The organism is Pseudomonas palleroniana, from assembly GCF_022836895.1.
Taxonomy (GTDB): domain Bacteria; phylum Pseudomonadota; class Gammaproteobacteria; order Pseudomonadales; family Pseudomonadaceae; genus Aquipseudomonas; species Aquipseudomonas palleroniana.
The window spans coordinates 5,003,650-5,228,186 of sequence record NZ_CP092411.1 but is presented as its reverse complement, the minus strand read 5'-3'; the positions used below and the strand labels follow the sequence as shown (position 1 = coordinate 5,228,186).

General features: G+C 60.9%; 215 protein-coding genes, 2 tRNA genes and 6 pseudogenes (2 of these 223 only partly in view). 113 read left to right on the top strand and 110 right to left on the bottom strand.

Annotated features, from left to right (window positions below; genetic code table 11):
- The 3 genes from MJP36_RS23475 to MJP36_RS23465 form a co-directional block, all read left to right on the top strand.
- A protein-coding gene (locus tag MJP36_RS23475) for an OmpA family protein (RefSeq protein ID WP_244384098.1) crosses the window boundary here: on the top strand, positions 1-813 show its 3' portion. It extends 342 nt beyond the left edge of the window; 813 of the gene's 1,155 nt are visible here — the last part of the coding sequence; its start codon lies beyond the left edge, outside the window; its stop codon occupies positions 811-813.
- 27 nt (positions 814-840) lie between these two features.
- Positions 841-1,488: a pyridoxamine 5'-phosphate oxidase gene (pdxH, locus tag MJP36_RS23470; RefSeq protein ID WP_060753815.1), complete on the top strand. Its 648-nt coding sequence runs from the start codon at positions 841-843 to the stop codon at positions 1,486-1,488.
- Positions 1,489-1,744: 256 nt separating this feature from the next.
- Positions 1,745-2,209: an outer membrane lipoprotein gene (locus MJP36_RS23465; protein WP_060753814.1), complete on the top strand. Its 465-nt coding sequence runs from the start codon at positions 1,745-1,747 to the stop codon at positions 2,207-2,209.
- A gap of 70 nt (positions 2,210-2,279) precedes the next feature.
- Here MJP36_RS23465 and MJP36_RS28230 read toward each other — a convergent pair.
- From MJP36_RS28230 to nhaA, 3 genes and pseudogenes are all read right to left on the bottom strand, one after another.
- Positions 2,280-2,879: pseudogene (locus MJP36_RS28230) on the bottom strand (methyl-accepting chemotaxis protein); the annotation flags it as partial.
- 306 nt (positions 2,880-3,185) lie between these two features.
- Positions 3,186-3,902, bottom strand: a pseudogene (locus tag MJP36_RS28225) (MCP four helix bundle domain-containing protein); the annotation flags it as partial.
- Between the two features lie 231 nt (positions 3,903-4,133).
- Positions 4,134-5,309, bottom strand: a complete 1,176-nt coding sequence (gene nhaA / locus MJP36_RS23455; RefSeq protein WP_060753831.1) for a Na+/H+ antiporter NhaA — start codon at positions 5,307-5,309, stop codon at positions 4,134-4,136.
- Positions 5,310-5,526: 217 nt separating this feature from the next.
- Between nhaA and MJP36_RS23450 the strand changes: the two genes are divergently transcribed.
- Positions 5,527-6,621, top strand: coding sequence for a PLP-dependent cysteine synthase family protein (locus MJP36_RS23450; RefSeq protein WP_244384097.1), 1,095 nt, complete (start codon positions 5,527-5,529; stop codon positions 6,619-6,621).
- A gap of 104 nt (positions 6,622-6,725) precedes the next feature.
- Here the strand turns inward: MJP36_RS23450 and MJP36_RS23445 are convergent, their stop codons facing one another.
- The 3 genes from MJP36_RS23445 to MJP36_RS23435 all read right to left on the bottom strand — a co-directional run bounded on the left by MJP36_RS23445 (position 6,726) and on the right by MJP36_RS23435 (position 9,813).
- Positions 6,726-8,339 carry an NAD(P)/FAD-dependent oxidoreductase gene (locus MJP36_RS23445; RefSeq protein WP_244384096.1) on the bottom strand — a complete coding sequence of 538 codons (1,614 nt, stop codon included), beginning with the start codon at positions 8,337-8,339 and terminating at the stop codon, positions 6,726-6,728.
- 106 nt (positions 8,340-8,445) lie between these two features.
- A complete protein-coding gene (locus tag MJP36_RS23440) occupies positions 8,446-9,117 on the bottom strand; it encodes a COG3650 family protein (RefSeq protein ID WP_244384095.1) in 672 nt (223 codons plus the stop codon).
- A 96-nt stretch (positions 9,118-9,213) separates the two neighbouring features.
- Complete coding sequence (locus MJP36_RS23435; protein ID WP_060753809.1) at positions 9,214-9,813, bottom strand: short chain dehydrogenase; 600 nt, start codon at positions 9,811-9,813, stop codon at positions 9,214-9,216.
- A 105-nt stretch (positions 9,814-9,918) separates the two neighbouring features.
- Between MJP36_RS23435 and MJP36_RS23430 the strand changes: the two genes are divergently transcribed.
- Positions 9,919-10,833 (top strand): LysR family transcriptional regulator, encoded by a 915-nt coding sequence (locus tag MJP36_RS23430; protein ID WP_244384094.1) that lies wholly within the window; start codon positions 9,919-9,921, stop codon positions 10,831-10,833.
- Here MJP36_RS23430 and MJP36_RS23425 read toward each other — a convergent pair.
- From MJP36_RS23425 to MJP36_RS23385, 9 genes are all read right to left on the bottom strand, one after another.
- Positions 10,824-11,309: a DoxX family protein gene (locus tag MJP36_RS23425; protein ID WP_060753807.1), complete on the bottom strand. Its 486-nt coding sequence runs from the start codon at positions 11,307-11,309 to the stop codon at positions 10,824-10,826. The genes MJP36_RS23430 and MJP36_RS23425 overlap by 10 nt on opposite strands.
- Positions 11,306-12,082 (bottom strand): HvfC/BufC N-terminal domain-containing protein, encoded by a 777-nt coding sequence (locus MJP36_RS23420; RefSeq protein WP_244384093.1) that lies wholly within the window; start codon positions 12,080-12,082, stop codon positions 11,306-11,308. The genes MJP36_RS23425 and MJP36_RS23420 overlap by 4 nt, the downstream gene beginning before the upstream one ends.
- Positions 12,079-12,957, bottom strand: coding sequence for an MNIO family bufferin maturase (bufB, locus tag MJP36_RS23415; RefSeq protein WP_244385660.1), 879 nt, complete (start codon positions 12,955-12,957; stop codon positions 12,079-12,081). Before bufB ends, MJP36_RS23420 begins: the two co-directional genes overlap by 4 nt.
- Positions 12,958-12,980: 23 nt before the next feature.
- Complete coding sequence (locus MJP36_RS23410; RefSeq protein ID WP_060753804.1) at positions 12,981-13,286, bottom strand: BufA1 family periplasmic bufferin-type metallophore; 306 nt, start codon at positions 13,284-13,286, stop codon at positions 12,981-12,983.
- Between the two features lie 221 nt (positions 13,287-13,507).
- On the bottom strand, positions 13,508-14,209 hold the full coding sequence (locus MJP36_RS23405) for an ABC transporter ATP-binding protein (RefSeq protein ID WP_161549746.1): 702 nt from the start codon (positions 14,207-14,209) through the stop codon (positions 13,508-13,510).
- A 1-nt stretch (position 14,210) separates the two neighbouring features.
- Positions 14,211-14,978 carry a high-affinity branched-chain amino acid ABC transporter ATP-binding protein LivG gene (livG, locus tag MJP36_RS23400; protein WP_060753802.1) on the bottom strand — a complete coding sequence of 256 codons (768 nt, stop codon included), beginning with the start codon at positions 14,976-14,978 and terminating at the stop codon, positions 14,211-14,213.
- Entirely contained in the window at positions 14,975-16,228 is a 1,254-nt protein-coding gene (locus tag MJP36_RS23395; protein WP_198762047.1) for a high-affinity branched-chain amino acid ABC transporter permease LivM, read from the bottom strand. The genes livG and MJP36_RS23395 overlap by 4 nt, the downstream gene beginning before the upstream one ends.
- The gene (gene livH, locus MJP36_RS23390) at positions 16,225-17,148 is read right to left on the bottom strand and encodes a high-affinity branched-chain amino acid ABC transporter permease LivH (protein ID WP_060753800.1); all 924 of its coding nucleotides are present in this window, start codon (positions 17,146-17,148) and stop codon (positions 16,225-16,227) included. Before livH ends, MJP36_RS23395 begins: the two co-directional genes overlap by 4 nt.
- A 228-nt stretch (positions 17,149-17,376) precedes the next feature.
- Positions 17,377-18,504, bottom strand: a complete 1,128-nt coding sequence (locus MJP36_RS23385) for a branched-chain amino acid ABC transporter substrate-binding protein (RefSeq protein ID WP_104995734.1) — start codon at positions 18,502-18,504, stop codon at positions 17,377-17,379.
- A gap of 355 nt (positions 18,505-18,859) precedes the next feature.
- Between MJP36_RS23385 and MJP36_RS23380 the strand changes: the two genes are divergently transcribed.
- Entirely contained in the window at positions 18,860-19,162 is a 303-nt protein-coding gene (locus MJP36_RS23380) for a DUF2288 domain-containing protein (RefSeq protein WP_060753798.1), read from the top strand.
- Positions 19,163-19,384: 222 nt separating this feature from the next.
- On the opposite strand, the gene MJP36_RS23375 is transcribed toward MJP36_RS23380, so the two are convergent.
- The 3 genes from MJP36_RS23375 to MJP36_RS23365 all read right to left on the bottom strand — a co-directional run bounded on the left by MJP36_RS23375 (position 19,385) and on the right by MJP36_RS23365 (position 24,552).
- Positions 19,385-21,580, bottom strand: coding sequence for a hypothetical protein (locus MJP36_RS23375; RefSeq protein ID WP_205344783.1), 2,196 nt, complete (start codon positions 21,578-21,580; stop codon positions 19,385-19,387).
- A 203-nt stretch (positions 21,581-21,783) separates the two neighbouring features.
- Positions 21,784-24,048, bottom strand: a complete 2,265-nt coding sequence (locus MJP36_RS23370) for a putative bifunctional diguanylate cyclase/phosphodiesterase (RefSeq protein WP_090366327.1) — start codon at positions 24,046-24,048, stop codon at positions 21,784-21,786.
- A gap of 138 nt (positions 24,049-24,186) precedes the next feature.
- On the bottom strand, positions 24,187-24,552 hold the full coding sequence (locus tag MJP36_RS23365; RefSeq protein ID WP_060753795.1) for a YkgJ family cysteine cluster protein: 366 nt from the start codon (positions 24,550-24,552) through the stop codon (positions 24,187-24,189).
- A 253-nt stretch (positions 24,553-24,805) separates the two neighbouring features.
- On the opposite strand from MJP36_RS23365, the gene MJP36_RS23360 reads away from it, so the two are divergent.
- A complete protein-coding gene (locus tag MJP36_RS23360) occupies positions 24,806-26,152 on the top strand; it encodes a spinster family MFS transporter (RefSeq protein ID WP_161549744.1) in 1,347 nt (448 codons plus the stop codon).
- Between the two features lie 107 nt (positions 26,153-26,259).
- Here MJP36_RS23360 and rapA read toward each other — a convergent pair whose 3' ends face one another.
- Positions 26,260-29,106 carry an RNA polymerase-associated protein RapA gene (rapA, locus tag MJP36_RS23355; RefSeq protein ID WP_244384092.1) on the bottom strand — a complete coding sequence of 949 codons (2,847 nt, stop codon included), beginning with the start codon at positions 29,104-29,106 and terminating at the stop codon, positions 26,260-26,262.
- A gap of 219 nt (positions 29,107-29,325) precedes the next feature.
- Between rapA and MJP36_RS23350 the strand changes: the two genes are divergently transcribed.
- Positions 29,326-29,667, top strand: coding sequence for a hypothetical protein (locus MJP36_RS23350; protein WP_060753792.1), 342 nt, complete (start codon positions 29,326-29,328; stop codon positions 29,665-29,667).
- Here the strand turns inward: MJP36_RS23350 and MJP36_RS23345 are convergent.
- The 3 genes from MJP36_RS23345 to MJP36_RS23335 all read right to left on the bottom strand — a co-directional run bounded on the left by MJP36_RS23345 (position 29,664) and on the right by MJP36_RS23335 (position 32,275).
- On the bottom strand, positions 29,664-30,845 hold the full coding sequence (locus tag MJP36_RS23345) for an aminotransferase class V-fold PLP-dependent enzyme (protein ID WP_244384091.1): 1,182 nt from the start codon (positions 30,843-30,845) through the stop codon (positions 29,664-29,666). The genes MJP36_RS23350 and MJP36_RS23345 overlap by 4 nt on opposite strands.
- A complete protein-coding gene (locus MJP36_RS23340) occupies positions 30,842-31,312 on the bottom strand; it encodes a RidA family protein (RefSeq protein WP_205344788.1) in 471 nt (156 codons plus the stop codon). The genes MJP36_RS23345 and MJP36_RS23340 overlap by 4 nt, the downstream gene beginning before the upstream one ends.
- Before the next feature lie 90 nt (positions 31,313-31,402).
- Entirely contained in the window at positions 31,403-32,275 is an 873-nt protein-coding gene (locus MJP36_RS23335; protein ID WP_060753789.1) for a LysR substrate-binding domain-containing protein, read from the bottom strand.
- Positions 32,276-32,373: 98 nt separating this feature from the next.
- Here MJP36_RS23335 and MJP36_RS23330 point away from each other — a divergent pair, with 98 nt between their 5' ends.
- Positions 32,374-32,580, top strand: coding sequence for a hypothetical protein (locus tag MJP36_RS23330; protein WP_143038184.1), 207 nt, complete (start codon positions 32,374-32,376; stop codon positions 32,578-32,580).
- A gap of 143 nt (positions 32,581-32,723) precedes the next feature.
- On the top strand, positions 32,724-32,840 hold the full coding sequence (gene ccoM, locus MJP36_RS27965; protein ID WP_017137226.1) for a cytochrome c oxidase subunit CcoM: 117 nt from the start codon (positions 32,724-32,726) through the stop codon (positions 32,838-32,840).
- Positions 32,841-33,017: 177 nt separating this feature from the next.
- On the opposite strand, the gene MJP36_RS23325 is transcribed toward ccoM, so the two are convergent.
- Positions 33,018-34,493: an inorganic phosphate transporter gene (locus tag MJP36_RS23325; RefSeq protein WP_060753788.1), complete on the bottom strand. Its 1,476-nt coding sequence runs from the start codon at positions 34,491-34,493 to the stop codon at positions 33,018-33,020.
- Between the two features lie 329 nt (positions 34,494-34,822).
- Positions 34,823-35,023, bottom strand: a complete 201-nt coding sequence (locus MJP36_RS23320) for a hypothetical protein (RefSeq protein WP_003172389.1) — start codon at positions 35,021-35,023, stop codon at positions 34,823-34,825.
- A 559-nt stretch (positions 35,024-35,582) separates the two neighbouring features.
- Between MJP36_RS23320 and pcaR the strand changes: the two genes are divergently transcribed.
- The 11 genes from pcaR to pcaC all read left to right on the top strand — a co-directional run bounded on the left by pcaR (position 35,583) and on the right by pcaC (position 46,482).
- Complete coding sequence (gene pcaR / locus MJP36_RS23315; RefSeq protein ID WP_060753787.1) at positions 35,583-36,425, top strand: pca regulon transcriptional regulator PcaR; 843 nt, start codon at positions 35,583-35,585, stop codon at positions 36,423-36,425.
- Between the two features lie 144 nt (positions 36,426-36,569).
- Complete coding sequence (gene pcaK / locus MJP36_RS23310) at positions 36,570-37,910, top strand: 4-hydroxybenzoate transporter PcaK (protein WP_060753786.1); 1,341 nt, start codon at positions 36,570-36,572, stop codon at positions 37,908-37,910.
- A 172-nt stretch (positions 37,911-38,082) separates the two neighbouring features.
- Positions 38,083-38,940, top strand: a complete 858-nt coding sequence (locus MJP36_RS23305) for a CoA transferase subunit A (protein ID WP_244384090.1) — start codon at positions 38,083-38,085, stop codon at positions 38,938-38,940.
- Positions 38,940-39,719 (top strand): CoA-transferase subunit beta, encoded by a 780-nt coding sequence (locus MJP36_RS23300; RefSeq protein WP_060753784.1) that lies wholly within the window; start codon positions 38,940-38,942, stop codon positions 39,717-39,719. The genes MJP36_RS23305 and MJP36_RS23300 overlap by 1 nt, the downstream gene beginning before the upstream one ends.
- Positions 39,716-40,921, top strand: coding sequence for a 3-oxoadipyl-CoA thiolase (gene pcaF / locus MJP36_RS23295; RefSeq protein ID WP_178126901.1), 1,206 nt, complete (start codon positions 39,716-39,718; stop codon positions 40,919-40,921). Before MJP36_RS23300 ends, pcaF begins: the two co-directional genes overlap by 4 nt.
- A gap of 18 nt (positions 40,922-40,939) precedes the next feature.
- The gene (pcaH, locus tag MJP36_RS23290) at positions 40,940-41,644 is read left to right on the top strand and encodes a protocatechuate 3,4-dioxygenase subunit beta (RefSeq protein ID WP_060753782.1); all 705 of its coding nucleotides are present in this window, start codon (positions 40,940-40,942) and stop codon (positions 41,642-41,644) included.
- 1 nt (position 41,645) lies between these two features.
- A complete protein-coding gene (gene pcaG, locus MJP36_RS23285) occupies positions 41,646-42,212 on the top strand; it encodes a protocatechuate 3,4-dioxygenase subunit alpha (protein WP_060753781.1) in 567 nt (188 codons plus the stop codon).
- 186 nt (positions 42,213-42,398) lie between these two features.
- On the top strand, positions 42,399-43,694 hold the full coding sequence (locus MJP36_RS23280) for an MFS family transporter (RefSeq protein WP_060753780.1): 1,296 nt from the start codon (positions 42,399-42,401) through the stop codon (positions 43,692-43,694).
- 9 nt (positions 43,695-43,703) lie between these two features.
- The gene (locus MJP36_RS23275; RefSeq protein WP_161549739.1) at positions 43,704-45,068 is read left to right on the top strand and encodes a 3-carboxy-cis,cis-muconate cycloisomerase; all 1,365 of its coding nucleotides are present in this window, start codon (positions 43,704-43,706) and stop codon (positions 45,066-45,068) included.
- A gap of 10 nt (positions 45,069-45,078) precedes the next feature.
- On the top strand, positions 45,079-45,870 hold the full coding sequence (gene pcaD, locus MJP36_RS23270) for a 3-oxoadipate enol-lactonase (protein WP_244384089.1): 792 nt from the start codon (positions 45,079-45,081) through the stop codon (positions 45,868-45,870).
- Between the two features lie 219 nt (positions 45,871-46,089).
- Positions 46,090-46,482: a 4-carboxymuconolactone decarboxylase gene (gene pcaC / locus MJP36_RS23265; protein ID WP_060753777.1), complete on the top strand. Its 393-nt coding sequence runs from the start codon at positions 46,090-46,092 to the stop codon at positions 46,480-46,482.
- Here the strand turns inward: pcaC and MJP36_RS23260 are convergent, their stop codons facing one another.
- The 5 genes from MJP36_RS23260 to MJP36_RS23240 form a co-directional block, all read right to left on the bottom strand.
- The gene (locus MJP36_RS23260) at positions 46,483-47,382 is read right to left on the bottom strand and encodes a polysaccharide deacetylase family protein (protein WP_104995744.1); all 900 of its coding nucleotides are present in this window, start codon (positions 47,380-47,382) and stop codon (positions 46,483-46,485) included.
- 82 nt (positions 47,383-47,464) lie between these two features.
- Positions 47,465-48,715: an OprD family porin gene (locus MJP36_RS23255; protein ID WP_244384088.1), complete on the bottom strand. Its 1,251-nt coding sequence runs from the start codon at positions 48,713-48,715 to the stop codon at positions 47,465-47,467.
- A gap of 173 nt (positions 48,716-48,888) precedes the next feature.
- Entirely contained in the window at positions 48,889-50,346 is a 1,458-nt protein-coding gene (adeC, locus tag MJP36_RS23250; protein ID WP_244384087.1) for an AdeC/AdeK/OprM family multidrug efflux complex outer membrane factor, read from the bottom strand.
- The gene (locus tag MJP36_RS23245; RefSeq protein WP_244384086.1) at positions 50,346-53,504 is read right to left on the bottom strand and encodes an efflux RND transporter permease subunit; all 3,159 of its coding nucleotides are present in this window, start codon (positions 53,502-53,504) and stop codon (positions 50,346-50,348) included. Before MJP36_RS23245 ends, adeC begins: the two co-directional genes overlap by 1 nt.
- A gap of 3 nt (positions 53,505-53,507) precedes the next feature.
- A complete protein-coding gene (locus MJP36_RS23240; protein ID WP_244384085.1) occupies positions 53,508-54,656 on the bottom strand; it encodes an efflux RND transporter periplasmic adaptor subunit in 1,149 nt (382 codons plus the stop codon).
- Between the two features lie 265 nt (positions 54,657-54,921).
- Between MJP36_RS23240 and MJP36_RS23235 the strand changes: the two genes are divergently transcribed.
- On the top strand, positions 54,922-55,554 hold the full coding sequence (locus MJP36_RS23235; protein WP_060753771.1) for a TetR family transcriptional regulator: 633 nt from the start codon (positions 54,922-54,924) through the stop codon (positions 55,552-55,554).
- 256 nt (positions 55,555-55,810) lie between these two features.
- Here the strand turns inward: MJP36_RS23235 and MJP36_RS23230 are convergent, their stop codons facing one another.
- The 3 genes from MJP36_RS23230 to MJP36_RS23220 are packed head-to-tail and all read right to left on the bottom strand — an operon-like array spanning position 55,811 to position 58,400.
- Entirely contained in the window at positions 55,811-56,866 is a 1,056-nt protein-coding gene (locus MJP36_RS23230) for an alkene reductase (protein WP_244384084.1), read from the bottom strand.
- A 27-nt stretch (positions 56,867-56,893) separates the two neighbouring features.
- Entirely contained in the window at positions 56,894-58,060 is a 1,167-nt protein-coding gene (locus MJP36_RS23225; RefSeq protein WP_161549734.1) for an MFS transporter, read from the bottom strand.
- A gap of 13 nt (positions 58,061-58,073) precedes the next feature.
- Complete coding sequence (locus MJP36_RS23220) at positions 58,074-58,400, bottom strand: ArsR/SmtB family transcription factor (protein WP_060753768.1); 327 nt, start codon at positions 58,398-58,400, stop codon at positions 58,074-58,076.
- Between the two features lie 153 nt (positions 58,401-58,553).
- Here MJP36_RS23220 and MJP36_RS23215 point away from each other — a divergent pair, with 153 nt between their 5' ends.
- Positions 58,554-59,171 (top strand): acyl carrier protein phosphodiesterase, encoded by a 618-nt coding sequence (locus MJP36_RS23215; protein WP_244384083.1) that lies wholly within the window; start codon positions 58,554-58,556, stop codon positions 59,169-59,171.
- A gap of 5 nt (positions 59,172-59,176) precedes the next feature.
- On the opposite strand, the gene MJP36_RS23210 is transcribed toward MJP36_RS23215, so the two are convergent.
- Together MJP36_RS23210 and olsB are read right to left on the bottom strand one after the other, a co-directional pair.
- Positions 59,177-59,968, bottom strand: coding sequence for a lysophospholipid acyltransferase family protein (locus MJP36_RS23210; protein ID WP_060753766.1), 792 nt, complete (start codon positions 59,966-59,968; stop codon positions 59,177-59,179).
- Positions 59,968-60,723 carry an L-ornithine N(alpha)-acyltransferase gene (olsB, locus tag MJP36_RS23205; RefSeq protein WP_060753765.1) on the bottom strand — a complete coding sequence of 252 codons (756 nt, stop codon included), beginning with the start codon at positions 60,721-60,723 and terminating at the stop codon, positions 59,968-59,970. The genes MJP36_RS23210 and olsB overlap by 1 nt, the downstream gene beginning before the upstream one ends.
- A 188-nt stretch (positions 60,724-60,911) precedes the next feature.
- Between olsB and MJP36_RS23200 the strand changes: the two genes are divergently transcribed.
- The 5 genes from MJP36_RS23200 to MJP36_RS23180 all read left to right on the top strand — a co-directional run bounded on the left by MJP36_RS23200 (position 60,912) and on the right by MJP36_RS23180 (position 65,714).
- Positions 60,912-61,985 (top strand): serine hydrolase domain-containing protein, encoded by a 1,074-nt coding sequence (locus tag MJP36_RS23200; RefSeq protein WP_244384082.1) that lies wholly within the window; start codon positions 60,912-60,914, stop codon positions 61,983-61,985.
- The gene (locus MJP36_RS23195) at positions 61,982-62,296 is read left to right on the top strand and encodes an amidase (protein ID WP_104995753.1); all 315 of its coding nucleotides are present in this window, start codon (positions 61,982-61,984) and stop codon (positions 62,294-62,296) included. Before MJP36_RS23200 ends, MJP36_RS23195 begins: the two co-directional genes overlap by 4 nt.
- Positions 62,297-62,422: 126 nt before the next feature.
- A complete protein-coding gene (locus MJP36_RS23190) occupies positions 62,423-63,859 on the top strand; it encodes an amidase (RefSeq protein WP_244384081.1) in 1,437 nt (478 codons plus the stop codon).
- Between the two features lie 117 nt (positions 63,860-63,976).
- Entirely contained in the window at positions 63,977-64,555 is a 579-nt protein-coding gene (locus MJP36_RS23185; RefSeq protein ID WP_161549730.1) for a YceI family protein, read from the top strand.
- Position 64,556: 1 nt separating this feature from the next.
- Positions 64,557-65,714 (top strand): phospholipase D-like domain-containing protein, encoded by a 1,158-nt coding sequence (locus MJP36_RS23180; protein ID WP_244384080.1) that lies wholly within the window; start codon positions 64,557-64,559, stop codon positions 65,712-65,714.
- A gap of 127 nt (positions 65,715-65,841) precedes the next feature.
- Here the strand turns inward: MJP36_RS23180 and bglX are convergent, their stop codons facing one another.
- The gene (gene bglX / locus MJP36_RS23175) at positions 65,842-68,133 is read right to left on the bottom strand and encodes a beta-glucosidase BglX (protein ID WP_104995755.1); all 2,292 of its coding nucleotides are present in this window, start codon (positions 68,131-68,133) and stop codon (positions 65,842-65,844) included.
- Positions 68,134-68,375: 242 nt separating this feature from the next.
- On the opposite strand from bglX, the gene MJP36_RS23170 reads away from it, so the two are divergent.
- The 4 genes from MJP36_RS23170 to MJP36_RS23155 all read left to right on the top strand — a co-directional run bounded on the left by MJP36_RS23170 (position 68,376) and on the right by MJP36_RS23155 (position 71,685).
- On the top strand, positions 68,376-68,987 hold the full coding sequence (locus MJP36_RS23170; protein WP_244384079.1) for a LemA family protein: 612 nt from the start codon (positions 68,376-68,378) through the stop codon (positions 68,985-68,987).
- Positions 68,988-69,005: 18 nt separating this feature from the next.
- Entirely contained in the window at positions 69,006-69,734 is a 729-nt protein-coding gene (locus MJP36_RS23165) for a TPM domain-containing protein (protein WP_060753757.1), read from the top strand.
- A 28-nt stretch (positions 69,735-69,762) separates the two neighbouring features.
- Entirely contained in the window at positions 69,763-70,380 is a 618-nt protein-coding gene (locus tag MJP36_RS23160; protein WP_060753756.1) for a TPM domain-containing protein, read from the top strand.
- Positions 70,381-70,467: 87 nt separating this feature from the next.
- Positions 70,468-71,685, top strand: a complete 1,218-nt coding sequence (locus MJP36_RS23155; protein ID WP_244384078.1) for a class I SAM-dependent methyltransferase — start codon at positions 70,468-70,470, stop codon at positions 71,683-71,685.
- 45 nt (positions 71,686-71,730) lie between these two features.
- Here MJP36_RS23155 and MJP36_RS23150 read toward each other — a convergent pair whose 3' ends face one another.
- From MJP36_RS23150 to MJP36_RS23125, 6 genes are all read right to left on the bottom strand, one after another.
- A complete protein-coding gene (locus MJP36_RS23150) occupies positions 71,731-72,669 on the bottom strand; it encodes a DMT family transporter (RefSeq protein ID WP_244384077.1) in 939 nt (312 codons plus the stop codon).
- A 116-nt stretch (positions 72,670-72,785) separates the two neighbouring features.
- Complete coding sequence (locus MJP36_RS23145; RefSeq protein WP_244384076.1) at positions 72,786-75,344, bottom strand: TonB-dependent receptor; 2,559 nt, start codon at positions 75,342-75,344, stop codon at positions 72,786-72,788.
- Positions 75,345-75,471: 127 nt separating this feature from the next.
- Positions 75,472-76,440, bottom strand: a complete 969-nt coding sequence (locus MJP36_RS23140; RefSeq protein ID WP_244384075.1) for a FecR family protein — start codon at positions 76,438-76,440, stop codon at positions 75,472-75,474.
- Positions 76,437-76,976 (bottom strand): RNA polymerase sigma factor, encoded by a 540-nt coding sequence (locus tag MJP36_RS23135; protein WP_060753751.1) that lies wholly within the window; start codon positions 76,974-76,976, stop codon positions 76,437-76,439. The genes MJP36_RS23140 and MJP36_RS23135 overlap by 4 nt, the downstream gene beginning before the upstream one ends.
- 131 nt (positions 76,977-77,107) lie before the next feature.
- Positions 77,108-77,980, bottom strand: a complete 873-nt coding sequence (locus tag MJP36_RS23130; RefSeq protein ID WP_104995762.1) for a dihydrodipicolinate synthase family protein — start codon at positions 77,978-77,980, stop codon at positions 77,108-77,110.
- 28 nt (positions 77,981-78,008) lie between these two features.
- Complete coding sequence (locus MJP36_RS23125) at positions 78,009-78,791, bottom strand: aldolase (RefSeq protein ID WP_060753749.1); 783 nt, start codon at positions 78,789-78,791, stop codon at positions 78,009-78,011.
- A gap of 106 nt (positions 78,792-78,897) precedes the next feature.
- Here MJP36_RS23125 and MJP36_RS23120 point away from each other — a divergent pair, with 106 nt between their 5' ends.
- Positions 78,898-79,425, top strand: a complete 528-nt coding sequence (locus MJP36_RS23120) for a helix-turn-helix domain-containing protein (protein ID WP_161549723.1) — start codon at positions 78,898-78,900, stop codon at positions 79,423-79,425.
- A gap of 141 nt (positions 79,426-79,566) precedes the next feature.
- On the opposite strand, the gene MJP36_RS23115 is transcribed toward MJP36_RS23120, so the two are convergent.
- Positions 79,567-80,583 carry a DUF4917 family protein gene (locus MJP36_RS23115; RefSeq protein ID WP_090366268.1) on the bottom strand — a complete coding sequence of 339 codons (1,017 nt, stop codon included), beginning with the start codon at positions 80,581-80,583 and terminating at the stop codon, positions 79,567-79,569.
- 122 nt (positions 80,584-80,705) lie between these two features.
- On the opposite strand from MJP36_RS23115, the gene yiaY reads away from it, so the two are divergent.
- The 9 genes from yiaY (at position 80,706) to MJP36_RS23070 (ending at position 88,994) form a co-directional block, all read left to right on the top strand.
- Positions 80,706-81,854 (top strand): L-threonine dehydrogenase, encoded by a 1,149-nt coding sequence (gene yiaY / locus MJP36_RS23110; RefSeq protein WP_060753746.1) that lies wholly within the window; start codon positions 80,706-80,708, stop codon positions 81,852-81,854.
- A 92-nt stretch (positions 81,855-81,946) separates the two neighbouring features.
- Complete coding sequence (locus tag MJP36_RS23105; protein WP_244384074.1) at positions 81,947-82,621, top strand: NAD(P)H-binding protein; 675 nt, start codon at positions 81,947-81,949, stop codon at positions 82,619-82,621.
- Positions 82,621-83,541, top strand: a complete 921-nt coding sequence (locus MJP36_RS23100) for a LysR family transcriptional regulator (protein WP_161549721.1) — start codon at positions 82,621-82,623, stop codon at positions 83,539-83,541. Before MJP36_RS23105 ends, MJP36_RS23100 begins: the two co-directional genes overlap by 1 nt.
- Before the next feature lie 110 nt (positions 83,542-83,651).
- Entirely contained in the window at positions 83,652-84,845 is a 1,194-nt protein-coding gene (locus MJP36_RS23095; RefSeq protein ID WP_244384073.1) for a CaiB/BaiF CoA transferase family protein, read from the top strand.
- On the top strand, positions 84,842-85,783 hold the full coding sequence (locus MJP36_RS23090) for a hydroxymethylglutaryl-CoA lyase (protein ID WP_244384072.1): 942 nt from the start codon (positions 84,842-84,844) through the stop codon (positions 85,781-85,783). Before MJP36_RS23095 ends, MJP36_RS23090 begins: the two co-directional genes overlap by 4 nt.
- Before the next feature lie 59 nt (positions 85,784-85,842).
- The gene (locus MJP36_RS23085; protein WP_244384071.1) at positions 85,843-87,171 is read left to right on the top strand and encodes an MFS transporter; all 1,329 of its coding nucleotides are present in this window, start codon (positions 85,843-85,845) and stop codon (positions 87,169-87,171) included.
- A gap of 70 nt (positions 87,172-87,241) precedes the next feature.
- The gene (gene fos, locus MJP36_RS23080; RefSeq protein ID WP_205344809.1) at positions 87,242-87,652 is read left to right on the top strand and encodes a fosfomycin resistance glutathione transferase; all 411 of its coding nucleotides are present in this window, start codon (positions 87,242-87,244) and stop codon (positions 87,650-87,652) included.
- Between the two features lie 52 nt (positions 87,653-87,704).
- Positions 87,705-88,346, top strand: a complete 642-nt coding sequence (locus MJP36_RS23075) for a LysE family translocator (RefSeq protein WP_244384070.1) — start codon at positions 87,705-87,707, stop codon at positions 88,344-88,346.
- Between the two features lie 120 nt (positions 88,347-88,466).
- Positions 88,467-88,994 carry a DUF4142 domain-containing protein gene (locus tag MJP36_RS23070; RefSeq protein WP_244384069.1) on the top strand — a complete coding sequence of 176 codons (528 nt, stop codon included), beginning with the start codon at positions 88,467-88,469 and terminating at the stop codon, positions 88,992-88,994.
- Between the two features lie 55 nt (positions 88,995-89,049).
- On the opposite strand, the gene MJP36_RS23065 is transcribed toward MJP36_RS23070, so the two are convergent.
- The 4 genes from MJP36_RS23065 to MJP36_RS23050 all read right to left on the bottom strand — a co-directional run bounded on the left by MJP36_RS23065 (position 89,050) and on the right by MJP36_RS23050 (position 91,542).
- On the bottom strand, positions 89,050-89,475 hold the full coding sequence (locus MJP36_RS23065) for a low affinity iron permease family protein (protein WP_198762008.1): 426 nt from the start codon (positions 89,473-89,475) through the stop codon (positions 89,050-89,052).
- A 111-nt stretch (positions 89,476-89,586) separates the two neighbouring features.
- Positions 89,587-90,087, bottom strand: coding sequence for a methylated-DNA--[protein]-cysteine S-methyltransferase (locus MJP36_RS23060; RefSeq protein ID WP_244384068.1), 501 nt, complete (start codon positions 90,085-90,087; stop codon positions 89,587-89,589).
- 93 nt (positions 90,088-90,180) lie between these two features.
- A complete protein-coding gene (locus tag MJP36_RS23055) occupies positions 90,181-90,513 on the bottom strand; it encodes a hypothetical protein (RefSeq protein WP_244384067.1) in 333 nt (110 codons plus the stop codon).
- A gap of 117 nt (positions 90,514-90,630) precedes the next feature.
- Positions 90,631-91,542, bottom strand: a complete 912-nt coding sequence (locus tag MJP36_RS23050) for a LysR family transcriptional regulator (protein ID WP_244384066.1) — start codon at positions 91,540-91,542, stop codon at positions 90,631-90,633.
- Positions 91,543-91,637: 95 nt separating this feature from the next.
- Here MJP36_RS23050 and MJP36_RS23045 point away from each other — a divergent pair, with 95 nt between their 5' ends.
- Together MJP36_RS23045 and MJP36_RS23040 are read left to right on the top strand one after the other, a co-directional pair.
- On the top strand, positions 91,638-92,801 hold the full coding sequence (locus MJP36_RS23045) for an MFS transporter (protein WP_244384065.1): 1,164 nt from the start codon (positions 91,638-91,640) through the stop codon (positions 92,799-92,801).
- Positions 92,798-93,994, top strand: a complete 1,197-nt coding sequence (locus MJP36_RS23040) for an MFS transporter (protein WP_244384064.1) — start codon at positions 92,798-92,800, stop codon at positions 93,992-93,994. The genes MJP36_RS23045 and MJP36_RS23040 overlap by 4 nt, the downstream gene beginning before the upstream one ends.
- On the opposite strand, the pseudogene MJP36_RS23035 reads toward MJP36_RS23040, so the two are convergent.
- From MJP36_RS23035 to MJP36_RS23010, 6 genes and pseudogenes are all read right to left on the bottom strand, one after another.
- A pseudogene (locus tag MJP36_RS23035) lies at positions 93,979-94,214 on the bottom strand (addiction module antidote protein); the annotation flags it as partial. The gene MJP36_RS23040 and the pseudogene MJP36_RS23035 sit on opposite strands and share 16 nt — an antisense overlap.
- Before the next feature lie 76 nt (positions 94,215-94,290).
- A tRNA-Gly gene (locus MJP36_RS23030) sits at positions 94,291-94,364 on the bottom strand.
- A gap of 221 nt (positions 94,365-94,585) precedes the next feature.
- Positions 94,586-95,470 carry an alpha/beta fold hydrolase gene (locus MJP36_RS23025; RefSeq protein WP_060753731.1) on the bottom strand — a complete coding sequence of 295 codons (885 nt, stop codon included), beginning with the start codon at positions 95,468-95,470 and terminating at the stop codon, positions 94,586-94,588.
- Positions 95,471-95,773: 303 nt separating this feature from the next.
- On the bottom strand, positions 95,774-96,466 hold the full coding sequence (locus MJP36_RS23020) for a pseudouridine synthase (protein WP_161549712.1): 693 nt from the start codon (positions 96,464-96,466) through the stop codon (positions 95,774-95,776).
- Positions 96,466-96,678, bottom strand: coding sequence for a cysteine-rich CWC family protein (locus MJP36_RS23015; RefSeq protein ID WP_104995778.1), 213 nt, complete (start codon positions 96,676-96,678; stop codon positions 96,466-96,468). The genes MJP36_RS23020 and MJP36_RS23015 overlap by 1 nt, the downstream gene beginning before the upstream one ends.
- Positions 96,679-96,763: 85 nt before the next feature.
- On the bottom strand, positions 96,764-98,386 hold the full coding sequence (locus MJP36_RS23010; RefSeq protein WP_205344815.1) for a methyl-accepting chemotaxis protein: 1,623 nt from the start codon (positions 98,384-98,386) through the stop codon (positions 96,764-96,766).
- Between the two features lie 261 nt (positions 98,387-98,647).
- Here MJP36_RS23010 and MJP36_RS23005 point away from each other — a divergent pair, with 261 nt between their 5' ends.
- Positions 98,648-99,001, top strand: coding sequence for a hypothetical protein (locus MJP36_RS23005; protein WP_090366242.1), 354 nt, complete (start codon positions 98,648-98,650; stop codon positions 98,999-99,001).
- A 145-nt stretch (positions 99,002-99,146) separates the two neighbouring features.
- Complete coding sequence (locus MJP36_RS23000; protein ID WP_060753727.1) at positions 99,147-99,587, top strand: DUF3757 domain-containing protein; 441 nt, start codon at positions 99,147-99,149, stop codon at positions 99,585-99,587.
- A gap of 10 nt (positions 99,588-99,597) precedes the next feature.
- Here the strand turns inward: MJP36_RS23000 and MJP36_RS22995 are convergent, their stop codons facing one another.
- Positions 99,598-100,710, bottom strand: coding sequence for an enoyl-CoA hydratase/isomerase family protein (locus tag MJP36_RS22995; RefSeq protein WP_244384063.1), 1,113 nt, complete (start codon positions 100,708-100,710; stop codon positions 99,598-99,600).
- A 135-nt stretch (positions 100,711-100,845) separates the two neighbouring features.
- On the opposite strand from MJP36_RS22995, the gene ung reads away from it, so the two are divergent.
- A complete protein-coding gene (gene ung / locus MJP36_RS22990; protein WP_060753725.1) occupies positions 100,846-101,538 on the top strand; it encodes a uracil-DNA glycosylase in 693 nt (230 codons plus the stop codon).
- Between the two features lie 18 nt (positions 101,539-101,556).
- Here the strand turns inward: ung and MJP36_RS22985 are convergent, their stop codons facing one another.
- From MJP36_RS22985 to MJP36_RS22960, 6 genes are all read right to left on the bottom strand, one after another.
- The gene (locus MJP36_RS22985) at positions 101,557-102,495 is read right to left on the bottom strand and encodes a YncE family protein (RefSeq protein WP_244384062.1); all 939 of its coding nucleotides are present in this window, start codon (positions 102,493-102,495) and stop codon (positions 101,557-101,559) included.
- A gap of 103 nt (positions 102,496-102,598) precedes the next feature.
- Positions 102,599-103,627, bottom strand: coding sequence for an AbrB family transcriptional regulator (locus MJP36_RS22980; protein ID WP_244384061.1), 1,029 nt, complete (start codon positions 103,625-103,627; stop codon positions 102,599-102,601).
- Positions 103,620-105,134 carry a tripartite tricarboxylate transporter permease gene (locus tag MJP36_RS22975; RefSeq protein ID WP_205344824.1) on the bottom strand — a complete coding sequence of 505 codons (1,515 nt, stop codon included), beginning with the start codon at positions 105,132-105,134 and terminating at the stop codon, positions 103,620-103,622. The genes MJP36_RS22980 and MJP36_RS22975 overlap by 8 nt, the downstream gene beginning before the upstream one ends.
- 1 nt (position 105,135) lies before the next feature.
- A complete protein-coding gene (locus MJP36_RS22970; RefSeq protein WP_060753721.1) occupies positions 105,136-105,594 on the bottom strand; it encodes a tripartite tricarboxylate transporter TctB family protein in 459 nt (152 codons plus the stop codon).
- 146 nt (positions 105,595-105,740) lie between these two features.
- Positions 105,741-106,721 (bottom strand): Bug family tripartite tricarboxylate transporter substrate binding protein, encoded by a 981-nt coding sequence (locus tag MJP36_RS22965; RefSeq protein ID WP_104995783.1) that lies wholly within the window; start codon positions 106,719-106,721, stop codon positions 105,741-105,743.
- 36 nt (positions 106,722-106,757) lie between these two features.
- Positions 106,758-108,047, bottom strand: a complete 1,290-nt coding sequence (locus tag MJP36_RS22960) for an OprD family porin (RefSeq protein WP_244384060.1) — start codon at positions 108,045-108,047, stop codon at positions 106,758-106,760.
- A gap of 234 nt (positions 108,048-108,281) precedes the next feature.
- Here MJP36_RS22960 and MJP36_RS22955 point away from each other — a divergent pair, with 234 nt between their 5' ends.
- Complete coding sequence (locus MJP36_RS22955; protein WP_104995785.1) at positions 108,282-108,953, top strand: response regulator; 672 nt, start codon at positions 108,282-108,284, stop codon at positions 108,951-108,953.
- A complete protein-coding gene (locus tag MJP36_RS22950) occupies positions 108,946-110,331 on the top strand; it encodes a sensor histidine kinase (protein WP_244384059.1) in 1,386 nt (461 codons plus the stop codon). Before MJP36_RS22955 ends, MJP36_RS22950 begins: the two co-directional genes overlap by 8 nt.
- Here MJP36_RS22950 and MJP36_RS22945 read toward each other — a convergent pair whose 3' ends face one another.
- Positions 110,332-111,153, bottom strand: coding sequence for an HDOD domain-containing protein (locus tag MJP36_RS22945; RefSeq protein WP_090366225.1), 822 nt, complete (start codon positions 111,151-111,153; stop codon positions 110,332-110,334).
- A 36-nt stretch (positions 111,154-111,189) separates the two neighbouring features.
- Positions 111,190-112,131, bottom strand: coding sequence for a CAF17-like 4Fe-4S cluster assembly/insertion protein YgfZ (ygfZ, locus tag MJP36_RS22940; RefSeq protein ID WP_244384058.1), 942 nt, complete (start codon positions 112,129-112,131; stop codon positions 111,190-111,192).
- 140 nt (positions 112,132-112,271) lie between these two features.
- On the opposite strand from ygfZ, the gene MJP36_RS22935 reads away from it, so the two are divergent.
- Positions 112,272-112,526, top strand: coding sequence for an FAD assembly factor SdhE (locus MJP36_RS22935; RefSeq protein WP_017255216.1), 255 nt, complete (start codon positions 112,272-112,274; stop codon positions 112,524-112,526).
- Positions 112,510-112,956, top strand: a complete 447-nt coding sequence (locus MJP36_RS22930) for a protein YgfX (RefSeq protein WP_060753714.1) — start codon at positions 112,510-112,512, stop codon at positions 112,954-112,956. Before MJP36_RS22935 ends, MJP36_RS22930 begins: the two co-directional genes overlap by 17 nt.
- Here the strand turns inward: MJP36_RS22930 and nadB are convergent.
- On the bottom strand, positions 112,925-114,541 hold the full coding sequence (gene nadB / locus MJP36_RS22925) for an L-aspartate oxidase (RefSeq protein ID WP_244384057.1): 1,617 nt from the start codon (positions 114,539-114,541) through the stop codon (positions 112,925-112,927). The genes MJP36_RS22930 and nadB overlap by 32 nt on opposite strands.
- Before the next feature lie 464 nt (positions 114,542-115,005).
- Between nadB and rpoE the strand changes: the two genes are divergently transcribed.
- From rpoE to MJP36_RS22905, 4 genes are all read left to right on the top strand, one after another.
- Positions 115,006-115,587, top strand: a complete 582-nt coding sequence (gene rpoE / locus MJP36_RS22920) for an RNA polymerase sigma factor RpoE/AlgU (RefSeq protein ID WP_060753712.1) — start codon at positions 115,006-115,008, stop codon at positions 115,585-115,587.
- Between the two features lie 32 nt (positions 115,588-115,619).
- Positions 115,620-116,207 (top strand): sigma-E factor negative regulatory protein, encoded by a 588-nt coding sequence (locus tag MJP36_RS22915; RefSeq protein ID WP_060753711.1) that lies wholly within the window; start codon positions 115,620-115,622, stop codon positions 116,205-116,207.
- A gap of 16 nt (positions 116,208-116,223) precedes the next feature.
- Positions 116,224-117,186, top strand: coding sequence for a MucB/RseB C-terminal domain-containing protein (locus tag MJP36_RS22910; protein ID WP_060753710.1), 963 nt, complete (start codon positions 116,224-116,226; stop codon positions 117,184-117,186).
- 234 nt (positions 117,187-117,420) lie between these two features.
- Positions 117,421-118,860, top strand: a complete 1,440-nt coding sequence (locus tag MJP36_RS22905; protein WP_244384056.1) for a DegQ family serine endoprotease — start codon at positions 117,421-117,423, stop codon at positions 118,858-118,860.
- A gap of 67 nt (positions 118,861-118,927) precedes the next feature.
- On the opposite strand, the gene MJP36_RS22900 is transcribed toward MJP36_RS22905, so the two are convergent.
- Positions 118,928-120,361: a M48 family metalloprotease gene (locus MJP36_RS22900; RefSeq protein WP_060753708.1), complete on the bottom strand. Its 1,434-nt coding sequence runs from the start codon at positions 120,359-120,361 to the stop codon at positions 118,928-118,930.
- Positions 120,362-120,455: 94 nt separating this feature from the next.
- Here MJP36_RS22900 and MJP36_RS22895 point away from each other — a divergent pair, with 94 nt between their 5' ends.
- Positions 120,456-120,695, top strand: coding sequence for a sulfurtransferase TusA family protein (locus MJP36_RS22895; RefSeq protein ID WP_010212198.1), 240 nt, complete (start codon positions 120,456-120,458; stop codon positions 120,693-120,695).
- Between the two features lie 30 nt (positions 120,696-120,725).
- Positions 120,726-121,796, top strand: coding sequence for an AI-2E family transporter (locus tag MJP36_RS22890; RefSeq protein ID WP_060753706.1), 1,071 nt, complete (start codon positions 120,726-120,728; stop codon positions 121,794-121,796).
- 129 nt (positions 121,797-121,925) lie between these two features.
- Here the strand turns inward: MJP36_RS22890 and MJP36_RS22885 are convergent, their stop codons facing one another.
- Positions 121,926-122,399, bottom strand: a complete 474-nt coding sequence (locus tag MJP36_RS22885) for a peroxiredoxin (protein WP_060753705.1) — start codon at positions 122,397-122,399, stop codon at positions 121,926-121,928.
- Positions 122,400-122,409: 10 nt separating this feature from the next.
- Entirely contained in the window at positions 122,410-122,970 is a 561-nt protein-coding gene (locus tag MJP36_RS22880; RefSeq protein ID WP_003172487.1) for a glycine cleavage system transcriptional repressor, read from the bottom strand.
- Positions 122,971-123,243: 273 nt separating this feature from the next.
- Between MJP36_RS22880 and dapA the strand changes: the two genes are divergently transcribed.
- The 5 genes from dapA to MJP36_RS22855 all read left to right on the top strand — a co-directional run bounded on the left by dapA (position 123,244) and on the right by MJP36_RS22855 (position 126,932).
- Positions 123,244-124,122 (top strand): 4-hydroxy-tetrahydrodipicolinate synthase, encoded by an 879-nt coding sequence (dapA, locus tag MJP36_RS22875; RefSeq protein WP_090366213.1) that lies wholly within the window; start codon positions 123,244-123,246, stop codon positions 124,120-124,122.
- A 17-nt stretch (positions 124,123-124,139) separates the two neighbouring features.
- Positions 124,140-125,255: an outer membrane protein assembly factor BamC gene (bamC, locus tag MJP36_RS22870; protein ID WP_161549701.1), complete on the top strand. Its 1,116-nt coding sequence runs from the start codon at positions 124,140-124,142 to the stop codon at positions 125,253-125,255.
- A gap of 4 nt (positions 125,256-125,259) precedes the next feature.
- Positions 125,260-126,018 carry an MBL fold metallo-hydrolase gene (locus MJP36_RS22865; RefSeq protein WP_104995791.1) on the top strand — a complete coding sequence of 253 codons (759 nt, stop codon included), beginning with the start codon at positions 125,260-125,262 and terminating at the stop codon, positions 126,016-126,018.
- Positions 126,019-126,045: 27 nt separating this feature from the next.
- Positions 126,046-126,759, top strand: coding sequence for a phosphoribosylaminoimidazolesuccinocarboxamide synthase (gene purC, locus MJP36_RS22860; RefSeq protein ID WP_010212191.1), 714 nt, complete (start codon positions 126,046-126,048; stop codon positions 126,757-126,759).
- Between the two features lie 83 nt (positions 126,760-126,842).
- Positions 126,843-126,932 (top strand) — tRNA-Ser (locus MJP36_RS22855).
- Between the two features lie 87 nt (positions 126,933-127,019).
- On the opposite strand, the gene MJP36_RS22850 is transcribed toward MJP36_RS22855, so the two are convergent.
- From MJP36_RS22850 to MJP36_RS22835, 4 genes are all read right to left on the bottom strand, one after another.
- Positions 127,020-127,307: a type II toxin-antitoxin system RelE family toxin gene (locus MJP36_RS22850; protein WP_244384055.1), complete on the bottom strand. Its 288-nt coding sequence runs from the start codon at positions 127,305-127,307 to the stop codon at positions 127,020-127,022.
- On the bottom strand, positions 127,297-127,536 hold the full coding sequence (locus MJP36_RS22845) for a type II toxin-antitoxin system RelB/DinJ family antitoxin (protein ID WP_060753830.1): 240 nt from the start codon (positions 127,534-127,536) through the stop codon (positions 127,297-127,299). The genes MJP36_RS22850 and MJP36_RS22845 overlap by 11 nt, the downstream gene beginning before the upstream one ends.
- Positions 127,537-127,960: 424 nt before the next feature.
- Positions 127,961-129,187 (bottom strand): MFS transporter, encoded by a 1,227-nt coding sequence (locus MJP36_RS22840; RefSeq protein ID WP_244384054.1) that lies wholly within the window; start codon positions 129,185-129,187, stop codon positions 127,961-127,963.
- Positions 129,144-129,434 carry a hypothetical protein gene (locus tag MJP36_RS22835; protein WP_244384053.1) on the bottom strand — a complete coding sequence of 97 codons (291 nt, stop codon included), beginning with the start codon at positions 129,432-129,434 and terminating at the stop codon, positions 129,144-129,146. Before MJP36_RS22835 ends, MJP36_RS22840 begins: the two co-directional genes overlap by 44 nt.
- On the opposite strand from MJP36_RS22835, the gene MJP36_RS22830 reads away from it, so the two are divergent.
- Complete coding sequence (locus MJP36_RS22830; RefSeq protein ID WP_244384052.1) at positions 129,433-129,972, top strand: tetratricopeptide repeat protein; 540 nt, start codon at positions 129,433-129,435, stop codon at positions 129,970-129,972. The two genes, MJP36_RS22835 and MJP36_RS22830, sit on opposite strands and share 2 nt — an antisense overlap.
- 68 nt (positions 129,973-130,040) lie before the next feature.
- Here the strand turns inward: MJP36_RS22830 and MJP36_RS22825 are convergent, their stop codons facing one another.
- Positions 130,041-130,919, bottom strand: a complete 879-nt coding sequence (locus MJP36_RS22825; RefSeq protein WP_244384051.1) for an SMP-30/gluconolactonase/LRE family protein — start codon at positions 130,917-130,919, stop codon at positions 130,041-130,043.
- 196 nt (positions 130,920-131,115) lie between these two features.
- Between MJP36_RS22825 and MJP36_RS22820 the strand changes: the two genes are divergently transcribed.
- Complete coding sequence (locus MJP36_RS22820; RefSeq protein ID WP_060753829.1) at positions 131,116-132,018, top strand: LysR family transcriptional regulator; 903 nt, start codon at positions 131,116-131,118, stop codon at positions 132,016-132,018.
- On the opposite strand, the gene MJP36_RS22815 is transcribed toward MJP36_RS22820, so the two are convergent.
- The gene (locus MJP36_RS22815; protein WP_060753696.1) at positions 132,010-132,768 is read right to left on the bottom strand and encodes a substrate-binding domain-containing protein; all 759 of its coding nucleotides are present in this window, start codon (positions 132,766-132,768) and stop codon (positions 132,010-132,012) included. The genes MJP36_RS22820 and MJP36_RS22815 overlap by 9 nt on opposite strands.
- Positions 132,768-134,072, bottom strand: coding sequence for an MFS transporter (gene tcuC / locus MJP36_RS22810; protein ID WP_060753695.1), 1,305 nt, complete (start codon positions 134,070-134,072; stop codon positions 132,768-132,770). Before tcuC (MJP36_RS22810) ends, MJP36_RS22815 begins: the two co-directional genes overlap by 1 nt.
- A 191-nt stretch (positions 134,073-134,263) precedes the next feature.
- On the opposite strand from tcuC (MJP36_RS22810), the gene MJP36_RS22805 reads away from it, so the two are divergent.
- Positions 134,264-134,413 (top strand): hypothetical protein, encoded by a 150-nt coding sequence (locus tag MJP36_RS22805; RefSeq protein ID WP_178126898.1) that lies wholly within the window; start codon positions 134,264-134,266, stop codon positions 134,411-134,413.
- A 15-nt stretch (positions 134,414-134,428) separates the two neighbouring features.
- Here MJP36_RS22805 and MJP36_RS22800 read toward each other — a convergent pair whose 3' ends face one another.
- Together MJP36_RS22800 and MJP36_RS22795 are read right to left on the bottom strand one after the other, a co-directional pair.
- Positions 134,429-134,818, bottom strand: coding sequence for a VOC family protein (locus tag MJP36_RS22800; RefSeq protein ID WP_244384050.1), 390 nt, complete (start codon positions 134,816-134,818; stop codon positions 134,429-134,431).
- 43 nt (positions 134,819-134,861) lie between these two features.
- Complete coding sequence (locus tag MJP36_RS22795; protein WP_162843513.1) at positions 134,862-135,038, bottom strand: hypothetical protein; 177 nt, start codon at positions 135,036-135,038, stop codon at positions 134,862-134,864.
- Positions 135,039-135,167: 129 nt separating this feature from the next.
- On the opposite strand from MJP36_RS22795, the gene MJP36_RS22790 reads away from it, so the two are divergent.
- The gene (locus MJP36_RS22790) at positions 135,168-136,103 is read left to right on the top strand and encodes a LysR substrate-binding domain-containing protein (RefSeq protein ID WP_060753693.1); all 936 of its coding nucleotides are present in this window, start codon (positions 135,168-135,170) and stop codon (positions 136,101-136,103) included.
- 93 nt (positions 136,104-136,196) lie between these two features.
- Positions 136,197-136,559 (top strand): 5-carboxymethyl-2-hydroxymuconate Delta-isomerase, encoded by a 363-nt coding sequence (locus MJP36_RS22785; protein ID WP_060753692.1) that lies wholly within the window; start codon positions 136,197-136,199, stop codon positions 136,557-136,559.
- Positions 136,560-136,586: 27 nt separating this feature from the next.
- Here MJP36_RS22785 and MJP36_RS22780 read toward each other — a convergent pair.
- Positions 136,587-136,892: pseudogene (locus MJP36_RS22780) on the bottom strand (LysR family transcriptional regulator); the annotation flags it as partial.
- A 174-nt stretch (positions 136,893-137,066) separates the two neighbouring features.
- Positions 137,067-138,704 carry a 5-guanidino-2-oxopentanoate decarboxylase gene (locus MJP36_RS22775; RefSeq protein ID WP_244384049.1) on the bottom strand — a complete coding sequence of 546 codons (1,638 nt, stop codon included), beginning with the start codon at positions 138,702-138,704 and terminating at the stop codon, positions 137,067-137,069.
- Between the two features lie 111 nt (positions 138,705-138,815).
- Here MJP36_RS22775 and MJP36_RS22770 point away from each other — a divergent pair, with 111 nt between their 5' ends.
- The gene (locus MJP36_RS22770; RefSeq protein ID WP_244384048.1) at positions 138,816-139,694 is read left to right on the top strand and encodes a LysR substrate-binding domain-containing protein; all 879 of its coding nucleotides are present in this window, start codon (positions 138,816-138,818) and stop codon (positions 139,692-139,694) included.
- Positions 139,695-139,948: 254 nt separating this feature from the next.
- Here MJP36_RS22770 and MJP36_RS22765 read toward each other — a convergent pair whose 3' ends face one another.
- Together MJP36_RS22765 and MJP36_RS22760 are read right to left on the bottom strand one after the other, a co-directional pair.
- Positions 139,949-140,563: an NAD(P)-dependent oxidoreductase gene (locus MJP36_RS22765; protein ID WP_244384047.1), complete on the bottom strand. Its 615-nt coding sequence runs from the start codon at positions 140,561-140,563 to the stop codon at positions 139,949-139,951.
- Positions 140,564-140,597: 34 nt separating this feature from the next.
- Positions 140,598-141,464 carry an MBL fold metallo-hydrolase gene (locus tag MJP36_RS22760; protein ID WP_060753687.1) on the bottom strand — a complete coding sequence of 289 codons (867 nt, stop codon included), beginning with the start codon at positions 141,462-141,464 and terminating at the stop codon, positions 140,598-140,600.
- Positions 141,465-141,569: 105 nt separating this feature from the next.
- On the opposite strand from MJP36_RS22760, the gene MJP36_RS22755 reads away from it, so the two are divergent.
- Both MJP36_RS22755 and MJP36_RS22750 read left to right on the top strand, forming a co-directional pair.
- Positions 141,570-142,475 carry a LysR family transcriptional regulator gene (locus MJP36_RS22755; RefSeq protein WP_244384046.1) on the top strand — a complete coding sequence of 302 codons (906 nt, stop codon included), beginning with the start codon at positions 141,570-141,572 and terminating at the stop codon, positions 142,473-142,475.
- Between the two features lie 100 nt (positions 142,476-142,575).
- Positions 142,576-142,755 (top strand): hypothetical protein, encoded by a 180-nt coding sequence (locus MJP36_RS22750; RefSeq protein ID WP_060753685.1) that lies wholly within the window; start codon positions 142,576-142,578, stop codon positions 142,753-142,755.
- Here the strand turns inward: MJP36_RS22750 and MJP36_RS22745 are convergent.
- A complete protein-coding gene (locus tag MJP36_RS22745) occupies positions 142,748-143,623 on the bottom strand; it encodes a helix-turn-helix domain-containing protein (protein WP_060753684.1) in 876 nt (291 codons plus the stop codon). The genes MJP36_RS22750 and MJP36_RS22745 overlap by 8 nt on opposite strands.
- 189 nt (positions 143,624-143,812) lie before the next feature.
- Between MJP36_RS22745 and pobA the strand changes: the two genes are divergently transcribed.
- Complete coding sequence (gene pobA / locus MJP36_RS22740; protein ID WP_244385659.1) at positions 143,813-144,997, top strand: 4-hydroxybenzoate 3-monooxygenase; 1,185 nt, start codon at positions 143,813-143,815, stop codon at positions 144,995-144,997.
- Between the two features lie 67 nt (positions 144,998-145,064).
- Positions 145,065-146,582 carry an MDR family MFS transporter gene (locus MJP36_RS22735; protein ID WP_244384045.1) on the top strand — a complete coding sequence of 506 codons (1,518 nt, stop codon included), beginning with the start codon at positions 145,065-145,067 and terminating at the stop codon, positions 146,580-146,582.
- Between the two features lie 130 nt (positions 146,583-146,712).
- Here the strand turns inward: MJP36_RS22735 and MJP36_RS22730 are convergent, their stop codons facing one another.
- Positions 146,713-147,549: a cache domain-containing protein gene (locus MJP36_RS22730; RefSeq protein ID WP_090366194.1), complete on the bottom strand. Its 837-nt coding sequence runs from the start codon at positions 147,547-147,549 to the stop codon at positions 146,713-146,715.
- A 48-nt stretch (positions 147,550-147,597) separates the two neighbouring features.
- A complete protein-coding gene (locus MJP36_RS22725; protein ID WP_244384044.1) occupies positions 147,598-148,362 on the bottom strand; it encodes a transporter substrate-binding domain-containing protein in 765 nt (254 codons plus the stop codon).
- 402 nt (positions 148,363-148,764) lie between these two features.
- On the opposite strand from MJP36_RS22725, the gene MJP36_RS22720 reads away from it, so the two are divergent.
- The 5 genes from MJP36_RS22720 to MJP36_RS22700 all read left to right on the top strand — a co-directional run bounded on the left by MJP36_RS22720 (position 148,765) and on the right by MJP36_RS22700 (position 153,422).
- Entirely contained in the window at positions 148,765-150,135 is a 1,371-nt protein-coding gene (locus tag MJP36_RS22720; protein WP_244384043.1) for a glutamine synthetase family protein, read from the top strand.
- Positions 150,136-150,236: 101 nt separating this feature from the next.
- Positions 150,237-150,836 carry a class I SAM-dependent methyltransferase gene (locus tag MJP36_RS22715; protein ID WP_244384042.1) on the top strand — a complete coding sequence of 200 codons (600 nt, stop codon included), beginning with the start codon at positions 150,237-150,239 and terminating at the stop codon, positions 150,834-150,836.
- A gap of 122 nt (positions 150,837-150,958) precedes the next feature.
- Positions 150,959-152,092: a ribonuclease D gene (gene rnd, locus MJP36_RS22710; protein ID WP_090366191.1), complete on the top strand. Its 1,134-nt coding sequence runs from the start codon at positions 150,959-150,961 to the stop codon at positions 152,090-152,092.
- Complete coding sequence (locus MJP36_RS22705) at positions 152,089-152,382, top strand: YcgL domain-containing protein (RefSeq protein WP_060753109.1); 294 nt, start codon at positions 152,089-152,091, stop codon at positions 152,380-152,382. Before rnd ends, MJP36_RS22705 begins: the two co-directional genes overlap by 4 nt.
- Before the next feature lie 107 nt (positions 152,383-152,489).
- Positions 152,490-153,422 carry a D-2-hydroxyacid dehydrogenase gene (locus tag MJP36_RS22700; protein WP_104995809.1) on the top strand — a complete coding sequence of 311 codons (933 nt, stop codon included), beginning with the start codon at positions 152,490-152,492 and terminating at the stop codon, positions 153,420-153,422.
- Between the two features lie 163 nt (positions 153,423-153,585).
- Here MJP36_RS22700 and MJP36_RS22695 read toward each other — a convergent pair whose 3' ends face one another.
- Complete coding sequence (locus MJP36_RS22695) at positions 153,586-154,170, bottom strand: nitroreductase family protein (RefSeq protein WP_060753111.1); 585 nt, start codon at positions 154,168-154,170, stop codon at positions 153,586-153,588.
- Positions 154,171-154,323: 153 nt separating this feature from the next.
- Here MJP36_RS22695 and MJP36_RS22690 point away from each other — a divergent pair, with 153 nt between their 5' ends.
- Together MJP36_RS22690 and MJP36_RS22685 are read left to right on the top strand one after the other, a co-directional pair.
- On the top strand, positions 154,324-154,773 hold the full coding sequence (locus MJP36_RS22690) for a YcgN family cysteine cluster protein (RefSeq protein ID WP_060753112.1): 450 nt from the start codon (positions 154,324-154,326) through the stop codon (positions 154,771-154,773).
- Positions 154,774-154,786: 13 nt separating this feature from the next.
- On the top strand, positions 154,787-156,007 hold the full coding sequence (locus MJP36_RS22685) for a hypothetical protein (RefSeq protein ID WP_161549691.1): 1,221 nt from the start codon (positions 154,787-154,789) through the stop codon (positions 156,005-156,007).
- Positions 156,008-156,049: 42 nt separating this feature from the next.
- Here MJP36_RS22685 and MJP36_RS22680 read toward each other — a convergent pair whose 3' ends face one another.
- The 3 genes from MJP36_RS22680 to MJP36_RS22670 form a co-directional block, all read right to left on the bottom strand.
- Positions 156,050-156,400: a YgaP family membrane protein gene (locus tag MJP36_RS22680; RefSeq protein ID WP_244384041.1), complete on the bottom strand. Its 351-nt coding sequence runs from the start codon at positions 156,398-156,400 to the stop codon at positions 156,050-156,052.
- 67 nt (positions 156,401-156,467) lie between these two features.
- Entirely contained in the window at positions 156,468-156,935 is a 468-nt protein-coding gene (locus MJP36_RS22675) for an RNA methyltransferase (RefSeq protein ID WP_003189607.1), read from the bottom strand.
- Between the two features lie 184 nt (positions 156,936-157,119).
- Positions 157,120-157,494, bottom strand: a complete 375-nt coding sequence (locus MJP36_RS22670) for a YajD family HNH nuclease (RefSeq protein ID WP_010212122.1) — start codon at positions 157,492-157,494, stop codon at positions 157,120-157,122.
- Positions 157,495-157,592: 98 nt separating this feature from the next.
- Between MJP36_RS22670 and MJP36_RS22665 the strand changes: the two genes are divergently transcribed.
- Positions 157,593-158,513 (top strand): ParB/Srx family N-terminal domain-containing protein, encoded by a 921-nt coding sequence (locus MJP36_RS22665; protein WP_060753116.1) that lies wholly within the window; start codon positions 157,593-157,595, stop codon positions 158,511-158,513.
- Positions 158,514-158,523: 10 nt separating this feature from the next.
- On the opposite strand, the gene MJP36_RS22660 is transcribed toward MJP36_RS22665, so the two are convergent.
- Positions 158,524-159,210, bottom strand: coding sequence for a spermine/spermidine synthase domain-containing protein (locus tag MJP36_RS22660; RefSeq protein ID WP_060753117.1), 687 nt, complete (start codon positions 159,208-159,210; stop codon positions 158,524-158,526).
- A gap of 78 nt (positions 159,211-159,288) precedes the next feature.
- On the opposite strand from MJP36_RS22660, the gene MJP36_RS22655 reads away from it, so the two are divergent.
- Positions 159,289-159,573 carry a hypothetical protein gene (locus MJP36_RS22655; RefSeq protein ID WP_060753118.1) on the top strand — a complete coding sequence of 95 codons (285 nt, stop codon included), beginning with the start codon at positions 159,289-159,291 and terminating at the stop codon, positions 159,571-159,573.
- On the opposite strand, the gene MJP36_RS22650 is transcribed toward MJP36_RS22655, so the two are convergent.
- Complete coding sequence (locus tag MJP36_RS22650; RefSeq protein WP_244384040.1) at positions 159,570-161,612, bottom strand: S9 family peptidase; 2,043 nt, start codon at positions 161,610-161,612, stop codon at positions 159,570-159,572. The genes MJP36_RS22655 and MJP36_RS22650 overlap by 4 nt on opposite strands.
- A 90-nt stretch (positions 161,613-161,702) precedes the next feature.
- Between MJP36_RS22650 and MJP36_RS22645 the strand changes: the two genes are divergently transcribed.
- From MJP36_RS22645 to MJP36_RS22635, 3 genes are read left to right on the top strand one after another with little or no spacing between them, the layout of a single operon-like run.
- The gene (locus tag MJP36_RS22645; RefSeq protein WP_060753120.1) at positions 161,703-162,164 is read left to right on the top strand and encodes a hypothetical protein; all 462 of its coding nucleotides are present in this window, start codon (positions 161,703-161,705) and stop codon (positions 162,162-162,164) included.
- Between the two features lie 30 nt (positions 162,165-162,194).
- Positions 162,195-162,971: a class II glutamine amidotransferase gene (locus MJP36_RS22640; protein WP_090366180.1), complete on the top strand. Its 777-nt coding sequence runs from the start codon at positions 162,195-162,197 to the stop codon at positions 162,969-162,971.
- A gap of 11 nt (positions 162,972-162,982) precedes the next feature.
- Entirely contained in the window at positions 162,983-163,525 is a 543-nt protein-coding gene (locus MJP36_RS22635) for a DUF2937 family protein (protein WP_060753122.1), read from the top strand.
- A gap of 250 nt (positions 163,526-163,775) precedes the next feature.
- Here the strand turns inward: MJP36_RS22635 and MJP36_RS22630 are convergent, their stop codons facing one another.
- The gene (locus MJP36_RS22630) at positions 163,776-164,687 is read right to left on the bottom strand and encodes a LysR family transcriptional regulator (RefSeq protein ID WP_244384039.1); all 912 of its coding nucleotides are present in this window, start codon (positions 164,685-164,687) and stop codon (positions 163,776-163,778) included.
- Positions 164,688-164,861: 174 nt separating this feature from the next.
- Here MJP36_RS22630 and MJP36_RS22625 point away from each other — a divergent pair, with 174 nt between their 5' ends.
- From MJP36_RS22625 to MJP36_RS22615, 3 genes are read left to right on the top strand one after another with little or no spacing between them, the layout of a single operon-like run.
- Positions 164,862-165,602, top strand: coding sequence for a 5-oxoprolinase subunit PxpA (locus MJP36_RS22625; RefSeq protein WP_244384038.1), 741 nt, complete (start codon positions 164,862-164,864; stop codon positions 165,600-165,602).
- Positions 165,599-166,303: a 5-oxoprolinase subunit B family protein gene (locus tag MJP36_RS22620; protein WP_244384037.1), complete on the top strand. Its 705-nt coding sequence runs from the start codon at positions 165,599-165,601 to the stop codon at positions 166,301-166,303. Before MJP36_RS22625 ends, MJP36_RS22620 begins: the two co-directional genes overlap by 4 nt.
- Entirely contained in the window at positions 166,300-167,259 is a 960-nt protein-coding gene (locus MJP36_RS22615; RefSeq protein ID WP_244384036.1) for a 5-oxoprolinase subunit C family protein, read from the top strand. The genes MJP36_RS22620 and MJP36_RS22615 overlap by 4 nt, the downstream gene beginning before the upstream one ends.
- Positions 167,260-167,343: 84 nt before the next feature.
- Here the strand turns inward: MJP36_RS22615 and MJP36_RS22610 are convergent, their stop codons facing one another.
- From MJP36_RS22610 to MJP36_RS22600, 3 genes are all read right to left on the bottom strand, one after another.
- Complete coding sequence (locus tag MJP36_RS22610; protein ID WP_244384035.1) at positions 167,344-168,522, bottom strand: vWA domain-containing protein; 1,179 nt, start codon at positions 168,520-168,522, stop codon at positions 167,344-167,346.
- Positions 168,522-169,367 carry an AAA family ATPase gene (locus tag MJP36_RS22605; RefSeq protein WP_060753128.1) on the bottom strand — a complete coding sequence of 282 codons (846 nt, stop codon included), beginning with the start codon at positions 169,365-169,367 and terminating at the stop codon, positions 168,522-168,524. Before MJP36_RS22605 ends, MJP36_RS22610 begins: the two co-directional genes overlap by 1 nt.
- Before the next feature lie 99 nt (positions 169,368-169,466).
- Entirely contained in the window at positions 169,467-170,540 is a 1,074-nt protein-coding gene (locus tag MJP36_RS22600) for a DUF748 domain-containing protein (RefSeq protein WP_198761401.1), read from the bottom strand.
- Positions 170,541-170,665: 125 nt separating this feature from the next.
- On the opposite strand from MJP36_RS22600, the gene cysK reads away from it, so the two are divergent.
- Both cysK and MJP36_RS22590 read left to right on the top strand, forming a co-directional pair.
- A complete protein-coding gene (gene cysK / locus MJP36_RS22595) occupies positions 170,666-171,640 on the top strand; it encodes a cysteine synthase A (protein ID WP_161548740.1) in 975 nt (324 codons plus the stop codon).
- A gap of 269 nt (positions 171,641-171,909) precedes the next feature.
- On the top strand, positions 171,910-172,845 hold the full coding sequence (locus MJP36_RS22590; protein WP_104995817.1) for an aspartyl/asparaginyl beta-hydroxylase domain-containing protein: 936 nt from the start codon (positions 171,910-171,912) through the stop codon (positions 172,843-172,845).
- A 126-nt stretch (positions 172,846-172,971) separates the two neighbouring features.
- On the opposite strand, the gene acnA is transcribed toward MJP36_RS22590, so the two are convergent.
- Positions 172,972-175,713, bottom strand: coding sequence for an aconitate hydratase AcnA (gene acnA / locus MJP36_RS22585; RefSeq protein ID WP_244384034.1), 2,742 nt, complete (start codon positions 175,711-175,713; stop codon positions 172,972-172,974).
- Positions 175,714-175,909: 196 nt separating this feature from the next.
- Here acnA and rlmM point away from each other — a divergent pair, with 196 nt between their 5' ends.
- Together rlmM and tusA are read left to right on the top strand one after the other, a co-directional pair.
- Positions 175,910-176,986: a 23S rRNA (cytidine(2498)-2'-O)-methyltransferase RlmM gene (gene rlmM / locus MJP36_RS22580; RefSeq protein ID WP_060753133.1), complete on the top strand. Its 1,077-nt coding sequence runs from the start codon at positions 175,910-175,912 to the stop codon at positions 176,984-176,986.
- Between the two features lie 145 nt (positions 176,987-177,131).
- The gene (gene tusA / locus MJP36_RS22575; RefSeq protein WP_060753134.1) at positions 177,132-177,383 is read left to right on the top strand and encodes a sulfurtransferase TusA; all 252 of its coding nucleotides are present in this window, start codon (positions 177,132-177,134) and stop codon (positions 177,381-177,383) included.
- Between the two features lie 10 nt (positions 177,384-177,393).
- On the opposite strand, the pseudogene MJP36_RS22570 reads toward tusA, so the two are convergent.
- Positions 177,394-178,789: pseudogene (locus tag MJP36_RS22570) on the bottom strand (MATE family efflux transporter).
- 257 nt (positions 178,790-179,046) lie between these two features.
- Between MJP36_RS22570 and pdxB the strand changes: the two are divergent.
- The gene (pdxB, locus tag MJP36_RS22565; RefSeq protein WP_104995821.1) at positions 179,047-180,189 is read left to right on the top strand and encodes a 4-phosphoerythronate dehydrogenase PdxB; all 1,143 of its coding nucleotides are present in this window, start codon (positions 179,047-179,049) and stop codon (positions 180,187-180,189) included.
- A 68-nt stretch (positions 180,190-180,257) separates the two neighbouring features.
- On the opposite strand, the gene MJP36_RS22560 is transcribed toward pdxB, so the two are convergent.
- Positions 180,258-180,431, bottom strand: a complete 174-nt coding sequence (locus MJP36_RS22560; protein ID WP_060753137.1) for a PA1571 family protein — start codon at positions 180,429-180,431, stop codon at positions 180,258-180,260.
- A 207-nt stretch (positions 180,432-180,638) separates the two neighbouring features.
- Here MJP36_RS22560 and MJP36_RS22555 point away from each other — a divergent pair, with 207 nt between their 5' ends.
- Positions 180,639-182,456 (top strand): ABC transporter transmembrane domain-containing protein, encoded by a 1,818-nt coding sequence (locus MJP36_RS22555; protein ID WP_199777900.1) that lies wholly within the window; start codon positions 180,639-180,641, stop codon positions 182,454-182,456.
- Positions 182,457-182,590: 134 nt separating this feature from the next.
- Here the strand turns inward: MJP36_RS22555 and MJP36_RS22550 are convergent, their stop codons facing one another.
- On the bottom strand, positions 182,591-184,519 hold the full coding sequence (locus MJP36_RS22550; RefSeq protein ID WP_060753139.1) for a transglycosylase SLT domain-containing protein: 1,929 nt from the start codon (positions 184,517-184,519) through the stop codon (positions 182,591-182,593).
- Positions 184,520-184,732: 213 nt separating this feature from the next.
- Between MJP36_RS22550 and MJP36_RS22545 the strand changes: the two genes are divergently transcribed.
- Complete coding sequence (locus MJP36_RS22545; RefSeq protein ID WP_104995824.1) at positions 184,733-186,652, top strand: ATP-binding cassette domain-containing protein; 1,920 nt, start codon at positions 184,733-184,735, stop codon at positions 186,650-186,652.
- 182 nt (positions 186,653-186,834) lie between these two features.
- Here the strand turns inward: MJP36_RS22545 and MJP36_RS22540 are convergent, their stop codons facing one another.
- Positions 186,835-187,278, bottom strand: a complete 444-nt coding sequence (locus MJP36_RS22540) for a universal stress protein (RefSeq protein ID WP_060753141.1) — start codon at positions 187,276-187,278, stop codon at positions 186,835-186,837.
- A 105-nt stretch (positions 187,279-187,383) separates the two neighbouring features.
- Here MJP36_RS22540 and MJP36_RS22535 point away from each other — a divergent pair, with 105 nt between their 5' ends.
- From MJP36_RS22535 to MJP36_RS22505, 7 genes are all read left to right on the top strand, one after another.
- Positions 187,384-187,821, top strand: a complete 438-nt coding sequence (locus MJP36_RS22535; RefSeq protein WP_060753142.1) for a hypothetical protein — start codon at positions 187,384-187,386, stop codon at positions 187,819-187,821.
- A 484-nt stretch (positions 187,822-188,305) separates the two neighbouring features.
- Positions 188,306-190,453, top strand: coding sequence for a fatty acid oxidation complex subunit alpha FadB (gene fadB, locus MJP36_RS22530; protein ID WP_060753143.1), 2,148 nt, complete (start codon positions 188,306-188,308; stop codon positions 190,451-190,453).
- A gap of 29 nt (positions 190,454-190,482) precedes the next feature.
- Entirely contained in the window at positions 190,483-191,658 is a 1,176-nt protein-coding gene (gene fadA / locus MJP36_RS22525; RefSeq protein ID WP_016975260.1) for an acetyl-CoA C-acyltransferase FadA, read from the top strand.
- Between the two features lie 98 nt (positions 191,659-191,756).
- A complete protein-coding gene (locus MJP36_RS22520) occupies positions 191,757-191,993 on the top strand; it encodes a DUF1653 domain-containing protein (protein ID WP_021490990.1) in 237 nt (78 codons plus the stop codon).
- Between the two features lie 114 nt (positions 191,994-192,107).
- The gene (topA, locus tag MJP36_RS22515; protein WP_060753144.1) at positions 192,108-194,729 is read left to right on the top strand and encodes a type I DNA topoisomerase; all 2,622 of its coding nucleotides are present in this window, start codon (positions 192,108-192,110) and stop codon (positions 194,727-194,729) included.
- 181 nt (positions 194,730-194,910) lie between these two features.
- Positions 194,911-195,432 (top strand): DUF6586 family protein, encoded by a 522-nt coding sequence (locus MJP36_RS22510; RefSeq protein ID WP_060753145.1) that lies wholly within the window; start codon positions 194,911-194,913, stop codon positions 195,430-195,432.
- A 130-nt stretch (positions 195,433-195,562) separates the two neighbouring features.
- Positions 195,563-195,796, top strand: coding sequence for a hypothetical protein (locus tag MJP36_RS22505; protein WP_017254451.1), 234 nt, complete (start codon positions 195,563-195,565; stop codon positions 195,794-195,796).
- Positions 195,797-196,021: 225 nt separating this feature from the next.
- Here the strand turns inward: MJP36_RS22505 and sulA are convergent, their stop codons facing one another.
- Positions 196,022-196,495, bottom strand: a complete 474-nt coding sequence (gene sulA / locus MJP36_RS22500) for an SOS-induced cell division inhibitor SulA (RefSeq protein WP_090366160.1) — start codon at positions 196,493-196,495, stop codon at positions 196,022-196,024.
- Between the two features lie 10 nt (positions 196,496-196,505).
- Entirely contained in the window at positions 196,506-197,114 is a 609-nt protein-coding gene (gene lexA / locus MJP36_RS22495) for a transcriptional repressor LexA (RefSeq protein ID WP_060753147.1), read from the bottom strand.
- A 262-nt stretch (positions 197,115-197,376) separates the two neighbouring features.
- On the opposite strand from lexA, the gene MJP36_RS22490 reads away from it, so the two are divergent.
- Both MJP36_RS22490 and nagZ read left to right on the top strand, forming a co-directional pair.
- Complete coding sequence (locus MJP36_RS22490) at positions 197,377-198,084, top strand: TetR/AcrR family transcriptional regulator (RefSeq protein ID WP_053255043.1); 708 nt, start codon at positions 197,377-197,379, stop codon at positions 198,082-198,084.
- Between the two features lie 153 nt (positions 198,085-198,237).
- Entirely contained in the window at positions 198,238-199,248 is a 1,011-nt protein-coding gene (gene nagZ / locus MJP36_RS22485) for a beta-N-acetylhexosaminidase (protein ID WP_060753148.1), read from the top strand.
- A 113-nt stretch (positions 199,249-199,361) separates the two neighbouring features.
- Here the strand turns inward: nagZ and MJP36_RS22480 are convergent, their stop codons facing one another.
- Genes MJP36_RS22480 through mfd form a run of 3 tightly spaced genes read right to left on the bottom strand, consistent with a single transcriptional unit; the run spans position 199,362 to position 206,092 of the window.
- Complete coding sequence (locus tag MJP36_RS22480; protein ID WP_161548745.1) at positions 199,362-202,052, bottom strand: DEAD/DEAH box helicase; 2,691 nt, start codon at positions 202,050-202,052, stop codon at positions 199,362-199,364.
- Between the two features lie 9 nt (positions 202,053-202,061).
- Entirely contained in the window at positions 202,062-202,631 is a 570-nt protein-coding gene (locus tag MJP36_RS22475) for a CsiV family protein (RefSeq protein ID WP_060753150.1), read from the bottom strand.
- Between the two features lie 11 nt (positions 202,632-202,642).
- Complete coding sequence (gene mfd / locus MJP36_RS22470) at positions 202,643-206,092, bottom strand: transcription-repair coupling factor (RefSeq protein ID WP_244384033.1); 3,450 nt, start codon at positions 206,090-206,092, stop codon at positions 202,643-202,645.
- Between the two features lie 340 nt (positions 206,093-206,432).
- On the opposite strand from mfd, the gene MJP36_RS22465 reads away from it, so the two are divergent.
- The gene (locus MJP36_RS22465; RefSeq protein WP_060753152.1) at positions 206,433-207,896 is read left to right on the top strand and encodes a glyceraldehyde-3-phosphate dehydrogenase; all 1,464 of its coding nucleotides are present in this window, start codon (positions 206,433-206,435) and stop codon (positions 207,894-207,896) included.
- Positions 207,897-207,958: 62 nt separating this feature from the next.
- On the opposite strand, the gene tcuC (MJP36_RS22460) is transcribed toward MJP36_RS22465, so the two are convergent.
- The gene (tcuC, locus tag MJP36_RS22460; protein ID WP_060753153.1) at positions 207,959-209,251 is read right to left on the bottom strand and encodes an MFS transporter; all 1,293 of its coding nucleotides are present in this window, start codon (positions 209,249-209,251) and stop codon (positions 207,959-207,961) included.
- 359 nt (positions 209,252-209,610) lie between these two features.
- Here tcuC (MJP36_RS22460) and sthA point away from each other — a divergent pair, with 359 nt between their 5' ends.
- On the top strand, positions 209,611-211,005 hold the full coding sequence (sthA, locus tag MJP36_RS22455; RefSeq protein ID WP_060753154.1) for a Si-specific NAD(P)(+) transhydrogenase: 1,395 nt from the start codon (positions 209,611-209,613) through the stop codon (positions 211,003-211,005).
- A 42-nt stretch (positions 211,006-211,047) separates the two neighbouring features.
- Here sthA and MJP36_RS22450 read toward each other — a convergent pair whose 3' ends face one another.
- Both MJP36_RS22450 and MJP36_RS22445 read right to left on the bottom strand, forming a co-directional pair.
- A complete protein-coding gene (locus tag MJP36_RS22450) occupies positions 211,048-211,770 on the bottom strand; it encodes a glycerophosphodiester phosphodiesterase (protein ID WP_060753155.1) in 723 nt (240 codons plus the stop codon).
- 43 nt (positions 211,771-211,813) lie between these two features.
- Positions 211,814-212,398, bottom strand: a complete 585-nt coding sequence (locus MJP36_RS22445) for a PilZ domain-containing protein (protein ID WP_244384032.1) — start codon at positions 212,396-212,398, stop codon at positions 211,814-211,816.
- A 94-nt stretch (positions 212,399-212,492) separates the two neighbouring features.
- Between MJP36_RS22445 and MJP36_RS22440 the strand changes: the two genes are divergently transcribed.
- Genes MJP36_RS22440 through MJP36_RS22430 form a run of 3 tightly spaced genes read left to right on the top strand, consistent with a single transcriptional unit; the run spans position 212,493 to position 215,737 of the window.
- Complete coding sequence (locus MJP36_RS22440; protein ID WP_244384031.1) at positions 212,493-213,743, top strand: lipoprotein-releasing ABC transporter permease subunit; 1,251 nt, start codon at positions 212,493-212,495, stop codon at positions 213,741-213,743.
- 7 nt (positions 213,744-213,750) lie between these two features.
- Positions 213,751-214,434 carry a lipoprotein-releasing ABC transporter ATP-binding protein LolD gene (gene lolD, locus MJP36_RS22435; protein WP_162843511.1) on the top strand — a complete coding sequence of 228 codons (684 nt, stop codon included), beginning with the start codon at positions 213,751-213,753 and terminating at the stop codon, positions 214,432-214,434.
- Between the two features lie 58 nt (positions 214,435-214,492).
- Positions 214,493-215,737 (top strand): lipoprotein-releasing ABC transporter permease subunit, encoded by a 1,245-nt coding sequence (locus tag MJP36_RS22430; protein ID WP_090366151.1) that lies wholly within the window; start codon positions 214,493-214,495, stop codon positions 215,735-215,737.
- Between the two features lie 107 nt (positions 215,738-215,844).
- On the opposite strand, the pseudogene MJP36_RS22425 reads toward MJP36_RS22430, so the two are convergent.
- Positions 215,845-217,192: pseudogene (locus MJP36_RS22425) on the bottom strand (heavy metal sensor histidine kinase).
- The gene (locus MJP36_RS22420; protein ID WP_090366148.1) at positions 217,189-217,869 is read right to left on the bottom strand and encodes a heavy metal response regulator transcription factor; all 681 of its coding nucleotides are present in this window, start codon (positions 217,867-217,869) and stop codon (positions 217,189-217,191) included. Before MJP36_RS22420 ends, MJP36_RS22425 begins: the two are co-directional and overlap by 4 nt.
- A 156-nt stretch (positions 217,870-218,025) precedes the next feature.
- Here MJP36_RS22420 and copI point away from each other — a divergent pair, with 156 nt between their 5' ends.
- On the top strand, positions 218,026-218,547 hold the full coding sequence (gene copI, locus MJP36_RS22415; RefSeq protein WP_244384030.1) for a copper-resistant cuproprotein CopI: 522 nt from the start codon (positions 218,026-218,028) through the stop codon (positions 218,545-218,547).
- Between the two features lie 69 nt (positions 218,548-218,616).
- Complete coding sequence (gene queF / locus MJP36_RS22410) at positions 218,617-219,447, top strand: NADPH-dependent 7-cyano-7-deazaguanine reductase QueF (RefSeq protein ID WP_244384029.1); 831 nt, start codon at positions 218,617-218,619, stop codon at positions 219,445-219,447.
- A 75-nt stretch (positions 219,448-219,522) separates the two neighbouring features.
- Here the strand turns inward: queF and MJP36_RS22405 are convergent, their stop codons facing one another.
- On the bottom strand, positions 219,523-219,789 hold the full coding sequence (locus MJP36_RS22405) for a DUF4404 family protein (RefSeq protein WP_060753164.1): 267 nt from the start codon (positions 219,787-219,789) through the stop codon (positions 219,523-219,525).
- 110 nt (positions 219,790-219,899) lie between these two features.
- A complete protein-coding gene (gene pcrP, locus MJP36_RS22400) occupies positions 219,900-220,508 on the bottom strand; it encodes an HAD superfamily inactivated hydrolase PcrP (RefSeq protein ID WP_244384028.1) in 609 nt (202 codons plus the stop codon).
- A 247-nt stretch (positions 220,509-220,755) separates the two neighbouring features.
- Here pcrP and MJP36_RS22395 point away from each other — a divergent pair, with 247 nt between their 5' ends.
- Positions 220,756-221,394 carry an MlaA family lipoprotein gene (locus MJP36_RS22395; RefSeq protein WP_372241670.1) on the top strand — a complete coding sequence of 213 codons (639 nt, stop codon included), beginning with the start codon at positions 220,756-220,758 and terminating at the stop codon, positions 221,392-221,394.
- A gap of 62 nt (positions 221,395-221,456) precedes the next feature.
- On the opposite strand, the gene MJP36_RS22390 is transcribed toward MJP36_RS22395, so the two are convergent.
- Positions 221,457-221,753: a PilZ domain-containing protein gene (locus MJP36_RS22390; RefSeq protein ID WP_060753167.1), complete on the bottom strand. Its 297-nt coding sequence runs from the start codon at positions 221,751-221,753 to the stop codon at positions 221,457-221,459.
- A gap of 276 nt (positions 221,754-222,029) precedes the next feature.
- Between MJP36_RS22390 and rssB the strand changes: the two genes are divergently transcribed.
- Both rssB and rssC read left to right on the top strand, forming a co-directional pair.
- On the top strand, positions 222,030-223,211 hold the full coding sequence (rssB, locus tag MJP36_RS22385) for a two-component system response regulator RssB (protein ID WP_060753168.1): 1,182 nt from the start codon (positions 222,030-222,032) through the stop codon (positions 223,209-223,211).
- Entirely contained in the window at positions 223,211-223,693 is a 483-nt protein-coding gene (rssC, locus tag MJP36_RS22380) for an anti-sigma factor antagonist RssC (protein WP_010212025.1), read from the top strand. The genes rssB and rssC overlap by 1 nt, the downstream gene beginning before the upstream one ends.
- Positions 223,694-223,891: 198 nt before the next feature.
- Here rssC and tal read toward each other — a convergent pair whose 3' ends face one another.
- Positions 223,892-224,537, bottom strand: the 3' portion of a protein-coding gene (gene tal / locus MJP36_RS22375) for a transaldolase (RefSeq protein WP_244384027.1). Its footprint extends 281 nt past the window's final position; the window shows 646 of its 927 coding nt (coding positions 282-927); its start codon lies beyond the right edge, outside the window; it ends in the stop codon at positions 223,892-223,894.

Genomic DNA, 224,537 nt, shown 5'->3' with positions numbered 1-224,537 from the left:
CCGGCAACAACCCCGGCTGCAGCGCCTGCCGTTGCCAAGACCGACGAAGCTCACTGGTGGTGGCCGTTCGAAAGCAAGCCAAAACCACTGGCCAAGGTCGATGTAACCAACGTGCCGATGCCTGACCCGAAAATCACCCAAGCCTGGCTCGACGACTACGAGCCGCGCCTGCGCACCGCGATCAAGGACAGCAACCTGCAACTTGAGCGCCGTGACAACGTGTTGGTGATCATTGCGCCGGTGGACGGGTCCTATAACCCGAAACGCCCGGCGATGCTGCTGCCGGTGACCCTGGGCCCCTTCACCCGTGTTGCCAAGGCCGTAGAGGGCGACCCGAAGACCGCCGTGCTGGTACTGGGTCACGTCGACGCCAACGGTGCTGAACCGCAAAGCCAGGCTCTGACCAAGGAACGCGCACAATCCATCGCTTCGATTTTCAGCCTCAGCGGCTTGAAGCAAGACCGCCTGATGCTGCGTGGCATGGGTGACCTGATGCCGCGTGCCGCCAACGACAGCAACCAGGGCCGCGCCCTGAACCGCCGCATGGAAATCATGTTCACCCAGCGCACCACCATGCTGGCCTTGCTGAGCAAGTACAACTCGGCTAACCCGCCGAAGGCTGAAATGATCGCTGTGCAGGACGTTCCGGCACCCGTGGCACCGGCCGCTAAAAAAGCAGCGCCGGCGAAAAAGGCTTCGACCAAGAAAGCGGCCGCCAAACCTGCTGCCAAGAAAGCTGCGGCCAAGCCTGCAGCCAAAAAGCCTGCAGCCAAAGCCGCAGCACCGGCTTCGAACGACCAGGCAAAAAACTGATTCGCTGAACCAGAAGGATAAAGCCGCATGACCCAGGCACTGGCCGATATGCGCCGTGACTACACACGGGACGGTTTGAGTGAGGCCCAGGCCCCGGACGAGCCGTTTGCCCTGTTCCACCAATGGTTTGGCGATGCGGTGAAAACCGAGCAGCCACCGGTGGAGGCCAATGCCATGACCTTGGCCACGGTTGACCAGGAAGGTCGCCCGCACTGTCGCATCCTGTTGCTCAAGGGCCTGGATGCGCAGGGCTTTACCTTCTTCACCAATTATCAGAGCGCCAAGGGTGAACAACTTGCGGCGCGGCCCTTTGCCGCCATGACGTTCTTCTGGCCGACCCTGGAGCGCCAGGTGCGTATCGAAGGGCGGGTGGTGAAGGTCACGCCGCAAGAGTCCGATGCCTATTACCAGGTTCGCCCATTGGGCAGCCGCCTGGGGGCATGGGCGTCCCCGCAGAGCAAGGTCATTCGTGACCGCGAAGAACTGCAGGACTTGCTCAAGGCCACCGAGCAACGCTTCAGCGATACCCAGCCCGATTGCCCGGAGCATTGGGGTGGTTACCGGCTTTTGCCGGAACGCATCGAGTTCTGGCAGGGCCGCGCCAGCCGCCTGCATGACCGCCTGAACTACCGCCTGCAAGGCGCCGACTGGGTGCGCGAGCGCCTGGCTCCCTGAGCTTTTCCTTCCTGACGCTCGATCCTCCACGCCGAAGCCTCGAATCAAGAGGCTTCAGGTGTTTTCGAGCGTGCGGCAACACGGATGAGCGTGTCCATAACGCTCTCTTGGAACAGTGTAAATGCTACCATTCGTCGGTTTCTATGGTGCTGGCAGTCTGTACTCAGGCTGAATGAAAGCAATTTTCTGCCCGGCTTGCCGTGACAGGCGTCGAGTCGCAGCGTTTAATGAAACCCTGTCCTTTGGAGTTGATGCTATGCGTAAGTCCGTTTTACTAGTTGCCTGCTTTACCACCCTGTCGTTGCTGTTGGGTGGCTGCGCCTCGAGTCTGACCGGCGACTCGTACTCCCGTGATGACGCGCGTCGTGTACAGACCGTTCGCATGGGTACCATCGAATCCCTGCGTCCAGTGAAAATCGAAGGCACCAAGACCCCAATCGGCAGCGTGGCCGGTGCCGTGGTGGGTGGCGTCGGCGGCAGTGCTATCGGTGGTGGCCGTGGCAGTATCGTCACGGGCGTCATCGGTGCCGTTGCCGGCGGCCTGCTGGGTTCCGCCGCCGAAGAAGGCCTGACCCGCACCCAAGGCGTCGAAATCACCGTTCGCGAAGACGACGGCAGCATGCGCGCCTACGTCCAGGCCGTTGACCCGAATGAAATCTTCCGCATCGGCCAACGCGTGCGCATCATGAGCGTTAACGGTCAAAGCCGCGTTTCTCAGTAAGCGTCGGTTGTAGAAACACAAACCCCAACCGGGTGACCGGTTGGGGTTTTTGGTTTTCTGCGTCCCGGTTTCAAACTTGAAAGTGCTTCACCATCGTATTCAATTCATGCGCCAGGCTGGCGAGGGACTGGGAAGCACTGGTGGTTTGGGTCGAGCCCTCCGCGGATTGAATCGACAGCTGCTGGATATTCAGCAAGTTGCGATCAACCGCCCGAGCAACGTCGGCTTGCTCGGCCGCAGCGGTGGTGATGACCAGGTTTCGATCGTTGATCTCATTATTGGCCATCAGGATATCCGCCAGTGCCTGTTGTGCCAGCTCGGCCAGTGACAGGGTTTGCTGGGTCATGCTGCTGCTGTCGAGCATGGTCTTGACGGTGCTGGCAGTGTTGGATTGGATACTGCCGATCATCTGTTCGATTTCCTGGGTCGATTGAGCGGTGCGGTGGGCCAGGGCGCGGACTTCGTCGGCAACCACGGCAAAACCGCGACCGGCCTCACCGGCACGGGCGGCTTCGATGGCCGCGTTCAACGCCAGCAGGTTGGTTTGTTCGGCGATGGTGCGGATGACATCCAGCACCTTGCCGATATCCTTGGCTTGTTCGGCCAGGCTGCCCACTTGTTCGGAGCTGACTTCAACGCCACGGGTCAGGGCCTGGATGGCATCCAGGGCTTCGACCATGCGCTGCTGGCCTTTCAAGGCAATGCTGCGCGACTCTTGGGAGAGGTCGGAGGTTGAAGCCGCGTTCCTGGCGACGTCCTCAATCGCGGTAGTCATCTCGGTGACGGCAGTGGCGGCCTGTTCGATTTCGCCATGTTGCTGCTGCAAGTCGCGGCTGCCTTCGGCGGTCACGGCATTCAGTTCTTCGGCGGCTGCGGCGAGTTGGCTGGATGAGCCGGTAATCTGCCGCAAAGTCTGCACCAGATTGTTACGCATGGTCTCCTGCGCCCTGAGCAGGCGAGTGGCCTCGTCATTGCCCGTCGGATTGATGGGCTGGGTCAGGTCGCCCTTGGCGATGGTTTCGGCGACCTGCACCGCTTCATTGATGGGGCGGGTAATGCTTCGGGTCAGCAGCCAGGCAACCAGTACGGTGCCACCACTCACCAGCAGGATGACGAGCGCGATGCCTTTCATGGCGTGTTGATAAGCGTCCACGGAGGTCAGGCCGGCTTGTTCCGCGCCTTTGTTGGCGAGGTCGATCAGTTGGTCAAAGTTCTTGGTCATGTGCTCGTAGCTTTCTCGAATGCTGTTGAGAAAGTCGCGGGCGCCGGCCTTGTCGCCTGAACGTGAGCGCTTGAGCATCTCGGTGTGGTTCTGCGCATACGCGTCCAGGCTCTGGTTGAACACATCGAGACGAGATTTTTCCTCGGCGGTGTTCAGGAGGGCTGCGTATTGCGCCAACTGCTCTTTGACCGCCTTCAGGCGGCCGGCGGATTTTTCTTCGTAGGTCTGCATGTCTGCATCGCTAGAGGAAAGGATGTGCGCCATTTCCCCCAGGCGAAAACGGTCGAGCGAAGCATTGGCCAGGGCCAGCAGCCGGACCCGCTGCAGCCAGTTGTTCTGTATGTCGGCAGCCTGGGACTGCACTTCGCCGATCTGCTTGAGGGCGAACAGACCGAGAAACACACTCAGTGACGCAATAGCAGCGAAGCCGATGAAGGCCCTGGCTGCGATTCTTATATTTCTCAGGAACATGGGATTGTCGCTCGGGCTGGAAACGCGTTAGAGAGCAAGGTGGAGCGGGTGTCCCTAGGAGGGACAGCGAGATCGCCACAACAGATAATCGGCGGCAGGGGGGAAGTCTTTAGGGGATTGGAGGAAGGGGATGGGGAGATAGCGCTGTGGTTGCGCAGCGCCACTGGTAAACACTGTCCAATCGGATAGCGGGTTGGGAACAGGAGCCGATTACCGGCTCCCGCAAAGGGCTCAGGCTTTCTTGCGACTTGCCATGGCCGTTACCGCATAGCCGATACACGCCGCCAGGATCGACCCGGTCAGGATCCCCATTCGGTCTTCACCCGCGAATTCGCTGGCGCCCGGCACAAAGGCCAGGGAACCGACGAACAGGCTCATGGTGAAGCCGATGCCGCACAGGATCGCTACACCGAACACCTGGCCCCAGTTGGCGCCACTGGGCAGGGCGGCGAGGCCGGTCTTGATGGCTAGCCAGGTGAGGCCGAATACGCCGATGGTCTTGCCGATCAGCAAGCCTGCGGCGATACCCATGGGCACGTGATGGGTGAAGCTGTCCAGGCTGACGCCCGCCAGGGAAACGCCGGCATTGGCAAACGCGAACAATGGCAGGATGCCGTAGGCCACCCATGGATGCAGTGCATGCTCCAGGGTAAGCAGCGGCGAGGGTTCGGCATTCTTGGTGCGCATCGGGATGCAGAATGCCAGGGTCACGCCGGCCAGCGTGGCATGTACGCCACTCTTGAGCACGCAGACCCACAGGATCAGGCCGATGATCAGGTAGGGCCCAAGCTTGATCACACCCAGGCGGTTCATGGCGATCAAGGCAATCAGGCAAGCGCCCGCACCTGCCAGGGAGGCACCGGACAGATCGGCGGAGTAGAACAGCGCGATGACGATAATGGCGCCCAGGTCATCAATGATGGCCAAGGTCATCAGGAACAGTTTCAGCGACACCGGCACGCGCTTGCCCAGCAGCGCCAGGACGCCCAGGGCAAAGGCGATATCGGTGGCCATGGGGATCGCCCAGCCGGACATCGCGGCGGGGTAATCCTTGTTGATCGCCCAATAGATCAGCGCCGGTACGACCATGCCGCCGATGGCGGCGGCACCGGGCAATACCACTTGCGATGGCTTGGACAGGTGACCGTCGAGGAGTTCTCGCTTCACTTCCAGGCCGATCAGCAGGAAGAACAGGGCCATCAGGCCATCGTTGATCCACAGCAGGGCGGGTTTGGCGATTTTCAGCGCGCCGACCTGTGCCACCACTGGCACGTCAAGAAAAGCGTTATACAGGTGCGACAACGGTGAGTTGTTAATGATCAGCGCCAGGGCGGCAGCGGCGATCAACAACAGGCCGCTGGCGGCTTCCAGCTGGAAGAAACGGGTGAAAGTGCTACGCAGAGGCAAGGGATGCTCTCCCATTCAAGGTTCAATAGATGGGTACCCTAACCCGTACCGTTAGTTGTTAAAACAAAAGTTATATTCTTATTTGTTATAAGCGGCGCTCAGGATCGGCAGGCCGCCAAAGCCTGGCAATTGTGTGTCTAATTGAGTCGTCACTGTATCTGTGTGCAGTGTAGGAAACCCCTTAAGATTCGGGCTGAAATCCTTAGAGACCCATCTTATGAGTGACCACCGTACCTGGGCCCGTGAAGCCATTCGCATCATTGAAGCGGACTTCCAGCGTAGCGCCGACACGCACCTGATCCCTTTGCCATTGCCGGGGCTGCCGGGTATCGAGTTGTACTTCAAGGATGAGTCAAGCCACCCCACGGGCAGCTTGAAACATCGGCTGGCCCGTTCGCTGTTCCTGTATGCGCTGTGTAATGGCTGGCTCAAGCCGGGCGCGCCGGTGATTGAAGCTTCCAGCGGTTCGACGGCGATCTCGGAAGCCTACTTCGCCCGCCTGCTCGGCCTGCCGTTCATTGCGGTCATGCCGGCGACCACGTCCCAGGAAAAGATCGCCCAGATCGCCTTCTATGGTGGCAAGAGCCATCTGGTGCAGGACCCGACGCAGATCTACGCCGAGTCCGAACGCCTGGCGAAGGAAAGCGGTGGCCACTTCATGGACCAATTCACCTACGCCGAGCGGGCCACGGACTGGCGGGCGAATAACAACATCGCCGAATCGATCTTCCAGCAGATGCGCTTCGAGCATTACCCCGAGCCGAGCTGGTTGATTTCCAGCCCCGGCACCGGCGGCACCACCGCAACTCTGGGGCGCTATGTGCGTTATCGCCAGCATTGCACCCGCGTGCTGTGTGCAGATGCCGAACGCTCGGTATTTTTCGATTTTTATCAAAGCGGCGATGCCAGTTTGCGCCTGGATTGTGGCTCTCGGATCGAAGGGATTGGTCGGCCACGGGTCGAGGCGTCGTTTTTGCCCAAGGTGATTGATGCGATGGTCAAGGTGCCGGATGCCCTGTCGCTGGCGGCCATGCATTACCTGGCCGAGCGTTTGGGGCGGCGGGTCGGCGGCTCCAGCGGGACCAATCTGGTTGGCGCCCTGATGGCGGCGCAGCAGATGAAAGCGGCAGGCGAGTCGGGGTCGATCGTGGCGATCTTGTGCGATGGGGGTGAGCGCTATGCCACTACCTATTACGATCAGGCTTGGCTTGAGGCTCAGGGCTATGAATTGAAGGGTTTGATGGCGGCCGTTGCGGCCAGTGTCGAGCGCGGCGAGCCATTACCTGAAACGATCTTGCGCGCCAATATCTGACAGGCGAGGGGGCTTGTTCGCGATAGCAGTCTGTATGTCAGCTTATCTGTAGCTGATACACCGCTATCGAGAGCAAGTCGCCTCTCACATTGAATTACGTTGGGTCAGGCTTGGATACCCAACATATCCCGCGCCAACGCCTCGGCAATCCGAATTCCGTCAACACCCGCCGACAGAATCCCTCCGGCGTAACCGGCGCCTTCGCCGGCCGGATACAGGCCCTTTACGTTCAAGCTCTGCATCGACTCGTTACGGGTAATCCGCAACGGCGATGAGGTGCGGGTCTCAATACCCGTCAGCACCGCATCGTGCAGCGAATAGCCTTTGATCTGCTTCTCGAAGGCGGGCAAGGCTTCGCGGATCGCCTCGATGGCGAAGTCCGGCAACGCCAAGGCCAGGTCGCCCAGCGATACGCCGGGCTTGTAGGACGGCTCGACGCTGCCCAGGGCCGTGGAGGGTTTGCCGGCGATGAAGTCGCCCACCAGCTGCGCCGGCGCCTCATAGTTGCTGCCGCCGAGAATATACGCGTGGGACTCCAGGCGCTCCTGCAACTCGATCCCGGCCAGCGGGCCACCTGGGTAGTCCACTTCAGGCGTGATGCCCACCACGATGCCGGAGTTGGCGTTGCGTTCGTTGCGCGAGTACTGGCTCATGCCGTTGGTGACCACGCGGTGTGGCTCGGACGTCGCGGCGACCACCGTGCCGCCCGGGCACATGCAGAAGCTGTAGACCGAGCGGCCGTTCTTGGCATGGTGCACCAGCTTGTAGTCGGCGGCGCCGAGTTTCGGGTGCCCGGCGTACTTGCCCAGGCGCGCGGCATCGATCAGCGATTGCGGGTGTTCGATACGGAACCCGACGGAGAACGGCTTGGCCTCCATGTAAACGCCACGTTCGTGGAGCATGCGGAAGGTATCGCGGGCACTATGGCCGAGGGCGAGGATCACGTGCTTGGACAGGATCTGCTCGCCGCCATCGATCACCACACCGTTCAACTGACCCTCTTCGATCAGCACGTCGGTCACGCGTTGTTCGAAACGCACTTCACCGCCCAGGGCGATGATCTGCTGGCGCATGTTTTCCACCACGCCGGTCAGGCGGAAGGTCCCGATGTGCGGCTTGCTGACGTAGAGGATTTCTTCCGGCGCGCCGGCCTTGACGAACTCGTGCAGCACTTTGCGGCCGTGGAATTTCGGATCCTTGATCTGGCTGTACAGTTTGCCGTCGGAAAAGGTGCCGGCGCCGCCTTCACCGAACTGCACGTTGGATTCAGGGTTGAGCACGCTTTTGCGCCACAGGCCCCAGGTGTCCTTGGTGCGCTGGCGGACTTCCTTGCCACGTTCGAGGATGATCGGCTTGAAGCCCATTTGCGCCAACAGCAGGCCGGCGAAGATGCCGCAAGGGCCAAAGCCCACCACGATCGGTCGTTCGATCAGGTCTTGCGGCGCCTGGCCGACCACCTTGTAGCTGACATCCGGCGCCGGGTTGACGTTGCGGTCGTCGGCGAACTTGAGCAGCAGGGCGGCTTCGCCTTTCACGTTCAGGTCGATGGTGTAGATGAAGCACAGCTCCGACGATTTTTTACGGGCGTCGTAGCTGCGCTTGAACAGGGTGAAATCGAGCAGGTCATCACTGGCGATCCCCAGGCGTTGCACGATGGCTGGCCGCAGGTCTTCTTCGGGATGGTCGATGGGCAGCTTGAGTTCGGTGATTCGTAACATGACAGGGTCCGGTAGGCGGCGGGCAAGGAGGCCGGCTGTTTTGCAAACCGGCGATTATAAGCCCCAATGGCAGGTTTCCGTCAGGTTAAAACAGCGCAGGGCCGAATCAGTCGTCCCGTGAGCCACCAAACGCCGCGCAACCACGCTGTACCTGACCGTTGACCCGCAGTTCGGCGGTCATGTGCTGCAGGCTGGCGCTGGCGCTGTCGACGCAACGCTGCGGGGCTACCCACAGTTCGACGTGCTGGTTGTTGGCTTCGGTCATCAGGTTGAAGCGGCCATCACCGATCTGTTCTTCGACGTAAGGCACGGCCAAAGGCGGCTGGCCTTCGCGTTCAAGCACCATGCCCTTGGCGGTGACGTTCATCGTCCAGGCGGGTTTATGGCCACTCGCGCGCAGGATCGTGCGCTTGAAGTCCGGATCGTTGCAGGCCGAGGTAGAACGCTCGACGCGATAGAGTTGTTGCAGTTCCACCGAACCCTGGGTGCCGCTGGCAACCCCGGAGAACTTGCCACGCAAGTCGGCAAACAGCTCGCCTTGCTGGCCGGCCAGTGAAGCGGCTTCCTGCAGGACGCTGGTGCCACCGGTGTCGTTGACCACATAGTTGCGTTGATCGTTGCACGGCTGGAACAACAGCTTGCCGCCCACTGCCGTCAACTCCCCCTGCATGCGGGTCAGGCCGGCGATAGACGGCTTGGCCGGTTCGCTTTCGAACATCTGGCAAGCGGCGAACAAGGGAAGCAAGGCAAACAGAACGAGGGTACGGGCGGCGCGCATTATCGGGTCTCCAGACAAGTGCCGTCACGTTACGCAGGCTGGCGCTGCATCACAAGTCCAGCGCCCAGCTTCAGGCGATTCTTACAGACTTGAAAATCAGCCGACGATAAACGTCTGCCCCGTCTGCAGTCCCTCGACGCTTTTTGCGTAGGCCAGTGCCACATCTGCGCCGGGAGCCGGTTTGTAACCACGGAAGTAAGGCGCATAGCTGCCCATGGCTTCCAGCAGGACGGTGGGGCTGACGGAGTTGATGCGCAAACCGCGTGGCAACTCGATCGCAGCGGCCTTGACGAAGGCATCCAGTGCGCCGTTGACCAGCGCCGCCGAGGCCCCGGTGCGGATCGGGTCGCGGTTGAGGATGCCGCTGGTGAACGTGAACGAGGCACCGTCGTTGGCGTATTCACGGCCGATCAGCAGCAGGTTGACCTGGCCCATCAGCTTGTCACGCAGGCCCAATTCAAAGTCGGTTTCGCTCATCTCACCCAGCGCTACAAAGTTCACACTGCCTGCGGTACAGACCAGCGCATCGAATTTGCCGGTCTGCTCGAACAGCTTGCGGATCGACGCACTGTCGCTGATATCCACCTGGAAGTCGCCGCTGCTGCGACCGATGCTGATCACTTCGTGACGCTGCGCCAGTTCCGCCTTGACCGCCGAGCCGACCGTGCCGCTGGCACCAATCAATAGGATTTTCATCGTGCAGGTTTCCTTGAATGTAGGGTTCGCATCCAGTCTAAGATGGCTTTTCGAGTGGATAAACGCGCTAATAGGCAACCTTTGGTTTTCAAATGGAAACAATCCATGAGTGAGATGGATGACCTGGCAGCTTTTGCCGTGCTGATCGAAGCCGGCAGCTTTACGGTGGCGGCCGAGCAACTGGGGTGCAGCAAGGGGCAGTTGTCCAAGCGTATCAGCCAGTTGGAAGCGCAGTTTTGCGTGGTGTTACTGCATCGCACCACCCGCAAGCTCAGCCTCACCGCGGCCGGCGCGGCATTGTTGCCTCAGGCTCAGGCGCTGGTGGTGCAAGTGGAACGCGCCCGTCAGGCATTGGCGAGGCTCAAGGACGATCTCGCCGGGCCAGTACGTATGACGGTTCCGGTGTCGTTGGGTGAAACCTTCTTTGATGGCTTGCTGCTGGAGTTTTCCCAGCAATATCCGCAGGTGCAGATCGAGCTGGAGCTGAACAACAGCTACCGGGACCTGGCCCGGGACGGCTTTGATCTGGGGGTACGGATGGGCGCCATCGAGAATGAACGCCTGGTTGCCAAGCCATTGCTGGCCTGGCACGAGATGACCTGCGCGAGCCCAGCCTATCTGAAACAGCATGGTGAGCCACTGACCCCGGCGGATCTGGCGGCGCATACCTGCCTGCTCAACAGCCACTACAGCGGGCGTGAGGAATGGTTATATCACCAGCAGCATGAGCTGTTGCGGGTGCGGGTCAGCGGCACCTTTGCCTCCAACCACTACAACCTGCTGAAAAAGGCTGCCCTGGTGGGGGCGGGCATCGCGCGGCTACCGTCCTACGTGTTACCCGCTGAATTGGCTGACGGCCGTTTACGTTGGCTACTGCGTGACTATTCCACACGCAGTATGCCCATGTACCTGGTTCATCCTTACCAGGGTGGGCTGCCGCGTCGTACCCAGGTGCTGGCCGATTACCTGGTGGAGTGGTTCAAGCGCAGCGGCGAAGCCCTCGACCGAATTCAGCGGTAGCGGCGGGCGATCCAGTGGTCGATGGACAGGCGACCTGGGCCTTGGGCGACCAGCAGCAGCAATATCGCGATCCAGGTGCCGTGCGTCGGGTATGCCTCCGGGTAGACGAACAGTTGAATGACCAGTGTCATGCCAATCAGCGCCAACGCCGAGAAGCGCGTGGCAACGCCCACCAGAATCAGGACCGGGAAAAAGTGCTCGGCAAACGCAGCCATGTGTGCGGCCACTTCCGGCGACAGCAAGGGGACGTGGTATTCACTGCGAAACAGCGGCAGGGTGGACGCGGCAAGACGCGGCTCGCCCAGTTGGAAGGTGCCGCTGACCAGGTCGATGGCAAAGCCTTCGACCTTGGTCTGTCCGGACTTCCAGAACACCGCGGCGATGGAGAAACGTGCGAGAAAGGCGATCACGCTGTAGGGGATCTTCTCGAAAATCGCGATGAGCCGTTTAATCAGGCAAGAGGAGGATGTGTTCATGGTGAAACCTTTTGTTTGGTGTGCAAGTGAGTGATGACGTCGTGGTTGATCAGCAGGTTCAGGCAGGGGAGCGGGTCGAATTCGGCCGACACCTGGAGGGCGTGTTCCACCGCCGTTTCAAGCGCCACGCCCTGGTTCAGGTGGTCGATGAACGCGGCCGTGCCCGGGTCGATCGCGAAGACTTTGACTGACAGTCCTTGGCGTAAAACCAACGCACTTTGAGCGTGCCAGGGGTTGAAGTCGGCAATGGCCTCTTCGCACTGATGCGCCGACCAGATGCCGACGATGGCGTAGGCAGAATCCAGCGTGGCGAGGGATGGATGCAGTTGCAGGCGCAGGCTGCCCAATTCGGTTTCAGCTTGCAGTGCGAGCAAAATGGCTTGTCGATCCATCGGCGTGGCATCGGCGGCGTGATAGGCGCGAACCCGCAGCCGTTCCAGCCGCGCAACATCGGCCAGATAAGGCACGCTGGCTGCCGGCTCGAAGTCCTCGATAAACGCCGCAAATGCACTGCCGTATTCGCTGATCAGCGGGCTGGTGGGCGGGCACTCCTGTACGAAGAGGCCCGCCATGGCACGGAAGAACGCCTCGCCGACCAATTGCAAGGTCACCGGGTAAGCCGCTACCAGTGCATTGATCAACGAGCTATGGACGTTGTTGCGGTAGACCACAAAGCGGCTCGCCGGGTCGGCGCCGTTGCTGCTGAACAGGCCATCGGGGCAGGCCCGGTCAGGTGAGAGCAGGGCCTGGGTAAACGCATTGTGCTGGCTCATGGGGTGACCTGTGAAAGATGCCAGTCGGCCTGTTGCGCTTCGGCTTGCAGCACGCGCAAGGCCGGTACCTGGTTATCCCGCTCGATCAGCGTGGCAACCGGGCCGGTCCGCGTTAGCACCTGCTCGTACAACTGCCATACCGCGTTGTCGATGGGCGCGCCGTGATCGTCTATCAGCAGGCGATCGCCCAGGCTGTCGGTGTCTTCGGCAAAACCGGCAAGGTGGATCTCACCCACCGCATGTAACGGCAGTGCGTTGAGGTAGGCCAGCGGGTCGCGTTGGTGGTTGATGCACGATACGTAGACGTTGTTGACGTCCAGTAACAGGCCGCAGCCCGTGCGCCGGATGATTTCGCTGATGAAATCCGCCTCGTCCAGGGTCGAGCGCCGGAACTGTAGATAGGTCGACGGGTTCTCCAACAGCATGGGGCGCTTGAGGGCGTTCTGGACCTGATCGACGTGTTCGCACACCCGGTCCAGGGTCGCGGTGTCGTAGGCCAGGGGCAGCAAGTCATTCAGAAACACCGGGCCATGGCTGGACCAGGCCAGGTGTTCGGAAAAGGACTGGGGTTGATAGCGTTCGATCAGCGCAGCCAACCGTGCCAGGTGCTCACGGTTCAGCGGGCCTTCGCCACCGATGGACAGGCCCACGCCATGCAATGACAGTGGGTACTGCTCGCGGATCAAGCCCAGGTAGTGATGAAACGGGCCGCCGGCCACCATATAGTTTTCGGCATGTACTTCAAAAAAACCGATGTCGGGCGAGGTCTCGAGCACTTCGATGAAATGCTCGTTCTTCAGCCCCAGCCCGGCCCTGTGGGGGAGGCCGGGCACCTGAGCGGACAAGACCGTGTGTGGGTGTGAGAGCGTCATGATCCTGACTCAGGTTGTGCCGGGTTTCAGGACTTGGCGGTGAAGGCAGCTTCCTGGCCGAAACCCGTCGGCGAGGTGGAGCTTGGGGTTTTAGCGCAGCTGCCGGCAGGCACCAGTTTCCAGGCATTGGCCTGATCCTTGACTTTGGAGGTCCCGGCGCAGGTAGTGCCGGCGCCGGCGGCGCAATCGTTCTTGCCGGCTTCGGCAACACCGAAGCATTTCTGCATGTCGTCGGCGGCATGGGCGGTGGTGGCCAGGGTGGACAGACTCAGGGCTGAACCCAGGGCCAGGACGAGGGTAGCGGCGGACAGCGAACGGGTTTTAGTGGTCATGGTGTATCTCCAGCAGTGGATGGTTGTGGCGGGCTTGATTGCCCGCTTACCCCACTAGAGGTAGCACGATGAATTTCGTTACACGCCAGCCGGAAATAATTTCAGGCAGGGCAAAAAAAGTGGGAGGGGGCTTGCTCCCGATAGCGGTGGTTCAGCTAAGTACTTCTTGGCTGACACACTGCAATCGGGAGCAAGTCCCCTCCCACATTCAGAGGCGTTTCTTAACCGCCCAGGTACGCCTCACGCACTTTCGGGTCGGTCAGCAACTGCTCGCCCGTACCCTGCATCACCACCCGGCCGTTTTCCAGCACATAGGCACGGTCGGCGATTTTCAGCGCCTGGTTGGCGTTCTGTTCCACCAGGAACACCGTCACACCGTCCTTGCGCAGTTGTTCGATGATGTCGAAAATCTGCTGGATGATGATCGGAGCCAGGCCCAGGGACGGTTCGTCCAGCAGCAACAGCTTGGGTTTGCTCATCAGCGCCCGGCCGATGGCGAGCATCTGCTGCTCGCCGCCGGACATGGTGCCGCCGCGCTGGTTGAAGCGTTCCTTGAGCCTTGGAAACAGGTGCAACACCTTGTCCATCTGCTCCTGGTAGTCGCCCTTGTCGGTGAAGAATCCGCCCATGGCCAGGTTCTCCTCCACGGTCAGGCGGGAGAACACGCGACGGCCTTCCGGCACCACCGCAATGCTCTTGCGCATGATGTGTGACGACGACTGGCCCACCAGTTCTTCACCCATATAGCGGATGCTGCCGCTGTGGGCCTGGGGTGAACCGCACAAGGTCATCAGCAGGGTCGACTTGCCGGCACCGTTGGCCCCGATCAGCGTGACGATTTCACCCTGGCGCACTTCCACGTTGACGCTGTGCAGGGCCTGGATCTTGCCGTAAAAAGTGGAAACGTTTTCGAATTGCAGCATTTTACGCTTCCCCCAAATAGGCTTTGATCACTTCAGGATTGTCACGGATCTGTTCCGGCGTTCCGTTGGCCAGCGGCGTGCCCTGGTTGATCACCACAATGTGGTCGGAAATGCTCATCACCAGTTTCATGTCGTGTTCGATCAACAACACCGTGGCGTTGTTTTCCTCACGCAACACGCTGATCAGCGCCTTGAGGTCTTCGGTCTCCTTGGGGTTCAGGCCGGCGGCCGGTTCGTCGAGCATGAGGATCCGCGGGCGGGTCATCATGCAGCGGGCGATCTCCAGGCGGCGTTGCTGCCCATAGGCCAATGTGCCGGCAGGGCGGTTGGCGAACTCGGTGAGGTTGACCTTGTCCAGCCAGTACGCGGCGTACTCCATGGCCTCGCGCTCGCTCTTGCGGAACGCAGGGGTCTTGAACAGGCCCGCCAGGAAGTTGGTGTTCAGGTGGCGATGCTGGGCGATGAGCAGGTTCTCGACCGCCGTCATGTCCTTGAACAAGCGTACGTTCTGGAAGGTGCGCACCACGCCCTTGCGGGCGATCTCGTGGCCGGCCAGGCCCTGGATCGGCTGGCCATCCAACAGGATGCTGCCGCCGCTGGGCTTGTAGAAACCGGTGAGGCAGTTGAACACCGTTGTCTTGCCGGCGCCGTTCGGGCCGATCAGCGCGACCACTTGTTTCTCTTTGACGGTCAGGGCCACGCCGTTGACCGCGAGCAAGCCACCAAAGCGCATGCTCAAATTTTCGACTTTCAGGATCTCGCGGCTCATTTGCGCAGCTCCATATGTGGACGTTGCATGGGCAGCAGGCCTTGAGGACGCCAGATCATCATCAGCACCATCAGGGCGCCGAACATCAACATGCGGTATTCACTGAACTCACGCATCATTTCCGGCAACAGGATCATCACGATCGCGGCCAGGATCACGCCCAGTTGCGAGCCCATGCCGCCCAGCACCACGATGGCGAGGATGATCGCCGACTCGATGAAGGTGAACGATTCCGGCGTCACCAGCCCTTGGCGCGCGGCAAAGAAGCTGCCGGCAAAACCGGCGAATGCGGCGCCCAGGGTGAATGCGGAGAGCTTGATGATGGTCGGGTTCAGGCCCAGGGCCCGGCAGGCGATTTCATCTTCGCGCAGCGCTTCCCAGGCGCGGCCGATCGGCATGCGCAGCAGACGGTTGATCACGAACAGGGCCGCCAGCGCCAGCAACAGTGCGACCAGGTACAGGAACACCACTTTGCTCACCGGGTTGTAGTCGATCCCGAAGTATTCGTGGAAGGTCTGCATGCCTTCGGCAGCGGTGCGATCGAACGACAGGCCGAAGAACGTCGGCTTGGGAATGTTGCTGATACCGTTCGGGCCGCCGGTGATGTCGGTGAGGTTACGCAGGAACAACCGGATGATTTCACCGAAGCCGAGGGTCACGATTGCCAGGTAGTCACCGCGCAAACGCAACACCGGGAAGCCCAGCAGGAAACCGAACGTCGCCGCCGCCATACCCGCCAATGGCAGGCAGATCCAGAAGCTCCAGCCCAGGTAATGCGAGAGCAGCGCATAGGTGTAGGCACCCACGGCGTAGAAGCCCACATAACCCAGGTCGAGCAAGCCGGCCAGGCCCACCACGATGTTCAGGCCCAGGCCCAGCAACACGTAGATCAGGATCAGGGTGGCGATGTCGACCGCGCCGCGCGAGCCGAAGAACGGCCAGATCAACGCGGCGATGATCAAACCGATGATGATGTAGCGCTGGGTGCGCGGCAGGGTCAGGAATTGGCTGACCTTGGGCGATACCAGTGGGCCACGGTTACCCTTGAACAGCGCACCGACCTGCTGGGTGAACAGCACGCGCAGGAACATCAGCACCGAGCACAGGGCGATGATGCTCAGTGTCACGGGACCGGTGCCATGCACTTCCAGGTTGATGCCGACAATGCTCAGTTTGAGGCCGAGTACCGGGAAGGCAACGGCCCACACCAGCAAGGCGCTGAAAAACGCCGATTTAAGATATCTGCTCATACTTTCTCAACCTCCGGACGGCCCAAAATGCCGGTCGGACGGAACAACAGCACCAGAACCAACAGGCCGAACGCCACGACGTCCTTGTACTGGTCACCGAAGATGTCGGCGCCAAAGGCTTCAGCCACACCCAGCACCAGCCCACCGAGCATGGCGCCCGGGATACTGCCGATGCCGCCCAATACCGCCGCAGTAAAGGCTTTGAGCCCCACCAGGAACCCGGCGTTGGGGTTGATCACGCCGTACTGCATGCTCAGCAGTACCGCCGCGACAGCCGCCAGTGCGGCGCCGATCACGAAGGTCAGGGCGATGATGTTGTTGGTGTTGATGCCCAGCAGGTTGGCCATCTTGATGTCTTCGGCACAGGCGCGGCAGGCGCGGCCCAGACGAGAGCGGGAGATGAACAGGGTCAGGCCCAGCATGGCCACCAGGGTGACGACGAAGACCAGGATCTGCATGTAGGAAATCAGCACTTCTTCCGCACCGCCTGGGCCGAAGGAGAAGCTCCCCGGGATCAGGTTGGGGATGGATTTGTCCTTGGAATCCTGGGACAGCAATACAGTGTTCTGCAGGAAAATCGACATGCCGATGGCGGAAATCAGCGGGATCAGACGGTTGCTGCCACGCAAGGGACGGTAGGCAACCCGCTCGATACTGTAGCCATAGGCACTGGTTACAACGATTGACGCGATAAACGCGGCGGTCATCAACAGCGGCAGGGAGTGGATACCCATCATGGCCAACCCGGCAAGGGCGATAAAGGCCACGTAGGAACCAATCATGTACACCTCGCCATGGGCGAAGTTAATCATTCCAATGATGCCGTAAACCATTGTGTAGCCAATGGCTATCAAGGCATAGGTGCTGCCAATGGTCAGGCCATTAACCAGCTGTTGGAAAAAATGATAGATCTCAGGCATTACAGCGCTCCTAAAAACCCGATACGCATTTCACTGGTGGAGTCATGTTCCGGCCCCGTGCTGTGTTCTGTGAGCACATTCGCACAAAGCGTTTGCCAGCGAACCGCTGGTGACGGTTTTAAGATTTTCAGGTGAGCCAGCGCCCGGATCGCGGGTGTCAGGCCCATAAACCTCGTAAAACAAAGCCCACTGCTTGCACAGTGGGCTTGTTGACCAGTAACGCCTGGCTTACTGAGGGGAAACTTCGGTTTTTGGTTTGCCGAAGTGCCATTCGTAGACCACGAACTTGAAGTCCTTCAGGTCGCCCTTGGCGTCGAAGCTCAGGTCGCCGGTCGGGGTCTTGAAGGTGCCTGCGTGGATGGCGGCAGCGACTTTGGCGGTGTCTTCGCTTTTCGCCGCGGTGATGCCGCCGGCGATCACTTCAACAGCCGAGTAGGCCGGGAACACGAACGGACCGCTTGGGTCCTGCTTGTTCTTGGTGAATTCTTCAACGATGGCTTTGTTGGCCGGGTCAGCGTCGAAGGATTTCGGCAGGGTCACCAGCAGGCCTTCGGAAGCATCCTGGGCGATTTGCGAGATGGAGTCGTTGCCGACGCCTTCTGGCCCCATGAACTTGGCGTTCAGGCCTTTTTCCTTGGACTGGCGCAGGATCAAGCCCAGCTCAGGGTGGTAGCCGCCGTAGTAAACGAAGTCGACGTTGGCTTGCTTGAGTTTCTGGATGATCGAGGAGAAGTCCTTGTCACCGGCGTTCAAGCCCTCGAAGACCGCGACTTTTACGCCTTTCTTCTCAAGGGTCTGTTTAACGGCGGTGGCGATGCCTTCACCGTATTGCTGTTTGTCGTGCAGCACGGCAACGACCTTCGGCTTGACGTGATCGGCGATGTAGTTGCCGGCCGCCGGGCCCTGGGCGCTGTCCAGGCCGATGGTGCGGAAGATCAGCTTATAGCCACGGGCGGTGATTTCCGGGCTGGTGGCCGCCGGAGTGATCATGATCACGCCTTCATCTTCGTAGATGTCCGAGGCTGGCTGAGTGGAGCTGGAGCAGAGGTGACCCACCACGAACTTGACGCCGTCGTTGACCACTTTGTTGGCAACGGCAACCGCTTGTTTAGGATCGCAAGCGTCGTCGTATTCCTTGGCTTCAAGCATCTTGCCGTCTACGCCGCCCTTGGCGTTGATGTCGGCGATTGCCTGTTTGGCACCCATGAATTGCATGTCGCCGTATTGCGTGACAGGACCGGTTTTAGGACCTGCGATACCGATCTTGATGGTATCGGCTGCGAACGAATGGCCGGCAACCCCAGCCAGGACCATAGCGGCAAACAGTTTGGAAATCTGCTTAGTAGCCTTATTCATAGTGCTCCACTCTTGCTGTTGTATTTTTTATAGTTCTAGCGGCCTTGTGGGCAGCAGAACCGGATCGGATATCTCGAATATCCTCCGGCAGCGGCCTGGCAACTGTACCGGTACAGTGTAGAGCGCCGGTTGATCGCTTGAAAAGCTGGCTGCTGGGGGCAAAACTCGAGCGTGTCGCTTAAATGAAAGAAAAAGACAGAATTGCGGCGTGGTTATGCCAGAGTTCCGGGCAATCCTTGGCTTTCCTGACACTTTCTATCGATGCCTCATTTGCAACTGGGTTTTTCCACCTGGCTTTGTGATGCGAAAGGGACGACGTTATGATTGCGCCGATTTTTTCTTCAGGTGGATTCCCATGACGCAAGAACCTAGCACCCTCTATGCCAAGCTGCTCGGTGAAACCGCCGAAATTTCCTGGAAGGAGCTTGAACCGTTCTTTGCCAAGGGTGCCCTATTGTGGGTCGATGCCGGCCTGGATTTGATCGAGGCCGCCGAGGCGATGGCCGAGGATAACCGCGAAAAAGTCGCCGCGTGGCTGGCTGCGGGGAGTCTGGGCGAGGTGTCTGCGACGCGGGCGTTGGACTTGGTTACACGTGATCCGAGCCTGTGGGCGGTCGTGGTTTCGCCATGGATTCTGATCCAGGAAAGGGCGGCTTAAGAAAGTTGCGCACAAAAAAGGTGCATGTTTTTTCGCGGGTGGAGTGTGTATCCGGGTAACCGCTGACACGGTGATGGCATCTTGCCGTAGAGAAAGGTCACAGGTGAGGGTGACGTAAACGTCACGGGAACAGTTTTGTCGGTGGCTGAGTGCCTGATGAATTGTTTCAGAAGATGAGCAAATCGTATGGGGAAGGGAGCAAGCTCCCCTCCCCATAAAAGCCTACCCCGTCTTGCCGGTATGGTTGTTCAGCGAAATAACCTTGGTCTTGCCAATCCGGTGGCGGTAAATCTCACGCAGGTACTTGATCGCCTTCTTCACGCAGTCGCGTGACAGGCGAATGTCGTTGATCGAGACGAACTTCTCCTTGTCGTTGATCAGCTCGCGGTACTTCTTCTCATACATCGGCTTGATCGCATACCAGTTGGTATCGAGGATCTTCGCCGGGTTCTCAAACTCGTTGAGCAGTTCGTCTATGCGGTCTTCGTCGAAGTCTTCATGAATGATGAAGTCCAGGATCGAGTTGTCCAACGTGTCATCGAAGCGGTACGGATTGCGCGCGAAGCAGCGCTTGATAAACGCGACGATCAACGTCAGGAAATCATCCGACAGGCACGGGCTCTTGGCGATCAGCGTGGTCAGCGACAGGTTGGCTGACGCGCCGATCACCAATGCATAGCGCTTGAGCGTGGTGTTGGGAAACAGGCTGTTGAGGTGGGTCTTGAGCCGGTTCAGGTCCATGTAGGACAGCTTGTAATCCTTGGGCAGCGAGACGATGGAGACCACCGACGAGCAGTTCTTGAAGAAGTGCAGGTCATGCAGCGCCGCCGCGTCATAACCGGAGTTCTTGTATTGTTCCAGCGACGCCTTGTAGCGCTTGGACTCGATGGGCAGCAGGCTGATGCCTTCGATAGCCTGGGTGACCTTGTTGAAGTGCGGTAGGTCAATGGAGCGGAAGAACAGGTCGTCGATGTTCAGGCGCTGGGGCTCTTTGTCGAACACCTTGAACTTGTCGTTCGACGGCGCCGGGGTTTCCGGTACTACGGATTCGGCATAGGCAATCGCCACCGGGCCGGCCAGGCTCATGAACAGGTCGTTGGCATCCAGGCGAATGGTTTCGCCGATGTCGATGCCGGCGCGCCGGAAGTAATTCTGGTCATAGTCCGTGGTCACCGCCTGGGCGGTGAGAATGTTGAAGATCTGTTGGGAAATGTACTGGTTGGCGTGTTTTTCCATGGCATTGACATCAATATTCTGGATATTGCCGTCGTCGCTCTCTTCGGCGTAACGCATGATGTCGTTGGAGATCAGCATCATCGCGTTCCAGGGGCGGATGCGACCTTTCACACTGGCTTCGCTGCTGTCTTCATTGGCGAAGTTGTACGAGAAATCCCATTCCTCTGACAGATACTTGCACAACAGCCGACCGGCGTTGATGTGCAGAGCTTCGGACATTTCGCTGCGGTGGTCGGAGATATTCGGCAGCACGCAGATGCCACTGGTGAAGATCGGCTCGAACACAAACGCATGGCCACTCTTGCTGTCGTGTTCGTCGGCGGGCTTGGTGTCGAACGTCTTGTTCATGTACGAGTGCTGCTGGGCCAGGCCGAACTCTGAAGCCATGCCTGAGCCGGTACCGCCGCCGGCGCTGAAGATCGAGAAATACAGGCGCGACTGGTTGGCCTTGATGCCGCAGGAGTCGATCAAGTACGAGTGAATCATCTTCCAGTCGGGGCTGGAGAAACGCTGGGTGTCTTTGTTGAGGATGATCTTGGCCAGGTACTGGCCCAAGATGGGCGCGTTACCGGCGCCACCGGCATGGACTTCCGACAGGTCCATGATTTTCATCTTGCTGTAGTCGCGCAGGAAGCCGCTTTTTTCACCCTTGCGCGAGAAGCGGATGCGCCCGGCGATGTCCTTGTCCAGATCGCCCAGCATCACCAGGGGTTCCACCAGGAACACCGGCTTGGTGGTTTTGCCGCCGCCCAGGCGCAGGTTGTTGCGAATCCATTGGGTCGGGCTGTAGCCCTTGTCCAGAGGGCTCTTTTTGAACTGAGGCTTATCCTCGGTACTGAACTCGTTCAGGTAGAACTTGCGCGCGTTGTACACCAGCTCCGCCACGTCCAAGGCAATATTGGAGCCGCAGCGGCCCAGGCCGATCAGGCACACCGACGGGAATTCCTGCTCATGGCCCGAGGCACCGTCACCTTCCAGCTGGGGCGGGCGCGGGAACACCATGTCGCGCAGGCCGTCGAGGTTGTCGAGGATGCGGTCGGTATTGGTCTCGGTGAAGTACAAGTATTGCTGGGTGGCCAGCGGGCGGGCAGTGTTCAATGGTTTATAACCGGCGGCTTTTTGCGCAGGCGTTGTCGGCAACTCGTCGGGGACCACGGTGGCGGAGCTGTTTTTGGAAGTCATTGGGCGCCATGTACCTGGACGGATGGCCAAAAAAATCGGGGAGCCATCACTGAATGAAAGTTCGCGACTTTACAGTGCGTCTGAGTCCGGGGCGGCTGGGTTTAACCCAAGTGTTTACAGGGGAATTCCGGCCGGACTCTGATGAATCGGCCGTTTGTCGGCGTTCTTTAACCAAATGATGGCGAAATGCCAAAGAATCGGCGTCAGCGAATTGGCCTTACGACAGAGGGGGAGCCATTACGCTCCGGAGTGGGTTCCTTCGGCAGCGGGGCCTCCTTATGGCCTTCCCCGTTGATCAGATTGAGCGGGTTGCGCATCTGGATGCCCTGCATCACACCGATGATGTCACTGGCGGGCACTGCCGGGCTGAGCAAGTAGCCTTGAATGAAATCACAGCCATGCTTGAGCAGCAGCTCGAATTGCGCCTGGGTTTCCACGCCTTCGGTCACCACCTGCAGGTGCAGGGTATGGGCCATGCCGATAATCACCTGGACGATCTCGATATCGGCGGTGGATTTGGGAATGTCCTGGATAAACGAGCGGTCGATCTTCAAGGTGTTCAATGGCAGGCGCTTGAGGTAGGCCAGGGATGAGTAGCCGGTGCCGAAGTCATCGATGGCCAGGGAGACACCCAATGCCCGAATCTGCCGCAACAGCGCCAGGGTACTACTGATATTGCCCATCAGCGCGTTTTCGGTGACCTCCAGTTCCAGGCGGTTGGCGGCAACCCCGGCGAAGCGCAGGGCGGCTTCGATTTCATCGGCCAATTCATCACGGGCCAGGTTCAAGGCCGAGCAGTTCACGGCCATGGTCAGCCCGGAGTAGCCGCGATCGGACAACAAGCTCAGGTCGTGACAGGCTTGGCGCAGCACCCAGTGATCCAGTTCGGCAATCAGCCCGTTGCTTTCGGCGATTTCGATAAAACGGTCCGGCGCCAGCAGCCCATGTTGCGGATGCTGCCAGCGTACCAGGGCTTCCAGGCGGGTGACCTTGCCGAGCTTCATGTCGAAGATCGGCTGGTAAAACAGTACCAATTCGTTGCGCGCACGCAGCGCCGTACGTAGCTCTTCTTCCAGTTGCAGCTCGAGGAAAGCACGGGTTTTCAGGTTGGAGCTGAAGAAGCTCAGGTTATTGCGCCCGTTGTCCTTGGATTGGTACAGCGCCAGGTCGGCGGTTTTCAGCAGCTCTTCGCAGGTCAGGCCGTCATCGGGAAACACACTGATGCCGATGCTGGTGGTCATCACCATGCGTCGACCGGCCAGCTCGATCGGATCTTTCATCCTCTGCATGATGCGTTGGGCCATGTGGCGCGCTTCATCGCGGTGGTGGATGCTGATCAGGATGCAGAACTCATCGCCACCAAAGCGCGCGACCACATCTTCGTGGCTGCGCACGGAACTCTTGATGTGCCCGGCCAGTACTCTGAGCAACTGGTCGCCGGCGTCATGTCCCAGGCTGTCGTTGATTCGCTTGAAGTGGTCGATATCGAGAAAGATCATCGCCATCATGCCTTTGTTGGCGGTTTTTTCTGCGACTTTCTCCGCAAAGATCTGGTTGAACCCACGGCGGTTGAGCAGGCTGGTCAGTGCGTCGAAATGTGCGACTTGTTGCAGCGACGCACGTGCCTGGTCCAGTTCACTGAGCAGTGCGTTGACCCGGCGCAGGTCGCGCTCCTTTTGCTGCAGTTTCTTGTCGGCCAAGGCCGCGCTGATGCTGCTGCCGATCACCAGTAGCGTAATCACCGCTACCGACAGGCCCAGTTGAATCGGGTTGTGGTCCAGCGCTAACGACAGGTCGGCCCCCGTGGGCACGACCATCTGCATGGCGGCCATGCCGGTGAAGTGCATGCTCAGAATGCCGGCGCCCAGCACCAGGCTGGCGGCGTACTTGAGCAGTTGATGAAATACCCCGGTGCCGGTGCGCAGGTAGCTGGACAGTAACAGCGCAGCGAGGCTGGCGCCGATGGCGATCGCCACCGACGTAATGAGCAAGCCCGATTCGAAGTACATCACGGCTTGGGAACGCATGGCCGACATGCCGACATAATGCATCAGCGCGATGCCGAGCCCCATCCAGGCCGACGCCAGGAGGTATTGATGGAACCGCAGGTGCGGATGACTGAGGGTTTGCATGGCGAACAGCGAAGCGATCAGGGCGATCACCAGCGAAACGAACGTGAGGATCAATTCGTAATGAATAGCGATTGGGGCCTGGAAAGCCAGCATGCTGATGAAGTGAGTCGACCAGATGCCGCCCGCCAGGCACCCGGCACCCAGCCAGCGCCAGTGTTTACGGGCGGTGGGGTCTTCCACATGGCCGACTCGCTCGGCCATATCCAGCGTGCCGAACCCGGCCGCGCAAGCGACCAGGTAAGCCAGCAGCACCAGAAAGGGGTTATGACTGCAATTGAGTAATAAATGCCCTTTTTCTGGAAGCTCGGTGAAAAAGTGCATCCCAAGCCATTCCATAGCATGCCCCGTCATAGAGTCACGTCACAGCCTGAGGCGATGACCTATGAAGGCGAGTATAGAAGCTTCGCGGGATTCATCATGGATAATGGCACTTTGCTTTGAACTTTTTTCGCATGGTGCCCATAGCGTTTGATGCTAAGCGCTGATCGGCAATTCCCGCGCGACAGGTGCTTCCAGTGGAGCCAGGCCGAATGCGGCACGTGCGGCGTCGCAGTCGACATTGTGTTCACCCTGGCTCCACGATGCGTCGAACTCACGGCACGGGCTCGAGCGCTGCTCGTAAATCGTGCAGCGGGTCTCTTTGCCCACTTCGCCCTCGAGGCTGCAGCAGCGTGCGGGTTTCTGGTCTGTACCGATCATCGCCACGCGGGTGGGGTTGATCTGTACCACCAGGTCATCGGGTACCGTACCGCCGGAGGAAGCGCACTCACCCCAGAAGAAAGACACACGAAAGTATGAACAGCAGGCACCGCAATTCAGACACGGACTGGCTTCGGACATGGGCGTCATCGATAAGAAAAGTAGAAGTAGGGTGTTTCGGAAGGCTCGCCATTCTATCCGGGCCGTAGCCGTTGGGAAGAGGGGGGCGCACTTATATTTTGTGTAGGCAAAGTCCCATTGCGACGGGCGAAATCATGCCCTATCAGCTTTACGAATCATTACAGACAACCACCGCCAGCCTGACTATGTTGCAGGTACCTGAGCAGGATGCACCGGACATCGCAGCTCTTATAACAATAAAAGAGACGGACCCATGCAGAACTCGACCCAAGCGGCGAATGCCTGGCGCATTCTGTTCCTGCTGTTCCTGGCCAACCTGTTCAACTTCTTTGACCGTACCATTCCCGCGATCATCATCGAGCCGATCCGCATGGAGTGGCATCTGAGCGACTTCCAGCTCGGTATCATCGGCACGGCCTTCACTATCGTCTATGCGATTGCCGGCTTGCCGCTGGGGCGTATGGCCGATACCGGTTCACGCAGCAAACTGATGGGCTGGGGCCTGTTTGCCTGGAGCGGGCTCACCGCGATCAATGGCATGGTTGGCAGTTTCTGGAGCTTCCTGCTGGTGCGCATGGGGATCGGCATCGGCGAAGCCAGCTACGCGCCGGCGGCCAACTCGCTGATTGGCGATCTGTTTCCAGCGCACCGCCGGGCACGGGCCATGGGCATTTTCATGCTGGGCCTGCCATTGGGCCTGGTGCTGGCGTTTTTCACCATTGGCGCGATGGTCAAGGCTTTTGACAGCTGGCGCGCACCGTTCTTCATAGCCGCCGTGCCGGGGCTGATCCTGGCGATATTCATGTTCTATATCAAGGAACCTGAACGCGGCGCGGCGGAAACCGTAAAGGTCTCTCAAGAGCGAGTCGACCGCCCGATCCGTCGCGTGCTGGCGGTGCCGACTTTCCTGTGGCTGGTGCTGGCCGGGCTGTGTTTCAACTTTGCCACCTATGCCTGCAATTCGTTCCTGGTGCCCATGCTGCAGCGCTACTTCCTCATGCCATTGCAGGAGGCGGCCGTGGCTACCGGGGTGATCGTCGGCCTGACCGGCCTGGTGGGCTTGACCTTGGGCGGCTGGATTGCCGACAAGATCCATCAGCGGGTCGCCAATGGTCGTCTGTTGTTTGCCGCGTGCAGCCTGATCATTTCCACGGTGACCACCGCCTGGGCCTTGCATGCCGGGCGAATCGAGATCGGTGTGTTTATAGCCCTGTTCAGTGTCGGCTGGCTGTTCGCCTATAACTTCTACACCTGCGTGTACACCGCGATCCAGGATGTGGTCGAGCCGCGTCTGCGGGCGACGGCGATGGCGTTGTTCTTTGCCGGCTTGTACCTGCTGGGAGGGGGCATGGGGCCGATCGTGGTGGGCGGCCTGTCGGACCATTTCGCCCATTCGGCCATGTACGCGGCGGGAGCTGAGCAAATGACCGAAGCTTATAAAGCGGTGGGGTTGCATGACGCCATGTACCTGATCCCGGTGGCGCTGTTCTTGACCATGCTGTTTCTGTTCCAGGCGTCACGCAGTTTTGTGCGGGATGCCAAGCGGATGAAGGAAGGCTTGAGTGCGGTGGAGGTGCCGGCTTCGGCGGCGACTGTCTAATACTGCACCGTCACGTTGAAACAGGGCGCTGGCTCCCGATGAGGCGCGCAAGATGAATGAAAAAAGGCCCGCATTGCGCGGGCCTTGTTTTTTGCTTCAAGCCGCGATTAACCGGCGACCAGCACCCGGATCGCTTCCAACCGCAGTGCCGCCTTGTCGAGCATGGCCAGGCCTTGTTCGCGTTGGTTGCGCAGGGCAACCAGTTCGCTGTCACGCACCGTCGGGTTGACGGCTTGCAACGCGGTCAGGCGTGCCAGTTCTTCTTCGGTATCCGCCGCCAGGCGACGCTTGGCCTCGGCCACGCGCTCGGCATGTTGCGGGGTGATCTTCTCTTCACCTGCGTTGATGCGTGGCGTCAACTGGTCGCGCTGGGCCTGGATGAACTTGTTGGCGCTGGCCCGCGGCACGCTTTCCAACTGGTCGTTGAGGGTCACGAAGGACACTCGGCTCGACAGGTCGTTGCCATTGGCGTCCAGCAGGCAGCGCAGGGCGGCCGGCGGCAGGTAACGGCCCAGTTGCAGCGCACGTGGCGCAACCACTTCGCTGACATAGAGCAGTTCCAGCAATACGGTGCCGGGCTTGAGCGCCTTGTTCTTGATCAGCGCCACGGCGGTGTTGCCCATGGAACCGGACAGCACCAGGTCCATGCCGCCTTGCACCATCGGGTGCTCCCAGGTGATGAACTGCATATCTTCGCGCGACAGCGCCTGGTTACGGTCGTAGGTGATGGTCACGCCTTCGTCGTCGCCCAGGGGGAAGCTGGCGTCGAGCATTTTTTCGCTGGGCTTGAGGATCAGCGCGTTTTCCGAATGGTCTTCGCTGTCGATGCCGAACGCGTCGAACAGGGTTTCCATGTAGATCGGCAGGGCGAACTGGTCGTCTTGCTCAAGGATAGCCTCCACCAGCGCCTCGCCTTCACCCGCGCCACCGGAGTTGAGCTCCAGCAGACGGTCGCGACCGGTGTGCAACTCTTCTTCCAGGCGCTCGCGCTCGGCGCGGGCCTCGTCTATCAGCGCTTGCCACTCGCCGTCATCGGCGTTTTCCAGCAGCGGCAGCAGGCGCGGGCCGAACTGATGCTGCAAGGCGTTGCCGGTCGGGCAGGTGTTGAGGAACGCGTTCAGCGCTTCGTGGTACCACTGGAACAGGCGCTCTTGCGGGCTGGTTTCCAGGTACGGCACGTGCAGTTCGATCACGTGTTTCTGGCCGATCCGGTCCAGACGGCCGATCCGCTGCTCCAGCAGGTCGGGGTGGGACGGCAGGTCGAACAGCACCAGGTGGTGGGAGAACTGGAAGTTGCGGCCTTCACTGCCGATTTCCGAGCAGATCAGCACTTGGGCGCCGAACTCTTCATCGGCGAAGTAAGCGGCGGCGCGGTCACGTTCGAGGATGTTCATGCCCTCGTGGAATACCGTGGCCGGGATACCGGAACGCACGCGCAGGGCGTCTTCCAGGTCCATGGCGGTTTCGGCGTGGGCGCAGATCACCAGGACCTTGGTGCGCTTGAGCATTTTCAGCTGGTCGATCAGCCACTCGACCCGTGGGTCGAAGCGCCACCAGCGATTGTCTTCCTCGATATCCGGCTGCGACTGGAAGCTGACTTCCGGGTACAGCTCGGCGTGTTCGCCCAGCGGCAGCTCCAGGTACTCGTCCGGGTTCGGCAGCGGGTAGGCGTGCAACTTGCGCTCGGGGAAGCCTTGTACGGCGGCGCGGGTGTTGCGAAACAGCACGCGGCCGGTGCCGTGGCGGTCGAGCAGCTCACGCACCAGGCGCGCACTGGCTTCGGTGTCGCCATCGTTGACGGCGGTGAGCAGGGCTTCGCCTTCGTTGCCGAGGAAACCCTGGATGGTCTTGTGCGCGCCAGGGGAAAGGCGGCCCTTGTCCAGCAGCTCCTGCACGGCTTCGGCTACCGGGCGATAGTTGTCGCTTTCTGCGCGGAAGGCTTGCAAGTCGTGGAAGCGGTTCGGGTCCAGCAGGCGCAGGCGTGCGAAATGGCTGTCCTGGCCCAGTTGTTCCGGGGTGGCGGTGAGCAGCAGCACGCCGGGGATAACCTCGGCCAACTGTTCGACCAGCGCGTACTCCGGGCTGACCTTGTCTTCATGCCACACCAGGTGGTGGGCTTCGTCGACCACCAGCAGGTCCCAGCCGGCGGCGAACAGCGCGTCCTGGGCCTTTTCGTCGTCCACCAGCCATTCCAGTGCGACCAGCGCAAGCTGGGTGTCTTCGAACGGGTTGGCGGCATCGCTTTCGATAAAACGTTCTTCGTCGAACAACGCCACTTGCAGGTTGAAGCGGCGGCGCATCTCTACCAGCCACTGGTGCTGCAGGTTTTCCGGCACCAGGATCAGCACACGGTTGGCGCGGCCCGACAACAGCTGGCGATGGATCACCAGGCCGGCTTCGATGGTCTTGCCCAGGCCCACTTCATCCGCGAGCAATACCCGTGGCGCGATACGGTCAGCGACTTCACGGGCGATATGCAGTTGGTGAGCAATAGGTTGCGCACGCACGCCACCCAGGCCCCACAGCGAGGACTGCAATTGACGGCTGGTGTGTTCCAGGGTGTGGTAACGCAGCGAGAACCAGGCCAACGGGTCGATCTGCCCGGCGAACAGACGGTCGCTGGCCAGGCGGAACTGGATAAAGTTGGAGAGTTGGGTTTCCGGCAGGGTGACCTGCTCGTTCTGCCCATTGAGGCCGTGGTACACCAACAGGCCGTCGGCATCGTCGACTTCCTGCACGGTCATTTTCCAGCCTTCGAAATGGGTGATGGTGTCACCCGGCGAGAACCTCACGCGAGTGAGGGGCGCATTCCGTAGCGCATACTGACGAGTGTCGCCAGTGGCCGGATAGAGCACGGTCAACAAGCGCCCGTCCTGTGCCAGAACGGTGCCTAACCCCAGCTCTGCTTCGCTGTCACTAATCCAGCGTTGCCCCGGTTGATACTGCTGCGCCATGCTGCCTGACTCCCGCCGTGAAAAAGCCGACTATCTTAACGGAACACGGCCCTCAGCCAAAGGATTCTGACAAAAACTACTCTGTTTGAGCGGCGCTTCAACAGTTGAATCGACAGATGGCGGGCACTCACGAGTGTCGACTGGGTCACAGCTTGGCGACTGGCCGTTCAAGTCGCCCGGCGGTCCGCCGACAGCCTGTTGATCAGGAGAATAAAGCCTATGTTGCCACCCATGCTGCCCGTCAGCGTTGTGCCGGTCACGTCGCAGCTCGACCCGGCGCGCCAGAAGCCGGATATCCCGCCGGTGGTGCCCGTACAAGCAGGCTCCAACGAGAGCACGATCGACCTGAAAAAGGGTGATGCGGAGCAATCGGGCTTTCTGCTGCGCGAAGAACAGCGCCGCCAGCAAGAGCAACAAAAACGTCGGCGCGAAGCCGACGAGGATCCTGAACAACACTTGGCGATTCCAGGTGATGTGCTCAATGCCGACAACACGGTGCCAGTCGTCCCGTTGATCGAAGATGCGCCGCGCCAGGGGTTGTGGGTGGACGTCGAGGTCTAATCGCTCAAGGCCCGCAGTGCCGCTATCAGCAATTCGATGTCGTGATCGTTGTTGAGCGGGCTGACCGAGATTCGCGCAATGCTGTTCAAGCCGCGAGCCTGCATGTCCAAGGGCGTATAGGCCACGCCGTTGGCGCCGATATTGATGCGTTTGAGTCCCAGGCATTGCTTGAGCTCGAAGGCGTCCCAGCCGGCGAGGTTGAAGGCGATCAGACCTGAGTGGGTGGTGCCTGAGTCGTGCAGGGAAAGGCCGGGGATCTCACGCAACTCTTCACGAATTCGCTTGCTGAGCTGTAAGACTCTTTCCCAGGTTCGCTCCACGCCGAGTCGGTTGACCTCTTGCAGCGCATTGCCCAACCCTGCCAACAAGGCATAGGACGCCTCACTGGTTTCAAAGCGTCGGGCGTCGTTGCGCAAGTCGAAGCCTTTGGCGGTCCAGGGGGCTGAAAACACGTCGCGTTGAACCGGGTTCAAACGTTGAAGGAAGTCGGGTCGAATATAGAGCAGCGCCGTGCCGCGTGGCCCGCGCAGGTGTTTGCGGCCCGCCGATTTGAGCACGTCGCAGCGCAGCGCCTGTACGTCCACCGGTAGCTGGCCGACCGCCTGGCCTGCGTCGATGAAGTATGGGATGCCATGGCGCCTGGCCACAGCGCCTATCGCCTGGGCCGGGTTGATAAGACCGCCATTGGCGGGAAGCCAGGTCAGGTCGATCAACTTCACGTTTGCATCGATCATCGACTCCAGGGCGATTGGGCAGACTGCGCCGCTTTCATCACAGGGGATAACCTCCACCCGCGCACCCGCTTGCACGGCCAGGTCCATGCTGGCGAGGTTGCCCCCCCATTCCTGCCGGCCGACCAGAATGCGATCGCCAGGCTGCCAAGCGCCCAAGGCTTGAAATGCCATGCTCCATGCGGTCGAGCCGCTGCTGGCAAAGGCTATTGAAGAAGCCGGTGCATTCAGCAATTGCCCGGCCGCTTGGCGAGCTTTTTCCACCAGCAGCGTGCCATGCTCGCCGGCTTCCATGGGGCCGTCGCGGGCTTCGCGTTGCAACTGGTCGATGATCGCGTCGAGGGTCGCCTGGCTCGGCAAGGAGGCACCAGCATGATTGAAATGCACGATGCCCGACCGGCAGCCCGGTGTTGCGTCCCGCAGGTGTTGGACTTCGAGCGGGCTCATGGTTGCAACTCGAAAAGCGCATCCACCTCCACGGCGACGCCGGCCGGCAAGCTCGATACGCCCACGGCGGTGCGCACGTGCCGGCCCTTGTCGCCGAGGGCGTTGACCAACAGGTTCGAGGCGCCATTGGCGACCGCGCTCTGCTGCTGGAAGTCGCCGCTGCTGGCGATAAAGACCCCGACGCGCAGGGTGCGTGCCAGGCGCGACAGATCATCGTCGAGGGCGCTGCTCAGTTGTGCCAGCAGCCCCAAGGCCGCCAACTGCGCCGCCTGGGTGCCTTCTTCGGCGCTGAGGGATTCGCCGAGGCGGCCGAGGTAGGCGGGTTTGCCCTCGAGCATTGGAATCTGCCCGGAGATCCACAGTTGGTTGCCGCTGATAACGTAGCTGAGGTAGTTGGCCGCAGGTTGGCTGGCCGCCGGTAGCGTCAGGCCAAGGGCGTGCACGTGTTGGCGGATCGAGTCGCTCATGGTGAATCCTCCTGGTTCAAGAGGCTTCAGCATGTCGGGCGTGGCAGTGGGCGACAAACGCGTAGATCTCACTCGACGTATCGAAAAAGCTCATGCGTGGCGGCAGGCTTCCTGCAACCATTGGCTGAAGCACTTGACCGCTTCGTGGGTGGAGCCGTGGGGGGTGATCAGCCAGTAGCCTATTTCGCTGCGATAGGGCGGCCAGTCGAAGGCTTCGACCAGGCTACCGTCCTGGAGCCTGCGCTCGATCAAGCGGTGGCGGCCCATTGCGATGCCTTGGCCGGCCACGGCGGCTTCGACCACGATATTGTAGTCATGCAGCACGACACGCGGGTGATCGGCCAGGTCCAATTGATAGTGCGCGGACCAATCCGTCCATTCGAACGGTCGATGGGAGGTGGCCATCAACAACGGCCCTTTCTGCAGTTGGCTGGCCTTGAAGGCGGGGCTGCACACGGGTGAGATCGCCTCATCCATCAGGCGCACGGCCTGCACATCGGGCCAGTCGCCCTTACCATAGCGGATGGCCAGGTCGACCTCGGCGGCGGCGACGTTGGCCAGTTGAATCGACGGCAGCAATTCCACCTGAATGTGCGGGTAGCGGGTGAGAAAGTCGGCCAGCCGTGGGGCCAGCCACAGGGTGGCGAAAGAAGCCAGCAGGCCGATGCGTAGCACGGTGTGGCGCGGGGCGACCCGTTGTACGCGGGTCGCCGCAGCGATGGCATCCAGGGCAGGGCGTATTTCGTTGTAGTAATGCTCGCCATCGGTAGTCAGGTCGATCGCACGGGTACGACGGATAAACAGAGGTTTGCCCAGATGCTGTTCAAGTTTTTGTACCTGATGACTCAGGGCACTCTGGGTCACCGACAACTCGTTGGCCGCCTTGATAAAGCTCAAGTGGCGCGCCACCGCCTCGAACGCGCGCAGGGCCAGCAATGGCGGAAGATCCTTGTGCAGTGCCACTTGAATACGTCTCCGGGGCAGGGGGAAATGCCGATTTTGGGCGATGACCTGCCATTTGTCGCTCGTTGATTTGCCGTGGCGCGAGGGAGGCCGCATTATTGAGCGATTCCCGCCACGACGTAAGCCAAGCCATGAGTGAAGACCCCAAGCTGATCGACCTGAATGCCGAACGTGCCAAACGTATCCATGACCTGAATGACAAGCGCCTCAATGAAGTGCGTCAGGCATTCGAACAGGCAATGCCGTTGCTTGGGAAAAAGCCGAAAGTTAAGAAAAAACCGAAGAATAATCCGAAAAAGCGTTGAAACTGCCGGCATCCATTGATGCAGGTCAGTTATTGCCCTCCTTTACGCCCAGTTGCGTGGGACATTGATCCCCGTCAATTTTCCATTCCGCCTTCTCCTTTAACTTAGCCCTATCGCAACAGGGCACGAGCAGGAGGCCGGTCATGTTTTTCGATAATGTGGTGTTCGCCGGAGTGCTGACTGTAAGCCTCATGGTGTTGTTCTTTGTAGGGTTTGGGATTTTTATCTGGAAAGACGCTAACAAGCGTAAAGAACCGTAAGTCTTTCTGGATTACATGGGCACGCAAGGCATTTTGGGCGACTTCGGTCGCCCTTTTTTTTGCGTGTTGGTTTGTGTACATATTCACTTGGTAAAGAGATATGTCGCCAATCGAACGCGCATAAAAAAAGGCGCGATCCTCAGCGAGGTCGCACCTTCTTTTTCTACCGCTGGGTTATCAGCTGCCCAGCGCCTTGGACGCCAGCCAGAACAACCCGGCCGACAAGGCCACGGTCGCCGGCAGGGTCAATACCCAAGCCATCAGAATCGTTTTCACCGTGCCACCTTGCAGCCCACTCTTGTTGGCCACCATGGTCCCGGCTACGCCCGACGACAATACGTGGGTCGTCGAAACCGGCAGGCTGAAGATGTTGGCCAGGCCGATCATACTCGCCGTGGTGATTTGCGCCGACATGCCCTGGGCATAGGTCATGCCCTGTTTGCCGATCTTCTCGCCGATGGTCAACACCACGCGCTTCCAACCGACCATGGTGCCCAGGCCCAAGGCCAGTGCAACGGCCAGGATCACCCAGAACGGGGCATATTCGGTGGTGGCGGTCAGGTCTTTGCGCAGTTTGTCCAGGTCGGACTTCTCACGCGCATCCAGGCCCGGCAGCTTGCCGACTTTCTTCGCGGTATCGTCCAGGCACAGCAGGTAACGGCGTACTTCGATACGGTGCTCGGCGGTCAGCGAATGGTAGTCGGAGACGCCTTTGAGGGTTTCCATCAGGGCGTTGATGGTCGGCTCGGTCTGTTGCGGATTGCATTGGAACTTGCCCGGCAGATCGTCCTTCACGCCTTTGCCCAGTGCGAGGAACTCGCCGAGCGTGGCGTTGTTGCGCTGGTAGAACTGGCTCAGATGCACGGTCGCGTCGCGAGTGCGTTCGATCTGGTAGGTGGTGCTGCCCAGGTCGAGTACGAACTGGGCCGGCACGATACCGATCAGCACCAGCATGATCAGGCCGATACCTTTCTGACCGTCGTTGGAGCCGTGCACGAAGCTTACGGCCATGGCCGAAATCACCAGGACCAGGCGGTTCCAGAACGGCGGATGCTTCTTGTCATCGAGTTTGCGGCGCTGGTCCGGGGTCTTGTGCATCTTCGACAGCGGGCGCCACCATTTCAGGCCGATCAGCACCAGGGCTGCGACCAGGAAACCGGCCATCGGCGAGAACACCAGCGAGGCACCGATATCCACTGCCTTCTGCCAGTTCACACCGTCAGCCAGGGGGATGTCGTTGATCAGGGCATTGGCCAGGCCGACGCCGAGGATCGAGCCGATCAGGGTGTGGGAGCTGGAGGCGGGGATACCGAAGTACCAGGTGCCCAGGTTCCAGGTGATTGCCGCGGCCAATAGCGAGAAGACCATTGCCAAACCATGGCCGGTATTCACATTGATCAGCAATTCCACCGGCAGCAAATGCACGATGGCGTAGGCGACGCCGACACCGCCGAGCAACACGCCGAGGAAATTGAATACCCCGGAGAAGAACACGGCCAGGTGTGGCGGCATGGCTTTGGTATAGATGACTGTGGCCACCGCGTTAGCGGTGTCATGAAAGCCATTGATGAACTCGAAGGCGAGGACAAAGGCCAGGGCGAGCAACAGGCTCACTAGAACCCAAGCATCCAGTCCGCTGAATAAATCGATCATGAAGGTTTTCTGACCCGGTCGTAAGGGGGCGCGATTATGCCAGAAAACCTCAGTAATCGATGCATTAGCTGCTCATCGGTAACAATCTTCTCTGAAAAAAAACGCGGGCAGGGCGCTCATCCCAGGGTTTTCGGGGGCTTGGCAAGTCTTTGATTTATAAAGTTCGGGGCGATCGAGACGGGTTTTTACCGGCAAACATCCTGTTTGAAACATTTGTATGAAATTTCGTTGGCAGCAGCAGGAAGCTGACCGTTTGGAACAGGGAGGTGCTCTCCGCCGTTGGTGGACCGGCGGAGACAGCAAAAACCGCAATGCTCATATCGAAGTGCTTATGGCTCTTCGGCTTTGAGCTCCTGTTCGATCTTTTGAATTTCCTGGGCGAATGCCTGGTCCAGCAGGCTGGCTCGTTTGCGCCATGGCTTGCGTTCCGGCTCAGGTTGGGCGGCGTAGGTGGTGACTTCCCCGCCGTAAACGTCCTTGTAACGTTGTTCCTGGCGCTCAAGTTCCGCGCGCAGTTCGTCTTTCGTCACAGTGTTACCTAATTGAGTTGAGTGTATGTGTTGTGCAACGCGGTGCGTGAGAGTCGTCCCGGGGCTATGCCAAGTATGAACAGTGCAACCGTTCAAGTTTGAAGCAAAGGCCAGGGAACGTTATCTCTAAACCGACTATTTGTTTTTATTACCGGCGCGGCCTACAACCCGCTGCGCCTGATGAGCTCCAATCCCGACAGCGTTACCGGGCTGACCTCTGTACACGCTGCATTATAGCGGCGCACACGAATAACACTATCATCATGAAGTTAAAAAAACTCAACGCCGTGTGAGGGGGTTGTTACAAGTTTTGCGTCTCAATTTTCGATATCCCGCGTCATAAAGTCTGCCCTCATCTCAATATCGACGCAGTACGCTTCTTTCATGTTCATTGTGCAGTGTTAAGACTTGATGTACCCGGCAAATTGCGATTATCGGATGGTTGTCCGATAATCGCCCAATGTTGCCTTGGCGACCTTGTGCATCGGTCTGTGCGACTGGTAATAGCTAATCGCTGCCAACCCTCCCGGCGATTGAAAATAAGATAAAGGGCCCCGAAATGAACGATCAATTGCGCAATTCCTTCGCATCCGTCGCGCCGCCGATCGTGGCTTCACCGGCCAAGCGTATCCAGGCGTTTACGGGGGATCCGGATTTCATGACATCCCTGGCGCGAGGCTTGGCCGTGGTGCAGGCGTTCCAGGAGCGCAAGCGCCACCTGACGATCGCCCAGATCAGTCACCGTACCGAAATCCCCCGCGCCGCCGTGCGCCGTTGCCTGCATACCTTGATCAAACTCGGCTACGCCACCACGGATGGGCGTACCTATTCGCTGCTGCCCAAAGTCTTGACCCTGGGCCATGCCTATTTGTCCTCCACGCCTCTGGCGGTGTCGGCCCAGCCCTATCTGGACCGTATGAGCGAGCAGCTCCACGAAGCGTGCAACATGGCGACGCTGGAGGGCGACGACATTCTTTATATCGCCCGTTCGGCCACCACCCAGCGCCTGATTTCCGTGGACCTGTCGGTGGGGGGGCGCCTGCCGGCGTATTGCACTTCCATGGGCCGCATTCTGCTGGCGGCGCTGGATGATTCCTCGCTCAAGGACTACCTTGACCACGCCGACCTGCAAACCAAGACCAGCCGCACCCTGACCACGCCGCAAGCCTTGCTCGAATGCCTGCAACAAGTACGTCAGCAGGGCTGGTGCATCGTCGATCAGGAGCTGGAACAGGGGCTGCGTTCGATTGCCGTGCCGGTGTATGACGCCTCGGGCCAGGTGCTGGCCGCGCTGAATGTGAGCACCCACGCCGGGCGGGTCAGTCGCAACGAGTTGGAGCAGCGCTTCTTGCCGAGCATGCTCAGCGCCAGCCGCGAGCTGAGCACGCAGTTGTTTGCCTAAGTGTTCGGTGACCGCACAGATCCCGGCCTGATCAATTGACGGTGTTTCCCCAGGCTTATTAATGTGCGGCAGCGCTATCGCTGCCCCCAATAATAATCACGGCCTCAGGTCGTCGGCCCGCCCATCGGTGTGGAAATAACAATAATGAATCAGCCTTCTGTCGGCACCAACCTGGACGTACAGTCCTTTATCAATGCCCAGCCATTGTCTCGCTATCAGTGGCGCGTGGTGATCCTGTGTTTTCTGATTGTCTTCCTCGATGGCCTCGACACCGCCGCCATGGGCTTTATCGCGCCTGCGCTGTCCCAGGACTGGGGCATCGACCGCGCCAGCCTTGGCCCGGTGATGAGTGCCGCGTTGATCGGCATGGTCTTCGGCGCGCTGGGCTCCGGTCCGTTGGCCGACCGCTTCGGGCGCAAAGTGGTGCTGGTGGGCGCGGTGCTGGTGTTTGGCGCATTCAGCCTGGCCTCGGCCTACAGCACCAGCGTCGATCAGTTGCTGGTGTTGCGCTTCCTCACCGGGCTGGGCCTGGGGGCGGGCATGCCGAATGCCACCACGCTGCTGTCCGAATACACCCCGGAGCGTCACAAATCGTTGCTGGTCACCAGTATGTTCTGTGGCTTCAACCTGGGCATGGCAGGGGGCGGGTTTATTTCGGCCAAGCTGATTCCGGCCTTCGGCTGGCACAGCCTGCTGCTGATTGGCGGTATCCTGCCGTTGATCCTGGCGCTGGTGCTGTGGGTATGGCTGCCGGAATCGGCGCGCTATCTGGTGGTGCGCAATCGCGGTAGCGACAAGGTGCGCAAAACCTTGTCACCCATCGCGCCCGACCTGGTTGCCCAAGCCACCAGCTTCAGTGTGCCCGAGCAGAAAACCGTCAAGGCGCGCAACGTGTTCGCGGTGATTTTCTCCGGCACCTACAGCGCCGGCACGTTGCTGCTGTGGCTGACTTACTTCATGGGGCTGGTGATTGTTTACCTGCTGACCAGTTGGCTGCCGACCCTGATGCGTGACAGCGGCGCCAGCATGGAGCAAGCCGCGTTTATCGGCGCGTTGTTCCAGTTTGGCGGCGTACTGAGCGCGGTCGGTGTGGGCTGGGCGATGGACCGGTTCAATCCGCACAAGGTCATCGGTACGTTCTATCTGTTGGCCGGGGTGTTTGCCTACGCAGTGGGGCAGAGTCTGGGCAATATCACCCTGCTGGCGACCTTGGTGCTGATCGCCGGGATGTGCGTCAACGGTGCGCAATCGGCGATGCCGTCACTGGCCGCACGTTTCTACCCGACCCAGGGCCGCGCCACCGGCGTGTCGTGGATGCTCGGCATCGGCCGCTTCGGCGCCATCCTTGGCGCATGGATGGGCGCCACCTTGCTCGGCCTGGGCTGGAACTTCGAGCAGGTACTGACCGCCCTGGTGATTCCGGCGGCGTTGGCCACCACGGCTGTCGTGATCAAAGGCATGGTCAGCCACGCCGACGCGACTTGAGCCCCTGCCACTTTGCCTGCGATTGGCAAACGATTAGCTAGGCAACAATCGGTTCGATAATCGAACGCTGAGTCGATTATCGGATTGTTTGGGCGATTTTCCCGGCTTAATCTTCAAGCACTTCGGCGCCACCTCAGCGCCTTTTTCGATCCATATCGGGAGCTCCAACCCCATGGCTGAAATTCTCGCGCTGCGTGACGCGGTGAAGCAATTTGTGAACGACGGCGACACCGTCGCTCTGGAAGGCTTCACCCATCTGATCCCTACGGCAGCGGGTCATGAAATCATTCGTCAGGGCAAGAAAGACCTGACGCTGGTGCGTATGACGCCTGACCTGATCTACGACCAGTTGATCGGTGCCGGTTGCGCCCGCAAGCTGATTTTCTCCTGGGGCGGCAACCCGGGCGTGGGCTCCCTGCACCGGCTGCGCGACGCTGTCGAGAAGCAATGGCCACAACCGTTGGAAATTGAAGAACACAGTCACGCCGACCTGGCCAATGCCTACGTCGCCGGCGCATCCGGCCTGCCGTTCGCGGTGCTGCGCGCCTACGCAGGTTCCGACCTGCCCAAGGTCAACCCGCTGATCAAGTCCGTGACTTGCCCGTTCACCGGCGAAGTGCTGGCGGCGGTGCCGTCGGTGCGTCCGGACGTCACCGTGATCCATGCGCAAAAGGCCGACCGCAAGGGCAACGTGCTGCTGTGGGGGATTTTGGGGGTGCAGAAGGAAGCGGCACTGGCAGCCAAGCGCTGCATCGTCACCGTCGAAGAAATCGTCGATGACCTGAGTGCGCCGATGAACAGCTGCGTCCTGCCGACCTGGGCCCTGACTGCGGTGTGCCATGTACCCGGTGGTGCGCACCCGTCCTACGCTCATGGCTACAACGAGCGTGATAACCGCTTCTACCAAGCGTGGGACCCAATCGCCCGTGACCGTGGGACCTTTACCGCATGGATTGATGAATACATCCGCGGTACCGCCGACTTCACTGAATTCCAGGCCAAGCTGGCCACCGCGCAGGAGGCCAAGTAATGGCTTACTCGACCAATGAAATGATGACCGTCGCCGCTGCGCGCCGCCTCAAGAACGGCTCCGTATGCTTCGTTGGCATCGGCCTGCCGTCCAAGGCCGCCAACCTGGCGCGACTGACCTCGTCGCCGGATGTGGTGCTGATCTACGAATCCGGCCCGATTGGCGCCAAGCCATCGGTATTGCCGCTGTCCATCGGTGACGGCGAGCTGGCGGAAACCGCCGACACCGTGGTCCCGACCGGTGAGATCTTCCGTTACTGGCTGCAAGGCGGGCGCATTGACGTCGGCTTTCTCGGCGCCGCCCAGGTCGACCGCTTCGGCAACATCAACACGACCGTGGTCGGTGACTACCACCAGCCTAAAGTGCGCCTGCCCGGTGCCGGCGGTGCGCCGGAGATCGCCGGTTCCGCCAAGAGCGTGTTGATCATCCTCAAGCAGTCGGCGCGTTCGTTTGTCGACAAGTTGGACTTCATCACTTCGGTCGGTCATGGCGAAGGCGGTGACTCGCGTAAACGCCTGGGCCTGCCGGGCGCGGGGCCGGTAGGCATTATTACTGACCTGTGCATCATGGAGCCGGAAGAGGGCACCCATGAGTTCGTGGTCACCGCGCTGCACCCTGGGGTGACCCGTGAGCAAGTCATCGCCGCTACCGGTTGGGCCGTCCGTTTTGCCGAGCAGGTCGACACCACGGCCGAACCGACCGATCTGGAGCTGACCGCTCTGCGTGACCTTGAAGCCCGTACTGCCGCCGCCCATGGCCAAGCCCCCGGAGAAGCCTGATGCGCGATGTGTTTATCTGTGACGCTATTCGTACGCCCATTGGCCGTTTTGGCGGTGGCCTGTCCACCGTGCGTGCCGATGACTTGGCGGCGCTGCCGATCAAGGCCTTGATCGAGCGCAACCCATCGGTGGACTGGAATGCTGTGGATGAAGTGTTCCTCGGCTGCGCCAACCAGGCCGGTGAAGACAACCGCAACGTCGCCCGTATGGCGCTGTTGCTGGCGGGCCTGCCTGCAAGCGTTCCCGGTGTGACCCTCAATCGCCTGTGCGCCTCGGGCATGGATGCAATCGGCACCGCTTTCCGCGCCATCGCCAGTGGCGAAATGGAGTTGGCAATCGCCGGTGGCGTTGAGTCGATGTCCCGTGCACCGTTCGTGATGGGGAAGGCTGACGCGGCGTTTTCGCGCAACATGAAACTGGAAGACACCACCATCGGCTGGCGCTTTATCAACCCGTTGATGAAAGCGCAGTACGGTGTGGATGCCATGCCGCAGACCGCCGATAACGTCGCCGACGACTACAAGGTGTCCCGCGCCGACCAGGATGCCTTCGCCCTGCGCAGCCAGCAACGGACTGCTGCCGCACAAGCCGCCGGGTTCTTCGCCGAGGAAATCGTGCCGGTACGCGTTGCCCATAAGAAAGGCGAGACCGTCGTCGAGCAAGATGAACATCCACGGGCTGACACCACCCTGGAAGCCCTGAGCAAACTCAAGCCGGTCAACGGCCCCGACAAGACTGTCACCGCCGGCAATGCCTCGGGTGTGAACGATGGTGCGGCAGCGCTGATCCTCGCTTGCGCCGAAGCCGTAAAGAAACACGGTTTGACCGCCCGTGCACGGGTACTGGGCATGGCCAGCGCCGGTGTCGCACCGCGTGTGATGGGGATTGGACCGGTGCCGGCAGTACGCAAACTGGTGGAGCGGCTGGGCCTGGCGGTCACCGATTTTGATGTGATCGAGCTCAATGAAGCCTTCGCCAGCCAGGGTTTGGCGGTGCTGCGCGAGTTGGGTCTGGCCGACGACGCGCCGCAGGTCAACCCGAACGGCGGCGCCATTGCCCTGGGCCACCCGCTGGGCATGAGTGGTGCGCGTTTGGTGCTGACCGCACTGCATCAGCTTGAAAAGACCGGTAGGCGCAAAGGCCTGGCGACCATGTGTGTGGGCGTCGGCCAGGGCTTGGCCCTGGCGATTGAACGCATCTAAATAAGAGAGGATTGCTCCATGAGTGACAAGCCCGGATACCGGCGCCCGCAAGCGGGTACTCAACCGGATTACCTGCACCCGGCCTACCAGTCGACGAACCTGCGTTCGCCGTCCAAGCCGTTGGTGTTCCTGCCCCATTCGTTGTCGGAAATTACCGGCCCGACCATCGGTGCCGAGCGGGTCAACCCGAAGGACAACGACCTCACCGCACAGCATGAAGGCGACCCCCAGGGCGAACGCATCATCATTCATGGCCGTGTGCTGGACGAAAACGGCTCGCCGGTGCCCGGTATTCTTGTGGAGATCTGGCAGGCCAACGCCGCCGGGCGCTACAACCACAAGAACGACCTGCACGACGCGCCGCTGGACCCGAATTTCACCGGAACCGGCCGCACCGTCACCGACGCCGACGGCTGGTATCAGTTCCAGACCATCAAGCCCGGCGCCTACCCGTGGGGCAACCACCACAACGCGTGGCGGCCGGCGCATATCCACTTCTCGCTGTTCGGCCCGAGCGTGCTGACGCGGCTGGTCACGCAGATGTATTTCCCCGGCGACCCATTGCTCGAATATGACCCGATCTACAACTGCGTACCGGACACCTCGGCCAAGCAGCGCCTGATCGCCCGTTTCGACCTGGAAAAAACCATTCCTTCCTATGCCCTCGGCTATCGCTGGGACATCGTCTTGCGCGGCCGCGACGCCACGCCGATGGAGAAATGAGATGACACTCAACGCGACTACGTCCCACACCGTCGGGCCGTATTACCACATTGGCCTGACCTGGCTGAACCGTGAAGACCTGACCGTGCCGGCCACCCTCGGCGAACGTGTGGCGATCAGTGGGCAGGTGGTGGATGGCAAGGGTAATGTCGTCAACGACGCCATGCTTGAAGTGTGGCAAGCCAATGCTGCCGGTAAATATGACCACCCGGAAGATGAGCAGGACAAGGCCGTCGACCCGAACTTCGAAGGTTTCGGCCGGGTGCCGGTGGATGCCGAAGGGCGTTTCCGCTTTACCACCATCAAGCCGGGTGCAGTGCCGGGGCTGAACGGCACGACCCAGGCGCCGCACCTGGTGGTCCTGGTGTTTGCCCGTGGGTTGGTGAAGCACTTGCTCACGCGGATTTATTTTGATGGCGAGGCGCTGAACGGGGACGACCCGTTGCTGGCCTGTGTGCCGGCTGAGCGTCGTAGCACCTTGATTGCCCGGCAGGATGCCGGTGGTGTCTATCAGTGGAATGTGATTTTGCAGGGCACAGACAAGGAAACGGTGTTCTTCGATTATTGAGTTGGCTTGAGGCCATTCGCGAGCAAGCCCGCTCCCACATTTTGATGTGTGAATACCTGCAAATGTGGGAGGAGGCTTGCTCCGGATGAAGCCGGTTCGGGCATTACTTCTCCAAAAGTCTGCTTGCGGAACATGGTTGTTGCAAAGTATGTCTAGGCTATAACCGTTCCCACTGAGTAAAAAAACATGACAACAACAACGAGTCACTACACCGGAGAAGAACGCAGCAAACGGATTTTTGCGATTGTCGGTGCTTCCTCCGGCAACCTTGTCGAATGGTTCGACTTCTATGTCTATGCCTTCTGCGCCATTTACTTTGCGCCGGCGTTTTTTCCGTCGGACAACCCCACGGTTCAACTGGTCAACACCGCCGGTGTGTTCGCCGCCGGGTTCCTGATGCGGCCCATTGGTGGCTGGCTGTTCGGTCGGGTAGCCGATAAGCACGGCCGTAAAAACTCGATGATGATCTCGGTGTTGATGATGTGCGCCGGCTCCCTGGTCATCGCCTTTTTGCCGACCTATAACGCCATTGGCGTCTGGGCGCCGATCCTGCTGCTGGTGGCGCGCTTGTTCCAGGGGCTGTCCGTGGGCGGCGAGTACGGCACCACCGCGACCTACATGAGTGAAGTGGCGCTCAAGGGCCAACGGGGTTTCTTTGCCTCTTTCCAGTATGTGACGCTGATCGGCGGGCAACTGCTGGCCGTGCTGGTGGTGGTGATCCTGCAACAGATCCTCACTGAAGAAGAACTGCGGGCCTGGGGTTGGCGGATTCCATTCGTGATCGGCGCCGTCGCGGCGGTGATTTCGCTGCTGCTGCGCCGCTCGTTGAAAGAAACCACCAGCAAGGAAATGCGCGAAGACAAAGACGCCGGCAGCATTGCCGCGTTGTTCCGCGACCACAAAGCCGCGTTTATCACGGTGCTGGGCTACACCGCCGGCGGCTCACTGATTTTCTATACCTTCACCACTTACATGCAGAAGTACCTGGTAAACACCGTCGGCATGCATGCCAAGACGTCGAGCTACATCATGACCGGTGCGCTGTTTTTGTATATGTGCATGCAGCCGGTATTCGGCATGTTGGCGGACAAGATCGGCCGACGTAACTCGATGCTCTGGTTCGCCGGCCTTGGCACCCTGTTTACCGTGCCGATCCTGCTCACTTTGAAAACCGTCAGCAGCCCGTTCCTGGCATTCGTGCTGATCACCCTGGCCTTGGCGATCGTGAGCTTCTACACCTCCATCAGCGGCCTGGTCAAAGCGGAGATGTTCCCGCCCCAGGTGCGTGCCTTGGGCGTGGGCCTGGCCTACGCGGTGGCCAACGCGATCTTTGGCGGCTCTGCGGAGTTCGTCGCGCTGAGCCTCAAATCCATCGGCCTGGAAAACAGCTTCTATTGGTACGTCACGGCGATGATGGCAATCGCTTTCCTGTTCAGCTTGCGCCTGCCGAAACAGGCGGCGTATCTGCACCACGATCTCTAGGGATGAGTTATGACACTGCGCACGAGCAATCAACTGTTCGACGCTTACTTCACTGCTGACAGCATGGCCGAGGTGTTCTGCGACCAGGGACGCCTGCAGGGCATGCTGGATTTCGAAGCGGCGCTGGCCCGGGCCGAGGCCCGGGTCGGGCTGATTCCACAGGCCGCCGTGGCGCCGATTGCCCAGGCCTGCCTGGCATCGCTGTACGACGTCGATGCGCTCGGCGCGGCGATTGCCACGGCGGGCAATTCGGCGATTCCATTGGTCAAGGCGCTGGGCAAGTTGATTGCCGCTGAAGACGCCGGCGCCGAACGCTATGTGCACCTGGGCGCCACCAGCCAGGATGTGATGGACACCGGCCTGGTGCTGCAACTGCGGCGCGCTGTGGCGTTGATCGAAACGGACTTGGCGCAGTTGGGTGGCGTTCTGGCTGCTCAAGCGCAGCGTTATGCGAGCACCCCTCTGGCCGGGCGCACTTGGTTGCAGCACGCGACGCCGGTGACGCTGGGTATGAAAATCGCCGGATGGCTGGGGGCGGTGACACGCTGCCGCCAGCGTCTTGCCGAACTGAAGCCGCGCCTGCTGGTGCTGCAGTTTGGCGGTGCTTCCGGCACGCTCGCGGCGCTGGGCGAACAGGCCATGCCGGTGGCCGAGGCGCTGGCGGACGAGTTGCAGTTGAGCTTGCCCGAGCAACCCTGGCATACCCAGCGTGATCGCTTGGTGGAGTTCGCCGCCAGCCTTGGCCTGATCGCCGGCAGCCTCGGCAAACTGGGACGCGATGTCAGCCTGCTGATGCAGACCGAAGCGGCGGAAGTATTCGAGCCCTCGGCGCCAGGCAAGGGCGGTTCATCGACCATGCCCCACAAGCGCAACCCCGTGGGCGCCGCCGTATTGATCAGCGCCGCCACGCGCGTGCCCGGCCTGGTCGCAACGATGTTCAGTGCCATGCCCCAGGAGCATGAGCGCAGCCTGGGCCTATGGCACGCCGAATGGGAAACCTTGCCGGAGATCTGTCGCCTGGTGTCCGGCGCCTTGAAGCAGGCGTTGCAGGTGAGCGAGGGGCTTGAGGTCGATGCGCAGCGCATGGCGCACAACCTCGACCTGACCCAAGGCCTGGTGTTGGCCGAAGCGGTCAGCATCGTGCTGGCCCAGCGCCTGGGCCGTGAGACCGCGCATCATTTGCTTGAACACTGCTGCAAACGGGCCGTTGCCGAAGGGCGCCATCTGCGCGCCGTGCTGGCGGACGAGCCGCGCATCACGGCCGAGTTGTCGGCAACTGAGCTGGACCGGCTGCTTGACCCGGCCCACTACCTGGGCCAGGCGCAAACCTGGGTGACCCGCGCAGTGGCCGACCATTTTGCATTGACCGCCTGAGGAGAACGCTGTGGCTTTCGTACAACTCGCCGAGGGCGAACTGCATTACCAACTGGACGGACCGGCCGCCGCGCCGGTGTTGGTGCTGTCCAACTCCCTGGGCACCGACCTGCATATGTGGGACCTCCAGATCCCGGCCTTTGCCCGGCATTTTCGCGTGTTGCGTTTCGACACCCGCGGCCACGGCCAGTCCCTGGTGACGCCGGGGCCGTACAGCATCGAGCAACTCGGCCATGATGTGATCGCGTTGCTTGATGCGCTGGATATCCAGCGTGCGCATTTTTGTGGCCTGTCCATGGGCGGGTTGATTGGCCAATGGCTGGGCATTCACGCCGGTGAACGCCTGCGCCGCCTGGTGGTGTGCAACACCGCCGCCAAGATCGGCACGCCCGAGGTCTGGAACCCACGCATAGAAATGGTCCTGCGCGACGGCGCGGCGGCGATGGTGGCCTTGCGCGATGCGTCCATTGCGCGCTGGTTCACGGCGGATTTCGCCGCGGCCAACCCGCATCAGGCCAAGCTGATCACCGATATGCTCGCGGCGACTTCGCCCGAGGGTTATGCGGCGAACTGCGCGGCGGTGCGCGATGCCGATTTTCGTGAGCAATTGGCCTCGATCAACGTCCCGACCCTGGTGATTGCCGGCACTGAAGATGCCGTGACGCCACCGGCCGGCGGGCACTTTATTCAGAACCATGTGAAGGGCGCCGAGTACGCCGAGTTTTACGCGGCGCACCTGTCCAACGTTCAAGCCGGCACGGCGTTCAGCGACCGCGTCCTGGACTTTCTACTGGCCCATTAATGTAGTGAGCGGGCTTGTCCTAATGCTAGTCAGTTAAGCGATAGAACGGACGATGAATAACTTGTGGGAGGGGGCTTGCTCCCGATGAGGGTATGCCAGTCAGCAGTTTATCGACTGACCCACCGCTATCGGGAGCAAGCCCCCTCCCACAGTGACAGCGTTAAACCTTAACTGACTGGCATTAGGGCAAGCCCGCTCACTACAAGTGAGGAATTTTTTGTGGACGAGAAACAACGTTACGCCGATGGCCTGCAGGTACGCCGTGAGGTACTGGGCGATGCCCACGTCGATCGCAGCCTCAATGCCCTGACCGAGTTCAACAGCGAGTTCCAGGAGATGATCACCCGTCATGCCTGGGGCGATATCTGGACCCGACCCGGGTTGCCACGGCACACCCGCAGCCTGATCACCATCGCCATGTTGATCGGCATGAACCGCAGCGAAGAGCTGAAACTGCACTTGCGCGCCGCCGCCAGCAACGGCGTGACCCGTGCCGAGATCAAGGAGGTGCTGATGCAGAGCGCGATCTACTGCGGCATTCCGGCGGCGAACGCGACGTTCCACCTGGCGGAGTCGGTGTGGGATGAGTTGGGGGTTGAGTCTCGGCAGTGATCAGTGGGAGTCGGCATCCCACACCCAATTCCATACCCCAGGCAGATGCACCGGCTCATTCACATCCTTGACCGTGCGTGCCAGCGCGGCGCGCTCCAGGGTGGCATGGTCGGTGTAGAAGGGTTCGGCGGCGGTTTTCATGCCGTTGATCCTGGCACTGTCCAGCAGGATCTGCAGATACTCCTGCATATGCCGTGCGGTGTAGCGGTTGATGTCGTGGAAGGTCACCACTACGGGGATCACCCCGTCCACCGTGGGCAGTTCGCCCAAGGCAATACGTTCGCGTACCACTGACAGTTGCCGGTACAGGTTGGCGCGGCGACGCGGGCTGCCATTGAACCCCCAGATCTTGCCGTCGTTGGCACTCAAGTCGGTCAGCAACACCTGCAGGTGGTGGCGCTGGTAGGCCGCGAAGGTGCGTTTGTCGTAGTTCCAGAAGGGCGGGCGAACCAGCCGGGGCGGGGTTCCCGTGATGGCGGCGATATCTGCCGAACCCTGGGTGAGGGTGCTTTCCAATTCGGCATCATTGAGCCAGCGATGGTTGGTATGAAACGCGGTAGCCGTGTGGAATGCCAGGATATGCCCGGCGGCATACTCACGCTCCATGGTCTTGTGACCACGCGGGTTGCCCCCCGAGCGCGAGGCTTCGGTCTGCAGGAAGAACACCGCCTTGATGTCCGGCAACACCGGGTTTTTCGCCAGGTCCGCGATTACCGAACGGCTCGGGTTGTTATAGCCCGAGGCGCTGGGGCCGTCATCGAAGGTCAGCAGAAATCGGATCGGCGCCTGGGCCTGCAAACGCTGCGCGGTCTGCGGCGTCAGGGCAATAGGTGCGCTGATGCAGCCGTTGAGGCTCAAGGCCAGGGCTAGCAGGGCAGTCGCTAAGGCGAAGGCTTTCATGGTGGACGCGGGCTCGAATAAGGCCGCTGCTGGGTGGTTCAGCAGCGGCAGGCGCGCACCATACAGTAAGTGTGACGCCGGTTTACAGCAGGCTGATCGGGTAACTGACGATCAACCGGTTTTCATCGAACTCGTTGTTGCTGTAGTCCCTGCGCATCGTGGAATTGCGCCAGCGCACGTTGAGGTTTTTCAGGCTTCCACTCTGCACGGTGTAGCCCACTTCGCTTTCACGCCCCCACTCCTTGCCGTCGGTGATCGTGCCGGTGTGCACGTTGCTGCCGCTGATGTAGCGGTTCATCAAGGTCAGGCCCGGGATGCCGAGGGCGGCGAAATTGTAGTCGTGGCGCACTTGCCAGGATTTCTCCTGGGCGTTGTCGTAGCTGGAATTGTAGCTGTCGTTGGCCAGGGTGCCGCCGCTGGTGCCGTTGACGCGCATCCAGGCATTGTTGCCGGTGAGTTTTTGCAGGCCGACGTAGAAAGTGTTGCCGCCGTAGCGCGCGGAAAACAGGCCGGACCAGGTCTTGTTGTCCAGGCTGCCGGCGCGGGCGCTGCCATCGTCCTTGCCATAGAAAAAGCCAAGGTTGGCGCCCAGGGTCCAGTCGCCCACGGGTTGGCTGTGGATCAGGTTGACGAATTGCTGGCGGTAGATGTCCTTGAGCTGGGCGTTCCACAGGCCGACCTGGGTGCGTTTGTCATTGAACGCGTATTCCGCGCCTTGGAAGTTGAAACGGTCGGAGGTGAACGCCGCTTTGCCGGTCATGGACATGTCGCTCATGCTGCTGTCGTCACGCGGGCTGTTGGCGCGGAACTGGCCGCCATACAGCGTCAGGCCGTCGATCTCTTTGGAAGTGATCTGCCCGCCGCGCAGGGTCTGCGGCAGCGAGCGGCCGTCGTCGGCCCGCAGGATCGGCAGTACCGGCATCCATTCGCCGACCTTCACTTCGGTCTTCGAAATGCGCGTCTTGAACGCTACGCCGAGGCGTCCGAAGTTATCGGCCGGGCGGCCATCGTGATCCAGCGGCAACAGTTGGGTGCCGCCGGTGCCGCGTCCACCGTCGAGCTTTTGTGAGTACAAGCCCAGCACGTCCAGGCCGAAACCCACGGTGCCCTGGGTAAAGCCGGACTTGGCGTCGAGGATGAAACTCTGCGTCCACTCCTGCGCGCCGCCCTGGCTTTTGGTCGGGTTGGTGTAATTGCGGTTGAAGAAGAAATTGCGCAGGTTGAGGTTGGCGCTGGCGTCTTCGAGAAAGCCGTGTTCTTCGGCGACCACGGGGAGGGCAAGGCTGGCGACAGCGGTGGCCAGCAACAGCTGGCGCGGGTGGAAAATGCTCATGGCGTTGGACCTGTTGTTATTGGGGTTGTGCAGGTGGCGGCCATGGTGCTTGGCGCTATGGGAGCGTTGAAAGTGGGGGAGAGCGGGTTGTGTGCGATGATCGAACGAAAGCTGTTGAAGGCATGCAAAATAAAAAGCCCACCAAAAGGTGGGCTTCGTTTACGTCGCGCAGATCAGAACAGCTTCATCTTCGGCGCTTCTTCTTTCAACGGCTCGTTCTTCGCCGTCTGCTCGTTCCAGCCACCGCCGAGGGCCTTGTACAGGTTGACCTCGCTGGTCAGCTGCGCCAGGCGGTCGGTGATCAGCGATTGCTGGGCACTGAACAGTTGGCGCTGTGCATCGAGGAACGTCAGGTTGCTGTCGACACCAATGCGGTAGCGACGCTCGGCCAGGCGGTAGTAATCCTGGTTGGCCGCGACGAAACCACGTTGGGCGTCCAGTTGCTGCTTGTAGGTCGCACGTGCGGCGAGGCCGTCGGAGACTTCCTGGAAGCCGGTCTGGATGGCTTTCTCGTAGTTGGCCACGTTGATCTCTTTCTGGATCTTCGAGTAGTCCAGGCTTGCGCGCAGGCTACCGGCGTTGAAGATCGGGATGTTGATCTGCGGGGCAAACGACCAGGTGCCCGAACCGCCTTTGAACAGGCCGCCCAGGTTGGGGCTGGCGGTACCGGCGCTGGCGGTCAGGCTGATGCTCGGGAAGAACGCTGCCCGGGCTGCGCCGATATTGGCGTTGGCGGCCTTGAGGTTGTACTCGGCCTGCACGATATCGGGACGCCGTTGCAGCAGGTCCGACGGCAAGCCGGCCGGCACTTCGCTGAGCAGGTCATCCGACAGCGGCTTGCTGGCCAGATTGGCCGGCAGGCCGGTACCCAGCAGCAAGGTCAGGCTGTTTTCGTCCTGGGCTACCTGGCGCGTATAGCGGGCAAGCTGCACGCGCGCGTTTTCCACCGAGGTACGCGACTGGCTGAGGTCGAGGGCCGAGGCCACGCCGACTTCGTTGCTGCGCGAGGTCAACCGGTAGCTCTCCTCGAAGGCGCCCAAGGTGTCCTGGGTCAGCTTGAGCAGTTCCTTGTCGGCCTGCCAGGTCAGGTAGGCGTTGGCCACGCTGGCCACCAGGCTGATCTGGGTACTGCGCCGTGCTTCTTCAGTGGCGAAGTACTTTTGCAGGGCTTCTTCGCTCAGGCTGCGTACGCGACCGAACAGGTCCAGCTCATACGAACTGATCCCGAGGCCGGCCGAGTATTGGCTGTTGATGCTCGCTTCGCCGGTCTGCGACAGGCGGGCCGGAGTGCGCGAGCGGGTGCCGCTGCCCGTGGCCGAAACGGCCGGGAACAGGTCGGCACGCTGGATCTGGTACTGCGCCGCATATGCGTCGATGTTCAGGGCCGCGACGCGCAGGTCACGGTTGTTCACCAGCGCGGTCTGGATCAGCTGTTGCAGGGCCGGGTCATGGAAAAACTGCTTCCAGCCTTGCTCTGCAGCGGCCTGGCCCGGCGCCTGGGCCGACGAATACGCCGGCCCCTGCGGGAACTGGGCAGCTACCGGCGCCTCGGGGCGCTGGTAGTCAGGTATCAAGGAGCAGCCACTGAGCACGAATGCGGTGACGGCCAGGGAAAGTAGCGACTTGCTCATTAGCCAGCCTCTTTAGGAGTTTCAGTGGCCACCGGCTTCTTGCGTTCGCCGGCGGAGGACACGGTAGCGTAGAACAGTGGCACCCAGAAGATCGCCAGGACAGTTGCCGTGATCATACCGCCGATCACGCCGGTACCGATTGCATGCTGGCTGCCTGAACCTGCGCCGGTGGAAATCGCCAGCGGCAGTACGCCGAGCATGAACGCCATGGACGTCATGATGATCGGGCGCAGACGCATGCGGGAGGCTTCGATGGCGGCCTCGACGATGCCCTTGCCCTGTTCGTGGAGCTCTTTGGCGAACTCCACGATCAGGATGGCGTTTTTCGCCGCCAGACCGACGGTTACCAGCAGGCCCACCTGGAAGAACACGTCGTTGGACAGGCCGCGCAGGCTGGTGGCGATCAAGGCACCGATCACACCCAGCGGCACCACCAGAATCACCGCAATCGGGATCGACCAGCTTTCGTACAGGGCCGCGAGGCACAGGAACACCACCAGCAGCGACAGGGCGTACAACGCAGGCGCCTGGGAGCCGGAGAGGCGTTCTTCATACGACAGCCCGGTCCACGAGTAGCCGACACCGGCCGGCAGACTCTTGGCAATGCGCTCGACTTCCGCCATCGCGTCACCGGTACTGTAACCAGGTGCCGGAGTACCGAGGATTTCCATCGCCGCTACACCGTTGTAACGCGAGAGCTTGGGCGAGCCATAGATCCACTTGCCCGACGAGATGGCCGACAGGGGCACCATCTTCCCGGAGGTGCTGCGTACGTACCATTTGTCCAGGTCTTCCGGCGACATGCGGCTGGCCGCGTCACCCTGCACGTACACCTTCTTCACACGACCACGGTCGATGAAGTCGTTGACGTAGCTGCCACCCAGGGCAATCGCCAGGGTCTGCTGGATTTCCGACAGGCTGATGCCCTGGGCACTGGCCTTCTCGTCGTCAACGGTCAGCTCGTACTGCGGCTCATCGTTCACGCCGTTGGGGCGCACACCCGCCAGGATCTTGCTTTGCGCCGCGGCACCGAGGAACTGGTTACGCGCATCCATCAACTTCTGGTGGCCGACGCCGCCCTGGTCTTGCAGGAAAACGTCGAAACCGGTGGCGTTACCCAGTTCCAGAACCGAAGGCGGCACGATGGCAAAGACCATGGCGTCCTTGAAGGCCCCGAAGAAGTAACCCTGGGCCCGTTTCGCGACCTCGAACACCGATTGCGAAGCATCCCGCTCGCCCCATGGCTTGAGCATCACGAACGCAAGGCCCGAGCTCTGGCCACGGCCGGCGAAGTTGAAGCCGTTCACAGTAAACACCGACTTCACGGCCTTGCCTTCGCCCGGCTCGCCTTCCTTGTCGTTCAGCAGGAAGGCACGCATGTCGTCGATGACTTTTTGCGTACGTTCAGCCGACGAACCAACCGGCGTCTGCACCTGGGCAAAGATCACACCCTGGTCTTCCTCTGGCAGGAACGCGCTTGGAATACGGGTGAACATCCAGATCATGCCGGCCAGGATCAGCGCATACACCAGGAACGCTGGGATCTTGTGCTTGATCATGCCGCCCACGCCGCGCTCGTACTTCTGAACGCCGCTGTCGAAGGTGCGGTTGAACCAGCCGAAGAAGCCGCGCTTGGGTTGGCCGTGTTTTTCCGGGTCGATCGGCTTGAGCATGGTGGCGCACAAGGCCGGGGTAAAGATCAGGGCAACCAGTACCGACAACGCCATCGCCGAAACAATGGTGATGGAGAACTGCCGGTAGATCACACCGGTGGAACCACCGAAGAAGGCCATCGGCAAGAGTACCGCCGACAGTACCAGGGCAATACCCACCAGGGCGCCCTGGATCTGGCCCATGGACTTGACCGTCGCCTCCTTGGGCGAGAGGTGTTCCTCGGCCATGACCCGCTCGACGTTTTCCACCACGACGATGGCATCGTCCACCAGCAAGCCGATGGCCAGGATCATGCCGAACATGGTCAGGGTGTTGATGGTGAAGCCGGCTGCCGCGAGGATGCCGAAGGTACCCAGCAATACCACCGGTACCGTCATGGTAGTGATGATGGTGGCGCGGAAGTTCTGCAGGAACAGGAACATCACCAGGAACACCAGCACGATCGCTTCGACCAGGGTGTCGACTACCCCGGAGATCGACTCGGTCACCACCGGGGTGGTGTCATACGGCACCACCGCCTTCATGCCTGGCGGGAAGAACGGTTCCAGGGAGGCCACGGTGGCACGGATCGCCTTGCCGGTGTCCAGGGCGTTGGCACCGGCTGCCAGCTTGATGGCCATACCCGAGGCCGGCTTGCCGTTGAACTGTGCACTGATGCTGTAGTTCTGGCCACCCAGCTCGATACGAGCCACGTCGCCCAGGCGAACCTGCGAGCCGTCGGCGTTCACCTTCATCAGGATCTTGGCGAACTCTTCGGCGCTTTGCAGACGGGTCTTGCCGATGATGGTGGCGTTCAGCTGGGTACCGGGCAGGGCAGGCAGGCCGCCCAACTGGCCGGTCGCGACCTGGACGTTCTGGGCCGAGATGGCGTTGCTGACGTCTACCGGCGTGAGCTGGTAGTTGTTCAGCTTGGCCGGGTCGAGCCAGATACGCATGGCGTATTGCGAACCGAACACCTGGAAGTCACCCACACCGGCGGTCCGGGAAATCGGGTCCTGGATGTTGGAAACGATGTAGTTGGACAGGTCGTCCTTGGTCATGCTGCCGTCTTCCGACACCAGACCGATCACCATCAGGAAGTTCTTCACCGACTTGGTCACGCGGATACCCTGCTGCTGCACTTCTTGCGGCAGCAATGGGGTCGCCAGGTTCAGCTTGTTCTGCACCTGAACCTGGGCGATGTCCGGGTTGGTACCCTGGTTGAACGTCGCGGTGATGGTCATGCTGCCGTCGGAGTTACTGTCCGAGGCGACATAACGCAGGTTGTCGATACCGTTGAGCTGTTGCTCGATGACCTGCACCACGGTGTCCTGCACGGTTTGTGCGGACGCGCCTGGGTAGGTCACCTGGATGTCGATGGCGGTTGGCGCGATGGCCGGGTATTGGTTGATGGGCAACTTCAGGATCGACAGTGCCCCGACCAGCATGATCACCAGGGCGATTACCCAGGCAAAAATGGGACGGTCGATAAAAAATTTCGACATGAATTACTCCCCTTTACCAGCAGCGGCAGCAGGTGCTGCAGCCGTACCGGCGGGTTTAGCGTTATCAGCGTCCTTGACCTTGACTTCGATGCCCGGCTTGATGAACTGCAGCCCCTCGGTGATCACGCGGTCACCGGCCTTGAGGCCTTTTTCAACCAGCCAGTAGGCCCCGGCAGTGCGGTTCGCGACCAGGACGCGCTGTTCGACCTTGTTGTCCTGATTCACGACCAGTGCCGTCGGGATGCCCTTGAGGTCACGGGTCACGCCTTGCTGCGGTGCCAGGATAGCCTCGCTGTTCACACCGGCTTGCAGTTGGGCGTGGACGAACATGCCTGGCAGCAGGGTGTGGTCAGGGTTGGGGAACACGGCGCGCAGGGTCACGGAACCGGTGGTCTGGTCGACCGACACTTCCGAGAACTCCAGCTTGCCGTCCAGGCCGTAGGCGGTGCCGTCTTCCAGGGTCAGCTTGACCTTGGCGGCGTTGTCGCCAGCTTTTTGCAGCTGGCCGCTTTCCAGGTCGCGGCGCAGTTTCAGCATTTCAGCCGAGGACTGCGTGACGTCGACGTAGATCGGGTCCAACTGCTGGATCACCGCCAGTGCATCGGTCTGGCCATTGCTGACCAGCGCGCCTTCGGTCACCGAAGAACGGCCGATACGCCCGGAGATCGGCGCGAACACTTTAGTGTAGCGCACGTTGATCTGGGCGGTTTGCACATTGGCTTCGGCGGTCATGCGGTTGGCCACGGCGGTGTCGTATTCCTGGCGACTGACGGCCTGTTCATTGACCAACTGCTTGTAGCGGTCGCTGATGGACTTGGTCTGGGTCAGGCTGGCTTGGGCGCTTTTCAGGGTGGCTTCATACACCGACGGGTCGATCTGGTAGAGCTGCTGCCCTTCCTTCACGTCGCCGCCTTCCTTGAACAGGCGCTTGAGAATGATGCCATTGACCTGGGGGCGGACTTCCGCAATGCGGTAAGCCGTGGTGCGGCCCGGCAGTTCAGTGGTCAGGGTAAAGGCTTGCGGTTGAATGGTGACCACGCCGACCTGAGGGGTTTGAGCGGGCGGAGCCGCTTCTTCCTTTTTACATCCGCTGAGCAGCGATGCCAGGGCGACGGCAGTGACCAGAGCGGTAACAGCTGGCTTAAGTTGCATGAAGATCCTCGGGTCAGGCGCGCAGAGTGCGCACAAGCAGTGTGGAAGGGTAAAAAACAAGCTGTGAGTAGATAAGTAGCTTGCTACGCAATATACTTACGTTCATGGTTGTTTGTAAACTCTTGACAGGCTTCGCGCAATGTTGACAAAGCACCGCTGAAAGCCTCGATTCTAGTACGTTCGGCGCCCCTGACGGCGTCGTCCCACAATTATTCAGATGCTCGTTACCGATCATCCCAAGTGTTCTGATTGAGGTTTTACTGCCATGGTTCGTCGCACTAAAGAGGAAGCTCAGGAAACGCGCAGCCAGATTCTCGAGGCCGCCGAGCACGCCTTTTATCAGCGCGGCGTCGCGCGGACCACGCTGGCGGACATCGCCACGCTGGCCGGCGTGACACGCGGTGCCATTTACTGGCATTTCAGTAACAAGTCCGACTTGTTCCAGGCACTGCTGGACACACTGCACGAACCCCTGGACGAATTGGCCAGGGCGAGTGAAAGCGAGGATGAAGTCGACCCGCTGGGCTGTATGCGCAAGCTGTTGATCCATCTTTATCATCAAGTGGCCCTGGACCCGAAAACCCGGCGCATCAACGAAATCCTGTTTCATAAGTGCGAGTTCACCGATGAAATGTGTGACATGCGGCGCCAACGCCAGACCCACAGTCTTGAATGCAACCTGCGCATCGGCCTGACGTTGCGTAACGCGGTCAATCGGGGACAACTGCCGGAAAACCTGGACACTACCCGTGGTGCCGTGTGCATCCACGCCTACATCCACGGCTTGATTGGCCAATGGCTACTGGTGCCTGACAGCTTCCAACTGCACCAGGACGCCGAGCGTTGGGTGGATGCAGGGCTGGACATGCTGCGCCTGAGCCCCAGCCTGCGCAATTAAGACAAAATGCGTAATTGCTTCCAGTTGTGTCAACGGCAAATTCCAGAAACAGTCAATCGCCCCTTCGCCTGATGGGCAGGATGACTTTATATACGGGCTGACCGGCGGTTGATAGGTAGCCGCCTAAGTATTTTGTAGCGATTTTGTTGCAAGCCTGTGAAGGAATGTTTCCTCATAGGCTATACAAAGCAAAAATGTGGGAGGGGGCAAGCCCCCTCCCACATTTTATTGTCGTACTACTACTTCAGAGTGGCAATCAAAGCGCCATCGTCGGGTAGTCGATGTAACCCACCGGGCCTTTGCCGTAGAAGGTTTCCGGGTGCGCTTCGTTCAGCGGTGCATCGGCCTTCAGGCGGGCCGGCAGGTCCGGGTTGGCAATGAACGGTACGCCGAAGGCCACCGCATCCGCTTTGCCGGCAGCCAGCCAGGCGTTGGCGCTGTCCTTGGTGAAGCGCTCGTTGGCGATGTACGGGCCGCCGAAGGCTTTTTTCAGCTGTGGGCCGAGGCTGTCGGCGCCTTCTTTTTCGCGGGAGCAGATGAAGGCGATACCACGCTTGCCCAGTTCGCTCGCGACGTAGGTGAAGGTTTCCGCCAGGTTCTCGTCGCCCATGTCATGGGAGTCGGCGCGCGGAGCCAGGTGTACACCCACACGGCCGGCACCCCAGACTTCAATCGCAGCGTCGGTCACTTCCAGCAGCAGGCGCGCACGGTTTTCCAGGGAGCCGCCATAGTTGTCGGTACGCTGGTTGGTGCTGCTTTGCAGGAATTGGTCGAGCAGGTAGCCGTTGGCGCCGTGGATTTCCACACCGTCAAAACCTGCGGCCTTGGCGTTTTCCGCACCCACGCGGTAGGCGTCGACGATGTCGGCGATTTCAGCGGTTTCCAGGGCGCGCGGGGTAGGGTAGTCGGCCAGTGGGCGCACCAGGCTGACGTGGCCTTTAGGCTGGATGGCGCTCGGGGCCACTGGCGTTTCGCCGTTCAGGTAGGACTCATGCGAGATGCGCCCTACGTGCCACAGTTGCAGGAAAATCTTGCCGCCCGCGCCGTGCACGGCCTTGGTGACATTCGCCCAGCCGCGCACTTGGTCGTTGGACCAGATGCCCGGAGTGTCAGGGTAACCCACGCCCATCGGCGTGACCGAAGTGGCTTCGCTGAGGATCAGCCCGGCGGAAGCACGTTGCACGTAGTACTCGGCCATCAGTGCATTGGGAACGCGACCGGCATCGGCGCGGCAGCGGGTCAGCGGCGCCATGATGATGCGGTTGGACAGTTCCAGGTCACCCAGTTTGATCGGATCGAAAATAGTCGTCATGGGAAAACACTCTCTCTATTAAGTTGATCAGTTGGTCGCAGGGGCCAGGTCGGCATCGCCGCCCTGACGGAAAGTCATCAAGGTCACCAGCAGCGCGAGCACCGCCAGGGCACCGGCGGCCAGGGGCACGCTGGTCAGGCCGAGGCCGTGGGCAATCACACTGCCGCCCACCCAGGCGCCGAGGGCGTTGCCGACATTGAAAGCGCCGATGTTCAGGGTGGACACCAAGTTCGGTGCAGCCTTGCCGAAGGTCACCACGTTGATTTGCAGCGCAGGGACGGCGGCGAACGCAGCGGTGGCCCACAGGAATAGGGTGATTTCAGTCGGGATCAGAGCGGTGCTGGTCCAGCTCAGTACGGTAGAAACCACCGCCATGCTGATGAACACGCCGATCAAAGTGGCGCCCAGGCGTTTGTCCGCCAGCTTGCCGCCGATGATGTTGCCCAGGGTGAGGCCCAGGCCGATCAGCAACAGTGTCCAGGTCACGCCCTTGGGCGACACGCCGGTGACATCGCCCAGCAACGGCGCGACGTAGGTAAAGAGCGTGAACATGGACGCTGAAAACAGCGCGGTCATGCTCAGCGACAGCCAGATACCGGCGCCCTGCAGCGCTTTGAGTTCGGCGCGCATGTCGAGTTTTTCTTCATCACGCTTGGCGGGCAGGAAGCGGATCAGACCGATCAACGCCACTACGCCAATCACGGTGACGGCCCAGAAGGTCGAGCGCCAGCCGGCTGCCTGCCCCAGCGCCGTGCCCAATGGCACGCCAAGCACGTTGGCCAGGGTCAAGCCGGTGAACATCAAGGCCACGGCCGAGGCACGCTTGTTGGCGGGCACCAGGTTGGCGGCTACCACCGAACCGATACCGAAGAAGGCACCGTGGCACAGCGCGGTCACCACGCGGGCAAACATCAGCACGTTGTAGTCGCTGGCCAGGGCGCAGAGCAGATTGCCGATAATGAAGATGCCCATCAGCACTACCAGGGCGGCCTTGCGTGGCAGCTTGGCGGTCGCCAATGCCATGAAGGGCGCGCCGATGGCCACGCCCAGGGCGTAGCCGGTCACCAGCCAGCCGGCACCTGGAATCGACACACCCAAGTCTGCCGCCACATCGGGCAACAAGCCCATGATGACGAACTCGGTGGTGCCGATGGCAAAGGCGCTCAGGGCCAGTATGAGTAGCGAGAGAGGCATTATCCTGTCCTTGTTACAGCGCTGCCTTATCGTCAGCGCTGAGTTCGGTAATGAGCGCAGCGAGGAAGGCTTGGATGGTTTCCTCGTTGCGTTTGAAAAAGTGCCACTGCCCAGCCTTCTGGCTGCTGATCAGACCGGCCCGTTGCAAGGTGGCCAGGTGGGCCGACACCGTCGACTGGGACAAGCCGCAGCGCTGGTCGATCTGCCCGGCGCAAATGCCGTATTCGTGGTTATGCAGTTGCTCGGGAAACTGCACCTTGGGGTCTTTAAGCCAGGTGAGGATGTCTCGTCGTACTGGGTGTGCCAGGGCTTTTATTATTTCGTCGAGGTCGATGGACATGGCGGTTGCTCGTTGCTTGCAGCGTTATATCGCGATGAGGCGAACTTTAAATCGTTGAATTCCGATATACCAATATGATTTTGGTCTTAATGCCGATCAATTCGGTATATCGGGTTATAACGATACGTTGGCGGCAGTGTTAGACTGCACGGCATGAATTATCTCGCACATCTGCACCTGGGCGGCCAACTTCCTGCGCAACTGTTGGGCAGCCTCTATGGCGACTTCGTCAAAGGCCGCCTGCAGGGCCAGTTCAGCCCGCAAATCGAATCGGCCATTGCGCTGCACCGCTCAATCGACCGCTACACCGACAGCCACCCACGGGTGGGGCAGGCGTTGTCGCGCTTCAGCCTGACCCGCCGGCGTTATGCCGGGATCGTCCTCGATGTGTTTTTCGACCACTGCCTGGCGCGGGACTGGCTGGTGTATGCCGACCAACCGCTGGAGCGCTTCACCTCGCAGGTGTATCGCGTACTGGCGGCCGAACCGCAGTTGCCAGGGCGCCTGGCGCAGATCGCCCCCTATATGGCGGCGGATGACTGGTTGGGTTCCTACCGCGAGTTTGCGGTGATGGAGCAGGTGTTGCGGGGGATATCACGGCGCCTGACACAGCCCGCAGAACTGGGCCATGCGATGCAGGAATTGCGGGTGCTCTATGAGCCGTTGAGTGAGGACTTCCGGGTGTTCTATCCGCAACTGCAGGCGTTTGCCAGCACCCAACTGGCAGCATCAGGCCAAGTGTGGGAGGGAGCAGGCCCCTCCCGCATTTGAACGATTCAGGCAGCGAATGCAGGCCGTGCATCCACCTGCTCGATCTCCGGCAGCGGCCCGAACAAGGCTTTCTGCACCGCTTGCTGCGCCTGGTACGCCAATGCCGCGCGTTCCTGGCCGGCACAGGCAATCGGCTTGAGCACATGAATCTCGACATCGCCCTGGTCATTGGCAAACAGGCGCATCAGGTGCGAGAGCAAATCATCATCGCCAATGAACGGTGCCAGCGGATCCACCTGGCCGCCGCGCAGATAACGGATGGCCACCGGTTGCAGTGACACCTCGGCATCAATGGCACTGGCCAGCAAGCGTCCGTGGAAGGTGCGCAGGCTGCGCCCGTCGGTGGTGGTGCCCTCCGGGAACATCAGCAGTGGGTGCTGCTGCTCCAGATGGCGGGTCATCTGCTTGCGGATCAACTGGCTGTCGCCCGAGCCCCGGCGGATAAACAGGCTGCCGGCCTTGGCCGCCAACCAGCCGGCGACCGGCCAGGTGCGCACTTCGGCCTTGGACAGGAACGACATCGGCGTGACCATGCCCAGCAGCGGAATGTCGGTCCAGGATACGTGATTACTCACCCACAGCATCGGCGTTTGCGGCAGCTCGCCGTGTACCGTCACGCGAAAGGGCAGGGCGTTAGTCAACCGCGCCATGAAGAATCGCGACCAGCGCTGGCGTCGCACCATTGAGTTGGCGACACCCAGGCGTTCGAACACCCCAAAGACACTGGCCATGCTCAAGCCCAGCGCCACCACCAGCAACACCCGTGCAATGCGCCCATAGACGCGCAGACGGCTCATCACATCGCCGCCTTGAAGTGGCGGGCGTAACGCGGGCATAACTCATCGCGCTTGAGCAGGATAAATACGTCGGCCACCTGGAAGTCTTCATCCCAGCACGGCTCACCGCAGATCTTCGCACCCAGGCGCATATACGCCTTGAGCAAGGGCGGCATCTCGGCGATGACGTTGGACGGCAGGTCCAGCGCCGGCAGCGGCTTTTTCGGTTCGGCGCGCAAGTGTTCGTTGCACAGGTAGCGTTCGCGCAGGCGCTGCATGATCGCGTGGGCCTGGATGCCGCCATCGTGCATCGGAATGCTCGCGCAGCCCATCAGGTAGCTGTAGCCGCCCTCGTTGAGCACCTCGGCCAACTCGCCCCACAGTACCGCGATGGTGCCGCCGTTGCGGTAAGCGGGGTCGACGCACGTGCGGCCGATTTCCAGGATCGGGCCTTGCAGATGCAACAAACCGTGCAGGCTGAATTCTTCTTCACTGTAGAACCGGCCCAGAGTGCCGGCTGCCTGGTGGTCCAGCAAACGGGTGGTCGCCACCAGTCGACCGCTGTTCAAATCACGCACGCCGATGTGGCTGCAGTGAACATCATAATCATCCATGTCCAGGCCCAGTTCCGCACCTTTCAGCTTGGCGTTGAATTCGCCGCTGAACACGTTGAACCGCAGGGCCTGGGCTTCCTGCAACGCCTGTGCGCCAACCAGGCGTTCGGCTTGCAGGCGGCGTTCATTGCCGGTGTCGCTGATGCGGGCGATCTGAGTCATGGCGAATCTCCGAGTGCCGGCCACTTACCGGCCGGTCGACTTGTTTGTCCAAACTCAGGCTATGTAGCCTCGGTGTCATCTCCATGAAGTTACGGTGACGGTTGGATGACAGGCTGTTTGTCGCAAATCTGTCATCGGCCTCGGCTAGGCTCGCGGGCTTGAATGCCCCCCTCGTTGAGTCTGCGTTTATGGTCAGAGGCTTGCTGTGTGTCGCCCTGCTGTTCGTCACCGTTACCGCCCACGCCGAAACCTGGCCCGACAAGGAATGGGCCAAGGGCACAGCGCTTTCCGGCCCTGCTGTCGATGCATTGGACGCCTACGCATTCCCAGCCCGCGATGACGTCACCCGCAAAGGCATCCGCACCGATGCCTTGCTGGTGATCCGCGATGGCCAGATCATTTATGAGCGCTACGGCGCGCCCACCACGGCCAGCACGCCGCACCTGACGTGGTCCGTCAGTAAAAGCCTGATGGCCACTGTGCTCGGCGTGGCCTACGGCGAAAACCGCTTCAAGCTGAGCGACCCCGTGGCGCGCTTTTACCCGCCGATGAAACAACACCCCACGGTGACGATGGCCGACTTGCTGCACTGGGCCTCGGGCCTGGACTGGCAGGAGGACTATGAATACGCCCCGCTGAATTCCTCGGTGGTGGCAATGCTCTACACCCGCGGCCGTGGCGATATGGCCGACTTCGCCGCAGACACCGCGTCCGTCAACCCGCCAGGCCAGGCGTTCCGTTACTCCAGCGGCGACAGCAATATCCTCTCCGCCGCCCTCAAAGGCATGCTCGGTCACAAGGCCTATATGAGTTACCCGTGGGACGCGCTCTTCAAACCGCTGGGCATTCACAACGCCACGTGGGAAACCGATGCCAATGAAACCTTTGTCGCCTCGTCCTACGCCTACCTCACCGCCCGCGATCTGGCGCGGGTCGGCCTGCTGATGGCGCGCGACGGGCGCTGGGGTGATCAGCAGTTGCTGCCCAAAGACTGGGTCACCTTCAACCGCCAGCCGTTCGACCGCTACAAAGCCGGCCAGGACGACGCGGTGCCGGGTGGGCATTGGTGGCTTAACAAAGGCGTGCCGCAACCCTGGCCCGACGCCCCTGCCGACACCTTTGCCGCCCTCGGCCACTGGGGCCAGGCGCTGTTTGTGATGCCCGACGAACACTTGGTGATCGTGCGTTACGGCGACGACCGCGATGGTAGCTACCGCCATAACGAATTGCTCAAACGCGTGCTTGCGGCGGTGCAACTATGATCCGCCGTCGACCGTTTACCAGTCTGTTTCTACTGTTGTTGCTCGCCTTGCTGGGTTGGATCTGGCACGAGCGCGTCAACCTGCAAGCCTTCCCCGACATCATCGCGGCGTACACGGCCAAGGAATATTGTTCGTGCCGGTATGTGGAGAACAACCCGGCCGATTATTGCCGCGGGTATGTGAAGCAGTACGTGCCGATCAATGCGTTGAGCGATAACCCGCAGCGCAGTGAAGTCACCGCCAGCGGCTTGGGGCGCACCCATACTGCGCGGTGGATGGGGGACCGCCAGGGCTGCCGCTTGTTGCCTTGAAGTTTCACCCAGGTATGCACAACGCCGTTGTTGTCAGCTTGCAGGCTGCCCCTGCCGGTGTGCTTACTGTACGCATGAGGTAGCGTTTGCCAGGTAGCCGCTATCGTTTGCGAGTGAGGTGAGGCCTTGAGTATTGTTGATTGGGATGCCGCGCAACTGTCACGGGCGATCCACGCCCGGCAGGTCTCCTGCGAAGAAGTGATGCTGGCATTTCTGGCGCAGATCCAGCGTTTCAACCCGAGCGTGAATGCGCTGGTGTCGCTGCGCGAAGCCGATGAGGTGCTGGCCGAGGCGCGGGCCTGTGATCGCGAATTGGCCCAGGGCCGGTCCCGTGGCTGGATGCACGGCATGCCCCAGGCGATCAAGGACCTGGCGGCCACCCAGGGGTTACGCACGACCCTGGGTTCGCCATTGTTCGCCGACCATGTGCCGACAGAAGACGCGATCAGCGTGGCACGCGTGCGTGCCAGCGGCTCGATCATCATCGGCAAGAGCAACGTGCCGGAGTTCGGCCTCGGCTCACAGACCTACAACACGCTGTTCGGCACCACCGGAAACGCGTACGACCCCAGCCGTGTCGCAGGCGGCAGCAGCGGCGGGGCGGCCGTGGCCCTGGCGCTGCGCATGCTGCCGGTGGCCGATGGCAGCGACATGATGGGTTCGTTGCGCAACCCGGCGGCATTCAACAATGTGTTCGGCTTGCGCCCGTCCCAGGGCCGGGTGCCCCACGGGCCGGTGCCGGAACTGTTCGTGCAGCAATTGAGCACCGAAGGCCCGATGGGCCGCAGCGTGACGGATGTGGCGCAACTGCTGAGCATCCAGGCGGGTTATGACCCACGGGTACCGTTGTCATCCAAGGACGATCCGCGCGTCCTGGGCCAACCCTTGGCGCGTGACTTCAAGGGCACGCGCCTGGGCTGGCTGGGCGACTATAACGGTTACCTGCCGATGGAAGACGGGATCATGAGCCTGTGCGAATCGGCCTTCGGGGATTTCGCCACGCTGGGTTGCAACGTCGAGAGCTGCCTGCCGGACTTTTCCATGGCGCGCCTGTGGCGTAGTTGGTTGGTACATCGCCACTGGTTGGTGCATGGCAACCTGGCTGGGGCCTACGCCAACCCGAAAAAACGCGCCTTGCTCAAGCCCGAGGCGCAATGGGAAGTGGAGGGTGGCCTGGGCTTGAGTGCCCAGCAGGTGTATCAGGCCTCGGCGGATCGCAGCGAGTGGTATCGCGCGTTGGCCAAGCTGTTCGAACGTTACGATTTCCTGTTGTTGCCCACGGCCCAAGTATTCCCTTTCGATGCCCGACAGCCCTGGCCGCGCCAGGTGGCAGGGCGTGACATGGACACCTACCATCGCTGGATGGAAGTGGTGATCGGCCCCACCCTGGCCGGCCTGCCAAGCATGAGCATCCCGGTGGGCTTCAACCCCCAGGGCCTGCCCATGGGCCTGCAGATCATCGGCCCGGCGCAGGCCGACCATGCGGTCCTGCAATTGGCGTATGCCCATGAGCAACTGACGCAATGGGTGCAGAGGCGGCCGCCTGCGTGTCTAGGGGGATAGGTTGATTGGTTGACGTAGGACCTGGCGTTGGCCTGGCGCGCCTCCCCCCACAATGGATTTGCACCGTTCATGACATTGCGCTTAAGGTTCGCTCAGGTTTTCCCCCGCGAGTCGTTAATGTCAATCAAACCCTTGGCCTTCGCCCTCCTGGCCGCCACCGCCTTACCTGCCCATGCCGATTGGTACCTGGATAACGAGTCCTCGCGCCTGTCGTTCGTGACCACCAAAAACACTGAAATTGCCGAAGTGCATCGCTTCCTGGTGTTGCATGGCAAGGTGGATGGCAACGGCGCGGCGCAGTTGGAGGTGGAGCTGGAGTCGATCAACAGTGGCATCCCCCTGCGCGATGAGCGCATGCGCAATGACCTGTTTGAAATCAAGACTTTCCCTGAAGCCCGGATCAACGCGCAGATCAACCTGCAACCGATCAACGATCTGGCGCCGGGCGCACAGTTGGAGTTGCGTCTGCCGCTGGCGGTCACGCTGCATGGCAAGACCCAGACTTACAGTGCCGAGCTGCTCGCCACGCGCCTGGATGATCGCCGGTTCCAGGTCGTGACCCTGCAACCTGTGGTGGTGCACGCCGAGGATTTCGAGCTGATGCCGGGTGTTGCGGCCTTGCGTAAGGCGGCCGGGCTCACGTCTATCAGCTTGTCGGTGCCGGTGGGTGCGGTACTGATCTTTTCGGCGCGCTGACATGGGCGGCGCAGTGTTCCCCTGGCGCAGCGCCAACCGTTTCGAGTTGCTGATCGACGGGCCGAGTTTTTTCCCGCAGATGCTGGTGGGCATTGCCCGAGCTGAGCAGCAGGTGGACCTTGAACTCTATCTGGTGGAAGCCGGGGCTTGTGCCGAAGCCATGGTGCAGGCGCTGGTCGTGGCCGCCGAACGTGGCGTGCAGGTGCGTTGTCTGTTCGATGATTACGGCAGCCTGGCATTTACCCTGGGGCTGCGTAAGCGTTTGATCGACGCCGGTGTCGAGCTGCGGTTTTACAATCGCCTCAACTGGCGCCGGTGGATGGGCAACTTGTACCGCGATCATCGCAAGCTCTTGTTGATCGACCGGCATAACGCATTTGTGGGCGGCACCGGGGCCACGGATGAGTTCTGGACGCCGGGCAACGACACCGCCGATTGGCACGAGGTGATGGTGCAAATACACGGCCCACTGGTGCAGGACTGGCAGGCATTGTTCGACCGCCAATGGCAGGCCAATGCGGCGCGTCGCGAGTGGAAAGCCTCCCGCCATTTCGGTTTGCCGCGCTTGCCCAAGGTGCCGGCGACAGGCCCGGGCCTTGGCCGGGTGGCGTATGCCGATGCCCGTCAGCACCGCGATATCTTGCAATCACTGCTGCGCTCACTGAACCGCAGCCAGCAACGCATCTGGCTTGCCACCCCGTACTTTTTGCCGACCTGGGGCGTGCGTCGTGCCCTGCGTCGGGCGGCGGCGCGGGGCGTGGATGTGCGCTTGTTGCTCACCGGCCCGCGCACCGATCACCCGTCCGTGCGTTACGCCGGGCACCGCTATTACCCGCGCCTGCTGCGCTCGGGTGTGCAGATCTTCGAATACCAGCCGTGCTTCCTGCACCTGAAAATGGTGCTGGTGGATGACTGGGTGAGTGTGGGCTCGTGCAATTTCGATCACTGGAATCTGCGCTTCAACCTGGAAGCCAACCTCGAAGCGCTGGACCCGGCATTGACGCAGGCGGTGGCGGGCAGTTTCGAGCGTGACTTTGCACTGAGCCAGGCGGTGAGCCTGGAGGCCTGGAAGGCTCGGCCGTTGTGGCGACGGGTGAAACAGCGGGTGTGGGGGTGGATTGATCGGTTGGTGGTGAACTTGCTGGATAGACGCGGCTAACCAGGTCAATGAAATCAAATATGGGAGGGGCGGTGCGAGGATTCGGCTTGCTCCCGATTGCAGGGTGTCAGCCTCTGAAAATATTGACTGATCCACCGCTATCGGGAGCAAGCCCCCTCCCACATTTTTAGAGCAGTTCGAACGTCTGCTGTTGCACATCCTGGGAGTCGAGCCCGATCTGCACGTTGAATTCACCCGGTTCCGCTGCGTATTTGAGCTGGGTGTTGTAGAACTTCAAGTCGTCCTCGGTGATGGTGAAGTGCAAGGTGCGTTCTTCACCCGCCTTGAGCATGACTTTCTGGAAATTCTTCAACTCCTTGATCGGGCGGATCATCGAACCGGCCACATCCTGGATATACAGCTGCACCACGGTTTCGCCATCCACCTTGCCGGTGTTTTTCAGCGTGACGCTGGCGTCGAGCTTGCCGGTCTTGTTCAGGGTCGTGGACGACAATGCCATGTCCGACAGGCTGAACGTGGTGTAGCTCAGGCCGTAGCCGAACGGGAACAGCGGCCCGGTGGTGTCATCGAAGTATTGCGAGGTGTAGTTGCCCGGTTTGCCTGGGGTGAATGGCCGTCCAATGGTCAGGTGGTTGTAGTAGGTCGGAATCTGGCCCACCGAACGAGGGAAGGTGATCGGCAGCTTGCCCGATGGGTTGTAGTCACCGAACAGCACGTCAGCGATAGCGTTGCCGCCTTCAGTGCCGGCGAACCAGGTTTCCAGGATCGCATCGGCCTGCTGGTTCTCATCGAGAATCGACAGTGGGCGGCCGTTCATCAGCACCAGCACCAGGGGTTTGCCGGTGGCTTTGAGCGCCTTGATCAAGTCGCGCTGGCTTTGCGGGATGTTCAGGTCGGTGCGGCTGGAGGACTCGTGGGACATGCCCCGCGATTCACCCACGGCCGCCACGACCACGTCGGCGTCCTTGGCGGCTTTCACGGCCTCGTCGATCATCACCTGGGCTGGGCGGGTGTCATCCACCACTTCCGGTGCATCGAAATTGAGGAAGTTGAGGTAGTCGACCACCGCCTTGTCGTTGGTGATGTTGGCGCCACGGGCGTAGATGATCTTGCCTTTTTCGCCGATCACCGCGTTCATGCCGTCGAGCAGGGTCACCGATTGTTCCGGCTTACCGGCCGCGGCCCAACTGCCCATCATGTCGATCGGTGCCTTGGCCAGCGGGCCAACCAGGGCGATGGTCGCGGATTTTTTCAGCGGCAGGGTGTCATGCTGGTTTTTCAGCAGCACCAGGCTGCGGCGCGCAATGTCGCGGGCGTCGCTGCGGTGCAGGCGGCTGTCGGCGTAGGTGTCGGCCGGATCGTCCTCGGCCTTGCCGATGCGCAGGTACGGGTCTTTGAACAGGCCCATGTCGTACTTGGCGCCGAGCACTTCACGCACGGCGTTGTCGATGTCGCTCTGCTGGATTTCGCCGGACTTGAGCAACCCCGGCAGTTCCTTGCCGTACAGCGAGTCGTTCATGCTCATGTCGATACCGGCCTTGATCGCCAGCTTGGCGGCTTCACGCCCGTCCTTGGCCACGCCGTGCTTGATCAGCTCGACGATCGCGCCGTGGTCGCTGACGGCCAGGCCCTTGAAGCCCCAGTCCTTGCGCAGCAGGTCGTTCATCAGCCAGGTGTTGGCGGTGGCGGGCACGCCGTTGATGGAGTTGAGCGCCACCATCACGCCGCCGGAACCGGCCTTGATCGCCGCATGGTAGGGCGGCAGGTAGTCCTGGTACATCTTGATTGGGCTCATGTCGACGACGTTGTAGTCGCGGCCGCCTTCCACCGCGCCATACAGGGCGAAGTGCTTGACGCTGGCCATGAGGCTGTCGGCGTTGGCGGGGCTGGCGCCCTGGAACGCCTTGACCATCACTTCGGCAATGCGCGAGACCAGATAGGTGTCTTCGCCGAAACCTTCGGACGTACGGCCCCAGCGGGGGTCGCGGGAGATGTCGACCATCGGCGCAAAGGTGATGTCGAGGCTGTCGGCGGCGGCTTCCTGGGCGGCGATGCGCCCGGAGCGACCGATGGCGTCCATGTCCCAGCTGGAGGCGAGGGCCAGGCTGATCGGGAAAATGGTCCGGTGGCCGTGGATCACGTCATAGGCGAAGAACATCGGGATCTTCAACCGGCTGCGCATGGCCGCGTCCTGCATCGGACGGTTTTCCGGGCGGGTGATGGAGTTGAACGTGCCGCCGATGCGGCCTGCGGCGATTTCCTTGCGGATCAGCTCGCGGGGCATTTCCGGGCCGATGCTGATCAGGCGCAATTGGCCGATCTTTTCATCCAGGGTCATCTGCTTGAGCAGGTCGCTGACGAAGGCGTCCTTGTCTTTAAGCGCAGCAGGCTTTGTTTCTGCCCATACGGGGTGAGTGGCCAGAGTGGCAACAAGGCCGAGCAAACACAGCTTTTTCATGAATATCCTTTTTCGGCACACTGCACGGCGTAAATACGCCGTTCTGCCAAAATGTGGGGAACCTATGTTGTTGTTCGAGTGTTATTGCTGAAAATGCACCACACTTCTGAACTCTTATTTGCGCTGGGCATCTTTTAGCTGATTGACTCGACGCAATCCAGTCGTGGTCGCGGATTATGCCTCAAGCGTGTGAGCGATAGGGCCAGCCGTCAAATTCATCTCGTTGCACCAGGAGAACCACCATGCAAGCAGCACACACCTACCGCTGGGGCTTCAAGGCCGCCGCTTTGCTTTTGCTCAGTACAGTGCTCAGCGGTTGCGGCATCAACACCATTCCCACACTGGATGAACAGGCCAAGGCAGCCTGGGGCCAGGTGCAGAACCAGTACCAACGGCGCGCCGACCTGATCCCCAACCTGGTGGAAGTGGTCAAGGGTTACGCGGCCCATGAGCAGGACACCCTGACCGCTGTGATCGAAGCGCGGGCCAAGGCCACTTCGATCCAGGTGGATGCCAGCACCCTCGATAACCCGGAAAAACTCAAGCAGTTCCAGCAAGCCCAGGACGGCTTGAGCGGTGCCCTCAGCCGCTTGATGGTGGTGTCCGAGCGTTACCCGGACCTGAAGGCCAACCAGAACTTCCTGGCCCTGCAATCCCAGCTTGAAGGTACTGAAAACCGTATCGCCGTGGCCCGGCGTGACTTTATCCAGGCGGTACAGGCGTACAACACCGAGATCCGCACCTTCCCGGGTCGCATGTGGCACAGCATCATGTACAGCGATCTGCCGATCCGCGCGACGTTCGAAGCCACCAGTGCCGATGCCGATAAAGCGCCCCAAGTGAAGTTCAAATAAGGCTTCCCTGAGGTGTCGATGCGTTTATTAAGGATAGGCCTGGCGCTGTGCTGGTTGGCCTGTGTCGGTGCGGCCCAGGCGGCGCTGACCTTCCCGGCGCTGACCGGGCGGGTGGTGGACGACGCCCAGATGATCGACCCGGCGACGCGCCAGCAACTGACTCAGCAATTGCAGGCGCTGGAGCAAACCACGGGCGACCAGATCGTGGTGGTCACCGTGCCTGACTTGCAAGGTGTGCCCATTGAGGACTTCGGTTATCAATTGGGCCGCCAGTGGGGCATTGGCCAGAAGGGCAAGGACAACGGCGCGCTGTTGATCGTCGCCCGCGATGAGCGCAAATTGCGTATCGAAGTCGGTTACGGCCTGGAGGGCGTGCTGACGGATGCGCAGTCGTGGGTCATCATCAACCAGGTGATCGCACCGGCTTTCAAGGCCGGTAACTACAGCAAAGGCATCAGCGACGGCGTGGCGGCAATGCTGCAAGTGGTGGGCGGCGAACCGCTGGCCGTGCCGGCCCATGTGGCGGATGCCAACTTTGCCAAGGATAATCCCGGGTTTTCCATCGGCCTGTTTATTCTGCTGATCGGCGTGTTGTGGCTGTGCAATCGCATGGGCCTGCCGGTGGGGGCGATCCTGCTGGCCATTCTCAGCAACAGCGGTCGTGGTGGTGGCGGCGGGGGAGGCGGCGGTGGTTTCCGGGGCGGCGGTGGTGGCTTCGGCGGCGGCGGGGCGTCAGGCGGCTGGTGATGATAATAATGAGAGAGCAAGCACAACCATGGCATTACTGACTGAGCACGAGCAGCGCCAAGTCGCGCAAGCGATTGCCCGCGTGGAAAAAGACACCGACGCGGAACTGGTGACCGTACTGGCCGCCCGCGCCGACGACTACGCCTACATCCCGCTGTTGTGGGCCAGCCTGATCGCGTTAGTGGTGCCCGGCGTGGTGCATTACCTGTCGGGTTATCTGACCATGTACACCTTGTTGCTGGCGCAATGGGTGACCTTCATCGTGTTGTGCCTGGTGTTCCGCCTGCCCAAGGTCACCACCCGGTTGATCCCGCGTTCGGTGCGCCATTGGCGCGCGTCCAACCTGGCACGGCGGCAGTTTCTGGAGCAGAACCTGCACCACACGCTGGGCAGCACTGGGGTGCTGATCTTTGTCAGCGAGGCGGAGCGGTATGTGGAGATCCTGGTGGATGAGGGTATTTCCAGGCACCTGGATAACAGCAGTTGGGATGGGATCGTCAAGGCGTTTACCCAGCAGGTGAAGCAGGGGCAGACATTGGCGGGGTTTATCGCGTGCATCGAGGCCTGTGGCGAGTTGTTGAAGGTGCATGTGCCGGTGACGCAGACGCGTAACGAACTGCCCAATCGACTGGTGGTGCTGGAGTAAGGCGTACCACTGGTCAAATAACTCCGTGCCCTGAAGGGCTATCCCCCCTAAAATGCCCGGCATTCCCAGCCCGAGGCGTTTTTGTTCATGTCCGTCACCGCTCAACCCGCCAGCCCTGCGCCGGATCATCATGCCCAGTTCATCGAACTGTTGAACGCCAGCCTCGCGCAGAACGCCTTTATCAAACTGGTGCTGGCCAAGTACGTGGGCACGGAGGCCGAGCTGCAACGGCTGATCATCAAGCAGGTGGCGGTCAAGGAGCAGCCTTGCCTGTCTTTCGTCTACCGCTACAAGACGCGCGACATCACCAAGAATTTGCCCCTGGCCGAAGGCGTCAAGGCGATTGCCGAGCTGCTGCCGGCCTCGTTCAAGAACGCGCACTTGCTGTCGCTGACTGATGAAGCCCAGTTGGAATACAGCAAGAAGAACAAAAGCTCGCTGTTCAAAAGCAAGCCACAACAACTGCGGGAGGCTCCTTCCGCCGAGCATAACCGTGAGAAAAATCGTTTCCTCGACCTGAGCCGGCCGTTCCTTGCCGACCTGGGGGTGACCGACGCCAAACAGACGCTGATCCCGTCGATGTCGCGCAAGTGGAAGCAGATCAACAAATTCATTGAAGTCTTCAGCCATGCGTTGACCTCTTCACCGCTCAAGCTCGACCAGCCGGTGCGCGTCGCCGATTTCGGCTCGGGCAAGGGCTACCTGACCTTCGCCATCCACGACTACCTGCGCAACACCCTCAAGGCCGAGGGCGAAGTGACGGGCGTTGAGCTGCGTGAAGACATGGTCACCCTGTGCAACAACGCCGCCGCACGCCTGGAGCACCCGGGGCTGGTGTTCAAATGCGGTGATGTGCGCAGCGTGGCGCCCAGCGAGCTGGACGTGATGATCGCCCTGCATGCCTGCGATATCGCCACCGACTACGCGATCCACACCGGCATCCGCTCCGGCGCGTCGATCATCATGTGCTCGCCGTGCTGCCACAAACAGATTCGCCTGCAGATCCAGAGCCCGGTGCTATTGAAGCCGATGCTGCAATACGGCCTGCACCTGGGCCAACAGGCGGAAATGGTCACCGACAGCCTGCGTGCACTGTTCCTTGAAGCCTGTGGCTACGAGACGAAGGTGTTCGAGTTCATCTCCCTGGAACACACCAACAAGAACAAGATGATCCTCGCGGTCAAACGCGCCGAACCGTTGGACAACGCCCAGTTGCTGGAGAAAATTCAAGAGCTGAAGGCGTTCTACCACATCACCGAGCACTGCCTGGAAACCCTGCTGCGCGCAGACGGGTACCTGGTCTAAACGCAGTCCAGGTGTGGGAGGGGGCTTGCTCCCGATGGCAGCGTGTCAGTCAACGGATTGACGGGCTGATGCACCGCTATCGGGAGCAAGCCCCCTTGGTTTGGAGACTGGTGCAGGCTGCACCGCGGTCTTGCGCCCCAGCATGACGGTCGCGATCACCCCGCAGGCAAACAGCCAGGTCACCGGCTCGATATGTTCGCCAAAGAACAACGCCGAAAAGGCGATGGTGAAGAAGATCTGCAGCAGTTGAATCTGGCTGACCCGGGCAATGCCACCCATGGCCAGCCCGGCGTACCAGGCAAAGAACCCCAGAAACTGCGAAAACAGCGACACATAGCCGAACGCCCACCAGGTGCGCAGCGAGATTGTTCCTTGATGTTGCGCCGCCAGGTACCACACCGGGCCGATCAACACGGGCGTAGACAGCACCAGTGCCCAGCAGATCACCTGCCAGCCGCCCATCTCCTTGGCCAGTCGGCCGCCTTCGGCATAACCCAGGCCGCCAACGGCAATCGCGCCGAGCATCAGCAGGTCGCCCGCCTGGATACTGCCGGCGCCGGTGATCAAGGCGTAACCCAGCACCAACCCACTGCCCAGCGCCGCACAGGCCCAGAAGGCTTTCGACGGCCGCTCATGGGACAGCCACGCTGCGTACAACGCCACGCACAGCGGTTGCAGGCCGTTGACCAACGCGCCATGGGACGCCGGCAAGGTTTGCATGGCCCAGGCCGACAGCACCGGGAAACCCAGGATCACGCCGGCGATGACCAGGCACAACCCACGCACTTGGCGCCAGGTCGGCCAGCGTTCGCGGCGCCACAACAACAGCGCGGCCGCCGGCACCGCCGCGAACAAGGCGCGACCCAGGCCGTTGAGCAACGGGTGGATTTCCTGCACCACGATGCGGGTGAAGGGCAGGGTCAGGCTGAAGATGATGACACCCAGCAGGCCGAGGGCCATACCGGTGTTTTCGCGCGAGCTCATGGGGGCATCCGAAATAGAGAGAAGCCCAAATCCAGAGGGCTTCCAGGGAAGCCCATCTAGCCACAACCCCCGTCAACCGGGGGCCTACAGCTGCGTGCGGATTTATCCGTACAGTTTTAGAAGAACCGCGTAATGCTGATCTTCGCGTCGCGGCCCTTGGTGTAGGCACGGTCGCCGCTCAAGGCCGGACGGAAGTTTTCGTTGAACAGGTTGTCGACGGTGAAGTTCACCTCGGTGCCTTTGAGGTAAGCCTGTTGGGGTTTCCATTTGGCGAACAGGCCCTGGGTGTTGTAACGCTTGTTGCCGTATTGGTCGTAGAACAGGTCGCCGACACTGCTGCTCGGGCCGCCGGAATATTTGTCGCTGGGCAGGCGGTCGGTCGCGCCGATGAACTGGCCCATCCAGCCCACCTGGGCATCCCAGGCCGGAATGTGGGTGCCCAGCACCAGTACCCACTTGGTCGGTGGAATGTCACGTGCCGGTACATCCGGCCCCCAGGGGTTGGTGTAGGCGCCTTCGTGGTCGCCTTTGGCATACGCGAACGACACCGAACCGAACAGGTAAGTGGAGTTGTAGAACGACTCCAGTTCAAAGCCCTTGATGGTCATGCCGCCGATGTTGCGGTAGTTGGACAGCGCGCCCGGTGGGCAGGCGCTGGAAATCGTGCCGCCGTTGATGGCCTGGTTCTGGCAGCCCACCCCCGTGGCCTTGAAGATTTCGTCTTCGACCTTGTTATGGAAGAGCGTGGTGCGCAGTTGCAGATTGTCGTCCTGGGTGATGACGTGATCGAAGCTGGTCACGCTGCCCAGGCTGATCGAGGTGATGCGTTCCGGGTCGAGGTCGAGACTGGTGGCGGTGCGGCTGCCCAGGCCCTGGACTTCATATTGCTCGTCGATGACCGGCGCGCGCCAGGTCTTGCTCCAGTTGGCGAACAGCCCCAGGTGTGGGGTGACGTTCCAGAACAGCGCCAGGCGCGGCGACCAGCCGGTGTAGGTGCGGTCGCTGTAGTTGTGGCCGTAGGACGGATCCGGGTTGTTGTAGTACGGCGCATCATTGCCTTCGCCGCGGTTGCGCACGTGGTCGTAGCGCAGCGATGGGGTGATGGTCACATCCCCGACGGTGACTGCATCCTGCACGAAGAAACTGTTGGTATCGACTTTGCCGTGGGGCATGAAGCCGGGCTGGAAATGCCCATAGTTGTAACGTGCGCTGTTATAGGTGGCACCGGGCATCCACATCTCGGTTTCGCGGATGTGCTTGCGGATCTGCCCACCCACCGTCAGCGCGTGTTGCAACGGCCCGGTGCTGAACAGGCTGACGTTGCGTACGTCCAGGTTCTTGTCGGTGTAGGACGTGTCCATCTTGCGTCCGCCGCTGGCGAGCTGGAAGAACGCGGTGGCGTCGCGCTCGTCCGTCTGCTCGGTGTTGGACTGGGAGTACTTGACGGTCAGGTCCACCAACGGGTTATCCAGCGGTGTGTATTCGTACTTGCCCGACCAGGTGGTGTCGGTGGTGTCGCGTTGGGCCAAAAAGCGTTTCAGTGCGTTTTCATAGCCGTAGCGGTCGATGTTGGCCTGGGTCGGCGGCGTCGGGTAGCTGGCGGCGGAGAACGGTGTCCAGCGGTTGCTGTGGGAGCGCGAGTAGGACAAGCCCACGCTGTGCTCATCGGTGAAGTGCGCGTTGACCTTGAACAACTTGCCATCCACATCCTGTGCCGAGTTGGGCAGGCGCTGGGGGTTGATCGGGTACTGGTTGTTGTCGTTGGGCAGTTTGCCGGCCACCTTCATGTCGCCGCCGTCACGTTGGGTCAGGTAGGCCAGCGCGTCGAAACGGCCGTCGTCGGTGCGGCCATACACGGCACTGCTGTAGACCTGTTCATGGTCGTTGCTGGAGTAGCCATATTTGAGCATGGCGCCGCTGTTGCGGCCGTCCTGGAGCAGGTCGGGGGCGTCCTTGGTGGTCATGTTGACCGTGCCGCCAAAACCGCCGTTGCCGGTGAACGGCGAGTGCGGGCCTTTTTCCACCTCGATGCTTTTGATCAGCTCGGGCTCGATAAACACCGTGCCTTGTTGATAGCGCTCAAAGCCGCTCTTGGTGGCGCCATCGACGGTCAGCGGCACGTCTTCGGCGTCACCGAAGCCACGGATGTTGATGGTCTGGCCGCCGGGTTTGAGCGAGCCGCCCTGGCTTACGCCGGGCAAGGTCTGCAACAGGCTGGGGATGTTGTTGGACTGGTAGCGGTCGATATCGGCTTGGGTCAGGGTGGAACGGTTGACGGTGGCGGAGTCGACTTCGTTGCCGGTGCCGATCACGCTGAGGGCGTCCAGTTGGATCGCGCCGCTTTGGGTGGTCTTGCCTTCGTCGGGACGCACCACGTAAGTCGTGCCGACTTTGATCAGGGTGAACTCGCCGTTTTGCAACAAGCTGCGAATCGCCACTTCCGGGGTGAAATCACCGCTGAGCGCCGGTGCCTGCGTGTTTTTGAGCAACGTTTCATCGAACAGCAGCTGGATTTTCGCCTGTTGCGCCACCTGGCTCAGGGATAGGGCCAGCGGCTGGGCGGGCAGTTGCAGTTTGAACGACTCAGCCTGGGCACTGAGGCTGAACGCCAGGCAGGTGGCAATGAGGCTGGGTCGAAGAAACAGGTGCGAAGCGTGGCAAGGCGCGCGAAACATGAAATCCCCCGGTGCGGCTGAACAGCCAAAAAGGTGTGCGTATCAAACACAGTCGGGAGGAAGACGGAGCAGGCAAAAAAAACCACACATGCAAATGCAAAATATTCTCATGTGTGGGTTTTCTACCTTACTTACGCGGTTCGATTCTGACGATGCCATCGGCCGAGGCCACGGTTTTTACCGGCAACAGGGCGGGTAACGCATTGAGCAGGGCCTGCGGGTCATTCACATCTAGATTGCCCGAGACCTTCAGTTGCGCAACGGCACGGTTGACCTGCAACGGGGGCTGAGGGCGATAGAGGCTCAGTTCATCGATCAGGCTGGCCAGCTCTCGGTTGCGAAAGGACAGGTGCCCGCTGCGCCAGTCGGCGACCTCATCAGCGGTGAGGGTTTGCTGCTGCACGGTGCCTTTGGCGTATTGGTAGGTGGCGCGTTGCTGGGCGCCAAGCAGGGCCACCGGGCTTTTGGCGTCCGGTTTGAAGGCCACTTGGCCATGGGCAACGCTGACCACCAGTTGCTGCTGGCTGCGCCGCACGTCAAAGCCGGTGCCGACCACCCGCACATTCGCCTCGCCGGCTTGTACGTACAGCGGCCGCTCTTTGTCGGGTGCGACGTCGATGTACAGCTGGCCTTTTTCCAGGTGCAGGATGCGTTGGTAGGCGGTGAAATCCACTTGCAGGCGCGTGTTGGCATTCACGTACAAGGTGCTGCCATCCGGCAGGTGCAGGGTACGCATACCTTTGGCATGGGCGGCCACCTGGCTGTGGTACAGCTCGCGGGGCGTGCCGATGTGGCTGGTCATCACGGCGCAGACCAAGGCGGCAGCCACGGCCAGGGCAGGGCGCCACACCGAGGGTTTGCGTTGGGGCAGCGGCACGGGCCTGCTGTGTTGCTGCAACTGGGCGAGGTCGTCCCACAGTTGTTCGAACTCGGCATAGGCGCGGGCATGGGCAGGCTCCGCTTGCCAGGCGGCAAAGGCTTTGCGGTCGGCGCGCCCCAACTCGTTGCGGTTGCGGGCAAACCAACTGGCGGCTTGGGCATCGATCGAGTCACTCGCTTCGATGCCCTGGGCGTCGTTCTCGCTCAGGCGGTTCATTCTGGCTGCTCCGTGCCGGGTGCGTGTTGAAGGCGTCGCTTGCAGTGCAGCAGGGCAAAAGCGATGTGCTTTTCCACCATGCTGGTCGAAATCCCCATGCGCTCGGCGATCTGCGACTGACTCAAGCCTTCGAAGCGGTGCAGCATAAGGGCTTCTCGCCTGCGGGGCGAGAGTTCGGCGAGGACTTCTTTCAACTGATCCAGGCGTTGCACGCGAAGCGCGGCGGCCATGGGGTCGTTTTGCTCGTCGGCGAGTGGCTCGGTGTCCAGGTCGGAAGGAACCGCGTGAGCGGTGTGGCGGACCTTCTGTTTGCGCCAGTGGTCACGCAGCAGGTTGCGCGCCATCTGGAACAGAAACGCCCGTGGTTGCTCGACCTTGGCCCGGTCGCGGTAGCCCAGCCATTGGGTGAAGACATCCTGGGTCATGTCGGCCGCGTCGCTGGCGTTGTCCGTGCGTTTGCGCAGGAAATGCAGGATATCTGCATAAAACCCGCGAAAGGCATCGGCCGACAGCGGGTCGGGCTTGGGACGAGACATGGATATCCTTCTTGACGAAGCGCGCTGTAGAAAAGTCGCGAATGATATCGAGAACTATTGTCATTTGTCTCTATGTAACGAATCTGCAGAGTCAAAATGTGGGAGCAAGCCCCCACATAAGCGTTGTGGTGTCAGCTCAGAAGTGTCTTCAAGTGTTCGATCCCCGCTTTGCCCAATGGGAACACCGGCAACCGTGGATCGCCTACCTCCAACCCGGTCAGACGCAGCCCAGCCTTGATCGTCGCCGGCAACCCGCCCTTGAGGATGAACTCCAGCAGCGGCAACTGGCGATAGAACAGTTCCCGCGCCAGAGTCAGATCATTGGCCAGTACCGCGTCATACAGATCCAGGTTCAATTGCGCGATCAGGTTCGGTGCCGCCGTGCACCAGCCCTTGGCGCCTGCCGCAAAGGCTTCCAGGGCCAACGGGTTGCAACCGTTGTAGAACGGCACGTCGCTGTGCCGGCGCAGCTGGTGCATGCGCTGAATATCACCGGTGCTTTCCTTGACCATGTTCACGTTGGCGACCTGCTGGACGATACGCAGGATCAAGTCCACCGACATGTCCGTGCCGCTGGTAGCCGGGTTGTTATAGAGCATGATCGGGATGCCGACGCTGTCGCCGATCGCCGCGTAATGCGCGAGGATCTCCGCCTCGCTGAGTTTCCAGTACGAGGCCGGAAGCACCATTACCACATCGGCGCCATTGGCCTCGGCATAACGGGCGCGGCGCACGGCTTTGGCCGTGGTCAGGTCGGATACGCTGACGATAGTCGGTACGCGCCTGGCGATTTTTGCCAGGCTGTAGGCGCTGACTTCATCCCATTCGGCATCGCTCAGGTACGCGCCTTCGCCCGTGCTGCCCAACGGTGCGATGGCGTGCACGCCACTGTCGATCAAGCGGTCGATGGAGCGGCCCAGGGCGTCGAGGTCGATGCGTTGGCCGTCGGTGCTGAACGGGGTGATGGTGTAGCCGATGATGCCGTGAATGTTTGGGGTGGACATGGGAAGGTCTCCGCTCGAAAAAGAGCAATCAGTTCAGGCAATCGGCGTGTTGACGCAGGTTCTGCCGGGCGTAGTAGTTGAATGCGGCACCAAAGCGCTTGGGCTTGGAAATCCAGTCGTGGGCCTCGCGGCCGAGTTGCGGCAGGATCGGTTTGATGGTGCCCGCCGACATCGCCAGTAGCTGCAATTTGGCCGCGCGTTCGATCAACTGCGCGATCACACAGGCTTCCTCGATGCTTGCCCCGGTGGAGAGCTGGCCGTGGTGCGAGAGCAGAATTGCGCGTTTGTCGCCTAACGCGGTGGTGATGATTTCCCCTTCTTCATTGCCCACCGGTACCCCCGGCCAAGCCTCCAGAAAAGCGCAATCTTCGTAGAGCGGGCAGAGGTCCATGTGCGACACCTGCAGCGGTACTTCCAGCATCGACAGCGCAGCGACGTGGGTCGGGTGCGTGTGGATAATGCAGTTCACATCCGGTCGTCCACGGTACACCCAGGTGTGAAAGCGGTTGGCCGGGTTGGGGATGCCATGACCTTCCAGGACTTCAAGGTCTTCGTTGACCAGCAACAGGTTGCCGGCAGTGATTTCATCAAAGCCCAGGCCCAGTTGCTGGGTGTAAAAGGTGCCGGGGGTGGGGCCGCGGGCGGTGATCTGCCCGGCCAGGCCGGAGTCGTGGCCGTGCTCGAACAGGATGCGGCACGTGAGCGCCAGCTTTTGCCGGTCGGTCCACGTATTATCCGCCAGGGTGTTTTGCATCTGGGTCAGCGCTTGCTTGACCAGTTGGTCTTTGGGGAGTGCTAATGTCTTGGCCATATCAGTGTCCTTTGGGTAAGTGCAAATGACACTAAAGATGCTATATGACACAAAGTGTCATTGGCAAGCGCCGCTTTCGCTTTATTGCATGGATTAATCGCAGCAAATGTCTATCCGTTTGAAATTATTGAGAAAAAAACTTGGCATAACCCTTGAGTCCTTGGCTGAAAAATCCGGGATGACCAAGAGTTACCTGTCCAAGGTCGAGCGCGGGCTGAACACGCCGTCGATCGCCGCCGCGTTGAAACTGGCCAAGGCGTTGAACGTGAAGGTCGAAGAGTTGTTCAGCGAAGACAGTGTGAACCTCGACAGCTACAGCCTGGTGCGCAGTCACGAGCGGCCGGACACTTCGCCGGGGTATGCCGTGTTGGCCCGTCAGGTCAGTGAGCGTAGCCTGCTGCCGTTCATCATCTACCCGCCGGCGGAGTTCACCGACAAGACCTTCAAGGAGCACGTGGGGGAGGAGTTCCTGTTCGTGCATGAAGGCCGGGTGGAAGTGGATTTCATGAACGAACGGGTGATTCTGGAGCGGGGAGACGCGCTGCATTTCAACGCGCAGAAACCCCACCGACTTCGCTCGGTGGGAGACGTGCAGGCGCAGTTGCTGGTCGTCGTTCACAGCGCCGAAGAGTGACCACGGCAGTGACTTGCAATGCACTCCAGTGTGGGAGGGGGCTTGCTCCCGATGACGGTGTGTCATTCACAGCTTTACTGACTGATCCACCGCTATCGGGAGCAAGCCCCCTCCCACAGTGGACCGCCTTTGTTCTGGATATCAGCGTTCCACAGGGACTGACAGCGCCGGATCGCCCAATGGATGCGTGCGCGCCGCGAAGAACTTCAGCGCCACTCCGGTGCCCTCGAACAACGCTGAATACCGGCGCTTCTGCTGGCGGATGAACCCGTCACTGCGCCCCGACACCGAGATCGCCAGGGTCGTGAGCTTCGCCTGGCGAATCGCATCCACCAGGTGCTTATCCTGCGCTCCCAGCTCATGGCCAAAAATGCACAGCGCCCCTGCATGGCCGAGCAACTGCTCGTAGCAGAACGACAGGTAGTCCGAACTGCGGATGGTCTTGAGCTTCTCCTCAACCTTGCCTTCGTTGACGAACAGCGGCACGTCATCAAGGGTCTTGATCGTGTTGTTGATCGCGAAGCTGCTGAGCAAGGTGCTGTCGGTGGAGGCCAATTTGCGCGCCGTGCCATCGAGGTTGCGCACCAGATGCAGGCCGCCGTGCAGGTAGAGGATGCGTGTGGCGTCGGTGTGGGTGTGGCGCAGGTCGAAGCTGGCATCCACGCCGCGAAACAGATCATCAATGCCCGGCGTGTGCAGGATCGCCCAATAGTTGAGCAGGTCGTAGTTGCTGGTGAATACGGTCGGGTAGCGTGCCAGCTCTGCGTTGATCGTCGCCAGCGTCGAGGGCTGCACCAGTCGCCAGGGGATGTGCACGGCATGGATGGTGTTGATCAGCGCTTCCTTGATCGCGTAGTAGCGATTACGCGGCGCCGCCGAGCTGACGGCCAGGGCTTTGTTGACCCGGCTGGTGGTTTTCAGCGCGCCCAGGGCCTGCTCGAAACTGCGGGTTTGCAAGGCGTCGAACACGCTGAGTTCGGATTGGCTCAGGGGCTTTTCTTCAACGGTGCGGGCGTTTTCGAACAGCGAGTCGTAGGCGAAGTCTTCCCAGATCGTGCGGCTGGCGCCGTTGCCGATCAGGATCGCGCTGAAGTCGATGGCGCTGCGTACCGCGCTCCAGTCTTCGAGGTGGGCGTCAATATCCTGGAAATCCTTCATTGCGGCGGGTCTACTCAAATCGGCGGGTGGGTGACTTTATCACGAGCCGGCGTTGATCCTGATCAAGATGCCTCAAGCCACGGCGGTTGATCCTGTTGGCATAACGCCTCTGAGGATTTGCCATGAGCAGTACCTTCTTCATTCCCGCCGTTAACATCATGGGCAGCGACTGCCTCGACGAAGCCATGACCGCCATCCGAAACTACGGCTTTCGCAAGGCGCTGATCGTCACCGACGCAGGGCTGGCCAAGGCGGGCGTCGCCAGCATGATCGCCGAAAAGCTGGCGATGCAGGACATCGACTCGCTGATCTACGACGGCGCCAAGCCCAACCCGAATGTGGAAAACGTCGAGAAAGGCCTGGCGCTGCTGGAGGCCAATGCCTGCGATTTCGTGGTGTCCCTGGGTGGTGGTTCGCCCCATGACTGCGCCAAGGGTATCGCGTTGTGCGCCACCAACGGCGGGCATATCGGTGACTACGAGGGCGTCGACCAGTCGAGCAAGCCGCAACTGCCGCTGGTGGCTATCAACACCACCGCCGGCACCGCCAGCGAGATGACCCGCTTCTGCATCATCACCGACGAAACCCGCCATGTGAAAATGGCCATCGTCGACCGCAACGTCACGCCGCTGCTGTCGGTCAACGACCCGGCGCTGATGGTCGGCATGCCCAAGGGCCTCACGGCCGCCACCGGCATGGACGCCTTGACCCACGCCATCGAGGCCTACGTGTCCACCGCCGCCAACCCGATTACCGATGCCTGTGCGATCAAGGCCATCGAACTGATCAGTGCCAACCTGCGCCTGGCGGTACGTGACGGCAGCGACAAGGCCGCACGGGAAAACATGGCGTATGCGCAATTTCTCGCCGGCATGGCCTTCAACAATGCGTCTTTGGGGTACGTGCATGCCATGGCCCATCAGCTGGGCGGCCTGTATGACCTGCCGCACGGGGTTTGCAACGCGGTGCTGTTGCCCCACGTACAAAGTTTCAACGCGAGTGTCAGTGCCAGGCGCTTGAGCGACGTGGCGCGTGCGTTGGGCGCCGACATCAAGGGCAATTCGCCGGAAGAGGGCGCCCAGGCGGCCATCGCGGCCATTCGCGCCTTGGCCCAGGATGTCGAGATCCCGGCCGGGTTGCGGGAGTTGGGCGCCAAGTTGCAGGACATCCCACTGCTGGCCGCCAACGCGTTGAAGGATGCCTGCGGCCTGACCAACCCTCGGCGGGCCGACCAGCGTCAGATCGAGGAGATTTTCCGCAGCGCGTTCTGAATCGGGCAGTGGTGAGCTGCAAGCGGTAAGCTACAAGTCGATCTGCATTCAACTTGAGCATGAAGCTTGCGGCTTGCCGCTGAGGTCCCGTTATGAGAGTTCTGCTATTCGGCGCCACCGGCATGGTCGGCCAGGGCGTGTTGCGCGAGTGCCTGCTGGCGGCCGACGTTCAGGAAGTGGTCGCCGTGGGGCGTACGCCGTTGACCCTGGAGCACGGCAAGCTGCACCAGGTATTGCACAGCGATATGCTGGATTTCCAACCGTTGGAGAACCTGCTGCAAGGGTTTGATGCGTGTTTCTTTTGCCTGGGCGTCTCATCGGCGGGCATGGATGAAACCCGCTACACCCACCTGACCTATGACTTGACGCTGGTGGCCGCCAGCACCCTGGCGCGGCTCAATCCGCAGATGACGTTTATCTACGTGTCCGGCGCCGGCACCGACAGCTCCGAGGCGGGCAAGTCGATGTGGGCCCGGGTCAAGGGCAAGACCGAAAATGCGTTGCTGCGCCTGCCGTTCAAGGCGGTGTACCTGTTCCGGCCTGGGGTGATCCAACCGTTGCATGGTGTGCGCTCGAAAACACCGCTGTACCAATCGTTCTATAGCGTGCTCGGCCCGCTGCTGTCGTTCGTTCGCCGGGTCAAACCCAATTGGGTGGTGAGTACCGAGACCGTCGGCCAGGCGATGCTCGCGGCAGTGCGTCATGGCGCGCCACAGGCGGTAGTGGAGCAGGCCGCGATCCATCGCCTGGCCGCCGAGCGCCACTGATGTTGCACAAGAGCCTGGTGCGGCGACTGGACCTGATCACCCTGCAACTGTTCGTTGCCGTGTTTGAAGAAGGCACGTTGACCCGTGCCGCCACGCGGGAAGCCATCGCGGTATCGGCGGCCAGCAAGCGCTTGATGGAGTTGGAACAGGTGCTGGGCGTCAGCCTGTTCGTGCGTCGGGCCAAGGGCATGGACCTGACGGCGGCCGGTGAGACGTTGCTGCACCATGCGCGGCAGATGCTGTTCAACGTCGAAAAAATGGGCCTGGAACTGGGCGAGCACAGCCATGGCGTGCGGGGCTATGTGCGGATGCTGGCCAACCTGTCGGCGATCATTCAGTTCCTTCCGGAAGACTTGCGGGATTTTTCCGAGTTACATCCAGAAGTCAAAACCGACCTTGAAGAACGTCCCAGCAATGGCGTGGTGCAAGGCGTGTTGGATGGCGTGGCGGACCTGGGCATCTGTTCCAGCGACACCGACACCAAGGGCTTGCCGCGTGTGGTTTACCGCCGCGACAAACTGGTAGTGCTGATGCCCGCGGACCATCCGTTGGCGGCCCGCAAGTCCCTGGCCTTCGCCGAAACCCTGGGCAGCGATTACGTCGGCCTGCATTCGGCCAGCTCGATCAATATGCGCACCCACGCGGCCGCTCGCGAGGCGGGCCAGATGCTGCGCCTGCGGATCCATGTGCCGGGTTTTGACGCGATGTGCCGGATGGTCCAGGCCAATATGGGGATTGGCATCCTGCCGCAGAAGGCTTTTGAATTGTTTGGTCGCGCACTGGGTCTGCATGCCGTGCCGCTCACGGATGACTGGTCCGATCGCAGCCTGATCCTGGTGGTCCGGGATGAAGCGCAGCTCTCGCCGGTTAGCCGCTTGCTCTTTGACTACCTGAGTCACTCGGCGGGGGCTGACAGATAATTCGCGGTTCGTTCGCGTTTCGCGAACGCTCCTTGCCAACTGACGGTTGGCTTTCTGCTCTCAGAGTCCTCTAGCCTTGGCGCACATTCCAAGAACAAGAGGTACACCCCATGACGGCTCCCCTGAGCGGTATCAAGGTGATCGAGATCGGTACGCTGATCGCCGCGCCGTTTGCCGCACGGCTGATGGCCGAGTTTGGCGCCGAGGTGATCAAGATCGAAGCCCTGGGCCAGGGCGATCCGCTTCGCAAGTGGCGAAAGCTGCACGAAGGCACGTCGCTGTGGTGGTACCTGCAATCGCGCAACAAGAAGTCGTTGGCCCTGGACCTGAAGTCCGCAGAAGGCCTGGGCGTGATCAAACAACTGCTCGGCGACGCCGACGTCCTTATCGAGAACCTGCGCCCCGGCGGCCTGGAAAAACTCGGCCTGGGCTGGGACGTGTTGCACGCGCTCAACCCCAAACTGACCCTGGTGCGCATTTCCGGTTATGGCCAGACCGGCCCTTACCGTGACCGCCCGGGTTTCGGCGCCATTGGCGAAGCCATGGGCGGCATCCGCTACACCACCGGCAACCCGGATTCACCGCCGGCGCGGGTGGGCGTGAGCCTGGGGGATTCGCTGGCGTCCTTGCACGCGGTGATCGGCGCGCTGATGGCCTTGCTGCGGGTCAAGACCGGCCAGGGCGACGGGCAGATTGTCGATGTGTCCCTCGCCGAAAGCGTGTTCAACCTGATGGAAAGCCTGGTGCCTGAATACGACATGCTCGGCCATGTGCGTGAGCGCAGCGGCGGTGCCTTGCCGGGCATCGCACCGTCCAATACCTACCTCACCGCCGACGGCGCCTATGTGGTGATTGCCGGCAACAGCGACCCGATCTACAAGCGCCTGATGACCACCATCGGCCGCGCCGATCTGGCCGAGGCGCCGGAGTTTGCCCACAACGATGGCCGTGCGGCGAAAAGCGGCGTGCTGGATGCGGCCATTACCCACTGGACCAGCAGCCGGCCTATCGAGCAGGTGCTCAGCGCCCTGGAGGCCGCCGAAGTGCCGGCCGGGCGTATCTACTCGGTGGCCGACATCGTCAGCGACCCGCATTACCAGGCACGCGACATGCTGCTCAAGGCCGAGCTGCCCGGCGGTGTGTCGGTGAAGATGCCCGGCATTGTGCCCAAGCTGTCGGAAACGCCCGGCGCAATCAACTGGCAAGGTCCGACCCTGGGCCAGCATACGGATGACATCCTTGGCAGCCTGGGTTTGACGGTTGCCGATATCCAACGTCTGAAAACCTCGGGAGTGGTGCAATGATCACTGACTATTCGGCTGGGCTGATCGTGCAGGAAGTGTCCCCGCGCGACGGCCTGCAAATCGAGCCGACCTGGGTGGCGACGGCCGACAAGATCGCGTTGATCGACCAGCTTTCCCTGGCTGGATTCTCGCGCATCGAAGCCGGTTCATTTGTCTCCCCCAAAGCCATTCCTGCATTGCGCGACGGTGAGCAGGTGTTCAAAGGGATTCAACGCAGAACCGGGGTTATCTACGTGGCATTGATCCCCAACCTCAAGGGCGCTCAGCGCGCCATCGACTCGCGCGCCGACGAATTGAACCTGGTGATGTCCGCCAGCCAGACCCACAACCTGGCGAATATGCGTATGCGGTGCGAGGCATCGTTGGCGGCGTTCGGCGATATCACCCGCTTTGCCGCCGATTACCCGGTGCGCCTCAATGGCAGTATCGCCACCACGTTCGGCTGCCCGTTCGAAGGCAGGATTGATGAAGACCGTGTACTGGAAATTGTCGACGCTTATCAGGCGCTCGGCATTCGCGGGATCAGCCTTGCCGACACCACCGGCATGGCCAACCCGCGCCAGGTGGAACGTCTGGTCAAGCGCGTATTGCAGCGCGTGCCCGCCAGCGATCTGACCCTGCACTTTCATAACACCCGTGGCCTGGGTTTGTGCAATGTGCTGGCTGCCTACGAGGCCGGTGCCCGGCGCTTTGACGCGGCCCTGGGCGGGCTCGGCGGGTGCCCGTTTGCGCCGGGCGCGTCGGGCAATATCTGCACCGAAGACCTGGTCAACCTGTGTGAGGAAGTCGGCATTCACACCGGCATTGATCTGCCGCATCTGCTGAACATATCCCGTCGCCTGCCGGCGTTGCTGGGTCATGAATTGCCCGGTCAAGTGGCCAAGGCCGGGCGCAACTGTGACCTGCACTCACCCCCGGATCACATCGCCACGTTGTAACCCTGTACCAGACAACAAAAACAATCGGGCGCCTATGAGCTGCCCGCTGGAGAGAAACCATGAGCACTAATACGTTGGAGGCCGGCGCGAGCGCGGCCGGAGCAATCGATCCGATCAAGGCGGTGGTCAACAAGGTCGCCTGGCGCCTGATGCCGTTGATCATGGTCTGCTATCTATTTGCTTTTTTCGACCGTATCAACATCAGCTTCGCCAAGTTCCAGTTGCAGGCCGACCTCGGCTTGAGCAACACCGCATACGGCCTGGGGGCCGGCTTGTTTGTCGTGGGTTATGTGCTGTTTGAAGTGCCGAGCAACATGATGCTCTACAAGGTCGGCGCAAGGCGCTGGATCGCACGCATCATGCTGTCCTGGGGGCTGGCGACGGCGGCCATGGTGTTCGTCACGGCCGAGTGGCAGTTCTACGCCCTGCGTTTTCTGATCGGCGCCATGGAGGCCGGTTTTGCCCCAGGCGTGCTGTATTACCTGACCCTCTGGTTCCCCCAGGATTTCCGTGGGCGTATCACCTCGATGCTGTTTTTGGCTTCGGCCTTTGCCGGGCTGATCGGCGCGCCGTTCTCCGGGCTGGTATTGGGCCACATGGATGGCGTGCTGGAGATGCGCGGCTGGCACTGGCTCTTCCTGCTGGGCGGCCTGCCCTGTGTGGTGCTGGCGTGGCTGGTACTGACGCAGTTCAAGGACCGCATCGAGGATGCGCCCTGGTTGAACAGCGACGAAAAGGCATTGCTCTCAAGCCGTATCGCGGTGCATGAGGTGCATCAAAAAGGCTCTCTGCTGCAAGCCTTGCGAATTCCCGGTTTCCTGATGCTGGGCTTGATTTACTTCTTGATCCAGGTGGCGTCCTATGGCCTGAATTTCTGGGCGCCGCAATTGATCCGCAGCACGGGGATCGAAAGTTCGTTAGTGATCGGCCTGCTGACTGCTGTTCCCTACATTTGCGGAGCCATCACCATGGTAGTGGTGGGGCGTTGGTCGGACGCGACGGGGGAACGGCGCAAGTTTGTCAGTGGCCTGGTCGCGTTAGGCGCGGTAGGGTTCTTCTGCGCCGGGATCTTCGATGATCACACCACCTTCCTGATCATTGCCCTGGGGCTGCTGGGTGCGGGTATCATCGCCTCGATCCCCACCTTCTGGACGTTGCCGCCCAAGCTGTTGGCAGGTGCCGGGGCAGGGGCCGCCGGCGGGATTGCCTTGATCAATACCCTGGGGCAACTGGGGGGTATTGTCAGCCCGGTGATGGTCGGTCGGATCAAGGACATGACGGGCAGTACCACTCCGGCTCTCTACGTGATTGGTGTCTGTGCACTGATCGCTGCCGCGCTGCTGCTGTGGGGGTTGCCGCAAAAGCTGCGGACCTCCGACAAGCGCTGACGAGTCCTCACGCAGCGTCCGAGGTCAGGCGGGCGCTGCTTTGCATTCAATTGGATAACAGGAAAACACCATGCTTTCTGGTCTCAACCACCTGACGCTTGCCGTTACCGACCTGCACCGCAGCGTCAGTTTCTATCATGAGTTGTTGCAGCTTCGGCTCGACGCCACCTGGGACAACGGCGCCTACCTCTCACTCCCCGGTTTATGGCTGTGCCTGTCGCTCGACCCTTCGCGCTCCGTGGGCGCGACGGCTGAATATACCCACTACGCTTTTACCGCGCATCCAGATGACTTCAGCGAGGTGGTGGCGCGCCTGCGTGCTGCCGGTGTGCAAGAGTGGCGCGATAACCGCAGTGAAGGCGCGTCGTTTTATTTTCTCGACCCTGACGGCCATAAGCTTGAAGTGCATGTCGGCGACTTGGCGTCGCGTCTGCAAGCCTGCCGCACCCAGCCTTATGCCGGAATGAAGTTTTACCCGTAGCGGCAGAACGTGCAGAATCGATCCACCTCAACCCTCTGCCAGAGTCGTGCCCATGACCCCGTCCTTGCTGCTCGCCGTCCTCGCTTCGGGTTTTATCTACGGTATTACGCCAGGGCCGGGTGTCCTGGCCGTGTTCGGGATTGGCGCCGCACGTGGCCGCCGCGCCGGGGCGGGGTTTCTCGGCGGGCATCTGCTCGGGGATGTGGTGTGGTGCAGCACCGCGCTGATCGCCATCGTCGGTGCAAAGGAAGTGGGCAGCAGTGCCTTTGATGTATTGGGCGTACTCAGCGGCCTGTACCTGTTCTGGCTCGGTTGGCGCGCCATTCGTACCCAGGTTCGCAGCAGCGATGCGCCGCAAGGCGCCGCTCGGCATCCGTTCCGGCACGGCATTCTGTTCGGTTTGACCAACCCCAAGGCTTACCCGGTGGCGGTCGCAACGTTTACCGCGTTGTTGTCCAGCCGCGCCGAATTGCTCACATGGTCGATGCTGCCGTGGCTGATTGTCCTCAGCTTTCTGGGCGGCCTGCTGGCCTATGCGATCCTGATCGGCGTGGTCGGCGCCCAGCGCGTGCGCATGGTCTATCAGCGCCATGAAATCCTGATCACCCGGCTCTGCGGCGTGATGTTCATCGGCTTTGCCATCAATGCTCTGGCGCATGCGTTGCCAGGGCTGTTCGGCAGCAAGCCGGCGTGACCTACCGACGACCGTTCGTCGCACTGAGCAGGTTTTTCTAAACCTTTGCCGCCCGGAAAATTCGAATTGAGGGCGGGGCCGCGTTGCCCCGCCCCTATTTTTGCCCTGGAGGAACCTATCATGAGCCGCATGGCTATCCGGTTACGCACCGCCAGTTTCGCGATGCTGCTGGGCCTCGGCGCCAGCAATGCTTTCGCCCAGTCGCCTGCTGAATTCATCGAGCAGGCTTCGGCCAAAGGGATGGCCGATATCGAAACCAGCCGCATGGCCCACGCCAAGACCTCATCCCAGGAAATCAAGGATTACACCATTGAGGTGATCAACGAACGGACCCTGGCCAACCAGCATTTGGCGGCGATCGCGAAGAAGCTCGACCTGCCCGTGGCGCCACGGGAGAAAATCGTCGATAAGGCCGAAACCCTGATGCCGCAACTCAAGGACGGTGACTCCTTTGACGCCGCTTATACCGCGCAGCAGGTCAAGGAAAATGAAGACGCCATTGCGCTGTTCAAACAGGAAGGCGCGGCGTCGAACGTACCGGAAATAAAAGCCCTGGTCGATGAGACGCTGCCCAAGCTGGAGGAGCGTCTGCAGAAAGCCCGGGCGCTGGCGTCAACCTATGGCAAGGGCCATCAAGGCGACGGTTGAAGCCTTGGCGGGCAATGAAAAACGGCGGTTGGAGTTTCTCCAACCGCCGTTTTTTTCAGGCCTGATTCAAATCGGTATGGGCGCGCGCCGTATCGTCGCCATTCTCACCACAACTGTCGTTCAGGTTGACGGTGCCGGTGCTGCCAATGCTGCGGTACTGCTTGCGCAGTTTTTCCAGCTCTTTGCGGTCCAGGCCCTCCAGGCTCAACACCGCATTTTGCGCATCTTTGGACACGCGCAGCAGCTCATCGATTTTGATATGCAGAATGTCATTGTCGCGGTTTTGCGTGTTCTGGATCAGGAACACCATCAGGAAGGTGATGATGGTGGTCGAGGTGTTGATGATCAGTTGCCAGGTGTCGTTGTAGTGAAAGTACGGGCCGCTGAGGCTCCAGAGGAAAATCAACGCGACCGCCGCGTAAAATGTCCGGGCACTGCCTGCCCAGCGGGACAGGGTTTGGGAGACTGCAGAAAACTTCATGGCCGTGTTCCTTGAATCGTGGTGATGAAAGATGGACCACGGCGTTTCGCTGAAATTTCTTTTAACAATTGATGCGATGACCCAGCGGTTACAGCACCTTCGTCAAGTGCCTCAAAACGCCAGTTCGGCCTGGCCGGCGCCTTCCAGCGCGAGCAGATATTGCTTGGCCTCAAGCCCCCCGGCGAACCCGGTCAGCCCGCCCGATGCGCCGATCACCCGATGGCAGGGCGCGATGATCGAGATCGGATTACGCCCGTTGGCAGCACCCACCGCGCGCACGGCTTTCGGGTTGCCGATCTGCCGGGCAATCTGGCTGTAGCTGCGGGTTTCGCCAAAGGGAATGGTCAGCAGCGCCTGCCAGACCTGCTTCTGAAAATCCGTGCCGGTGAAGTCCAGTTCCAGCTCGAAACGGTTGCGGGTGCCGGCGAAGTATTCCTTCAACTGGCGTTCGGCCTCCAACAGCACCGGGCTGTCATTGGCTTCCTGCAATTGACCCAGGCGTATACGGTTGGCACGCTCGGTTTCCCACAGGATGGCACTGAGTTTGCCATTGCGCGCCACCAGGGTGAGCTGGCCGACGGGGGAGGGCATGAGCTTGTATTCGTAAGGCATGATCGGGCTCCTGAGGGTAAAAGGTACGACGCTACTGTAAGTCCCTCGACCCGACTGAAAACTACGATTCTTGCGCTCGAATTCTGCGGCAGTCTAGGTGTTCCAGTAAACCCAATGGGCATAGTGTGGGTAAACATACAGCCAGGACACCCAATAAAGCGCCATGAGGACCGATGCATTCGCCGTCAACACCCATGAGATGACATTGAGCACAATGACCACCCAGGCGAGTCGCGTCACACGTCGGCTGGCGTAGCGCTGGGCTCGCCAAACGCCATAGGCGGAGGCTGCAATCGAGCCGAGCGACAGGAGCATCCCCAACGGGAATGGCAGCTTCACAAAGGCCACCAATAGCGGCAATACCAATACCCAGCCCACGATTTGGCGCAGAATGGGTGTTGGTGTGCGTTGTCCGGGTTCAAGCATGGCGCTGATCCTTCCTTCAGGCTGGCGAGTAGACATGATCAACATGCCAGTGCGCCGTGGCATTCAGATATTTCCGAGTGGTCGCTGGCGCTGTTGTTGCCGCACCTTCAGCGCCGCCTAGTCGCAGATAAGCCGAGCGCGGGTCTGCAAGGTCTCCTCGATGACGGCGAGAAAGGCTTCGACCAAGCCACTTTTTGTTTCACCCGAAGTCAGTACCAACAATTGGGCACACGCATCCACTTCCACCAACGGCCGGTACGTCACGCCTTTGTTCATCAGGCTTTGTGTGCATTCCGGCACCAGTGCCACGCCTTGGCCGGCTGCCACCAGGGCAATGATCGAGGTGATCTGCCGTCCGGTCGGGCCAGCGTGCAAGGGAACGCCGTGGTACCGGTAAAGCTGCTCGATGGACTGGTTCAGCCCCGATCCATAATCCGGCGGAAACAGGATCAACGGGTAAGCGCTCAATTGCGCCAGGCTGACCTGTGGCTGGAGCGCCAGGGGGCTGTCGCTGGAGACGGCCGCCACCAATCGTTCTTCACCCAATGACCGGGCTTGGACGTCTGGGGCCTGTGGCTGCAGGCGACTCAGCCCGATATCCAGCCGCCCATCCGCCACCTGCGCGCCCAGACTACCGGAGGCGCACTCCACCAAGGTCAGTTGCACGTCGGGAAAACGCTGGGCGAACGCCTGGATCGTCTGGCTGAACAGATCCGACAAAGCGATTGAGCTGACATAGCCCAATGCCAACTCCCCGGCGGTGCCGGCGGCCAATTTGCCGGCGATCACTTGGGCCAGCTCAACCTGTTCCAGCACACCACGGGCATAGGGCAGAAACGCACGGCCCGGGGCGGTGAGGGTCACCCTGCGGCTGGTGCGGTCGAACAGCTTGAAACCCAACTCCGCTTCCAGCGCCGAGATCTGCCGGGTCAGCGGTGGCTGGGCCAGATGCAGGCGCAGGGCGGCGCGGCCGAAGTGCAGTTCTTCGGCGACCGTCAGAAAGTAACGCAGCTTGCGTAGGTCAAGCATCCTGGTCCTTGGGTATTGATCGGTCGGAAATCGGTATTGGTCTCGATCCTGCCGCCCATTCTATAAAGGCAGGACAAAATAAAACGAGATGTTTCATGAAACCGCGCCTGCATTGTGCCCGCCTTGCCCTGTTTTTGTGTGGGTGCGCGGCGTTTCTCAACCTCTATGCAACCCAGAGTATTCTCCAGACCTTTGCCGTGCAGTTTCAGATCAGCGCCAAGGCGGCGGGGTGGAGCATCACGGTGACGACCCTGGCCGTGGCCATCACCGCGCCTTTCGTCAGCCGCCTGACCGGGCGTTTCGAACAACGCACGGTGATCGCTGTGGCCGCATTGTTGCTGGCAGTGCCGGCGTTGATGACGGCGTATGCCGACAGCTTCGCCGAAGTGCTGGCGTGGCGATTCGTCGAAGGCATGTTGATCCCGGTGGTGTTTGCCACCAGCGTGGCGTATATCGGCGACCGCTGGAGCGGCGGTACGGTGACTGAAGTCACCAGCCTCTATGTGGCGGGCACCGTGTTGGGCGGGTTTGCCGGGCGCTTCGTCACGGGGGTGATCACAGAATATGTGGGCTGGCGCGAGGCCTTTGAGTGGCTGGCGGTGCTGAGCTTGATGGTAGGCGGGTTTATCCAGTTTCTATTACCCGCCAATCGGCCACGGGCGGTGCAGTTGAAAGCCACTGCAGCGGGCGTCTTTCGCCTACCGTTGTTGGCGGCCTACGCCGTAGGGTTTTGCGTGCTGTTTTCACAGGTTGCGGCGTTTACCTACGCGGGTCTCTATCTGGGCTTGGCGCCTTACCATCTCGGGCCTGCCGCCTTAGGCGCACTCTACATGGTCTTCCTATTGGCCCTGGTGGTGATTCCCCTTGCCGGCCGTCTTGGCAAGGCCCGGCCCCATGCCGAGCTGCTGAGTGTTGCCGTCGTGCTCGGCGTCACGGGTTCGGCACTGACCCTGTTGCCGCCCTTGTGGTGCATTGTGGTGGGGCTGGCCCTCAGTTCCACCGGGGTATTTCTCGCGCAGACCGCCGCCAATGCCTTCACGGCTGCCACAGCCCGTGACAACAAGGCTGGCGCGGTGGGGGCCTACCTCACGTGTTATTACCTGGGCGGCAGTTGCGGCGCCATCGTCCCTGCATTGCTCTGGGAACAATGGGGCTGGCCCGGTTGCGTAAGCCTGATTATCGGTGTGCAACTCCTCACCCTGCTGATCGCCCAGACCGGCTGGAAGCCCCTTACGCCTGAACGGATCCCGACACCATGAACGATATGGTCGCCTTGCCTGCAATTGAACGATCCTCGCGCCGTCGTTCGCTCATCGCCGGTTGCGGCGCCCATGCGGTACACGATGGCCTCACTGATGTCATCTATGTACTGCTGCCGATCTGGCAAACCCAGTTCGCGTTGTCCTACGCCCAGATCGGCCTGTTGCGCGGCGCCTATTCCGGGACGATGGCGGTGTTCCAACTCATGGCCAGCCGTGCGGCCCGGCGCTGGGGGCGCATGCCGATGCTGGTGAGCGGTACGGCGCTGGCAGGTACCGCTTATTTATTGGTCGGGCAAGCCACCGGCCTCGGCCTGTTGCTGCTGGCGCTGCTGCTCGGCGGCCTGGGCGCCAGCGCCCAACACCCGCTGGCGTCCTCGATGATCACCGATGCCTATGAGGATGGCGGTGGCGTCAAGCAAGCGCTGTCCCAGTACAACTTCTCCGGCGACATCGGCAAAACCCTGATTCCGGGGCTGATCGGCCTGCTGCTGACCGTGGTCAGTTGGCGTGCCAGTGCCACACTGCTGGGCTTGCTGGGGCTGCTGGCGGCTGGGCTGCTGTGGTGGTTGATCCCTGGCCAGTCTTCTCTACCCACGTCGAGTCAAAAGGCGAAGCCCCTCACCGGCAACGGGTCCGCCACGGGCCTGCGCGCACTGATCCTCACCGGCACCCTCGACAGCGCCGTGCGCATGGGGTTTCTCACGTTCCTGCCGTTCCTGCTGCAAGCCAAAGGCGCGGGTACGGCGGGCATTGGCTTGGCACTGACGCTGCTGTTTATCGGCGGTGCGTTCGGCAAGCTCTTTTGTGGCTACCTCGGCGCCCGTATCGGCATGATGAAAACTGTATGGCTGACGGAAACCAGCACCGCGCTGCTGATCGTCGCGGCGGTCTACCTGCCACTGGCCGGGTTGATGGTGATGCTGCCGGTGCTCGGCCTGGTGCTCAATGGTACCTCCTCGGTGTTGTACGGCGCCGTGCCGGACCTGGCGAGCGCGGGCAAGCGGGAACAGGCGTTCGCGCTGTTCTATACCGGCACCATTGGGGGCGGAGCACTGGCGCCGGTGGTGTTGGGTGGCGTGGGGGATGCGCTGGGCGTGCCGGTTGCGGTGATGGTGTTGGCAGGGGTGTTGTTAGTGACGTTGCCGTTGGCGTGGGTGGTGCAGCGGGGGGCGGCTCAAATGATTGAGTGATGGGCAGTGTGTCCCGCTCGGGCAAACAGATCGATACCCAGGGAGTGGAGTGCTTTGAGTACGCTTTCAACGCGAGGTTTTGCGCCGGGAGCAAGGGCTTTGTAGAGGCTCTCACGGCCCATGCCCGCTTCAGCGTTAACCTTTGTCATTCTTTAGCCACATAGCTGATGGCGCGAAGAAACGCTTCATTGTCACCGTCGGCCCTAGCGTAGGGCAAAAAAAAACCGGCCTCAAAGGGCCGGTTTTTTCAGGCATCCTGCGTCAAAAAACAACCTGACGTGGAGCGCGAATTTGAGTGGAGCGGGTAGAGGGAATCGAACCCTCGTCGGAAGCTTGGGAAGCTACTGTTCTACCATTAAACTATACCCGCTCAGAGCGGCTGACTTTGTACCAGATGTTCGCCGGGATTTGAAGTTTTTCTTCAAAAATGTGTGGGTTACGTAAGTCGACGACTGGATCCACTGTAGGAGCACGCGTACCTGTGGCGAGGGAGCTTGCTCCCGCTGGGGGCGACGCGCTCCTAAAATAAAAACAGTCGGGCTGCTTCGCACCCCAGCGCAAGCAAGCTTGCTCGCCACAGTAAGCGATATTTCAAATTGCCAAGGCATGCTGCGTCTGGTCCCGTTGGTAGCGCAATCGACTGGCCTGACGCTCTGGCTTGAGGAAGCCCACCACCGCATTCCGAGTGTCCCGGCATGCAGCCTTGTGCTCCATGTCCAGGAAGTGCCCGGTCGCCTGGATGGTGCTGAAGCTGCTGTTCGCCACGTGTTGACCGAACAACGTGGCGTCCTGGGCGCTGGTGTATTCGTCCCATTCGCCATTCACAAACAGCACCGGAATGTCGATCTGTTTGGCCGCCTTGAGGTAGCACAACCGGTCGCTGTTCAACACTTGGCTGATGTGAAAGTGCATCTGCCCATATTCGTGCTCGGCCAGGCTGCTCACGTGCTTGTAGTTGAAGCGTTTGAACAGCGATGGCAGGTGTTTGCCGATGGTGCTGTTGACCAGGTGGCCGACGTTGTGGCGATCGAGATTGCCAAGGTAATCGACACCTCGTTCAAGGTAATCACGCATGGGGGCGTTGATCACTGGGGAAAACGAGCTGATCACCGCTTTTTCCACACGGCGTGGGCGGTGGGCAAGGGCGACCAGCGTGGCGGCACCGCCCCAGGAGAACGACAGCACGTGCTCAGCGGCGAAGTGGTCGATCAGCTCCAGCAGGATCTGGCCTTCGACTTCTTTCGTCAGCATGCGCTCATGGCGGTTATGGATTTTCGAGCGGCCAGCGTAGGGCTGGTCGTACAAAACCACATTGAATTGCGGGTACAGGCTTTTCACGGTTTGGGCGAAAGATGCCGTGGTGGCCATGGAGCCGTTGACCAGGATGATGGTCTTGTCAGCAGCTTCCGCGCGATAGAACTCCGTGTAAACCCGATACTGACCCTGTATATCCAACACAGCGATTTCTGGCCTCATGTCATAAGACTCCTGGCAAGCGGGTAGGGCGCGCAGAACACTCTGCACGAGCTTTATGACAGGTAGGCATACGCCTGGAATGGGAGGCCCATGTCGGTCCGATAACGGCTGGCCGACGGTTGTTGTTATGGCGGGCTGTTTGCCGGGAAGGCCCATGGATCAGGCGCGGGCGGGGCAAAGTGTTTCTTGGAGGTTATAGGCGACTCGTCAGTCATATTTTGGCTGACGGTGTGATTCAAGCACCTGACCCCGGAAGTCGCAAGCCACAGAAATGGGTTTTTGCCACTACCGGCCGAACGGTCGTCATATCTGTCGGATTTCATCCGCAGTCAGCGCGCGATACTGGCCCGGCTCGAGGGCTGCATCCAACGCCAGCGGGCCCATTCGCTCGCGATGCAGGCCGATCACCTTGTTATTGAAGTGCCCGAACATGCGCTTGACCTGATGGTAACGGCCTTCAATGATGCTCAAGCGTGCGGTTCTGGGGCCCAGCAGTGCCAATTCGGCCGGTTGGGTGGTGAGGTCTTCAAACGCAAAATACAGGCCCGCAGCGAAGGTCGCCGCGTATTCCGGGCCAATGTCCTGCTCGGTCTGCACCAGGTAGACCTTGGGCAGTTTGGTCTGCGGTTGCGTGAGGCGGCGCGACCATTGGCCGTCGTTGGTGATCAGCACCAGGCCGGTGGTGTTGAAATCCAGGCGGCCGGCAATGTGCAACTCCTCTTTGTCCGGCTCATCCAGTAGATCCAGCACAGTGCGGTGTTGTGGGTCGGCCGTGGCGCTTACGCAACCCTGGGGTTTGTGCAGCATGAAGTAGCGCGCCGGTTTGCCGGTCTGCAGCACATCGTTGTCAACGCACACGCGGCTGAAGGCCCGCACCTCGTGATGCGGGTCGCTGACCGCTACGCCATCGACCGACACCCGCCGTTCAACCAGCAGCAGGCGGACTTGCTTGCGATTGAACTGCGGCAGGTTACTGAGGAAACGATCAACCCGCATTACGTCGGCCCGTTGCCACGCAACTGCTCATCGACCTGAGCACAGCGCGGGCACAGGCACGCCTTGTTGCGCAATTCGTCAGGCAGGGCCTGGAGGACTGCCGGGTCGATGGTGACGCTGTAACACCAGCACGCCTGGTCGACCGTGCGCGGGTCAGCCAGGGAGCAGTCGTTGCGGGCGCCGCAGGCAGGGCAAAGGGTGGGCGTGGTCATGGGCAGGTTCGGGCTGGGTCGGGCAAGTTTCCGGAGAGTTCCCGGTGTGCCTTGTACGATACAGGGCCGACCCTGCCCAGGCTACTCAGAGCTGGAACTTGCTGACCAGTACGTTGAACGAGGTGGCCAGGCGCGACAGGTCCTGGCTGGAGGCGTTGGTCTGATGCGCACCGGCGGCCGTCTGGGTGGACAGATCCTGGATGTTCAGCAGGTTGCGGTCCACCTCGCGCGCTACCTGGGCCTGCTCCTCGGATGCCGAAGCGATCACCAGGTTGCGTTCATTGATCTTCGCCACACTGGTGGTGATCCGTTGCAGGGCCTCGCCGGCGTTCTGCGCCAGGGCCTGGGTGTTGTTGGCCCAGGTCAGGCTCTTGTTCATCGCCGCGACGGCATTGTCGGCGCCGATCTGCACTTCACCAATCATCTTTTCAATGTCGACTGTGGACGTCTGGGTACGGTGGGCCAGCGCCCGCACTTCATCGGCGACCACCGCGAAACCACGCCCCTGCTCACCCGCACGAGCGGCTTCAATAGCAGCGTTAAGGGCCAGCAGGTTGGTCTGTTCGGCAATGCCACGGATCACATCGATCACCTTGCCGATTTCCCGTACCTGGCCGGCGAGCTCTGCAACCGATTGCGTGGAGCCGTTGATCTCGACCACCATGGAGTTCATGCCGGACACCGCCTGCTCCACTTGTTGGCGACCATCTTCGGCCTCGGTGGTGGCCTGGCGCGACACTTCAGAGGTGGAGACTGCGTTGCTGGCCACTTCTTCCACTGCGGCGGTCATCTGGTTGACGGCGGTGGCGGCTTGTTGAATCTCATCATTCTGACGCGTCAGGCCACGGCTGCTTTCATCGGTGACCGCACTCATTTCTTCGGCCGCCGAGGCCAACTGGTCGGATGCGTTGGCGATTTCCATGAGAGTGCTTTTCAGGCCGCCCTGCATACCCGACAACGCCATCAGCAGTTGCCCCGCTTCGTCGGTACGTTCGGTGATGATGGCCTGGGTCAAATCACCCTGAGCAATACGTTGGGCGCTTTCCACGGCCTGGGCGATAGGGCGGGTGATCAGGCGCGTGATCAGCACGCCAACAATGATCGCGATGATGAAAGCCAGCAAAATGCCGCCGATCATCCACGTCAAGGCGCTACTGCGCAGCTCCTCGGCAGCGATCGCGCCTTCCTTGATCTGGCGGTTATTGGATTCGACCATTATGCGGATCAGCTCGCGTGCCTGACGGAACAGTTCGTTGTTGGTGGTATTGAGCTGAGTGCGGGCTTGATCGATCTGGCCGGCGTCGAGCAGAGAAATGATGCGCTCGGAGTTGCTGATGTAGGTGGGCCACATCTGATCGAGCTTGTCTCCTGCTACCCGTTCGTCATCTTCCAGCGGCGTTGCGCGATAGGTGGCGTAGGCAGCCTGGCTGCGCTTGAGCTCCTGGGCGATATCCTGGCGCACGCGTTCGCGATCCTGTGGGGCAACATCGCCTTTGCTGGCGTCCATCAAGCGGTACATGCCGCGGTTATGGGCCATAAGGCCGTTGAGGGTAGCGGCTGTATTACTCACAGAGACCAGGTTGTTGGAGAACGTCAGTTCCAATGCCGTGGAGAGACGAACCACGCCTTTGATGCCTAGAAGGCCCACCCCAAAAGTGATTAGCGCACACAATAGAAATGACAGCAGCAATTTGGTCGAGATTTTCATGGGCGATTCCGGAAAGGGTAGCGAAGAGGGCACGCTAGAGCCTCCCTGGCCCTTGGTGGTGTCATAGTGACATCATCGCAACAGGCAAAGTTGCATGCCAGATAAATTTACTGAATCGATAAAGCCAGAAGGGATGTATCAAGTTGTTGCGAAAACGCACCAGATTCTGTTTTTGATGTCAGATGTTTCGTCATTCAGTGAAATCTGAATGCCGCGCTCCAGCGTCGCTGGAGGTGCTCTCTCGCGGTCCAGGAGGCCGCCATGTATCGACGACTGCTGCTCACTGCTTTACTCGGCCTGACCTTGTCAGCTTGCGTGCCTTACTACGAGGGAGGCGGCACCTACTACCGCTCCGAAGTCTACACAGCGCCTGCGCCGGCCTATTACTACGGCGGCCCTGCCTATTACGGGCGCGGCTACTACGCGCCGGCACCGCGCTATTACTCAGCGCCGCGGTACTACTCGGCCCCCCGGTATTATCAGCCGTCACCGCGCTATTACCCACGGCCCGGCTACCGACCCTATCAAAATCAGGACTGGGGCAGCCGTTGGGGTAACGGCGGCGGTCACGGGCGCGGCTCCGATCATGGAGGCGGGCGCGGCGGGCATCGCTGACGAGCGGAAGAAACGGCGCATGAGGCGCCGTTTTTTTATACCTGGCGTTTATAAGTACTGTCAGAATTAACAGCTATATTTTGGGGCCAAACTATATTTCACTGCACGAAAGCCGTTGTGCTTGTCCAGTGGAGCGACTCGTCGAATGAACCTCCCTCTATTCAAACAGCAGGTGGCCCTGTGCATCTTGATGCTCAGCGCTATCGCCCAAGTGCAGGCTGAGCAAGGCTGCCCCTATCCCTCCGCGATCCGGTACATCGACGGGCATTTCAGAACCGTGGACAAGCAACTGCTGTGGCAGAGCCCGAAGGTCGACAGCCGTGACTTTATCGACCTGTTTATCGGCGCAATCTTCATGCCGGGCAGCGGGCAAGAGCGGGAAGACGGCTACATGGACAAATGTCTCTACCGCAGCGGCAGCGGTAACCTGGTTGCCATGAGACCGGCCCTGGGAGACCTTGTCACCAACATGTCGTTGACCAGTACTTCGCATTGGGAGCCTGGCGAAGCTCCTTTCGAACAACAGGTTTTTCTGTGCCGCGACAGCCAGCCCGACAACTGCGCGTTCAGGGTCAACGGTCGGTAGGCATGAGCTGTCAGTAGTCGGACAAATCCGCCAGCGGGTGGCGACCTTCCCAGGCTTTGTTGAAATGCGCCTGGACTACCGCGTCCGGGATCGTGTCGATATCCGGCCAGTGCCAGTGGGGCGCCTGGTCCTTGTCGATCAAACGTGCGCGTACGCCTTCGGCAAACTCGGGGTGACGGCAGCAATTGAGGCTCAAGGTGTACTCCACCTGAAACACCTGGGCCAGCGACAGATGACGGGCGCGCCGCAGATGCTCCCACAGCAGATGCGCGGTCAGCGGGCAACCGTCGCTGAGGGTTTTGCCGGCGCGGCTCAACAGCGGGTCGGTGTGCTCGCGCAGCTGGCTCAAGGCGCGCCAGGCACAACGTACGTCACCCACGTCCAGCCACTCGTCGATCTGCGCACGACGCGGTAGCCATTGTGCCTCGGGCTGCTGGCCAAGCGCTTCCTGGCTCAGGGCCTTGAGCAAGCTGTTGAGCTGTTTCGCGGTCTGCTCCTGCCAGTTCAGGCGCAGCAGGCCCTCGATCAGCGCCTCTTGTTGGTCATCGCGCAGGAAACGGTCGGCCAGGCCCAGATTCAGGGCATCTCGAGCGTTGATCGGCGCGCCGGTAAGGCCGAGGAACACACCCAACTTGCCGGGCAGGCGCGAGAGAAACCAGCCGGCGCCCACGTCCGGATACAGGCCGATGCTGATTTCGGGCATACCCAGGCGGCTGCTGGGCGTCACGATGCGCACCGCTGCGCTTTGCAGCAACCCCATGCCGCCGCCGAGCACGTAACCGTGGCCCCAACAGATCAGCGGCTTGGGATAGGTGTGCAGGCGATAATCGAGACGATATTCGGCGGCAAAAAACTGCGCGGCCAGGCCGGGCACCGCGCCGGGCTGTTCACGACAGGCTTGGGCCAGGCTGCGTACTTCGCCACCGGCGCAAAAGGCTTTGGCGCCGTTGCCGCGCAGCAGCACGCAGACGATATGCGGGTCTTTGGCCCACGCCTCCAGGCGTTCGCTCAGGGCCAGGATCATGGGCAAGGACAGGGCGTTGAGGGATTTTTCCGCGTCCAGGCTGGCGATGCCGAGGCGAGCACCGTCGCTGCCAGTCAGCTCTTCGAAGTGCAGGTTCATCGTGACCTCAATCGATAGGTTGAAAGATAAGTATGATCGCTGGGTAGGAAAGTGCCGGTGGTGTGTCAGATCAATTGACAAGCGGAGTGGGCTTTCCTAGGGTTCGCTTCATTCTTTTGACAAGACACGTGCACGATGACCGACGGCGACCGTATCAAACTCGAACCCAGCTGGAAACACGCCCTGCGCGACGAATTCGAACAGCCCTACATGGCCCAGTTGCGCGAGTTCCTGCGCCAGGAACATGCGGCCGGCAAAGAGATCTACCCGCCCGGCCCGCTGATTTTCAATGCGCTCAATTCCACGCCGCTGGACCAGGTCAAGGTGGTGATCCTGGGCCAAGACCCGTACCACGGCCCCGGCCAGGCCCATGGCTTGTGCTTCTCGGTACAACCGGGCGTGCCGACGCCGCCGTCGCTGGTCAATATCTATAAAGAGCTCAAGCGCGACCTGAACATCGATATCCCCAACCACGGCTGCCTGCAAAGCTGGGCCGACCAGGGCGTGCTGCTGCTCAACACCACCATGACCGTCGAGCGCGCCAATGCCAACGCCCATGCGGGCAAGGGCTGGCAGTTCTTTACCGACCGGATTATCGAAGTGGTCAGCCAGCACCAACCGCACCTGGTGTTCCTGCTGTGGGGCGCGCATGCCCAGAGCAAGCAGAAGCTGATCGATGCCACCAAGCACCTGGTGCTGACCTCGGTGCATCCCTCGCCGTTGTCGGCGTATCGCGGGTTCCTGGGGTGTGGGCACTTCAGCCGTGCCAACAAGTTTCTTGAACAGAATGGCGAGACGCCGATTGATTGGCGGTTGCCTCCAATCTGAACCCGGAGCGGCCCAGACTTAAAGTCTTACTCTAGCAATAGTGTTGTCGCCGCTGTTGGCGACATAGGCCATACGACCATCACTGGTGCTGCAAATCCCCATGGGCCTGTTGAACCCCTCAAAGGTGCCGATGACGCTTTCGCTGGTGGTATTGAGGATACTGACCCGGTGGCCTTGGGTTTCCGTGACGTAGGCCAGCCCACGCATGCTATTGAACGTGATATCCCATGGTTGCAGCAGGTTGCTCAGGATTCGGCTGTGTCTGCTAGTGGTGGTGTCGCCTATGTAAATCTGGTTGGCGGTCGGGTAAAGGATGTAGATGCGGGCGATGTGAGTAGCATGAGCGATAGTGGAAGGCTGGCTGGGAACTTGGGTATTGACCGTACTCACCAAACGATTGGTCCCCAGATGGACCGTGAACCAACTCGCGAACCCGTTGGCCAAGTGGGCTCGTGCATTCCCAGGTGCGATTGTGACGATGTCGGGCGCAGCGTCGAATCTCAGTTTGATGCGTTGCTGAGGATTGCTGATTTCAATGATATCCAGCTCGCCGGCTCTGTCTGGTGCATAAAGCCGCAACCCACTCGAGTTAATTGCAATGCCGTTGATGGAGATAAAGCCGCTCAACGTGTCGAGTACATCAAAGGTAGTGATACTGATCACCACGATGACAGGATTGCCGGGGCGGTTCGCATAGCTGATATAGAGCCACGGGCGTGTCGGGTGAAGGACCAGCCAGAGTGGAGCTCCGTGACCTTCAACCGTGTGGATGATGGCATTGCTCGCAGTATCGATGATCGTTACGGACTCACCGTTAGTGCTGGCAACATATAGGCGTGTTCCGTCCTGGTTGACCAATAGGCGGCTTGGTGTGTCTGTAAGGTGTATTACGTCGACAATGCCTTCAGGCTCCACGTCGTCGTTTTGCTGCTGAGTGAGGTGCACGGTGCGTTTCATAACCTTTCCTTTGATGGATTAGGTGGTTGGGTTGATTGAAACGACGGCACATCAGTATGGCTAGCTGTGAGAATTGACAGTTCCGACGAATGGCTGTGGTCGGTCAGGGATGGCGATCCCACCGCCTGAACAACGGCTCCGCCAGAAACAACACAAACAACAACCGCATCACCTGCATCGCTGTCACCAGGGGCACCGACAGTTGCAGGGTCTCGGCGGTGAGGCTCATTTCGGCGATGCCGCCGGGCATCATGCCCAAGGTCAGTGAGCGCAGGTCAAGGCCGGTCAATGCACTCAAACCCACTGCGGCGACGGTCGCCAATGCCATGGTCAAGGCCGTGCCGATCAAGGTGCGCCCGATGAACGAGGGCGCGCGGCGGAAGAACTGCCGGTTGAAGTGGCAGCCCAGGCCGCTGCCGATCAGCCATTGGCCGATCTGGCTGCCGCCATCGGGCAGGCCGATATGCAAGTCCCACACAACACTGGCGGTGGCGCTCACCAGCAACGGCCCGAACAGCCAGGGGTTGGGCTGACGCAAACGCTGCCAGCCCCAGGCCATCAGCGCGCCGATAGGAAACAACGCCAGCAGCCAAGGCCAACTCACCGGCGCCGGATGAAACTGTGGCGTGCCACCCTCCAGCACGTACTTGAAGATCGCCGGTACACACAGCACCACCACCAGCACCCGCAAACTTTGCCCCGCCGCGACCCGGCTGAGCACCGCACCGTTGCGTGAACCGAGGTTGACCATCTCGCCGGAGCCGCCCGGCATGCTCGAGAAAAACGCGGTGGCGCGGTCTTCGCCGCTACGGCGCATCAACCACACACCCACCACGCTCGACAGGCTGGTGACCAGCGCACCGAAGAAGATCAGCCCGAAGTGGCTCATCACCTGTTCGATCACCACGGGGGTGAAGTGCAGGCCGATACCGATGCCGACCACCCATTGGCCGCATTTGCGCCCGCCGGGGATCTCGGCCAATTGCCAGGGGGTCAGGCAGCGCACCAGGATGATCGCCAGCAACGAGCCGACCATATATGGCAAAGGCCAGCCGACGAGGCTGGCCAGGTAACCGCCGGCCAGGCCGACCAGCGGTGTTCCCCACCAATGTTTAAAGGTGGTCTCAGACATCGGCCACGGCACGACGCTGCAGGGCACGTTTGCGGTAGATACGCACCAGCGGGAAGGCCAGCATCAGCACCGTCAACACCCACACACCGAAGGTGATCGGGCTCGACCAGAGGATGTCCAGCGCGCCGTTGGAAATCGACAGCGCACGGCGCAGGTTCTGCTCCATCAGGCCGCCGAGGATAAAGCCCAGCAGCACCGGCGACAGCGGGAAGTCAAGCTTGCGCAGGATGTAGCCGAAGATACCGATGCCGATCATCAGGAACAGGTCGAAGGTGGTGGCGTGCACGGCGTACACCCCGATCGCGGTGATGATGGCGATCACCGGCACCAGCGCCCAGTTCGGTACGGCGAGGATGCGCGTGAAGATGCGGATCATCGGGATGTTGAGGATCACCAGCATGATATTGGCGATAAACAACGACGCGATCAGGCCCCAGACGATGTCGGGTTGCTGTTGGAACAGCAGCGGGCCAGGGGTGATGTTGTACAGAGAGAGGGCGCCGATCATCACCGCCGTGGTGCCCGAACCGGGAACGCCCAGGGTCAGCATCGGGACCAGGGCGCCGCAGGCGGACGCGCCGATCGCGGTTTCCGGGGCCGCGAGGCCGCGCATGTCACCTTGGCCGAATTTGCCGCCGGCGCCGGCCATGCGTTTTTCGGTCATGTAGGCAACGGCTGAGGCCAGGGTGGCCCCGGCGCCAGGCAGCACGCCCATGATGAAACCGAGCAAGCCGCAACGGATATTCACCACAAATACCGCGCCCGCTTCCTTCAGGTTGAACAGCATGCGTCCGGTGGCTTTGACCGCTTCCTGGCCCCGGTGGGTTTTTTCCAGCAACAACAGGATCTCGCTGATGGAGAACAGGCCCAGCACCAGCACCACGAACTGGATGCCGTCGGTGAGGTGGATATTGTCGCCGGTAAAGCGGTACACGCCGCTGTTGGCGTCGATGCCGACCGCCGAGAGGAACAGGCCGATCAGCGCGGCGACAAAGGTTTTCAACGGCTTGTCACCGGCCATGCCGCCGAGGCAGACAATCGCGAACACCATCAGGACGAAATATTCCGCCGGGCCGAAGGCAATCGCCCATTTGGCCAGCAGCGGCGCGAACAACACCATGCCGCAGGTGGCGATGAACGCACCGATGAACGAACTCCAGGCGGACAACGACAGCGCCACACCGGCCAGGCCTTTGCGGGCCATCGGGTAACCGTCGAGGGTGGTCATCACGGTGGAGGCTTCGCCGGGGATGTTCAGCAGGATCGAGCTGATACGCCCGCCGTACTCGCAACCCAGGTACACGGCGGCCAGCAGGATCAACGCCGACTCCGGCGGCAGGCCCAGGGCGAAGGCGATGGGGATCAACAGCGCCACGCCGTTGATGGGCCCCAGGCCCGGCAACAGGCCGACCACGGTGCCGATCAAGGTGCCGCACAGCGCGGTCACCAGGTTGTAGGGGCTCAGTGCAACGCCGAAGCCCTGGCCCAAATAGCCGAAAGTATCCATATCAGTTCTCCAGAACGTCGAGCAGGCCGAGGGGCAGCGGTACGTCCATGGCCTTATCGAACAGCAGATAAAGGCCGACGCTCATCAAGGTGATGATCACCGCACCGGGCAACCAGCGGCCGCCATACAGCCGTGCCATCGGAATACCGATCAACATGCTGCTGAGGATGAAGCCCAGGGATTCGAAGGTGCCGGCAAAGATCAGCAGCAAGACCACGCAGATGCCGATCTTGATCAGGGTTTCACGGTCCAGCGCCGGTTCTTCTTCCGTGTGCTTGGTCGGCTGTGGGCGAAACAGCATGTAGAGCAGGCCCAGGCTCATCAGCCCGAGCATCAACAGCGGGTAGGCGCGAGGCCCGACCGGCTCGTAGGAAAACGACGCCTGATACGGCCAGGCCATCAGCGCGAGGCCCGCGCAGACCAGCAGCATCACCGAGGCGAAAATGCGTTGTAAGAGCATAGGAGACTCCAAAGCCGACTTTTGTAGGAGCAAGCTTGCTCGCGAAAAACGCCAACGATGACGCGTGCCGTCTGAATACACGGGGCGCCCTTGAGTTCTTCGCGAGCAAGCTCGCTCCTACAGCGGCATTACATGGCTGGGGGCGATTACTGGATCAGGCCGAACTCTTTGGCCAGCACTTTGTAGTCAGCCACCTGTTTCTTCACGTAGGTGTCCAGCTCCGGGCCGGTCATGGCGAACGGGAACAACTCGCGCTGGTCACGCAACTTGGCGAACTCCTCGGAAGCCAGCAGTTTGTCGAACGCATCCTTCCACCAGGCGTAGTCGGCATCGCTGACTTTTGGCCCGAGGTAGAAGCCACGTACCACGGGCCAGACGATGTCGTAGCCTTGCTCTTTGGCGGTGGGAATGTTCTTCATTTCCGGCTCGTCCAGGCGCTGCTCGGAGAACACCGCCAGCAGGCGCATGTCGCCGCTCAGGATGTGCGGCATGGAGTCGGAAATGTCGGTACTGCCCACCTGAATGTGGCCACCGAGCAAGGCGGTGGCGATTTCACCGCCGCCTTCAAGCGCCACATAGCGCAGCTCACGCGGGTTGATCCCGGCGGCCTTGGCGATGAGCGCAGTTTGCATCCAGTCCTGGCTGCCGACGGTGCCGCCGGAGCCGATGACCACGCTGCCCGGATCTTTCTTCAGGGCTTTGACCAGATCGTCGAGGTTCTTGTAGGGCGAATCGGCTTTCACCGCGATAGCCCCGTAGCTGGTGCCGACCGCCGCCAACCAACGCACGGCGCTTTCATCGAAGCGACCGAACTTGCCTTGCGCGAGGTTCAGCAGCGAACCGCTGGACCATGCGACCAGCGTGCCGGCATCTGCAGGGCGCTGTGCTACCACCGCGTTGTAGGCCACCGCGCCTACGCCGCCGGGCATGTAGGTCACGCGCATCGGCTTGCTCAGCAGTTTTTCGTTGACCAGCGCGCTTTGCGCCAGTTTGCAGGTCAGGTCAAACCCACCGCCGGGGGAGGCCGGGGCGATGCATTCCGGGCGCTTGGGTTCGTCGGCCAGCAGCTGGCCGGCGAACAGCATGCAGCCGGCGGCAAGGGCCAATTTACGCAGTGAAAAGGTCATGGGTCTCTCCGTCTTTGTTGTTATGAGCTTGTTTGACTACCAAAGCGCCAGGCTGTAACTGACCAACAGGCGTACTTCATCCGCATCACGGGCCGAATAGTTGGAACGGTACGTGGCATTGCGCAGGCGCACGGCGACGTCCTTGAACGTGCCGCTTTGCACCACGTAGCGGATCTCGCTGTTGCGTTCCCACTCTTTGCCGGTCTCGCCGTTCTTGAGCCTGATGTGGTCGCCCGAGATGTAGCGGCTCATGAAGCTCAGGCCGGGAATCCCCAGTTTGGCGAAGTCGTAGTCATAGCGCGCTTGCCAGGAGCGTTCTTCGGCGCCGGCAAAGTCGTTGATCTGTACGAAGTTGACCAGGTACGGGTCGCTGCCATCCACATAAGGAAAGGCGCTGTCGCCGGACATGTGCTGGTAACCGGCGCTGAGCTTATGGCCATTGAGGGCATAGCTGAAGAGGCCGTTGAGGGAGGTGTTGTCGATGTTGCCGCCGCGAGCCGCACCGGTGTCATCGCTGATGGCCAGGCGCAGGTCGGCGCCAAAGGTGCCCGGGCCCATCGGGCGCGAGGCCACCAGGCCGAGGAAGTGCTGGCGGTAGACGTCATCGAGCTGGGCGAAGTGGTAACTGCCGGTGATTTTGTCGGCGAACTTGTAGTCGACGCCGCCGAAGTTGAAGTGCTTGCCGGTGGCGCCGCCGACGAAACGGCTGTTCTTGTTGTTGAGGGCGATGTCTTCGTAGTCGGTGGAATCGCGGTCCTTGGCTTTGTCCAGGCGGCCACCGGTGAATACCAGGTTCTTGAATTCTTTCGAGGTGAGCAGGCCGCCGTTGAACGTCTGCGGCAGGATGCGGCCGTCGTTGGGCTTGAGGATCGGCAGTTCGGGGATCAGTGCACCGATTTTCAGTTCGGTGGCGGAGATCTTCACTTTGCCGGTCAGGCCGAGTTTGCTGTACTCGTCGACCGCACGACCGTCGTCGGTGGGCAGCAGGCCGGTGCCGGTGCGGTCGGGGCTGGAGTCGAGCTTGACCCCGAGCATGCCCAGCGCATCCACGCCAAACCCGACAGTGCCGTCGGTGTAGCCCGATTGCAGGTTGAGCATGAAGCCCTGGGCCCATTCGTCACGCTTGGATTGCTGGGCGCTGGTGCCGTCACGAAAGTCGCGGTTGAAGTACATGTTGCGGGTTTCCAGGGTCGCGCTGCTGTCTTCGAAGAAGGCGGCCTGGCTAAGCGGCGCAAAGCCGGCAAGCGCAGCGGCACTGGCGAGGGCGGTGTGGGTCAGGCGGGAAAACCGGACAGGCGGGCGAGCCTGGGGCTGTGTCGACAGCATGGGGGTGTACTCCGTTATTGTTCTTATTTTGGCGAAAACGCTTCGAGGCGTTTTTCGAGCGTTGCGCTCAGGCAACGGGGTGGGCATAGACCACCGTAACGGGATGCTAAAGGGCGAACCTTTCACTAACCTTTCAGTTGTCTTTCAATGTTTTCGGGCTTCACAGGCCAGGCGGCGTCTGTAAACTGCCTCGCAAAGCGTGGCGTCGACCATGCCCGAATGAGGTGAAAATCCATGCGTGTCCTCTTGGTTGAAGACCATCTGCAGCTCGCCGAAAGTGTCGCCCAGGCGCTCAAGAGCACGGGCTTGACCGTCGATGTGCTGCACGATGGGGTGGCTGCGGATCTGGCCTTGGGCAGCGAGGAGTATGCGGTGGTGGTCCTCGATGTCGGGCTGCCGCGCATGGATGGTTTCGAGGTGCTTGCACGCTTGCGGGCACGCGGCAAGAACCTGCCGGTGCTGATGCTGACGGCGCGCAGTGATGTGAAGGACCGCGTGCATGGCCTGAACCTGGGCGCCGACGACTACCTCGCCAAGCCGTTTGAACTGACGGAACTGGAAGCGCGGGTCAAGGCACTGTTGCGCCGCAGCGTACTCGGCGGCGAGCGCCAGCAGACCTGCGGTGTGCTGGTCTACGACCTGGATACACGACGGTTCACGGTGGGGGGTGAATTGATGACGTTGACCTCTCGCGAGCAAGCGGTCCTGGAGGCTTTGATTGCGCGCCCGGGTCGTGTGATGAGCAAGGAGCAACTGGCTTCCCAGGTGTTCGGCCTGGATGAGGAGGCCAGCCCCGATGCGATCGAAATCTACGTGCATCGCCTGCGCAAGAAGCTTGATGGGCAGCCCATCGCCATCGTGACATTCCGCGGCCTGGGGTACTTGCTGGAAGCGCGTGATGCATAAGCCCAGCAGCCTGCGTTGGCGGCTGCTGTGGAACCTGGCGCTGCTGCTGGTGGTGTTGATGCTCGCAAGTGGCCTGAGCGCTTACTGGAATGGACGCGAAGCCGCCGATACCGCCTATGACCGTACGCTGCTGGCCTCGGCGCGGACGATTGCCGCCGGGTTGACCCAGGTCGATGGCACCCTCAGTGCCAATGTGCCTTATGTCGCGCTGGATACCTTCGCCTATGACAGTGCCGGGCGCATTTATTACCAGGTCAATGACATCGATCAGAAGCTGATCTCGGGCTACGAAAACCTGCCAGGCCCGCCGCCCGGCACACCGCGTACCGATGATTACCCGGCCCTGGCGCGCTTCTATGACGCCAAGTATCAGGGTCAGTCCGTGCGGGTGGTGAGCCTGCTCAAGGCGGTCTCCGAACCGAATATGAACGGCATGGCGGAAATTCGCGTCGCCGAGACGCAGGAGGCGCGCGTCGCCATGGCGCGTAGCCTGATGGCCGACACCTTGCTGCGCTTGGGCATGCTGGCCATCGGCGCGTTGCTGTTGGTGTGGTTTGCCGTGAGCGCGGCGCTGCGCCCGCTGGAGCGCCTGCGTACGGCGGTGGAGGAGCGTCAGCCCGACGACTTGCGGCCGCTGCCGTTGGTGGAAGTGCAGCATGAGTTTGGCCCTCTGGTGCGTTCCATCAACCACTTCACCGAACGTCTGCGCGGCCAGTTCGAGCGCCAGGCGCAGTTCATTGCCGACGCCTCCCACGAGTTACGTACCCCGTTGGCCGCATTGAAGGCTCGGCTGGAACTGGGCCTGCGTGCCGAAGACCCCAGCACCTGGCGCAGCACCCTGGAGACGGCGGCCCAGGGCACCGACCGCCTGACGCACTTGGCCAATCAATTGTTGTCCCTGGCGCGCATCGAAAACGGCGCCCGGGCGATTGCCGAGGGTGGTGCGCAGCTACTCGACCTCAGCCAACTGGCGCGGGAACTGGGCATGGCCATGGCGCCGCTGGCCCATGCGCGGGGTGTCGCCCTGGCCCTGGAAGCCGATGAACCGGTGTGGCTGCGCGGCGAGCCGACGTTGTTGAATGAACTGCTGAGCAACCTGGTGGATAACGCACTCGCCCACACCCCGCCTGGCGGCAATGTGATCCTGCGGGTCATGGCCCCGGCCGTGCTGGAGGTCGAGGATGATGGGCCAGGTATCCCGCTGGATGAGCGGGACCGGGTTTTCGAACGTTTCTACCGCCGTAGCCAGCAGGGCGTGGGTTCGGGACTGGGGTTGGCGATTGTCGGGGAGATCTGCCGGGCGCATCTGGCGCAGATCAGTTTGCACGACGGTGAATCGGCGGGGTTGAAAGTGCGGGTGAGTTTTATCGCGGGGTGATCAGTAAAACATCGAGCGTGCTTCATCCAGCTCTGTCAGAAGGGCATCGCTGTAGAGATCTGTGCGCAGTTTCCTGGCGGACGGCAATGTCGATACCGGTACGTTCGCCAACGGGTGGCCGGTGCCTCGGTGGCAATACAGGTTGGCGATCTGTACCAGGTCGATGTAGTCCAGCTTCGCCGAGTCACGCTCCAGGTCCAGGTATTGCACCGGCAGGTTGGCCAGCATCTCCGGGAAATCCCAGACGCGCAGCAGTTTGTTCCCGAGCACCGGGTGAATGCTATCGATGACGTGATTCAGGCTGACCGGGTCCGAGAGCAGTTCGTAGTGGTCTTCGGCATAGGTGAGGATCGGTAGCACGCCGATCTGGTGGACCAGCCCGCCAAGGGCTGCCTGGTCCGGCTTCAACTGGCTGAAGCGGCGGCACAGGGCATAGCTGACGCCTGCCACTTCCAGGCTGCGCCGCCAGACTTCACGCATTTTCAACTCGACCACTTCGGAGCGGGCATGGAAGATTTGCTCCATCACCAGGCCGATGGCCAAATTGCTGCTGTAGTTGGTGCCCAGCCGGGTGATGGCGGTATGCAGGTCGGTGACTTCCTGGGTTGCGCGCAACAGTGGGCTGTTGACCACTTTGATCAGCCGCGCCGACAAAGCGGTATCGCGACCGATCACCTTGCTCAAGTGGCTGATGCTGATATCCGGGTCTTCCGCGGCTTGGCGAATCTTCAGGGCCACTTCCGGTAATGTCGGCAGAACCAGGTCATCGTTGTCGATGGCCTTCACCAAAGCCTGTTGAACTTTTTCCGCCAGCTTGTTCATTCATGCTCTCTAGGGTGCTGCAAAAAGGTACGGCGATTAACGCTGGATCTCTTTATCGCGATCCAGTGGGTAAGGCAGGTCGAGCAGTTGCAGGCTAGGGCCTTCCAGGGTGCCCAAGTGCACATCGCCGCTGTCGGCAGCTTCGGCTTGCAACACCGCCAGAAGTTCAACGGATGAGTCAGCTTTTGCCGCGATCACCACTTCGCCGATCGAACTGTTGTGGCTGGGAGAGAACAGCGGGGTGCCGGGCTCCGGCAGTTCGGCCGCGTTGAGACTCAGGCGATACAGGCGTCGCTTGAGCTTGCCCAGGTATTGCATGCGGGCGACGATTTCCTGGCCGGTGTAGCAACCTTTCTTGAAGCTGACGCCGCCTACGGCCTGCAGGTTGAGCATCTGTGGAATGAACAGTTCGCGCGTTTGCGGCATGACCTGGCCGATACCGGCGCGGATCTGGCCGAGCAGCCATTCATTCAAGCCGGCTTCCTTCAACTGTGCATTGAGTTGCGCGTGCAGGGCTTCGGCTTGTTCGGCAGGGGCCCAGAGTTCGGCGCGGCCGGGGGACACACGGATGGCGATCAGCGAGTCGGTACGTACGACGCTGTCGGTCTCGCCAGGCAATTGAAGGCCGAGGCTGGCCAGGGCCTGATCTGCATCCGCCAGACCAAAGCGTGCCCAGGCGGCGCTTTCGTCAGTGAGTTTGGACTTGGAGAACACCGCGTACTTTTTCAGGTCCGCCAGTTGCGGTTCGAGCAATTCGCAGACCATTGCCAGCAGCACGCCATCGCCTTGCAGCAGGATGCGAAAGCTCGACTGCATACGCCCTTTCTGGGTGCAGCGCGCGCCGAGGCTGGCTTGAGTGTCACTCAGGTAATTGAGGTTGCAGGTCAGTTGCCCTTGCAGGAATTTGGCAGCGTCGGCGCCGCGGACGGCGAGAACGCCTTCGTGGGACAAGGGGCAGAAAAAAGCAGAGTCAGCCATGGGTCATCGCAGGTCAAAAAGTCATGGGTGCATCATAGAGGGGCGCCCGGCAAATGGATAGTTTCCGTAAGGGGCGACCAAAGCCGACTGTTCCACCGCCGTCGGGCCTGTATACTTGCGCTCTATTTGAGGAGCGCTCCATGGTCGAAGATGTAGAAATCAATCGCCTCTACTGGCACAGCCGCCGCGGCATGCTGGAGTTGGATGTGTTGCTGGTGCCGTTCACCAAAGAGGTCTATGCGACGCTCGATCAGGTGGATCGTGACCTCTACGTCAGGCTGTTGACGTGCGAAGACCAGGACATGTTCGGCTGGTTCATGGAGCGCAGCGAATCCGAAGACCCGGAGCTGCAACGCATGGTCCGGATGATCCTGGACCGTGTCCAGCCCAAGTAATCGCTTCGAATGCCGCTGGCAGGCCTCTGGGCTGCTGCTGGCGGCATATCTGCTTGCCCAGTTGCTCGCGCTGGGGAGTCTGCTGGTTCTCGACCTTCCTTATTCAAGCCTTGGCACGCTGTTGTGCCTGGCGCATGCCGCCTGGGCACTACCGCGCCACATCCGGCTGACTCACCGTTCGTCGGTTCGCGGTCTGCGCCGGGATGAAGATGGCTGGCAGCTGTTCAGTGATGAGCGCGGCTGGCACAGCGTGCAACTGCGCCCCGACAGCCTGGCATTGCCATGGATCGTGGTGCTGCGTTATCGGGTGCAGGGTGAGTGGCGCGTGCGTTCGCTCTGTGTGCCGAAGGACTCGCAGGCTGCCGATGTGCATCGGCGCCTGCGGGTGCGCCTCAAGTTCAGCCGCCGTAGGTGGTTGGCACCAGGATAGTGTCGCGGGCCTCGGGCAGCATCTGGGGGTAGTCAAGGGTGTAATGCAACCCCCGGCTTTCCTTGCGCTCCATGGCCGAGCGGATCATCAATTCCGCCACCTGGGCCAGGTTGCGTAATTCGATCAGGTCGCGGCTGACCTTATAGTTGCTGTAGAACTCGTCGATCTCATCGAGCAACAATCGCACCCGGTGTTGCGCCCGTTGCAGGCGCTTATTGGTGCGCACGATCCCTACGTAGTCCCACATGAAGCGCCGCAATTCGTCCCAGTTGTGGGCGATGATCACGTCTTCATCCGAATCGGTGACCTGGCTGGCGTCCCAGCGGGGCAGGGCGGCGGGCACTGGAATGTATGGCAGTTGTTCAAGAATGTCGGCCGCCGCCGAGCGCGCGTAGACAAAGCACTCAAGCAGCGAGTTACTGGCCATGCGGTTGGCGCCATGCAGGCCGGTGAAGCTGGTTTCGCCAATTGCATACAGGCCCGGTACATCGGTGCGTCCGTGCTGGTCGACCATTACTCCACCACAGGTGTAGTGCGCCGCCGGCACCACCGGGATCGGGCCTTTGGTGATGTCGATATTGAAGGTCAGGCAGCGTTCGTAGACCGTCGGGAAGTGGCTCTTGATGAAGGCTTCGGGTTTGTGGCTGATGTCCAAGTAGACGCAGTCGATGCCCAGGCGCTTCATTTCATGGTCGATGGCGCGGGCGACGATATCCCTTGGCGCCAGTTCGGCGCGTGGGTCGAAGCGCTGCATGAAGCGCTCACCATTGGGCAGCTTCAGGTGTGCACCTTCACCGCGCAGGGCTTCGGTGACCAGGAAACTCTTGGCCTGCGGGTGGTACAGGCACGTGGGGTGGAATTGGTTGAATTCCAGGTTGGCCACGCGGCAGCCGGAACGCCAGGCCATGGCGATGCCATCGCCGCAGGCTCCGTCGGGGTTGCTGGTGTAGAGGTAGACCTTGGCTGCACCGCCGGATGCGAGGATGGTGAAGCGTGCGCCGTAGGTATCGACTTCGCCGCTGGTGCGGTTGAGCACGTAGGCGCCGAGGCAACGTTCGCCGTCCAGGCCCAGGCGTTTTTCGGTGATCAGGTCGACGGCGACGCGTTGTTCCAGCAATTCAATGTTGGGGCGTTGTCGGGCTTGTTCGAGCAAGGTCTTGAAGATCGCGGCACCGGTGGCATCGGCGGCGTGGATGATGCGGCGATGGCTGTGGCCGCCTTCACGGGTCAGGTGGAACTCGAATCCGCCATCATCGTTGCCCGCCTGCTCGTCACGCGTGAACGGCACCCCTTGGTCGATCAACCATTGAATGGCTTCGCGGCTATGTTCGACGGTAAAGCGCACCGCGTCTTCATTGCACAGGCCACCGCCGGCATTCAGGGTGTCCTCAACGTGGGATTGCACCGTGTCGGTGTCGTCCAGCACGGCGGCGACCCCGCCCTGGGCCCAGAAGGTCGAGCCGTTGGCCAGGTCGCCCTTGCTCAGTACGGCAATGCGCAAATGGCTGGGAAGGGTCAGCGCAAGGCTCAAGCCGGCCGCGCCGCTACCGATCACCAGGACATCGTGTTGAAACTGTTGGCTCATTGGAAGGATTCCGCAAAAAGCGATCCGAAAGGCTGGCGCAAACAGGACGCCTGGATCGGCGAATCAAAGGGTCACACGGGCCACTAGTATATAGAGGGGGGGAGCGGCACAATAGTCGGGCATTCGTGGCAATATGAGATTGCCGTGCATCAGTCGGGTGAAATGAGCCGGTTATTGGAGGGGGGAACTTTTTGCAGCAGTCCCGACTCAATAGCAGGTTGCCCGAAAGCTGGGAAAACGTTGAGTTTATTGGCCCGTCGGGAGCATTGGACGCGTCAGGAAGCCGACGACAAGATTATTCGCGCAGCCGGCGTTGCCCGAGCTGCGTTTTTCGTGTGTGCCAAAACAGTGCGCGCCGGAAACTTGCTTGAAAGGGGAGAACTTTTGCGAAAAGCCCGAGTCTATGTTTGCAAGCCTGGTCATTTAGTTATGCAAGCCTCCTTCAAGTACAACGAGGAGTGTTCATGCTAACCCAGGAAGAGGATCAGCAGCTGGTCGAGCGCGTTCAGCGCGGTGACAAGCGTGCATTTGATCTGCTAGTGCTGAAATACCAGCACAAAATTCTCGGGTTGATCGTGCGATTCGTGCACGACACCCATGAAGCGCAGGATGTAGCACAGGAAGCCTTTATCAAGGCATATCGTGCACTAGGCAATTTCCGCGGTGATAGTGCGTTTTACACGTGGCTATATCGCATCGCCATTAACACGGCGAAGAACTATCTGGTGTCTCGCGGCCGCCGCCCACCCGATAGTGATGTAAGTTCAGAAGATGCTGAATTTTACGATGGTGATCATGGCCTCAAGGATCTCGAGTCGCCGGAGCGTTCATTGCTGCGCGACGAAATCGAAGGCACCGTTCATCGCACAATTCAGCAACTGCCGGAAGATTTGCGTACCGCGTTAACTTTACGTGAATTCGATGGTCTGAGTTACGAAGACATTGCGAGCGTCATGCAATGTCCGGTGGGGACTGTAAGGTCACGGATTTTCCGGGCCCGGGAAGCCATCGACAAAGCCTTGCAACCGTTGTTGCAGGAAAACTAAAGACAGCGGCGACAGCCAAGAGAGGAACCGCCATGAGTCGTGATGCCCTGCAGGAATCGCTGTCCGCAGTGATGGATAACGAAGCGGATGAACTGGAACTTCGTCGAGTGCTCAACGCATTTGATGATGCCGAAACCCGTGATACCTGGTCTCGTTACCAAGTCGCTCGGGCGGTGATGCACAAGGATCTACTAATCCCTCGTTTGGATATTGCTGCGGCCGTTTCTGCTGCGCTGGCCGATGAAGCCGTTCCGGCAAAAGCTGCTCGTGGTCCATGGCGCAGCCTGGGTCGCCTGGCGGTTGCTGCTTCGGTGACTGTTGCCGTATTGGCGGGTGTTCGCCTGTACAACCAGGACGAAATCGCCGGTAACGAGCTGGCCCAACAGGTTCAGCAGCCGGTCATGGCTGGTCCGCAAGTCAAGGGCCCGGCTGTACTGGCCGGCTACAAGGAAAGCTCTGACACCACCGGCCCAATGGCCAATGGCGTACTGCAAGGGCAATCCGGCTGGCAGGATCAGCGCCTTCCAGGCTACCTGCGTCAACACGCACAGGAGTCGGCCTTGAAAGGTACTGAAAGCGCTCTGCCTTATGCACGTGCTGCAAGCCTGGAAAACCGTTGAATCGCTGAGGAGCACTATGCGCGCCATACCGCTCCTCACGCTTTTGCTCAGTAGCTGGTTTGCACTATCCGCCCATGCCGATGAAGCCCAAGACTGGCTGACTCGACTTGGGCGTGCAGAGCAGCAACAAAGCTTCGAAGGTACGTTCGTCTACGAACGTAATGGCAGTTTTTCTACCCATGACATCTGGCATCGTGTCCAGAATGGTCAGGTTCGTGAGCGATTACTCCAGCTCGACGGTTCTGCCCAGGAAGTCGTACGGATAGATGGTCGTACTCAATGCGTCAGCGGCACACTCGTCGCAGGCCTTGGGAATTCGCGTGATGCCTCGGCCGCGCGCGTTCTTGATCCCCAAAAGCTCACTCCCTTTTATGAACTGTCCGTTATCGGGAAATCCCGTGTGGCCGGTCGTAACGCGGTGATTGTCTCGATCACCCCTCGAGACCAATACCGATATGGCTTCGAGTTGCATCTGGATCGCGAAACGGCATTGCCACTCAAATCGTTGTTACTCAACGATCAGGGGCAGTTGTTGGAACGTTTTCAATTCACCCGCCTGAATACGTCGGTCGCGCTTTCTGATCGCGATCTGCAGCCCAGCGGCGAATGTAAAGCCGTTGCCGTTTCCAACAACAACGCGCCAGAAGTACCTGCCGATCAGGCATGGCACCTGAACTGGCTGCCGCCTGGTTTTGAGCCCATCAGCAGTAACGCACGCCGAGATAGCCAAACCCAATCTACTGTCGACAGTTGGATGTATAGCGACGGCCTTGCACGCTTCTCGGTGTTTCTCGAGTCGACAGACGGAGCGAGCGTGACGGAAACCCGCACTCAACTGGGGCCTACGGTTGCGGTGTCGCGGCGCCTGAACACGGTGGACGGCGAGATGATGGTGACGGTTGTCGGCGAAATCCCCATCGGCACCGCCGAACGCATCGCGCTGTCGGTGCGCGGTGAAAAGGTTGCCACCCAGCCATGAGTTGTTAATCCTATGTTCATCCTGACCTTCCAATGTGAGCCTCTGCTTGGTTGGGTATTGAGAGCATGAAATGTCTGGTTCGTTATTTTCACTTGCAAAAAATCCCCATGTTTTTTATAGGTCAGGGCTTGTCGGCTCCGGCCTTGTTTTGTTCGCGGAACAAAGATGCCGATCGTAGTTTTCGGTGTTTCTTGAACCCTGTCGCTCAACCCTGCTCGTCGTAACGGGAGCTGTATGTCGATACCACGTTTGAAGTCTTACTTATCCATAGTCGCCACGGTGCTGGTGCTGGGTCAGGCTGTGTCCGCGCAAGCGGCCGAACTGCCTGACTTCACCCAGTTGGTGGAGCAGGCCTCGCCTGCCGTGGTGAACATCAGTACCACGCAGAAACTGCCCGAGCGCAAAGTCTCGAACCAGCAGATGCCGGACCTCGAAGGGCTGCCGCCGATGCTGCGCGAGTTCTTCGAGCGGGGTATGCCGCAACAGCGCTCCCCACGTGGCGGCGGCGGTGGCCAGCGCGAAGCGCAGTCCCTGGGGTCGGGTTTCATCATTTCTTCCGATGGCTACATCCTCACCAACAATCATGTGATTGCCGATGCTGACGAGATCCTCGTGCGCCTGGCCGACCGCAGTGAGTTGAAAGCCAAGCTGGTCGGTACGGACCCGCGCTCCGATGTGGCCTTGCTGAAAATCGATGGCAAGGATTTACCGGTACTGAAACTGGGTAAATCCCAGGACTTGAAAGCCGGGCAGTGGGTCGTGGCAATCGGTTCGCCATTCGGCTTTGACCATACCGTCACCCAAGGCATCGTCAGTGCCATTGGCCGCAGCCTGCCGAACGAAAACTACGTGCCGTTCATCCAGACCGATGTGCCGATCAACCCAGGTAACTCCGGTGGTCCGTTGTTCAATCTGGCGGGCGAGGTGGTGGGTATCAACTCGCAGATCTATACCCGCTCCGGTGGCTTCATGGGCGTATCCTTCGCGATCCCGATCGATGTTGCCATGGACGTTTCCAACCAGCTCAAGAGCGGTGGCAAAGTCAGCCGCGGCTGGTTGGGTGTCGTGATCCAGGAGGTGAACAAAGACCTGGCTGAATCCTTCGGCCTCGAGAAGCCGGCCGGTGCCCTGGTCGCACAGATTCAGGACGACGGCCCGGCTGCCAAAGGCGGCCTGCAAGTTGGCGACGTGATCCTGAGCATGAACGGCCAGCCGATCATCATGTCCGCCGATTTGCCGCACCTGGTCGGTGCTCTGAAAGCCGGCAGCAAGGCCAAGTTGGAAGTGATCCGTGATGGCAAGCGTCAAAACGTCGAGCTGACCGTAGGGGCTATCCCTGAAGAGGGCGCCGCCCTCGATGCGCTGGGCAACGCCAAGCCAGGCGTTGAGCGCAGCAGCAACCGCCTGGGTATTGCGGTGGTTGAGCTGACCGCTGAGCAGAAGAAGAGCTTCGACCTGAAAGGTGGCGTGGTGATCAAGGAAGTCCAGGACGGCCCAGCCGCCTTGATCGGCCTGCAGCCGGGAGATGTGATCACCCACCTGAACAATCAGGCGATCAACTCCACCAAGGAGTTCGCCGACATCGCCAAGGCGTTGCCGAAGAATCGCTCGGTGTCGATGCGTGTGCTGCGTCAGGGGCGTGCGAGCTTCATCACGTTCAAGCTGGCTGAGTAAGGCTCTAGCCTATTAAAAAGCCCCGCCTTCGTTTAACGAAGGCGGGGCTTTTTTGTGGGCGATGGATTTAGCCCATCATCCCTTTCACCAGACGTTCCTGTTCAATCAATTCACGTTGGCGTGCATCGATACGCGAGGACAGCGGGAAGTTGTTGCCTGCCCGGCGCTTGGCGAAATCCAGCTGTTGAATGGCCTGCTGGAAGTCACCCACCAAGGCAAAGTACTCGGCGCGGGCCTGATGCAAACCGATGATGTTGCCGGACAAACCGCGGGTCTCGGCGACCTGGTACCAGACATCCGGGTCATCGGGGCGGGATTTGAGCAAACCGTCCAGGGCTTTCTCCGCATCTGCGGTACGGTTCTGCTTGAGCAGCAAGTCCACGCGCACCTGATTCAGCGGATAGTTGCCGGGGTATTGGGTGAGCATCCGGTCCGTGCGTTGCTGGGCATCCGGCAGGCGATTGTTGGTGATGTCCAACTCGATCTGCGCCAGGTTGTAGGTGATGTCATTGGGGGCTTTGGCCAGCAGCGGTGCCAGGTTTTCTCGGGCCGCCTTGAGCTGGGTACCCTTGATCTGGGCAATGGCCAGGCCATAGCGTGCCACGTCGTTTTTCGGGTTTTCGTCCAGTTGTGCCTGGAACCGCTTGGCGGCCAGGCCTGGGGTGTCTTCATATTGCAGTTGTACGCGCGCGCGGATCAGTTGATAGCGCAGGCTGTCTTCCTTACCGCCGGGTTTGGCTTGTTCGGCGCGGTTGCGGGTGTCGGCAATCCGCGATTCGGTAACCGGGTGAGTCAGCAGGAACTCCGGTGGCTTGGCGTCGAAGCGGTATTGGCGCATCAGCCGTTCGAACATGGTGGGCATGGAGCGCGGGTCGTACCCGGCTTTTTCCAGGTTGAGGATGCCGATCCGGTCAGCCTCCTGTTCATTCTGGCGCGAGAACCGGCGCTGCTCCTGGATAGCCGCCGCCTGGCTGCCGGCAATGGCGGCAATGCCGGCGTCACCTGCGCCTGCCGCCGCGGCGATGATGCCGCCGAGCAGGGCGGCCATCATCGGGAGCTGCATGCGCGACTGTGCTTCCACGCCCCGTGCAAAGTGACGTTGGGACAAGTGAGCCAGTTCGTGTGCCAATACCGAGGCGTACTCACCTTCGGTCTGGGCATTGAGAAACAGGCCGCCGTTGACCCCGACAATCCCGCCGGGCGCGGCAAAGGCGTTGAGTTGCGGACTGTTGATCAGGATGAATTCCAGGCGCCGATCATTGACCTGGCTGGTCTCCACCAGTTTGTACACGCTGGTTTCGACGTAGTCTTTGAGCTGCGGGTCATTGAGCTGCGACACCTGGCCGCGTAAGTAGGCAAGCCAGGCGCGGCCCAGTTGGTATTCCTGTTGTGGCGAGACAATGGCAGAACTGGCGTCGCCAAGTGACGGCAGGTCGTCAGCGAAGCCTGGAGAGGCCAGCAGGCAAGCCAGCGTCAGCAGGGTAGGGCGCAAAAAAGTCATGCACAAAGCCTTTCGACAAAGAGTCTACTGTAGCCGGACACTGAGCTTCGGACCAGATATTCTAAGCAGCCCAACGCTTGTCCGGAGTAAAACCATGACCGACGCTGTAGCCTTTGATGCGGAGCTTGATGCCAGCGGCCTGAATTGCCCGTTGCCCCTGCTCAAGGCCAAGTTGGAACTCAATCGATTGGCCAGTGGCGCAGTACTCAAGGTGATCGCCACGGATGCCGGCTCCCAGCGCGATTTCCGGACCTTTGCCAAGTTGGCCGGTCACACCCTGCTGCACGAAGAAGACGCCGCCGGGGTGTACCGTTACTGGCTACGAAAGGCCTGAATCGTTCGCCCCATCATCCGAGGTTGATTGATGTTCAAAGTGTTACGAGACTGGATCCAGCGCTACTTTTCCGATGAAGAGGCCGTGGTGCTGGCGGTCCTGCTGTTCCTGGCTTTTACGGCGGTGCTCACTTTGGGCGGCATGCTGGCGCCGGTACTGGCAGGGATGGTGCTGGCGTACCTGATGCAAGGGTTGGTCAACACCCTGGAACGTTTGCGCTTACCGGGTGGTGTGGCGGTGGGGTTGGTGTTTGCCCTGTTCATGGGCTTGCTGGTGGTATTCATCGTGGTGGTGCTGCCGCTGCTGTGGCATCAGTTGATCACCCTGTTCAACGAGTTGCCGGGGATGTTGGCCAAGTGGCAGTCGTTGTTGCTGATGTTGCCTGAACGCTATCCGCATCTGGTGTCGGATGAGCAGGTGGTGCAGGCCATTGAACTGGCGCGCGGCGAGATCGGAAAATTCGGGCAGTGGGCGCTGACCTTTTCTCTGTCCAGCCTGCCGTTGTTGGTCAACATCATGATCTATCTGGTGCTGGTGCCGATCCTGGTGTTTTTCTTCCTCAAGGACCGCGAGATGATCGGCCGCTGGGTCCGCGGTTACCTGCCGCGTGAAAGGGCGCTGATTACCCGAGTGGCCGAAGAGATGAACCGTCAGATTGCCAACTACATTCGCGGCAAGGTGATTGAGATCGTTATCTGTGGGGGCGTCACCTACATCGCCTTTGTGGTCCTCGGGCTCAACTATGCGGCGTTACTGGCACTGCTGGTGGGCGTGTCTGTAGTAGTGCCATATGTCGGCGCAGTGGTGGTGACGGTGCCGGTGACGTTGATCGCCTTGTTCCAGTGGGGGTGGAGCGACCAGTTCATCTACCTGATGGCGGTGTACGGCATCATCCAGACCCTGGATGGCAATGTGCTGGTGCCGCTGCTGTTCTCGGAAGCCGTCAACCTGCACCCGGTGGCGATCATCTGCGCGGTGTTGTTGTTCGGTGGGTTGTGGGGATTCTGGGGCGTGTTCTTCGCGATTCCCCTGGCGACGCTGTTCAAGGCGGTGCTCGACGCGTGGCCGCGACAGGAACCTATAGTTGCACCGCTATTGTAGTGAGCGGGCTTGCCCGCGCTGGGTGGCGAAGCCGCCCCAACAAGGACCCCGCGGTGTTTCAGACAGACCGAGGCGCCTGGGTTTGGGGTGGCTTTGCCGCCCAGCGCGGGGCAAGCCCGCTCACTACAATCAGTGCTTGTTCAAGGCTTGTGCCGCAGCCAGGACGGCATCCACGTGACCTGGCACTTTTACACCACGCCATTCCTGGCGCAGCACCCCTGCGCTGTCGATCAGGAAGGTGCTGCGATCCACGCCCAGGTATTCCTTGCCGTACAGCTTCTTCAACTTGATCACGTCAAACAGCTGGCAAACTGCTTCGTCCTTGTCACTGATCAGCTCGAACGGGAACGCCTGCTTGCCCTTGAAGTTCTCGTGGGACTTCACGCTGTCACGCGACACGCCAAAGACTTCGGTGTTGGCGGCCTGGAAGGCTGCGTACTGGTCACGGAAACCCTGGCCTTCAGTGGTGCAGCCCGGGGTGCTGTCCTTGGGGTAGAAGTAGATCACCACTTGCTTGCCCTTGAGGGCCGCGAGGCTGAAGGTCTGGCCGCTGGTGGCCTGGGCTTCGAAATCGGTCACGGGTGTGTCGATGGCTACCGGCATGAGGACTTCCTTACATTGGATTCTGAGGGCGCCATGGTTCGATCAGGGCGTCAAGGTTCAGGGCGTCGGCGAAATCCAGGAACTGGTCGCGCAGCCAACTGATCTGCACGCCGGCCGGCAGGGTCACGGTGAACGTCGCGTTGAGCATGGTGCCGCCGGTTTGGGGCGCCTGATAGGTATCACAAGTCAGGTTCTCCAGCTCGACGTTATGATCGATGAAGAACTGGCACAGCTCGTTGACGATGTCCGAGCGATAAGCCGAGCTGACATACGCCACATAAGGCAGCGCCTGAGGGCGATTCTCCAGCGCGGCACTGCGTACCACGTTGACGGTGAAGTCGTGCTTCTTGGCCAGGCCCGGCAAGCCGGTCTCCAGGCGCGCCAGGGCATCCCAGGTGCCGGAAATCTGCAGGACCAGCGCACTGCACTCGCCGTGGCGGGTCAGGCGGGAGGTCACGACGGCGCAGCGGTTCTCATGGCTGGCGCGGCACAGGACGTTGGTCAGCTCCATGGGGTTGGCGCCGAGGGCACTGATAACAAGGAATTGTTCGCGAACTGTGGGGGTGGACATGCAGCCTTCCTAAAGCGATGAGCGGTCGATACCGTGTGGGCTGTATCGATCAAAGGATCAAGGGTAGCGAAAAGCGTCGCCAAGGGCTAGGAGGCGGCGTTTTCATTGCGCGACCGGTCTGGTTTCATCGTGCTTCAGGCCATGCTTTGGCCCAATGATGGCATTGCCCGTCGTTTAGTTGATCCAGAACGCATCCTCAGACGGTACTTCGCTTGTGCAAGCATCTTGGCGCCAGTACCATTACGGCTCTCTTTTTCCGGCAGGAGCGGTTGCATGATTGCGGGCAGTATGGTGGCACTGGTCACACCCATGGATGCACAAGGTCATCTCGACTGGGACAGCCTGGGCAAGCTGGTGGACTTCCACCTGCAAGAAGGCACCAATGCCATTGTTGCGGTCGGCACCACGGGTGAATCGGCGACCCTCGATGTGGAAGAACACATCCAGGTGATCGAATTCGTGGTCAAGCGTGTCGCGGGCCGCATTGCCGTCATCGCCGGTACGGGCGCCAACTCGACGCGTGAAGCGATCGAGCTGACCAAAAACGCCAAGAAGGCCGGCGCCGACGCTTGCCTGCTGGTGACCCCGTACTACAACAAGCCGACCCAGGAAGGCCTGTACCAGCACTTTCGCGCCATCGCCGAAGCTGTCGAGATCCCGCAGATCCTCTACAACGTCCCGGGCCGTACCGCCTGCGACATGAAGGCTGAGACCGTGATCCGCCTGTCCACCGTGCCGAACATCATCGGTATCAAGGAAGCCACCGGCGACCTGCAGCGCGCCAAGGACATCCTGGCCGGCGTGAGCAGCGATTTCCTGGTGTATTCCGGTGACGACGCCACGGCTGTCGAGCTGATCCTGCTGGGTGGCAAGGGCAACATCTCCGTGACCGCCAACGTGGCCCCGCGTGCCATGAGCGAAATGTGCGCCGCCGCCATTGCCGGTGATGCCGTGACCGCCCGAGCGATCCACGAGAAGCTGATGCCGCTCAACAAGACCCTGTTTATTGAATCCAACCCTATTCCCGTGAAATGGGCACTGACTGAAATGGGCATGATGCCGGACGGTATCCGTCTGCCGCTCACCCGTCTCAGCGAAGCCTGTCACGAACCGCTGCGACAGGCCCTGCGCCAGTCCGGCGTCCTGGTTTAATTGAGGAAGCATTACGCATGAAGCGATTGGCCGGACTTTCCGCACTTGCCTTGATTATCTCCAGCACCAGTGGCTGCGGTTGGATTTGGGGCCCGGAAGGCTACTTCCGTGACCGCGGCAGCGACTACCTGGACGCGCAAGCGACCAAGCCGATGCAACTGCCGCCTGATGTCAATGTCGCCAAGCGCCTTGACCCACTGCTGCCGATTCCACGCAACGTTGCCGATGAAACCATCAAAGGCGAGTTCGTGGTACCACGTCCACAGCCGATCACGGCCGTGGCGGATGCCAGCGACTACAGCCTGCAGAAAAGCGGCGACAACCGTTGGATCGTGGCGCAGCGCCCACCTGCCGAAGTCTGGCCGGTGGCGGTGCAGTTCTTCCAGGACAACGGTTTTCGCATTGACCAGCAGCGCCCGCAGACCGGTGAATTCACCACGGCCTGGCAGCACGGCAGTGAATTGTCCGCCAACATGGCCCAGCGTCTGCAGGCCGGTGGTGTAGCGGCCGACAGCGAATCCCGTGTGCGTGTGCGCATCGAGCCTGGCGTGCAGCGTAATACCAGTGAAGTCTATGTGGTCAGCGCCGAGCGTCCTGCCGGCAGCACAGCCAATGTCGAATTCACCAACCGCTCGGTCAACACCGGCGTTGACGCAGCGCTGGTCGATGAGATGCTGGCCAACATGAGCCGTATCTCCGAGAAGGGCGGTTCGGTTTCCCTGCTTGCCGCACGCGACTACGATACGCCTAACCGCGTCAGCCTCTCCGAAGACGGCAGCGGCAACGTGGTGCTGAACCTGGGTGAAGACCTGGATCGTGCCTGGGCCAGTGTAGGCCGTGCGTTGGAGAAGGGCCCTTGGCGTGTTGAGGACATCAACCGCAGCCTGGGCCTGTACTACATCAACGTGGCGGAAAAGGCCGAGAAGAAAGACGACGAGCCAGGTTTCTTCGGCAAGTTGTTTGGCAGCCAGCCGACCAAGGAAGAGATCGAAACCCGCGCCGAGCGTTATCAGGTTCGTTTGAGCAAGGTGGGCGACAGCGTGCAGGTCACCGTCGAGAAGAACATCAACACGGTGGCGCCGGCTGAAACCGCACGCAAGGTGTTGGGCGTGATTCAGGACAACCTGGGCTGATCCGATGCGTTTTGCCGTTCTCGGCAGCGGTAGCCAAGGGAACGGCACGCTGGTCGCTCATGACGACACGTACGTGCTGGTCGATTGTGGTTTCTCGTTAAGAGAAACCGAGCGGCGCCTGCTGCGCCTGGGGGTTCACCCCGCGCAGTTGAGCGCGATTCTGGTGACCCACGAACATGCCGACCATGTGCATGGCGTGGGTTTGCTGTCTCGGCGCTACAATCTGCCGGTGTACCTGAGTCGCGGCACCTTGCGCGGGATGCGCAAACCCATTGAGCCTGCAGGTTTCCTGGCCGGTGGTGAGCAACTGCAGATCGGCGCGTTGAGCGTCAACGTGATCGCCGTGGCACACGACGCCCAAGAGCCGACGCAATACGTATTCAGTGATGGTGAGCGGCGTTTCGGTGTGCTCACCGACCTGGGTTCCTACTGTGCGAAGGTGCTGGACGGGTACCGCAATCTCGATGCCTTGATGATCGAGTCCAACCACTGCCGAGACCTGCTGGCTCGTGGTCATTACCCGTACTTTCTCAAGCAGCGGGTGGGCGGCGAACTGGGACATTTGAACAACCACCAGGCGGCGTACCTGGTGTATGAGTTGGGCTGGCAAGACCTGCAACACCTGGTCCTGGCCCATCTGAGCAGCAAGAACAACCTGCCGACGCTTGCCCGGCAATGTTTTGTCGACACCCTCGGGTGCGACCCGGACTGGCTGCAACTGGCCGATCAAGATTCAGGGCTCGACTGGCGACATATCGCCTAGCCCACCTCACTCAAAGCGGAGCCCATCATGGAAAAACGTGAAGAACTCTACCGCGGCAAGGCCAAGTCGGTTTACAAGACCGACGACGCCAACCGCCTGATCCTGCTGTTTCGCAACGACACTTCGGCGTTCGACGGCAAGCGCATCGAACAGCTTGATCGCAAAGGCATGGTGAACAACAAGTTCAACGCCTTCATCATGCAGAAACTCGAAGCGGCCGGCATTCCGACCCAATTCGACAAACTGCTGGGCGACAACGAGTGCCTGGTGAAGAAGCTGGACATGATCCCGGTCGAGTGCGTCGTGCGTAACTACGCTGCCGGCAGCCTGGTCAAGCGTCTGGGCGTGGAAGAGGGCCTCAAGCTCAACCCCTACACCTTCGAGTTGTTCCTGAAGGACGACGCCAAGGGCGACCCGTTCATCAACGAATCCCACGTTGTGGCGTTCGGCTGGGGCACCGCCGAGCAACTGGCGCGCATGAAGGAGTTGTCCCTCAAGGTCAACGACGTGCTGAGCAAGCTGTTCGACGACGCCGGCCTGCTGCTGGTCGACTTCAAGCTGGAATTCGGTGTATTCCACGACGGCTCCATCGTCCTGGGCGACGAATTCAGCCCGGACGGCTGCCGCCTGTGGGACAAAGACACCAAGAAAAAGATGGACAAAGACCGCTTCCGCCAGGGCCTCGGTGACGTTATCGAAGCCTACGAAGAAGTCGCCAACCGTCTCGGCGTACCGCTTTAATCGACGCAAGCATCTGATAGCACGGAAAAAAATCTCTTTTGGGGTTTGCTTCCGTGAAACACACTGTTATGATGCGCGCCGTTGGAGAGATGCCAGAGTGGCCGAATGGGACGGATTCGAAATCCGTTGTACCTTCACCGGTACCTAGGGTTCGAATCCCTATCTCTCCGCCATTACATAGAAAAAGCCCCGTAGCTGAGTAAGCTACGGGGCTTTTTCGTTTTTGGCAGAGCATTTACTACAGCTCATCAAATCCATGATCAGCTCAAACGCTCAGCCGCTCTCTGATAAACCCGATCACGTTCCCGCTTATCAACAGCCACGACGAACACAGTGATTTCATGATCAATCACTTGATAGACAAGCCTATAACCGCTGCTACGTAATTTGATTTTGTAGCAGTCAGGCAGGCCATGCAGGCGGTTAGCTTCAATGCGTGGGTCATTCAGAATTTCCATCAGCTTCTTCTTGAGCTGTTGACGGATGGTGTTGCCGAGTTTTTGCCATTCCTTCAATGCGCGTGCATCAAAATCAAGGCTATAGATCATCTATAGAAACCCTTACGCGTTGAGGGGACGCCAATCGTTCCCGCACTTTGGCCAGCAAGGCTTCATCATCCTCAGTCATCAGCACAGGCTTGAAAGGCAATTGACCGCGCTCTACTACATATTGCAGGGTTTGGCGCATCAGTTCAGAAGGCGTGACGCCAAGCCTTTCCAGTTCCAGGTAGGCGCGAGCTTTCAGGTCGTCATCGATGCGGATGTTTATAGATGCCATGGAAGCGTTACTCATGTAATGACGTTTGTCGTTACATTGACTCAGGTATGCCGTGTTGGCAAGGCTGTCTCGACGTATGGCGTTGTCTTCCAACCTCGACATCACTTCTTACCCTGTGGCTTTGACGGCGACTTTTTATCCTTCTCCTTCACCGTTTCCCTTGGTCTTTTCTTTGCCTCAGCCTCTGTCACGTACTCTCCGGTGACGGCATCACGATATCTGGTTGGCATGTAAGCTCCTTGGCAGTACGTCGCCACATGGCGACCCTTTCGAGGCTAGTTCAGGGGCGTGGGTACACAAGCTTCACTGTGCGAGTTTTCATTACGAAGCTTTTCCAAATCGGGGACTTGCGATGCGCGTCCGCTGAAAATAAAAAAGCCTGCCAAGCTCAATGCTTAGCAGGCTTTTCAACAGCTCTTTCTGCTCAGGCAGATTGCGCTACCAAGCTGTTACTCACATTTCGCCCCAGCACCAGCACCGTGACAAAACCTACGCCGACCAACGCCGTCGCCAGGCTCAACAGCACCGAGCTACCCATCTGGTCCACAATCCGCCCGCCGAAGAATGAACCCAAGGCAATGATCACCTGAAACAAGGCGACGAACAGCGGCATACCGCGTTCAACATCCTTGGGCGCCACGACAAACATCCAGATACTGGCGCAGGCCGGGAAGGCACCAAAGGCGAAGCCCCAGAGTGCGATCAACATCGTCGCGCCGATCAGGCCGGTGGCGAAGTAGGGGAACAGGGCGGTGCTGGTGCCGATCATCAGTGCGACCAGCAGCAGGGTATAGCGCACGCTGCGGTTGGCGGCGAAGCCGGCAAAAATGTTACCGGCGACGCCGGCTATGCCAAACATCAGCAGCAGTGAGCCAATGGTCTGGCCGTCGAAGCCGGAGCTGTTCTTGAAGAACGGCGCGACGTAGGTGTAGGCGGCAAAGTGTGCCAGGCCGATCAGCAACACGGCGATCAAACCGACCCGAGCGCGTGGGTTGATAAACAAGGCCGGCAGGTCACTGATGAGGATGGCTTTTTCCGGGTTGAGCCGCGGCAGCAAAAAGACCTGCGCCAGCAGCACGGGTACGCCTACAAGCGCGGTGACCAGGAAGGTCATGCGCCAGCCCATCAGGCCGCTGAGCCAGGTGCCGACGGGCACGCCGAGGACGGTGGCCAGCGTCACTCCCATCATGATGATCGAGGTGGCCTTCGCCACGCCCACGCCTCTGGGAGCGAGGCGGCCGCTGAGGGCGATGGCGGTGGCCCAGAACCCGCCGATGCTGATGCCCAGCAGGACGCGACCGAACAGCAGCAGGTTGAAGTCACTGGCGAACGCCACGACGGTGTTGGCGATGATCATGATCAGCGTCAGGCCGATCAATAAATAGCGGCGGTCCATGGCGCCAATCATCACAGACAGCAACGGGGCGGCGAGGGCGGCCATGATACCGGGCAGGGTGACCATCAGGCCGGCATGGCCGGCACTGATGCCGAGGTCGCTGGCGACATCATTGAGTACGCCCACCGGCAGGAATTCACTGGTCACCAGGGCGAAGGCACCCACCGCGACCGAGAGAATCGCCAGCCACTGCTGTTTGACACTTTGTTGATCATGTTCCGGGCGGCCGCTTGGGGCCTGGCTGGCACTTGGCATGGTATCGGGTTCCAGAAAGATGTGTCGCCTGAAGCCAGGCGCAGGGCAGGAGAAACTGGAGGCGATTATATAAATCGTTTTTAGCAACCACCGAGGCGCTCGTTTCGATAATAACCATCAGTACAATCGATTCGACGCTCTTTAGGCCGACAGTCAGACCACGCTTAACCTGCCAGTAAAAATGGCGCATGGTGGCAGATATCTCTTGTTGCTGTTCTTCCTCAGTGTGACGGAGCATGACCATCATGAAGACTTACCGTGAGCAGGCCGTTGGTTACCGCAGCGCATTTCTTCTGGCCGCGGCTTTATTTGCAGGCCAGGTTCTCGCATCCGGGGACGAACCGGCGCCGCCCAAGCCGAACTGCCCCAAAGGCCAGGTCTGGGATACCAAGAGCGGAAAATGCGTGCTGCAAACCAGCAAGGCCATCTCGGACGCCGACCGTACCGATTACGCGTACCGCTTGGCCAAGGATGGGCAGTACGATGAAGCGCTGGCTTTGCTCGACACCCTGCACAACCCCAACACCGCAAAGGCCCTCAACTACCGCGGTTATGCCACGCGCAAACTGGGACGCACCGATGAAGGCATCGGTTATTACCTGAAGTCCGTTGCGCTCGACCCCAACTACGCCCAGGTCCGCGAGTACCTGGGTGAGGCATATGTGATCAAGGGGCGTATGGATTTGGCGCAGGAACAATTGGCGAAAATCAAAGCCCTGTGCAGCACTAGCTGCGAAGAATATCAGGACCTGGCCGAAGCCATTGCGGCCGCGCCGCAGGCGTGACGCCGAACACTTTGGTATGCCGGTGCCGCGCTGAAAGGCTCGCCAGGACTGCTGGTCTGCGACGAGTCTTACGGTGAGACGGCGAGCGTCTGCGGCACCAGTTCCAACACCCGGTTCCTACCCCCTTCCGCCAGCAGATAGGTGCCCCGTCCTGTCGGCACAATCGATTGCGGCGCCTTCAAGAACGACAGAATGGTCTGCTGCTTGCCCAAAGAGTCAATCAACAACAGGCGTGCCCGGTGCGTCGAGTCTTCGTTGACCCACAACCCGCGTTCATCACACATCAGGAACGTTGGCTTGTTCAAGCCCGCCAGCACCACCGGGTCGCTGCCATCATCGGTCAGTTCGCGGACCACGCCTTTTTTCTTTTCGGTATAGAGCATGCGCCCATCCGTGCAACGCACGATGGATTCGCCTTCCTCGACCTGATCGCGCAGCACGCTCAGGGACTGGTCGCTCCAGCGGTAGCGCATCAGGCGGCCGGTGGGCTTGCGGTCTTCAATGGCGTACAGGTCGTCGCCCTCGACCCACAGGCCCTGTACGTTTTCACCGCGGAACAACTCCGTGACGGCGCCGTCCTTGAGAAAGCTGACCGGCGCGCCACCTGATTCCTGGCTGAACACCCAGCCGCCACGGGTGGCGACCATGCCGTCGGGTTTGGACAGGTTGGCCACTACGACTTCGCGTTGCCCGTCCGCGTGGATCCGCACAATGCTGCCCAGCCCGTCCTTGAGTTCCTGGCTGACCATCAGCGAGCCATCGTGCAGGGGCATCAGCGATGCCGCCTTGGCCACGTCTCGATGAATCACGCTATAGCTCCAGCCGTCGCTCGCCTGCACCGGATAGAAACTCTGCCAGGCAAAAAAGCCCAGGGTAGCGAGGCATAGCGGGCCAAGGATCCATGCGCCGCAGCGCAGCGCCTGGTGTTTTTTTATTATTCGACTCATGGAGGTACGCCGGTAGGAATGGGAAAAAATAATCGAGTCGGACACCCTACCAAAGGCTGCCATTGAACTTCACCCCGGGAAAATCGGCTGTCCCCGAAAACCGTGCTTGCAGGCGACGTCCAGCCCCGGGTACATGACGTCCCATCCGCTCCCGTACGATAATGCCCCCATCCTGACAGCCACTGGCCACCCTCTCGTGATCATCAACTTCGACCTCAACGACCTTCAAGCCTTCCGCGCTGTGGTAGACAAAGGCAGTTTTCGCGGTGCCGCCGAGGCCATCCGAATCTCGCAACCGGCTCTTAGCCGACGTATCGAAAAGCTCGAATCCGCCCTCGATGTGAAGCTGTTCGAGCGCACCACCCGACGGGTCAACCTGACCATGGTCGGCCGTGCGTTCCTGCCCCAGGTGGAGCGTATTCTCGACGACCTCGACATCGCCTTGATGGGCATCAGCAATGTGGCGTCCACGCGGATGGGCAACGTCACCATCGCCTGCGTGCCGTCCACCGCTTATTACTTCATGCCCCATGTGATCTCCGAGTTTCACAAGCTCTATCCGAAGATTCGCCTGCAGGTGCTGGATGCCAGCGCCGGTGAGGTCTGCAACGCCGTGGAGAGCGGCGAGGCGGATTTCGGTGTGAGTTTCAGCGGCAGCCTGGCCGATGAAGTGGAATTCGAACTGCTGTTGCAGGAGCGCTACGTCCTGGCCTGCCGGCATGACCACCCGCTGGCTGGGCGCCAGAGTGTGAGTTGGGCTGAAGCTTACGAATACGACTACATCACCGTGGACAAGTCCTCGGGCAACCGCTTTCTGCTGGACCAGGCCCTGCGCGGCGTGCGGGTGAAGAAACCGAGTGTCTGCGAGACCCATCACGTGACCACGATGATCGGGCTGGTGGAAGCGGGGTTGGGCGTGGCGATGGTGCCATCGATTGCGATGCCGGCGGGCGAACACCCGATCCTGGTGAGTGTGCCGCTGGTGGAACCGCAGGTGATGCGCAATGTGGGCTTGATCAAGCGCCGCGGGCGGACGTTGCCGCCGGCGGCGCTGGAGTTGGAGCGGTTGGTACGGGAGATGCCGTTTCGGTCAGCGTGACACCGAGTCCAGGCCGGTGGATTGCACCACCGGTTGCGCCTCGGGTGAAGCCAGGAACTTCAGCAGTGCCTTGGCCTGGGCCGGGTGTTTGGCGTTGACCGGAATCCCCGCCGCAAAGCGTGTCACCGACTGCACGTCTTCCGGGATCTTGCCCACAAACGTCACCCCTGGTATCGGCAACAGTTCCGCCACCTGCTGCAAGCCGACCTCGTAGTCACCCTTGGCGACCTGTTCGGCCACCGGCAGGCGCTCGATCATCGTGCCTTTGGCGGGCATGCCGAGCTTCTTGAACAGTTCCTTCTCGACATACACGCCGCTGGCGCTGTCCGAATAAGCCACGGATTTGGCCTGGGTCAGCGTGGCCTTCAATTCGGCGTCAGTGCCGATCGCCGGTTTGGCCGCGCCGGCTTTCACCACCAGGCCAATACGCGAGTCCGCCAGTTCCACGCGGGACGCAGGGTCGACCTTGCCTTGCTTGATCAAGTCATCCAGCGCATAGCCGACCATGATCACCACATCGGCGGGTTCGCCACGCGCCAGACGGTTGGGAATCGCTTCCGGCGCCTTGCCCATGGACGGACCCAGGATGGTATTCAGGGTGTCGCCACTTTGTTTGGCATATTGCGGGCCGAGCAATTTATAGGCAGCGGTAAAACCACCGGAGGTCATCACGTTGAGTTCTTCGGCCTGCGCCGTCAGTGCCAGGGCGCCGAGTGCAAGGGCCGTAAGGCTGTTGAGTAGGGTGCGCATCATACGGCCTCCTGCAGCATCTGCCCGCGGGTATTGGCGCGACGGTACAGGGCCAAGGTCGAGCACAGGGCACACAGCGCGGCAAACATCATCCAGTAGGCTGGCGAAGCCTTGTCTTCGGTGACATGGATAAACCAGGTGGAGATCGCCGGGGTGAAACCACCGAAAATGGCGGTCGCCAGGCTATAAGCCAGGGAGAAACCGGCCACACGTACTTCCACCGGCATGATTTCGGTCAGGGCCGGGATCATTGCGCCGTTGTACATGCCGTACAGGAAGGAGAACCACAGCAGGGTTTCGAGCATATGCGCGAAGCTTGGCGCATTCACCACGAACGACAGCGCCGGGTAGGCGGTGATCACGGTGAGGGCGGTCATGGCCACCAGCACCGGCTTGCGCCCGAAGCGGTCGCTCAGGGTGCCGCCGATCGGCAGCCAGACAAAGTTCGACACCGCCACCAGCAACGTCACCAGCAAGGCGTCGGAAGTGCTCAGTTGCAGCACGGTCTTGCCGAAGGTCGGCGCGTAGACCGTGATCAGGTAGAACGCCGTGGTGGTCATGGCAACCATCAGCATGCCGCCGATCACCATGGTCCAGTTCTTCGCCAGGGTCGCCAGCACTTCGCGCATGCTTGGGCGATGTTTGCGGTTGGCGAACTCTTCGGTTTCCTGCAGGTTGCGTCGCAGTACAAAAATGAACGGGATGATCACGCAACCCAGGCCGAAGGGAATGCGCCAGCCCCAATCGGCAACTACAGCCGGTTCCATCCATTGGTTCAGGCCATAACCCAAGGCGGCCGCAACCACGATGGAGATCTGTTGGCTGCCGGACTGCCAACTGGTGTAGAAGCCTTTGCGGCCCGGTGTGGCCATTTCAGACAAGTACACCGACACGCCGCCCAGTTCCGCACCGGCCGAAAAACCTTGCAGCAAGCGCCCCAGCAGCACCAGCAGCGGTGCCCACAGGCCAATGGTCTGATAACCCGGTACCAGCACGATCAGCAGCGTGCCGCTGGCCATGATCGACAGAGTCATGATCAACCCTTTGCGGCGACCGACGTCATCGATATAGGCACCCAGAACGATCGCGCCCAGTGGACGCATCAGGAAACCCGCGCCGAACACGGCGAAGGTCATCATTAATGACGCAAACTCATTGGCGGCGGGGAAGAACGCGGCAGCGATATAGGTGGCGTAGAAGCCGAACAGAAAGAAGTCGAACTGTTCGAGGAAGTTGCCCGAGGTAACGCGTAGGACTGCACCCACTTTCGAAGGGGCAGCGTCGGGCCGGGAAGGGCTAGTCATGGTTTTTGTGTCTCCAGCGTTCTTTTTAAGAGCTTGTTTCGCTTAAGACCCGGGATAGTGGCTGACACATTTAGAAATGATAAGTGAGTTATTTGGATGAATTGATGCGTAACTGTTATCAATTGGGGCATCCGCCCAAAATGCTTGCTCTGTTCTATGCTGGATGGGTGAACCATTCTTAAGGAAGGGAGGTGGCTATGAATAATGAGCAGAAGGAACGGGATGAGCCGGAGCGTGTACAACCCCAGCGTCAGCATGAGGAGGAGAAGCCCCAGACCTGGAAGCATGATGACTCTACGGAACTGTCACCGCTTGATGAGGAGATTCCGCTCAAGCGTTGAAAGGGTGTGCCCCGATCAATGGATCGGGGTACACAATTCCACCAGCGTGCCATCCGGGCAACGCACATAAGACACCACTTGCCCCCAAGGCTTGGTGCTCGGTGGCGACAGTTCTGTCGCGCCATGGACGAGCGCTTTGGCGTGGGCGGCGAACACGTCCTCGGTGACGAAACCCACTTCCATTCCTAGCGGTTTGCTGGAGGCATGGGCCTGCACGTGGCCGCCGTCGAAATTCATGCCCGCCAATTCGTGGGCGGCAAACGAGAGGGTGGTTTCGCCGGTTTCCAGCTCGCCATAGGTACCCGATTCATGCAGGAAACGGCGAGTGAAACCGAAGGCTATTTCAAAGAATGCCAGGGAGGCGGCAACGTCCGGCACATAGATGATGGTGTAGGCGAATTTCATGCTTGGCAGTCCTTGCTCACAAGTGGGTAGAGGCTATTCCAGATCAAACCAGCAGCGACGTCGGAAACCCCGCCGCCAGCACCATGTAGGCGACCACCGTCGCCAGGCACAAGCCGATAAATACGCGCAGCAGTGTCCTTACGGTGGGGTTGGCGATGAATCGGACAACCCATAGACAAAACCCGGCCACGACAATGGCCAAGGCGATTATGAACAGCACGATGGTGTTCCTGTGACCTTCAAGAGCTGATTTATAGTCGCAAAGCCGCTCGATGAACAGTGTTCACATAGACGCAGCCCGGCGGCCTTTCTAAACTGCGCGTTGTCTTGGGGAGAGGGGCAGGCGCCGATGAATCGTAATGAACTACGCAAGGCCGACATCAACCTGATGGTGGTCTTCGAGGCACTGATGCTCGAACGCAACGTGACGCGGGTGGCGGAGAAGCTGTTTCTCGGCCAGCCGACCATCAGTTCGGCCCTCAACCGTTTACGCACCTTGTTCAATGACCCGCTGTTCATTCGCGTGGGTCACCGCATGGAACCGACGGCGCGGGCCGAGGAAATCATCCAGCACCTGTCGCCGGCGTTGGATTCGCTGTCGTCGGCCCTGAGCCTGACTCACGATTTCGACCCGTCCCGCAGCACCATGACCTTCCGTATCGGCCTGTCCGACGACGTCGAGTTTGGTCTGCTACCGCCGCTGTTGCGGGCTTTGCGCCAGGAAGCGCCCTTGGTGGTGTTTGTGGTGCAGCATGTGGATTACTGGCGCATCCCTGACTTGTTGGCATCCGGTGATATCACCGTCGGCATCACCCAGACCCGCGGTCTGCCGGCCAATGCCAAGCGCAAGCTGTTGCGGCATATCCGCCCGTGCCTGCTACGCGCCGATGCCTCGGACACACCGCTGACCCTCGACGAATATTGCGCACGCCCTCATGTGCTGGTGTCGCACACCGCCAACGTGTCCGGGTTTGCCGATGAATGGCTGGCCGAGATCGGCCGCAAGCGCCAGGTGGTGCTGTCGGTGCCGCAATACAGCGCGCTGCCGGCGTTGCTCGCCGGAACCGACATGATCGCCAGCTTGCCGGACTACACCGCCCAGGCCATGGCCGCCAGCGGGCAGCTGTTCTGCGAGCCATTTCCGTTTGAAACCCCGACCCTCGACCTGTCCATGGTCTGGCTCAGCCACGTCGATACCGACCCGGCGGAACGCTGGATGCGCTCGCGGCTGGAGGCGTTCATGAGTGACCGCGACTCACTGGCGGCGCCGCCGGCAAAATCTTGAGACACCCCTTGAGGGAGAACTGAAAGCGCTCTGAATCAGTGCGCCTGCGTGTTATATGTATGACTCTTTTACTACAACCATCGGGAGCTTTTAATGCCGCACCTGCATCTGGAATACACCGCCAACCTTACGGACTTGCCTGTCGAGAAAACCCTGTTGCGGCTCAACAACGTGCTGATGGCGTCCGGGCAGTTCGCTTCCGAGTTCGATATCAAGAGCCGCGCAGTGAAGGTGGAGAATTTCCAGGTGGGCACCTCGCTCAGCCCACGCGGTTTTATCGCGGTCAAGCTGTCGCTGCTTAGCGGGCGGTCGCCGCAGATCAAGCAGCAGTTGTCGCAAAGCCTGTTGGCGGCCTTGCAGGACTTGGGCGAATGGCCGGCGGATGTGCAGGTTCAGCTCAGCGTGCAACTGGTCGACATGGATCGTGAGTCCTACAGCAAAGTCGCAATCGGCTAAGGCTTGAAGCCGACGCCGTCACCAGGTCGAGGCGGCCTTCTGTTTCGGGTCGAAGGCCTGGCCGCCGGCGTGGCACAGGTTGATGCTCTCCAGGATCTTCTGCACATGGCCATACATGGTGGTGGCCTTGTAGGTCGGGCGCATGCCGGCCCGCGTGTTGATAAACAGCTCGTCTTCAAAGCTGGTGCGCAGCTTCTTCAGGCTGTAGCTCACGGTGGACTGACTGACGAACAGCGTTTCGGAGACCTCGGTAACGCTGCTCTGGTCATAGACGGCGATAAACACCATCAAGTCCTGCATATCGAGCTTTCTGAGCAAGTTACTGTTTAGCATCGGTTTCGTCCGTAAACCCGTTGTACCGAACTCAGTACAAGACTGCACAAAAGCTTAACGGAACGGCCGTACCAATAGAAAGCTCTGTAGGTCGTTTCTATGTTTGGTGTGGGACAAATAATGTTGGTAACACGACGTCAGTCCCCATCCGCACGCCGTCGATAGACACACCGTTCAATACCCTGTGGCAGCGGCAACCTCCTGCATCCACAGTGCCTGGTCGACTTCAATCAGCGTCGGCCCCTGGCGATCCGTGGCGGCGCGCAAGGCCGCCCGCAACGGTTCGATGCCCCGCACACTTTCGGCCGCGCAGCCCAAGGCTTTGGCCACACCGATAAAGTCCGGCGTATAGATATCTACACCCACGGGCTCAATGGCGCGGTTGACCATGTATTTCTTGATCTCTTCGTAACCCTGGTTATTCCACAGCAGCACGATGACCGGCGTGCGGGCTTCCACGGCACTGGCCAGCTCCGGCAGGCTGAACTGCAACCCGCCGTCGCCGATCAGGCACACCACCGGCTGCCCGTCGCCACGTCCCAACCAGGCGCCGATGGCGGCCGGCAAGGCATAGCCCAAGGTGCCGTAGCCAGTGGAAGAGTTGAACCAGCGACGTGGGTGGTCGAGGTTCAGGGTCAGGTTGCCGCTGTACACCGGCTGGGTGGAATCACCTACCAGCACTGCACCCGGCAGTTCATCCAGAACCGTGTCGAGCAACAACGTCTGTGCACGAGTGGCGGCATCCCAGGCCGGCGTCAGTTCCGCCCACAGGCGGGCGACTCGTTGGCCGCCCCAGGTCGAATCGCGGGTCGGCAATACCTGTTTGTGCAAGTCGTCGAGCAAGGCTGCGGCGGCGATTTGCGCGTCGGCCACCAGCGCCACCTGGGGCGGGTAGTTGCGCACGGTCTGGTCGGCGTCGATGTCGATACGCAGCAGCGCCCCTGGGATCTCGAAGCCACCGGCGAAGGTCACGTCATAGTCGGTTTCCGCCAGCTCCGTGCCGATCGCCAGCACCACATCGGCCTCGGCCACCAGCGCGCGTGTGGCGGGCAGGGTCTGGGTCGAGCCGATCAGCAGCGGATGGGAGGAGGGCAGCATGCCCTTGGCATTGATGGTCAGGGCTACCGGTGCGCCGAGGATTTCGGCCAGGCGCGTCAACTCAGGCGCGGCCTCGATGGCACCGCCGCCCGCCAGGATCAGCGGGCGTTTTGCTGCGCCAAGCAACTGGCCCATCTGCTTGACCGACGCGGGTGCCGCGCCGGCTCGCGCCACGCTGACGGGCGTACAGTCGAGCAATGCATCGGCGTTTTCCACCAGTACGTCCAGCGGAATTTCGATATGCACGGGGCGCGGTCGACCGGCCTGGAACACGGCAAAGGCCCGCGCCAGGACGCCCGGCAATTCTGCGGTCGACATCAAGGTATGGGAGAACGCCGCCACGCCCGCAATCATCGCGCTCTGGTTGGGCAGTTCGTGCAACTTGCCGCGCCCGCCGCCCAATTGGCTGCGCGATTGCACGCTGGAAATCACCAGCATCGGGATCGAGTCCGCGTAGGCTTGGCCCATGGCGGTGGTGATATTGGTCATGCCGGGGCCGGTGATAATGAAGCACACGCCTGGCTTGCCGCGGGTACGCGCGTAACCATCGGCCATAAACCCGGCACCCTGTTCATGGCGCGGGGTGACGTGACGGATGCCGGAGCGTGCCAGGCCGCGGTATAGCTCCACGGTGTGCACGCCGGGAATGCCGAACACCTGGTCCACGCCGTAGCGTTCCAGGAGATTGACCAGTACTTCGCCGCAGGTCGCCATACATGTCGCTCTTGTGAGGGTTTCTAGGCGGTATTGGAGCGGCTGGGCGGTAGCGGCAACAATCGATAAAAAGTCATACTAGCCATGTCCTCACGTCATGGCTCAATTGCGATGAAACGTCTTCCTCCGCTGCCCGCCCTGCACACGTTCTGGGTCACCGCCCAGTGTTGCAACTTCACCCGCGCCGCCGAGCAATTGCATATCACCCAGGGCGCGGTGAGCCGGCAGATTGCCGGGTTGGAAAGCCACCTCGGCTACGCCTTGTTCCAGCGCCAGGCCCGGGGCTTGAGCTTGACCGAAGAGGGCCGTGAATGGTCGCTGCGCGTACAGCAAGTATTTGGCTTGATCGTGGATGCGCTGGAGCAGATCGGCGATCGTCGCGAAACCCTGCAACTCAAGGCGCCCACCTGTGTCATGCGTTGGTTGCTGCCACGCCTGATGCAATGGCAACGTGAACGTCCGGATGTGCCGGTGGAGCTCACCACCACCGTGGCCTACACCGTGGATTTTCGCCGCGAGTCATTCGACGCGGCGGTGATCTACGCGCCCATCGCCGAGCCACCTGCCGAAGCGCGACATTTGTTTGATGAGCAACTCACGCCGGTCTGCGCCCCCGCCTTGCTCGGTGGTTTGCGGGCACCGGCCGACTTGCAGCAACAGGTGCTGCTGCACCCTACCCGGGATGGGCGGGATTGGGCGTTGTGGTTGAAAGCAGCGAATACGCGGCTGAGCAACCTGGCCCAGGGGCATCATTTCGAGACCTTGGATCTGGCCATGACGGTGGCGTCACAAGGTTCAGGCGTGGCGATCGGTGATAGCGCGTTGATTGGCGAGGATGTCACGGCCGGCAGGCTGGCGATGCCGTTTGAACTGCGGGTGCCGACGGGGATGGGGTATTACCTGGTGCGCCCACCGGGCGCCGAGCTGTCGGCAGGCCTTGAAGCACTAATGGAATGGCTGGCGAATCAAGCAAAACCCACCCCGACCTGACTTGTAGTGAGCGGGCTTGCCCCGCGCTGGGGGGCAAGCCCTAATGCCAGTCAGTTAAGGCTTAACGCGGTCACTGTGGGAGGGGGCTTGCTCCCGATGGACTGCGTAGCAGGCCCATTTTTGAGGCCGCTGCGCGGCCTATCGGGAGCAAGCCCCCTCCCACAATTTATTCATCGACCGCTTTCATCGCTTAACTGACTGGCATTAGGGCAAGCCCGCTCACTACAGGCATACTACCGGTTGCCTGTAGTGGATCAGTAGCCGACGGTGAAGCGCTGGCGGGAGTGCTTCGGTGATTCAACTTCGTCGATCAACGCGATCGCAAAGTCAGCGAAGCTGATCCAACTGCGGCCTTCGCTGCTCACCAGCAAATCATCCTGGCCCAAACGGAATTTCCCGGTGCGCTCGGTTTCCACGAACTCCGCCGATGGCGACAGGAATGTCCAGTCCAGTTCCTTCTCCTGACGCAGCGTATCGAGAAACTCCGCGCCCGCACTGGCTTCCGCCTTGTATTCGGCAGGGAAGCCCGGGCTGTCGATCACGCGGCCGCCACCTGGCAGCAGCAACGAACCGGCACCGCCCACCACCAGCAGGCGTTTCACCCCGGCCTTTTTCACCGGGCCGATCACCGCACTGGCGGGCAGGGTGGAAAAGTGTGCGGCACTGATCACCACATCATGGCTGCTCACGGCCTGTTGCAGGGCGTCGGCATCCAGGGCGTCGACTTGCTTGGCGGTCACGCCTGGGCGTGCCGTCAGTTTGTCGGTATTACGGGCGATGGCGGTGACGGTATGCCCACGGCGCAGCGCTTCTTCCAGCAGTTGGCTACCGGCACGGCCGGTGGCACCAATGATTGCAATCTTGCTCATGACATTCTCCAGTACGGTCAGGGTTTAAAACCAATCACCACTTCATTTCGCCCTTGGCGACTTTGGCGCTCAGTTCCAGCGAACTTTCATCGGCGAGGGTCGGGTAACGCTTCTTCATGGCTGCGATCAGGGCAGCGGAGTCCTTGGCCTTGGCGGTCTCGATATCGAAGGCTTTGATGTAGTCGGCGGTAAACGCCACGGATTTGAGCGATGGGCTGCCCAGGTAGTGGCCTGGAATCACCGTGCGCGGTTTCAGTTGTTCGATACGTTGCAGCGTTGCCAGCCAATCTTTGTGGGACTGCGCGCTCTGGGTGTCGGCCATCCACAGGTGGATGTTTTCGGCCACGACCACACCGCCGACGACGGCCTTGATCGACGGGATCCACACAAAGCTGCGATCCGGTTGCGGGCCGTCCAGGCCGACGATCTCCAGTTGCTCGCCTTCAAGGGTCAGGCTGTGGCCTTCAAGCACTTGCGGCACGAGGGTTTTGGCCGGTTTGTCGGCGCCCATTTTCGGGCCCCAGAAGTCCAGTTTGCCGGCGACGGTGGCCTTGATGTGGTCAACCACCGGTTGCGGTGCCAGTACCTTGGCGTCCGGGAACGCTGCGGTCAGGGTATCGAGGCCGAAGTAGTAGTCCGGGTCGCCGTGGCTGATGTAGATGGTGGTCAGGTGTTTGCCGCTGGCGCGGATTTTCTGCACCAGTTGCTCGGCCTGGCCTTTGCCGAATTGCGCATCCACCAGGATCGCGTCGTTGGCGCCGCTGACCAGCACCGAGCTGACCGGGAAGATCGCGGCTTCGCCTGGGTTGTACACGTCGAGTTTCAGCTCTGCCGCTGCCGCGTGGGCTGCGAAGGCCAGGGCGGCGGTGGCCAGGGTCAGGCGTTTGAAGGTCGAGAACATCGGGCAGCTCCTGCCATCGGTAAGGGGTGTACAGAGCTTAGTTGCACCAAACGCAACAAAAAATGCGATGCTTGGACATAGTTTGTTTCTAAAAACGGGCAAATCATGGATCGTCTTCAAGCAATGCGCGTGTTTGTGACAGTGGTCGACTTGGGCAGCCAATCGGCTGCCGCCGACCATCTGGACCTGTCGCGTCCGGTGGTCTCGCGCTATTTGGCCGAGCTGGAAGACTGGATCGGTGCGCGCCTGCTGCACCGCACTACGCGCAAGCTGAGCCTGACCGCCGCCGGCAGTGAAACCCTGCCGCGTTGCCGGCAGTTGCTGGAGTTGTGCTGCGACATGCAAGCCGCCGTCAGCGAGCCCGATGAGGCGCCCCGTGGCCTGTTGCGTCTGAGTGCCAGCACTTCGTTCGGCCAGGCCCAATTGGCGGACGCCATCGCCGAGTACGTCAAGCGTTACCCCTTGGTCACGGTGGATATGCAAATGCTCGACCGTACCGTGAACCTGGTGGATGAACGCATCGACGTGGCCATCCGTATCAGCGACGCCCTGGACCCGAACCTGATTGCCCGGCGCCTGACAGTCTGTCGTTCGGTGGTGTGTGCTTCGCCGGCATACTTGCGCGAGCATGCCGCCCCGCAGGAGGTCGAAGACCTGGCCCGGCACAACTGCTTGACCCACTCTTATTTCGGCAAGAGCCTGTGGCATTTCCAGGAGCGGGGGGAGCCGGTGTCGGTGCCGGTGCAGGGCAACATCACTGCCAACGAATCCAGCACCCTGTTGCGTGCGACGCTGGCGGGGGCAGGCGTGTCGCAACTGCCCAGCTACCAGGCCGGTGATTACATCCGCAGTGGCGAGTTGGTGCGCCTGCTGCCCCAGGCAGAGCCCCGGCATTTGAGCATTTATGCGGTGTATGCCTCACGCAAGCACATGCCCTCGGCCTTGCGCAGCCTGCTGGATTTCCTGGTGCAGCGCTTTCCCGAAGAGCCTGGGTGGGATGCCGGTCTGTAAGCCGACATACACCCAGTGAATGACGCCCGATAATGGCAAGTTGCTCCGGCTGACCTATGCTTAAAACAGCACTGTGTAGATCCGTTCAGAGGTCTGTGCCATGAGCATCAAAACCAGAAAGTACCTGATGATTTTCACCCTCAGCGCATTTGCCACTGCGCTGTACGGGACTGCCGCCTACCGCGTTGAACAGACACGCATGCAGCCGGCGGCATTCGCGATCGGTTGTCATCAGGACCAATGCGTTCCCCGCACCGGCAGTTTCAGCGCGCTCAGGTAGGCTGCCCGGCCTTCAATTGCTCGCGAAACGCCTTGGGTGAGAACCCGACCCGTCGGCGAAACAGCCGAGAGAAATTCGTCGGGTCGGAAAACCCCAACACCTCCGACATTTCATTGATGGTCATGCTGGTGTAGGTCAGCAGGCGCTTGGCTTCCAGCAACTGGCGGTCGTGCATGATCTGCAAGGCCGGTTGGCCGCCCAGCTCCCGACATGTCCCGTTCAGATGCGAGACCGAGATGCCCAGCTTGTGAGCCAGGTCTTCGATCTTGGGATGCTCGCGGTAGTGCTGTTCGATCAACTGGGTGAAACGGCGGAAATACTCGCGGCCACGGGGCGGCCGTGGGTGGCGACGCTGAATGGCCTGGCGGCTGATCCACACCAGCAGCACGCTGACCAGGGCATGCATCATCATGTCCCGTGCCGGCTGCTCGTCGGCGTACTCGTCCTGCAAACGTGCGAACTGGCTGTTGAGGTAGTCGCTGTCCTTGCCGGCCGGATAATTGCCCAAGGTCTGCAGGCCGCCGGCCGTACTGCCCAACTGCGTCTGCAAGTGGCTGACCAGCGGTGCCGACAGTGTCACCACGTAGCCTTCCACATCTTCTGAAAACCGGAACCCGTGTACGCATAACGGCGGCAGCACCTGCAGCGTGGCTTCGTCGAGCGTGGTGTGCTGGCCTTCGATTTCCAGGTGCGCCTGGCCCTTGTGTACATAGAGCAACTGGCACAGATCCGCGTGCCGGTGGGGCTGGATTTCCCACTGGTATTCCCGACTCCTTCGGGAAATGGTTTCGCAGTGCAACAAATCGGGCGTAGGCCATTGCTGGCTTTCCCCATAAAGCTTGAAGACCGGAATCGCGGTTTTGGTCATGGTTTTAATCCGATACTCAGGACAGTGGTGCGGTAATCGCCCAAATTGGCAAAAAGCGCAGGTTTTGTAGCAGTTCTCACCTTCTTATGCTGCCCGCTCAAGTGAAAAATGTCAGCCACAAGACCAATGACAACTCTTTCACTTGATCAGTTCGGGTGAAGCCAGCAGGTGATAAGAATAATGAAAACGCTGAAGACTCAAGTCGCCATTATCGGCGCCGGTCCTTCCGGATTGCTGCTCGGCCAGCTGTTGCACAACGCCGGAATCCAAACCCTCATCCTAGAGCGCCAGAGCGCCGACTACGTGCAAGGCCGCATCCGCGCCGGGGTGCTGGAGCAGGGCATGGTCGACCTGCTGCGCGAAGCAGGCGTCAGCCGACGTATGGACGCCGAAGGGCTGGTGCATGATGGTTTCGAGCTGGCACTCGATGGCGAGTTGACCCACATCGACCTCAAGACCTTGACCGGCGGCCAATCGGTCATGATCTACGGCCAGACCGAGGTCACCCGCGACCTCATGGCTGCCCGCGCCGCTGCTGGCGCCGTGACGTTGTACGAAGCGTCCAATGTGCAGCCCCATGATCTGAAAACTGAGCGTCCCTGGGTGACCTTCGAGCACCAAGGCGAAACCTTTCGCCTGGAGTGCGACTACGTTGCCGGTTGCGACGGCTTCCACGGCGTGGCCCGGCAGTCGATCCCGGCCGAGTCGCTGAGCGTTTTCGAACGGGTCTACCCCTTCGGCTGGCTGGGCATCCTGGCCGACACGCCGCCGATTCATGCTGAACTGGTGTACGCCAAACACGCGCGCGGCTTCGCCCTGTGCAGCATGCGCTCAGCGACCCGCAGTCGCTATTACCTGCAAGTGCCGGTGGACGAGTCGCTGGAAGCCTGGCCGGACGAGCGCTTCTGGGACGAACTGAAAAACCGCCTGCCCGGCCCGCTTGCGCAACGGTTGGTCACCGGCCCGTCGATCGAGAAAAGCATCGCGCCCCTGCGCAGCTTCGTGGTGGAACCGATGCAGTACGGGCGCCTGTTCCTGCTCGGGGATGCCGCGCACATCGTGCCCCCCACCGGCGCCAAGGGCTTGAACCTGGCGGCCAGCGATGTGAGCACGCTGTATCGGATCTTGCTCAAGGTGTATCGCGAAGGGCGGGTGGACCTGCTGGAGAAGTATTCCGCGATCTGCTTGCGTCGCGTCTGGAAGGCCGAACGGTTTTCCTGGTGGATGACCTCAATGCTGCATCAGTTTCCGGAAGCGGACGGCTTCAGCCAGCGGATTGCACAGAGTGAGCTGGAATACTTCATCCACTCGCAGGCGGGGCGTCAAACCATCGCGGAAAATTACGTCGGACTTCCTTACGAAGCTATCGAGTAGCCTGCTATCGTATCGAGCATTCCCGCAGGCCTTTCCTGCCTCGCGGGCTCTGCTCGAAGGTTGCGCCGTGACTTACCTGAATCAGCCCGCCCCATCCGTCCCCGCCGTACGCAGTGTGCTTGTCGCCTTGATGATGGCGATCTTCCTTGGCGCACTGGACCAAACCATCGTCGCCGTATCGATGCCGGCCATCTCCGCGCAATTCCATGACGTCAACCTGCTGGCCTGGGTGATCTCCGGCTATATGGTCGCGATGACGGTGGCGGTGCCGATCTACGGCAAGCTCGGCGACCTGTACGGGCGGCGACCGATGATGCTGATCGGCATGGGCGTGTTCACCTTGGCCTCGCTGTTCTGCGGCATGGCGCAAAGCATGGAGCAACTGGTGCTGGCGCGGATTCTCCAGGGTATCGGCGCCGGTGGCATGATTTCCGTAAGCCAGGCGATTATCGGCGACATTATCCCGCCTCGTGAGCGCGGGCGTTACCAGGGCTATTTCAGCAGTATGTACGCGGTGGCCAGCGTGGCCGGGCCGGTGTTGGGCGGTTATATGACCGAGTATCTGTCCTGGCGCTGGGTGTTCCTGATCAACCTGCCCCTGGGTGCCGGTGCCTGGTATGTGGCCCATCGCACGCTGGTAGGGCTGCCGGTGCCGCAGCGCAAACCGATCATCGACTACCTCGGCACCGTGCTGATGATCATCGGCCTGACTGCCCTGCTGCTGGGCATCACCGAAATCGGCCAGGGCCATCATTGGCGTGATGAGCAGGTATTGGGGTTGTTGGCCTGTGCGTTGCTGGCGCTGAGCGCGTTTGTGTGGCACGAACGCCGGGCGCGCGAGCCGTTATTGCCTATGCACCTGTTCGCCAACCGCAGCGCGGTGTTGTGCTGGTGCACGATTTTCTTCACCAGCTTCCAGGCGATTTCCCTGACGGTGTTGATGCCCTTGCGTTATCAGACGGTGACCGGCTCGGGTGCCGACAGCGCCGCCTTGCACCTGCTGCCGTTGGCCATGGGCTTACCGATGGGCGCCTACTTTGCTGGGCGCATGACCTCGGTGACCGGCCGTTATAAACCGATGATTCTCACCGGCGCGCTGTTGAGTCCGTTCGCCATTCTGGGCATGGCCTACAGTGCCCCGCAGGCGGTCGGGCTGACGGCGATTTTCATGCTGCTGTGCGGCATCGCTGCCGGCATGCAGTTCCCGACGTCCCTGGTCGGCACACAAAACTCCGTTGAGCAGCGTGACATTGGCGTCGCTACCAGCACTACCAACCTGTTCCGCTCATTGGGCGGGGCGGTGGGGGTGGCGTGTATGTCGGCGCTGCTGCTGGCGCTGTTGCAGGATTCCAGCTTTGCCCACCTGGCCAGCGGTGCGTTGGTTACCGAGGGCAGTTCCGGCAACGTGCTGCTCGACGGCCTGAACGCCGCGCCAGGCCCGGCGCAGGATGCCCTGCGCGGAGAGCTGGCGGTGACGTTCCGACATCTGCTGATGGTGAGTGCGGCGGTGTCGCTGCTGGGGTTGGCAGCGGCGATTGCAATGCCCAATCGCCTGCTGCGCGGGCGCGAAGACAAAGCTAAATAACCGACAGGGCGAAAAACAACTGTGGGAGGGGGCTTGCTCCCGATGGCATTGTGTCAGTTAACGATGTTTTCACTGAACCACTGCCATCGGGAGCAAGCCCCCTCCCACAGTTGATGGGTTTCAAGCCTGATCAGGGGCTGTAGTACCCAACCGCCACCATGAAATGTCCGGTCTTGCGCAAGTACGCATGTTTGTTTTCCACCTTGTCGGTGACCGGGTTTTTCCAGCGGTATTTGTATTCACTCTGGTCCTGTTGGGTCATCAGATGCAGGATCGGCTCGCCGACGGGCTTGCCGTCCGGGTCCTTGATCTTGCTGAAGTCGGTGTTGACCAGTCGCAGGTTGGTGCCGTGGGCCACATAGCGCCGGGTATCCAGGTCCACTACGAACACATACAGATCATCCTGCAGGAACCCACCTTGCAGTGAGTTGATGGCCTTGAGCGTACCGGCCTCATCCTTAACCAGCGCCTTCACCGCCTTGTCGCGCAGGGCTCGCGCTTGTTCCGGAGTCGCCCGCGGCAAGTAGTAACCCACCGCCAGGATGCGCTGGCCCACGCGCTGATAGAACACATGCTTGTGTTCGACCTTGCCATCGTTCCAGTTCTGCCAGCGGTAGTCGGCCTGTTGGATACCTTGGCCTTCGGGGGTGGCCAGCGCCTGTTTGAACGAGGCTTGCAGGTCCGGGCCGAGCTGTTCGGACACGTTGCGACCGATCAAGGCGGAAGACGGCCCGCCGCTGGCCAGCAGCACGCCCTGGGTGTCGACCACGAACACGTAGCGGTCGTGGTCGATAAACTCGCCCTGGCGGCTGAACGCGGCCAAGGCCTTGTCGCCGTTGCTCTGATAGTAAGCCAAGGCTTTTTCCAACAGGGCCTTGGCGGCCTGGGCATCGTCATTCGCAGTGGCTGTGTGCACCGGGCCGAAACACAACAGCAGCAGCCAGGTGAACCGGAGTAGTCCCTTCATTACCCATCCTCTTCTTATCAGTGTGACAAGAGCGTAGACGGCTGCGGCTCAGGGTGCCGCCAACCACTGGCTGACAATGCCTTCGTACTCCCCGGTGGCCACGCTCAGGTGCAGCCATTGGTCGACGTAACTTTTCCAGGCCACATCATCCCGGGGCAGCAGGAAGGCTTTTTCGCTGTACTGCATCTGCCGCTCCGGGTTGACCGCGCACAGCCCGGGCTTCTGTTTTTGCTGGTAGCGCGCTTCGCTGGCGTCGGTAATCATCACGTCGGCCTTGCCCGCCAGCAGTTCGTCGAAGATCGTCACATTGTCATGCAGGCGGATCTGCGCCTGGCCCAGATGGGCGCGGGCGAACACTTCATTGGTGCCGCCGGCCGGCTCGATCACCCGCACCTGCGGCTGGTTGATCTGTTCGACGCTCTGGTAGCGTTGCACATCGGCGCAGCGCACCAACGGGATCTTGCCGTCGACGCCCAGCGGTTGGCTGAAGAAGGCTTTTTTCTGGCGCTCCAGCGACACGGAAATACCGCCCACGGCGATGTCGCAACGTTGAGCCAGGAAGTCCGGCATCAGGCTTTTCCAGGTGGTGGGTACCCAGTGGATCTTGGCGTTGAGGCTCTTGGCCAAGGATTCGGCCATGGCAATGTCGATGCCTTCATAACGGCAATCGGCGCGCAAAGCGGAGTAGGGCTTGTAGTCGCCGGTGGTGCACACGGTCAGCGTCCCGCGTTGAAGCACATCGTCCAGGCGCGAATCAGCCAGGGCGTAGGAGGTCAGACTTGCCAATAAACAGAAGGCCAGCGGAGCTTTCATGCGGTCGAGTCCTTGGGGCATGGGCGGGGCGGTCATTATTTCCAGCGAGCCCTGGGATGGCAAATGTTTAGCCGAGCCGCAACCACACTCCGCCAACCCTGAATTGAACACCGGTTGTGCGCATGTGACGCTGGCCGGCATCTACCTCACTGTGATCCGTACATGGATGGTTCCCCCGACACCCACCCCGAGATATCGCCTCGCGCTTTAGTGCCGAGCGGTTCGACGGTCGTCGAGGCGCTGCCGTCCGAACTGGCTTTCTGGGCGCTGTTCCATTGCCGTCACGCCCGCCCACCGGATACCTCTCTCCTACGTTGATTCGCCCCATGGATGACGCGCACCTGTGCGCATCTGCCCGGCGGCGCCTGTGCGCCTGCCTGATACAAACGTATGAGAATTGCCATGAGTGTTTTTGCCAGCCTGCACGAAGCCCAAGCGTTCCTTGAACATAACCCGGACATCGAGATGTTCGAGCTGTTTATCCTCGACAACAACGGTGTACCGCGCGGCAAGTTGCTGCACCGCGATGAACTGCTGGCGGTGTACCAAAGCGGCCGGCCGCTGCCCAGTACCATCCTTGGCCTGACCATCAACGGTGATGACGTGGAAAACTCCGGGTTGGTGTGGGATGTCGGTGATATCGACTGCCGCGCCTACCCGGTCAGCGGCAGCTTGCAGCGGATGCCATGGCGGCTGATCCCGACGGCGGCGGTGCAAGTCAGCATGCACCCCACCGAAGGCTTGCCGGCCACCGTGGCCGACCCCCGGCATTTGCTGGCCAAGGTCATCCAGGGGTTGAACGCCGATGGATACTACCCGGTGATGGCGGCGGAACTGGAGTTCTACCTGCTCGACCAGAAGCCCGACCGCAACGGCCGCCCGCAACCGGCGCGGGATGCGGACGGCAGTCGCCCACGCTCGACCCAGGTGTATGGCCTGCGCGAGCTGGAGCAGATCGAGCCGTTTCTCGCCGACCTCTACAGTGCCTGCAAATTGCAGGGCATCCCGGCGCGTACGGCGATCTCCGAATATGCCCCGGGCCAGGTGGAAATCACCCTGGAGCATCGCGCCGATGCGTTGCAAGCCATGGACGAAGCGGTGCGCTACAAACGCCTGGTCAAGGGCGTGGCTCACCGACACGGCATGACCGCCTGCTTCATGGCCAAGCCGTTCGACGACCTGGCGGGCACCGGCATGCACATGCACGTCAGCCTGGCGGACGCCCAGGGTCACAACCTGTTTGCCAGCGACGCGGCCGACGGCACACCGCTGCTGCGCCAGGCGGTGGGCGGCATGCTCGGCACCTTGCTCGACTCGCTGCTGATGTTCTGCCCCAACGCCAACTCCTACCGTCGTTTCCAGACCAACAGCTACGCGCCGCTGGCCGCCACCTGGGGGGTGGACAACCGCACTGTCAGCCTGCGCATCCCTGGCGGCCCGGCGAACTCGCGCCATATCGAGCACCGCATCTGCGGCGCCGATGCCAACCCTTACCTGGCTGCCGCCGCGATTCTGGCCGGTATCCATCGGGGCATCCGCGAACAATGCGACCCCGGCGCTGCGGTGCAAGGTAATGGCTACGCCCAGGCCACGCAGCTCCTGCCCACCGACTGGCTCACCACCCTGCGTGCATTGGAAGCGTCAACCTGGGCACAGGAGGCTTTCGGCCGTGAGTTCCTCGGGGTGTTCCTGGCGGTCAAGCGCGCCGAATATCGTCAGTTCATGGGGGAGGTGGGTGAGCAGGATTGGCGCTGGTACCTGAACCAGGCCTGAAGGGCGTTTTAGTCGTGACGGTTTCGACCTTTTTTTCACGTTGCGATGGTTAAGCTGTGAATCAAGGACGCTTACTACCGTTTCGCTTACATGAGCCCGCGATGTCGCCACATTCACCATCCTCCATCGAGATCGAATTCACCGAGCGCTGTGACCGTGAACATGCCCGGGTGTGCGGTGACACCCGTCCGCCAAGGCTGTTGCAGCGCCTGGCCGCGTGGCGGACTGCGCGGCTGGTGCGCCATGCGTTGAGCGTGGCCGGCGAGCCGGGGCTGATCCTCGACCTAGCCTGCGGCTCGGGGCGGTTCTGGCCGGTGCTGGGCGAACACGTCAACCGGGTGATCCTGGCCTCGGACAGCTCGCAGGCCATGCTCGACCACGCCCGCACCCATCATCCGGCGACGTTGCTCAAGCGGATCAAGACCTTCCAGGGATCAGCGTTTTCCATTGGCTTGTCGGCGAATGCGGTGGACTGCATTTTCTGCCTGGAATTGTTTCGCCACGTCCACGACAGCGAGGTGCGCCTGGCCTTGCTGCAAGAGTTTCATCGGGTCAGCCGTGACACGGTGATCGTCTCGGTGAGCGCACGCGCGCCGGTGGAGGGCGAATTCCGTCAGGCCGGTTTCAAGATCCTGAATTACCAGGAATTCCTCCCAGGCTCCCAGTTATGGCGGGTCTACGTTCTGCGTAAGAGAGGATAAGTCCCGCTCGTCGGACTATTCTCCATTTCTTGTCGGAGTTTTCATGATCGTGTGTGCACTGCGAATGCTCGCAAGCCCCTTTCGCGATATATACTGCGCGCCATTCTTCAAGGGAGAGCCGTGTGGCCATCGATATTCACTGGATCTGCGACAACGATAGCCTCGGCCAGCATTGCGCCGAATGGCAGCAGTTGCCATTCGTTGCCCTCGACACCGAATTCATGCGGGTCGACACTTTTTATCCCATTGCCGGGCTGATCCAGATTGGTGATGGCGTCCGCGCTTACCTGATCGACCCCCTGACCATCGACAACTGGCAACCGTTGGCCGCCTTGCTGGAAAACCCAGCGGTGATCAAGGTGGTGCATGCCTGCAGCGAAGACCTCGAAGTGCTGTTGCGCCTGACCGGCAGCCTGCCGGTGCCGTTGTTCGACACCCAATTGGCCGCGGCCTACCTGAACCTTGGTTTTTCCATGGGCTACTCGCGCCTGGTGCACGCCGTGCTCGATATCGAGTTGCCCAAGGGCGAGACCCGCTCGGACTGGCTGCAGCGGCCATTGTCCGAGACCCAAGTGAGCTACGCCGCCGAAGACGCCGTGCACCTGGCCGAGGTCTACACGCGCCTGCGCCCGCAACTGTCTGCCGACAAGTACGCCTGGGTGCTGGAAGACGGCGCCGAACTGGTGGCCAACCTGCGCCGCGAAGTCGACCCGTACGAGGTGTACCGCGAGGCCAAGCTGGCGTGGAAACTGTCCCGCGCCCAGCTGGCGGTCCTGCGCGAACTGTGCGCCTGGCGCGAACAGCAGGCCCGCGCGCGTGACCTGCCGCGCAACCGCATCATTCGCGAACATTCGTTATGGCCCCTGGCCAAAACCCAGCCGGATAACCTCGCCGCCCTGGGCAAGATCGAAGACATGCACCCGCGCACCGTGCGTCAGGATGGCCAGTTCCTGCTGGACCTGATCAAACGTGCCGCTAGCGTGCCCGCGGACCAATGGCCGCCTGCCGTTGCAGAACCCTTGCCGGTCGAGGCTGCCGCGCTGATCAAAGCACTGCGTGCCCAGGGCCAGGCGTTCGCCGAACGCCTGGAGATGGCGCCGGAACTGATGCTGCGCAAGAAAACCCTCGAAGCCCTGGTCAAGAGTGGCTACCCCGATGGGCCTTACCAATTGCCAGACTCGCTGCGTGGCTGGCGCCGCGAGTTGATGGGCCAGGCGCTGCTTGACAGCCTGGCCACTGCCGGAGAACAGCCTTGAAACGTATTTGCTCCATCTACCGCAGCCCAAAACGTGCCGGCATGTACCTCTACGTACTCAAAAGCGATGCTTTGGAGCGCGTGCCCGAGGGTTTGGTCACGGTGTTCGGCAAGCCGGTGCACGCGTTCGACCTGGTGCTGACGCCCGAGCGCAAGCTGCAACAGGAAGACATCGTGCAAGTCCTGGAAAACCTCGACAAGCAGGGCTACCACCTGCAAATGCCGCCGGCCGAGGACGAGTACATCGAACACTTGCCCGAAGAGCTGCTGCGCCGCAACGACCCGGTGTAATCGATCAGTGCCCGGTTCAGGGCACCTTCTTCCATGGACTCGTATTAGTTGGCGGTGGCCGTAAGGATGCGGGCGGCCGTCTGCACTGTTTTTGAAAGGTTTGAACCATGCGTGTTCTGATTGCTGAACAGGATCACCCGCTCTACGCCCAACTGCTGCGCGCAGCGGCTCCGGACCTTGAAGTATTGACCAGCGGCGATTCCGCCGAACTGTCGCGCCTGGCCGCCGATTGCCCGGTGTGGCTGGGCCAGCCGGACCTGCTGGCGACCCTGTTGCGTCAGGGCCACCAGCCGCAATGGTTGCAATCGACCTGGGCGGGTATCACGCCGCTACTGGCCGAAGGCTTGCCGCGCAACTATCGCCTGACCCGTGCGGTCGGCATCTTTGGCCAGGTCATGGCCGAGTTTGTACTCACCTACATGCTGGGCCATGAGCGTGAAGTGCTGGCGCGGCTGGTCAGCCAGGTCGAGCGCAAATGGGACAACCGCCTGGGCCAGAGCCTGGCGGGGCGCAAAGTGCTGGTAGTCGGTACCGGCGATATCGGCCAGAGCGTGGCAGAGTTTCTGTTGCCGTTTGGCGTCGAGCTCTACGGTATCGCCAGCACCGCACGTGAGCAGGCGCCATTTATTGAAGTGGCCGCGCTCGATCAATTGGGCCGGTTGGTGGGGGAGGTGGACTACGTGGTCAACCTGCTGCCCAACACGCCCGACACCCATGACCTGTACGACGCGGCGCTGTTCAAGCAATTCAAGCCGACCGCGTTGTTCATCAACGTCGGGCGCGGCGTGGCGGTGGTCGATGCCGATCTGGTCGAGGCGTTGAAAGAAGGGCACCTGGCCGGCGCGGTGATCGACGTGTGCCGCCAGGAACCGTTGCCGCAGCGCCACCCGTTCTGGACCGCCTGGGGCCTGCTGCTGACCGGGCACAGTTCGGCGCCGACGTCGCCTGCGAAGATGGTGGCGTTGTTTGTGCAGAACCTGCGGGCGTATCAGGCCAAGCAGGCGTTGCGCGGGGAAGTGGATTTCGCGCGCGGTTACTGACTGCACTCGGAACACATTGTGGGAGGGGGCCTGCTCCCGATGGCCTGCGTAGCAGGCCCATTTTTGAGGCCGCTGCGCGGCCTATCGGGAGCAAGCCCCCTCCCACAGTGACCGCGTTAATCTTTAACTGACTGGCATCAGGGCTTGCCCCTTCCACATAGCGTCAGAGGCTGAAGTCACCCTCGCAGATCAGCTCGCTCAACGGCCGGCGCGAGCTCGGCGCTTCACGGCCTTGCAGGTATTCAGGCAAGGTCGATTTATCGCCCAGTTTGCCCACGGCCACGGCGGCGTGCAGCGCATAACCTTGCGGAATCTTCAGCTCCTTGCGCGTCAGTTCCTGATCGAAGCCGGCCATGCCGTGGGTGTGCCAGCCGGCGAGACTGGCTTGCAGGGCCAGGTGACCCCAGGCAGAACCGGTGTCAAAGGTGTGCCACAGTGCCGGGGTTTCTTCGCTGGCGCCGGGGGCGATGAAGTCGGTTTTCGAGGCGATGATCACCAAGGCCGACGCGTGCTGTGCCCAGCCCCGGTTGAATTCATTGAGCAGGCTCAGGAAGCGCTCCCAGTTCGGCGTGTCGCGACGCGCATACAGGAAGCGCCACGGCTGTGAGTTGTAGGCCGACGGTGCCCAGCGTGCGGCTTCGAAAAAGCTCAGCAGCGTCTCTTGCGGAATGCTTTCGCCGGTAAAGGCCCGGGGCGACCAGCGGTCGGTGAATTGGGTGTGAATCGGGTAGTCGGCAACACGGCTCATGGGCAAGTTCCTGATCGTCAATTCGGTGCTCAAAGCTACTGCGCGGCGACTAGACTGACAAGTCTGGTCGCACCGCCAGTCGTAAGCGCTTGGCCCCAAGGGGCTTGGGCACTAGACTGGCGGCCTTTTCACCGATGATGTTGATGTAGAGCCATGGCCGCCAAAGTCGAACCTTTCTGGATACGCAAAACCCTTGAACACCTCGACCAGGAGGAGTGGGAGTCGTTGTGCGACGGCTGTGGCCTGTGCTGCCTGCAAAAGCTCGAGGATGAAGACGACAACAGTGTTTATTACACGCGTATCGCCTGCAAACTCCTCGACTTGAAAACCTGCCAGTGCACCGACTACCCCAACCGTCGCGCCTCGGTGCCTGATTGCATCCAGCTCACGCCGGGCCAGGCTGATCAGTTCAAATGGCTGCCGCCGACCTGCGCCTACCGCCTGGTCAGCGAGCGCAAAGACCTGCCGCTGTGGCACCACCTGGTCTGCGGTGACCGCGATGCGGTCCATCACGAACGCATTTCCCAGTCCGGGCGCATGCTCAGCGAAGGCAGCGTGCCCGAAGACGACTGGGAGGATTACCTGATCTTCCGTGCCGGTTGACCAAGGAGTGTGTATGCGGGGGGGAACCAAGCTGGCGGCAAGCCTGGTGTTGCTGGCGCTGAGCATGTCGGCGTGGTGTGCGAACAAAGTCGACCTGGATTATCACGTCAAGTTGCTGCCCCAGAGCGATCAGGCCGAAGTGCGCGTGAGCCTGTCCCAAGGCTCGGCGGTGCGCAGCCTCAACCTGGACCTGGGGCGCGCGGGCGATTACAGCGATTTCAAGGCCGACGGTCAGTGGACCGTCACCGGCAGCCGCGGCCTCTGGCAGCCCAGTGCCGACAAGTCCAGCCTGACCTACCGCGTGCGCCTTACCCATGCCCGCAAGCCCGGTGTCTATGAAACACGGATGACGCCCAACTGGGCGCTGCTGCGCGGTGAAGACCTGGTGCCAACCGCTCGGCTCGACCAACAGGACGGAACCGAGTTGGTTTCGCGCCTGGTGTTCGAATTGCCCTCCGGTTGGAAGAGCATCGAAACCGCCTGGCCGCGCATCGGTAAAAACAAATTTCGCGTCGATAACGTCTCCCGCCTGTTCGACCGCCCCACCGGCTGGATGCTCGCCGGCACCCTCGGCAGCCGTCGCATACGGCTGGGTGCAACCGAAGTCACCGTGGCCTCGCCCAAGGGCCAGGGCATGCGCCGCATGGATGTTTTGACGCTGCTGACATTCGTCTGGCCGCAAGTGGAAGCGGCGTTTCCGCGCCATCCAGCGAAACTGTTGATCGTGGGCGCCAACGACCCGATGCGCCGGGGCGTGGTGGCATCGCGTGATTCGATCTATCTCAGCAGTCGCACGCCACTGGTCAGCGAAAACGGCAGCAGCCCGCTGATCCGCGAAGTGGTGCAGGCCATCGGCCGCTTCAATGATCACGACAGCAGCGATTGGATTCGCGAGGGCCTGGGCGAGTATTACGCGATCGAGCTGATGCGGCGCGCCGGAGGTATCACCGATGAGCGCTACGCGGCCATACAGGCGCGGTTGGGCAAGGACGGCAAGGGCGTCAGCACATTGCGCGGCGAGCACATCAGCGCCGGGGCGGTGGCCCAGGCGGTGCTGCTGTTGCAGGAGCTCGACCGCGAAATCCGCGTGAAAACCCACAACAAGCGTTCGCTGGACGATCTGGCACAAGCGGTCATGCGGGTGAACAGCATCACCACTGCGCAGTTCGTGCAATTGGCTGAAAGTGTGATCGGCGAGTCGTCGGTGGTGCTGGAGACCAAGCTGTTGCGTTGATCCCCAGTCATGTACCGATCAAAGTGTGGAAGGGGGCGGCGATTAACCAGCAGTCTTGGTGGCTTTTTCTGCGGCGACTTCCGCCTTGGTCTTGAGGTTCTTCAACTCTTGGCCGGCACGCTCGATCTTCGTGCGCACGCTGTTCATTTCCTGGCGACCCTGCTCCAGCTTGTCCTTGAGCGAGCTGTGCCCGGTAAAACCACGGACCAGCGCCACGCCGCCGATTGCCACTTGGATCAAGCCGAAAATCCCGCCACGGCGCAGGCCTTTGCCGACCATCATCACGCCGCCGGCCACCGAACCGATACGTTCCCAGCCGTGCACGTTCTGGGTGGGCTGTGTGTCGAGTGGGGCGTGTTCGATCGCCGGTCGCAGGTATTTGCTGTCGCTCATGATCTCTCTCCAACAAGGGCAAGTGTAAATAGCTGACTGTTTGCACGCGCCGGATGTTCCCGGAAAATTAATACTTGGGGCCTGAACGGGTGTTGTTGCCCTTGGCCAGGCGATCGTAGAGCACCACGTTGACCGTGGCGGCGAGGTTCATGCAGCCGGTAGTCGGGATGTACACCACGTCCTCACACCAGTCACGAATCTCTTTGTCGAGGGAGCCATCTTCGGGGCCGAAGATGTACAGCGCGCGGTCGGGGTGAGTGTATTCGGGCAGCGGGCGGGCGCCTTCCACCAGTTCCACGGCGACCGGGATACAGCCCAGGGGCAGGATCTTTTTCAAGTCATCGATGCCGATCAGGGGAATGTCGTGGTGGACCTTCTTGGTATCGGTGATGAAGTCCCGGGCGCGCTCGTAACGCACGCCGGTGTAGAACACCGAGGCCACGCCGTAGCAGCCGGCGGCACGCATCACCGAGCCGACGTTCTCGGGGGATTTGGGGTTATACAGACCGATGCAGCTGTAGCGTTTATTGCCCACGGGAAAATGTGCCTTGCAGAAAAACCGCGATTATACGGCCTCGGCCTGCTGTAGTGCTTGGGCGATCGCTATCGGGAGCAAGCCCCCTCCCACATTTGATGGGGTGAATCCCGTCAAATATGGGAGGGGCGGTGCGAAGATTCGACTTGCTCCCGATGAGGCCGGCATCGACAACCCCTATTTATCAGTCGTCCTTCTTCATCAACCCGGCCAACGCCGCAAACGGGTTATGGGTGGCCTTGGCAATGGTCGGGCTGCTGGTGGAGCCGTCGCCGAAGTACTGCTGGTCGGTGTAGCGCGAGTGTTCGTTGTCGTGGCAATACAGGCACAGCAGCTCCCAGTTGGAGCCATCCTGGGGGTTGTCATCATGGTTATGGTTGCGGTGGTGTACTGTCAGTTCACTCAAGCGTTTTCCGGAAAACTCCCGGGCGCAGCGACCGCATACGTGTGGGTACATCTTCAAGGCTTTGTCGCGGTAGCCCATTTCCCGGTCGCGCTGGGCGTCGGCGAGGATGCGATCCAGCTTGGCGGTGTGGGAGGGCGGGTTGGTCGAGCTCATCATGGCTCCTGGCTATTTGCGGGTTCACGGATAGGGTTGATTCTAGCCGCTCGCGCTGTAAATGACTGCTTCACTTTACATACAAGGATCTGAAACTCATGCGTCTGCATTCATGGATTGTTGCGTTACTGCTGTGTGTCGTCACCGCCCAGGCCCAGGCGTTCTCCACACCCAAACCGGGGCAGGTGATCGAGGTTGCCCTTGAACAATTGCACCCGACTCAGGCTGTGGTGGGTTTTGACCAGATCTACTACAGCCTCGGCTTGTTCGCCGACAAGCCGGCCAAGGTCTTCGATGAGTACTGCGAGACCAATGGCCAGGGCGCCGCCGACAAAGTGCCGAAAAAGGCCGACCTGCACCAACCGAGCAGTTTCACCTGCAAGGACCCGGTGGGCGCCCATCCCGAAGACATGAAAACCGTGGTCGTCGGCCCGGCCGGCCAGTTGTACCTCACCGACGGTCACCACAGCTTCACCACCTTGTGGGAAGTGCCCGGCGGCGGTCCCAAGCTGAAAATGTGGGTCAAGGTCACCGATGATTTCAGCGGCAGCCCGGACATGGCAGCTTTCTGGCAGCGCATGCAGGCGTCGCGCAAGGTCTGGCTCAAGGACAACCAGGGCCAGGCGTTGTCGCCCGCGAAATTGCCGGCGCACCTGGGCTTCAAGAACCTGCAGGACGACACTTTCCGCAGCCTGGTGTATTTCACCCGCAAGGCCGCCTACGGCAAGCCGGACGATGGCGCCATCGCGCCGGAATTCCTGGAGTTCTACTGGGGCAACTGGCTGCGCACCCAGATCGACCTGGGCGCCTACAACCTGGACAAGAAGGGCGGCTACAAGGATGCCATTGAAGCGGTGGCCAAGCGTATGGTCAGCCTGGCACCGGGCTCACCGGTCGGTGACAGCGGTTTTACCGCACATCAACTGGGCGGCATGACCCAGCTGGACCGCAACGAGCTGGAAAAGACGTTCGACAAGAAAGTGCCGTACGTGATCGATTACCGCAAGTCCCTGAACTGACCCTCTGTGTTCAACCTTTGATTTTTTCCGCAATCCAGATGGTATGCCGGGTGCCCTTGTTGCCATGGGCAAAGACTTGCACTTCTTCGGCCTTGAACCCGGCCTTGCGCAGTTTGTCGCTGAACAGCCTGTCGGCGCTGGCCGACCACACGGCCAGCACGCCTTTGGGGCGCAGGGCCTTGGCGCAGGCGGCCAGGCCGGCGGCGGAATACAACCAGCTATTGGCCTTTTGCGTCAGGCCTTCGGGACCGTTGTCCACATCGAGCATGATCGCGTCAAAGCCCTGGGGCTCGGCTTGCAGCACCTTGGCCACGTCCTCCAGGCGGATCACCGTGCGCGGGTCCAGCAACGGGCGCCCGGACTTTTCCCCGAGCGGGCCGCGGTTCCACTCGACCACGCCCGGTACCAACTCCGCGACCACCACTTCGGCCGTCTTGCCCAGGTGCTTGAGGGCCGAGGCCAGGGTAAAGCCCATGCCCAGGCCGCCGATCAATACGCGTGAACCCGCACGGCCGGCGACCTTGCGGCAGGGAATTTCCGCCAGCGCATCCTCGGAGCCGTGCATGCGCGTATTCATCAACTGGCCGCCATCGCCCCCCTGAATCTTGATGACGAAATCCTCGCCATATTCGAACAGGCACAAGGCACCGCCGTTGTCGGGGATTGGGGTGGTGTCCAGCAGAACGAAACGTTTCATGGAAATCTCATTGAGAAGGGCATTCTTGCGCGGTTGGGAGTAGCCTTACGGTATTCCGGTCAGGCCATGGAGCCATCGATGAAGTGCAACATTCTAACGGCCATTGTGCTGGGCGCGCTCACATTGGGTACGGCGCAGGCGCAAGAGGCGCAAACCGTGCCGGTCGCACCCGCGCCAACCCCAGGTGCCCCGGGCACACCGACCCCCACGTTGTATCCGCAAGTCAGCCCGCCCGCCGCGCCCAAGGCCACTGTCAACGGCTCGCCCGCGCTGGAGCCGATTGTGTTGCCCACGCCGCCGAAAGACCAGACGGTGCCTGGCCTGCAACAGAGCGACAGCAAGCCGAAGACGCCCGGCGGTTAGGCCAACCCCAGGGCCTTGAACACAAAACCGTATTCAAGCGCCACGTCACGCAGTCCCTGGTACCGGCCACTCATGCCGCCATGGCCGGCGCCCAGTTCGGTCTTGAGCAGCAGCAGGTTGTCGTCCGTCTTGGTGTCACGCAGCTTGGCCACCCACTTGGCGGCTTCCCAGTACTGCACGCGGCTGTCGTTGTAGCCGGCGATCACCAAGGTGGCCGGGTAGGCTTGCGCGCTGACGTTTTCGTAAGGCGCGTAAGCCTTGAGGCGTGCGTAGACCTCGGGCTCTTCAGGGTTGCCCCACTCGTCGTACTCGGTGATGGTCAATGGCAGCTCCGGGTCGAGCATGGTGTTGAGCACGTCGACGAACGGCACTTCGGCAATCGCCGCCTGGAACAGCTCCGGGCGCTGGTTGAGTACCGCGCCGATCAACAGGCCACCGGCGCTGCCGCCGCTGATCGCCAATTGTCTGGATGTGGTCAGGCCCTGGGCGATCAGGTGCTCGGCGCAGGCGATAAAGTCGCTGAAGGTATTCTGCTTGTGCGCCTGCTTGCCGTTGCGATACCACGCTTCCCCCAGCTCGCCACCGCCGCGCACATGGGCAATGGCAAAGGCGACGCCACGGTCGAGCAGGCTCAGGCGCGCATGCGAAAACCACGGGTCCAGGCTCGAACCATAGGCGCCGTAGCCGTAGAGGTACAGCGGTGTGGTTTTACCGAGCTGGTCACGCTTGACCACCAGGCTGATCGGCACCTGGGTGCCGTCGACGGAGGTCGCCCACAGGCGCTGGCTGACGTAGTCATCGGCGTTGAATGCGCCGAGCACCGGGGTCTCCTTGAGCACCGTTTGCGCGCCTGTCGCCAGTTCGAGCTGACGGACCTGGGCCGGGCGATTCAGCGCTTCGTAGCGCAGGCGGATCTTGTCGCTTGGAAATTCCAGGCTGTTTTGTACGTAGAGGCTATAGGCAGCGTCGGGTAATTCCACGCGGTACGTCGGCATGCCCTGAGGGTGCACTTCGATCACCGGCAGGCCGCCGATGCGCAGGCTGAGGGTCATGGCGCCGGCGTTCAGGCTCACACCGTCGAGCATGACCTCGTCGCTGTGGGGGATCAGGTTCTGCCAGTCGGCCTCGTCGGGCACGCTGCCGGTGTCGGCGGCGACGAACAGTGCGTAGTTGATGCCGTCGCGGTTGCTGCGGATAAACCAGGTCCACTCGCCGTCACGCTGGCCGTGGTCGACATCGTATTCATGGTCCTCGACCCGTGGCGCCAGGCAGGTGAAGTCCTGCTCTGGGTGGTCGGCGTCCAATGCCCAGGTCTCGCTGGTGGTCTTGCTGCCCAGGGCCAGCAGCAGCTGGCGCTCGGAGCTGGAGCGGTAGCAATGCAGGAAGAAACGTCCGTCGGGCTCGTGGAACACTTCCTGCGCCGCCGTGCCGTCCAGGCGATAGCGATACAGTTTGTGCGGGCGATGGGTATCGTCCAGTTCGCCGAAAAACAGGGTCAGGCTGTCATTGGCCCAGGTCATGCTGCCGTCGCAGTTTTCGAACTCCAGTTCGCTGACTTTGTCGGTGGCCAATTCCTTCACGTACAGGGTGTAGATCTCTTCACCGCTGGTATCCACGCTGTAGGCCAGGCGCTGATGGTCCGGGCTGATGCTGAAGGCGCCGAGGGAGAAGAAACCACCCTTGGCCAGCGCGTTGGGATCAAGCAGCAGCTCTTCGCTGCTCTCATCCACTTGGTGACTGTCATCCGCCGGGCGGCGGCAGCGATAGTGGCGAGCGTATTCGTCACCCGCGGTGGTCCGTGTGTAATACAGGTACGGTCCCCAGGGCGAGGGCAGGGAGAGGTCGGTTTCCAGGATGCGCCCCTTGATTTCTTCGAACAGGGTTTCGCGCAGGGCTTTCTGGTCGGCGAGCTGTGCTTCCTGCCAGGCGTTTTCAGCCTTGAGGTAATCGAGTACCTCGGGGTTGTCACGCTCTTGCAGCCAGGCGTAAGGGTCTGGGCCTTGACCCTTGCGGGCAATCGGGGCGGTCGCTATAGGCATGGAATACTCTCCGTCTGGCGCAGGGTCGCAGGCATTGCAGCCGAGACGCGCAAAAGCCGTTATCATAGCCGCCTGTTTGCCTACCTTGCCATGGACACCATGACCGAGAACGACTATCTGATCGCTTGGGGCCTTTACGCCTTCGCCGCTTTGGGCTGCCTGTTGGTATGGTGGCGCCTGACCCGCTGGATCTGGCGTTGGCTGCGCGAGCCGCTGCAATTGCTGATGGCCGTGTTGCTGTTCAGCCCGACCATCGTCGACCCGGTCAAGACCCAGTTCGCCCCGGCGGTGGCCATCACCGCCATGGACCTGGTGCTCAAGGTCGGCAATAACGCCTGGCGGGCCATTTCCGATCTGTTCATGTACACGATGATCGCGTTTGCCGTGTATCTCGTGTTTGTGTTGATCCGCTGGCCCATCGAGCGCGCCGCCAATGCCCGTCGCGAGCGCAAGGCGGCGGTCGATGCCGCGTTGGCCGCCGAGCAGGACGACGAGGAACCCTTGCGCCGCCCGGCACCGGTCAGTGGTGTACGGGTCGAGCCGCGCCTTTGACGTCGTCCGCCCTGCAGCGAGAGCCCTGGCATGTGTGAATTGATGGGCATGAGTGCCAACGTCCCCACCGATATCGTATTCAGTTTTACCGGGCTGATGCAGCGCGGCGGACGCACCGGCCCCCACCGTGATGGCTGGGGCATTGCTTTCTATGAAGGCCGTGGCCTGCGCCTGTTCCAGGACCCGGCTGCCAGCAGTGAGTCGGAAGTCGCCTTGCTGGTGCAGCGTTATCCCATCAAAAGTGAAGTGGTGATTGGTCATATCCGCCAGGCCAACGTGGGCAAGGTGTGCCTGTCCAATACCCACCCGTTCGTGCGCGAACTGTGGGGGCGCAACTGGTGTTTTGCGCACAACGGCCAGCTGGCGGACTTCAACCCCCGCGCCACGTTCTACCGGCCGGTGGGCGATACCGACAGCGAAGCGGCATTCTGCGACTTGCTCAACCGCGTGCGTGAGGCCTTCCCCGAACCTGTGGAGATCGAACAGGTCTTGCCTGACCTGATCGCCGCTTGTGCCGAATACCGCAGCAAAGGCGTGTTCAACTGCCTGCTCAGTGACGGCGACTGGCTGTTTTGCTACTGCTCGACCAAACTGGCACAGATCACCCGGCGCGCCCCTTTCGGCCCGGCGCGCTTGAAGGATGTCGACGTGATCGTCGATTTTCAGGCCGAAACCACGCCCGATGACGTGGTCACGGTCATCGCCACCGAACCTTTGACCGACAACGAAAACTGGACCCGCTACGAACCGGGCCAATGGAGCCTGTGGCGACGCGGTGAATGCGTCAGCCAGGGTGTCACCGAGTAAGGATATCGACCATGTTGCTCAGTTATCTGCGGTTGGTACTGTTTGCCATTGGCTTGCTGGTCGGTGTGCAAGTACCGGGGTTTATCAACGACTATGCCAAGCGCGTCGAAGCTCACTTGATCGAAGCCCAGACCGGCCTGCGTGGCTTCGATGCCACCGCGCAACAGTTCTTCAACGGCGACTTGCAGGCATTGGTGGCGCATTACCGCGCCAGCGACGACCCGGTGTTCCGCAGCGATGCCAACAGTCTGGGTACCTTGCTCGACCGCCAGGTGGCGTTGGACAAGCAATTCCAGGCCATGCAAGGCCCGTGGTATATCCGCGCCCTGCAAGTGGCGGTGGCCGCCGACCCGGACATTCGTCGGGAAACCTGGAACGGCTACAGCTACCAGATCCTGCTCACGCCCGAAGCCATGGGCTGGGGGCTGGGTGGGGCGATGTTGTTGTCGTTCGGCTTGGAGTGCCTGTATCGCTTGATCGACTGGATCGTGCTGGGCGGCAAGCGCATGCGCCAGAGCCGGCCGATTGAAGAGCGCGACCTCAAGGGTCTCTGACATGATGCGGTACTAATGCCAGTCAGTTAAATGGCGGATGTAGAACACATCATCTGTAGTGAGCGGGCTTGCCCCGCGCTGGGTGGCGCAGCCGCCCCAAACCCAGGCACCTCGGTCCTCCTGAAATACCGCGGCGTCTTTGTTGGGGCGGCTTTGCCACCCAGCGCGGGGCAAGCCCGCTCACTACAGAGCTTGGTCGCGGCAGGTTCTCTTGACTGACGAGCATTAGGGCTTGCCCCCTCCCACCGTTTCAGCTCAGGACCATCCGCTCCTCGCCGACTTCCTCGGCATAACGGGCCACGACTGTCTGGCACAACCCCACAATCTCCTCCACCAACTCCACTCCCACACGCCACGACACCACCACCTGCAAGTTCGGCAGTTTTTGCGTCATGGGCAACATCACCAATTCCCCCCGCGCCAATTCCTCGCTGACCAGCACCGGCGGTAGCGCCCCGATGCCGAAGCCATCGCGCAGCAAACGGGTAATCGCCGACACCGAATTCACACAGTTCATCCGTGGCGCGGCCACGCCGTTGGCCTGCATCAGGCTCAGCACGTCCTGGTGCGGGTGGGAATTTTTCGAGTAGGTAATGATGCGCTCCTGGGCCAGTTCGGCGAGGGAGGCGTAGTCGCGGTGGTAAATCGAGTGGCTGGCGACGATCCAGGCCATGGGGTGGCTGGCCAGTTCCAGGCTGCGCACGGTTTCCAGGCGCAGCAGGTCGGTTTGCAGGATCAGATCGAGAAAGCCTTTTTGCAGCTGATCGCTGAGGTTCAATGCGGTATCGGCGATCAACTCGATTTCCACCAGCGGAAAATGATCCATCAGTTCCGCCACCAACGGGCTCAGCCAGGTGTGGATGACAGTGTCCATCACGCCGATCCGAATGCGCCCGACCTTGCTGCTGGTGGTTTCCAGGGACCGCTTCAGCTCTTGTATGGTCCCCATCATTTGCTCGGCGTAATCGAGCACCTTCAAGCCTTCCGGGGTCAGGCTCACGCCCCGTGAGTCGCGCAGCAACAGCTTCACACCCAGCTCGCTTTCCAACACCGCAATGCGGCTGGAAATCGAGGCCTGGGTCGTGAACAGCTTCTCGGCGGTCAGTCGAAAGCTCTTGAGCTTGGCCACCCAGACGAAGGTTTCGAGGAACTTCAAATTCATGGGATCAACTTTTCTTATGCATGGATCGGTTTTTATTAGTTGGACGCCGCACCGGGCAAACGCCAAAAATCGAGCCATTCCACGATAAGCGTCGTTGGGGTATGAGGACAAGTTGCGAGTTCCGGGTAAAAAATCCCACACTACAAAAAAACAACGCCTACAGGAGCGCCCACCGTGAGCCGTCTGTTATTGAATTGCGATATCGGCGAAAGCTTCGGTAACTGGACCATGGGTCTGGATGCCGAGGTCATGCCGTTCATCGATTGCGCCAACGTGGCCTGCGGTTTTCATGCCGGCGACCCGAGCATCATGCGCAAGACCGTCAGCCTGGCGTTCAAGCATGGCGTGCAAGTCGGTGCACACCCGGCCTACCAGGACCTGCAAGGCTTCGGCCGTCGCTCCATGGCCTACACGGCCCAGGAGATCCAGGACCTGCTGCATTATCAGATCGGCGCTCTCGATGGCATTTGTCGCGCCCAGGGTGGACGGGTCAGCTACGTCAAACCCCATGGGGCGATGTACAACGACATGATGGCCAACCCCGCGCAACTGCGTGCAGTGATCCAGGCCGTGGCGGCTTATGGCGATTTGCCGCTGATGCTGCTGGCCACCCGCGACAACAGCGCGGCCCAGGCGCTGGGTGATGAATACGGTGTGATCCTGTGGTTTGAAGCGTTCGCCGACCGCGCCTACGACGCCAAGGGCCACCTGGTTTCGCGTCAGTTGCCGGGGGCGGTGCATCACGACTCCGACACGATCTTGCAGCAGGCCCTGACTATTTCCCGTGGCGCAGCCCTGACGGCCAGCGACGGCAGCGCCTTGATCTTGCAGGCCAACACCTTGTGCGTGCATGGCGATAACGCCAGTTCGATCGCTGCGGTACAACGCATCCGCGAGGCGTTGAAGTCAGCATGAAGCCACGCATTGAAGTGGTCGCCATTGACGGCTTGATGGTGCGTCTGTTCGACGTGATTGCCGAAGCCAATATGCCGTGGATGCTCGCCGCCACTCAGCGCTTGCGCGAGAGGTTCGGCGCGGCGCTGGTGGATCTGGTGCCGTCTTACACCACCTTGATGGTGCATTACGATCTCACGGCGCTCAGCCCGGCCCAGGCACGCGAGTTGATCGACCTGGCATTGACTGACCTGCAACCTCAGGTTCAGGGCAGCGGCCAAGCCCATGTGCTGCCGGTGTGGTACGACCTGAGCGTGGGCCCGGAGCTGACGTTGCTCCGCCGGCGCAGTGGCCTGGCGGTTGAGGAGGTGATCCGCCGTCACAGCGCCCATGAATACCAGGTGTTCGCCCTCGGCTTTGCCCCGGGGTTCGCGTTCATGGGGCTGGTCGATGAAATCCTCGCCACACCGCGCCTCAATACGCCGCGCAAACGCATCGCGGCGGGGAGCGTCGGCATCGCTGAACGGCAAACCGCCGCCTACCCGGTGGTCTCCCCCGGCGGCTGGAACCTGATCGGGCGCACCCCGGCCAAACTCTTCGACCGCGAACGTGACGGTTACAGCCTGATACAGCCCGGCGACATGGTGCGTTTCGAGCCGGTCGACCACGCCGAATTCATCAACCTGGGTGGCGACGACACGCCGTTGGAGGCGCAGGCATGAGCCACTTGTTGATCGAGGCCAGCACGCCGCTGTGCCTGTTGCAGGATGCGGGCCGCTTTGGTGTGCGCCACCTGGGCGTGACGCAGGGCGGGGCGCTGGATTGGGTCTCGATGTCCTGGGCCAATTGGCTGCTGGGCAATGCGCTGGATGCGCCGGTAGTGGAAATCACCTTGGGCGGCTTTACCCTGCAGGCCGAGGATTATTGCCTGCTGGCGTTGGCCGGGGCGGATCTGGGCGCGTATATCGATGAGCGCGCGATCAGCCCAGGCCGCAGTTTTATCCTGCAAAAGGGCCAGCGGCTGCGCTTCACCCAGCCGTCCAGTGGCGCCCGGGCTTACCTGGCGGCACCGGGCGGGTTCGATGCGCCGCCGGTGTTGGGCAGCTGCGCCACGGTCGTGCGCGAGGAGCTGGGCGGCCCGGACGGTTTCGGCAAGGCGTTGGCCCAAGGCGGTCGCCTGGCTTATTCCGGTGTCGGCGGGGCGATGAGGGTGTTGGCTGATCCTGCCTTGCCCGCCAAGGCGCCGCTGGAGGTGATCGTCGGTGCGCAGATCGGCCAGTTCAGCGGCCAAAGCCTGTTTGATGCGTTCAACAGCGAATGGACCCTCGACAGCCGCGCCGACCGCATGGGTATGCGCCTGCTGGGCACGCCGTTGCAGTACCTGGGGCCGTCATTGATTTCCGAAGGGATTCCGTTGGGGGCGATCCAGGTGCCGCCGGATGGGCAGCCGATTGTGTTGCTTAATGATCGACAGACGATTGGGGGGGTATCCGCGCCTGGGTGCCTTGACGCCGTTGGCGCTGGCGCGATTGGCGCAGTGCCTGCCGGGGGAAACGGTGAGGTTGACGCCGGTGGTGCAGGAGACTGCGCACCGGCAGCATGTCGACTTTTTACTGCGGCTGGCCACGGTCTAAAAGACACTGGGATCAAAATGTGGGAGGGGGCTTGCTCCCGATAGCAGTGTGTCAGTCAGCCCATCAGGTACTGAGCCACCGCCATCGGGAGCAAGCCCCCCTCCCACATTGGATCTCAGGAGGCGTGTTTATTTGGAGAGAAAGCGCATGCCTTCTTCGAGCCCGCGCAGGGTCAGCGGATACATCTGATCTTCCACCAACTCCCGCACAATCCCGGTCGACGCCGTATAGCCCCACGTGTCCTTCGGATACGGGTTAATCCAGATCAGCTTCTTGTACTTGGCCATGAAGCGCTGCATCCACACATATCCAGGCTCCTCGTTCCAGTGCTCGACGCTGCCACCGGCTTGCGTGATTTCGTAGGGCGCCATTGACGCGTCGCCGATAAAAATCACTTTGTAATCCGCGCCGTACTTATGCAGCAGGTCTTGTGTGGACGTGCGTTCCGAGGTGCGACGCTGGTTGTTCTTCCACACCGACTCGTACACAAAGTTATGGAAGTAGAAGTACTCCAGGTGCTTGAACTCGGTCTTGCACGCGGAAAACAACTCTTCGCAGATCTTCACATGGGCGTCCATCGAGCCGCCGATATCGAACAGCAACAGCAGCTTGATGGTGTTGCGCCGCTCCGGACGCATCTGGATATTCAGCAGGCCGGCATCGCGGGCGGTGTGGTCGATGGTACCGTCGATGTCCAGCTCTTCCGCCGCGCCTTGACGGGCGAACTTGCGCAGGCGGCGCAGCGCGATCTTGATGTTGCGCGTGCCCAGCTCGACCTGATCGTCGAGGTTCTTGTACTCACGCTGGTCCCATACCTTCACGGCTTTGCCCTGGCGCTTGCCCGCATCGCCGACGCGGATACCTTCCGGGTTGTAACCACCGGAGCCGAAGGGGCTGGTGCCGCCGGTGCCGATCCACTTGTTGCCGCCGGCGTGGCGTTCTTTCTGTTCTTCCAGGCGTTTCTTGAATTCCTCGATCAATTTGTCGAGGCCGCCCAGGGACTGGATCTGCGCGCGTTCCTCATCGCTCAGCGAGCGTTCGAACTCCTTGCGCAGCCAGTCTTCCGGGATCAGCGCCTGCAGATGGTCATCGAGTTTTTCCAGGCCGTTGAAGTAGGCACCGAAGGCGCGGTCGAACTTGTCGTAATGCCGTTCGTCCTTGACCAGAATCGCCCGGGCCAAGTAGTAAAACTCGTCCATGTCAGCGAAGGTCACCCGCTGTTTCAGGGCGTTGATCAGGTCGAGCAGCTCGCGTACCGACACCGGCACCTTGGCTGCACGCATCTCATTGAACAGGTTGAGCAACATTATCGATTACCGCGACGGCTCATGAAGGCCAAGCGTTCCAGCAACTGAACGTCCTGCTCGTTCTTCACCAGGGCGCCGGCCAGGGGCGGAATGGCCTTGGTCGGGTCGCGCTCGCGCAGCACGGCCTCGCCGATGTTGTCGGCCATCAGCAGTTTAAGCCAGTCGACCAGTTCGGAAGTGGAAGGTTTTTTCTTCAGGCCCGGGACTTTTCGCACATCGAAGAATACGTCCAGCGCTTCGCTGACCAGTTCTTTCTTGATATCGGGGTAGTGCACATCCACGATTTTTTGCAGGGTGGTGCGGTCGGGGAAGGCGATGTAATGGAAGAAGCAGCGGCGCAGGAAGGCGTCCGGCAGTTCTTTTTCGTTGTTGGAGGTAATGATGATGATCGGGCGTTTTTTGGCCTTGATGGTCTCGTCGATTTCGTAGACGTAGAACTCCATCTTGTCGAGTTCTTGCAGCAGGTCGTTGGGGAACTCGATGTCAGCCTTGTCGATTTCGTCGATCAGCAGGATGACGCGTTCTTCGGATTCGAAGGCTTCCCAGAGCTTGCCCTTCTTCAGGTAGTTGCGCACGTCGTGGACTTTATCCACGCCCAACTGCGAGTCGCGCAGGCGGCTGACCGCATCGTACTCGTACAGGCCCTGGTGGGCCTTGGTGGTGGATTTGATGTGCCAGGTGATCAGCTTGGCGCCGAAGGATTCGGCCAGTTGCTCGGCGAGCATGGTCTTGCCGGTGCCCGGTTCGCCCTTGACCAGCAACGGGCGTTCCAAAGTAATCGCAGCGTTGACGGCCAGTTTCAAGTCGTCGGTGGCAACGTAGGCCTGGGTGCCTTCGAACTTCATCGGTCATTCCTCGAATTCATCTATGCCCGGACTATACCGCGCAGCCCCGGCGACTGTGAACGCAGGCGGATTATTCAGTCTCTGAATGACCGGTCACATTCAATTCGCCGAGGGTTTGGGTTGTTCATACCGCGCATTGAAGGCTTGGATGAAACCGTTGCGCAAAATCGCCAAAAACGCGGAGAACGCGCTGATATTTTGCTGGTGCACGCTGCCGCTTAACTCTACGCGGGTGGCAAACTGGTTTTTGTTCTGGTTCTTCAATACGGTTTCGCTGGCGCCGACCACGGCTTCCCAGATCGAGCGGAAGATGTTCTTGTCCTTGTTCTCGACGTCCTGCTGCCAGTCGAATACCTCAACATCGCGCAGCAGCGGCTTGATATAGCCTTTCAACTGGCCTTTTTCGGCCTGGGCCTCGACCACCACATCGCCGGTGCCGGCCTTGAAGTCGAATTTACCGTAGGCCGAGGCAAACTCGTTCATACGCTTGAGTTGCAGGTCTTTGGCGCGGAAACGGAATTCGAAATCTTCGAAATTGCTCAACGGGTCAAAGGTGGCGGAGGCTTCCAGCGGAGCCTGGCCCTGCAACAGGGCTTTGCCTTCGAAGCTGGCGTCACGCTTGCCCTGGACGTCGACCACATTGGTCAGGTTGTAGAAACTGGCGTTCACCGAACTGGCCTTGATATTCACCGGCGGCTTGGAGGTGAAGTTGTGGAAGGCGATCTTGCCGTCCTGAATGCGCACTTCGTTGAGCGTGATCGGCAACAGTTTGCCCAACTGTTCACGCCAGTCGGTGCCCTTACCGGTCTGCGAGGATTGCTGGTTGCCGCCGTCGACAAAATTCAGCTCCGGCTGGGAGAACTGCACCTCGGCCACCACGGCGTGGTCGTACCACAGCGAATGCCAGCTCACCGACAGATCGATCACCGGCGCCTTGACGAACGGCACCGGCACCTTGCCGTCGACCTTGACGATCTGCAAGCCGTTGATCCGGTACGCGCCGCGCCACAGCGCCACGTCCACATCAGTGACCTGGCCACGGTAATCGCCCATGTCGGCGAGCTTGTCATTGAGGTAATTGCGCACCAGATAGGGCAGGGCCAGGTCCAGGGCGATCAACAGCACCACCAGTACGGCGACGATCCATAGCAGCCCACTGTAGCGACGTTTCATAGTGAGGTTCTCCAACGGTATAGGCGATGGACCTTTGGCGTGGGCGCAACGTTCCTCTGACTGGACGCCTCGGATGACGAGGCATACCCTTGGGGCCATTGTTCAAATTGCTTTAAGGACCCGTCATGAGCCGCATCTTTGCAGACAACGCGCACTCCATCGGTAATACGCCCCTGGTACAGATCAACCGCATCGCACCGCGTGGCGTGACTATCCTGGCCAAGATCGAGGGGCGTAACCCGGGCTATTCGGTGAAGTGCCGCATTGGCGCGAATATGATCTGGGACGCCGAGAGCACCGGCAAACTCAAGCCGGGCATGACCATTGTCGAGCCGACATCCGGCAACACTGGCATTGGCCTGGCCTTTGTTGCCGCGGCCCGTGGCTACAAACTGCTGCTGACCATGCCGTCGTCCATGAGCATCGAACGCCGTAAGGTGCTCAAGGCGCTCGGCGCCGAACTGGTGCTGACCGAGCCGGCCAAAGGCATGAAGGGCGCCATCGAAAAAGCCGGCGAAATCGTTGCCAGCGATCCGTCCCAGTACTTTATGCCGGGCCAGTTCGAAAACCCGGCCAACCCGGCGATCCACGAAAAAACCACCGGCCCGGAAATCTGGAACGACACCGACGGCGCCGTGGATGTGCTTGTGGCAGGTGTGGGCACCGGCGGCACCATCACTGGCGTGTCGCGGTATATCAAGAAGACGGTCGGTAAGCCGATTGTGTCGGTGGCCGTCGAGCCGATCATCTCGCCGGTGATCACTCAGGCGCTGGCTGGTGAAGAGATCAAGCCCAGCCCGCATAAAATCCAGGGGATCGGCGCCGGTTTCGTGCCGAAAAACCTCGATTTGTCGATGGTCGACCGCGTCGAACTGGTGACCGACGATGAGTCCAAGGCCATGGCCCTGCGCCTGATGCAGGAGGAGGGGATCCTGTGCGGTATTTCCTGTGGCGCCGCCATGGCGGTGGCCGTACGCCTGGCCGAGAAACCGGAAATGCAAGGCAAGACCATCGTGGTGATCCTGCCGGACTCCGGTGAGCGCTACCTGTCGAGCATGCTGTTCAGTGATTTGTTTACCGAGCAAGAGAACCAGGCTTGATCGCCTGTAGTGAGCGGGCTTGCCCCGCGCTGGGGGGCGCAGCCGCCCCAACAAGGACGCCGCGGTGTTTTAGAAAGACCGAGGTGTCTGGATTTAGGGCGGCTTCGCCCCCCAGCGCGGGGCAAGCCCGCTCACTACAAGTCTTTATCCAAGGGGGTTGATGTAGGTCAGCCGGTCGACCTGGGCCTTCTGCATACTGGCTCAAGTGTTTATCATGGCCGGCTGCTACGTCTGCTGTTGGCCAGGCGCTTATTTCCAGGAGTTGCTGCATGACCTTTTCTTTGGCCGCCAAACTGTCGGTGCTGTCGCTTTTTATCGGCAGCATTCTGTACGTGCATTTGCGCGGCAAGGCGCGTTTGCCGGTGTTGCGTCAGTTCGTCAACCATTCGGCGCTGTTCGCCCCTTATAACGCCTTGATGTACCTGTTTTCGGCGGTGCCGTCCAAACCCTACCTGGACCGCAGCAAGTTCCCCGAACTGGATGTGCTCAAGGACAACTGGGAAGTGATCCGCGAAGAGGCCATGCACCTGTTCGACGAGGGTTACATCCGCGCCGCCGAAAAGAACAACGACGCCGGTTTCGGCTCGTTCTTCAAAAAAGGCTGGAAGCGTTTCTACCTCAAGTGGTACGACAAACCGCTGCCGTCGGCCGAGGCACTGTGCCCGAAAACCGTGGCGCTGGTGAGCAGCATCCCTAACGTCAAGGGCGCAATGTTCGCGCTGTTGCCGGGCGGCAGCCACCTGAACCCGCACCGCGACCCGTTTGCCGGTTCCCTGCGTTATCACCTGGGCCTGTCCACGCCGAACTCCGACGATTGCCGCATCTTTGTCGACGGCCAGATCTATGCCTGGCGCGACGGTGAAGACGTAATGTTCGACGAAACCTATGTGCACTGGGTGAAGAACGAAACCGAACAGACCCGCGTCATCCTGTTCTGCGACATCGAGCGCCCGCTGAGCAACCGCCTGATGACCCGCGTCAACCGCTGGGTCAGCAAGCAACTGGGCCGCGCCACCGCGCCGCAGAACCTGGATGACGAGCGCGTAGGTGGGATCAACCAGGCCTATGCCTGGAGCAAGACTTTCAGCGACAAGTTCAGTGGTGTGGTCAAGCAGTGGAAGCGCAAGCATCCCAAGGCCTACCGTGTTGCGCGGCCGGTGCTGGCTATCGTGGTACTGGTATTGCTGTGGCGCTGGTTGTTCTGATCGCAACACAGTAAAAAAGTGGGAGGGGGCTTGCTCCCGATAGCGGTGGGTCAGGTACACAGACTCAACCTGATACACCGCTATCGGGAGCAAGCCCCCTCCCACATTTGATCTCCTTTGAGTTTTCTAGGAGGCGATCAGTTGGCGCAGTACGTAGTGCAGGATGCCCCCGGCTTTGAAGTATTCGACTTCGTTCAGGGTATCAATCCGGCACAGCACTTCGACCTTCTCCGTACTGCCATCTTCCCGGGTAATCACCAGCGTCAGGTTCATTCGCGGCTCGATCTCGGCATGGGTCAGCCCAAGAATATCGATCGTCTCCCGGCCGCTCAGTTTGAGTGTCTTGCGGTTCTGATCCAGCTTGAACTGCAAGGGCAGCACGCCCATGCCCACCAGGTTGGAGCGGTGGATACGCTCGAAACTCTCGGCGATCACCGCCTTGACCCCCAGCAGGTTGGTACCCTTGGCTGCCCAGTCGCGGCTGGAGCCGGTGCCGTATTCTTGCCCGGCAACCACCACCAGCGGCGTGCCCGCCGCCTGGTACTTCATCGCCGCATCGTAGATCGCCATCTTCTCGCCGGTGGGGATATACAACGTATTACCGCCTTCCTCGCCGCCGAGCATTTCGTTGCGGATGCGGATATTGGCAAAGGTGCCGCGCATCATCACTTCATGGTTGCCCCGGCGTGAGCCGTAGGAGTTGAAGTCGCGCGGTTCCACGCCTTGCTCGCGCAGGTAGCGACCGGCGGGGCTGTCGGTCTTGATATTACCGGCAGGGGAGATGTGGTCGGTGGTCACCGAATCCCCCAGCAGGGCCAGCACCTTGGCGCCTTTGACATCCTCGATCACCGGCAAAGGCCCGGCAATATCATCGAAGAACGGCGGGTGCTGGATGTAGGTGGAGTCCTTCTGCCACACGTAGGTCGCGGCCTGCGGTACTTCAATCGCTTGCCATTGCGCGTCCCCGGCAAACACCTCGGCGTATTCCTTGTGGAACATGCCCGTGCTGACCTGGGCCACCGCGTCGGCGATTTCCTGGCTGCTTGGCCAGATGTCCTTGAGGTACACCGGCTTGCCATCCCGGTCGTTGCCCAGCGGTTCGCGGCTGATATCGATGCGCACTGTACCGGCCAGCGCATACGCCATCACCAGCGGCGGTGAGGCCAACCAGTTGGTTTTCACCAGCGGATGTACGCGGCCTTCGAAGTTGCGGTTGCCGGACAGTACCGAAGCGACGGTGAGGTCGGCTTTCTGGATGGCTTTTTCAATCGGCTCGGGCAATGGGCCCGAGTTGCCGATGCAGGTGGTGCAGCCATAACCCACCAGGTCGAAGCCCAGTTTGTCCAGGTATTGGGTGAGGCCCGCCGCCTTGTAGTAGTCGGTGACCACCTTGGAGCCGGGCGCCAGGGAACTCTTGACCCAAGGTTTGCGGGTCAGGCCCTTTTCCACGGCCTTTTTCGCTACCAGCCCGGCCGCCATCATCACGCTGGGGTTGGAGGTGTTGGTGCAAGAGGTGATCGCCGCGATCACCACGGCGCCGTTTTTCAAGCGATAGGTCTGGCCAGCCTCTTCATAGTCGGTTTCGCCCACCAGGTCGGCATTGCCCACCGCGACGCCACCGCCGCCCTCGCTTTCCAGGCGGCCCTCTTCTTTGCTGGCGGGTTTGAACTGCAGGTCGAGGAAGTCGCTGAACGCCTGGCCCACATTGGGCAGCGAGACCCGGTCCTGCGGACGTTTCGGCCCGGCGAGGCTGGCTTCGACGTCGCCCATGTCCAGCGCCAGGCTGTCGGTGAACACCGGCTCCTGGCCCGCATTGCGCCACAGGCCCTGGGCCTTGGTGTAGGCCTCCACCAGCTTGACGGTTTCGCTCGGGCGACCGGACAGGCGCAGGTAGTCCAGGGTCACTTCATCAACCGGGAAAAAACCGCAGGTGGCGCCATATTCCGGGGCCATGTTGGCGATGGTGGCGCGGTCCGCCAGAGGCAGGTCGGCGAGGCCGTCGCCATAGAACTCGACGAATTTACCGACTACGCCTTTTTTGCGCAGCATCTGGGTGACAGTCAGCACCAGGTCGGTAGCGGTGATGCCTTCCTTGAGCTTGCCGGTGAGCTTGAAGCCAATGACTTCCGGAATCAGCATCGACACCGGTTGGCCGAGCATCGCTGCTTCCGCTTCGATCCCGCCCACCCCCCAGCCGAGTACACCCAGGCCGTTGATCATGGTGGTGTGGGAATCGGTGCCCACCAGTGTGTCGGGGAATGCGTAGGTGCGGCCGTCTTCGTCCTTGGTCCATACGGTGCGGCCCAGGTATTCGAGGTTGACCTGGTGGCAGATGCCGGTGCCGGGCGGTACCACGCTGAAATTGTCAAAGGCGCTCTGGCCCCAGCGCAGGAAGGCGTAGCGTTCGCCGTTGCGCTGCATTTCAATGTCGACGTTCTGCTCGAACGCGCTGGTGCTGCCGAACTTGTCGACCATCACCGAGTGGTCGATCACCAGGTCCACGGGGGAGAGCGGGTTGATGCGCTGCGGGTCGCCCCCGGCCTTGGCCACGGCGGCGCGCATGGCGGCGAGGTCGACCACGGCGGGTACGCCGGTGAAGTCCTGCATTAGCACCCGTGCGGGGCGGTATTGGATCTCGCGGTCGGACCGGCGCTCTTTGAGCCAGGCGGCGATGGCCTTGAGGTCGGCGCTGGTGACGGTCTTGGCGTCTTCCCAGCGCAGCAGGTTTTCCAGCAGCACCTTGAGCGACATCGGCAACGTGTCCAGGTCACCCAGGCTCTTGGCGGCTTCGGGCAGGCTGAAGTAGTGGTAGGTCTTGCTGTCTATTTCCAGTGTTTTAAGGGTTCTCAGGCTATCAAGGGATGACATTACGTGACTCCTTATGGTCCGCACGGCTACGGACCTGACGGGACGAACAGAGCCTTACACGTTAGCCCTGTTTTCATTAGCAGGCTAATAACTGGACTCTATCGCTAAGTCCAAGGTTCAGAACTCCGCTATCATGCGCGGGTTTTCATGACAGGTATTGCGATAGCGCAAGTCGGTCGATTCACCAGGAGAGTTGATGAACACCCTTTTTATGCACTGCCGCCCGGGTTTTGAAGGCGAAGTCTGTTCCGAGATCGCGGAGCACGCCGCGCGCCTGAACGTTTCCGGCTACGCCAAGGCCAAGACCGGCAGCGCCTGCGCCGAATTTGTCTGCACCGAAGAAGACGGCGCCCAGCGCCTGATGCACGGCCAGCGTTTTGCCGAGTTGATCTTCCCAAGGCAGTGGGCGCGCGGGGTGTTTATCGACTTGCCGGAAACGGATCGCATCAGCGTGATCCTCGCGCACCTGCAAGGCTTCCCGGTGTGCGGCAGCCTGTGGCTGGAAATGGTCGACACCAACGACGGCAAAGAGCTGTCGAATTTCTGCAAGAAATTCGAAGTGCACCTGCGCAAAGCCTTGTTGAACGCCGGCAAGCTGGTGGACGACCCGAGCAAGCCGCGCCTGCTGCTGACCTTCAAGAGTGGTCGTGAGGTGTTCATGGGCCTGGCCGAGTCGAATAATTCGGCGATGTGGCCGATGGGCATCCCCCGCCTGAAGTTCCCCCGCGAAGCGCCGAGCCGCTCGACGTTGAAACTGGAAGAGGCGTGGCACCACTTCATCCCCCGCGAGCAGTGGGACGAGCGGCTGCACAGCGACATGACGGGCGTCGACCTGGGCGCAGCACCGGGCGGCTGGACCTGGCAACTGGTCAACCGCGGCATGCTGGTGACCGCCATCGATAACGGCCCCATGGCCGAAAGCCTGATGGACACCGGCCTGGTGCAGCATTTGATGGCCGACGGCTTCACCTTCGTGCCCAAGCAGCCGGTGGACTGGATGGTCTGCGACATCGTTGAAAAGCCTGCACGTAATGCGGCGCTGCTGGAAACCTGGATCGGCGAAGGGCATTGTCGTGAGGCGGTGGTGAACCTCAAGTTGCCGATGAAGCAGCGCTATGCCGAAGTCAAGCGCTTGCTGGAGCGTATCGAGGAAGGCTTCAAGGCGCGCGGCATTCGCGTGGAGATCGGCTGCAAACAGCTGTATCACGATCGTGAAGAAGTGACTTGCCACTTGCGTCGGCTGGAAACTGCGAAGAAACCCAAGACCCGCTGAAGAATTGAACTGACCACAAAACCCCTGTGGGAGCGGGCTTGCTCGCGAAAGCGGTATAACCGTCGAAATCCATGTTGAATGTGCCCGCGTCTTCGCGAGCAAGCCCGCTCCCACATTTTGAGCGGTGCCGTTTCAGGAGTGATGTATGAACCAACCCCTCGATTTGCCTGTAGACGCAGTGCTCGATGCAACGGGCCTCAACTGCCCGGAGCCGGTGATGATGCTGCACCAACACATCCGTGACCTGCCGCCGGGCGGCTTGCTCAAGGTGATCGCGACCGACCCGTCGACCCGCCGCGATATTCCCAAGTTCTGCGTGTTCCTTGACCACGAACTGGTGGATCAGCAGGAGCAGGCCGGTACGTACCTGTATTGGATTCGCAAGAACGCTTCCTGAATTTGCGTTCCTAGCTATACGCCTTGTGCGCACGGATGCGCCGGCGTGCGCTGCGCGCCAGGCGTACCAGCAGCATCCCCGCCGCACAGCTCAAGCCCACGATCAGCCCTTGCCACAAGCCGCTTGGGCCGCTGGGCGCGCCGAGCCAGTCGGTCAGGCCCAGGGCGTAGCCCACCGGCAGGCCCACGCCCCAATAGGCGAACAACGTCAGCACCATGGTCACCCGGGTATCCTGGTAACCACGCAGCGCGCCGGCGGCGGTGACCTGGACCGAGTCGGAGAACTGGAACAGCGCCGAAAACACGATCAGCGTCGAGGCCAGGTGGATCACGACCGGGTCGGGGGTGTAGATCGTCGCAATCTGTTCGCGGAACACCAGCATCAGGCCGCAGGACAAGCAGGCGTACGCCAACGCCGTACCCATGCCGACCCCGGCGGCAAAGCGCGCTTCACGGGGTTCGCCACGGCCCAGGGCCTGGCCGACGCGTACAGTGATCGCCATGCTCAGGGAGTAAGGAATCATGAACACCAGGGAACTGACGTTCAGCGCGATCTGGTGACCCGAGACCACGGTAGCGCCCAGGCTGCCGATCAGCAGGGCGATCACCGCGAAGATGCTCGACTCGGCAAAGATCGCGACGCCGATGGGCAGGCCGATGCCCAGCACGCGCTTGATCACCGACCACTGGGGCCAGTCGAAACGCTTGAACAGCTCGCTGCTCTGATAGGCCGGCCCCCAGCGGGTCCAGGCGGCCAGGCCGAGCATCATCACCCACATCGCAATCGCCGTGGCCCAACCGCAGCCCGCGCCGCCCATGGCCGGTACGCCCAGGTGGCCGTAGATGAAGATGTAATTCAGGGGAATGTTCAGCGCCAACCCACACAGGCCCATGACCATGCTTGGCCGCGTGCGGCCCAGGCCGTCACTGAAACAGCGCAACACGTAATAGAACGCGACAGCCGGCATGCCTGCGGCGATACCGTGCAGGTAGCCCATGGAGGGTTCGATCAGGTCGGGCTCGACCTTCATGGCATGCAGGATGGGTTCGGCGCAGAGCAGCAACAACGCGGCACTGATCCCGACCACCAGCGCCAGCCACAGGGCTTGGCGCACCAGTGGGCCGATCTCGCTGAACTGGCCGGCGCCGTAGCGCTGGGCGACTTTCGGCGTGGTGGCCAGCAGGGTGCCGGTCATCAGCAGATACACCGGAATCCAGATCGAATTGCCCAGGCCCACCGCCGCCAGATCCTGCGGGCTGACGCGCCCGGCCATCACGGCGTCGACAAAGCTCATCGCCGTGGTTGCCAGTTGGCCGATCATGATCGGCAGGGCGAGGGTCAGCAGGCCGCGCACTTCCCGACTGATACGGGCGGGGCGGGTGAGGGGGGGTGGTGGCAGTGTTCACGTGCGGGGGTGTCCAATCGGGAAGCGAAGTGCAAGGTCGGCGGATTCTACGCTTTGACGCATTGGCCAGGAAAAAACCTGTGTTAGCGATTTGTAAGCGCCCTCCCCCAACACCGCGAATCCGAGTGGGAGGGGGCTTGCTCCCGATAGCGGTATGTCAGTTGCACATTTGTCTCTGATCCGCCGCTATCGGGAGCAAGCCCCCCTCCCACCGTGAATGCGCGCTGTTACACTGCGGGTCCGCGAAAGGAGCCTGCCATGCTGATTGTTGCCGACGAAAATATCCCGCTGCTCGATGCCTTCTTCGAAGGGTTTGGCGAAATTCGCCGGGTGCCCGGTCGCTCCATCGACCGCGCCACGGTCGAGCAGGCCGATGTGCTGCTGGTGCGTTCGGTGACCCACGTCAACCGAGCCTTGCTGGAGGGGACAGCGGTGCGGTTTGTCGGAACCTGCACCATCGGCACCGATCACCTGGACCTGGAATACTTCACGCAGGCCGGCATTGCCTGGTCCAGCGCCCCCGGCTGCAATGCGCGGGGTGTGGTGGATTATGTGCTGGGCAGCTTGCACACCCTGGCTGAAATCGAGGGGGCCGACCTCAAGCAGCGCACCTACGGCGTGGTGGGCGCGGGTGAAGTGGGCGGGCGCCTGGTCAAGGTGCTCAAGGGCCTGGGCTGGGATGTGCGGGTGTGCGACCCGCCGCGCCAGATCGCCGAAGACGGTGATTACGTCAGCCTGGAGCAGATCATCGAACAATGCGATGTGATCAGCCTGCATACGCCGCTGACTCAATCCGGCAATGGTTCCACCTGGCATCTGTTTGATCGCGAGCGTCTGAATCGTCTCAAGCCCGGCACCTGGCTGATCAATGCCAGCCGGGGGCCGGTGGTCGACAACGCAGCCCTGCGCGAGGTGTTGCTGGCTCGCGAAGACCTGCAAGCGGTGCTGGACGTGTGGGAAGGCGAGCCGCAGGTGGATGTCGACCTGGCTGACCTGTGCGTGCTGGCCACGCCGCATATTGCCGGTTACAGCCTGGACGGCAAGCAACGTGGGACGGCGCAGATCTATCAAGCGCTCTGTGCGCATCTGGGCCAGCCGGCCAGCATTCAATTGAGCGACCTGCTGCCGGCGCCGTGGCTGGCCGAGGTGCACCTGAATGCCTCGACCGACCCGGCCTGGGCGCTGGCGACCTTGTGCCGCAGCGTGTATGACCCGCGCCGTGATGATGCGGATTTTCGCCGCAGCCTCGTAGGCAGCGAGCAAGAGCAGCGCAAGGCTTTCGACCTGCTGCGCAAGCACTATCCGGAGCGCCGCGAGATTGATGGCCTGCGCGTGCGGATCAACGGCGAATCGCCAGCATTGTCGAGCATCGTGTCCGCCTTGGGCGCGGTAACGATCTAGCCCCCAATAAACGAGCACACAATAAAAAACCCGGCCATCGAGGCCGGGTTTGAAAGAGCGTGGGCGCTTCAGCCTTGCTGGGCAGGTTTGACCAGTCGCTGTTCCAGCTCGTGACACGCTTGCTGGATCATCTCTTCGGTAATCTGAACCTCGCGGCCCTTGGCGTCGATGTACGAGCAAGGCAACTGCTGCGGTTGGCGGATTACGTTAATTTTGGCATCGCTGCTGTTTTGCAAGGTCATGGCCTGTCTCCTCATCAGGTTGTGTACCTAGTTTAATTTCTCCGCGTGACCGAGCTATTACAACTCCTTGCAAAGTCACGGTGCGGGTATCCAGTCCACCAGAAACCGATACATATTTCCAGCCGTGCTTTAGACCGATAGCCTCTAGCAGCCTGTATCGGCGGGCATAAATAACCTGACTCATTGTTATTTACACAAGTTCCCCCAATGTTGCTGTGCACAGACCTCTCTTTCTTGGCGCAGGTGAAACCCTCCATGTTCTCAGTCCGTCAACGTCATGCGATTCGCTTGGCCAGCCGTTTTATCGCGCCCTATCGCTGGCAGGCGCTGGGGGCCTTGTTGGCGCTGATTGTCACGGCGGGTATCACCTTGTCGATGGGGCAGGGCATCCGTCTGTTGGTAGACCGAGGGTTCATGACCCAGTCACCGCACCTGCTCAACCAGTCCATCGGGCTGTTCATGGTGCTGGTGCTGGGCCTGGCCGTAGGCACCTTTACCCGGTTCTACCTGGTCTCGTGGATTGGCGAGCGGGTGGTGGCGGACATCCGTCGGCAGGTGTTCAACCACCTGATCTATCTGCATCCGGGGTTCTATGAAAACAATCGCAGTTCGGAAATCCAGTCACGGCTGACCACCGACACCACGCTGCTGCAATCGGTGATCGGCTCGTCCTTGTCGTTGTTCCTGCGTAACGGGTTGATGGTCATCGGCGGCATCGTTTTGTTGTTTGTCACCAACCCCAAGCTGACCAGTATCGTGGTGGTGGCCTTGCCGCTGGTGCTGGCACCGATCCTGATTTTCGGTCGCCGCGTGCGCAGCCTCTCGCGCCTGAGCCAGGACCGTATCGCCGATGTGGGCAGCTACGTGTCCGAGACCCTCGGCCAGATCAAGACCGTGCAAGCCTACAACCACCAGGTGCAGGACGAACAACGCTTCGCCGTGACCGTGGAAGACGCGTTTGCCACGGCGCGCAAGCGCATCGCCCAACGGGCCTGGCTGATTACCCTGGTGATCATGCTGGTGCTGGGCGCCGTGGGGGTGATGCTGTGGGTGGGGGGCATGGACGTGATCAGCGGGCGCATTTCCGGCGGTGAGCTGGCGGCGTTTGTGTTCTATAGCTTGATCGTCGGCAGTGCCGTGGGCACTTTGAGTGAGGTGCTGGGGGAGTTGCAGCGCGCTGCGGGGGCCGCTGAGCGTATCGGCGAGCTATTGCAGTCGAGCAACGAGATCCAGGCACCGGCCACTGGCACGCTGCAGTTGCCGGAGCGGGTCAGCGGGCGCATGGAATTGCAGGACCTGCATTTTTCCTACCCGTCGCGGCCAGACCGCTATGCCATCGATGGCCTGAGCCTCACGATCAACCCTGGCGAAACCCTCGCCCTGGTGGGGCCGTCCGGGGCGGGTAAATCGACGATTTTCGACCTGTTGCTGCGCTTCTACGATCCACAACAAGGCCGCATCCTGTTGGAAGGCCACCCGCTGACCGATCTCGACCCCATGGACCTGCGTCGGCATTTTGCCCTGGTATCCCAGAGCCCGGCGCTGTTTTTCGGCAGCGTCGAAGAAAACATCCGCTACGGCAACCCGTCCGCCACGCGTGAGCAGGTCGAAGCCGCCGCGCGCATCGCCCACGCCCACGACTTTATCCTGCAAATGCCCGACGGCTACCAGACCCACCTCGGCGACGGCGGCATGGGCCTTTCCGGCGGTCAACGCCAACGCCTGGCCATCGCGCGTGCATTGCTGGTAGATGCGCCCATCCTGCTGTTGGACGAGGCCACCAGCGCCCTGGATGCCCAGAGCGAGCATTTGATCCAGCAGGCGCTGCCGCAGTTGATGCAAGGGCGCACCACCCTGGTGATTGCGCATCGATTGGCAACCGTCAAGAACGCGGATCGGATCGCAGTCATGGATCAAGGCAAATTGATCGCGGTTGGCACGCACCAGCAGCTGATTGCGAGCAACCCGCTGTATGCACGATTGGCCGCTTTGCAGTTCAGTGACGGGAAGGAAGGCGACAAGTAGTGAGCGGGCTTGCCCCGCGCTGGGTGGCGCAGCCGCCCCAACCAGGACACCACGGTGTTTCAGGAATACCGAGGTGCCTGGATTTGGGGCGGCTGCGCCACCCAGCGCGGGGCAAGCCCGCTCACTACAGGTAGTTACTGATCGTCGAAGTAGCGCTCATGCCAATCCACCAGCGGTTGGGGGGAGTTGAGCTTTTGCCCGTAGATCACCGAATAAGACAGGACGTTCTGCACATACTGGCGGGTTTCGTCGAAAGGAATGCTTTCAACCCACACATCGAAGCTCAGGTGGTCCGCCCCGCGCAGCCATTGGCGCACACGGCCGGGGCCGGCGTTGTAGGCGGCAGAGGCGAGGACGCGGTTGCCGCTGAACTGGCTGTGCACCTGGCTCAGGTAGGCGGCGCCGAGCTGGATGTTCTTGTCCGGGTCGAGCACCTGGGCCGGGGAGGCCAGCGGGATGCTGAACTTGCGTGCGGTTTCCTTGGCGGTGCCAGGCATCAGTTGCATCAGGCCGCTGGCGCCGACACCGGAGCGGGCGTCGTCCATGAAGGCGCTTTCCTGGCGGGTGATGGCGAACACCCAGCTTGAATGCAGTCCACGCACCTTGGCCTCGCGCACCAGGGTGTCGCGGTGCGCCATCGGGAAGCGGATATCCAGGTCGTCCCAGTATTGCGCCTGGCTGATGGTACGGATTGCCGGGAAATACCACTTCATGTCGTAGGCCAGCTTGGCCTGGGCCACCATCTCGTCACGGTTGAAGTGACGGCTGACGTGGTACCACTCGCGGCGGCCATCCACCACCTGGCCCCGCGCATAGAACTCCAGGGCACGACGCACGCCGGGGGTGTTGCGCACTTTGTTCATCAGTGCCTGGCTCATGACCAGTGGCTTGTTGGTCAGCTGGTAGGGCGCTTTGGAGCGATCGGCGGCGAGGAACCCGTAGAAGTCCCGTTCCTTGGCCACGTTTTTGTACAGCACCAGCGCCTGTGGGTTTTTCGGTTCGGCCAGTTCCAGGCTGCGCGCCTGCCAGTAGCGCCAGCGGTTGGTGGTCGCCAGGTCTTGCGGGAGTTTGCGGGTGAGCTGGTAGGCTTCTTCCCAGCGAGCCAGACGCAGCAACAAGCGCAGGCGCCATTCGGAGACGGTGTTGTCACGCAGCTCCGGATCGTACTGGGTCATCACGTCCAGCGCGCGCGGGTCATAGCGGCGCGCCAGGGTCAGGCCGATTTCGCGGGCGATCGACACTTTTTCGTCACGGGAGAAGTGCATGCTGCTGGCGTAGCCGTCGAGCAGGGCCATGGCCTTGTCCGGGTCCTGGCGTGCCAGGCGGCGTAGGCCCAGGCCAACTGCATCGGACATGGCTTCGGTGGCCGGCAGGAAGCGCGACGGGTCGCCGAGCATGTCAGGCTTTTGCGCGACATCCACCATCAAGCGGCCCTGGGCGCCGAGGGTCGGCAAGGTTTTCACCAGGCTGTTGGCCAGTGCGTAGTTGCGCGCTTCGGCGGCGAGTTTGGCGCGGTCCCAGATCTTTTTCTCGGTGAGCTGGCCGTCGGCCGCCCATTGACCGAAGGTGGCATCGCAGGCGGTGGGTTGAGTCTTGCCGGTCATCCACAGCTTTTCGGTGGTCTTGTAGCCTTCAGCTTTCAGGTTGTGGGTGAGCTGATATTGACCGTGCAGGCAGTCCAGTTCGACGAAGTTGAGCTTGGGGTCGTAGTACTTTTCAAAGGTCTGCCAGTCGCCACGGTCGGCCAGCCAGCGCAACCAGCGCAACTTCATCCAGTTGGCCTGGGGCAGGTCGCCGTTTTTGGCGAGGAATTGTTCGATTTCCTCGTTGCTCGCGGTTTTCAGGCGCGCGGTCAGCTCGTCGTAGGCCAGGTACGGCGTAAGCGGGTAGTCGGCCAGGGCCTGGCTATATTGCATGTAGGGGCCGCTGTCGCCTTTGGCCAGGGCGCGCTTGGCTTCATCGTAATATTGACGTTGGGTGGTGAGATCCACGGCCTGGGCGGATTGAACGGCGGTGGCGGAAAGAAGCAGACAAGATAAAAAGCTGAAAAGGCGGCTGCGCATGAGACGTCCGTGCAGAGAAATCACGAATAGCGCCGGCACCGCCGACACTGACTGCCCCTAGCTTAGCCTTTTGCCCGCAGCCGGTGAAAGCTTTGCGGCCCGCTTGATCCAAGTTAGACGCAAATGTCCTGTAGAACCTGTTCATAGCGAAAATGCCGGCCGCATCCCACCCGCAACTCAGGTAGAATGCGCGCCCAGTTTTTGGAGAAGCTCATGACCCTGCTCAAATTCAGCGATGTGTCCCTTGCTTTCGGCGCTATGCCGTTGTTGGACAAGGTGTCCTGGCAGATCGCCCGTGGTGAGCGGGTGTGCATCATCGGCCGCAATGGCACCGGCAAGTCCAGCATGATGAAGCTGGTAAAAGGCGATCAGAAACCCGATGACGGCGCCGTATGGCGCGCGCCGGGCCTCAAGATTGGCGAGCTGCCGCAGGAATTGCCGGTAGCCGACGGACGGACAGTGTTCGACGTGGTTGCCGAGGGCCTGGACGGCGTTGGCGCATTGCTCGCCGAATACCATCATCTGGCGCAGAACTGTGTGACCGATGCCGATCTGGACAAGCTGATGCACGTTCAGCAAGACCTCGAAGCCCGCGATGGCTGGCGCCTGCAGCAGTTGGTGGACAGCACCCTGAGCCGCCTGCAATTGCCTGCCGACAAGACCCTGGCCGAGTTGTCCGGCGGCTGGCGTCGCCGTGTGCTGCTGGCCCAGGCATTGGTATCCGAGCCGGACCTGTTGCTGCTCGACGAGCCGACCAACCACCTGGACATCGGCGCGATCGCCTGGCTGGAAGAAGCCATCAAGGACTTCCAGGGGGCTGTGCTGTTCATCACGCACGACCGTGCTTTCCTGCAGAGCCTGGCGACGCGCATCCTCGAACTGGACCGTGGTGGCCTGATCGACTGGAACGGCGACTACGCCAGCTTCCTGGTGCACAAGGAAGCCGCCCTGGCCGCTGAAGAAACCGCCAATGCGCTGTTCGACAAGAAGCTGGCCCAGGAAGAAGTCTGGATCCGCCAGGGCATCAAGGCGCGCCGCACCCGTAACGAAGGTCGCGTACGTGCCCTGAAAGCCCTGCGCGTGGAACGCAGCGAACGTCGCGAGCGCACCGGCAAGGCCAATATCCAGCTGGATACCGCCGAAAAGTCGGGCAAGCAAGTGATGGTGCTGGAGAACGTCAGCTTCCATCACCCGGACGGCCCGTTCCTGATCAAGGACTTCTCCATGGTCTTGCAGCGCGGCGATCGTATCGGCCTGCTGGGCGCCAACGGCACCGGCAAGACCACGTTGCTCAAGCTGATGCTCAGCGGCCTGCAACCCACCAGTGGCAAGGTGGAGGAGGGCACCAAGATCGACGTGGCCTACTTCGACCAGTTGCGCCATCAGTTGGACCTGGAAAAAACCGTGATCGACAACGTTGCCGAAGGCCGCGACTTTATCGATATCGACGGCCAGAGCCGCCATGTGCTCAGCTACCTGGGCGACTTCCTGTTCAGCCCGCAGCGTGCACGCACGCCGGTCAAAGCCTTGTCCGGCGGGGAGCGTGCGCGCCTGCTGCTGGCCAAGCTGTTCAGCAAGCCGGCCAACCTGCTGGTGCTCGACGAACCGACCAACGACCTCGATGTGGAAACCCTCGAGTTGCTCGAAGAGGTCTTGCTGACCTTCAACGGCACGGTGCTGATGGTCAGCCACGACCGGGCATTCCTCGACAACGTGGTCACCAGTACCCTGGTCTTCGAAGGTGAAGGCAAGGTGCGTGAATATGTGGGTGGTTACCAGGACTGGCTGCGTCAGGGCGGCTCGCCGCGCCTGCTGGGTGTGACCGAGAGCAAGTCCGGCAAGGCCGACCTGAACTCGGCGGTCGTCGCCCCGGCTGCCGCTGCGGCACCGGTTGAGCCGGCGGCACCGGTTGGCAAGAAGAAACTCAGCTATAAGCTGCAGCGCGAGCTGGAAGCCTTGCCGGGTGACATCGACGCCAAGGAACAGCAGATTGCCGCGGTGGAAGCGGAAATGGCTGACGCGGGTTTCTACCTGCGCCCTGCGGCTGAAACCGCCAAGGTCATCGCTTCCCTGGAGACATTGAACCAGGAACTGGAAGTGCTGATGGAGCGTTGGGCTGAGCTGGATGCCTGAGTGATTCCAGTGCATTGAAAAACCCGGTGCTCATCTGATGAGCACCGGGTTTTTCATATGAGAATGCAGTTTAGATGTGGGAGGGGGCTTGCCCCCCGATAGCAGTCTGTCAGTCGATATATCTGGTGACTGACACTCCGCCATCGGGGGCAAGCCCCCTCCCACATTTGACCCTCATTGATTTAAGAAGGGTTTTTCACCAGTTTGACGGCCAGCACATCACACGGCGCGCCGTGCAGCACGTCATTGGCGGTAGAGCCCAGCAGCAACGCCAGGCCATGGCGGCCATGGCTGCCGACCACGATCAGGTCGCAGTGCTGTTCCTTGGCCAGGTGGTGAATCTCCTGACGCGGCTGGCCGTAAGTGAGGTGGGAGTTTTCCTTGGTCACTTCGGGATATTTGAGGATGAGCCGGTCGAGGCGCTCTTTAGCCTGGTCGAATTGTTGTTGCTGCAACTGGGAGAGATCCATGGGCACGTCGCCGCCGAAGGCCATGGCCATGGGCTCGACGATGTGTACCAGCGACAGCTTGGCGCCGCTTGCGACCGCAAAGGCACGGGCGCGCTTGATCACTGGATCGCACTCTTCGGTCAGGTCGACGGCGACCAGAATATGTTCGTATGACATGGGGCGTTCCTCCAGGGGACTGCAATATATTCAGTATGGCTGCTTTCAAGCGGATCGAGTTGCGTCAGATCAAATCCGCTCAACTGGAAATTCGGGAGTACACATATGACGGTCTGGATAGTGGTGTCAATCCTTGTGGTGGTTCTGAGCCCTCTGGCATGGCTGCGCCCGTCGCGCCATCAGAGTGGGCGCATGGCCCTGCGCATGGAGGCACGCCGCATTGGCCTGACCATGCAATTGGCGCCCCAGGAGTGGCCGCACTGGCTCAAGCTGGAGCCGCCGAGCCCCTGTGCACAGTACTGTCGGCCACGACGCGGCAGCACGCCGGACATCTGGAGTTACTGGCAACTGGAGCCCGGAATGTGGGTCAACCAATGGCGTGAACCCTGCGTCGATGAAAAGTTGTTGCCGCATTTTGCGACGCTGCCCGCCAATGTCTACAAAGTCGAGGCGGACAGGCAAATGATCGCCCTGTATTGGGGGGAGAAGGGTGAAGCCGCTGTCCTGAAGGACATTGATGCGCTGCTCAAGGCGTTGGCCTGAAAAACAGGCAATAAAAAGCCCGACATGTTCATCGGGCTGGAGTTGGCCAGGCAGGCCGGTAATTTTGTATATCTCTCGCGACGGATGTTCTCTCCAGCGCATTAAGGTTGTCGCTAGCCTAGCGGCATATCCCGTTCTGTACAGCCTTTTCCCAGAACTTTTCTCTTATTGATTTCGTGAATGTTTGAATATTGATGCGAGGCGCACCTAGGCTAAAGGTTCTGAAATGACTGGAAAGTCGCGTTTTTACTAGCCTTTCGGAGCGATTGACAATTGCTCGGAATTGAATGAAGGTGACGTACCCAAATCAAACGGGCGTATGAATTGAGCGTTTGTCTGTCAGACCGCTCATACAGAACCCCGACTATCGCATTGGCGGGTGTGCCTGGCGGATTGGAGTGAGCATTGACGCAACTATCAATGCCCAACCAGAGGCCAGCGTTCAATGTGTACTGTTCAGCTTCCATATCGTGGAGATCAGTTGATGATTTACGAAGGTAAAGCCATCACGGTTAAGGCTCTTGAAAGTGGCATCGTCGAACTGAAATTCGACCTCAAGGGTGAGTCCGTCAACAAGTTCAACCGTCTAACCCTGAACGAACTGCGTCAGGCCGTAGACGCCATCAAAGCAGATGCTTCGGTCAAGGGCGTGATCGTTTCCAGCGGCAAGGACGTGTTCATCGTCGGCGCTGACATCACCGAATTCGTCGACAACTTCAAGCTGCCCGATGCCGAGCTGGTGGCTGGCAACCTCGAAGCCAACAAGATTTTCAGCGATTTCGAAGACCTCAACGTGCCTACCGTTGCCGCGATCAATGGCATCGCGTTGGGCGGCGGCCTGGAAATGTGCCTGGCCGCAGACTTCCGCGTCATGTCGGCCACCGCCAAGATCGGCCTGCCTGAAGTCAAACTGGGCATTTACCCAGGTTTCGGCGGCACCGTGCGTCTGCCGCGCCTGATCGGTGCCGACAACGCCATCGAGTGGATCGCCGCGGGCAAGGAAAACAAGGCTGAAGACGCGCTGAAAGTCGGTGCCGTCGACGCCGTGGTTGCGCCGGGCAAGCTGGCCGAAGCCGCGCTGAACCTGATCAAGGGCGCCATCAGTGGCGAATTTGACTACAAGGCCAAGCGTCAGCCGAAGCTTGAAAAACTCAAGCTCAACGCCATCGAACAGATGATGTCGTTCGAAACCGCCAAAGGCTTCGTGGCTGGCCAGGCCGGCCCGAACTATCCTGCGCCGGTTGAAGCGATCAAGACGATCCAGAAAGCCGCGAATTTCGGTCGCGACAAAGCCCTGGAAGTGGAAGCGGCGGGCTTCGTCAAACTGGCGAAAACCTCGGCGGCCCAGAGCCTGATCGGCTTGTTCCTGAACGACCAGGAACTGAAGAAAAAGGCCAAGGCCTACGACGAGATCGCCAAGGACGTGAAACAGGCCGCCGTACTCGGCGCCGGTATCATGGGTGGCGGTATCGCCTATCAGTCGGCGTCCAAAGGCACGCCGATCCTGATGAAGGACATCAACGAGCACGGTATCGAGCAAGGCCTGGCGGAAGCCGCCAAGCTGCTGGTAGGCCGTGTGGACAAAGGCCGTATGACCGCCGCGAAGATGGCTGAAGTGCTTAACGGCATTCGTCCTACGCTGTCCTACGGTGATTTCGGCCACGTCGACCTGGTAGTCGAAGCCGTTGTCGAGAACCCGAAGGTCAAGCAAGCCGTGCTGGCTGAAGTGGAAGCCCAGGTCAAGGACGACACGATCCTGGCCTCGAACACTTCGACCATTTCCATCTCGCTGCTGGCCAAGGCCCTCAAGCGTCCGGAAAACTTTGTCGGCATGCACTTCTTCAACCCGGTGCACATGATGCCGCTGGTGGAAGTGATCCGTGGCGAGAAGTCCAGCGAGCTGGCCATTGCCACCACCGTTGCCTACGCCAAGAAAATGGGCAAGAACCCGATCGTGGTCAACGACTGCCCGGGCTTCCTGGTCAACCGCGTGCTGTTCCCGTACTTCGGTGGTTTCGCCAAGTTGGTCAGCGCCGGCGTGGACTTCGTGCGCATCGACAAGGTCATGGAAAAATTCGGCTGGCCGATGGGCCCGGCGTACCTGATGGACGTGGTCGGCATCGACACCGGCCACCACGGTCGCGATGTGATGGCTGAGGGCTTCCCGGACCGCATGAAGGACGACCGCCGCTCGGCGATCGACGCGCTGTACGAGGCCAAGCGCCTGGGCCAGAAGAACGGCAAGGGCTTCTATGCCTACGAGGCCGACAAGAAGGGCAAGCAGAAGAAAGTGGCCGACCCGTCGGTGCACGAAGTGCTGGCTCCGGTCATCTACGAACAGCGTGAGGTGTCGGACGAGGACATCATCAACTGGATGATGATCGCCCTGTGCCTGGAAACTGTGCGTTGCCTGGAAGATGGCATCGTTGAAACCGCCGCCGAAGCCGATATGGGCCTGGTGTACGGTATTGGTTTCCCTCCATTCCGTGGTGGTGCGCTGCGTTACATCGACTCGATCGGTGTGGCCGAGTTCGTTGCCCTGGCTGATCAATACGCTGATCTGGGCCCGCTGTACCACCCGACCGCGAAGCTGCGTGAAATGGCCAAGAACGGCCAGCGCTTCTTCGGTTAAGTGCCCAGACGACTAGAGCGAGAATATTTATGAGCTTGAATCCAAGAGACGTCGTGATCGTCGACTTCGGTCGTACTCCGATGGGCCGCTCCAAGGGCGGCATGCACCGCAACACCCGCGCCGAGGACATGTCGGCGCACCTGATCAGCAAGCTGCTGGAACGCAACGTCAAGGTCGACCCGAACGAAGTCGAGGACGTGATCTGGGGCTGCGTCAACCAGACCCTGGAGCAGGGCTGGAACATCGCACGCATGGCGTCGCTGATGACCCAGATCCCGCACACGGCTGCCGGCCAGACCGTCAGCCGCCTGTGCGGTTCGTCGATGAGCGCGCTGCACACTGCCGCCCAGGCGATCATGACCGGCAACGGTGATGTGTTCGTGGTCGGTGGCGTGGAGCACATGGGCCACGTCAGCATGATGCACGGTGTCGATCCTAACCCGCACATGTCGCTGTACGCGGCAAAAGCCTCGGGCATGATGGGCCTGACTGCGGAAATGCTCGGCAAAATGCACGGCATCACCCGTGAAGCCCAGGACGCGTTCGGCCTGCGTTCCCACCAGTTGGCCCACAAGGCGACCGTGGAAGGCAAGTTCAAGGATGAAATCATCCCGATGAACGGCTATGACGAGAACGGTTTCCTGAAACTGTTCGACTACGACGAAACCATTCGTCCGGATACCACCCTGGAAAGCCTGGCGGCCCTGAAGCCAGCCTTCAATCCAAAGGGCGGCACCGTGACAGCGGGTACTTCTTCGCAGATTACCGACGGTGCTTCGTGCATGATCGTGATGTCGGCGCAACGTGCCCAGGACCTGGGTATCCAGCCGCTGGCGGTGATCCGTTCGATGGCGGTGGCAGGTGTGGACCCGGCAATCATGGGCTATGGTCCAGTACCGGCCACACAAAAAGCCTTGAAGCGCGCGGGCCTGACCATCAACGACATCGACTTCTTCGAGCTCAATGAAGCTTTCGCCGCACAGGCCCTGCCGGTGCTGAAAGATTTGAAAGTGCTCGACAAGATGAATGAGAAGGTTAACCTGCACGGCGGTGCAATTGCCCTGGGCCACCCATTCGGTTGCTCCGGTGCACGTATCTCCGGCACTCTGCTTAACGTGATGAAGCAAAATGGCGGTAACCTTGGGGTTGCAACCATGTGCATTGGTCTCGGCCAAGGCATTTCCACCGTCTTCGAACGCGTCTAAGCGTTGAGTTGACGCAAGCCGGGGCCCAGTGCCCCGGTTTTTGTTTTTTGGCGGTTTTGTATTTTTTTTTTAACAAATTTTTGTAAGAGGGCCAGAGCATGAAAGTCGAACCGGGGCTCTACCAGCATTATAAAGGTCCGCAGTACCGCGTTTTTAATGTGGCGCGGCACTCCGAGACCGAAGAGGAAGTGGTGTTCTACCAAGCACTGTATGGCGATTACGGCTTTTGGGTGCGCCCGTTGAGCATGTTCCTGGAGACCGTTGAGGTTGACGGCGAGCAGGTCCCGCGCTTTGCTTTGGTCCAGGCCGAACCCAGTCTTTTTTCAGGGCAATAACGGCAGGCCGCGCAGAATGCTGCGCTTGACCTCACCTTGTTGCCACTATATATAGCGTTGCCGCGACAGGCGCCAACTGCCTTTCACTTCTCGAATTCAGGAATTTTCCGATCCATGGGCAAATCGCTGGTCATTGTGGAATCCCCGGCTAAGGCCAAGACCATCAACAAGTACTTGGGCAACGAGTACGTGGTGAAGTCGAGTATCGGCCATATCCGAGACCTGCCCACCAGCGGTTCGGCTAGCGCCAGCAAGGAGCCTGCCGCCAAGCGCGGCAAGGCGGCTGCGGGCGAAGGTCCGGTGCTCACCCCTAAAGAGAAAGCGCGCAAGCAACTGGTCTCGCGCATGGGTGTGGACCCGGATCATGGCTGGAAGGCCAAGTACGAAATCCTTCCGGGCAAGGAAAAGGTCATCGAAGAGCTGCGCCGGCTCGCCAAGGATGCCGACACCATCTATCTCGCAACGGACTTGGACCGCGAAGGGGAAGCCATTGCCTGGCACCTGCGGGAAGCCATCGGCGGTGACGACAGCCGCTACAAGCGTGTGGTGTTCAACGAAATCACCAAGAAAGCCATCCAGGAAGCCTTCTCCCAGCCGGGCGAGCTGGACATCGACCGGGTCAATGCGCAGCAGGCGCGGCGTTTCCTTGACCGCGTGGTGGGTTACATGGTCTCGCCACTGCTGTGGGCGAAGATCGCCCGTGGCCTGTCCGCTGGTCGTGTGCAATCGGTCGCGGTGAAACTGGTCGTGGAGCGTGAGCGCGAGATCCGTGCGTTCAACCCCGAAGAGTACTGGGAAGTCCACGCCGACCTGGGCACCGCCAAAGGCGCCAGTGTGCGCTTTGAAGTGGCCCGTGAGAAAGGCGAGGCGTTCAAGCCGCTGAACGAAGCCCAGGCCATGGCCGCGCTGGAAAAGCTCAAGGCTTCCAGCTACAGCATCGTCAAGCGTGAAGACAAACCGACCAGCAGCAAGCCGTCGGCTCCGTTCATCACCTCCACCCTGCAGCAGGCCGCGAGCAACCGCCTGGGCTTCGGTGTGAAGAAAACCATGATGATGGCCCAGCGTCTGTATGAGGCCGGCTACATCACGTATATGCGTACCGACTCCACCAACCTGTCGGTGGACGCGGTGGCAATGGCGCGTACCTATATTGAAAGCGAGTTCGGCAACAAGTACCTGCCGGAGAAGCCGAACGTCTACAGCAGCAAGGAAGGCGCCCAGGAGGCTCACGAAGCGATTCGTCCGTCCGACGCCAATACCACGCCCGCCAAGCTGAGCGGCATGGAGCGCGATGCTGAGCGCCTCTATGAGCTGATCTGGCGCCAGTTCCTGGCCTGCCAGATGCTGCCGGCGCAATACCTGTCCACCACGGTCACCGTGGCGGCTTCCGACTTCGAGCTGCGTGCCAAGGGCCGTATCCTCAAGTTCGACGGCTACACCCGTGTCATGCCGCAGATTGCCAAGCCTGGCGACGACGATGTGCTGCCGGACATGGCCCAGGGCGACAGCCTGAAGCTGATCAAGCTCGACCCGTCCCAGCACTTCACCAAGCCGCCGGCGCGTTATTCGGAAGCCAGCCTGGTAAAAGAGATGGAAAAACGGGGTATCGGTCGTCCTTCGACCTACGCCGCGATCATCTCCACCATCCAGGACCGCGGCTATGTGGCGCTGCATAACCGTCGCTTCTATTCGGAAAAAATGGGCGACATCGTCACCGAACGGTTGTCCGAGAGCTTCTCCAACCTGATGGACTACGGCTTCACTGCCGGCATGGAGGAGAACCTCGATGACGTGGCCCAGGGCGAGCGCGACTGGAAAAACGTCCTCGACGAGTTCTACGGCGACTTCAAGAAAAAACTCGAAGTGGCCGAAAGCCCTGAGAGCGGCATGCGTGCCAACCAGCCGGTGATGACCGACATCCCGTGCCAAACCTGCGGGCGGCCGATGCAGATTCGTACGGCCTCTACCGGCGTTTTCCTCGGTTGCTCGGGCTACAGCCTGCCGCCAAAAGAACGCTGCAAGGCGACGGTCAACCTGGTGCCGGGCGATGAAATTGCCGCCGATGATGAGGGCGAATCCGAGTCGCTGGTCCTGCGTGGCAAGCACCGCTGCCCGATCTGCAGCACGGCGATGGACGCTTACCTGCTGGATGAGAAGCACAAGCTGCACATCTGCGGTAACAACCCCGATTGCAATGGCTACGAGATTGAAGAAGGCACCTACCGCATCAAGGGCTACGAAGGCCCGAGCCTGGAATGCGATAAGTGCGGCAGTGAGATGCAGCTCAAGACTGGCCGTTTCGGCAAGTTCTTCGGTTGCACCAACCCGACCTGCAAGAACACCCGCAAGCTGCTGAAGAGCGGCGATGCGGCGCCGCCGAAGATGGACCCGGTGAAGATGCCTGAGCTCAAGTGCGAGAAGGTCAACGACACCTACATCCTGCGTGACGGGGCTTCGGGCCTGTTCCTGGCGGCCAGCCAGTTCCCGAAAAACCGCGAGACCCGCGCGCCGCTGGTGCTGGAGATCGTGCCGCACAAGGATGAAATCGATCCGAAGTACCACTTCCTGTGTGAAGCACCGAAGAAAGATCCGGACGGTCGCCCGGCCGTGATCCGCTACAGCCGCAAGACCAAGGAGCAGTACGTGCAGACCGAGGTGGACGGCAAGCCTACCGGCTGGAAAGCGTTCTACGACGGCGGCAAGTGGAAGGTGGAGGACAAGCGTCAGGGCGCTTGATCCACTGATCCGTGAAAGACAAAGGCCGCCTGCATGGGCGGCCTTTTTTGTGTTGAGCTCGCGAAAATCGTTAACGATAACGCGGGAAGCCAGGTACATAATGGCTTCCTCAGGTTTTTGCGAGCAAGCCCGCTCCAAACGTAGCCGGCATCACGTTCTATTCGTTGTGGAGACTGCCTTTATGGCCAACGAACTCTATACCCGTACCAACCAGAAAATTTACTTCGCGGGTTTGTCCCTGGATGCCCTTGGCCGCGCCGAGGAAGGGAAAGAGATGAACGCCATCGCGCTGGTACAGGCGGGGCGTGAGGCCGCACTGTTTCATCTGTACGGCGCCTTGCTGGGGCTGTGCCATGAAATTGCCGGGTTCTATCGCCTGCCCCAGGCCGGCTCACCTCGTGCAGAGATGATCATGAGCCCGCAAGTACTGGAAGCCATGGCCATCCCAGAGCTGGCGGAATTGGTAGAAATGGCTCAAAACCCTGACAGTTGGGTCGCCCGCCTGCTCAAGGCTCATGCTGATATGTTCCAGCCGCCACGGGTTCGCCACGTGCCCAAGGGCGATGTGACCCAGCCGCTGATTGTGGCGGTTGCCCTGGAAGATGATGAACCCAAGCCATTGAGCCGCGAAGAGCTGGAAAGCTGGCGCCAGGAGCTGAAAAAGATGGCCTTGCGGTTTCGGGAAGGGTTGAACGAGTGCTGAGGCACCCCTATTGTTCGGGTGCACAGCACAAAGCACCGTTCATCAAGCTGTAAAGAAACCTCTTCAGAACCTCTGCGGGGCTGGGTGGATGACTGATATAATCCTGGCCTTTCGTGGAGAACACATTTTTATGCCAACGTCCTTTCTGGAAATTGTCGAGTTGCCTGACGGTCGAATCGAGCTGCGCCGCGCTGAGGACGAGGGTTCTCTGGTTATTCTGGATTTTTCCGAGGACGCAAAAGCGTTCCTGCAAGGCCAGCACGTGGAAGTGGCTAAAGCCATGTTGAGCGTGGGCGTACAGATGGCTGGTCGTCTGGCGGAAGGCGAGCCAGAGAAGGAAGATGGGCCACGCGTGCTTCACTGATTCCTTCCTGTGGGCGCGGTTTTTGTAGTGAGCGGGCTTGCCCCGCGCTGGGCTGCGAAGCAGCCCCAAAACCAGGTGTCGCTTAGTTACTGATGTAGTGCGTTGGTCGATTTAAGATCGCTTGGTTTCTGATGTATCGCGTTGTTCAATTTGGGGCCGCTTCGCAGCCCAGCGCGGGGCAAGCCCGCTCACTACAGCCCCCGCATTGAATGCAGCATCCCGCTTTTACCCTAATCGAATATTCAAGCTTTGCGCGTCGCCTTCACGTGCGGCATTGATCAACTGTTGCTTTGCGCTAGCGTTCAGCGGGTTCAACCAGCTGACGACTGTATGGCTACGGCCCAGTCGCAAGGCTTCACAGGTCAATTGTTGCGCACTTTGCGTACCGCGCGGTTGCAACAGCAGGATGCGTTCGCGGTTGAGGCCGGCGTCCCGCAGCCAGGCCTGGGTCAGGCTGGCGGGCGGGGCGATCAGCGTCAGCCAGCGCGCGTCTTTCTCCTCGCTTAATTCGCGAAGGATCGGCGCCAGCAGGTTCAGGCAGCTCTCGGCAGCACCGCGCAACGACAGCTCGCTGAACGCCTCAGGTTCGGCGCTCCAAGGCGCTTCGACTGCTTCCTTGAGGATTGGCACAAGAGGTTGGGCCATGAAGGCCTCGAACAGCGACAGTTGAGTGTGCTGTGGGGTGTGCACGAGCTGCATGGTGCCTCCTTTAGCGGCGAATGACGCCGACGCTCAGGCCTTCGATCACCAGGTCCTGATCTTTCAGGTTGACTTCGATCGGGGCGAACTCAGGGTTTTCGGCTATAAGCCAGACCTTGCTGCCTTCGCGCTTGAAGCGTTTGACGGTCACTTCATCGCCAATACGGGCAACGACGATCTGGCCATTACGGGCTTCGCGGGTGGTGTGAACGGCCAGCAGGTCTCCGTCGAAAATACCCACATCCTTCATGCTCATGCCTTGGACCCGTAACAGGTAATCGGCGCGCGGATGGAAGAAGGTCGGGTTGATGTTGCAGGACTCCTCGACGTGCTGTTGCGCCAGGATCGGCGCGCCAGCAGCGACGCGGCCGATAATGGGCAGCGTCGACTCATCGGCCTTGGCTTCGAAGCCAGGGATGCGGATACCGCGTGAAGCGCCTGGGGTCATCTCGATCGCGCCTTTGCGAGCGAGGGCCTTGAGATGTTCTTCGGCGGCGTTGGGAGACTTGAATCCCAGTTCCAGCGCAATTTCCGCTCGGGTCGGCGGGTAGCCGTTGTCATCGAGGCAGCGCTTGATAAAAGCCAGAATCTCAGCTTGGCGTGGCGTCAGTTTTAGCATGTTGATCGCTCTGTCTTTTTATACAGTGACTGGGATTATATACAGTGGACTGCGCTTGGCAATCATCCTTTTCGAGCGCTCCGCTGGACGGTCATTTGTCGGTACGCCTGCAGGGCAGCGACAGCGCTGCCTATAGAGCCGCCAGGATGTGATTAAATAGCGCTGAAACAGGTGACTGCCCGGCCGGAAAATGGACCGCACGCTTGACAAGACATACTCTGAAACGTATGTTTCAAACAAGTGTTTGTCAGGCGGAGTAGCCATGGCCCAGTCGGAAACCGTTGAACGCATTCTCGATGCTGCCGAGCAGTTGTTCGCGGAAAAAGGATTTGCTGAAACCTCATTGCGTCTGATCACCAGCAAGGCTGGGGTCAACCTCGCGGCAGTGAATTACCATTTCGGCTCGAAAAAAGCCCTGATCCAGGCGGTATTCTCGCGCTTCCTGGGGCCGTTCTGCGCCAGCCTCGACCGTGAACTGGAGCGTCGCCAGACCAAGCCGGAAAACAAGCCAAGCCTGGAAGACCTGCTGGAAATCCTGGTTGAACAGGCGCTGGTGGTGCAACCGCGCAGCGGCAACGACCTGTCGATCTTCATGCGCCTGTTGGGCCTGGCGTTCAGCCAGAGTCAGGGCCACCTGCGGCGTTATCTTGAAGATATGTACGGCAAGGTATTTCGCCGCTACATGTTGTTGGTCAATGAGGCCGCCCCACGTATTCCGCCGATCGAATTGTTCTGGCGTGTGCACTTCATGCTCGGTGCCGCCGCGTTCAGCATGTCCGGGATCAAGGCATTGCGCGCCATTGCCGAGACCGATTTCGGCGTCAACACGTCCATTGAGCAGGTGATGCGCCTGATGGTGCCATTTCTCGCCGCCGGCATGCGTGCCGAAACCGGTGTGACCGATCAAGCCATGGCCGCCGCCCAATTGCGTCCACGCAGCAAATCGACACCGGCCGTCGCCAAAGCATGACCGTGCCGGGTGTGCGTGGCTGCTGGCATCCGCTAAGCTAGCCACCATGCCGATTTCAGCTATTGACTCGCAACCCGTTGCTTTCACTCAGCGCCCAGGATGAAGGGGGCTGCGTGAGGGCAACGGGTTGTGTGCGTTATTTAAGGAAGGTTTATGACTGCTGCCCTGCAAGGTTCTTTGATGGTCGACGTTGCCGGTACCTGGCTGACGGCCGAGGATCGTCACCTGTTGCGTCAGCCGGAAGTGGGGGGGCTGATCATTTTTGCACGCAATATCGAGCATCCGCGCCAGGTCCGCGAGCTGAGCGCGGCCATCCGTGCGGTGCGCCCGGACTTGCTGCTGGCGGTTGACCAGGAGGGCGGGCGCGTGCAGCGCCTGCGCCAAGGCTTCGTGCGTTTGCCGGCGATGCGCGCCCTGGCGGATAACCCCAACGCCGAATACCTGGCCGAGCAGTGTGGCTGGATCATGGCAACCGAGGTGCTGGCTGTGGGCCTTGACCTGAGCTTTGCCCCGGTACTGGATCTGGATTACCAGCGCAGCGCCGTGGTCGGCACGCGCTCCTTCGAGGCTGACCCCGAACGCGCCGCTGTGCTCGCCGGGGCTTTTATCCGGGGCATGAACAGCGCCGGCATGGCCGCTACCGGTAAACACTTCCCGGGGCACGGTTGGGCTGAGGCTGATTCCCACGTTGCTATTCCGAATGACGAACGCAGCCTGGAACAGATTCGTAACAATGATCTGGTGCCTTTCGCACGCCTGAGCAAGCAGTTGGCGGCAGTGATGCCTGCGCACGTGATTTATCCGCAAGTGGATTCCCAGCCCGCCGGTTTCTCGCGCCGCTGGTTGCAGGACATCCTGCGCGGCGAATTGCAGTTCGACGGGGTCATCTTCAGCGATGACCTGTCCATGGCCGGGGCGCACGTGGTGGGCGACGCTGCGAGCCGTATTGAAGCGGCGCTGACAGCGGGTTGCGACATGGGGTTGGTGTGTAACGATCGTGCCGCCGCCGAGCTTGCACTCAGCGCGGCACAGCGTATGAAGGTCAAGCCATCGGCCCGCATTGCACGCATGCGTGGCCAGGCGATTGCATCGACGGACTACAAGCAGGACCCGCGTTGGTTGGTGGCGCTCACTGCGTTGCGCGAGGCTCAGTTGATCGACTGAACACTGCGTCGCGGCCATCGGGAGCAAGCCCCCCTCCCACACTTGACCGCGTTTCATCTGAAGAAACGCGATCAGTGTGGGGAGGGGGCTTGCTCCCGATGACGGTCTGACCGTCAGCGCTTTTCCTGTTTGTTGGGCAACGGTGCAAACAACGCCTCGATATCCTCGTTGCCCAATTGCCAATCCCCGGTCGTGCGACCATCCAGCACGCCTGCCGCCAAGTCGGACTTCTCCTTCTGCAGGTGCTGGATTTTCTCCTCCACCGTGCCTCGGGCAATCATCTTGTACACGAACACCGGCTTCTCTTGCCCGATGCGATAGGCGCGATCGGTGGCCTGGTTTTCCGTGGCCGGGTTCCACCATGGGTCGTAATGGATCACAGTGTCGGCTTCGGTCAGGTTCAAGCCTACGCCACCGGCCTTCAGGCTGATCAGAAAAATCTGCAGTTTGCCGCTCTGGAAATCCTTCACCGGTGTACGCCGATCCCGGGTCTGGCCGGTCAACAAGGCATAGGCGATGCCACGGTTTTTCAGCTCGGTCTCGATCAAGCTGAGCATCGAGGTGAACTGGGAAAACAGCAGGATTCGCCGCCCCTCTTCAAACAGCTCCTCGAGCATCTCCATCAGGCTGTCGAGCTTGCCGGAGCTGCTGCCCCGTACGGGAAAGGTCGCGTCGTTGACCAGGCGCAGGTCGCAGCACACCTGGCGCAGCTTGAGCAGTGCTTCAAGAATGATGATCTGGCTGCGGGCCACCCCCTTGCGGGTGATCTCGTCGCGCACCTTCTTGTCCATGGCCAGGCGCATGGTCTCGTACACATCGCGCTGGGCCTCATTGAGATCGACCCAGTGGATGATCTCGGTCTTGGGTGGCAACTCGGTTGCCACCTGCTCCTTGGTGCGGCGCAGCAGGAACGGTTTGATCCGACCATTGAGATGCTGCAATCGCACATCACTGGCGCGCTTTTCGATGGGCACGCGGTAGTCGCGGTTGAAGCTTTTGACATCGCCCAGCCAGCCCGGCAGCAGGAAGTGGAACAACGACCACAGCTCGCCCAGGTGGTTTTCCAGTGGCGTACCACTCAGGCACAGGCGCTGCCGTGCATTCAGTTCGCGCGCCGCCTGGGCCGCCTTGCTGTTGGGGTTCTTGATGTATTGAGCTTCGTCGAGGATCAGCACATGCAAGGGCAGGGCGGCGAGCCGTTCTATGTCCTTGGGCAGCAACGCATAGGTGGTCAGCAGCAGGTCATACTCCTGCAGGTTCGGGAAATGTTTCTTGCGTCCCGCACCGTACAGCGCCAATACCCTGAGTTGCGGTGTGAAGTGCGCCGCCTCATCCAACCAGTTGGGAATCAGGCTGGTGGGCATCACCACCATGCACGGCCGGTCCAGGCGTCCGGCGGTTTTTTCACTGAGAATATGCGCCAGGGTTTGCAAGGTTTTACCCAGGCCCATGTCATCTGCAAGAATCCCACCGACGTCCAATTGGCGCAGCGACTGCATCCAACTCAAGCCTTCCAGCTGATACGGGCGCAAGGTAGCGTTCAGCCCCTCGGGCGCTATGCAGGTGAAATCCTTGATGTCGCGCAGGCGTTGGGCAAAGTTGCGGATTTTCTCGCCACCTTCCCATTGCAGTGGCAGGTCTTCCAGTGGGTTCAGGCGAATCGCGTCGGCCTTGGCCAGGCGCAGTGTGGTGGTGCCGGGATCTTGCAGATAAAACTCGCCAAGGGTGGCCAGTACCGGTTTCAACCGGCCATAGGGCAGCGCTACTTGCAGCGGCCCATGACCATTGGGCAGCCCCGGGATATTCACCAGGATCAGCTCGTCATCGCGGCGCCGTGCGAGTTTTTCCGGGTTGAGAATTTCGGTGTGGGAGCGCATCAGGTTCAACAGGATCGGCAGCAGGCTCAGGCGCTCACCGTTGACGATAATCCCCAACTCCAGGTCGAACCAGTCGCGCTCCGGCCCTTCATCGACCGTGGCGTACCAATCATCGACGGCGCTCAGGTCGAAGCCGAAATCTTCATCGATCTGCAGCTCCCAGCCGTCGCTGCGCAAGGTGGGCGATGCATTGAGGGTGAAGTTCAGCCAGGCGCTGTCATTGACCATTTCGAACAGTTCGCCGGCGCTTTCCGGCAGGGCTTTGCTCTGCCGCGTGGCGATCTTGAAGCCCAGCAGGCGCAGTTGTTCGCGATAGCGCTGTTCCAGCTCGGGATGTCGCTTGATACGCAGGCTCTGGGATTCCTGGCGCACGATGATGTCTGCGTTTTTCTGCCCGCTGACATAGTTGCCCAAATAATTGAACGACAACGCCGCACGGTGCTGGATATAGCGCTGCATCTTGCCGTTGCGCGGCTCGAACGCACTGAATTCGGCACTGGCCAGCCATAAGCGCGGCACGGGCGGCACATCTTCCATCACCACTTGCGGCAACACCACGCGGTTATCCAGTACGGCCTGGAGCTTTTCCAGCAGCTCGGCGTCCTGGGCGGCGGCCGGGTAAGCCAGGGTTTCCTGAACCTTGAGCAATACCGCCGCGATGTGTTTGCAGTTGGTGTGCACCGGGCAGGTACAGCGGCTGTCCACCAGAATCAGTGTGCCCTTGGCCGATTCGCGCAGTGAGATGGTCTGCCGGTAAACGTTGCTGCCGGAGCCTTCACAACTGGCGATGATGGTGCTGTCGCCGGACTCGACGATGCGCACGCGATTTTCCAGTGCATAACGCCGCCCGCGCTCCAAGCTCTGCTCTTTAAAGCGGTTGGCCCACGAAGGGGCCAGTGGTTTGGTCAATGACGACGTCAGGGGCATGGCGCTGGATCAGTCCTGAATGTCGGGCGGTGGTGCGCTGGGTGGCTTGGCGGTCAGCGAAGTGATCTTGATCAGCAGCGCCAGATGGCCGCCATCCAGGTAGTTGAGCTGGTTGTTCTTGGTGCGCACGTCTTTCTGGGCCAGGTGCTCGCTGGCGATCACGCTGCCATTGCTGTCGAACTGGTTGATCCAGAAGTCGGCGTCGATATCGGTGAAACGGCCCAATTGCAGGTTCAGCACGCCTTCGATAGGGAACTGGCCGAATTGCTCCTGGCCGTCGGTGATCGCGACTTTCACCGGTTGATCGCCAAGGTTCTGCTCCCAGGCTTTGTGCGCCAGCACGGTGTAGCTGTTGTCCGCATTGAGTTTGTCGACGATGTTGTTCAGGCGCGGCGGGCTGATTTTATCACTGCCCAAGTGAACGGCACCGGCATCCCAGTTTTCCGGTGCGGCGCGGCTGTTGATCACCGGCTCCGCGTTCTGGCGTACCAGGATCATTTCCACCTGATACGGGCTGTCGGCAAAGGCCGCCGGTGCGAGTACCACCAACAGCAGGCTTAGGGTGCGGAGCAGGCGCATGGGGGCGTCCTTCAAGCGGATTTCGGGATGAGGCGCTCAAACAGCGCCTCCAGGGTATTAAAGCGTTCTTCGGCGCGTTCCATCGGGACCATGAATTTGAACAGCGTAGCCCCTTCGAACTTGTAACGGTTGGGCTGCCCCTGGATCAGCTTGATCAGCACCAAGGGGTCAACCGGCGTTTGCGCTGCAAATTCGATGCGCCCACCTTGAGGCCCGGCGTCGACCTTCTTGATCCCCAACTGCTCGGCCTGCAATTTGAGCAAGGTCAGGCGCACCAGGTTCTTGGTCGGTTCAGGCAACAGGCCGAAGCGGTCGATCATTTCCACCTGCAGGTCCTTGAGACCTTCTTCATCGGTGGCCGAGGCAATGCGCTTGTACAGGATCAATCGTGCATGCACATCCGGCAGATAATCCTCGGGGATCAGCGCCGGCAAGCGCAGGTTGATTTCCGGACCGCCACCCAAGGGTTGGTCGAGGTTCGGTTGCTCGCCCTTGCGAATGGCCTTCACGGCGCGTTCCAGCATTTCCATATACAGGGTGAAGCCCACCGCCTGGATCTGTCCGCTTTGGCCGTCGCCCAGCAATTCGCCGGCACCGCGGATTTCCAGGTCGTTGGTGGCCAGTACAAAACCGGCCCCCAGGTCCTGGGTGTTGGCGATCGCTTCCAGGCGCTTTTCGGCATCCCCGGTAATCTGCTGGCGTGGAGGCGTCAGCAGGTAGGCGTAGGCTTGGTGGTGGCTGCGCCCGACGCGGCCACGCAACTGGTGCAATTGGGCCAGGCCGAACTTGTCGGCGCGCTCGATGATGATGGTGTTGGCGCTCGGCACGTCGATGCCGGTCTCGATAATGGTCGAGGCGATAAGTACGTTGAAGCGCTTGTGATAGAAGTCGCTCATCACCTGTTCGAGTTCACGTTCGCGCATCTGGCCGTGGCCGATGGCAATACGGGCTTCCGGCACCAGTTCGGCGAGGTCGGCGGCGCATTTCTCGATGGTTTTCACATCGTTGTGCAGGTAATAAACCTGCCCGCCGCGCAGCAATTCGCGCAGCAGCGCTTCCTTGACCGTGCTTTTGTTCTGCTCCATGACGAAGGTGCGCACCGACAAGCGGCGCGCCGGCGGCGTGGCGATGATCGACAGGTCGCGCATGCCCGACACCGCCATGTTCAGCGTGCGCGGAATCGGCGTGGCGGTAAGGGTCAGGATGTCGACTTCGCTGCGCAGGGCCTTGAGCTGTTCCTTCTGGCGCACCCCAAAGCGGTGTTCTTCGTCGATGATCACCAGGCCCAGGTTCTTGATCTTCACATCGTCCGACAGCAGCTTGTGGGTGCCGATCACGATGTCGATCTTGCCTTCGGCGAGATCGGCGACGGCGGCACTCACTTCCTTGGCCGACTTGAAGCGGCTCATCACTTCCACGGTCACCGGCCAGTCGGCAAAGCGGTCGCGAAAGCTGTTGTAGTGCTGCTGGGCGAGCAGGGTGGTCGGCACCAGAATCGCCACTTGCTTGCCCGCGTGTACGGCAATGAACGCTGCGCGCATGGCCACTTCGGTCTTGCCGAAGCCCACGTCGCCGCACACCAGGCGGTCCATCGGTTTGGGCGCGAGCATGTCGGCGCGCACGGCTTCAATGGTGGTTTGCTGGTCCGGGGTTTCTTCGAAGGCGAAGCCGGCGCTGAAGGTGGCGTAGTCGGCTTTCGGGTCGGCGAACGCATAACCTTCGCGGGCGGCGCGGCGGGCGTAGATGTCGAGCAACTCGGCGGCCACATCGCGCACCTGTTCGGCGGCTTTGCGCTTGGCTTTCTGCCAGGTCTCGGAACCCAGGCGATGCAGCGGCGCCAGGGCGTCGTCGCTGCCGGTGTAGCGGGCGATCAGGTGCAGGTTGGCCACGGGCACGTAGAGCTTGGCGCCCTCGGCGTATTCCATGGTGAGGAATTCGGCGGCCTGGTTATCAATCTCCAGGGTCTGCAGGCCCAGATAGCGACCTACGCCATGGTCGATATGCACCACCGGTGCGCCTTCGCGCAGCTCGGTGAGGTTCTTGATGACGGCATCGTTGTTGGCGTCGGCACGTTTTTCTCGGCGGCGGCGCTGCATCACGCGTTGGCCGAACAGCGGGCTTTCGGCGATCAGCGCCAGGGCCGGGTCATTCAACAACAGGCCCTCGTCCAACGGCGCGATGGTGATCGCCAGGCGATCTTTGCCCGCAACGAAGTCCGGCCAGTTGTCGACGGTTTTCGGGCGCAGCTTCAAGCGTTCCAGCAGCTCCAGCAGCACTTCGCGGCGACCGGCGGATTCGGCGGTAAACAACACGCGGCCGGGGAAATCGCCGAGGAAATTCGACAGCGCTTCCAACGGCTGATTGGCCTTGGCTTCAATCGCCAGGTCCGGCAGCGTTTGCGCGGGGAAGCGCTCGCGGCCGCTGCCGGCTTCCACGTCTTGCTGGCTGGCAACCACGCGCGGCCAGCTTTTCAGGCGCGCGAAGCAGTCTTCCACCGGCAGGAACAATTCGGCGGGCGGCAATAAAGGACGCGACGGATCGACGCGACGCTCTTCATAGCGGTTATGCACATCGTTCCAGAAATTTTCCGCCGCTTGTTCGATACCCGGTAGCGAGAACACCTGGGTGTCCTGGGGCAGGTAATCGAACAGGGTGGAGGTTTCGTCGAAGAACAGTGGCAGGTAGTACTCGATCCCGGCCGGCGTAATCCCACTGCTCAAGTCCTGAAAGATCGGGCAGCGGCGGAAGTCCACGTCGAAGCGCTCGCGAAAGCGCGCCTTGAAGCGGGTCACTGCATCCTTTTGCAGGGGGAATTCCCGCGCCGGCAGCAGCTTGACCGAATCGACCTTGTCGATGGAGCGTTGGTTTTCCGGGTCGAAGGTGCGCAGGGTCTCGATTTCGTCATCGAACAGGTCGATGCGATACGGCAGTTTGCTGCCCATGGGGAACAGGTCGATCAGTGCCCCGCGCACGGCGAACTCGCCGTGTTCGTACACCGTGTCGACGCAGCGGTAGCCGCTGGCTTCCAGGCGCGTGCGCATCTGGTCCACGTCGAGTTTCTGGCCGACATCCAGCACCAGGCTGCTACCGAGCAGGAACTTGGTCGGCGCCAGGCGGTGCAGCGCCGTGGTGATCGGCACCACCAGTACACCGTGGGCCAGCTCCGGCAAGCGATACAGGCTGGCGATGCGCTGGGAAATGATGTCCTGGTGCGGCGAGAACAGGTCGTAGGGCAGGGTTTCCCAGTCGGGGAAATGCAGCACCGGCAAATCGGGGGCGAAGAAGCTCAGCTCCTGCTCCAGCCGTTCGGCACTTTGGCTGTCGGCGGTGAGCAGCAGGGTAAAGCGCTTGGCTGCGCTGGCAGCCTCGGCAATGGCCAGGCTCAGGGCGGCACCGGGCAGGTTGCCCCAGTGCTGTTTACCTGCCGCGGCAGGGAGAAGCGGTAGACGCAGAACGGGCACGGAAGGTTGAGCTCCAAGCGTTGCGACAAAGTCGGTAATTGTAACGGCCCAAGGTGCCGCCTGTCAGTTGCTGACTGTGCCTAATGCGGTTTGTAGGAAATGTAGTGGCTAAGACAAACAAAGCTGCGTTTTGACTCAATATGTAGTGCCAAACGGTGCATGGTTTTCGGAGGGTTACGGACAAGTCGCCTGGGTCGCCTATCCGGCGGCCTTCTGGAAGCCGCGTATTTACTGGGCTGCAGCGGGGTGTCGGTTTTTGGCAAGCACTTTTTGTTGGCTTTGGCGCATTGCTCCGAGGGCGGTCGGGCGTCATAATGTAGCCCCTTTTTTCTGCCCCTACATGTGGAAGGTTCCCGTGACTCAGAAGCCCGACCAGTGTCTTGGTGAATGGATCGACCGTGAAGCACTCGCAGAAGCGATGATTCCGCTTATCGGCCAGCTGTACCGCAATAACAATGTGGTGAGCTCGATCTATGGCCGCAGCCTGATCAACCAGTCTGTCATTGCGATTCTCAAAGCCCACCGCTTTGCACGCCATCGCTCCGCCGACGACAGCGAACTCTCCGTCCACGAAACATTCCCGCTGCTCAAGGCCATGAGCGAGCTCAAGCTCGGCGCGGCCTCGGTAGACCTGGGCAAGTTGGCCTATAAATTCCGCAACGAAGGCAATGGCCGCAGCGCCGAGCAGTTCGTGCGTGAAGAAATGGCCGAGGTGATTGGCCAGCAAAACGCCGCTGCCCGTAAAGGCACCGACGTTGTCCTGTACGGCTTCGGTCGTATCGGCCGCCTGCTGGCGCGTATCCTGATCGAGAAAACCGGTGGTGGCGATGGCCTGCGCCTGCGTGCCATCGTTGTGCGCAAAGGCGCAGAGAACGATCTGACCAAGCGCGCAAGCCTGCTGCGTCGCGACTCGGTACACGGCCCGTTCAATGGCACCATCGTCATCGACGAAGAAAACAACACCATCACCGCCAACGGTAACCTGATCCAGGTGATCTACGCGAAGAACCCGTCCGAGGTGGATTACACCCAGTACGGTATCAAGGACGCCCTGCTGGTGGACAACACCGGCGTATGGCGTGATGCCGACGGCCTGGGCCAGCACCTGGCCTGCCCGGGTATCGACCGCGTTGTGTTGACCGCGCCTGGCAAGGGCAAGCTGAAGAACATCGTTCACGGCATCAACCACGGCGAAATCACCGCTGACGACAAGATCGTGTCCGCCGCTTCCTGCACCACCAACGCCATCGTGCCGGTGCTGAAGGCTGTGAATGACAAGTTCGGCATCGTCAATGGCCACGTCGAAACCGTTCACTCGTACACCAACGACCAGAACCTGATCGACAACTTCCACAAAGGCGATCGCCGTGGTCGTAGCGCCGCGTTGAACATGGTGATCACCGAGACCGGTGCCGCCACCGCTGCTGCCAAGGCATTGCCTGAGCTGGCCGGCAAGCTGACCGGTAACGCGATCCGCGTTCCAACGCCAAACGTGTCGATGGCCATTCTCAACCTGAACCTCGAGAAAGCCGCCACCCGTGAAGAAATGAACGAGTACCTGCGTTATATGGCGCTGCACTCCGATCTGCATAAGCAGATCGACTTCGTCAATTCGCAGGAAGTGGTATCCACCGACTTCGTTGGCTCGCGCCACGCCGGTGTGGTGGATGCCGAGGCGACCATCACCCAGGACAACCGCGTTGTCCTGTACGTGTGGTACGACAACGAGTTCGGCTACAGCTGCCAGGTGGTTCGCGTGATGGAAGACATGGCTGGGGTCAACCCGCCTGCGTTCCCGCGCTAAGCATCAGCCGTAATGAAAACGCCCCGACATGTCGGGGCGTTTTTTTGTCTGCGGTTCAGTGTTCAGCGAACGATGGCGGCCTCGGCAGTGCGCAGCGCATGCCGGTTGCCCTTGAACAGGACCAGGGTCGCAATCAACCCCAGCACGGCCGCGCCACTGAGCCAGATCCCGGGTGCCGCCTTGTTGTCCAGTACGTGGATCAGGTAGGTACAGGCCGCAGGGGTAAAACCGCCGAACGTTGCGGTCGCCAGGCTGTAGGCCAGGGAGAAACCTGTGGTACGCACCTCGACCGGCATGATCTCGGTGAGCGCCACTACCATCGCACCGTTGTACGAACCGTACAGGAACGACAGCCACAACAGCACGATCAGTAGATGGCTGAAGCTTGGGTTGGCCACCAGCCACGACAGGGCCGGATACGCCGTGAGGATCGCCAGAATCGTCGCCCCCATCAGCAGGGGTTTACGCCCGATCTTGTCGGACACAGCGCCCATTACCGGCAGCCAGATGAAGTTGGAAATCCCCACGCACACGGTCACCAGCAGGGCATCGAAGTCCGACAAGTGCAACTCCGCCTTGCCGAAGGTCGGTGTGTAGGCCGTGATCAGGTAGAACGACACGGTGGTCATCACCACCAATGCCATGCCGGCGATGACGATGCCGAAGTTCTGGCCGATCGAGCGGACGATTTCCTGCAGGGTAGGGCGGTGTTTACGGGCCTGGAATTCAGGGGTTTCCTCCAGGGAGCGGCGAATCACAAAGATCACCGGCACGATCAGGCAACCGATCAGGAACGGCACGCGCCAGCCCCAGTCACCCATTTCTTCGGGGCTGAGCCAATGGTTCAGGCCCACGCCGAGCAGGCCGGCGAATACCACCGCGGCCTGTTGGCTGGCGGACTGCCAACTGACGAAAAAGCCCTTGCGGCCCGGTGTGGCGATTTCCGCCAGGTATACCGAAACGCCACCCAGCTCCACGCCGGCGGAGAAGCCTTGCAGCAGGCGGCCAAGCAGTACGATCAGTGGCGCCGCGACACCCAGGGTGGCATACCCCGGCACGCAGGCAATCAGGATGGTGCCGGCGGCCATCAGCGCCAGGGTGATCACCAGGCCTTTTTTACGGCCGTGACGGTCAATGTAGGCGCCGAGGAAGATCGCACCCAGCGGGCGCATGAGGAAGCCGGCACCGAACGTCGCCAGGGACAGCATCAGGGACGCGAAGGCGCTGTCGGTGGGGAAGAAGGTCTTGGCAATGGCCGTGGCGTAGAAGCCGTAGACCATGAAGTCGAACATTTCGAGGAAGTTACCGCTGACAACGCGAAAGATCGCTTTGCCTTTGCCCGTTGACGTGGACATGTCATGCACTCATTTTGGCTATCTTATTGGTGATCCCTGGTCGCTGGTCATCCTTGCTGCAAAGTCGCTACGCGAGGCTTCACTGAACAGTTTTGTAACCATATGTGTATTAGCCATGCCAGGCAATAAAAACCGATAGTCAAGTGACTGGTTGTCGCAGTTATTGCAATTTCCTGGATCTGTCGTTAAGTCAATACTGGCCTATGACGCGACCAAGGGTTAATGTGCGCGGCGTTGAGCCTTATATAGACTGTGCCCCGGTTCACACACTTGAGCCGAATTGTCCTTCATGACCGCTGGCCGCGGCATGATTTAGCCAGGCGTCCAACCGTGCGCCTGGCCTGTTCTGAGGAGTACGCATGGCTGTCTACAACTACGACGTGGTGGTACTGGGTTCCGGCCCGGCTGGAGAAGGTGCGGCGATGAACGCTGCGAAGGCAGGGCGCAAGGTGGCGATGGTCGATAGCCGTCGCCAGGTCGGCGGTAACTGCACCCACCTGGGCACCATCCCGTCCAAGGCTTTGCGTCACTCGGTGCGCCAGATCATGCAGTTCAACACCAACCCGATGTTCCGGGCCATTGGTGAGCCGCGCTGGTTCTCGTTCCCGGACGTGTTGAAAAGTGCCGAGAAAGTCATCGCCAAGCAGGTGGCGTCGCGCACCGGTTACTACGCCCGTAACCGTGTCGACCTGTTCTTCGGCACCGGCAGTTTCGCCGACGAGCAAACCGTTGAAGTGGTGTGCTCCAATGGTGTGGTCGAGAAGCTGGTGGCCAAGCACATCATCATCGCCACTGGTTCGCGCCCGTATCGCCCGGCCGATATCGATTTCAACCACGCCCGTATCTACGATAGCGACACCATCCTCAGCCTGGGCCACACCCCGCGCAAACTGATCATCTACGGCGCCGGCGTGATCGGCTGTGAATACGCCTCGATCTTCAGCGGCCTGGGCGTGTTGGTGGAATTGGTGGACAACCGCGACCAGTTGCTGAGCTTCCTCGACTCGGAAATTTCCCAGGCGTTGAGCTACCACTTCAGCAACAACAACATCACCGTGCGCCATAACGAAGAGTATGAGCGGGTCGAAGGTCTGGACAATGGTGTGATCCTGCACCTCAAGTCCGGCAAGAAGATCAAGGCCGACGCCTTGTTGTGGTGCAACGGCCGTACCGGCAACACCGACAAGCTGGGCATGGAAAACATCGGGGTCAAGGTCAACAGCCGTGGCCAGATCGAGGTGGACGAGAATTACCGCACCTGCGTGCCGAACATCTACGGCGCGGGTGACGTGATCGGTTGGCCAAGCCTGGCCAGTGCGGCGCACGACCAAGGCCGTTCGGCGGCGGGCAGCATCGTCGACAATGGCAGCTGGCGCTATGTGAACGACGTGCCGACCGGGATCTACACCATTCCGGAGATCAGCTCGATCGGCAAGAACGAGCACGAACTGACCAAGGCCAAGGTGCCTTATGAAGTGGGCAAGGCGTTCTTCAAGAGCATGGCGCGTGCGCAGATCGCCGGCGAGCCGCAAGGCATGCTGAAGATCCTGTTCCATCGCGAAACCCTGGAAGTCCTCGGCGTGCATTGCTTCGGCTACCAGGCTTCGGAGATCGTGCATATCGGCCAGGCCATCATGAACCAGCCGGGTGAGCAAAATACCCTCAAGTATTTCGTCAACACCACCTTCAACTACCCGACCATGGCCGAAGCCTATCGGGTAGCGGCCTACGACGGCCTCAACCGGCTTTTTTGAGCGGCTCCGGCCGGTGGCCTGAGCCGGCCGGGGAGACCGATTTCAGTAATTCTCGAGAGTGGCAGTGGCCAAACCGGGAAAGTCTGTAATCAGGCTATCTACGCCGAAGTCGGCGAGCCTGCGCATCAGCGCAGGTTCGTTGACTGTCCACACGGACACGTGCAGGCCCTGACGCTGGGCTTTTTCCAGACGCTCAGGGGTGCACAACGTCCAGTTCAACGCCAGGATCTCACAGCCATAGTTCTGCGCGATCTTCAGCGGGTCGAGCCAGGCATATTCGGCGACCAGGCCGCGTGACAGGTCCGGGGTCAGTTCCAGCGCCGCCTTCAACACTTCCCGCGAGCTCGAGGTCACGGTGACCTTGTCCATCAGGCCGAAGCGTACGGCCATTTCCCGAATCGCCAGCACGGTGGTGGCGGCGCGGGTGCGTGAAGCGCTTTTGACTTCCAGTTGCCAGTGATCGAAGTCGCACTGTTCGAACAGTTCTTCCAGGCGGGGAATCGGGCACGGCTTGACCCAGCCCGGGCCGCCTTTGCGTGCGTCCATCTTCACAAGGTCGGCCGCCGAATACTCGACGACTTTGCCGCGCCGGTCGGTGGTGCGCTTGAGGGTCGGGTCGTGGATGACCATCAACTCGCCGTCCATGGACAGGTGCAGGTCCAGTTCGCAACGGCGTACACCGTGCTTGAGGCACTCCTGAAAGCTGGTCAGGGTGTTTTCCGGTGCTTCGCCTTTGGCACCGCGATGGCCGTAGATCAGGGTCACAATTGCTCCTTAATGCCAGGTCTGCTGGCCGGGTAAAGATGAATCAGGTGTCTGGGGCGTCGCTCTTTTCCCGCGCCAAGCGGCGTTCCTGTGCTTGTTTCTGCAGGATGTAGCGCGCCAGCAATTGGCGTTGGGCATCGGTCATGGCTTCGAATTCAGTGCCCACGTCAAAACCACCACCCTCGAGGTCGCAATGGGTTACCCGCGCACGCAGCAGCAGGCCAAGGGCCTGGGGCATGAGCACCAGCTTGACGGCGAGGTGAGCGCCGGTGGCCAGCGGGGTGGGGTGTTGGAAATCGATGCCCCCTTCGGAAATGATCACCGGCTGCGGTGCGCCGACCTCATCGAGCAGGCCACGGGCCATGATCTGGCTGAGCAGGTCCAGGCGTTTGTTCTGCACGCGCAGGAACGCGGCGAGGGTACGATCCTTCTCGCTGAGCTGGCGTAACAGGTGTTGGGCTTCGAATTCACTGAGGTGCAGCTCGCTGAGCAGATTGAACAGCGGCGAATCATCCTGCAACACTTCCTTGCTCGCGGCTTCGGGGGCGGACAGGCATTTGATTTGGAGTGCGATCATGTCGTCGATACGGTAGTATTCGCGGCGCTCTTCTTCATCTAATGTCGACATGGCGAACCCCAGGTAACGGTAATGGTCAGAGTGTAAAGCTGCTTACCAGACCCCGCCACCGGGACGTCTTCTTTTCCTCCGAACAAGCCCCGACATGTTCAGACCTCTCTTCGTATTCATTGGCACGCGTTATACCCGTGCAAAGCGCCGCAATCATTTTGTGTCGTTCATCTCCTTGACCTCGATGATCGGGCTCGCCTTGGGCGTGGTCGTGATGATCGTGGTGCTGTCGGTCATGAACGGCTTCGACCATGAGATGCGCACCCGCGTGCTGGGCATGGTGCCCCACGCGACCATCGAGGCCGATTCGCCCATCAGCGACTGGCAAAGCCTGGCCGACAAGGTCAAGCAGAACCCCAAGGTAGTGGCCGTGGCGCCCTTTACCCAGATGCAGGGGTTGCTGACCAACGACGGCAAGGTGCAGAAGATCCTGCTCAATGCCATCGACCCGGCCGAGGAACGCAAGGTCTCGATCATCGATAAGTTCATGCTGCAAGGCAAACTCGACGACCTGGCGCCCGGCAACTTCGGTATCGTGATCGGCGACAAGGCCGCGGCCAAGCTCGGTGTGGGGGTAGGCGACAAGCTGACCTTCGTCGCGCCGGAAGTCACCGTGACCCCGGCCGGCATGTTCCCGCGCATGAAGCGCTTCACTGTGGTCGGCACCTTCCACGTGGGCGCCGGCGAAATCGACGGCTACCTCGGCCTGACCAACCTCACCGACCTGGCCCGCCTGCACCGTTGGCAGCCGGATCAGGTGCAGGGGCTGCGGCTGAAGTTCAACGACTTGTTCGATGCCCCGCGCGCGTCGTGGGAAATCGCCCAGCACTTGGGCGACAGCCAGTACTACGCACGCGACTGGACCCGCACCCACGGCAACCTCTACCAGGCCATCCGCATGGAAAAAGCCATGATCGGCCTGCTGTTGCTGCTGATCGTCGCCGTGGCGGCGTTCAACATCATTTCCACGCTGGTGATGGTGGTGAATGACAAGAAGGGTGACATCGCGATCCTGCGTACCCTCGGCGCCACGCCGGGGCAGATCATGGCGATCTTCATGGTGCAGGGCACCGTGATCGGCGTGGTCGGCACGTTGATCGGCACCGCTGTCGGCATTCTCGCCGCGCTGAATGTCAGCGCCGCCATTGCTGCGCTGGAAAAAGTCATCGGCCACAAGTTCCTCAACGCCGACGTCTACTTCATCGATTACCTGCCGTCCCAGGTTCAGGCCCAGGACGTGTTGATGGTCGGCGGTGCCGCGTTGGTCTTGAGTTTCCTTGCCACCCTGTATCCAGCCTGGCGCGCGGCACGTACCCAGCCAGCACAGGCCTTACGTTATGAGTGAATCGGGCATGAGTGAAAAAGCAATCCTGAGCTGCCGCAACCTGGGCAAATCCTACGAGGAAGGCCCGGAGTCGGTGGTGGTGCTGTCCAACCTGCAACTGGAACTTCATCCTGGCGAGCGCGTGGCGATCGTCGGCAGTTCCGGTTCCGGCAAAAGTACCTTGCTCAACCTGTTGGGCGGCCTGGATACGCCGTCGGCGGGCAGCGTCTGGCTGGCCGGTGAAGAATTGTCGGCCCTGGGCGAGAAGGCCCGCGGCCAACTGCGCAACCGTTCGCTCGGTTTTGTGTACCAGTTCCACCACCTGTTGCCGGAATTCACCGCCCTGGAAAACGTGTGCATGCCGCTGCTGATCGGCAAGACCGCCATCCCGGAAGCGCGCCAGCGCGCAAAGGCGCTGCTGGAGCGTGTCGGCCTGGGGCATCGCCTGGAGCACAAACCGGCCGAGCTGTCCGGCGGTGAACGCCAGCGCGTGGCGATTGCTCGTGCCCTGGTCAACAACCCCGGGCTGGTGATGCTGGATGAGCCCACCGGCAACCTCGATACCCACACGGCCCAGGGCATCAAGGACTTGATGCTGGAACTGAGTACCCAGATGCGCACCGCGTTCCTGGTGGTCACCCATGACATGAGCATGGCCCGCCAGATGGATCGCGTGTTGCACTTGCAGGAAGGTCATCTGGTCGCCATCTGACCCGTTTCAAGCCCGGCGCCGGACGTCGGGTTTTCCATTTTTTCAACGGTGCCCGCGAATGTTCAGACCGTTATCGATTTTCATCGGCACGCGCTATACCCGCGCCAAGCGCCGCAACCGTTTTGTTTCGTTTATCTCGATGACCTCGATGATCGGTCTCGCCCTGGGCGTATTGGCGATGATCGTGGTGCTGTCGGTGATGAACGGCTTCCAGCGCGAAATGAGTTCGCGCATCCTCGGCATGGTGCCCCACGCCACCATCGTCGGCGTGAACCCGATCAATGACTGGCAGCCGGTGGCTGCGGCCGCCATGAAGAACCCTGAAGTCACGGCGGCCGTGCCGTTCACGCAGATGGACGGCATGTTCTCCTACAAAGGTGCGATGCAGCCGATCGAGATCAGCGGCGTCGACCCGGCCCAGGAAGGCAAGGTATCCATCGTGGCCCAGCACATCGTGCGCGGCAAACTGGATGACCTCAAGCCAGGCGAGTTCGGTGTGGTGGTAGGCGAAATCACCGCACGGCGCTTTCGCCTGAACGTGGGTGACAAGCTGACCCTGATCGTGCCGGAAGTCAGCACTGCACCGGGGGGCATCACGCCGCGCATGCAGCGTTTGAACGTGGTCGGTATCTTCAAGGTCGGCGCCGAGCTGGATGGCTCCATGGCCTTGATCCACATGGCTGACGCGGCAGAGATACAGCATTGGCAGCCGAACCAGGTGCAAAGCGTGCGCCTGGCGGTGAAAGACCTGTACGCAGCGCCCAAGGTCTCGGCGGATATCGCCGCCAGCCTGGGCGCCGCCTACAAGGCCGATGACTGGACCCACACCCAGGGCAGCCTGTTCAGCGCGATGAAGATGGAAAAGACCATGATCGGCCTGCTGTTGCTGATGATCGTCGCCGTCGCTGCGTTCAACATCATCGCCACCCTGATCATGGTCGTGAACGACAAGGGCGCGGATATCGCGATCCTGCGCACCATCGGTGCCACGCCGCGCCAGATCATGGCGATCTTCATGGTGCAGGGCACGGTGATCGGCATCGTCGGCACCTTGATCGGTGGCGTGCTCGGCGTGATCGCGGCATTGAACGTGAGTGAACTGGTGGGCTGGCTGGAGCGGGTGACCGGGCAGCATATCTTCAGCTCGGATGTGTATTTTGTCAGCAACCTGCCCTCGGAACTGCAGGGCGGCGATGTGTTGCTGATTTGCACGGCCGGGTTTGTGCTGAGCTTTTTGGCGACGTTGTACCCGGCTTATCGGGCGGCGAAGATCGAACCGGCGCATGCGCTGAGATATTCGTAGGGTTCGAGACCGCTATCGGGAGCAAGCCCCCTCTCCCACATTTGGATGTATTCACAATTCAAAATGTGGGACGGGGCTTGCTCCCGATAGCGCCGGCCCATCTTGCATCAAATCCCGGCGGGCAACTCAATCACAAACCGCGTCCATCCCGCCTCGGACTCACAGAAAATCCTCCCCCCCATGCGCCCGCACAATCGACTGGGTAATCGCCAGTCCCAGCCCCGCATGCTCGCTACTGCCTTCACGGCGCGCCGGGTCGGCCCGATAGAACCGATCAAACAACTTCGGCAACAGTGCTTCTGGAATACCTTTACCGGTGTTTTCCACGCAAAGCCTCACCCCGTTCTGCAGACGCACACGCACTTCGCCCCCCGCAGGCGTAAAGCGCAGCGCGTTATCCAGCAGGTTCGACAGTGCCCGGCGCAACATCCCGCGATCGCCCGTCGTCTGGGCAGTCCCCTCGCGAACCAGGCTGATCTGTGCGTCTTCGGCCAGCAAGGTGAAGAACTCCAGTAACGCATCCACTTCATCCGCCAACGCCAGCGCTTCCCGCTTGGGTACCAGCAAACCGTGATCCGCCTTGGCCAGGTACAACATGTCATTCACCAACTGCGCCATCCATTGCAGCTCCTCCAGATTGCTGTGCAGGGCCTCCCGATAGTCCTCGAGCGGGCGCGGTTGGGTAAGGATGACCTGGGTCTGGGTCAACAGGTTGGACAGAGGCGTGCGCAGTTCATGGGCGATGTCGGCGGAGAACGCCGACAGGCGTTGGAAGGCATCATCCAGGCGGCCAAGCATGGCGTTGAAAGCCTGCGCCAGTTCGGCCAGTTCCACCGGCATTTGTTCCTGGGGCAGCCGCTGGGTCAGTGAGTGCGCGGACACGCCGGCGGCCACTTCCCCCATGCGCCGCAATGGCCGTAACCCACTGCGTGCCGCCCAGGCGCCGAGCAGGGCGGTAGCCAGGGCTGATAGCCCGACGGTGAGCCAGATCAGGTGTTGCATGCGTTGCAGGAAGTGCTGGTGGTGGGTGATGTCGAGTATCAGGGTCAGTTGCGGCGAGTCGGGCTGGCCTGCTCTCAGGGGCGCGTTATACACCCGGTACTCGGTGCCGGCACTTTGCAGGCTGTGCAGGCCGGGGGCCTCGGGCAGGCTAATGCTGGGCGCGTTGTCCAGCCAGCGCTGGCCGCCGGCGCTGATGCGCAGCGTCAGGTCCTGCTGGTGAAGGAGTTCGGCGCGCAGTTGTGCTTCGCGTTGGGCGAACGACTGCGGCGAGTCGACACCCTGCAAGGTCGCACGCAAGGCCAGCAGCTTGTTGTCGAGCTGTTGTTGGTCCAGCTCAAGAAAGTGCGCTTCGCTGGCACGGTTGAATAGCACGCCGGCCAGCAACGAAACCACCGCCGTGCAGGCGGCAAACAACAGTGCCAGGCGGCTGGCCAGGGATAAACGCTTGATCAATTGGCGCGTTCCTCCAGCACATAACCCATGCCGCGCACGGTGTGGATCAGTTTGTTGGCGTAGTGATCGTCGACTTTCAGGCGCAGCCGGCGGATGGCCACTTCGATGATGTTGGTATCGCTGTCGAAGTTCATGTCCCACACTTGGGAGGCGATCAAGGTCTTGGGCAGCACTTCGCCCTGGCGCCGCAGTAACAGTTCGAGCAGGGCGAATTCCTTGGCGGTCAGGTCGATACGCTGGCCGTCCCGTTCGACACGGCGGCGGATCAAGTCCAGACGCAGGTCAGCCAGTTGCAGTGCCGTTTCCTGCGGGGTGCTGCTGCCACGGCGCAACAGGCTGCGTACGCGGGCCAGCAGTTCGGAAAACGCAAAAGGTTTGACCAGATAGTCGTCGGCCCCCAGTTCCAGGCCGTGCACGCGGTCTTCCACGGCATCGCGGGCGGTCAGGAACAACACCGGGAGCTCCAGGCCGGCGCTGCGCACCGCTTGCAGGATCTGCCAGCCGTCGCGGCCCGGCAGCATCACATCGAGGATCAGCAAGTCGTAGTCACCGGTCAGTGCCAGGTGCTGGCCCGTGGTGCCGTCAGCCACCAACTCGGTGGTAAACCCAGCTTCGGCTAGGCCCTGGCGCAGGTATTGGCCGGTCTTGGGTTGGTCTTCGACGATCAGCAGTTTCATGGGCAGCTCTTGGCAACGGGGCTCGACGGGCTTTATACCGTGGGCGCCGGGGGAAGGGCGCAACCTGACAAAGTTGTAATCTAGCAGTCAGGTAGCTGGCAGCGGCGTAATCTTAAAGTGCGGGTCAAGCGAGTCACACATTTTTGGAGAAGAACCATGGCGTTGCGTACACCCCTGATCCTGGCGGGTTGCTTGTTGGCGTTAAGTTTCGATGCGGCTGCCGATGCAGCCCACACCTTCGCATTTGGCCAGCCGGCGCCGGCGAGCAAAGCCACGCGCACCGTGGAAGTGGTCCTGCAGGACATTTCGTTTGCGCCCAAGTCACTGGACGTAAAAGCCGGTGAGACGGTGCGTTTTGTGCTCGTCAACAAAGGCCAGTTGCTCCACGAGTTCAACCTGGGCGATGCGGCGATGCATGCCGAGCACCAGGAGGAAATGTTACAGATGCAGGCCAGCGGCATGCTCACCGCTACCGGCATGGGCAAGATGGACCACAGTGCCATGGGGCATGGTGACGGGGCCGGCATGCAGCATGATGATCCCAACAGCGTGCTGGTCGAGCCGGGTAAAACCGCCGAATTGACTTGGACGTTCAGTAAATCCACCGGCCTGGAGTTTGCGTGCAACCTTCCCGGGCACTACCAGGCGGGTATGGTCGGCAAGCTCAACGTCGATTGATCCGGTGCCGTTTAGGCGCGGGAGCAAAGGCTGATAGACTGGCGCGGTTTATTTAGCCAGGTTTCCGCCATGCATCCCGCAGCCGAACATTCGCCGCTGGGCAAGTCCAGTGAATACATCTCCACTTACACGCCGTCGTTGCTGTTTCCGATCCCTCGTGCCGCCAAATGGGCCGAGCTTGGCCTGAGTGCCGAGACCCTGCCTTACAAGGGCGTGGATTTCTGGAACTGCTTCGAATTGTCCTGGCTGTTGCCGTCGGGCAAGCCGGTGGTGGCCATCGGTGAGTTCAGCATCCCGGCCGACTCGCCGAACATCATCGAGTCCAAGTCTTTCAAGCTGTACCTCAACTCGCTGAACCAGACCGCCTTTGCCGACATCCAGGGCCTGGAAGCGACGCTGCGCGACGACCTCAGCGCCGCCGCCGGCAAGCCGGTGACGGTACGCATCCGCAGCCTGGCCGAGATAGAGGCCGAGGGCGTGATGGCCTTACCGGGCGTGTGTATCGACGGCTTGGATATCAGTGTCAGCAACTACGAGCATCCGCGCCCCGAATTGCTGCGCTGCGACGATTCGCGCATCGTCGAAGAGAGCGTGCACAGCCACTTGCTCAAATCCAATTGCCCGGTCACCAGCCAGCCCGATTGGGGCAGCGTAGTGGTGGAGTACCGGGGTTCGGCGCTGGATCACGCCAGCCTGCTGGAATATATCGTGAGCTTTCGCCAGCACTCGGACTTCCATGAGCAGTGTGTGGAACGCATCTTCCTGGACCTGCAGCGTCTGCTCAAGCCGGAGAAATTGACGGTGTATGCGCGGTATGTGCGCCGTGGCGGGTTGGATATCAACCCGTATCGCAGCACTGAGAATGTGACGTTCCAGAACGTGCGCCTGGCTCGTCAGTAGCCTGTACCCAGGTTTCAAGTGTGAGAGAGGAGTTTGCCCCTCTCACATTGGATCTACGCTTGGCTGGCGGGGAGATCAGATCCCGATGTTGCCCAAGGTGATCACGATATTGCGCAGTGTCCCGGCAATGCCTGGATGATCCAGTTCAAAACCCTCCAACGCCCGGTTTACATCGTCAGCAATGCTGGGGGTCTGAGTCGCCGGTTCCAATTCAAGTTGCACTTCGAACCGGGCAATCAGCTCTTCCAGTGCTTCACGTTTTTCCAGCGACAGCGGCGGTTCCTGTTCCAGTTGCCCGCGCAGGATTTCGACCTGTTCTTCCAGTTTTTTGCGATCAGGCATGACATTTTTCCTTTTATCGATAGGCACTGGCATAGACCGCGGCACGCCGAGAAAGGTCTACGGGCTGACCTGTAGATTAATCCACCGGCGCCGACTGTGCATGATCTCGATCAGGGCTTTTCGCCTTTGAGCCGGCGCCGGCTGATGTCTGCCAGGCAAGTGCCGAGTTCGCCCAGGTGATCGATCACCGAGTGCACGCCCAGCCCATACAGCGCTACCGTGGCTTTGGCGCGTTTGTGCTCGCGCTGTTGCTCGGTAAGAGCCTGCCATGGCTCGGGCGCCAAGCCGCAGAGTGAGCCACAGGAGGCCAAGCCAATGGTCCACAGCCCGGCATTGAGCCCCGATTGCAGCAGGCGTGGTTCACCGCTGACCAGCACGCAGCCGTCCAGGCGTTCGATGTTGAGTTCCATCAAGGCTTGCCAGCACGCATGCGGCGCAGGCCAGCGGATGGAGGAGGGAGGTGTTGCCTTCAACCAACTGGGCAATCCGGAAGCCAGTGGCTGAGTCACTGCCGGGGGCAGCTCATCCAACCAGGCGCAAGGCACGCCCTGATCCTTGAGGCTGCGCAGGATCTTCAGGGCGCCCGGGGTGGCCTGGGAGTCGGGAGAGGACGAATCGGTGCGTGCCTGGGAACCGAAATCCACCAGGCAGCCACTCAGGCCGAATAGGACAGCAGTCAAGGCGGGGGCGCTGGCGACGGCAATTTCGGCGTGAGGCATTTCGACATCCCTGAAATAGCTGTGACGCTAGCGAGGCGCGATGACAAGCAGATGACACTGACAAGCGATTGTAGGAATTTTGTTCGTTTTCCATATGACATTTCCTACTAGCTGCCTAAATTGATACTTCCGTCATATACTGACGATCTTCTTCAGGGCATAGCGCCCATGACAGACTATTCAAGGAGCCAAAGCTATGCGCTGGAGCCAATATTTCGCTCAGCTATCTGTGTGTGCCACTATTTTAATGGCCCCGTTCGCCGCCCAAGCTGCGTCCGAAGACGATCCATGGGAAAGCGTCAACCGCCCAATCTTCACCTTCAACGACACCGTTGATACCTACGCGCTCAAGCCATTGGCCCAGGGTTATCAGTTTGTCACCCCGCAGTTTGTGCAGACGGGCGTCCATAACTTCTTCCGCAACATCGGCGACGTGGGCAACTTTGCCAACGACGTGTTGCAGCTCAAACCGCATGCGGCCGGCGTCGACACCGCGCGCCTGCTGGTGAACACCACGTTCGGCGTGCTGGGCTTTATTGATGTCGGCACCAAAATGGGGCTGCACCGCAACGACGAAGACTTCGGCCAGACCCTCGGCTACTGGGGTGTGGGCAGCGGCCCTTACGTGATGCTGCCGTTGCTGGGCCCGAGCACCTTGCGTGATGCGCCCTCCAAGTACGTGGACACTTACACCCAACCGTATCGCTACATGAACGATATCGGCTGGCGCAACAGCACCTTCGGCCTGAACGTGGTTGATACCCGTGCCAGCTTGCTCGACAGCGAGAAGTTGATCACCGGCGACAAATACACCTTCATCCGTAACGCTTACCTGCAGAACCGCGAGTTCAAGGTCAAGGACGGCAAGGTCGTCGACGACTTTTAAGTCGTGACATTTTGAAATGGAAAAAGGCGACCCTCAGTGGTCGCCTTTTTTATGAGCGGTATTCAGCGCATTTTCAAGATTCTGAGGCCCAAATGCTGCTCTTCCCCCATGGCCTTGGTCCATACCACCTCGGTGTCCGCCTCTAGCCCCTTGAGAGCAGCGTGCTCTGAATCGATGCGCACGGTCAGTTGGTCACCCACGTTGAACTGGCGAGGGGCCTGCACCTGCATGCCGGAGCTGGAAAGGTCCAGGCATACCCCGGCAATCTCCTGCCCGGCGTGGATCAACGACACATCGGCATCCACCCGCATGCGGATGAAATCGCGTTTTTCGGCGTAGTCGCGCTCGTGTTCGCTCATGGGTTCCATCCTTACTTTGTGTTGTGGTGTTGGCTGTTCTTATAACTCCCGGTGATTTGCGGTGTAAAGACGCCCGGCGACCATCGGCATGAGCTTGAAACCCCTGACGGATGGGAGTACCGTCTGCGCCTTAGAAGGGCACCTCTGCATTACAGTTGTGCGTGGGCTAATTGCCTATGCTTTGTAGGACAGAGAGGCTAGAAAGCGAATCCAGTACGTGAGCTCGGCCATTGTCGAGCCACCTACGCCAACCTAATTCTGGCGCCGTTTGCCCACATGCAAAAAACCAGTGCCACGCTGCTGATAATCGATGACGACGAAGTAGTGCGCGCGAGCCTCGCGGCCTATTTGGAAGACAGTGGCTTCAGCGTCCTGCAGGCCGGTAACGGCCAACAGGGTCTCCAGGTGTTCGAGCGCGACAAGCCCGACCTCGTGATCTGCGACCTGCGCATGCCCCAGATGGGTGGCCTTGAGCTGATCCGCCAGGTGACCGAGCTTGCGCCGCAGACGCCGGTGATTGTCGTGTCCGGTGCCGGCGTGATGAACGATGCCGTGGAGGCCCTGCGCCTGGGCGCCGCCGATTACCTGATCAAGCCCCTGGAAGACCTCGCCGTGCTGGAGCACTCGGTGCGCCGCGCGCTGGACCGTGCCCGCCTGCTCGTCGAGAACCAGCGCTACCGCGAAAAGCTCGAAACCGCCAACCGCGAGCTCGAGGCCAGCCTCAACCTGCTTCAGGAAGACCAGAACGCCGGTCGCCAGGTGCAGATGAACATGCTGCCGGTCAGCCCGTGGACCATCGACGAGTTCAAGTTCGCCCACCAGATCATCCCGTCGTTGTACCTGTCGGGTGATTTTGTCGACTACTTCCGCGTGGATGAGCGACGTGTGGCGTTCTACCTGGCCGACGTATCCGGCCATGGCGCTTCTTCGGCGTTTGTCACCGTGTTGTTGAAGTTCATGACCACGCGGTTGTTGTTTGAATCCAAGCGCAATGGCACCTTGCCGGAGTTCACCCCCTCCGAGGTGCTGGGCCACATCAACCGAGGCCTGATCAGCTGCAAGCTGGGCAAGCACGTGACGATGGTCGGCGGCGTGATTGACGAAGAAACCGGTCTTCTGACCTACAGTATTGGCGGTCACCTGCCGATGCCTGTTTTATACACTCCCGACAGTGTGCGTTACCTGGAAGGGCGTGGTCTGCCCGTAGGCCTGTTCAATGAAGCCACCTACGAAGACCACATCCTGGAACTGCCGCCGACCTTCAGCCTCACGCTGATGTCCGACGGTATCCTGGACCTTCTTCCAGAGCCTACACTCAAGGAGAAAGAAGCCGCCTTGCCCCAAAAGGTCAAGTCGGCGGGCGGCAGCCTGGATGGCCTGCGGCAAGTGTTTGGATTGGCCACGCTAGGGGAGATGCCGGATGATATCGCCCTATTGGTGTTGAGCAGGAATCTTTGATGAGTACCGGAAGAATCCAATTCGCCGAGCAAGACGGGACATTCGTCCTGAAATTTGTCGGTGAAGTGCGCCTGACCTTGTGTTCGGCGCTGGATGCGACGATTGAGCGGATCTTCACAGCGCTGAACTTCTCGGCGATCGTGATCGATCTGACCGAAACCCGCAGCATCGATAGCACCACCCTGGGCCTGTTGGCCAAGTTGTCCATTCTGTCTCGGCAGAAGGTCGGCCTGTTGCCGACGGTGGTCACCACCCACGAAGACATCACCCGTCTGCTGCAGTCCATGGGCTTCGACCAGGTGTTCAACATCGTTGACCGCCCGATCCCATGCCCTGAGTGCCTGACCGACCTGCCTTCGCAAGACCAGTCCGAAGAAATCGTACGGGTCAAGGTGCTCGAAGCGCACAAGATCCTGATGGGCTTGAACGAGTCCAACCGCGAAGCCTTCCACGACCTCGTCAACGCCCTCGAACGTCACTGATCGCCAGTTGAAACCCTATCCAAGTGTGGGAGGGGGCTTGCTCCCGATTGCAGTGTGTCAGTCACTGAATTCATAACTGACCCACCGCCATCGGAAGCAAGCCCCCTCCCACCGTTGGACTGAGGTCGGTTTGAGATTGGCGAACATAAAAAAGGGCGGCACCCTCACAGGTGCCGCCCTTTTCGCTACTGCCCGCTTTTACAGTTTGGCAGTCAACAAGGCTTCCAGCTTCTCTTGGTCGCGAGCAAACTGGCGAATACCTTCCGCCAGCTTCTCAGTCGCCATCGCGTCTTCGTTGGATGCCCAGCGGAACGCCTTTTCGTCCATATGGATACGTGCCTCACCGGCGTGCCCCGGAGACAGCTTGCGCGCAAGCTTGCCAGTATCGGCCGCCAGCTTCTCCAGCAGATCCGGGCTGATGGTCAGGCGATCACACCCCGCCAACTCCTCGATCTGGCTCAGGTTACGGAAGCTCGCACCCATCACTACCGTCTTGTAGCCATTTGCCTTGTAGTAGTTGTAGATGCGCGTCACCGACTGTACGCCCGGATCATCCGCGCCGGTGTATTCGTTGCCGGTGGCCTTCTTGTACCAGTCGTAGATACGGCCCACGAACGGTGAAATCAGGAATACCCCGGCTTCGGCACAGGCCACGGCCTGGGCGAAGGAGAACAGCAGGGTCAGGTTGGTCTGGATGCCTTCTTTTTCCAGCTTCTCCGCCGCGCGGATGCCTTCCCAGGTGGAGGCGATCTTGATCAGTACACGGTCACGACCAACACCGGCTTTTTCATACAGGTCGATCAGACGGTGCGCACGCTTGAGAATGGCGTCTTCGTCGAACGAC

Excerpts from the sequence above, each read along its gene's own strand:
- pdxH (WP_060753815.1), top strand. The coding sequence starts at position 841 with ATGACCCAGGCACTGGCCGATATGCGCCGTGACTACACACGGGACGGT.
- MJP36_RS23465 (WP_060753814.1), top strand. The coding sequence starts at position 1,745 with ATGCGTAAGTCCGTTTTACTAGTTGCCTGCTTTACCACCCTGTCGTTG.
- MJP36_RS23450 (WP_244384097.1), top strand. The coding sequence starts at position 5,527 with ATGAGTGACCACCGTACCTGGGCCCGTGAAGCCATTCGCATCATTGAA.
- MJP36_RS23445 (WP_244384096.1), bottom strand. The coding sequence starts at position 8,339 with ATGTTACGAATCACCGAACTCAAGCTGCCCATCGACCATCCCGAAGAA.
- MJP36_RS23440 (WP_244384095.1), bottom strand. The coding sequence starts at position 9,117 with ATGCGCGCCGCCCGTACCCTCGTTCTGTTTGCCTTGCTTCCCTTGTTC.
- MJP36_RS23435 (WP_060753809.1), bottom strand. The coding sequence starts at position 9,813 with ATGAAAATCCTATTGATTGGTGCCAGCGGCACGGTCGGCTCGGCGGTC.
- MJP36_RS23430 (WP_244384094.1), top strand. The coding sequence starts at position 9,919 with ATGAGTGAGATGGATGACCTGGCAGCTTTTGCCGTGCTGATCGAAGCC.
- MJP36_RS23425 (WP_060753807.1), bottom strand. The coding sequence starts at position 11,309 with ATGAACACATCCTCCTCTTGCCTGATTAAACGGCTCATCGCGATTTTC.
- MJP36_RS23420 (WP_244384093.1), bottom strand. The coding sequence starts at position 12,082 with ATGAGCCAGCACAATGCGTTTACCCAGGCCCTGCTCTCACCTGACCGG.
- MJP36_RS23410 (WP_060753804.1), bottom strand. The coding sequence starts at position 13,286 with ATGACCACTAAAACCCGTTCGCTGTCCGCCGCTACCCTCGTCCTGGCC.
- MJP36_RS23405 (WP_161549746.1), bottom strand. The coding sequence starts at position 14,209 with ATGCTGCAATTCGAAAACGTTTCCACTTTTTACGGCAAGATCCAGGCC.
- livG (WP_060753802.1), bottom strand. The coding sequence starts at position 14,978 with ATGAGCCGCGAGATCCTGAAAGTCGAAAATTTGAGCATGCGCTTTGGT.
- MJP36_RS23395 (WP_198762047.1), bottom strand. The coding sequence starts at position 16,228 with ATGAGCAGATATCTTAAATCGGCGTTTTTCAGCGCCTTGCTGGTGTGG.
- livH (WP_060753800.1), bottom strand. The coding sequence starts at position 17,148 with ATGCCTGAGATCTATCATTTTTTCCAACAGCTGGTTAATGGCCTGACC.
- MJP36_RS23385 (WP_104995734.1), bottom strand. The coding sequence starts at position 18,504 with ATGAATAAGGCTACTAAGCAGATTTCCAAACTGTTTGCCGCTATGGTC.
- MJP36_RS23380 (WP_060753798.1), top strand. The coding sequence starts at position 18,860 with ATGACGCAAGAACCTAGCACCCTCTATGCCAAGCTGCTCGGTGAAACC.
- MJP36_RS23375 (WP_205344783.1), bottom strand. The coding sequence starts at position 21,580 with ATGACTTCCAAAAACAGCTCCGCCACCGTGGTCCCCGACGAGTTGCCG.
- MJP36_RS23370 (WP_090366327.1), bottom strand. The coding sequence starts at position 24,048 with ATGGAATGGCTTGGGATGCACTTTTTCACCGAGCTTCCAGAAAAAGGG.
- MJP36_RS23365 (WP_060753795.1), bottom strand. The coding sequence starts at position 24,552 with ATGTCCGAAGCCAGTCCGTGTCTGAATTGCGGTGCCTGCTGTTCATAC.
- MJP36_RS23360 (WP_161549744.1), top strand. The coding sequence starts at position 24,806 with ATGCAGAACTCGACCCAAGCGGCGAATGCCTGGCGCATTCTGTTCCTG.
- rapA (WP_244384092.1), bottom strand. The coding sequence starts at position 29,106 with ATGGCGCAGCAGTATCAACCGGGGCAACGCTGGATTAGTGACAGCGAA.
- MJP36_RS23350 (WP_060753792.1), top strand. The coding sequence starts at position 29,326 with ATGTTGCCACCCATGCTGCCCGTCAGCGTTGTGCCGGTCACGTCGCAG.
- MJP36_RS23345 (WP_244384091.1), bottom strand. The coding sequence starts at position 30,845 with ATGAGCCCGCTCGAAGTCCAACACCTGCGGGACGCAACACCGGGCTGC.
- MJP36_RS23340 (WP_205344788.1), bottom strand. The coding sequence starts at position 31,312 with ATGAGCGACTCGATCCGCCAACACGTGCACGCCCTTGGCCTGACGCTA.
- ccoM (WP_017137226.1), top strand. The coding sequence starts at position 32,724 with ATGTTTTTCGATAATGTGGTGTTCGCCGGAGTGCTGACTGTAAGCCTC.
- MJP36_RS23325 (WP_060753788.1), bottom strand. The coding sequence starts at position 34,493 with ATGATCGATTTATTCAGCGGACTGGATGCTTGGGTTCTAGTGAGCCTG.
- pcaR (WP_060753787.1), top strand. The coding sequence starts at position 35,583 with ATGAACGATCAATTGCGCAATTCCTTCGCATCCGTCGCGCCGCCGATC.
- pcaK (WP_060753786.1), top strand. The coding sequence starts at position 36,570 with ATGAATCAGCCTTCTGTCGGCACCAACCTGGACGTACAGTCCTTTATC.
- MJP36_RS23305 (WP_244384090.1), top strand. The coding sequence starts at position 38,083 with ATGGCTGAAATTCTCGCGCTGCGTGACGCGGTGAAGCAATTTGTGAAC.
- MJP36_RS23300 (WP_060753784.1), top strand. The coding sequence starts at position 38,940 with ATGGCTTACTCGACCAATGAAATGATGACCGTCGCCGCTGCGCGCCGC.
- pcaH (WP_060753782.1), top strand. The coding sequence starts at position 40,940 with ATGAGTGACAAGCCCGGATACCGGCGCCCGCAAGCGGGTACTCAACCG.
- pcaG (WP_060753781.1), top strand. The coding sequence starts at position 41,646 with ATGACACTCAACGCGACTACGTCCCACACCGTCGGGCCGTATTACCAC.
- MJP36_RS23280 (WP_060753780.1), top strand. The coding sequence starts at position 42,399 with ATGACAACAACAACGAGTCACTACACCGGAGAAGAACGCAGCAAACGG.
- MJP36_RS23275 (WP_161549739.1), top strand. The coding sequence starts at position 43,704 with ATGACACTGCGCACGAGCAATCAACTGTTCGACGCTTACTTCACTGCT.
- MJP36_RS23260 (WP_104995744.1), bottom strand. The coding sequence starts at position 47,382 with ATGAAAGCCTTCGCCTTAGCGACTGCCCTGCTAGCCCTGGCCTTGAGC.
- MJP36_RS23255 (WP_244384088.1), bottom strand. The coding sequence starts at position 48,715 with ATGAGCATTTTCCACCCGCGCCAGCTGTTGCTGGCCACCGCTGTCGCC.
- adeC (WP_244384087.1), bottom strand. The coding sequence starts at position 50,346 with ATGAGCAAGTCGCTACTTTCCCTGGCCGTCACCGCATTCGTGCTCAGT.
- MJP36_RS23245 (WP_244384086.1), bottom strand. The coding sequence starts at position 53,504 with ATGTCGAAATTTTTTATCGACCGTCCCATTTTTGCCTGGGTAATCGCC.
- MJP36_RS23240 (WP_244384085.1), bottom strand. The coding sequence starts at position 54,656 with ATGCAACTTAAGCCAGCTGTTACCGCTCTGGTCACTGCCGTCGCCCTG.
- MJP36_RS23235 (WP_060753771.1), top strand. The coding sequence starts at position 54,922 with ATGGTTCGTCGCACTAAAGAGGAAGCTCAGGAAACGCGCAGCCAGATT.
- MJP36_RS23230 (WP_244384084.1), bottom strand. The coding sequence starts at position 56,866 with ATGACGACTATTTTCGATCCGATCAAACTGGGTGACCTGGAACTGTCC.
- MJP36_RS23225 (WP_161549734.1), bottom strand. The coding sequence starts at position 58,060 with ATGCCTCTCTCGCTACTCATACTGGCCCTGAGCGCCTTTGCCATCGGC.
- MJP36_RS23220 (WP_060753768.1), bottom strand. The coding sequence starts at position 58,400 with ATGTCCATCGACCTCGACGAAATAATAAAAGCCCTGGCACACCCAGTA.
- MJP36_RS23215 (WP_244384083.1), top strand. The coding sequence starts at position 58,554 with ATGAATTATCTCGCACATCTGCACCTGGGCGGCCAACTTCCTGCGCAA.
- MJP36_RS23210 (WP_060753766.1), bottom strand. The coding sequence starts at position 59,968 with ATGAGCCGTCTGCGCGTCTATGGGCGCATTGCACGGGTGTTGCTGGTG.
- olsB (WP_060753765.1), bottom strand. The coding sequence starts at position 60,723 with ATGACTCAGATCGCCCGCATCAGCGACACCGGCAATGAACGCCGCCTG.
- MJP36_RS23200 (WP_244384082.1), top strand. The coding sequence starts at position 60,912 with ATGGTCAGAGGCTTGCTGTGTGTCGCCCTGCTGTTCGTCACCGTTACC.
- MJP36_RS23195 (WP_104995753.1), top strand. The coding sequence starts at position 61,982 with ATGATCCGCCGTCGACCGTTTACCAGTCTGTTTCTACTGTTGTTGCTC.
- MJP36_RS23185 (WP_161549730.1), top strand. The coding sequence starts at position 63,977 with ATGTCAATCAAACCCTTGGCCTTCGCCCTCCTGGCCGCCACCGCCTTA.
- MJP36_RS23180 (WP_244384080.1), top strand. The coding sequence starts at position 64,557 with ATGGGCGGCGCAGTGTTCCCCTGGCGCAGCGCCAACCGTTTCGAGTTG.
- bglX (WP_104995755.1), bottom strand. The coding sequence starts at position 68,133 with ATGAAAAAGCTGTGTTTGCTCGGCCTTGTTGCCACTCTGGCCACTCAC.
- MJP36_RS23170 (WP_244384079.1), top strand. The coding sequence starts at position 68,376 with ATGCAAGCAGCACACACCTACCGCTGGGGCTTCAAGGCCGCCGCTTTG.
- MJP36_RS23165 (WP_060753757.1), top strand. The coding sequence starts at position 69,006 with ATGCGTTTATTAAGGATAGGCCTGGCGCTGTGCTGGTTGGCCTGTGTC.
- MJP36_RS23160 (WP_060753756.1), top strand. The coding sequence starts at position 69,763 with ATGGCATTACTGACTGAGCACGAGCAGCGCCAAGTCGCGCAAGCGATT.
- MJP36_RS23155 (WP_244384078.1), top strand. The coding sequence starts at position 70,468 with ATGTCCGTCACCGCTCAACCCGCCAGCCCTGCGCCGGATCATCATGCC.
- MJP36_RS23150 (WP_244384077.1), bottom strand. The coding sequence starts at position 72,669 with ATGAGCTCGCGCGAAAACACCGGTATGGCCCTCGGCCTGCTGGGTGTC.
- MJP36_RS23145 (WP_244384076.1), bottom strand. The coding sequence starts at position 75,344 with ATGTTTCGCGCGCCTTGCCACGCTTCGCACCTGTTTCTTCGACCCAGC.
- MJP36_RS23140 (WP_244384075.1), bottom strand. The coding sequence starts at position 76,440 with ATGAACCGCCTGAGCGAGAACGACGCCCAGGGCATCGAAGCGAGTGAC.
- MJP36_RS23135 (WP_060753751.1), bottom strand. The coding sequence starts at position 76,976 with ATGTCTCGTCCCAAGCCCGACCCGCTGTCGGCCGATGCCTTTCGCGGG.
- MJP36_RS23130 (WP_104995762.1), bottom strand. The coding sequence starts at position 77,980 with ATGTCCACCCCAAACATTCACGGCATCATCGGCTACACCATCACCCCG.
- MJP36_RS23125 (WP_060753749.1), bottom strand. The coding sequence starts at position 78,791 with ATGGCCAAGACATTAGCACTCCCCAAAGACCAACTGGTCAAGCAAGCG.
- MJP36_RS23120 (WP_161549723.1), top strand. The coding sequence starts at position 78,898 with ATGTCTATCCGTTTGAAATTATTGAGAAAAAAACTTGGCATAACCCTT.
- MJP36_RS23115 (WP_090366268.1), bottom strand. The coding sequence starts at position 80,583 with ATGAAGGATTTCCAGGATATTGACGCCCACCTCGAAGACTGGAGCGCG.
- yiaY (WP_060753746.1), top strand. The coding sequence starts at position 80,706 with ATGAGCAGTACCTTCTTCATTCCCGCCGTTAACATCATGGGCAGCGAC.
- MJP36_RS23105 (WP_244384074.1), top strand. The coding sequence starts at position 81,947 with ATGAGAGTTCTGCTATTCGGCGCCACCGGCATGGTCGGCCAGGGCGTG.
- MJP36_RS23100 (WP_161549721.1), top strand. The coding sequence starts at position 82,621 with ATGTTGCACAAGAGCCTGGTGCGGCGACTGGACCTGATCACCCTGCAA.
- MJP36_RS23095 (WP_244384073.1), top strand. The coding sequence starts at position 83,652 with ATGACGGCTCCCCTGAGCGGTATCAAGGTGATCGAGATCGGTACGCTG.
- MJP36_RS23090 (WP_244384072.1), top strand. The coding sequence starts at position 84,842 with ATGATCACTGACTATTCGGCTGGGCTGATCGTGCAGGAAGTGTCCCCG.
- MJP36_RS23085 (WP_244384071.1), top strand. The coding sequence starts at position 85,843 with ATGAGCACTAATACGTTGGAGGCCGGCGCGAGCGCGGCCGGAGCAATC.
- fos (WP_205344809.1), top strand. The coding sequence starts at position 87,242 with ATGCTTTCTGGTCTCAACCACCTGACGCTTGCCGTTACCGACCTGCAC.
- MJP36_RS23075 (WP_244384070.1), top strand. The coding sequence starts at position 87,705 with ATGACCCCGTCCTTGCTGCTCGCCGTCCTCGCTTCGGGTTTTATCTAC.
- MJP36_RS23070 (WP_244384069.1), top strand. The coding sequence starts at position 88,467 with ATGAGCCGCATGGCTATCCGGTTACGCACCGCCAGTTTCGCGATGCTG.
- MJP36_RS23065 (WP_198762008.1), bottom strand. The coding sequence starts at position 89,475 with ATGAAGTTTTCTGCAGTCTCCCAAACCCTGTCCCGCTGGGCAGGCAGT.
- MJP36_RS23060 (WP_244384068.1), bottom strand. The coding sequence starts at position 90,087 with ATGCCTTACGAATACAAGCTCATGCCCTCCCCCGTCGGCCAGCTCACC.
- MJP36_RS23055 (WP_244384067.1), bottom strand. The coding sequence starts at position 90,513 with ATGCTTGAACCCGGACAACGCACACCAACACCCATTCTGCGCCAAATC.
- MJP36_RS23050 (WP_244384066.1), bottom strand. The coding sequence starts at position 91,542 with ATGCTTGACCTACGCAAGCTGCGTTACTTTCTGACGGTCGCCGAAGAA.
- MJP36_RS23045 (WP_244384065.1), top strand. The coding sequence starts at position 91,638 with ATGAAACCGCGCCTGCATTGTGCCCGCCTTGCCCTGTTTTTGTGTGGG.
- MJP36_RS23040 (WP_244384064.1), top strand. The coding sequence starts at position 92,798 with ATGAACGATATGGTCGCCTTGCCTGCAATTGAACGATCCTCGCGCCGT.
- MJP36_RS23025 (WP_060753731.1), bottom strand. The coding sequence starts at position 95,470 with ATGAGGCCAGAAATCGCTGTGTTGGATATACAGGGTCAGTATCGGGTT.
- MJP36_RS23020 (WP_161549712.1), bottom strand. The coding sequence starts at position 96,466 with ATGCGGGTTGATCGTTTCCTCAGTAACCTGCCGCAGTTCAATCGCAAG.
- MJP36_RS23015 (WP_104995778.1), bottom strand. The coding sequence starts at position 96,678 with ATGACCACGCCCACCCTTTGCCCTGCCTGCGGCGCCCGCAACGACTGC.
- MJP36_RS23010 (WP_205344815.1), bottom strand. The coding sequence starts at position 98,386 with ATGAAAATCTCGACCAAATTGCTGCTGTCATTTCTATTGTGTGCGCTA.
- MJP36_RS23005 (WP_090366242.1), top strand. The coding sequence starts at position 98,648 with ATGTATCGACGACTGCTGCTCACTGCTTTACTCGGCCTGACCTTGTCA.
- MJP36_RS23000 (WP_060753727.1), top strand. The coding sequence starts at position 99,147 with ATGAACCTCCCTCTATTCAAACAGCAGGTGGCCCTGTGCATCTTGATG.
- MJP36_RS22995 (WP_244384063.1), bottom strand. The coding sequence starts at position 100,710 with ATGAACCTGCACTTCGAAGAGCTGACTGGCAGCGACGGTGCTCGCCTC.
- ung (WP_060753725.1), top strand. The coding sequence starts at position 100,846 with ATGACCGACGGCGACCGTATCAAACTCGAACCCAGCTGGAAACACGCC.
- MJP36_RS22985 (WP_244384062.1), bottom strand. The coding sequence starts at position 102,495 with ATGAAACGCACCGTGCACCTCACTCAGCAGCAAAACGACGACGTGGAG.
- MJP36_RS22980 (WP_244384061.1), bottom strand. The coding sequence starts at position 103,627 with ATGTCTGAGACCACCTTTAAACATTGGTGGGGAACACCGCTGGTCGGC.
- MJP36_RS22975 (WP_205344824.1), bottom strand. The coding sequence starts at position 105,134 with ATGGATACTTTCGGCTATTTGGGCCAGGGCTTCGGCGTTGCACTGAGC.
- MJP36_RS22970 (WP_060753721.1), bottom strand. The coding sequence starts at position 105,594 with ATGCTCTTACAACGCATTTTCGCCTCGGTGATGCTGCTGGTCTGCGCG.
- MJP36_RS22965 (WP_104995783.1), bottom strand. The coding sequence starts at position 106,721 with ATGACCTTTTCACTGCGTAAATTGGCCCTTGCCGCCGGCTGCATGCTG.
- MJP36_RS22960 (WP_244384060.1), bottom strand. The coding sequence starts at position 108,047 with ATGCTGTCGACACAGCCCCAGGCTCGCCCGCCTGTCCGGTTTTCCCGC.
- MJP36_RS22955 (WP_104995785.1), top strand. The coding sequence starts at position 108,282 with ATGCGTGTCCTCTTGGTTGAAGACCATCTGCAGCTCGCCGAAAGTGTC.
- MJP36_RS22950 (WP_244384059.1), top strand. The coding sequence starts at position 108,946 with ATGCATAAGCCCAGCAGCCTGCGTTGGCGGCTGCTGTGGAACCTGGCG.
- MJP36_RS22945 (WP_090366225.1), bottom strand. The coding sequence starts at position 111,153 with ATGAACAAGCTGGCGGAAAAAGTTCAACAGGCTTTGGTGAAGGCCATC.
- ygfZ (WP_244384058.1), bottom strand. The coding sequence starts at position 112,131 with ATGGCTGACTCTGCTTTTTTCTGCCCCTTGTCCCACGAAGGCGTTCTC.
- MJP36_RS22935 (WP_017255216.1), top strand. The coding sequence starts at position 112,272 with ATGGTCGAAGATGTAGAAATCAATCGCCTCTACTGGCACAGCCGCCGC.
- nadB (WP_244384057.1), bottom strand. The coding sequence starts at position 114,541 with ATGAGCCAACAGTTTCAACACGATGTCCTGGTGATCGGTAGCGGCGCG.
- rpoE (WP_060753712.1), top strand. The coding sequence starts at position 115,006 with ATGCTAACCCAGGAAGAGGATCAGCAGCTGGTCGAGCGCGTTCAGCGC.
- MJP36_RS22915 (WP_060753711.1), top strand. The coding sequence starts at position 115,620 with ATGAGTCGTGATGCCCTGCAGGAATCGCTGTCCGCAGTGATGGATAAC.
- MJP36_RS22910 (WP_060753710.1), top strand. The coding sequence starts at position 116,224 with ATGCGCGCCATACCGCTCCTCACGCTTTTGCTCAGTAGCTGGTTTGCA.
- MJP36_RS22905 (WP_244384056.1), top strand. The coding sequence starts at position 117,421 with ATGTCGATACCACGTTTGAAGTCTTACTTATCCATAGTCGCCACGGTG.
- MJP36_RS22900 (WP_060753708.1), bottom strand. The coding sequence starts at position 120,361 with ATGACTTTTTTGCGCCCTACCCTGCTGACGCTGGCTTGCCTGCTGGCC.
- MJP36_RS22895 (WP_010212198.1), top strand. The coding sequence starts at position 120,456 with ATGACCGACGCTGTAGCCTTTGATGCGGAGCTTGATGCCAGCGGCCTG.
- MJP36_RS22890 (WP_060753706.1), top strand. The coding sequence starts at position 120,726 with ATGTTCAAAGTGTTACGAGACTGGATCCAGCGCTACTTTTCCGATGAA.
- MJP36_RS22885 (WP_060753705.1), bottom strand. The coding sequence starts at position 122,399 with ATGCCGGTAGCCATCGACACACCCGTGACCGATTTCGAAGCCCAGGCC.
- MJP36_RS22880 (WP_003172487.1), bottom strand. The coding sequence starts at position 122,970 with ATGTCCACCCCCACAGTTCGCGAACAATTCCTTGTTATCAGTGCCCTC.
- dapA (WP_090366213.1), top strand. The coding sequence starts at position 123,244 with ATGATTGCGGGCAGTATGGTGGCACTGGTCACACCCATGGATGCACAA.
- bamC (WP_161549701.1), top strand. The coding sequence starts at position 124,140 with ATGAAGCGATTGGCCGGACTTTCCGCACTTGCCTTGATTATCTCCAGC.
- MJP36_RS22865 (WP_104995791.1), top strand. The coding sequence starts at position 125,260 with ATGCGTTTTGCCGTTCTCGGCAGCGGTAGCCAAGGGAACGGCACGCTG.
- purC (WP_010212191.1), top strand. The coding sequence starts at position 126,046 with ATGGAAAAACGTGAAGAACTCTACCGCGGCAAGGCCAAGTCGGTTTAC.
- MJP36_RS22850 (WP_244384055.1), bottom strand. The coding sequence starts at position 127,307 with ATGATCTATAGCCTTGATTTTGATGCACGCGCATTGAAGGAATGGCAA.
- MJP36_RS22845 (WP_060753830.1), bottom strand. The coding sequence starts at position 127,536 with ATGGCATCTATAAACATCCGCATCGATGACGACCTGAAAGCTCGCGCC.
- MJP36_RS22840 (WP_244384054.1), bottom strand. The coding sequence starts at position 129,187 with ATGCCAAGTGCCAGCCAGGCCCCAAGCGGCCGCCCGGAACATGATCAA.
- MJP36_RS22830 (WP_244384052.1), top strand. The coding sequence starts at position 129,433 with ATGAAGACTTACCGTGAGCAGGCCGTTGGTTACCGCAGCGCATTTCTT.
- MJP36_RS22835 (WP_244384053.1), bottom strand. The coding sequence starts at position 129,434 with ATGATGGTCATGCTCCGTCACACTGAGGAAGAACAGCAACAAGAGATA.
- MJP36_RS22825 (WP_244384051.1), bottom strand. The coding sequence starts at position 130,919 with ATGAGTCGAATAATAAAAAAACACCAGGCGCTGCGCTGCGGCGCATGG.
- MJP36_RS22815 (WP_060753696.1), bottom strand. The coding sequence starts at position 132,768 with ATGCGCACCCTACTCAACAGCCTTACGGCCCTTGCACTCGGCGCCCTG.
- tcuC (WP_060753695.1), bottom strand. The coding sequence starts at position 134,072 with ATGACTAGCCCTTCCCGGCCCGACGCTGCCCCTTCGAAAGTGGGTGCA.
- MJP36_RS22800 (WP_244384050.1), bottom strand. The coding sequence starts at position 134,818 with ATGAAATTCGCCTACACCATCATCTATGTGCCGGACGTTGCCGCCTCC.
- MJP36_RS22790 (WP_060753693.1), top strand. The coding sequence starts at position 135,168 with ATGAATCGTAATGAACTACGCAAGGCCGACATCAACCTGATGGTGGTC.
- MJP36_RS22785 (WP_060753692.1), top strand. The coding sequence starts at position 136,197 with ATGCCGCACCTGCATCTGGAATACACCGCCAACCTTACGGACTTGCCT.
- MJP36_RS22775 (WP_244384049.1), bottom strand. The coding sequence starts at position 138,704 with ATGGCGACCTGCGGCGAAGTACTGGTCAATCTCCTGGAACGCTACGGC.
- MJP36_RS22770 (WP_244384048.1), top strand. The coding sequence starts at position 138,816 with ATGAAACGTCTTCCTCCGCTGCCCGCCCTGCACACGTTCTGGGTCACC.
- MJP36_RS22765 (WP_244384047.1), bottom strand. The coding sequence starts at position 140,563 with ATGAGCAAGATTGCAATCATTGGTGCCACCGGCCGTGCCGGTAGCCAA.
- MJP36_RS22760 (WP_060753687.1), bottom strand. The coding sequence starts at position 141,464 with ATGTTCTCGACCTTCAAACGCCTGACCCTGGCCACCGCCGCCCTGGCC.
- MJP36_RS22755 (WP_244384046.1), top strand. The coding sequence starts at position 141,570 with ATGGATCGTCTTCAAGCAATGCGCGTGTTTGTGACAGTGGTCGACTTG.
- MJP36_RS22750 (WP_060753685.1), top strand. The coding sequence starts at position 142,576 with ATGAGCATCAAAACCAGAAAGTACCTGATGATTTTCACCCTCAGCGCA.
- MJP36_RS22745 (WP_060753684.1), bottom strand. The coding sequence starts at position 143,623 with ATGACCAAAACCGCGATTCCGGTCTTCAAGCTTTATGGGGAAAGCCAG.
- MJP36_RS22730 (WP_090366194.1), bottom strand. The coding sequence starts at position 147,549 with ATGAAGGGACTACTCCGGTTCACCTGGCTGCTGCTGTTGTGTTTCGGC.
- MJP36_RS22725 (WP_244384044.1), bottom strand. The coding sequence starts at position 148,362 with ATGAAAGCTCCGCTGGCCTTCTGTTTATTGGCAAGTCTGACCTCCTAC.
- MJP36_RS22720 (WP_244384043.1), top strand. The coding sequence starts at position 148,765 with ATGAGTGTTTTTGCCAGCCTGCACGAAGCCCAAGCGTTCCTTGAACAT.
- MJP36_RS22715 (WP_244384042.1), top strand. The coding sequence starts at position 150,237 with ATGTCGCCACATTCACCATCCTCCATCGAGATCGAATTCACCGAGCGC.
- MJP36_RS22700 (WP_104995809.1), top strand. The coding sequence starts at position 152,490 with ATGCGTGTTCTGATTGCTGAACAGGATCACCCGCTCTACGCCCAACTG.
- MJP36_RS22695 (WP_060753111.1), bottom strand. The coding sequence starts at position 154,170 with ATGAGCCGTGTTGCCGACTACCCGATTCACACCCAATTCACCGACCGC.
- MJP36_RS22690 (WP_060753112.1), top strand. The coding sequence starts at position 154,324 with ATGGCCGCCAAAGTCGAACCTTTCTGGATACGCAAAACCCTTGAACAC.
- MJP36_RS22685 (WP_161549691.1), top strand. The coding sequence starts at position 154,787 with ATGCGGGGGGGAACCAAGCTGGCGGCAAGCCTGGTGTTGCTGGCGCTG.
- MJP36_RS22680 (WP_244384041.1), bottom strand. The coding sequence starts at position 156,400 with ATGAGCGACAGCAAATACCTGCGACCGGCGATCGAACACGCCCCACTC.
- MJP36_RS22670 (WP_010212122.1), bottom strand. The coding sequence starts at position 157,494 with ATGAGCTCGACCAACCCGCCCTCCCACACCGCCAAGCTGGATCGCATC.
- MJP36_RS22665 (WP_060753116.1), top strand. The coding sequence starts at position 157,593 with ATGCGTCTGCATTCATGGATTGTTGCGTTACTGCTGTGTGTCGTCACC.
- MJP36_RS22660 (WP_060753117.1), bottom strand. The coding sequence starts at position 159,210 with ATGAAACGTTTCGTTCTGCTGGACACCACCCCAATCCCCGACAACGGC.
- MJP36_RS22655 (WP_060753118.1), top strand. The coding sequence starts at position 159,289 with ATGAAGTGCAACATTCTAACGGCCATTGTGCTGGGCGCGCTCACATTG.
- MJP36_RS22650 (WP_244384040.1), bottom strand. The coding sequence starts at position 161,612 with ATGCCTATAGCGACCGCCCCGATTGCCCGCAAGGGTCAAGGCCCAGAC.
- MJP36_RS22645 (WP_060753120.1), top strand. The coding sequence starts at position 161,703 with ATGGACACCATGACCGAGAACGACTATCTGATCGCTTGGGGCCTTTAC.
- MJP36_RS22640 (WP_090366180.1), top strand. The coding sequence starts at position 162,195 with ATGTGTGAATTGATGGGCATGAGTGCCAACGTCCCCACCGATATCGTA.
- MJP36_RS22635 (WP_060753122.1), top strand. The coding sequence starts at position 162,983 with ATGTTGCTCAGTTATCTGCGGTTGGTACTGTTTGCCATTGGCTTGCTG.
- MJP36_RS22630 (WP_244384039.1), bottom strand. The coding sequence starts at position 164,687 with ATGAATTTGAAGTTCCTCGAAACCTTCGTCTGGGTGGCCAAGCTCAAG.
- MJP36_RS22620 (WP_244384037.1), top strand. The coding sequence starts at position 165,599 with ATGAAGCCACGCATTGAAGTGGTCGCCATTGACGGCTTGATGGTGCGT.
- MJP36_RS22615 (WP_244384036.1), top strand. The coding sequence starts at position 166,300 with ATGAGCCACTTGTTGATCGAGGCCAGCACGCCGCTGTGCCTGTTGCAG.
- MJP36_RS22610 (WP_244384035.1), bottom strand. The coding sequence starts at position 168,522 with ATGTTGCTCAACCTGTTCAATGAGATGCGTGCAGCCAAGGTGCCGGTG.
- MJP36_RS22605 (WP_060753128.1), bottom strand. The coding sequence starts at position 169,367 with ATGAAGTTCGAAGGCACCCAGGCCTACGTTGCCACCGACGACTTGAAA.
- MJP36_RS22600 (WP_198761401.1), bottom strand. The coding sequence starts at position 170,540 with ATGAAACGTCGCTACAGTGGGCTGCTATGGATCGTCGCCGTACTGGTG.
- cysK (WP_161548740.1), top strand. The coding sequence starts at position 170,666 with ATGAGCCGCATCTTTGCAGACAACGCGCACTCCATCGGTAATACGCCC.
- MJP36_RS22590 (WP_104995817.1), top strand. The coding sequence starts at position 171,910 with ATGACCTTTTCTTTGGCCGCCAAACTGTCGGTGCTGTCGCTTTTTATC.
- acnA (WP_244384034.1), bottom strand. The coding sequence starts at position 175,713 with ATGTCATCCCTTGATAGCCTGAGAACCCTTAAAACACTGGAAATAGAC.
- rlmM (WP_060753133.1), top strand. The coding sequence starts at position 175,910 with ATGAACACCCTTTTTATGCACTGCCGCCCGGGTTTTGAAGGCGAAGTC.
- tusA (WP_060753134.1), top strand. The coding sequence starts at position 177,132 with ATGAACCAACCCCTCGATTTGCCTGTAGACGCAGTGCTCGATGCAACG.
- pdxB (WP_104995821.1), top strand. The coding sequence starts at position 179,047 with ATGCTGATTGTTGCCGACGAAAATATCCCGCTGCTCGATGCCTTCTTC.
- MJP36_RS22560 (WP_060753137.1), bottom strand. The coding sequence starts at position 180,431 with ATGACCTTGCAAAACAGCAGCGATGCCAAAATTAACGTAATCCGCCAA.
- MJP36_RS22555 (WP_199777900.1), top strand. The coding sequence starts at position 180,639 with ATGTTGCTGTGCACAGACCTCTCTTTCTTGGCGCAGGTGAAACCCTCC.
- MJP36_RS22550 (WP_060753139.1), bottom strand. The coding sequence starts at position 184,519 with ATGCGCAGCCGCCTTTTCAGCTTTTTATCTTGTCTGCTTCTTTCCGCC.
- MJP36_RS22545 (WP_104995824.1), top strand. The coding sequence starts at position 184,733 with ATGACCCTGCTCAAATTCAGCGATGTGTCCCTTGCTTTCGGCGCTATG.
- MJP36_RS22540 (WP_060753141.1), bottom strand. The coding sequence starts at position 187,278 with ATGTCATACGAACATATTCTGGTCGCCGTCGACCTGACCGAAGAGTGC.
- MJP36_RS22535 (WP_060753142.1), top strand. The coding sequence starts at position 187,384 with ATGACGGTCTGGATAGTGGTGTCAATCCTTGTGGTGGTTCTGAGCCCT.
- fadB (WP_060753143.1), top strand. The coding sequence starts at position 188,306 with ATGATTTACGAAGGTAAAGCCATCACGGTTAAGGCTCTTGAAAGTGGC.
- fadA (WP_016975260.1), top strand. The coding sequence starts at position 190,483 with ATGAGCTTGAATCCAAGAGACGTCGTGATCGTCGACTTCGGTCGTACT.
- MJP36_RS22520 (WP_021490990.1), top strand. The coding sequence starts at position 191,757 with ATGAAAGTCGAACCGGGGCTCTACCAGCATTATAAAGGTCCGCAGTAC.
- topA (WP_060753144.1), top strand. The coding sequence starts at position 192,108 with ATGGGCAAATCGCTGGTCATTGTGGAATCCCCGGCTAAGGCCAAGACC.
- MJP36_RS22510 (WP_060753145.1), top strand. The coding sequence starts at position 194,911 with ATGGCCAACGAACTCTATACCCGTACCAACCAGAAAATTTACTTCGCG.
- MJP36_RS22505 (WP_017254451.1), top strand. The coding sequence starts at position 195,563 with ATGCCAACGTCCTTTCTGGAAATTGTCGAGTTGCCTGACGGTCGAATC.
- sulA (WP_090366160.1), bottom strand. The coding sequence starts at position 196,495 with ATGCAGCTCGTGCACACCCCACAGCACACTCAACTGTCGCTGTTCGAG.
- lexA (WP_060753147.1), bottom strand. The coding sequence starts at position 197,114 with ATGCTAAAACTGACGCCACGCCAAGCTGAGATTCTGGCTTTTATCAAG.
- MJP36_RS22490 (WP_053255043.1), top strand. The coding sequence starts at position 197,377 with ATGGCCCAGTCGGAAACCGTTGAACGCATTCTCGATGCTGCCGAGCAG.
- nagZ (WP_060753148.1), top strand. The coding sequence starts at position 198,238 with ATGACTGCTGCCCTGCAAGGTTCTTTGATGGTCGACGTTGCCGGTACC.
- MJP36_RS22480 (WP_161548745.1), bottom strand. The coding sequence starts at position 202,052 with ATGCCCCTGACGTCGTCATTGACCAAACCACTGGCCCCTTCGTGGGCC.
- MJP36_RS22475 (WP_060753150.1), bottom strand. The coding sequence starts at position 202,631 with ATGCGCCTGCTCCGCACCCTAAGCCTGCTGTTGGTGGTACTCGCACCG.
- MJP36_RS22465 (WP_060753152.1), top strand. The coding sequence starts at position 206,433 with ATGTGGAAGGTTCCCGTGACTCAGAAGCCCGACCAGTGTCTTGGTGAA.
- tcuC (WP_060753153.1), bottom strand. The coding sequence starts at position 209,251 with ATGTCCACGTCAACGGGCAAAGGCAAAGCGATCTTTCGCGTTGTCAGC.
- sthA (WP_060753154.1), top strand. The coding sequence starts at position 209,611 with ATGGCTGTCTACAACTACGACGTGGTGGTACTGGGTTCCGGCCCGGCT.
- MJP36_RS22445 (WP_244384032.1), bottom strand. The coding sequence starts at position 212,398 with ATGTCGACATTAGATGAAGAAGAGCGCCGCGAATACTACCGTATCGAC.
- MJP36_RS22440 (WP_244384031.1), top strand. The coding sequence starts at position 212,493 with ATGTTCAGACCTCTCTTCGTATTCATTGGCACGCGTTATACCCGTGCA.
- lolD (WP_162843511.1), top strand. The coding sequence starts at position 213,751 with ATGAGTGAAAAAGCAATCCTGAGCTGCCGCAACCTGGGCAAATCCTAC.
- MJP36_RS22430 (WP_090366151.1), top strand. The coding sequence starts at position 214,493 with ATGTTCAGACCGTTATCGATTTTCATCGGCACGCGCTATACCCGCGCC.
- MJP36_RS22420 (WP_090366148.1), bottom strand. The coding sequence starts at position 217,869 with ATGAAACTGCTGATCGTCGAAGACCAACCCAAGACCGGCCAATACCTG.
- copI (WP_244384030.1), top strand. The coding sequence starts at position 218,026 with ATGGCGTTGCGTACACCCCTGATCCTGGCGGGTTGCTTGTTGGCGTTA.
- queF (WP_244384029.1), top strand. The coding sequence starts at position 218,617 with ATGCATCCCGCAGCCGAACATTCGCCGCTGGGCAAGTCCAGTGAATAC.
- MJP36_RS22405 (WP_060753164.1), bottom strand. The coding sequence starts at position 219,789 with ATGCCTGATCGCAAAAAACTGGAAGAACAGGTCGAAATCCTGCGCGGG.
- pcrP (WP_244384028.1), bottom strand. The coding sequence starts at position 220,508 with ATGCCTCACGCCGAAATTGCCGTCGCCAGCGCCCCCGCCTTGACTGCT.
- MJP36_RS22395 (WP_372241670.1), top strand. The coding sequence starts at position 220,756 with ATGGCCCCGTTCGCCGCCCAAGCTGCGTCCGAAGACGATCCATGGGAA.
- MJP36_RS22390 (WP_060753167.1), bottom strand. The coding sequence starts at position 221,753 with ATGAGCGAACACGAGCGCGACTACGCCGAAAAACGCGATTTCATCCGC.
- rssB (WP_060753168.1), top strand. The coding sequence starts at position 222,030 with ATGCAAAAAACCAGTGCCACGCTGCTGATAATCGATGACGACGAAGTA.
- rssC (WP_010212025.1), top strand. The coding sequence starts at position 223,211 with ATGAGTACCGGAAGAATCCAATTCGCCGAGCAAGACGGGACATTCGTC.